Genomic DNA, 227,140 nt, shown 5'->3' with positions numbered 1-227,140 from the left:
CCCGAGGATGAGGCGTCCTGGGAAACGCTCGACGTGATGTTCGCCACCGCCAGCGGCAATGTCCGGCGCAACAAGCTGTCCGACTTCGTGCAGGTGAACCGCAACGGCAAGATCGCCATGAAGCTCGACGAGGGCGACCACATCGTCCACGTCGAGATCTGCACCGAAGCCGACGACGTGCTGCTGACCACCGGCGCGGGCCAGTGCATCCGCTTCCCCACCACCGACGTGCGGGTGTTCAAGGGCCGCGACTCGACCGGCGTGCGCGGCATCAACCTCGCCAAGGGCGACCAGGTCATCTCGATGACGATCCTGCGCCACTTCGAGGCCTCGCCCGAGGAACGCCAGGCCTACCTGAAGCGCGCCAACGCCGACCGGCGCGCCACCGGCGAGGCGATCGAGCTGCCGGCGGCCCCCGAGCCGGAGGCGGAGGAGAACGCCGCCGCGATCGACCTGGAGCAGGACCGCTACATCGCCATGGGGGCGGCGGAGCAGTTCGTCCTCACCCTGTCGGAGCGCGGCTTCGGCAAGCGCACCTCGTCCTTCGAGTACCGGATCTCCGGCCGCGGCGGCAAGGGCATCAAGGCGATGGAGGTCAATGCCCGCAACGGCACCCTCGTCGCCTCCTTCCCGGTCGAGACCAGCGACCAGATCATGCTGGTCACCGATGCCGGCAAGCTGATCCGCGTGCCGGTCGACGACATCCGGGTGGTCGGCCGCGCCTCGCAGGGCGTCACGGTGTTCAACACCGACAAGACCGAGAAGGTGGTGTCGGTCGAGCACATCGAGGGCGAGGGCGAGGCGGAGGCCGAGATCGAGGGGGATGGCGGGGAGGTCGAGGGGGGTTGATCTCCCCGGGACCGGCTTCGATCCCCTGCCCTCGACCAGTACCCTCGACGTCATCCCGGGGCCGCGAAAGCGGAACCCGGGATCCATAACCGCCGACGGTTCAGACAGAGGCGGAACGCCTATCGCCAAGTTCTTTGTCGTCAGCGGTTATGGATCCCGGGTTCCCGGCTGCGCCGGGCCCCGGGATGACGCGGAGATTTGCTCGGCTACGCAGGCGCCGCCCCGCCTACCATGCCGGAAGGAACCCACTCACTTCCCGAAATCCACCGTCGCCCCTTTCGCGACGTGCTTCGCGAGATCCCGCGCGTCCCAGTTCGTCAGCCGGACGCAGCCATGCGACTCGGTCTTGCCGACCTTCTCCGGCTCGGGCGTGCCGTGGATGCCGTAGCCGTCATTGCCTGACAAATCGATCCAGACCACGCCGACCGGGTTGTTCGGGCCGGGCTTGATGGTGAACTTGCGCTTCGCGTCGACGCCCTTGAACTCGTATTTCGGGTTGTAGGTGTAGGTCGGATCGAAGGCGACGCCCTCGACCTTCAGGACGCCGCTCGGCGCCGGCTTCTCCTCGCTGCCGATCGAGGCCGGGTAGAGGTGGACCAGCGCCCCGTCCTCGCCGTAGGCGCGAACCTGGAGCGCATCCTTGTCGACCTCGATGCGGGTGACCTTCGGAGCCTGCGGCAAGTCCTTGCCCGGGATGCGGCCGGTCTCGAGCGGCGGCACCGCCGCGACCGTGATCACAGTGCCGGCCTTGGTCAGGGCCGCGTCGGGGTTGAGGGCGTCCAGCAATCCCTTGCTCATGTGGAAGCGCTCGGCCAGCATCTCGGCCGGCGAGGTGTAGGAGAGCGCCTTCAGGTCGGCCTGCTCCTCCATCTTCGGCGGGATCTCCTCCACGTACGGGCCGGAGACGTCCTGCTCGGTCAGCGTGTATTGCGTCACCGCCGGATCCTGGCTGGTGCCGGACAGGGCCTGCCACACCGGCCCGTCGAGTTCCTTCGCGGCGGCAGGGTCCTTGGTGAGTCCTTTGGCCTTGGCGAAGCCCGCGAGCGCCCCGCGCAGGTTGTCGCCGTCGCGCCCATCGATGGCGCCGGGCGAGAAGCCGGCTCGGTCGAGGAGCACCTGGACCCGGATGGTCAGCGGGTCGGCGCGCGTCTCGGCGGCTTTCGACGACTTCGTCTCCTTCTTGCCGGTGCCCTTGCCCTTCTCCTGGCCGTCGGGCGTCCCGGCGCCGAACTGCGCCTGATTGATCGCCTCCGCGGTCAGGGGGTTTTCCGCGGCGCCGGCCGCGCCCGACAGCCCCACCACCAGCAGAGCCACCCCGAGCCTCGCCGTCCTGCGCATCCGACCCTCTCCCGCATATCAAACCAGCACGGCCTAAAAGCGCTGGATGCCCCGTCCCGTTCCCGGATTTTCCACCCTCACTGGCACAGGCGGTGGCCGGCCGGGCGCTCGCGCTCGTCGAGGTGGAGGTGGTTGGCGTGGGCGGCGTCCGAACCCGGCCCGAGCACGGTGCGGAAGAAGCCACAGGCGCGGACCCTGACCGCGGCCACGAACGCCGCCTCCGGGGTCCCCTCGCGCGCCGCCCCGACCGCCACCGGCGCCCGTCCCTCGACGGTGAAGCCCATCACGTCGACCCCGTTGGCGTAGGCGTGCTCGCTCAGCTTGGCGCTCGGATCGTGGTTCTGGCCGCGGCACTCGTAGGAGCCGCCGATCTGGAAGGAGTGCGGCGCCTTGCCGAGGGTCTGCTCGGCGATCACCCGCACCTCGGTGCTCCAGCGGCCGAGCGCCTCGGCGGCGACGCAGGTGAGCGTGGCGGCGGGCGCGAGGGCGACGCCGTCGGGCAGGGCGGTCACCCGCAGGGGCTTGGCCGCCCCGCACATCCCGTCGGAGAGGGGCGCCACCGGCTCGGCCTTGACGCCCAGGCGCTCGAGCCGGCGCAGGCAGGCGGTGTCGTCGGGCACCAACGTGGCGGGGGTCGGCGCCGGGCCGGCGGGCACGTCGGCGGGCCGCTCGGGCGGCAGCGGTGCCGGCGCGGGGATGGGGCCGGCCGGCGCGTCCTTAGCCACGTCCTTGGCGGAATCCCTGGCGGTCTCCTTGGGAGACCCATCCTTGGCCGCCGGCTCGGTGGTCGCCGGGACTTTCGCCTCATCGGGCCGCGGCGGCGGCAAGGGCACCTGCTCGACCGGAACCCGGCTCAGCGGCGGCGGGGCCGGCGCTGTCTGGCCCATCGCCGAACCGGCGACGACGGCCGCCCCCGCCAGCGCAGCGAGGATCCGCCCCACGATCGTCCCCGGCATCCCGCCCTCCCCAGAGTCCCGCCCCTCAACGGGCCGGCAAGCGTGACCGTTCCAGCGCACCATGCCGCGCTCACGCGATCCCGGCCCCGCTTGCGCCCCCCGCCCCAGGGTCTATCGTCGCCCGCCCAATCAGCGAGAGGACCAGCATGCGCGGCGTCACGGCGGAGCACGAGCCCAACCCCTTCTCCGAGCCGGCCTGGACCACGCCGCACGGGCTGCCGCCCTTCGAGCGCATCGTCCCTGCGCATTACGAGCCGGCCTTCGAGCGGGCGCTCGCCCAGCACATCGCCGAGATCGAGGCGATCGCCGGCAATCCCGAGCCGCCGACCTTCGCCAACACCATCGAGGCGCTGGAGCGCTCCGGCCAGGCCCTGCGGCGGGTCTCCTCGACCTTCTTCAACCTCACCGGCAGCCACACCAACCCGGAGCTTCAGGCGGTGGAGCGGGCGGTGGCGCCGCGGCTCGCCCGCCACGGCAGCGCGATCTACCTCAACCCCGACCTGTGGGCGCGGGTCTCAGGCATCGGTGAGGAGGGTCTCTCCGACGAGGCGAAGCGGGTGCGCGAGCGCTACCGCCTGCGCTTCCGCCGCGCCGGCGCCGAGCTCGCGCCCGAGGCCAAGGAGCGGATGGCGGCGATCGCCGCCCGGCTCGCCGAGCTCGGCACCCAGTTCAGCCAGAACCTGCTTGCCGACGAGGGCGCCTTCACGCTGGAACTGACCGGCGAGGACGACCTCGCCGGCCTGCCGCCCTTCCTGCGCGCCGCCGCCAGCCGGGCCGCCGAGGAGCGCGGCCTTCCCGGCCGCCACGTCGTCACGCTGTCGCGCTCGCTGATCGACCCGTTCCTGGTTTTCTCGACCAACCGCGCCTTGCGCGAGCGCGCCTACGCCGCCTGGATCCGCCGCGGCGAGAATGGCGGCGACACCGACAACCGGGCGATCATCACCGAGACCCTGCGCCTGCGCGCCGAGCGGGCCCGCCTGCTGGGCTACGAGAGCTACGCCGCCTACCGCCTCGACGACACGATGGCCGGCAGCGCCGAGGCTGCCGTGGGTCTCCTTGAGGAAGTCTGGGCGCCGGCCCGCCGCCGGGCGGAGGCCGAGCGCGACCGGCTGCAGGCGCTCGCCCGCGAGGACGGCCACACCTTCGACCTCGCGCCGTGGGACTGGCGCCATTACGCCGAGCGCCTGCGCCGGCGCGAGCACGCCCTCGACGAGGGCGAGATCAAGCCGTACCTCGCCCTCGAGGGCATGATCCAGGCGGCCTTCGACACGGCGCACCGCCTGTTCGGCCTCTCCTTCCGGGAACTGCCGGACGTGCCGCGCTACCACCCGGAGGTGCGGGCCTGGGAGGTCGCCGACCGGGACGGGCGGGTGATCGGCCTGTTCCTCGGCGACTACTTCGCGCGGCCGAGCAAGCGCTCGGGTGCCTGGATGAGCGGCTTCCGCTCGCAGGAGCGCCTGACCGGCGAGGTCACGCCGATCATCGTCAACGTGATGAACTTCGCCAAGGGGGGCGAGGGCGAGCCGGCGCTGCTCTCCTTCGACGATGCCCGCACGCTGTTCCATGAATTCGGCCACGCCCTGCACGGGCTGCTCTCGAACGTGACCTACCCGATGCTGGCCGGCACCGCGGTGGCGGGCGACTTCGTCGAATTGCCCTCGCAGCTCTACGAGCACTGGCTGGAGCAGCCGGAGGTCTTGCGGGCCCATGCCCGCCACTACCGCACCGGTGAGCCGATGCCCGAGGACCTGCTCGCCCGGCTGCTCGCCGCCCGGACCTTCAACCAGGGCTTCGCCACGGTGGAGTACACGGCGTCGGCGATCGTCGACCTCGACCTGCACCTCTCGCCGGAGGCCGAGGGCGGCATCGATCCCCTCGCCTTCGAGGCCGAGTCGCTGCGCCGCATCGGCATGCCGGCCGAGATCGCGATGCGCCACCGCACGCCGCACTTCCAGCACATCTTCGCCGGGGAAGGCTACGCGGCCGGCTATTACAGCTATCTCTGGTCCGAGGTACTGGACGCCGACGCCTTCGACGCCTTCCGGGAGGCCGGCAACATCTTCGATCCCGCCACGGCCGAGCGCCTGCGGACCTACGTCTACGGCGCCGGCAACCTGCGCGACGCCCGCAGCGCCTACACGGCCTTCCGCGGCCGGCTGCCGAGCACCGGGCCGCTGCTGCGCAAGCGCGGGCTGGCGGCGTAGCCGCTACCGCCTGAGCAGCCGGCCCACCCCCGCCGCGGCGGCGAGCCACGCCGCCTCGGTCAGGAAGGCGAGCGCCGCTGCCGCCGCCGCGCCCTGGATCAGCGCCAGGTTGTTCTGGGTCTGCAGCCCGACCACGATCGGGGTGCCGAGGGTCTGGGCGCCGGCGAGCGCCCCGACCGCGGCGGTCGCCACCGCGAGGACCAGCACCACGCGCAATGATTCGAGGATCGGCCCGGCGGCGAGCGGCAGCTCGACCCGCAGGAGCGTCTGCGACGGCGTGAGCCCCATCCCGATCGCCGCCCGGCGCACCTCCTCCGGCACGGTGGCGAGCGCCCCGACCGTGCCGCGCATCACCGGCATCAGCCCGTAGGCGGCGAGCGCGAGCAGGATCGGCGGCGCCCCGAAGCCGAGCACCGGGAGCGCCAGGGCCACCACCACCACAGGCGGTGCGGCCTGGGCGGCGGCGGCCAGGGTGTCGAGGGTGGCGCGCAGGGACGCCCCCGCGGCGCGGGTCGCCAGGATGCCGAGGCCGAGCCCGGCCCCGCCGGCGAGGCCAAAGCCCGCGAGCGCCAGGACGAGGTGCTGGCGCGCGAGCCAGGCGAGGCGCCCGGCCGGCACCGGCGTGCCCGCCTGCAGGCCGAGGGTCCGGACGACGAACCCGGCGACCTCCGGCAGGCTCAGAAAAGCGAGCCCTGCTCCGAGCAGAAGCGGCATGAGCGCTCGTTTGACTCGCCCCGACACAATGAAGACCCTCCGCGTCATTCCGGGGCCGCGCAGCGGAGCCCGGAATCCAGAACCTCAGGATTGTCAGGAAAAAACCGAGAGCGTTCCGCTTTATTCTGAAGAAACAGCGGATCTGGATTCCGGGCTCCGCTGCGCGGCCCCGGAATGACACTGAGCATGTTCATAAGGTGGGCGCCAATCAAGCATTCCGTGCGAGTGCGGGTCATGCCGGCTCCCTCCCGCCGGCGAGGAGCGCGAGACCGGCATCGACCGCGAGCGCCAGACCGATCACCGGCAACGCGCCGAGCAGGATCAGGTCCTGGGCGAACTGCGCCATGCCCTCGAAGACCAGCGCCCCGAGCCCGCCGGCCCCGACGAGGCCGCCGAGGGTGGAAAGCCCCACGCTCTGCACCGCCGCGACCCGCAAGGCCCCGATCAGCAACGGCGCGCCGAGGGGCAGGCGCACCCGCAGCAGCACCTCGCGCGGCGTGAGGCCGATCGCCCGGGCGGCGGCGAGCACGTCGGGATCGACCGCCGCGAGCCCGGCGGCGATCCCGCTCACCAGCGGCAGGGCGAGGTAGGCGGCGGTGCCGATCACCGCCGGCACCGGCCCGATGGCGGAGAGGCCGAGGCCGCGCAGGGCCGGCACTAGGGAGAGCAGGCCGGACAGCCCCGCCACCAGGGCAGCGAAGAGCGCGAGGGCCGGCACGACTTGGATCCCGCCGACGAGCCCGTCGACGAGGCGCGAGGCCGGCCCGTCGCGCAGGCGCAGGAGCGCCAGGGGGATGGACGCCGCGAGCGCCAGCAGGAGCGAGGCGGAGGCGAGCCCGAGATGCTGCACGAAGGCCGCCGCCACGGCGCCCGCCCGCGCCCGGTACTCGACCGCGAGCGAGAGCGAATCGAGGAGGCCCGCCCCGGCGATCATCAGGAGGAGGCCGGCGAGTAGCAGGGCGCCGACGAGCCCGCCCCGGCGCGGCAGGGCGGCCCTGGCCGCTTCCGCGGCGAGGCCCGCGAGCGCCAGGAGCGCGAGCCACGCCCCGGACCCGAGGGCGCCGCGGGCCGCCGGCGGCTTGCCCGCGAGGAGCCCGGCCGCCCCCTGCCCGGCTCCGAGCAGCAGCGCGCACCAGGCGGCGAGCGCCGCCCCGAGGGCGGCCCAGGCGCGCCACGGCCCCCGGGGACCGGCGAGCAGCACGGCCGCACCGATCGCGAGCGCACCGGCCGCCGCCCCGGCGAGGCCGCTTCCGACGGGGCTGCCCGGCACGAGGCGGTTCGGCGCCAGGGTGAGGAATGGCAGGCCGGCGAGGCTCGCGACCGCGAGGCCGGCCGCCGCCGCGGGCAGCCAGGCGACGGGCCGCGTCAACGTCCTGCCCGTGCGCGTGCTGGACGTCAGGGTACCGAGGGTCATGGCACGACAATCATGGCGCGAGGGATCCGAGGTAGCGGCGGGCGACCGCCTCCGGGGTGTCGCCCTCCACCGCCACCTGGGCGTTCAACCGCCGCAAAGTCGCGAGGTCGAGGCCGGCGAAGAGACGGTCGAGGGCGGGGGCGATCTGGGGATAGCGGTCGAGGACGGGCGTGCGGACGACCGGCGCCGGCTCGTAGACCATCTGCGCCCCGGCCGGATCGCTCATCACCGCGACGTCGAGGGCGGCGATCGCCCCGTCGGTGCCGTAGACCATGCCGGCATTGACCCCGCTGATGCCCTGCGCCGCCGCCCGCAGGGTGACGGCGGTGTCGCCGCCCGGCAGCATCACGATCCGCTCCCGCGGCATCACGAAATCGTAGGCGCGCTCGAAGGACGGCAGGGCCGCCGGGCTCTCGACGAACTCCGCCGAGGCGCAGAGCTCGATCAGGTCGCGGCGGACCGCGCCGGCGAAATCCGCCATCGTGGCGAGTCGCACGGCCCGGGCGAGGTCGCCCTTCACGGCGATCTGCCAGGTGTTGTTGGCGGGCGCGGGCTTCAGCCAGGTGAGGCCCCGCCCGGCATCGAAGGCCCTGGCCGCCGCGTAGGCGGTGTCGGCCCGGCGCCAGCGCGGATCGGCATCGGTGCCGGAGAAGAAGCCGGCGTTGCCGGTATATTCCGGGTAGGCATCGATCTCGCCGGCGGTGAGCGCCGTGCGCACGATGCGGGTCGGGCCGAGCTGGAGCCGGGCCGTCACCGGCACGCCGAGGCGGGTGAGGACCATCACCATCAGGTTGCCGAGGAGCGCGCCCTCCCCGTCGACCTTCGAGGCGACGACGACCGGCTGGTCGGCAAGCGCGGCCGTGGACAGTGCTGCCGTGGACAGCGCCAAGCCGGCGAGCCCCCCCGCGATCAGACCCCTCCGATTCAAGGGGTGGGGAGTATCTGACGGCCGCTGCATCGCGTCCCAGGTCCGTGCGCTTGACATGTCTGGCTTTCCGGGCGACGGCTCACCGGTGCCGGTCCTGGCGGCCGGCGCGGACCCGCCTGGGTTGCGGGCGGATGGAACCCCTGACGGTCGCGCGGGTGCCGCAGCGGCAGGGACAAATCGATCGGGCCTCGATACGGGGCGTTGAGGGAAAGAACTCCGGCGTGGGCACGGACACAAGCGAAGACCTCCTGAACGGTGCCCGCGTCCTCGTGGTGGAGGACGAAGCGGCGATCTCGATGCTGCTGGAGGACATGCTGCTCGATTTCGGCTGCGAGGTCGTGGGTCCGGCGGCCCGGCTGAGCAAGGCGCTCGAGATGGCCGAGAGCGAGAGCTTCGTCGTCGCGATCCTCGACGTCAACGTCGCCGGCGAGCCGATCTACCCCGTCGCCGAGGCGATCGTGCGCCGCGGCCTGCCGCTCGTGTTCTCCACCGGCTACGGCGGCGCCGGCATCCGCGAGCCCTTTCGCGATCGCCCGGTGGTGCAGAAGCCCTTCAGCCAGCAGGACCTCAAGCGCACCCTGATCGCCGCGATCGCGGCGGGGGGCTGAGGGGCGGGCTGGGGCGGCCGCCTCTTCCGAAGCCCGGCGCCACTCGAAGAACTCGACGGACGAAACACCCTCTCCGTCATTCCGGGGCCGCGCAGCGGAGCCCGGAATCCAGACACGCAGGTCGATCAGGACAAGGCGGTGAACGTTCCGCTTCGTTCTGCATCACCTGTGTCTCTGGATTCCGGGCTCCGCTGCGCGGCCCCGGAATGACGTGGAAAGGTGGAAGGCTCGGTCCCTTCCCGACTTCGCCCTGACTCACATCGTGCTCGGCCTCAGCGCCCGACCCGCTGCGCCGCACCCACCGCCCGCCGCTCCGCCGGCTCGCGCGCGTCGGCCGCCTCCTGTGCCTCGACGCGGCGCTTGAACGCGCCCCAGGCCATCAGCGTGCAGCCGCAGCCGTCGCACTGGATCATCGCGTCGTCGGTGAGGTCAGCCGGCAGCCGGACCCCCGGCGAGCCGCAGGACTCGCATCCGAAACCGCTGCGCATCTCGTGCCCCCCTGCTCCCGGCCGCCATCGCGACTGCGAGCTTAAGCATGCTGCGCTGCACGCGAGATGAACGGATTCCGAGAATCCGGGTTAACGGTCCATCTCCAGTTCGAAGGCCGAGACGACGTGGCGGGGCCAGCGGCCCGGCGCCACGAGCACCGCGTCGGCCCGCAGCGTGAGGCCGGCGCTCCAGGGCGCGCGGGCGATCCAGGCCCGGGCGGCGCGGGAGAACAGCCGGCGCTTGCGGGCGTCGATGGCGGCTTGCGCCGCGTCGAGGGTCGGCCGCGCCTTGACCTCCACGAAGGCGATCACGCTGCCGCGCCGCACGATCAGGTCGATCTCGCCGCCGCCGAGGGACACGCGCCAGGCGAGCGGCCGGTAACCCTTGAGAAGGAGGGCGAAAGCCGCCAGGAGCTCGGCCCGCCGGCCGCGGGCGAGATGAAGGCGGCGGCGCGCGGCGTCAGGCGTCGCCGGCATCGTCGGCGCGGCGGGCGAGGACCAGGGCGCGGGCATAGACCTCGCGCCGCTTGAGGCCGGTCTCGTCGGCGACGAGGCTGGCGGCATCCTTGATCGAGTGGCGGGCGAGCGCCGCCTCGATCCGGGCATCGAGGTCGGCGTCGTGTTCCGGGCCCGGCGCGTCCTCGGGCGCGGTGCCGATCACCACCACCACCTCGCCCTTCGGCGGGCCTGAACTCTCGTACTCGGCGGCGAGGCCCGCGAGGTCGCCGCGGCGCACGGTCTCGAACAGCTTGGTCAATTCCCGCGCCACCGCGGCGGGGCGCGTACCGCCCAAGACCTCCGCGGCGTCGGCGAGCATCTCGGGCAGGCGGTGGGGCGCCTCGAACAGCACCAGGGTGCCGGGCACGCCGGCGAGGACCGCGAGCCGGTTGCGCCGCGCCCCGCTCTTCTGCGGCAGGAACCCCTCGAAGAAGAACCGGTCGGTCGGCAGGCCGGCGGCGACGAGCGCGGTGATCGCCGCCGAGGGGCCGGGGATCGGCGTGACGGCGAGCCCGGCCTCGATCGCGGCCTGCACCAGCTTGAAGCCCGGATCCGAAACCAAAGGCGTGCCGGCATCCGAGACCAGCGCCAGGGCCTCCCCGTCCCTCATGCGGGCGATCATCCGCTCGCGCACCCCCTCCCCCGAATGCTCGTGATAGGCGAGGAGCGGCGTGGTGATGCCGTAATGGGCGAGCAGCGTCCGGGTGACCCGGGTATCCTCCGCCAGCACCGCGTCGGCGGCGGCGAGCGTCGAGAGCGCCCGGAAGGTCACGTCCTTCAGGTTGCCGATCGGGGTCGCCACCACGTGCAGGCCGGGGGACAGGGGCTCGGCCTCGGCGGCGAGGCCGAAGGCGGTGTAGACGGCCGGTCCCCGACTGGTCGCGCGGCCGTGGGAACGTGGGCGGGAATCGTCGCTGCGCTGGGTCATCGCCGCCACAATGCCACGGCTCGGTCGCGCCGCGCCACAACCGGGCGGACGGGAGCGGTCGTTTACTTTTCGGCGGCAGACTTTATGCACCGAGGCATGGATGTTGCTGCCGGGTTGCCGGCGCCGATTCGCGGCGCAGGGCGGCCGGACCGGGGGAGCGGGCGATGGGGGGCATCGGCCTCGACAAGGTGAGGCGTCTCGGACGGGGCGCCCTGGCACTCGCCGGCTTCCTCGGGCTCGCCGCCTGCGGCGGGGTCGACAGCCCGGTCGTCGCCACCCGCACGGCGCCGGCGGTCGAGGCGCCGGCCGTCCCGTCCGGCGACGGGGCGACGCTCGGCGCCGGCAGCGTCAAGGTCGCGCTCATCCTGCCGCTCTCGGGCCCCGGTGCGTCCGTGGGTGCGGCCCTGCGCAACGCCGCCGACCTCGCGCTGCAGGAATCGCAGAGCCCCGACCTGAAGATCCTGGTGAAGGACGACCGCGGCACGCCCGACGGCGCCCGGGAGGCGGCCGCGGCGGCGCTCGCCGAGGGGGCGGAGCTGGTGATCGGCCCGCTCTTCTCCGCCACGGTCCAATCCGCCGCCGCCACGGTGCGGCCCACGGGCAAGCCGGTGATCGCCTTCTCGACCGATACCAGCGTCGCGGCGCGCGGCGTCTACCTCTTGAGCTTCCTGCCGCAGACCGAGGTCGACCGGATCATCGACGAGACCACGGCGGCAGGGCGGCGCTCCTTCGCCGCCCTGATCCCGGAGTCGACCTACGGCCACGTCGTCGAGGCGCAGTTCCGCGAGGCGGTGGCCCGCCGCGGCGGCCGCGTGGTGGCGATCGAGCGCTACCCAGCCGGCAACCCCGCCGCCTCGGTCGGGCGCCTCGCCCCGCTGATCTCCGGCCCGGCGCCGCAGGCCGACGCGCTGTTCCTGCCCGATACGCCGGAGGGCCTCGGCGCCGCCGGCGCGGCGCTGACCCGCGCCGGCTTCAGCCCGGCCCGGGTCAAGCCGGTCGGCACCGCGGTGTGGAACGACCCGCGGGTCTTCGCGCTGCCGGCCTTCCAGGGCGGCTGGTTCGCCGCCGCGGATCCGGCGGGCTTCACCGGCTTCAGCCAGCGCTACCGGGCGAGGTTCGGGACGGACCCGGTGCGGGTCGCGACCCTCTCCTACGACGCGGTATCCCTCGCCGCGGCGCTGAACCGCCAGTACGGATCGCAGCGCTTCGCCGACACGACGCTCACCAACCCCTCGGGCTTCGCCGGGGTCGACGGCACCTTCCGGTTCCGCCCGGAGGGCACCAGCGACCGGACGCTCGCGGTGTTCGAGATCCGCGGAGGCGCCGCGACGATCGTCAGCCCGGCGCCGCGGGCGCTGGGACCGTCGGGGACGTAGTCACGCCGCCAGTTCCGCCACCACCGCGTTGAGCACAGGCGCCCCCTTCGGCGTCGCCGCCAGCCGCGCATCCGGCGTCCGGGCGACCAGCCCGGCCGCGACGAGCCCGGCGATACGGTCCGGATCGAGGGGCCGGCCCTTGAGCGCCGCGTAGCGGGCGGGGTCGATCCCCTCGCGCAGGCGCAGGCCCATCATCAGGAACTCGTCGGCCTGGTCGCTCGCGCTCAAGCGCTCCGTCTCGACGATGCCGTGCCCCTCGCCCTCGGCCCGGGCGAGCCAGGCCTCCGGGTCGCGCTCGGTCGAGGTGCCGGTGCGGCCCTCGGGCAGGACCAGGCGGCCATGGGCGCCGGGGCCGATGCCCGCATACTCGCCGTAGCGCCAGTAGAGCAGGTTGTGGCGCGATTCCGCGCCGGGCCGGGCGTGGTTCGAGATCTCGTAGGCCGGCAGGCCTGCGCCTGAGCAGACCTCCTGCGTCACGTCGTAGAGGATCCGCGCCGTGTCGTCGTCCGGCACGGTGAGCTTGCCGGCGGCGGCCAGCCCGTAGAACGGCGTCCCCTCCTCGATGGTGAGCTGGTAGAGCGACAGGTGCTCCGCCGCCCGGGCGATCGCCTCGCGCAGTTCCGCGGCCCAGGCCTCCGGCGTCTGGTCGGGACGGGCGTAGATCAGATCGAAGGAATAGCGCTCGAAATGCGCGGCGGCGGTCTCGACCGCCCGCATCGCCTCCGCGGTGCTGTGTAGCCGGCCGAGCTTCTTCAGCGAGGGGTCGTCGAGGGCCTGGACCCCGAGCGAGACGCGGTTGACCCCCGCTGCCCGGTAGCCGCGGAAGCGGCCGGCCTCGACGCTGGTGGGGTTGGCTTCCAGCGTCACCTCGACGTCCGGCGCCACGCTCCAGGCGCCCGCCACCGCGTCCAGGAGCGCCCCCACCGTCCCGGGCTCCATCAGCGAGGGCGTGCCGCCGCCGAGGAAGATGCTGGTGACCGTCCGCCCGGGCGCGAGCGAGGCCGCGTGGGCGATCTCCCGCGCGAAGGCGGCCCGCCACCGCGCCTGGTCGAGGCGCCCGTGGCGGACATGGCTGTTGAAGTCGCAATAGGGGCACTTCGCGGCGCAGAAGGGCCAGTGCAGGTAGACCCCGAAGCCGACGTCCCGGGTCGGATGATCGATCATCCGGCGGATGTGCCGCCCCTGCGCCTGCGATGCAAGGGGCTGCGGCCCTACACCGGCAGGCCGTGATGCCGCCGGGCGATCAGGCATTCCGGGTCGCCCGGCTCGCAGGTGCGGCAGACCTCGGGGCGGACCGCGTAGACCTTGCACGCCACGCGCTCGCCGACCCGGCCGTCGAGGGCGGAGCAGCGCTCGCCCTCGCAGCGCATCCGCCCGGCCGGATCGTCGACGTAGATCTCCGGGATCCGGGCGATGTCGGCATCGTCCTCGATGCTGAAGCGGGGCCACTCCGCCGAGTAGGCGCAGCAGGCCCCGCATTCCTGGCAAGAGAAACCTTGGCCCGCGAAGGGGGCTGGGTCGGCGTGAGCCGGGCTCACGGCGACAGGCCCGGCGCCGCGGGCGGGATCGGGCGGGGACGGCCGTCGTCGTCGATCGCCACGAAGGTGAACACCCCCTCCGTCACCTTCTCGCGGGTCTGGGTCCGGAATCGGCGGGCCCAGGCCTCGATCTGGAGCCGCATCGAGGTGCGTCCGGTCGACACCACGTGGGTGTAGACGCAGAGCACGTCGCCGACCCGGACCGGGCGCAGGAAGGTCATGCCCTCGACCGCGACCGTGACGACGCGGCCCTGCGCCCGCTCGACCCCGGCGATGCCGCCGGCCTGGTCCATCTGCGACATCACCCAGCCGCCGAAGATGTCGCCGTTGGCGTTGGTGTCGGCCGGCATGGCGATGGTCCGCACCGTCAGTTCGCCCTGCGGCCGTGCCGCGTCGCTCGCCGTGTCCGTTGTCATGATGATGACGCCCCCTGGTCTCCCGCGCGAGCATAGGGCATCGAGGCGCCGGAGCGCGAGCGCCCCGATTCGCGGCCCCTGCGGTTTCTTCCCTCCGCCGACGGCCCTAGTTTCGGCGCCACGCCATCAGCCGGAGGACGCATCATGATCCAGGGCCATCCCACCAGCGGCGCCGAAGCCGACCGCGACTGCCCGGTTCCCCTCGCGACCCTCGGGGAGATCTACCGGGCCGAGCCGGAGGACCTGCCGGACCTCCTCGACGCCCTGCCGGTGGAGACCCGTGCCAAGCTCGCGGGCTACCTCTACGCCAAGAGCCACACCCACAAGCTCGGCCTCGTCGTCGCCCGCACCTGCGGCAAGGACGACCTGGTGAAGGCGCTCGGCGAGATCGGCGCCGTGGTCCACGGTCAGGCCCACCTGCCGCCGCCCAAGCCCGTCCAGGCCGCCCCGGCGGCGCCCCAGGCCCGCAAGATCAGCCTCGGCGGGTCGGGCGCCAAGCGCAGCTTCGATTGAGCCGCTCCCGGGGAGCGGGCGGCCGACGCCGCTCCCCGGATCCCCCGGCGCGGGCCGGGAGCGCGGAAAACACATTCCCGAAAGACGGTGCTGCCCGCGGGGCAGTTTCGCGCGATGATGCGGCGGACCGGGGCCGTCCTGGGCCCCGGAGGCGTTCCGGAAGAGGGCCATGCACGTCGTCATCTTCATCCCCGGCATCCTCGGGTCGCGCCTCAGCCTCGGCACCGAGGAGGTATGGCCGCCGACCCTGGCGGAGATCACCCTCGGCTACGGCCGCGTCGGCAAGCTCGTCGATCCCGCGGTGGTCGCGACCGAGGTGATCGACCGGGTCTGCCTGCGTCCGGTCTACGGCCCCCTGCTCGCCGATCTGGCGACCCTGGCGGGGCCGGGGGGTACCGTCATTCCCTTCGCGTATGACTGGCGCCGCGACATCCGCGAAACCGCCGCCGCCCTGGCGCGGCGCATCGCCGAGGCGGTGGCGCAGGGGGCGACCCGGGTGAGCCTGGTCGCGCACTCGATGGGCGGCCTCGTGGCACGGCTCGCCGTCGAGGACCCGGCGCAGGCTGGCGCGCCCTGGCTCGCCAAGGTCGCGGACCTGCTGCTCCTCGCCGTGCCGCAGCTCGGCGCGCCGCTGGCGCTCGCCCGGGCTCTCGGCCTCGAGGGCACGCTCGGCCTCGCGCCCGACGACCTGCGCACGATCGCGGCCGATCCGCGCTACCCGGCGCTCTACCAGCTCCTCCCGGCCCCGGGGCAGCAGGCGCTGTGGAACACCCGCCGCGACGCCACCGACCCGCTCGACCTCTACGACGCGGCGGTCGCCGCCACGCTCGGGCTCGCCCCCGCGAACCTGGCTGTCGCCGAGGCGACGCACCGGCGCCTCGCCGCCGGGTCGCGGCCGGCCCACCTGCGCACGGTCCATCTCGGTGCCTCGGGGCACGCGACCTGCCTGCGCGTCGAGGCGGCGGGCCCCCGCCTGCGGATGATCGCGGCGGAGGAGGCCGGCGACGGGACGGTGCCGCTGTGGAGCGCGGTGCCCGGCAGCGCCCAGAACGACGTCACCCCGGGCGACCACGCCGGCTTCTTCACCGACGACCGGTTCCGGACCACGCTGTACCGCCTGTTCGACACGCACCTGCCGGCGGTGCCGTTCGCCAGCGACGATGAGGCGCCGCGGCTGCGCCTCTCCGTCGACGCCTTCACCTACGCGCCCAACGCCGAGATCGACGTGCTGGTCGTGCCGCTCAACCCGGCCCGGCGGATCGACGGCACGGTGGCGGTGCGCGGCTCGGCCGCCACCGGGCCGGAGGCGCCGGCGAGCCCGCCGCAGCCGGTCCGCTACGACGGTCCGCGGGTCACGGCGCTGCGGCTCAAGCTCCGGGCGCCGACGGTCCCGGGCCAGTACCGGCTGGTCTTCGCCGGCTCCCACGCCACCGGCCCGGACGACGCGCCGGCCTTCGCGGTGAGCCGGGCGGTCTGATGGCGGCCGATCGACGGATCCGTGCACTGCGCGAGCGGGCGCTCGCGGTGCGGGCCTGGGCCGAGGGCAACCGGCTGCTCCATGCCGGCCGGCTGCCGATCGCCGGCGGGCCGGAGATCGCGATGGCGACGACCGCCTTCGCCGAGGCCGCGGTCCCCGCCTTCACCCGCAAGCCGATCGTGGCGGTGGGCATGAACCCGGGCCGGGGCGAGGACGGCGCGGTGGTGATCTACACCGCCCGCCCGCTGACCGCCGCGGAGGGCGCGCAGGCGGCGGAGAGCTTCAAGGGCACGGGCGAACTCCTGTTCCGGGTCGCCAAGCCCCCGGTGCTCGACGCCGCGATGCCGGCCGCGCTGGCGGCGCCGCTGCCGCAGGCCGGCCTCGCCGGGCGCTACCCGTGCGGCAGCTCGATCAGCCTCGGCAACGTGCGCGAGGCCGGCACCCTCGGCTGCCTCGTGCGGGACGCCGGCGGCGTGCTCTACGGCCTCTCGGCCAACCACGTCACCGGCGGCTGCTCGAACGCCCGGCCCGGCGCGCCGGTCGTCGGCCCCGGCATCAAAGATGTCGGCGCCGGCCTGCCCGACCCGCGCACGCTCGGCCACCACGCCCGCGCCCTGGCGCTGGTGCCGGGCGACCCCGCGAGCGTGGCGCCGGGCCGCAACCGCGACGCGGCGGTGTTCCGCCTGAGCGATCCCGACGCCCTGTCGTCGAGCCAGGGCGGCCACCACGACACGCCGGCAGCGGCGGCCGAGCCGATGGAGGAGGCGGTGGTCGAGAAGGTCGGCCGCAGCACGGGCCTGACCCGCGGGGTGATCGAGTCGCAGATCGTCGGCCCGTTCCCGGTGAGCTACCGCACCACGATCTACCACTCGGCGGAGGAGGACGCGGAGTTCCGCGGCCAGGTCTTCTTCGAGCCGGTCTACGTGGTGCGCGGCGAGGGCGGGCCGTTCGCGCTCGCCGGCGATTCCGGCGCTCTCGTCACCGCCGGGACGGGAACCGCCCGGCGGGCGGTCGGCATTGTCTTCTCGGGGCGCGGCGCCGAGGAGAGCTACATGCTGCCGCTGAAACCGATCCTTGACGATCTCGGCATGACCCTGGTCTCCGGCCACGGGACGAGCGAGGCGTGACGATGGTCGAGATGGTGCGGGATCCGGCGGAGCGAGCCTCGGTCGCCCTGCGCCGCGCGCTCCTCGACCATCTCGGGCTGCCGCCGGGCCAAGCCACGGTGACGCGCCGGCGCGGCGAGGCCGGCGAGTCCCTGGTGGTGCGGCTCTCCCCCGGCGCCCGGCCGGCGAGCCGGCCGGAGACGTTCGGCGGCCTGCCGGTGACCTACGAGGGCGCCCGCCCGCCCCGGGCCGGGCGCTGGTAGGGTGCGTCAGGCGCTCTCCGTCCCGCACCACTCGGCGACGAACAGCGCCATCGCGGTGGTGATGCGCTTCAACGAGGCGAGGCTCACCCGCTCGTCGAAGCCGTGGATGTTCTCGCTCTTAGGGCCGTAGCAGAGCGCCGGCACCCGGTCGTAGAGGGCGTGGACGCGAGTATCGAGGTAGCCCGCGGTCATGAAGCTCTTCAGCGCGCGGCCGGTGGCCGCCTCGTGCGCCCGGCCGAGCACGGCCTCGGCCTCCGAGCCCTCGTCGAGCACGTAGCCTTCCGCGAAGAAGCCGTGGAAGGTGACGCTCGGCGGGCTGTTCGAGAGAAACGCGTCGTCGCGGGCGAAGGCGGCCACCGCCGCCTCGATCTCGCGGGCGGCCTCCGCCGCGCTGGTGCCCGGATAGATCGCGATGCGGCAATCGATCCGGCACCAGGCCGGCACCGAGGAGGCCCAGTCGCCGCCCTCGATCCGCCCGATATTGAGGTTGATCGGGTGCGCCTCGCCCTCGAAATGCGGGCGCCCGGCCTTGTCCTCGTTCCAGCGCGCCTCGATCCCGCGCAACGCCCCGATCACCCGGTAGGCGGCGTCGATGGCGTTGGCGCCCGTGCCCATCTCGCGCACGTGGACCGGCCGGCCCCGGACCTCGACCCGGAACCACAGGACGCCGGTATTGGCGCGCACCAGCATCTCCTCCTCGGGCTCGGGGATCAGCACCGCGTCGGCGCGGTAGCCGCGCAGGTGGGTCATCAGGGCGCCGTTGCCGGTCGATTCCTCTTCCACCACCGATTGCAGCGTCACGGTGGCGGCGGGCTGGAGCCCGATGCGGCGGAGCGCGTCGAGGGCGTACAGGTTGGCGGCGTGGCCCGCCTTCATGTCGGCGCCGCCGCGGCCGTAGAGCCAGTCGCCCTCCACCACCGGCTCGAAGGGCGGGTGGGTCCAGAGGTCGGCGGGGCCGGCGGGCACCACGTCGACATGGGCCTGGAGGATCAGCGAGCGCCCCGTCTCCTCCCGCGGCCGGTGGATGCCGACGACGATCGGTGCCTCGGAATGCTCGGGACTGAATTTTGCTCCGCCCGGATGCGCCTCGATCCGCTCCCGGTCCATCGCGAAGCGGTCCATGGCGTAGCCGCGTTCGCGATACTCACGGAACACGAAATCCTGGATCGCCTGCTCCTGCCCGCGGGTCGAGGGGAAGCGGATCAGCGCCTGGGTATGGGCGATCTGATCGGAGAAACCGTCGGCGACGGCCGTGATGATGCGGTCGCGCAGGGCGGGGTCCAGGGGCATCGGGGGCTCCGTAAAGGCGGCGTTCCCGTCATAGCCCGTGAGGGGGTGCAGCATCTATGCGCTGGAGGCGTAGGGGCTTGCGCGCTGCAATGACATCAGCCTCCCCACCCTTTCCCGGACGACTGAAGCGAAGCGGAAGGAGATCCGGGATCCAGCGGAGGAAGTGCCGCGAAGCGGCTCCATAGTTGCGCCGTTGCAGACACACGGACGCTTCACGGCTTTTTGCGCTGGATCCCGGATCTCCTTCCACTTCGTTCCAGTCGTCCGGGAATGGGGTTGAGAGTATCACGCCCCCAACCGCCCGATGATGTGGTCCGCCACGCGCAGCGAGTTGGCGATGATCGTCAGCGTCGGGTTCACGGCGCCGATCGACGGGAAGAAGCTCGCATCGGTCACGTAGAGGTTGTCGAGCTCGTGCGCCTTGCAGTCGAGGTCGAGGACCGCGGTCGCCGGGTCGGGACCGAAGCGCAAAGTCCCGGCCTGGTGGGCGGTGCCGCCGATCGGCACGTCCTTGCCGAGGTAGAGCGAGCGATCGAACAGGTGCGGATGGATGTCGAGCTTCGCGCACAGGTCGCGCAGCTTGGCCTTGAGCCGGTGCAGCGCCTCCTCGTTGGTCTGCTGCAAGTCGAGCCGCACCTTGTCGCCGTCGTAGAAGATCCGGTTCCCCGGGATCGGCAGGTCCTCGGTGGTGAGCCAGAAATCCAGCGAGTGCTTGGCGAGCCAGTCGAACGGCTTCTCCGGGAACCATTGCAGGAAGCCGGGCAGGCCCTCGCCGTGGATCTGCGTGCCGTCCGACTTGCCGACCATCTGGATGTGGCCCAGCGGGAACTCCCAGTCGTCGGCGCCGAAGTAGAAGTCGTTGAGGCCGAGCGTCTTCTGGAACTTGGTCGGGTTCGGGGTGCGGGAGATCGCCAGCACCGTCGAGTTGTTGTGCCGCATGTAGTTGCGGCCGACCTGCCCCGAGCGGTTCGCCAGCCCGTGCGGGTGGGCGTCGCTGGCGGAGCGTAGCAGCAGCAGCGCCGAGGACAGGGCGCCGCAGGCCGCCACGACGATGTCGCCGGTGAAGGTCTCGGTCGCGCCGCCGCGCCTGACCTCGACGCCGGTCACCGTCCGCCCGGACGGGTCGGTCAGCAGCCGGTCGACATAGGAATTCGTCATCAGGGTGAGGTTGTCATGCGCCGCCAGCGCCGGGTCGACGCAGACGATCTGCGCGTCGGCCTTGCCGTTGGTGATGCAGGGATAGCCGTCGAAGGCGTCGCAGCGGATGCAGGCCGAGTGCGGCAGCGGCTTGCCGTCCCGCTCCTCCAGCCGCACGCCCACCGGCAGGTGGAACGGGTGGTGGCCCTCGCGCTTCAGACCGTCGAACAGCTCCTGGATCCGGGGTTCGTGGGTGATCGGCGGGTAGGCGTAGGGTTTTGGGGCGGGCGGCTCGGTCGGGTCCTCGCCGCGCAGGCCGTGGACGGAGTAGAGTTCCTCCGCCGCCTGGTAGTAGGGCTCGAACACGTCGTACTTCACCGGCCATTCCGGCGAGATCCCGTCCGGGTGGCGGATCTCAAAAAAGTCCTTCTCGCGCAGGCGGAGCAGGACCGAGCCGTAGACCTTGCTGTTGCCGCCGACGAAGTAGTGCAGGCCGGGATGGAAGCTGGAGCCGTCGGCGCCGTACCACGTCTCCGGCGCCTGGTAGCGCGCCTCGACGAAGACCGCCTGGCTGTCCCAGTTCTCCCGCTCGCGGGGCAGGTAGTCGCCGCGCTCGAGCAGCAGGATGCGCTTGCCGGTCTGGGCCAGCCGCCACGCCATGGTGCCGCCGCCCGGCCCCGAGCCGATGATGACGACGTCGTAGTGCCGGTTCTCGCTCATCGGCGGTCGTCCCTCCTGCGGCCGGCGCGGGATGATCCGGGCCGCTCGATCGCGCGAGGCGGATATGGCGGGGCTGGCGCGAACGTCGACCCGCTCCAGTTAGCTTTTCGCAGTGCGAAACGAAGGCAGCGGGGTTCCGGATCGATGGCCAGCTTCAGCATCGCAGTCGCCTTCGGGGTCCGGCTCCTCCTGGTGATGCTGTTCCTGCCATTCAGCGCCCTCGACAAGATCCTCAACTTCCGCGGCGCGGTCGGCCAGGCGAAACAGGCGGTGCACGCCACCGCACCCGCCACGGCGCTGATCCTTGCCGGCCTGTTCGTCGAGATCGTGATGTCCCTCGGCATCCTCACCGGCATCGCCGACCGCTTCGCCGCCTTCGTGCTCGCCGGCTATTGCGGCGTCACCGCGCTCCTGTGGAAGCAGTTCTGGAAGCCGGGCGATTTCTGGTCCGGCGGCAAGGGGCGCGAGCTTTTCTGGGATTTCTGGAAGAACCTCGCGCTCGCCGGCGGGTTTCTGCTCGTCACCTTCGGCACCGGGGCGAGCACCGTCGAGACCTTTTTCTCCGACCCCTTCGCCTCGTCGAAGCCCTACAGCGTCAGCGAGACCGCCCGATGAGCGACGACAAGCCCAAGATCCCCTACTGGCACCTCTGGGCCGACGCGGACGGGATCAGCCACCAGACCCGGTGCGCCTTCACCGAGTTCGAGGAGAAGTCGATGTCGCCGCCGGCCCCGCCGCAATGGCAGGGGCAGAAGACCCATGACGGCGCCACGGTCTTCGTCACCGTGCAGCCGGTCGGCTGGACCGGAGACTGGCACCCGAACCCGAAGCCGCAATGGATCATCCCGCTCTCGGGCCGCTGGTTCGTCGAATCGATGGACGGCACGCGGGTCGAGATGGGTCCGGGCGAGATCTCGTTCGGCGAGGACCAGAATGTCCGCGAGGTCGACGGCAAGAAGGGCCACCGCTCCGGCACGATCGGGGACGAGCCGGCGGTGCTGATGATCGTCCAGTATGATTCGCCCCCGACGACGGGCGCGGCCTGCCGGTTCCGGTGACGCCATGGACGGGTTCGAGATTCATGACGAGCGCTTCAAGCACTACATCCTGGGCAACGCGCCGCTCGAGATGCTCGGCTCCGGCTTTCGCTGGATCGAGGGCCCGGTCTGGATGGGTGACGCCGATTGCCTGCTGTTCCAGGACCTACCGCGCAACCGCACGATGCGGTGGATCGAGGGGGCCGGCTTCTCGGTCTACCGCGCGCCCTCGAACTACGCCAACGGCCAGACCCGCGACCGGCAGGGCCGGCTGATCGCCTGCTCGCATCGCGGCCGCTGCCTGTATCGCACCGAGTACGACGGCACGGTCACGACGCTGGTCGAGCGCCATGCCGGGAAGCGGCTGAACTCCCCGAACGACGTGGTGGTGAAGTCCGACGGCACGATCTGGTTCAGCGATCCGGTCTACGGCATCGCGAACGACTACGAGGGCGGACGCCAGACCTCCGAGCAGCCGCCGGCGCTCTACCGCTTCGATCCGGCGACGAACGAGATCCAGGTGATGGCCGGCGATTTCGACGGTCCGAACGGCCTCGCCTTCTCGCCCGACGAGCGCCGGCTCTACGTGGCGGAGACCGGCGACCAGTCGAAGCCGAACCCGCGCCAGTACATCCGGGTCTTCGACGTCGCGCCCGACGGCGCGCTGTCGGGGGGCGACATCTTTCATAAGATAGAGCCGGGCTATTGCGACGGGATGCGGGTCGACGAGGACGGCAACGTCTGGTCGAGCGCCGGCGACGGCGTGCATTGCCTCAGCCCCGAGGGCAAGCTGATGGGCAAGATCCTGGTGCCCTACACGGTCTCGAACATCACCTTCGGCGGGCCGACCAAGAACCGCCTGTTCATCGGCGGCTCGCACACGCTCTATTCCATCTTCCTCGACAGGCGCGGGGTGCAGACGCCGTGACGGCGCCTGCCCCTCGGGCCCTGCGCCTCGCCCGCATCGTCCTCGTCTCAGGCGATCCGGACGCGCTGGCGGACTTCTACCGCATGGCTTTGGCCTTCACCGATGCCGAGGCGCCGCCGGATTCGGGCGTGGCCGGGGTACGGATCGTACCGCTTCGCCTCGGCGACCAGCGCCTCGACCTCGTCGCGGCGACGCCGCCGGGCCGGCCCTATCCGGGCGACGTGCCGGGTTTCAGTCCGCTGTTCCAGCACTGCGCCATCATCTTGTCCGACATGGCGGCGGCTCATGCCCGCCTGTCGGCCCATCCGGGCTGGCACCCGATCTCGACCGACGGGCCGGTGCGGCTGCCCGACTCGTCCGGCGGCGTGACCGCGTTCAAGTTCCGCGACCCCGAGGGCCATCCCCTCGAATTCCTGGCCTTTCCGCCCGCGGCGACGCCCGAGGCGTGGCGGCGGCCGGATGCGGCCGGTCCCTGCCTCGGCCTCGACCACTCGGCGATCTCGGTCGCCGACACCGCCCGCAGCGTCGCGTTCTACGAGTCGCTCGGGCTTCGCGTCGCGTCGCGCTCGCTCAATACCGGACCGGAACAGGCCCACCTCGACGCCGTCGCCGACCCGACGGTCGAGGTGACGGGTCTCGGCTTCCCGGACGGGCGGCCGCCGCATGTCGAGCTGCTGTGCTACCGCGGAGACCTCCCCCGTCCGACCTCCGACCTCGCGATGAACGACGTCGCGGCGACCCGGCTGGTGATCGCGATGGCGGATGAGGGGGCTCTGGCGGCGGCCTGCGCAGCCCATGCCGGGCGATTGATCTCGGGCGGAGTCGGCCCGCAGCCAGGCGGCGGTGCGGATGCGCTGCTGCGCGACCCGGACGGGCATCTGGTGTGGCTGACGGTGGAATAGAAAACTAGCCGATCACCTGTGGAGATCCAAGGCGCGTCAATCGCAGTCGCGATAGACCGAATATTCTCCGTGTCATCCCGGGGCTCGCTGCAAGCGAGAACCCGGGATCCATAACCGCTGGCGGGAGACAATGAGGTGGATCGCGTCCCTCTTCATCCTGGAGCGTCAGCGGTTATGGATCCCGGGTTCCGCTTCGCGGCCCCGGGATGACCAGGAGAGCAACATTACCGTCGATCGAGCTGACACACGTGTCAGAACAGGCACGCGTCTCCGCTCAACGGCTCACGCCGACCTCCCTCCTCGACCTGCCGATGCCGCACCACCGTGAACCCCTCCTCTTCCGCCGGCGGCACGAAGTAGCGCGTGAACAGGTCGAACTCCTCGTCGCTCACGGTGAATTCATGCGTCCCGGCCGCGTTGTGAGCGTCACGGGGATGCAGACAGCCGAAACCCGGCCCGACGGATCAGGCCGGGAGGTTAATTCGGCGCGGCAGCGCGACGGGACGCGGGAAGGTCATGGGGCGATCGTGACCGCGGCTTGTCCCCGGGGTCAAGCGGCCGGGACGATGTCGGGCCGCCAGGATCCGGCGGGCTGGGCCCGGCGAGCGAGCGGCGCGGGGGTGCCGTGCCCGCTGTGGCGCTGCAGCGCGAGCTCGGCGCCGCGGCGCGACTGCTTCAGGGCGACGAGGCCCGACCAGCGCATCGCCACCTCGTGGCGCGCCACGAGCCGGCCGGCGGCGTCGTAGCGGCGCCAGCCGCAGCGCTCCCGGCCGTCGTCGTCGTTCTCGTCGTAGGTCTCGTAGCGGGCGACGAGCGTGCCGGCGGCGTCGAACTCGTCGTGGTACCAGCACACGCCGTCGGTCGGGGCGCCGCGGCTGCGCGAGCCCCGGATCACCAGGCGATGCTCGACGGGGATGCGGAAGATCGTCTCGAAGACGGGCGGCTGGAACAGCATGACCGTCGATACCCCCCTGACGTCGTGTCGCCGAATGGTTAGCGAGCGACAGGGTGCGATGCAGCATAACCGCCGTCAAGAGCACGGCGTTGCGGCAGGCGATGCTATTCGGGAGTCGACGGGTGCTCCTTTGGTCCAAGATGCCCTAGCTTCCGCGGCGGTGAGGCAACGGCCAAGGAATTTCGACGATGCGGGGCGGGACACGGCGCGGCCGGGAGCGAATCGTTTCGAGGCTGATCGCGCTGGCCTGGTTCGCGGGCGCAGGAAGCGCGCTCGCCGCCGAGGGCGATTGCTACGATTACGGTTCGCTCGGGGCCGGCTCCGGTCCGAGCCTCGGCACGATCAAGCCCGGCGAGGCGCGGGTGCCGTTCGTACAGGGCGCATCCGGCCGCAAGGGCTGCCCCGGGGCCGATCCGGCCTGCCGCGAGAAGGCCTTCCTGGTGCCGGGCAACACCGTGATCCTCGGCGGCACCGTGCCGGGCTTCGTCTGCGCCACCTACGTCGGGCAGAAGGGCGCGGTCCGCGCCGGCTGGCTGCCGGAGAACGCGGTGGCGCGGGAGCCGACCCCGCCGGCGCCGGCGCCGAAAGACTGGACCGGCACCTGGACGGCGCCGGAGCAGACGATCAGGATCCGTCCGGGGAAGACCGCCGGCACCCTTGCGGTCGAGGGCGACGCGACCTACGGCACCCTCGATCCCGACCGGGTCCGCCGCGGCGCCGTCAACATGGGCAGCGTCGCGGGCGAGGCGGCGCCGAGCGGTCACACCCTCGCCTTCACGATGGGGGACAAGGGCACGCTTCCCTTCACGGCCGGCGCGCCGACCGATTGCCGCCTGCGCCTGCAGCTGCTGTCCCCGTTCCTGCTCGCCGAGGACAACAGCGCCTGCGGCGGCCTGAACGTCACCTTCGCCAATGTCTATCGCCGCACCAAGCCCTGACCCGGATCAGCAAGGAGCGACCCCCATGCGCCGCCACCGCCACGCCAAGATCGTCGCCACCGTCGGCCCGGCCAGCAACACGCCGGAGCGGCTGAAGGCCCTCTTTCTCGCCGGGGTCGACACCTTCCGGCTCAACTTCTCCCACGGCACTCACGACGACCACGCCAAGGTCCACGCCGCGATCCGGGCGCTCGAACAGGAAACCGGCCGGCCGATCGGCATCCTGCAGGACCTGCAGGGGCCGAAGATCCGCATCGGCACCCTGCGGGGCGGCAAGGCGGAGCTTGCCACCGGCGACAGGATCCGCTTCGTGCGCGAGGGCCGGGAGGGCGGCACCGACGCGATCCCCCTGCCCCATCCGGAGATCTTCGCCGCGGTGGCGCCCGGCCAGGAGCTGCTCATCGACGACGGCCGGGTCCGGGTGCGGGTCGTCGGCGTCGACGACGCGGCGATCGACGCCGACGTGGTGGTGGGCGGGCCGATCTCCGACCGCAAGGGCGTCAACCTGCCCGGCACGGTGCTGGCCCTCTCGCCGCTGACCGAGAAGGACCGGCGCGACCTCGATTTCGGGCTCTCGCTCGGGGTCGACTGGGTGGCGCTCTCCTTCGTCCAGACCCCCTCCGACGTGATGGAGGCGCGCGGCCTGATCGCCGGCCGGGCCGGTCTGATCGCCAAGATCGAGAAGCCGTCGGCGCTCGATCACATCGAGGACATCATCCGCATCGCCGACGGGATCATGGTGGCCCGCGGCGATCTCGGCGTGGAACTGCCGCCGGAGGACGTGCCGGGGCGCCAGAAGGAGCTGGTGCGGGCCTGCCGCCACGCGGTGAAGCCGGTGATCGTCGCGACGCAGATGCTCGAATCGATGGTCTCGGCGCCCTCGCCGACCCGGGCGGAGGCCTCGGACGTCGCGACCGCCGTCTATGACGGCGCCGACGCGGTGATGCTCTCGGCCGAGTCCGCGGCGGGGCGGTACCCGATCGAGGCGGTCTCGATCATGGACCGGATCATCCGCCGCACCGAGCAGCACCGGCTCTACCGCTCGCTGGTGCGCGCGAGCGAGCCGGAGGTCGAGGACAGCCCTCCCCACGCCGTGGCGGCCGCGGCCGCGACCCTCGCCGACGCGATCGAGGCGGCGGCGATCGTCGCCTTCACGTCGAGCGGCACCACCGCCGCCCGCATCGCCCGCAAGCGCCCCAACGTGCCGATCCTCGCCGCCACCTCCGACACGGCGGTGTCGCGCCGCCTCAGCCTGTACTGGGGGGCGCATTCCGTGCTCGGCCCGGAGATCGACTCCTACGAGGCGATGGTCGACCGCGCCGCGGAGGTCGCGGCCCAGGAAGGCTTCGCGCAGGCGCCCGACCTCGTGGTGGCGGTGGCCGGCATCCCGTTCGGCCGGGCCGGCACCACCAACAACCTGCGGGTGGTCGAGCTGGGGCGGAAGGCGAGCGGGGTGTAGGCGTCCGGCTTCATACGAGAGCATCGGCATCCTTTGCACGACGTTCTCTGCTTCCACCTGCAGCCTTACCCTGGGGTTGCAGGTGGGATCATGCCCCGTCACGGACATCGCTGCTCCGTACCCTTTCCCGGACGACTGTAGCGAAGCGGAGGGAGATCCGGGATCCAGGGGATATGTGCCGCGAAGCGGCTCTGTATGCTGCAACGTTGCAGACGAGCGGACGCTTCGCGACTTCTTATGCTGAATCCCGGATCTCCTTCCGCTTCGCTGCAGTCGTCCGGGAAAGGGGCGGGCGACGATGGAGGCATGCCGCTCCCGCGACCCTCCGTCACCCCCAAAAGGTTCGGACGACGTCAAGTTGTGCGCATCGGATCGGCCTGCTACGCTGCGGCATCCGGACGAGCCCGATCGTCCCGGGAGGGCTGAAGCCCATGCGCACCCTCGTCGCCCTGATGACCCTGCTGGCCGTCGGCCAGGGCGCGCTCGCCGCCGGCAGCGGCGACCAGGATGCGGTGCGTGCAGTCATCCTGCGCCAGCAGGACGCGTTCCGGCACGACGATGCGGCCGCCGCCTATGCCGAGGCGGCCCCCGCGATCCGGTCGATCTTCACGAGCCCCGAGACCTTCATCGGCATGGTGCGGCAGGGTTACGCCGCCATCTACCGCAACCGCCGCTTCGAGTTCGGCACCGACGAGGAGATGCCCGACGGCAGCCTCGCGCAAGGGGTGCGCATCCAGGACCAGGACGGCGCCGACTGGGAAGCGCTCTACACCCTGGAGCGCGACGCGGACGGGGCGTGGCGGATCACCGGCTGCCGCCTGCGCAAGGCGCCGGGCGCCAGCGCCTGATCGCCCTGCCCGCACGCACGCACGGCTGACGCGCGCGCCGGATTCGTGTAGGGCCTGCGGCAGCCTCAGGACTGATCACCGTGCTTCATGTTTCGACCCGCGGCGCCGCCGCGCCGCTGACCTTCACCGACGCGCTGCTCGCCGGCCTCGCCCGCGACGGCGGCCTGTACATCCCGCAGGCCTGGCCGCAGATCTCCCCCGGGACGATCGCGGGGCTCGCGGGCCGGCCCTATGCGGAGGCCGCCAAGACCGTGCTGTCGCCCCTCGTCGACGGCGAGATCGCGCAAGCCGATTTCGACCGGATGATCGACGAGGCCTACGCCACCTTTCGGCACCCGGCGGTCTGCCCGCTGACCCAGCTCGGCGACAACCTCTTCCTGCTCGAACTCCACCACGGCCCGACGCTCGCCTTCAAGGACGTGGCGATGCAGCTGCTCGGCCGGCTGATGGACCACGCGCTCAAGGCCAAGGGCAGCCGGGCGACGATCGTCGGCGCCACCTCGGGCGATACCGGCAGCGCCGCCGTCGAGGCGTTCCGCGGCCTCGACAACGTCGACGTCTTCATCTTGTATCCCCACGGCCGGGTGTCGGAGGTGCAGCGCCGGCAGATGACCACGGTCGACGCGCACAACATCCACGCCCTCGCCGTCGAGGGCACCTTCGACGATTGCCAGGCGATCGTGAAGGCGCTGTTCCAGCACCCGCTTTTCGCCGAGGACGTGCGCCTGTCGGGCGTCAACTCGATCAACTGGGCCCGGGTCGCCGCGCAGGCGGTCTACTACTTCACCAGTGCGGTGGCGCTCGGCAGCCCGCACCGCCCGGTCTCGTTCTCGGTGCCGACCGGCAATTTCGGCGACATCCTCGCCGGCTGGGCCGCCAAGCGCATGGGCCTGCCGGTCGGCCGGCTGATGATCGCCACCAACGCCAACGACATCCTGGCCCGCACGTTGGCGACGGGGGCGTACGAGGTCCGGGGCGTGGCGCCGACCACTTCGCCGTCGATGGACATCCAGGTCTCGTCGAACTTCGAGCGCCTGCTGTTCGAGACCCTCGACCGCGACGCCGCCGCGGTGAACCGGCTGATGGCCGGCCTCAAGCAGTCCGGCGCCTTCACCCTCGACCCTGCGACGCTCGCGCGAATCCGGGCCGAGTTCGACGCAGGCGCCGTGCCCGAGGACGAGGTCGTGGCCGAGATCCGCGACGTCTACAAGGGCACCGGCCAGATCATCGATCCCCACAGCGCCATCGGCGTGCGCGCCGCCCGCAAGCTCGTGGCCGAGGATCCGGCGACGCCCGTCGTGGCGCTCGCCACCGCGCATGCGGCGAAGTTCCCGGACGCGGTCGAGGCCGCGACCGGCATCCGCCCGGCCCTGCCGCCCCACCTCGCCGACCTCCTGGAGCGCCGCGAACGCTTCACCGTGCTGCCGAACGACGAAGGCGCCGTTGAGCGGGCGATCCGCGAGCGCGCCCGCATCCTGGGACACGCCGCATGAACCAGCATTTCGCGACGCTCGGCGCCTCGCCGGACCTCAAGATCACGCGGCTCGCCAACGGCCTCACCGTCGCCACCGAGGCGATGCCCGGGGTCGCCACCGCGACCCTCGGGGTCTGGATCGGCGCCGGCTCGCGCAACGAGCGGCCGGAGGAGCACGGGCTCAGCCACCTGATCGAGCACATGGCGTTCAAGGGCACGGCGACGCGCTCCGCCCGCCAGATCGCCGAGGACATCGAGAATGTCGGCGGCGAGATCAACGCCGCCACCAGCGTCGAGCAGACGAGCTACACCGCCCGGGTGCTGGGCGAGGATGCCGACGTCGCCCTCGACGTGCTCGGAGACATCCTGACCCGCTCGACCTTCGAGGCCGGCGAACTCGCCCGCGAGAAGGGCGTGATCCTGCAGGAATACGCCGCCGTCGAGGACACCCCCGACGACGTCGTCTACGATGCCTTCACCGAGGCCGCCTTCCCCGACCAGCCGATCGGCCGGCCGATCCTCGGGCGCCCGGAGACGATCAAGAGTTTCGACAAGGCCGCGATCGAGGCCTACCTCGCCCGCGAATACACCCCCGGCCGGATGGTGCTGGCGGCGGCCGGCGCTGTCGAGCACGAGGCGATCGTCGCCGCGGCCGAGAAGCACTTCGGGGCGATGCCGGCGGCATCCGCACCCGACTCGGTGCCCGGACAGTATCGCGGCGGCGAGCGCCGGATGCCGCGAAAGCTCGAACAGGCCAACCTGGTGCTCGGCCTGCCCGGCCTGTCGTTCCGGGACGAGTCCTATTACGCCACGCATCTGTTCGCGCAGGTGCTCGGCGGCGGCTTGACCTCGCGGCTGTGGCACGAGGTGCGCGAGACCCGCGGCCTCGCCTACGAGATCCACGCCTTCCACTGGCCGTTCAGCGATTGCGGCCTGTTCGGCATCGGTGCCGGCACCGCCGGCGCCGACCTGCCGGGCCTCGTCGAGGTGACGCTCGCCTGCCTGCGCGAGGCCGCCGACACGGTCGATGCCGCCGAGCTCGCCCGGGCGAAGGCCCAGCTCAAGGTGGCGCTGCTCTCGGCGCTGGAGACGCCGGGCGGGCGCATCGAGCGCACGGCGCGGCAATTGCTGGCATGGGGCCGGGTGATCCCGGCCGCCGAGGTGATCGCCAAGGTCGACGCGGTGACCCCCGACGACGTCCGGGCGGCCGGCCGCGCGCTGATCGCCGGAGCGCCGACGATCGCGGCGATCGGGCCGATCAAGAAGCTGCAGAGCCTGGACGCGGTGAGCAAGGTGCTGAAGGCGGGGTGATGCTGCCCTGACGCGCGCTACGGCATGAACCCTCCCCCCTCTGCGGGGGAGGGTGGTCCCTGCGTCAGCAGGGGCCGGGAGAGGGGCAGCGCGACGCTGATCCAGTGGGCGTCCGTCATGACGGACGCGACCCTTCCGGAAGCGGCGTCCCCTCTCCCGCCCGGCATCCGCCGGGCACCCTCCCCCGCAGAGGGAGGAGGGTTCAGGCGGGTGTCGTCGCGGCTTCTTCCGTAGTGATCCGCCCAAAATCGACAATCGAACCGACAGCGCCCTGCGCGCAGCAAGACGTCTCGTCTACCGCCCCCGTCGCCCGAACTAGGCCGAACGGTCGAGTGTCGGCCCCCCGCCAGTCTCCGTAGAACCAACCGGCAGTCGAGCGCGCGAGCGCCCGGAGGCAGGTCCTGCGCGGCCGAAGTCCCGGGGTCGAGGAGATCGGCGGCTCACGCCCTCCCGCCCACGGAACAACCGCGTCAGCGCCTTGGGGAAAGCACACGACGGCCGGGGGCGGCCGGCGGAACGGTCGGGTGCGAGACATGGGATTCGAGGGCCTCGCGTGGCGCGAGGCGACGCTGGGCCGGAGCGTGTCGGTGCGCGGGCCCGGGCTGCATACCGGCCGGGTCGCCCGCGTCACCCTGGCTCCGGCGCCCGCCGGCCACGGCATCCGCTTCGCGGTGCGCTGCTCCGGAACCTCGGCCGAGGTGCCGGCCGGCACGGCGGACTGGGTCGCGAGCCGGATGAGCACCGCCCTCGCCGTCGGCGGCGGACGCAAGCTGCGCACCATCGAGCACCTGATGGCAGGCCTCGCGGCCTCCCGCATCGACAATGCGGCGATCACCGTCGAGGGGACCGAGATCCCTATCCTCGACGGCTCGGCGGCGCGCTGGTGCAAGCTGATCGACTCTGCCGGCCGGGTGCCGCAGGACCGGCCGCGCCAAATCTTACGCATCCGCGCACCGTTCCAAGTCGACGGAATGCACGGCTTCCTGCGCGCTGAACCGGCCGACGCCTTCGAGGTCGATGTCAGCACCGACCGGCTGCCGGGCTTCGGCGTGCTGCGCTGGTCGGGCCCGATCGATCCGGGCACGTTCCGGGCCGAGATCGCCCCGAGCCGCAGCTTCGGCAACGCATCGCTGATCTGGCGCACCCTGCTCAAGACCCGCCTCGCCCGCACCCTCCTGCCGGCGCCGACCCGCGAGACACTCTGGGCCCGCTCGTTCGAGTCCCAGACCGTGCGGGCCGACGGGCTCGCGCCAACGATCGCGCGGCCGGAATGCCGGCGCCCGATCTGCCCCGGGACGCAGGAGCGGATGCACCCGCGCGACCGCGAGCCGCTGCTGCGCGGCGCCCGCCCCGGGCGGGTCGCGATCCTGCTCGGCGGCCGGGTGCTCGGCGGCGCGCGCTTCCCCGACGAGCCGGTGCGGCACAAGATCCTCGACCTCGTCGGGGACCTGGCGCTGGCCGGCCGGCCGATCCTCGGGCGCATCGTGGCGAATTGCCCGACCCACGCGCTGACCTTCGCGTTCCTCACCGAGCTGATGCGCCATCCGGAATGCTGGGAGGTGGTATCGCTCGCCGAACCCGGTCGCCCGGCGATCGGCACAACTTGATTTGGCCGCAAAGGGGAGCGATCGAAGCCCGACGACGGTCGCGCTCGTAGGCGACAGGGGAGATCCAGGACCTCCGCCTTGCTCGGAAGCTTGGGCGTCAGTACGGTCCGGCACCTCCCCGAGCCGCCCCGTGGCCGTCCCTGTCCGGTCGGAAGACGCCGAAGCTTGCGCACGTACTCACTCGTCCTCGCCTGCCTCGCGGCCCTTGCCGGGCTGCTCCTCGCCGCGCCGGAGGCCCGCGCGGTCGAGGCCGTGCGCGTCACCCTCGATTCGCAGGCCATCGATCTCACTCCGGCGATCGAGCGCTACCGCTCCGACGGCGACCTGATCCAGATCTCCACGGCCCCCGGCAAGGACGGCATCGTGCGCCGGATCGCCGTGAAGGCGCGCGAGACCGGGGCCAGGCCGGACTGGATGGTGTTCGCGCTCACCAACGACACCGACGAGCAGATCGACCGCGTCCTCGTCGCCCCGCATTTCCGCCTCGTCGGCTCCGGCGTGGTCTGGCCCGATCTCGGCGGCTCGCGCATCGCCGCGATCACGGCGAGCCAGGGCATCCGCCCTGAGCGCGACGAGAGCCCGGACGCCGACCAGTTCGTCATCACGCTGGATCCCGGCACCACCGTCACCTTCGTGGCGGAGCTCCGCACCCCCAACGTGCCGCAGGTCTACCTCTGGGACCAGGACGCCTACCGCAAGAAGGCGACCGGGCTGACCCTCTACAAGGGCATCATCATCGGGATCGCCGGATTGCTGGCGCTGTTCCTGACCATCGTGTTCGTGGTCAAGGGCGCGATCATCTTCCCGGCCGCGGCGGCCTTGGCCTGGGCGGTGCTGGCCTATGCGTGCATCGATTTCGGGTTCTTCCAGCGCATCTTCCCGGTGACCGAGGCGGCGGAGCGGATCTACCGGGCCTCGGCCGAGGCGGTGCTCGGCGCGACGCTGCTCGTATTCCTGTTCGCCTATCTCAACCTCGCCCGATGGCACGTGCGCTACAGCCACGTCGCGCTGATCTGGCTCCTGTTCCTCGCCGGACTCGTCGGACTCGCGGTCATCGACCCGCCGGTGGCGGCGGGCGTGGCGCGGATCTCGGTCGCCACGGTGGCGGGCGTCGGGCTGCTGCTGGTGGTCTACCTCGCCATCCACAACGGCTACGACCGGGCGATCCTGCTGATCCCGACCTGGCTGCTGCTGCTGGCCTGGGTGGTGGCGGCGGGCTTCGCCATCACCGGCCAGCTCCACAACGACCTCGTCCAGCCGGCGCTGATCGGCGGCCTGGTGCTGATCGTGATGCTGATCGGCTTCACGGTGCTCCAGCACGCCTTCGCGGGTGGCGGGATCGGCAACAGCCTCGTCTCCGACACCGAGCGGCGGGCGCTGGCGCTGACCGGCGCCGGCGACGTGGTGTTCGACTGGGACGTGCCCGGGGACCGGGTCTTCGCCGGACCCGAGATCGAGGGGCAGCTCGGCCTCAAGCGCGGGGCGCTCGAGGGGCCGCAGGCGAACTGGCTCTCCCTCCTCCACCCCTTCGACGTCGAGCGCTACTCGGCCGCCCTCGACACGGTGATCGAGGAGCGCCGCGGCCGCATCTCCCAGGATTTCCGCCTGCGCTCGGCGGCCGGGCCGTATTACTGGTTCCGCCTCAAGGCGCGCCCGGTGATCGGCACCGACGGCGAGGTGGTGCGCATCGTCGGCACCATCGCGGACGTGACCGAGGCGAAGATCGCCGAGGAGCGGCTGCTGCACGACGCCGTCCACGACAACCTCACCGGCCTGCCCAACCGCGAATTGTTCAACGACCGGCTCGATGCGGCGCTGGCCCTGGCGAGCCAGGACCCGCGCCTCAAGCCCACGCTGTTCGTGGTCGACATCGACCGGTTCAAGCAGGTCAACGACGCGATCGGGCTCTCGGCCGGCGATTCGATCCTGCTGACGCTCTCCCGCCGCCTCAACCGGCTGCTGCGGCCGCAGGACACGCTGGCGCGGGTCGCCGGCGACGAGTTCGCCATCATCCTGCTCTCCGAGCGCGATCCCGACCGGATCATCGCCTTCGCCGACAGCATCCGCCGGGCGATCACCACGCCGATCACCTACGCCGACCGCGAGATCTTCCTGACGCCCTCGATCGGCGTCGCCCTGCACGAGGCGGGCGCGGTGGTGAAGCGCGACGACGTGGTCAAGAACGCCGAGCTCGCCATGATCAACGGCAAGCGCCAGGGCGGCGACCGGATCGAGGTCTATCGCCCGACCATGCGCTCCGACCGCGGCGAGCGGATGATGCTGGAGAGCGACCTGCGCCGGGCGCTGGAGCGCAACGAGATCAAGGTGCTCTTCCAGCCGATCGTGCGGCTCGAAGACCGCACCGTGGCGGGGTTCGAGACCGTTCTGCGCTGGGACCACCCGCGGCTCGGCCGCGTCGCCCCCCAGGTCTTCCTGCCGATCGCCGAGGAATCCGGGCTCATCGTCAATCTCGGCGTCTTCGCGTTGGAGCGCACCGCCGCGGAGCTCGCCGCCTGGCAGCAGGCGCTGGTGGTCGAGCCGCCGATCTTCGCCTCCGTCAACCTGTCCTCGCGCCAGCTCCTGCGCCACGACCTGCTGCACGACGTGAAGACCGTGCTCGCCCGCACCGGCGTCGTCCCCGGCTCGCTCAAGCTGGAGCTGACCGAGGCCCTGGTGATGGAGAACCCGGAATACGCCGCCCAGATGCTGGCCCGCATCCACGAGCTCGGCGCCGGCCTCTGCCTCGACGATTTCGGCACCGGCTACTCGGCGCTGACCTACATGCAGCGCTTCCCCTTCGACACGATCAAGATCGACCATTCCTTCGTGCGCCAGATGGCGAACGGGCGCTCCGGCATCCTGCGCTCGATCGTCCGGATGGCGCAGGAGCTGGGGCTCGAGATCATCGCCGAGGGCGCCGAATCGGAAGCCGATGCCCTGGCGCTGGCCGAGATCGGCTGCGACTACGCGCAAGGCTTCGCCTTCGGCGAGCCGATGTCGGTCCTGCAGGCGCGGCAGCTGGTGGGGGCGGCGCCGGAGGCGGCGTGAGAGATCCCGGGTCTGGATCGCGTGTCATGGGGACGGGCTATCCGCCCGTCAGCCGCTTCTCCATGATGATCGTCCGCTCCTCGCCGTGCAGGTTCTCCCGCGCGGCCCGGTAGCCGAGCCGGTTGTAGAAGCCTGTCGCGGTCAACGACGATTGCAGGGTCAGGGTAGCGACGCCCGCCTCCTCGGCCGCCCGCTCCACCGCGGCCATCAGCGCTCGGCCAATGCCACCCGCTTGCGCGTCGGGGGCGACGAAGACGGCGCGCACGACATGGCCGTCGCGGCTCGCCGTGCCGACGAGGCGCCCCCCCTCCATCGCGACTAAGACCTGTCGCTCCGCGATCTGCGCGGTGATTCCATCCGGGGTGAAGTTCCGGGCGAACCGCGCGATGGTCTCCGGGCCGTAATCGCGCGCATTGCTCCCGTGCAGCGCCGAGAGGACGACGCGGCTGATCTCCGCCGCGTCGTCCCGCAAAGCCGGGCGTATCGTGAAGGCCATCGCCAACCCTCCCCCGGCGCCGCGCACCGGGGGCGCCGCGACCGGCCTAGAACACCGCCTGCCCCATCAGCACCGCAGCGATCACGATCACCACGGCGATCACCAGGAACAGCCCGAACAGCAGCCGCGCGATGCCGCGAGCGCCGGACGCCACGTTGGTGAAGCCGAGCGCGCCGGCCACCAGCGAGATCACGAAGAAGATGATCGCCCATTTCAACATGGCGGGAGCACTCCGGTCCGAGAAAAAGTCGCTGCGATAACCGCCACCGCCACGCTTCGTTCCGGGCCGTCCACCGCTCCCTGCCCGACCCGGCTGCGCCGTTCGTCCGCATTGCTGAAGGGCGCCTCCGCGCGCTACACCCAGGCCCGATGTCGATGGATGCCAAGGCGATGGGTCCCAAGGCGATGGGTCGTCTCACGCGGCTGGCGCAGCCCGGCCACTTCATGCGCTGGTCCGGGTCCCTCCTGCCCTGGGTGGCGGGCCTCGCGGTTCTGCTGCTGGCGGTCGGCCAGTACATGACCTGGTTCGTGGCCCCGCCCGACTACCAGCAGGGCGAGACGGTGCGGATCATGTACATCCACGTGCCGGCGGCCTGGATGGCGGTGTTCTTCTACGGCACCATGGCGGTCTCGGCGCTCGGCACCCTGATCTGGCGCCATCCGCTGGCCGACGTGGCGCAGCGCGCCGCCGCCCCGATCGGCGCTGCCTTCACGCTGATCTGCCTCGTCACCGGCTCGCTTTGGGGCAAGCCGATGTGGGGCACCTACTGGGTCTGGGACGCGCGCCTGACCTCGATGCTGGTGCTGTTCCTGATCTATTGCGGGCTGCTCGCCCTGTGGCGGACGATCGAGGACCCGAACCGGGCCGCCCGGGCGGTGGCGATCCTGACCCTCGTCGGCGCCGTCAACCTGCCGATCATCAAGTTCTCGGTGAACTGGTGGTCGACGCTGCACCAGCCCGCCTCGATCCTGCGGATGGGCGGGCCGACCATCCACCCGACCATGCTCTATCCCCTGCTGGTGATGATCGCCGCTGCCTCCGTGCTCGGCATCGCCCTGCACCTCCAGGCGATGCGCACCGAGATCCTGCGCCGGCGCGTCCGCACCCTCACGATCCTCGAGGCCGAGCGGCTCGACGCCGCGCTCCTCGCGCCGCAGGCGGCCTGACCCGCATGGATCTCGGACCTCACGCCGCCTTCATCCTCGGCGCCTACGGCTTCACCGCCCTGGTGATCCTCGGCCTCGTCGCCCACGCATTCCTCGACCGGCGGGCGCAGGAGCGGGCGCTCGCCCGGCTGGCACAGGAACCGGCACCGCGGGGCCGCCGGTGAGCGACGCCCCCGTGCAACCGGTCGAGGAGACCGAGGAGGCACCGCGCCGCGGCCGGCTGCTGTTCCTGTTGCCGCTCCTGGCTTTCGCGGCGCTGGCCGGGATCTTCCTCGGCAAGCTCCTCACCACCGGCTACGACCCCTCGGCCATCCCCTCGGTCCTGATCGGCCGCCCGGTCCCGGATTTCGCCCTGCCGCCGGTCCCCGGCCTGACCCGGCAGGACGGCGCCGCGGTGCCGGGCCTGTCCGCCGCCGACCTCAAGGGCAAGGTGACGGTGCTGAACGTCTGGGCCTCGTGGTGCGCGCCGTGCCAGGTCGAGCATCCGATGCTGGTGCGGCTGTCCCGCGACGGGGTGAACCTCGTCGGCATCGACTACAAGGACCAGCCCGAGAACGGCCGCCGCTTCCTCGGCCGCCACGGCAATCCGTTCCGGGCGGTGGGCGCCGACGAGGCCGGCCGCGTCGGCATCGATCTCGGGGTCTACGGCGTGCCGGAAACCTTCGTGATCGGGCCGGACGGGCGCATTCGCGAGAAGCTCGTCGGGATCCTGACGCCGGAGAACTACGATGCGTTCCTCGCCCGGGTGCGGGCGATGCAGTAGCGGAGGGCGGGCGCTGTGGCGGCCCTTCGATGTCTCGAGGGATCCTAATCCCTCGGTGTCAATCCCGGGGCCGCGCAGCGGAACCCGGGATTGACCCTGTGGGTGTGAATACTGTCGCAGCAAGACGCGGGCTGTCTCCTGAACGTCCATCATCTTGCAAACGCCCGTCATTTGGGCAGCGCGTAGATATTCACCTCCAGCGCATCGTCCGACGCACCCCCGAGCGGGGTCAGGTACTCCTCCACGAAGGCGTCCTGGACGAGGATGCCCTTGGCGTCGAGATAGGCCGTCACCGTCTCGTAGGTCTGGTCGATGCCCTCGTAGGAGCCCTTGTGGGTGAAGCGCAGGGCCTTGCCGCTCGGCGTCGCGCCGAAGCGCAGGTCGTCCGGCAGGCCGGCCGGGCGCGGAGTCGGGGCGGCCTCGACCGGCACCATGACCTCGAACTGGAAGCCGTCGTCGTCGGTGCGGGTGAAGACCGAGATCGGCTTGCCGTTGGCCTTGATGCCGGCTTGGGCGAGCGCCGCCTCGACCTTGGCGATGGCGTCCTTGAGGCTCGGCAGCGCCTGGTCCCACTTGGCGTTGCCGGAGAGGATCGCGGCGGGCTTGGCCGGCAGCGTCACCTCGTCGACGTCGGAGGGGTCGCCCGGATTGGCGACCAGCGGCGGGCGCCCGGCGGCCGGGGGCACTTGCGTGGAGGGGGGCACTTGCGCCGCGGGCGGCAGCGCCTTCTCGGGCGCTGGCGGGGTCGGGGCCTGGTTGGTCCCCGGGCCCGGGCCGGGTGCCGTCGTGGTCGGCAGCGGGGTCGATTGCGCCGGCGACGGGGTGCCGTCCGGTGGCGCGGCCGGCGACGGCGCGGGCGCCGGGGCGGGCTGCTGGGCCAGAACCGGCGCGCCGCAGGCCAAGCAGGCCGCGAGGCCGAGAGCGATCGTCGGGAAGCGGGTCTTCATCACGGGCGGAGCGCTCCGGGCGGCTTCAGCGTGGGCCGGCATCGCCGGCCGGATCGAACGCGTCAAGCGCAAAGCCGTTGCGGGCACATCGCGAGAGCGTGAGGACACCGTTTTCGAACCGAAGCCCGCCCGGCTCGCCCCCGCGCCGGTTCTGGTCCATACACCGCCCCGACCCCATCTCAGCCCCGCCTGCCGGAGAATCCCGCCCGTGTCCCCCCTCGCCCATCGCCGCTTCCTGAAGATGAACGGGCTCGGCAACGAGATCGTGGTGCTGGACCTGCGCGGCAGCGACATCCGGGTCCGGCCGGAGGAGGCCCGCGCCATCGCCGCCGACCCGGCGTCGCGCTTCGACCAGATGATGGTGCTGCACGATCCCGTCACCCCGGGCACGGACGCCTTCGTGCGGATCTACAACACCGACGGCTCGGAGGCCGGCGCCTGCGGCAACGGCACCCGCTGCGTCGCCTGGGCGATGCTGGACGATCCCGTCATCGCGCGTCCGACCCTCGGAGAGCACCTGGTGATCGAGACGCGGCCCGGGCTCCTCGAGGTCGTGCGGGTGTCGGCGGTGGATTTCACCGTCGACATGGGGGCGCCGCGGCTGGCCTGGCACGAGATCCCCCTCGCCGAGCCCTTTCCCGACACCCGCCGCATCGAATTGCAGGTCGGACCGATCGACGATCCGGTGCTGCACTCGCCGGGCGCGGTCAGCATGGGCAACCCGCACGCCGTGTTCTTCGTCGAGCGCGATCCCGACACCTACGATCTCGGCCGGGTTGGCCCGCTGCTCGAATCGCACCCGATCTTCCCGGACCGGGCCAATATCTCCATCGCCCAGGTGATCGATCGCGCCCACATCCGCCTGCGGGTCTGGGAGCGCGGCGCCGGGCTGACGCGGGCCTGCGGCACCGCCGCCTGCGCCACCCTGGTCGCGGCCGCGCGCCTGCGCCTCACCGGCCGCGACGCCACCGTGACGCTGCCCGGCGGCGACCTGCGCATCGTCTGGGGCGAGGACGACCACGTCCGCATGACCGGCCCGACCGAGCTGGAACACGAGGGTACCTTCGCGCCCACGCTGTTCGAGGCGGCCGCGTGAGCGTCGAGGTCCTGAGCTTCGGCTGCCGCCTCAACGCCGCCGAATCGGAGGCGATGCGCCGGCAGGCGGAAGACGCGGGACGCACCGACCTTCTCCTCGTCAATACCTGCGCGGTCACGAGCGAGGCCGGGCGGCAGGCCCGCAAGGCGATCCGGGCCGCCGTGCGGGCCAACCCCGCGTCGCGGGTGGTGGTGACCGGGTGCGGCGCGCAGGTCGAGACCGAGGCCTACGCCGCCATGCCGGAGGTGGCGGAGATCCTCGGCAACCGGCGCAAGCTCGATCCCGCAATCTGGGCCGATGCCTCGCCCGAGCGGGTGCGGATCGACGACGTGATGGCGCCGGGTGCCGACCCGCTGCCCGAGGCGACGCCGATGCGGGCGCGCACCCGCGCCTTCCTGCCGGTGCAGAACGGCTGCGACCATCGCTGCACCTTCTGCGTCATCCCGTTCGGCCGCGGCAACTCGCGCTCGGTGCCGGTGGCGGCGGCCGTGGCGCAGGTCCGCGCCCTGGTCGAGCAGGGCACCCGCGAGGTGGTGCTCACCGGCGTCGACCTGACGGCCTATGGCCGCGACCTCGGTGAATTCACCCTCGGCGGCCTGGTGCGGGCGATCCTGCGCGCGGTGCCGGCGCTCGACCGCCTGCGCCTGTCCTCGATCGATTCCGTCGAGGCCGATCCGGATCTGGTCGCGGCCTTCGCCGAGGAGCCGCGGCTGATGCCGCATCTCCACCTCTCGCTTCAGGCCGGCGACGACCTGATCCTCAAGCGCATGAAGCGCCGCCACGGCCGCGACGACGCGATCCGGTTCTGCGCCGAGATCCGTCGTCTACGCCCCGACGCGGTGTTCGGCGCCGACCTCATCGCCGGCTTCCCGACCGAGACCGAGGCCCAGTTCGCCCGCTCCCTCGCCCTCGTCGAGGAATGCGGCCTCGCGCAGCTCCACGTCTTCCCCTACTCCCCCCGCCCCGGCACCCCGGCCGCCCGGATGCCGCAGGTCGCCTCGGCCGAGATCCGCGACCGGGCCGCGCGCCTGCGCGAGGCCGGCGCCGCGGCCTTCGCCCGCCGCCTCGACCGCGAGGTGGGCGAGACCCGCCGGGTGCTCGCCGAGCGCGGCGGCACCGGGCGAACGGAAGGTTTCTTGCCGGTGCGGCTGCCGGAGGGGGTGGAAGCGGGCGTGCTGGTCGACCTGCGGATCGCCGGGCATGACGGGCGGGTGTTGCGGGCGGCGTGAGTCATGTCCTCTACGCCAGTCTTGCAGTTTTCCATCGTCATCCCGGAGCTCGACGCAGTCGAGAACCCGGGATCCATAACCGCTGACGCTTCAGGATGAAGCGGAGCGCGCCGAGCTGGGTTCTGCACTCTCGGCGGTTATGGATCCCGGGTTCCGCTACGCGGCCCCGGGATGACGAAGAGAGTAGTGGAGTGGCGCGGGTGGGACGAAACGGCGAGGGTCGAAAGCACCCCGAACCGTCACCCCTCCCCCATCCCGCACCCCCGCAACCCCTCCCGCATGTGCCCCGGCGCCGGCGCCTCGACCGTGATCGCCGGCTTCTTCGGATAGAGCGGCAGGGCGAGCGCCCGCGCGTGGAGCTGCAGCCCCGGCCCGCCCTGGCGCGGGGCGCTGCCGTAGATCGGATCACCGAGGATCGGCCAGCCCATCGCGGCGCAATGCACCCGCAGCTGGTGGGTGCGCCCGGTCACCGGGGTCAGCGCCAGCCAGGTCCGCCCGGCGGCCGGATCGCGCCCCATCACCCGCCAGCGGGTGAGCGACGGGTCGCCGGCGGGATCGGTCTTCATCCACCAGCTGCGCGGATCGTCGGAGCGGCGCATCAGCGGCAGGTCGATCTCGCCGGTCTCCTCCGACGGACCGCCCTCGACCAGCGCCCAGTAGGTCTTCTCCGCTTGGCCCCGCGCGAACAGGGCGTTCAGCCGGGCCAGCGCCTTGGCGTGGCGGCCGAGGGCCAGGCAGCCGGAGGTGTCGCGGTCGAGGCGGTGGGCGGCCTCCGGGCGGCGCGGCAGGCCGAAGCGCAGGGCGTCGAGGTGCTGGGTCAGGGTCTCGCCGCCCTTCGGCCCGGGATGGACCGGCAAACCCGCCGGCTTGTCGATGACGAGCACCAGGGCATCGCGGTAGAGGAGCCGCGAGAGTATGTCGTCGACGATCATGGGCCTTTCAATCATGGGCCTTGGGATCATGAGCCTGTCGCAGTAGCGGCGGATGGCGGGCGAAGTTCGGGGCAGGCCGCCCTAGATCGTCCGGTGGGTCGGGAGCAAGTGCGGATGAGTGACACCAAGAAGCCGGGCTGGTTGGGCCGACTGCTCGGACGCAAGGCCGAGACGCCGGCGGAGACTCCTGCCGAGACGCCCGCCGCCGCTCCCGAGACGAGTGCCGCGCCCGATGCCGCCGAAACGATGCCGACGGAGCCGACCGGCACCCTGTCGGAGGGCGTGCCCGATTTCGCCACCGGCGCCGACGAGGTGCTGCCGGCGCCGCCGACCGTGACGGAAGCCTCGCCCGACACCGAGCCGGAGCACGACCTGCCCGACGAGCTGGCCGGGGCCGACCTGGAGCCGGTCGAGGGCGTGCAGCCGGAGGGCCAGGTGCCGGCGGCTCCCGAGCCCGCGACGGACGACACGCCCGAGGCCGAGATCCAGGAATTCGAGGTCCAAGAGGCCGGGGTCCAAGAGTTCGGGGTCCAAGAGGCCGGGGTCCAGGAGCCCGGGATCCAAGAGTCCGAGGTTCTGGAACCTGAGCTTCAGGAATCCGCGATCCAGGATCCCGAGACCCTCGACTCCGAACCCGCCGCGCTCGTGATCTACCAGCCCCCGGCGGAGACCGAGGCGCCGGCGGAGAAGCGCAGCTGGTGGGGCCGGCTGACCGGTGGCCTCAAGCGCACCTCCTCGGCCCTGTCCGACCGGGTGACCGGGCTGTTCACCAAGCGCAAGCTCGACGCCGACACCCTGGAGGAGCTGGAGGACGCGCTGATCCAGGCCGATTTCGGCCTCGAGACCGCGACCCGCATCGCCGAGGCGGTCGGCAAGGGCCGCTACGAGAAAGGTATCGCCCCCGACGAGGTGCGGGCGATCCTGGCGACCGAGGTCGAGCGCGCCCTCGCCCCGGTGGCCCAGCCGCTCGTCATCGACACGACGAAGAAGCCGTTCGTGATCCTGATGATCGGCGTCAACGGCGCCGGCAAGACCACGACGATCGGCAAGCTCACGCAAAAGTTCCGGGCGCAGGGGCACAGCGTGATGCTGGCCGCCGGCGACACCTTCCGCGCCGCGGCGATCGAGCAGCTGCGGGTCTGGGGCGAGCGCACGGGCGCGCCGGTGGTGGCCCGCCCGCAGGGCTCGGACGCCGCCGGCCTCGCCTACGACGCCCTCCAGGCCGCCCGCGACGCCGGCACCGACATCCTGCTGATCGACACCGCCGGCCGGCTCCAGAACAAGGCCGGGCTGATGGCCGAGCTCGAGAAGGTGATCCGGGTGATCCGCAAGCTCGACGCCGAGACGCCCCACGCCGTGCTCCTCGTCCTCGACGCCACGGTGGGCCAGAACGCGCTCAGCCAGGTCGAGACGTTCCAGAAGATGGCGGGGGTCACCGGTCTCGTCATGACGAAGCTCGACGGCACGGCGCGCGGCGGCATCCTGGTGGCGCTCGCCGCCAAGTTCGGCCTGCCGGTGCACTATATCGGCGTCGGCGAGGGGGTCGACGACCTGGAGCCCTTCGCGGCGCGGGACTTCGCCCGGGCGATCGCCGGTCTCGACAAGGGGTGAGCCGAAAGGCGCCCTCGCTTACGCGCAATAGGCCGCCATCCCCTCCGCCAGCGCGTCGAAGGCCACCCGGCAGCGGCGCAAGGCGCGCAGGTCCTCGTGCATCGCCACGAAGGTCGGCAACGCCCAGACCAGCTCCGGCAGCACCCGAACCAGGTCCGGGTCGCGGGCGGCGAGCGCCGTGTGGCAGGCACCGAGGCCGAAGCCGGCCCGGAGCGCCGCGAGCTGCGCCAGCGTGCTGTCGCTGCGCCAGGCAAAGGGCGTCTCGCCGAGGGCGGGCGCCGCCCGCATCATCGCGCGCAGGAACGGCGTCTCGGCGTCGAAGCCGATCACGCTGTGGCGGGCGAGATCCGCCGGATTCTCCGGCACGCCGCGCCGGTCGAGGTAGCGGCGATGCCCGTAGAGGCCCAGATCCACCGTGCCGACCCGGCGCGCCACCAGTGCCCCTTGCGTCGGCGGCGCCATGCGGATCGCGATGTCGGCGTCGCGCCGCAGCAGGTCCTGCATCCGGTCGGAGAGCACCACGTCGAGGGCGAGGCCGGGATGGCGCGCGTGCAGCGCGGCGAGGATCGGCGGCAGCACCTCGGCGCCGACCACCTCCGAGGCGGTGATCCGCACCCGGCCCGACAGGCCCTCGGCTTCCCCCGTCACCGCCCGGCGCAAGGCGCCCGCGGTCGCCTTCAGGGAGGCGGCGTAGGGCGCCAGGGTCAGGGCCGCCTCGGTCGGTGACAGCCCGGTGGGCGAGCGGGTGAACAGGGCGACGCCGAGCGCCTGCTCCAGGGCCGCGATCTGCCGGCCGAGGGTCGGCTGGGTCAGGCCGAGCGCCCGCGCCGCGCCGGAGAGCGAGCCCTCCTCCAGCACGGCGAGCGCGGCGCGATAATGGTCCCAGCTCGGCTCGGTCATGCGAAACCGTATAGCCGATCGTCGGACTTCGGCAATTTTCGTATCCCCGCCGCCCTGGCACATCCCCCTCGTGGCGAACGAGGAGCGCGCGATGACGACGAGATTGGCCCTGGTGCTGGGCGCGACGGGCGGGGTGGGCAGCGCGGTGGCGCGGTGCCTCGCGACGGAAGGCTGGACCGTGCGGGCCCTGCACCGCGATCCCGCCCGGGTGCGGCGGGAAGCGGATGGCTTCGCCTGGATGCGGGGCGACGCGATGGTGCCCGCGGACGTGGTCGCGGCCGCCGCCGGCGCGGCGCTGATCGTCCACGCGGTCAACCCACCCGGCTACCGCGACTGGGACCGGCTGGTCCTGCCGATGCTCGACGCCTCGATCGCGGCGGCCGGGGCCGCCGACGCCCGCCTGCTCCTGCCCGGAAACGTCTACGTCTACGGCCGCGACGCAGGCTCGAACCCGGGCGACGGCGCCCCCCAGACGCCCCGTACGCCCAAGGGCCGCATCCGCATCGCCATGGAGCAGCGCCTGCGGGATTCAGGGATACGTAGCCTGGTCGTGCGGGCCGGCGACTTCTTCGGGCCGCGCACCACCGCCAATTCCTGGTTCTCCTCGGCCCTGGTGCGGCCGGGCCGGCCGGTGCGCCGGGTGCTCGATCCCGGCACGCCGGGCATCGGCCACCAATGGGCCTACCTGCCCGACGTCGCCGAGACAATGGTGCGGCTGGCCGCCCGCGAGGCCGAGCTTCCCCGCGTCGCGGCCTTCAACATGGAGGGCCACTGGGACCCGGATGGCCGGCAGATGATCGCCGCCATCGCCCGCGTCGTCGGCCGCCGGGTGCCGGTGCGGCGCTTCCCCTGGGGCCTCCTGCCGCTGGCCGCGCCAGTCTGGCCTCTGGCGCGGGAGATCCGCGAGATGCGCTACCTGTGGCGGGAGCCGTTGCGGATGAGCAATGCCGGGCTGGTGGCGTTCCTCGGGAGCGAGCCGCACACGCCGCTGGACGAGGCGGTGCGCGAGACGCTGGCGGGGCTCGGCTGCTTGCCGGAGCAGAGGTGAGTCGAGACCAGATCAGGCCCCGACGCCGCGCCACGGCTCCCCCCAGCCACGGGTCCTTTCGCGAGGCGGGAGCCATACCGATCGGCGCCTCGCCCTCGCTCGCGATCCCGTGCAGGATGATGAGCAGGGAGATGAGGACAGACCCGGAATGGGATCGCTCAGGTTACGTTTCGGCCTGCTCGTCGGCAGCGCCGCCGCCCTCGTGGTGCTGGCGGCCCTCGGCCTCTACGGGGCGATGCATGCCGCCGAGCGCACCCTCGACGCGACGCTCGACGCGCAGGTGAGGCTCGAGCTGATCGCGGAATTGTCCGGGCGCCTGACCGAGTTCGGCCTCGCCTCGGTCGAGGCGGTGAGCGACAATCCGGGTCGGCCCGAGCGGCTGGCCAATGCCCGCAACGAGGTCGACCGGGCGCTGAACGCCGTCGACGAGGGGTTGAGCCGGGCGGTCGCCGGGGCCGGCGGCGTCCTCGACCGGGCGCAGTACACCGCCCGGTCCCGGCCGCTCGCCCGCCTGCGCGCCGCCCGCGCCATGCTCGACCGGCAGGTGGCGCAGATCCAGCGCGAGCCGGATTCCGGCCGGCGCGCCGACGGGATCCGGGGGGCGCTGAACGCCTTCGGGGCGGTCACGGGCCAGCCCCTCACCTTCCTGGTCGAGGCCGAGCGCCGGGCGGTCGAGGCCTCTGCGGCGGAGGTCCGGACGCTGGCGGCGCGGATGCGCGGCGTCGCGGTGGCGGCGGCCCTGGTGATCGTGCTGCTCCTCGTCCTGCTGCACCAGAGCCTGACCCGTCCGATCCTGCGCCGGATCGAGGCGATCCGGGCCGGCGCCGCGGCGATCGGCCGGGGCGAGCTCGACACCCGCCTGACCGTCGCGAGCCGCGACGAGCTGGGCCTGCTCGTCGCGAGCTTCAACCGGATGGCGGCGCGGCTGAAGCGGCGCGAGACCCGGGTCGCCGCCGACCGGGCGGCCTTGGAGGAGATCGTCGCCCGCGCCACCGCCGACCTGCGCGGCGCCAATGCGCGGCTGGAGGAGATCGACCGCTCGCGCCGACGCTTCTTCGCCGATGTCAGCCACGAGCTGCGCACGCCGCTCACCGTGATCCTCGGCGAGTGCGACCTCGCCGCCCGCTCCCCCGACACGCCCGACCCGTTCCGGCCGGTCATCGCCACCATCCGCAAGCGGGCCCTGCGGCTGCACCGCCGGGTCGGCGACATGCTGCGGGTCGCCCGCTCGGAATCCGGCCAGATCGCGCTGGAGCGCCGCCCGGTCAGCCTCGCCGCCACCTTAACCGAGGCGGTGGAGAGCTGCGCGCCGGAGGCCGGGCGCCGCCGCGTCGCACTCGTCCTGGAACCGAGTGCCGCCGACGTCGAGGTCCTGGCCGATGCCGAGTGGCTGCGCCAGATCGTCGAGGGGCTGATCGACAACGCTCTCCGCCACGCCGCCGGCGCGACCCGGGTGAGCGTCGGCTTCACCGCAAACGGCCACGGCGCCGCCATCACGGTGACCGATGACGGCCCGGGCTTTCCGGCCGAGGCCGACGTCCTGTTCGAGCGCTTCCGTCGCGGGGACGGGCCCGGCTCGGGCTCGTCCGGCTTCGGCATCGGGCTCGCACTGGCGCGCTGGGTGGTTGAGCGCCATGATGGGGCGATCCGCCTGGAATCGGGGGATCCAAGAGGCCGGGACGGTGGCCGGGACGGTGGCCGGGCGTTCGGCGCCAGGGTCACCCTGGAGCTGCCCGGCGAGGAGACGAGGGAGGATGCGGCATGACCGGGCGACCGGGGCGGCGCGCATGACGAGCGTGCTCATCGTCGAGGATGACGGCGACATCCGCGCCATGCTGGCGCGGGGGCTCTCCGCCGAGGGTTTCGCCGTCGACCTTGCCGGCGGGGTCGACGAGGCGCTGGCGGCGGCCCGCGAGCGGGTGCCGGAGGCGGTGCTCCTCGACAACATGCTGCCGGACGGTTCGGGCCACGACGTCTGCCGGAGCCTGCGCGAGGGCGGCTATCCGGGGGCGATCCTGTTCTTGAGCGCCAAGGACGAGGTCGGCGACCGGGTCGACGGCCTCGCGGTCGGGGCCGACGACTACATCGTCAAGCCGTTCGTGTTCGACGAATTGCTCGCGCGCCTGCGCACCCACCTGCAGCGGCGGCGCGTCACGGGCGAAGCGCGCACGCTCGTCAGCGCCGGGCGCCTCTCCCTCGACCTCGCCACCCGGCAGGTCCGCTTCGGCGAGGTCACCGCCCGCCTGACCCAGCGCGAGGCTGAATTGCTGGCGATCCTGATGGAGCAGGCGAGCCGGCCGGTGACGCGGGGCGACATCTTCGACCGGCTCTGGGCGAGCCAGGGCGGCCTCTCCCTCAACGTGGTCGACGTCTATGTCGGCTACCTGCGCACCAAGCTCGCCGACATCGTCCGGGCCGGCGGCCCGAGCCTCGTCACCGTGCGCGGCCGCGGTTTCATGCTCGACCTGCACGAGGCCGGATTCCGTCAGTGACGAAATTATTTTGGGCGCGATCGATGCTGGCCAAGCCGCTGGCCGTCATGCACAATAAGACCGGTCTGAGAAGACCCGACCCCGTCCGTCCCGGGAATTCGGCAAAATAGCGCTTGCGCTCCGAGCACTGATTGCCGATATATCCCGGGGTGACGGAAAACACTGTCATCTCAAAGTCTTAGGAACCTCTTAGAGGGTTCCGCCGCTCAGGAGAAGCGCCATGAAGTGGTCGATGCCCGTCGTCGCCGAGGTCTGTGTCGGCATGGAAGTCACCTCGTACGAGTCCGCCGAGATCGATCCCTTCAACTAAGGGCTCGCCTGATTCGCGCCTCCGGCGGTCTCCCGCCGGATGGCGCTCGACACGGACATCTTCAGAAGCCCGGCGCCACAAGCCGGACCGTCCGCCGAAGTCGCAGGAGGAACGCCATGAAGTGGTCGCTGCCCGTCGTCGCCGAGATCTGCGTCGGCATGGAAGTCACCGCCTACGAATCCGCCGAGATCGATCCCTTCAACTGAGCGGGATCGACGGTCGATCATGCACGCCATCGTTCTGGGGTCCGGAGCGGGCGGGGGCGTGCCGCAGTGGAACTGCCGCTGCCCGATCTGCGCCCTGGCCCGGGCGGGGGACCGCCGGGTCCTGCCCCGCACCCAGTCGAGCCTCGCCGTCTCAGCCGACGGTGACCATTGGCTCCTGGTGAACGCCTCGCCGGACATCCGCCAGCAGCTGTTCGACACGCCGGCCCTGCACCCGCGCGAGGGCTTGCGGCACTCGCCGATCCGGGCGGTGCTGCTCACCAACGGCGACGTCGATCATGTCGCGGGCCTCCTCACCCTGCGCGAGGGCCAGCCCTTCCGCCTCCACGCCACGCGCGGCATCCTCGAGTCGATCGGCGCCAACCGCGTCTTCGACGTGATGGCCTCCGGCGTGGTGGAGCGCGTCGAGATCGCGCTGGACCGGCCGTTCGCGCCGGTGCCGTGCCTCACCGTCACGTTGTTCCCGGTCCCCGGCAAGGTGCCGCTCTGGCTCGAGGACGGCACGCCGGAGATCGGCGCCGAGACCGAGAGCACGGTGGGGGCGATGATCGAGGCTTCGGGCAAGCGCCTCGCCTACGTGCCGGGCTGCGCCCGCGTCACGGACGGGCTGAAGGCGCGGATCGCCGGGGTCGACGCGCTGCTGTTCGACGGCACGGTGCTCGCCGACGACGACATGATCCGCGCCGGCGTCGGCACCAAGACCGGCTGGCGCATGGGCCACGTCCCGATGACCGGCGAGGGTGGCTCGGTCGAGGCCCTGGCCGACGTGCCGATCGGGCGGAGGGTCTTCGTTCACATCAACAACACCAATCCGGTGCTGGTCGAGGGTTCGGAGGAGCGCCACGCTATCGAGGCGGCAGGGTGGATCGTGGCGCAGGACGGGCTGGCGTTGCGTCTGTGAGAGTTTTGGCTGGGCGCGGGCATTTTCCCCTCCCCCCTCTGCGGAGCAGGCCGGGAGAGGGGAACCACGCTTCCGGAGAGGTCGCGACCATTCTGAAGGGCGCCCCATTCTTTATCGCCGCGCTGCCCCTCTCCCGCCCCGCATCCGCGGGTCACCCTCCCCCGCAGAGGGGGGAGGGAAAACCGCCGCTATGTCTTTCCCCCGGACAGCTCTGGCCCTCACTCACTTTGGTCCCCCTTGACCCCTCCCCGCGGCGGATCAATCTCCCGCCCCACGGGACCGCCGACAACGAAGAAACCGGAAACGCCAGGACGCCATGACCGCCTCCCTCGCCCTGTCCGTGAGCCCGAGCGAGCCCACCGACCGCCTGCTCTCCCCGGATGAGCTCGAAGCGGCGCTCCGCGACATCGGGGCGCGGCGCTACCACAACCTGCATCCGTTCCACCGCCTGCTGCACGACGGGAAGCTCGACAAGGATCAGGTCCGGGCCTGGGCGCTCAACCGCTACTACTATCAGGCGATGATCCCGGTGAAGGACGCCACCCTGCTGGCGCGCCTGCCGGACGCGAGCCTGCGCCGGATCTGGCGCCAGCGCATTGTCGACCATGACGGCGACCACGAGGGCGACGGCGGCATCGAGCGCTGGCTGAAGCTCGCCGAGGGCGTCGGCTTCGACCGCGACTACGTGCTGTCCACGCGGGGCATCCTCTCGGCGACCCGCTTCTCGGTCGAGGCCTACGTGCACTTCGTCGGCGAACGCTCGCTGCTCGAGGCCATCGCCTCCTCGCTCACCGAGATGTTCTCGCCGACGATCATCTCGGAGCGGGTGTCCGGGATGCTGAAGAACTACGACTTCATCACCCGCGAGACCCTGTCCTACTTCGACAAGCGCCTGACCCAGGCGCCGCGAGACGCCGATTTCGCCCTCGACTACGTGAAGCGTCACGCCGTCACGCCGGAGCAGCAGGCCCAGGCCCTCGACGCGCTGCGCTTCAAGTGCAACGTGCTGTGGACCCAGCTCGACGCGCTCTACTTCGCCTACGTGGCGCCCGGAATGATCCCGCCGGATGCCTGGCGCCCGGGCGAGGGGTTGCGGACGGGAGCGGGCGCATGAGCCTGACCCCCGACAGCGTGCCGCGCCTGCCCCGCGGCGTGCGGCTGCGCCACGACACGGTGCGCGACGCCCACGTGCTGCTGGCCCCCGAGCGCACCTTCGACCTCGACCAGAACGCCGTGGCGGTCTTGAGCCTCGTCGATGGCGCACGCAGCATCCGGGCCATCGCCGAGGCGCTGGCGCAGCAATACGAGACAGACCGCGCCGTCATCGAGCCCGACGTCATCACCATGCTGGACGGCCTGCTGCTCAAGCGCGTGCTCGAGACCGTGCCGGCTGCGTGAGCCCGGGAGGGACAGTCATGAACGCCGTCACGCCCACCCTGCCGGCCCCGATCGGGCTCCTCGCGGAGCTGACCCATCGCTGCCCCCTGCGCTGTCCCTATTGCTCGAACCCGCTCGAGCTCGACCGGCGCTCGGCCGAGCTCGACACCGCGACCTGGCAGCGGGTGCTCAGCCAAGCGGCGGCGCTCGGTGTCCTCCACGTCCATCTCTCGGGCGGCGAGCCGACGGCGCGGCAGGACATCGTCGACATCACCCGCGCTTGCGCCGAACTCGGCCTCTACTCGAACCTCATCACCTCCGGGGTGGCCGGCGCCCTCGACAAGCTCGACGCCCTCTCCGAGGCCGGGCTCGACCACGTGCAGCTCTCGGTCCAGGCGGTCGAGGCGGGGAATGCCGAGCGCATCGGCGGCCTGAAGAACGCGCAACCGCAAAAGTTCGCCTTCGCCGAGCGGGTGACGGCGCTCGGCCTGCCGCTGACGCTGAACGCCGTGATCCACCGCGGCAACATCGCCGAGGTGCCGGCGCTGATCGATCTGGCGGTCCGCCTCGGCGCCAAGCGCCTGGAGGTGGCCCACACCCAGTATTATGGCTGGGCCTACGTCAACCGTGCCGCCCTGATGCCGGCGAAGGCCGATGTCGACCGCTCGATTCGCACCGTCGAGGAGGCGCGCGAGCGGCTGAAAGGCCAGCTCGTCATCGACCTCGTGGTGCCGGATTACTACGCCAAGTACCCGAAGGCCTGTGCCGGCGGCTGGGGCCGGCGGCTGATGAACGTCACGCCGACCGGCAAGGTGCTGCCCTGCCACGCCGCCGAGACGATTCCGGGCCTCGACTTCTGGTACGTCCGGGATCATTCGCTGGCTGAGATCTGGGCCGACTCGCCGGCCTTCCTGGCCTATCGCGGCACCGAGTGGATGCAGGAGCCCTGCCGCTCCTGCGACCGGCGCGAGAAGGATTGGGGCGGCTGCCGCTGCCAGGCCCTGGCTCTGGCCGGCGACGCCGCCGCCACCGACCCGGCCTGCTCGCTCTCGCCCCTTCACGGCAAGGTGCAGGCCCTGGCGATCGCCGAATCGGCGCTGGAGACCGCGCCGGACTACCAGTACCGCACCGTCGGCGGCGCGCCCCGCGCCGCCATCCCCGAGGGAGCGCCCGTGTGAGACGCCTCGTCCTGGCAGCCATCCTCTCCGCCCTCCTCGGCGGACCGGCCCTCGCGCAAGACACATCCCAGCAGGACGCCTCCCCGCAAGGATCGCCCCCGAACGCCACCGCGCTGCTGTTCGAGACCAACCAGCTCGCCAACGCCCCGCCGGGCCGGCCCCTGAGCTACCGCTACACCCGCTTCAGCGGCATCGACGGCGCGCCCTTCGGTCCGCCGGTCGAGGACCGCATCCGCGAGGAGGTGGCACCCGGCGCGAGCGCCGACACGCGCAACCTCAGGGTCGAGATGTTCTCCGGCGAGCGCCGGATGCCGACCGCGACCTACGAGGACGTGCCGGGCAATCCCGTGCTGGTGCGCTTCCTCGAGCACCACCTCGACGACCTCGCCAAGGTGCTCAAGGGCAACCCGCGCTACATCAAGAACGCCATCCGGCGCTCGTTGCGCGAGAGCGCGAGCGTGACCCCGGCCGAGGTCGAGGCCGAGGGAGGCAAGAAGCCGGGCTGGCGCGTGGTGGCGCGGCCCCTCGCCGACGATCCGGTGCGCGACCGCCTGCGCGGCTTCGACAGCCTGACCTACACCTTCGTGGTCTCAAGCGCGGTGCCCGGCCAGATCGTCTCGATCGACGCCCGGGCGACGAGCCCGGAGGGCGGGATTCTGCTCCAGGAAACGCTGACCTATGAACCGAATGCTGGTTAAGGCCCTGATCGCGGGCGGCGCGCTGGTTGCGGCCGGCGCCGCGCGGGCCGACGACAACGACTATCCGACCGAGGCGCGGGCCGATTACGTGTTCGGCTGCATGGCGGCCAATGGCCAGACCCGCGAGGCGCTGACGAAATGCGCCTGCTCGATCGACGCGATCGCGGCGATCCTGCCCTACGACAAGTACGTCCAGGCCTCGACCATCCTCGGCATGCGCCAGGGCATCGGCCAGCGCGCCAACGAGTTCCGCTCGACCAAGATGTTCGACGACAAGGTGGCGGAGCTGCGCCGGGCCCAGGCCGAGGCGGAGATCCGCTGCTACCGCCAGACGGCGAACTGACCGGGAGCTATCAGGCCGCCCGCGCCGGCGCGGCCTCCTCGCCGGCCACGACGACGCGGTCGCGCCCGCCATGCTTGGCCTCGTACAGGGCCCGGCCGGCCCGGCGCATGCGACGATGAGTGTTCGACATTTCGTGACGTCGACGGATCGCCGAAGGCCGAACGCGCGGCATCGCCAGGGTGGTTGCGGCCCCGCTCACGGACCGGCACTCTCGACACCTCTCGATCGGCGGGGATGCGCGATGAAGCGGCTCATCGGATTGGTGCTGGCGGCGGGATGCCTCATCCGCCCGGCTTTTGCCGACGACCTCTCGCTCTGGTCGGTCTACGACAGGACGTTGCGGTCGGCGAAGTACATCGACCTCACCCACGCCTTCGCGCCGGTGCAGCCGGTCTGGCCGGGCTTTGCCGGCGCCCAGTTCAAGCCGGCCCGCGCTGGGCGCACGCTGGAGGGATTCGCCAAGGAAGGCGACGTCTTCACCTACGAGACCCACGGCTTCGTCGCCACCGCCTACGACCTGCCGACCGACCAGTACGGCACCCAGCTCGATCCGCCGGCGCACTGGAATCCCCGCGGCGCGACGATCAGCGACCTGCCGGCGACCTACACCCTGCGCCCGCTCGCGGTGATCGACATCTCGCAGAAGGTCATCCGCGACGAGGGCTACCACCTCCAGGTCGCCGACGTGACGGCCTGGGAGGAGCGGCACGGCCGCATCCCGGCCGGGGCCGTGGTGATGGTGCGCTCCGACTGGTCGAAGCGCTGGGCCGAGGCCGAGCGGTTCCGCCAGAAGCCGTTTCCGGGGGTGAGCCTCGCGGCGCTGCAGTTCCTGCACCTGGAGCGCAAGATCCTGTTCCACGGCCACGAGCCTCTCGACACCGACACGACGCCTCATCTCGAGGGCGAGGCCTGGCTGATGCACAACAACTTCGCGCAAGCCGAGGGCGTGACCAACCTCGACCAAGTGCCCGAGGCCGGCGCCCTGGTGGCGATCGGCTTCGCCAAGCCGCTCGGCGGCACCGGGGGCTATGCCCGCTACGTCGCCATCGCGCCGGCGGGCTGGCCGCACGGCGTCAGCGTCGACGCGGTGCCGGGCGCACCGCTGCCGCTGCAACCCGCGCCGCTCAAGCGCAACGCCGACGGGGTGATGCGGCCGACGGGGCGGTGAGGAGAAGCCCATGACGATGCAGGGTCGCCTGTCGCCTGCGGCGTTCCGGTCGTTCCAGGACGGCCGGCCCGACGAGGAGCGCTGGGAGCTGATCGATGGAACGCCGGTCATGATGACGCCGCCCCTGATCGATCACAACCGGATCGCCAGCACTCTCGAGCGCCTGCTCAACGACGCCCTGGAGCGGCATGATCCCGACCGCGAGGCGGTGCAGCGCGTAGGGCTCGAACTCGGGCTCGGCCCCGCCGCGCTGGCGGGACTCGGTTTCGCAGGGGCTTACCGACCGGAGCCGGACGTCGCGGTGATCGACTACGATCCCGCCGCCGGCCGTCGCTTCGTCGACCGGGCCTATCTCCTGGCAGAGGTGGTGTCGGGCACCGACGACGAGCCGGTGCTGCCGGGCGGGCTGCCGTGGATCGACGCCAAAACGAGGCTCTACCGGGCGCACGAGGCCTGCCGCGCGGTGCTGGTCATCGAGCAGCGCCGGATCGAGGTCACACTCTGGCGGCGCGGGCCGGACGGGTGGGACGAGCGACGGCTCACCGATGCGGATGCTGCACTGGACCTGCCGGAGTTCGGCCTGCACTGCCCGGTCGGGGCTCTCTATGCCGGCACGCATCTGCGGCCGCGGAGGAGATCGTGAGCCCGTACCACGAATTCCGCTCAAGCTACTTCATACAAACAGAGCGCGGGATCCCCTCTCCAGGCGATGCCGGGCTTGCCCGGTATCGCTGCAAGGTGTGGGAGAGGGGTAGGGGCGATCGAAGATCGCGCAGGGTGGCTCGGCTTCAGGATAAATCGCTGAGCGTCGAGCTGCGCAGCTCGAAGGTCGGATCTTTGTTCTGAACCCGAGCCACCCTCACCCCCGACCCCTCTCCCACACGGGAGAGGGGAGAGCGCTCCATCCTTATTCATACAGATCAAACGGAGATACTGGGCACTTCTTCACTCCATCCCCGGCTTCCCGCCCCGCAGCTTCTTCACGTCCCCCCGCCTACCCTTCTCCTCCAGCCGGCGCTTCTTCGAGGCCAGGGTCGGACGGGTCGGGCGGCGCGGGGTCGGGGGCACCGCGGCCTCGCGGACGAGATCGGCCAGGCGCTCGCGCGCCTCGGCGCGGTTGCGCTCCTGGGTGCGGTGGGTCTGGGCGGTGATGACCAGGACGCCGTCCGCGGTGAGCCGCCGCCCGGCGAGCTTCATCAGCCGGATCGCCACGGCGTTCGGCAGCGCGGGCGAGCGCCGCACGTCGAAGCGCAGCTGCACCGCCGACGAAACCTTGTTGACGTTCTGGCCGCCCGGGCCGGAGGCGCGCACGAAGCTCTCCTCCAGCTCGGACTCGTCGAGGGTGATCCAGGGCGTGCATTCGAGACCCACGACGGCGCTCCCGAGAACCGATTGACGCCGCCGCCATCCCACGAAACCGCTGCGCGCGCTACATCGGGGGCGTGCCCAAGACATCAGCCCCCCCAACATCCAAGGCCGTGATCCGCACGGCGTCGCCGTCCGAGCCGTTGCCGTCGCAGAATGCTGACCTCCCCGCCGCCTTCGCGGGCTGGTTCGCGGCGCGCGGCTGGGCGCCGCGGCCGCACCAGCTCGCCCTGCTGGCGGCGGCGCAAGCCGGGCGCTCGGCCCTGCTGGTGGCGCCGACCGGGGCCGGCAAGACGCTGGCGGGCTTCCTCCCCACCCTGGTCGAGCTGGCGGAGGGGACGGCGAAGGGTGGCCTGCACACCCTCTACATCTCGCCGCTCAAGGCGCTCGCGGTCGACATCGCCCGCAACCTCGACGCGCCGGTCGCCGGCCTCGGGCTGGAGCAGAGAATCCGGATCGAGACCCGGACCGGCGACACCCCGTCGCACAAGCGCAGCCGCCAGGTTGCCCGGCCGCCCCACATCCTGCTCACCACGCCCGAGCAGCTGGCGCTGCTGATCGCCCACCGCGAGGCGGCGGAGCTCTTCCGCGGCCTTAAGCGCGTGGTCCTCGACGAATTGCACGCGCTGGTCACCTCAAAGCGCGGCGACCTCCTGAGCCTCGGCCTCGCCCGCCTGCACCGGCTGGCGCCCGGCCTCGCCATGACCGGCCTGTCGGCGACGGTGCGCGAGCCCGACGCGCTCCGGCGCTACCTGGTGCCGCAGACCCCTGAGCCGGCGATGGCCGACCTCATCACCGTCGAGGGCGGGGCGCGCGCCGACCTGCGCATGCTGGAGACCGGCCGCACCCTGCCGCTCGCCGGGCACACGGCGTGGCAATCGATGCCGGCGGTCTACGACCTGATCCGGCAGCACAAGCTGGTGCTCGTCTTCGTCAACACGCGGCTCCAGGCCGAGTACACCTTCCAGGAATTGTGGAATCTCAACGACGACGGGTTGCCGATCGCCCTCCACCACGGCTCGCTCGACGCCACCCAGCGCCGCAAGGTCGAGGCCGCGATGGCGGCGGGGGTGCTCCGGGCCGTGGTCTGCACCGCGACCCTCGATCTCGGCATCGACTGGGGCGATGTCGACCTCGTCATCAACATCGGCGCGCCGAAGGGGGCGAGCCGGATCATGCAGCGGATCGGCCGGGCCAACCACCGCATGGACGAGCCGTCCAAGGCCTATCTGGTGCCGGCCAACCGCTTCGAGATGCTGGAATGCCGCGCCGCCCTCGACGCCGTCGAGGAGGCGGCGCAGGACACGCCGGATCCGCGCCTCGGCGCCCTCGACGTGCTGGCCCAGCACGTGCTCGGCATGGCCTGCGCCGGGCCGTTCTCCGAGGACGAGCTCTACGACGAGGTGCGGGCCGCGTCCCCCTACGCCGACCTGACCCGGGACGACTTCCTCCTCGTCCTCGACTACGTCGCCACTGGCGGCTACGCGCTCCGGGCCTACGAGCGCTTCGCCAAGATCCTGCGCGGGCCGGACGGGCTGTGGCGGGTGCGCGACGCCCGCACTGCGCAACAATACCGGATGAATATCGGCACGATCATCGAATCGACCAAAATCAAGGTGCGGCTCGCCCGGCGCAACCGCACCAAGCCCGGCAGCGTGCTGCCGGCGGGCGGAAAGGTGCTCGGCGAGATCGAGGAGGACTTCGCCGAGACCCTGACGGTCGGCGACACCTTCCTGTTCGCCGGCGAGATCCTGCGCTTCGAGGGCCTGCACGAGGACGAGGCCCTGGTCACCCGCGGCCCCCCGGGCACCGACCCGGCGATCCCGAGCTATGCCGGCTCGAAATTCCCGCTCTCAACCTTCCTCGCCGCCCGGGTGCGGGCGCTGATCGCCGATCCGTTCGAGTGGGACCGGCTGCCGGCGCAGGTCGCCGACTACCTGGTGCAGCAGCGCCGGCGCTCGGTCCTGCCCGGTCCCCGCGATCTCCTGGTCGAGACCTTTCCGCGCGCCAACCGCTATTACCTCGCCTGCTTCCCGTTCGAGGGGCGCCTCGCGCACCAGACCCTCGGCATGCTGCTGACCCGGCGGCTGGAGCGGGCCGGGATGCGGCCGCTGGGCTTCGCCGCCAACGATTACGGCCTCGCGGTCTTCGGGACCCGCGACCTGTCGGAGCGCATCGGCCGCGAGCCCGGCTTCCTCGACGGGCTGTTCGCTGAAGATATGCTCGGCGACGACCTGGAGGAGTGGCTCGACGAATCGGCGATGATGAAGCGCACCTTCCGCCAATGCGCGGTGATCGCAGGGCTGATCGAGCGCCGCCATCCGGGCCTGCGCAAGACCGGGCGGCAGGTCACGATCTCGACCGACCTGATCTACGACGTGCTGCGCAAGCACCAGCCCGGCCACCTGCTGCTGCGGGCGGCGCGCCAGGATGCGGCAACCGGACTCCTCGACGTGGCCCGCCTCGGTATGATGCTTGCGCGCATCCAGGGGCGAATCATCCACAAGGCCCTCGACCGGGTGTCGCCGCTCGCCGTGAACGTGATGCTCGAGATCGGGCGCGAGCGGGTCTACGGCGAGGGCGCGGACGAGATCCTGGCCGAGGCCGAGGCGGCTCTGCTCGACGAGGCGCTGGCGTGACACCGGAGGGCGCCCCGCTCCGCTTGAAGGACTGTGACATCGTGGCGCTGCCGCTGAAGCTCGAGAAGACCCACAAGACCCCCGGCGTGACGCTCGCCGGCGAGACCCTCGCCCTCGACCTCAGCGGTGGGCTGTGGCTGCCGGAGCACCGCACCCTCGTGGTCTCCGACCTGCACCTGGAGAAGGGCTCGGCCTTCGCCGCCCGCTCCGGCCAGTTCCTGCCGCCCTACGACACCCGCGAGACCCTGGCGTCCTTGCACGAGGCGGTGGCGCGGCTCGACCCGGCCTGCGTGGTGTGTCTCGGGGATTCCTTCCACGACGCGCAGGGGCCGGCCCGTCTGGCGGTCGAGGACCGCGCGCTCATCGCCGCCCTGCAGGAGGGCCGCGACTGGGTCTGGATCACCGGCAACCACGACCGGGCGATCCAGGACGGCATCGGCGGCCGCTTCGCCGACATCCTGACGGTCGGCGGCCTGACCCTCCGGCACGAGCCCGCCGCGCGCCCGGAGGTCGGCGAGGTCGCCGGCCACTACCACCCGGTCGGCAAGGTCGCGATGCGCGGCCGCGCCGTGCGCCGGCGCTGCTTCGTCCTCGACGCGACGCGCTTGGTGATGCCGGCCTTCGGCTCGCTGACCGGCGGGCTCAACGTGCGGTCCGAGACGTTCGACGGGCTGTTTCCCGGCGGGTTCACCGCGCACCTGATCGGGGATGGCAGGGTGTTCGCGATCGCCCGGACGATGCTGACGCGGGAGTGAGCGGCGAGCGAGCCCTCGCTGTCATCTGCTGTTCCTCGTCATCCCACCCGCGACCTCATCCTGAGAGCCGATGGCGAGGGTGGGCGGACCGCATTGTAACCCTCTTCGTCATCCCGGGGATCGCCGCAGGCGAGAACCCGGGATGACGAAGAGGGATGCCGACCTGTATGGCAGATCAACAAGCGTAACCTGTTGTCGACCTTTGCGGGCGGTCTCACGCCACCCCAAAAAATCCCGCCGCCAGCAGCGCCAGCCCGGCCACCCCCGACAGCACCAGCCGCAACCGCCCGAGCCACGCCGGCACCAGCCCGCGCCGCGGCAGGTCCTGGTCGACGAGGCCCCAGGCGAGCACGAGGGCGCCGAGCGCCCGCAGGTCCCACGGCGCCGGCGCGAACAAGGCCGCCCAGGCGATGAGCGAGGGCACCACCGACACAGCGTAGTCGACGCCCCTGCCCTCCGGCGAGGCGGCGGCGGCGCCCCAGCGCAGGCCGCCGAGGAACGACGCGATCACGGCGCCGTAGGCCGCGAGCAGCGGGCGCGGCGCCAGCCCGAACGGCGACAGGCCGAGGATCACCAGGGCGGCGAGCCCGAGGAACGGGATCAGGCCCGCACCACCGAGGATCAGGGCGGCGGGGGACGCGGCGCGGTGCATTCAGTCTCTCCGGAAGATCACGCTGGCGAGCCAGCCGGAGATGAGCGCGAGGGCGCCGGCGGCAAGCCCGTAGGCCAGCGACCAATCGCGGGCCACCGTGGCGATCCCCTGCTCGAGGCCCGACTTGACGAGATCGAATCGCGCCTCCTGCCGCGCGAGTGGCACGCCGCCGGCGAGCAATACCACCTCGACGTCGTAGGATCCGACCGGCGCGGTCGCCGGCAGCGGCGCGGTGGCGCGAAAGACCGTGGGCGACAGGAACCGCATCCCGGCCTCGTTCTCGCTGAACAGGCGCTCGCGCCGGCGCAGGCGCAGCAGCGCCTCGCGAAAGGGATCGTCCGGCGCCGGCGCCGCGAGGGTCAGGTCGGGGGAGGCCACGATGGCCGTGAGGCCGAGCCGCAGGCGCCGGCGGGTCGCCTCGTCGGCGATCCCCGCCAGGGGACGGGACGACAAGACCGCCAGGAAGCTCGGCACCTCGGCGAATTTCTGCTGGCCGCGATTGACCCAGACCGGGCCGAGGGCCTCCTTCTCGCGCACGGTCAGGGCCTGGCGCGGGCCCCGGATCGTCGCCACCACGTCGTAGCCGCCCGACCGGGCCGCCGCCTGCCCGTCGCGCTCGATGGCGCCGAACACCGCGACCGAGGTGCCCGCATAGGTCGAGGTGACGGCGAGCCGGTTGAACGACAGGCTGACGACGAGGGATTCCGCCCGGGCCGGGCCCGCGGCGAGCAGGATCATGAGGACGGCAAGAACGGCGCGCATCAGCGCGCCTCCTGGACCACGATCGAGAACGGCTCCTCGGGCCGCAGACCCAGCTCGACCGCGAAGCGCAGGCCCACGGCCAGGACCAGGATGGCGAGGAGGAACCGGAAATACTCCGAGCGCAGGTTGCGCCCGGCCCGCGCGCCGAACTGCGCCCCGAACACCCCGCCGGCGATCAGGATCACCGCCAGCACGATGTCGACCGCCTGGTTCTGCACCGCGTGCAGCACCAGCGCGACGAAGCTGGTGCAGACGATCTGGAACTGCGAGGTGCCGACCACCACGCCGGTCGGCACCCGCATCAGGTAGAGCAGCGCCGGGACCAGGATGAAGCCGCCGCCGATGCCGAGCACCGCGCCGGCAAAGCCCACGAACAGCGCGAGGCCGAGGATCGGGATCACGCTGGCATAGAGGCGCGAGCGCGGAAACCGCATCCGCAGCGGCCAGGCCAGGTAGGCGGCGTGGTCGCCGCCGAGCCGCGCCGGGCGCGGCCGGCCGCGGTGGCGGGCCCAGGCGCTGCGCACGGACTCCGCCAGCATCAGCCCGCCCACCACGGTGAACAGCGTCACGTAGGCGACCGTGATGACGAGGTCGAGCTGGCCCGCCCGCCGCATGGCGGCGAAGAACCAGACGCCGAGGCTGGTGCCGACGAAGCCCCCCAGCACCAGGACGAGGCCGAGCCGCAGGTCGAGGGCGTTGCGCCGGCGCGCCGCCAGCACGCTGGTGGCCGAGGAGGCGACGATCGGGGCGGTCTGGGTCGCGACGGCGATGGCCGGCGGGATCCCCATCACGATCAGGATCGGGGTCATCAGGAAGCCGCCGCCGATGCCGAACAGCCCCGACACGAAGCCGACCGCCGCGCCGAGCCCGAGGAGGACGAGGACGCTGACCGGCATCTCGGCGATCGGAAGGTAGATCTGCAACGGCGGGGAGGATCCGGTGCGGCGGGGATCCCCGCTCTAGAGCATTTTCCGATGAAGTGGATACCGGTTCGTCGAAGAAAATGCGGCAAAATCAGAGATCTAGAGCGCTCCGCGATGGCGGAGCGGTCTAGACCATGTCGCGTCGCGGGGGAAACCGCCGGCGCCGAACGCGATCGGGCGCGAACCGGTCGGTCCGCGCCCGTCGATCATGGCTGTGGTTTCGAGATGGTTCGGTGCGCCTACACCTTGCCGGTCCCCGTTCCCATTCCCTTGCCGACGCTGAGGGGCGGCGGCGCGCCGATCAGCGACATCGCGCCCGGGGTCGCCGCGGTCTCGACGCGGGCGGCCGGGGGGTCGTTCACCGCCGGGTCCGGAACCCGCGCCTTCCAGGCCTCGGCCGCGCTGCGGGCCGCGGCCAGGTCCTTCGGCGCCAGCTTGCCGGCGACCTCGTCGCGCTTGCGGCCGGCATCGTCGTCGCCCTGCGCGGCGGCGGCCGCGAACCAGCCATAGGCCTGGGTCAGGTCCTGGGCGACGCCGAGGCCGCGGGCCTGCAGCACCGCGAGGTTGTACTGGCTGTCGCGCACCCCGTACTCGGCGGCCTTGCGGAACCAGGTCGCCGCGGAAGCGTAGTCGGGCTTGCCGCCGGCGGCGCCGGACTCGGCCATCATCACCGCGAGGTTGTGCATCGCCCGGACATGGCCCTGCATCGCCGCGCGGCCGTACCAGAGCCGGGCCTTCTCCTGGTCGCGGACCAGGCCGAGGCCCTTCTCGTACTGGCTGCCGAGGCGGTACTGCGCCGGGGCGTAGCCGGCGCCGGCCAGGCGGTCGAACAGCTTGGCGGCGAGAGCGGTGTCACGCGGCAGGCCGCGGCCGTCGACGGCCCGGCTGGCGAGTTCGTAGATCGCCGCGCCGTCGCCGTCGAGGGCCGCCTGGCGCAGGGACGAGGCGCCGGCCGGGAGCGCGGCGAGCTCGTTGTTCAGGGACGCCATGTCGGTCACCCGCGGCGTCGTCGGCCGGGCGGCGAGGCTCGGCTTGGCCGCCTCCGGGGCCACCGTCTCCGCGCCCTTCTGGGGGACGGCGTCGGGCTTGACGGCATCGGGCCTGGCGGGGGCCGGCCTGGCCTCAACGGCCCTGGTGTCCGCACCCTTGGCCTCCGCCGTGGCGGCGGGTGCCGCGACCGGGGGCGTGCCCTTGGGCAGGGCGGGCGCGCCGGTGGCCTGGGTCGTCGTCGGATCGGCCGGCGTCGCCTCGTGCGAGGAGATCGTCGGGGCGTCGGTGCGAGGGCCGGCGCCGTGCAGGGCCTGCAGCGTCCCGAGCGCCAGCACGATCGCCGCGATGCCGAGGAGCAGGGGCCGGCGGCGGCGCTCGATCGCGGCCCGCAGGCGCTCGACCAGGCTGCCCCGGGCCTCGACGCTCCGCTCGGGCACGGGCAGGGCCGGCCCGGTGCCGGCCGCCTCGGCCGCCGCGGCCTGGGCGGCGCGGCGGGCCGCCGCGATGAAGCTCGCCTTGATGTCGCCGGCCGGCAGCTCCGGCGCGGGGCCGGTCTCGGCGCCGTGCGGCTGGCGCGGGCGCACCGCGCCGGGCTCGATCATCTCGTCGGCCGGGCTCGTCGAGCCGAGATTCGCGGGGCCGAGATTCGCCGGGCCGGCGCCGGTCAGGCCGGATTTGGGCGCCTCCGGCCGGCGGGCCGGGCGCGGCTCCGGCGCCGGGGTCGTGGTCTCGCGCAACGTGTCGCGCAGGTTGCGAGCGTGGCGGGCCGGCGCCGCGACGGCGGCCGGGACCGCCTCGCCCCGGCGCTCGCCGTCGAGATGGGTCAGCCGGGAGACCAGCTGCTCGAGGGCGGAATGCACGCCCTCCATGGTGGCCTGGAGGCGCTTGTCGGAGGCCGCCTGCTGCGCCCGCATGTCGGCGAGCATCGCCTGCAATCCGCCGAGGCCCTCGGCCTCCGCCGCGCCCTTGCGCTCGGCGCCGATCGAATCGGCGACGCTGCGGGCGGCGCGCTCCGCCGCGGCCTGGATCGGCGCCTCGTCGCGCAGGAGCGCGACCTGGGCCAGCAGGTCGCCCATGGTGCGCTCCAGGCCCGCCAGGGCCGGATCGCTGCCGCGGGTGTCGATGCGGCTCGCCAGCGCCAGCACCTGGCGCTCGAGCCCGTCGAGGGTCTCGCCGCCCGCCCCCTGCCCGACCCGGTCGAGCTTGTCGGCGAGGCTGCGCAGCATGCCGTGGATCGACGCGAGGTCGCTGCTCGGCAGCGCCGGCTGGCGCAGGGCCTCGCCGATCTGCTCCAGCCGCCCCATCACGTCGCCGACGGTGTTGACCGAGGCGACCTGGTCGACCTTGGCCGACAGGGCGTCGATGCGGCCGAGGATGTCGCCCGAGGCGTTCGGCTGCTCGCGCCGCTCGGCGCGCAGGTCGTCGAGCTTGCGGTCGAGATCGGCGATGCCCTGGGCCAGGGCCGGCGCGTCGGCGCCGGGCGCCCGCACGCCCTCGCGGATCTCCTCCAGGAGCGGCCGCAGCTCGTTCATCAGGGCCGGGCTGTCGAGCATGCCGTTGCCGAGCCGGGTCACGGTCTCGGTGAGCTCGTCGACCGACCGGGCGAGGTTCTGCACCCGGGCCGGCTCGGCGAGCACGGCCAGCCGGCTGCGGATCTCCTCCAGCTCGGCGAACAGCTTGGCGGCCGCGTCGCGGTCGGCGAGCCCGGTCCGGTCGGTGCCGAGCGTCCCGTCCATCTGGCGCGCCAGGCGCTCGACGTCCTGGGCCACCCGGGCGTGGACGTTGGCCGCGACGTCGTCGGCGAGGCGGCCGACCTGGACCCGCATCAGGTCGATTGGCCCGGCGACGGCGACGAGGTCGGCCGGGTCGCGGGCCCGCTGCACCTCGTCGGCCAGGGTGCGGACGGCCTGTTCCAGGGTGACGAGATCGCCGCTGGTGGCGAGCGTGCCGATCGAGTCGCGCAGGCGCGAGGTCTCGGCCTGCAGTCCGGCGATCGCCGGCGAGAGCTTGTCGGCGGCGGCCTCGGTCGTCTCCATCACCCGCGCGAGGTCCCGCCGCAGGCCGTCGACCAGAATCTCCTGATCGTCCCCGGGGGCACCGTCGTCGAGCTGCTGCTGGCGCTGGCGGATCTCCGCCACGGCGGCGGCGAGGCTGTTGGGAGCCGGGCGGGCGCGGCGGCCGGCCGGACGCGTCGCGGCGTCGCGCGGGGCGGACGTGTCATCGGCGGAGCGGGCCTCGCCGGCCTGCGCCGCCTTCCTGTCCTGCACCGCCTTGATCACCGCCTCGTCGACGGCCTCGCGGTTCTCGCTGATGCGGCGATCGATCGCGTCGAGGCGGCGGCCGATCGCCGCCACGGCCTCGACCAGCTGTGCGTCGCTCGCGGCCGGCAGGGCGTCGGCGATGGCCGGGACGGTTACGGTTTCGGCGACGCGCCCGTGGCGCGGACGCTGCGCCCGCGGCGCGTCGTGCGGCCAGGACCGGTCCGCCCGCCGACCCTCGGCCTCGACCTCCGGAAAGCCCTGTGCCTGGAACGCGTCGTGCCGCGTGCGGCGGGATCCGGCGACGCGGCGCGACTGCTGACGGACGCCGGCGCGGGCGGAGCCCTCGCTGATCGCCTCGGCCAGCCACTCGTCCACAGACAACCCGGCGCGCCGGGCAGCCTCGCGGGCGGCGTCGCGCAGCTCCGGGTCGAATGCATCGAGTGTGGGAGCGGTCCGTCTCATAGCGGGCTCTGCGCAAGGGGCCTGGGGATCTCGCGGGTAGGCGCCGGCTCGTCGCCGGCAGGAACCCCGCGCCCTGCTCGATCCTTGAAGATCCGGTCAGTGGCAGCAGCCTGTGAAGGTTCCCTCCGGCACTTTCGGGCGACAGGGTAAACAAGCGGTTAAGCGACGACCCTGCGTCCGCTCTGGCACGCTTACTGCTCCCGATCGTTGCATGCGCAACTCACTGATGACCAATTTATGTTCACAACCTGTGAGCGATTCGACGCAAGCCGCGCGGGCATTTCGGGCTTCCTATCCCCAGCCAGAACCCCGTAACGGTAATCTGATTTCCGTCGTAAGAGCTTGAAACCGCGCGCATTTTACCGTAAGTAACACACGCTCAAGTTGACGTTACCTTTCCCTTAGGTAGGTCATTTGACCTTCTTTGTGTCACAGGGCGCCCCCACGGCGTCCCTGGTATGACAGCGTGCGTGTCTCAACGGGGGAATCGGCATGGCTTATGATCGGCAGACCGAGAGCAGCAGAGGGGCGTCCGCCCGCTCCGGCGGGGTCGCTCCGCGCACCGGCCGGCCGGCCGGCCGCTCGACGGCACCGGCGACGCTCACCATCGGCGACCTCGCCGAGGAGTTCGGCGTGACGCTGCGGGCTTTGCGCTTCTACGAGGCGAAGGGCCTCCTGCATCCGCAGCGCCGCGGCACGACCCGGCTCTACACCGAGGACGACCGCTCGCGGCTGGCCACCATCCTGCGCGGCAAGGAGCTCGGCTTCACCCTGCGCGAGATCGCCGCGATGGTCGATGGCGACGAGCTCGCCGAGGCCGGTGCGGGCGCGACCCTCGCCCTCTCCCCGGCCCAGGTCGCCGAGCAGATCACCCATCTGGAGAACCAGAAGGCGGAGATCGAGCGGGCGCTCGAGGCTCTGCGGGGCTACGGCCAGGCCGTCGCGAGCGCCTGAGGCCGAGCGTCTCAGGCGAAGAGTGACGCGAGTTCCGGCGGCGCCCTGCGGGGGCGGGCGCCGCCCGGATCGGAACCCCGGCCCGTGCCTGGGGCTCATCCTGCGTCAACCTTGTCGGCCACGAAGGCCGGCGGCGCGCCGGTGCACCCCTTGCCGTTCCTTGCCGAGATAGTTTACATATGAACTATCTCGCCGCGGAGGCTCCGCGGACGGATCTGGATCAGATCGTGGGAGCGGGGGAAACATGCCGAGCTACAAGGCGCCGGTGGAGGACGTGCTGTTCCTCCTCAACGACGTGTTCGGGATCGCGCGCTACAGCAACCTGCCCGGCTTCGCCGAGGCGACGCCCGACGTGGTCGAGGCGGTGATCGCGGAGGGCGCGAAGCTCTGCGAGGAGGTGCTGGCGCCGCTCAACCGGGTCGGCGACCTGGAGGGCTGCACCCGCCATCCGGACGGCAGCGTGACCACCCCGAAGGGCTTCAAGGCCGGCTACGACGCCTATGCGGGCGGCGGCTGGATGGGCCTGTCGATGCCCGAGGAATATGGCGGCCAGGGCCTGCCCCACACCCTCAACAGCGTGATGCAGGAATTCGTCTCCGGCGCCAACGTCGCGCTCGGGATGTATCCGGGCCTGACCCAAGGCGCGATGGCCGCCCTCCTGGTGCACGGCTCCGAGGAGCAGAAGCGCACCTACCTGCCCAAGATGGTCGAGGGCACCTGGACCGGGACGATGAACCTGACCGAGCCGCATTGCGGCACGGATCTCGGCCTGCTCAAGACCAAGGCCGTCCCGAACGGCGACGGCTCCTACGCGCTCACCGGCACCAAGATCTTCATCTCGGCCGGCGAGCACGACCTGTCGGAGAACATCATCCACCTGGTGATCGCCCGGATCGAGGGCGCGCCGGCCGGCACCAAGGGCATCTCGCTCTTCGTGGTGCCGAAATTCCTGGTCGGGCCCGACGGGGCGGTGGGCGCGCGCAACGGCGTGTCCTGCGGCGCCATCGAGCACAAGATGGGCATCCACGGCAACGCCACCTGCGTGATGAACTACGACGGCGCCACCGGCTGGCTCGTCGGCGAGGCCAATCGCGGCCTCAACGCGATGTTCGTGATGATGAACGAGGCCCGCCTCGCCGTCGGCATCCAGGGCCTCGGCCAGTCCGAGGTCGCCTACCAGAACGCCGTGGCCTATGCCCGCGACCGGCTCCAGGGCCGTTCGCTCACCGGCGCCAAGGCGCCCGAGAAGCCCGCCGACCCGATCATCGTCCACCCGGACGTGCGCCGGACGCTGCTCACCATCCGCGCCTTCAACGAGGCCGCCCGGGCGCTGGTGATCTGGACCGCGCTCCAGGCCGACATCGCCCACCGCTCCGAGGACCCGGCCGCGCGCCAGGCGGCGGAAGACCACATGGGCCTGCTCACCCCGGTGGTGAAGGGCGTGCTGACCGACCGGGGCTTTTCCAACGCGGTCGACGCCCAGCAGATGTTCGGCGGCCACGGCTACATCGAGGAATGGGGGATGTCGCAATTCGTGCGCGACGCCCGCATCGCCCAGATTTACGAGGGCGCCAACGGCATCCAGGCGATGGACCTCGTCGGCCGGAAATTGCCGCGCGACGGCGGCCGGGCGATGATGCGCTTCCTCGCCGAGGTCGAAGGCTTCTGCAAGGAGAACGCCGAGGACGAGAGCCTCAAGGTCTTCTGCGCGCCCCTGATGAAGAGCCTCGGCCACCTGCAGCAGGCGACGATGTGGCTGATGCAGAACGCCATGGCCAAGCCCGACAATGCCGGCGCGGCGGCGACCGACTACATGCACCTGATGGGCCTCGTCGCCATGGGCTACATGTGGGGCCGGATCGCCAAGGCCACGGCCGAGAAGAAGAAGTCCGGTGAGGGCATCGCCGAGCGCCTCGACGCGCGGCTCGCCACCGGCCGGTTCTACGTCGAGCGCGTGCTGCCGGAGACCGGCACCCGGCTCGCCCGGATCTCGGCCGGGTCGGACGCCGTCATGGCGATGCCGGCGGAGCTGTTCTAGGTTCGTCTCCGACGCACGGAGCCTGACCCGATGGCCGACCCTGAGGACCAAGTGCTCGAACACCTCCGCGCGATTCGTGCGGCGATCGAGCGGATCGATCGCAAGATCGACCGGATGGTAACCAGGGTCGAGTGTCGGAGCGACGGCGCCGAGGACCGCGCGGACGAGATCGCCCGTGCCATCCTGACCGCCTCGCACATCCTCCGCCCCACCGCTACGCATCCGATATGCGCGCGGGATCCCCTCTCCCGTGTGGGAGAGGGGTAGGGGTGAGGGTGACACGCTTCCGCGTGAAGCTAAGAGCTTCGTGCTGGCAACGGAACGGTTCGAGCTAGGCTCAGATCCGTAGCACCCTCACCCCCGACCCCTCTCCCACACGGGAGAGGGGAGACGCGCTTCAGCTTCGACGGGACGATCCTGCGGAAGCCGATCAAAAAATTATCGTCCGCCCTCCGGCGTCGCCCGTCCCCCGGGCCGCCGCACGACACATCCGGGAAGACGCCCCATGCCCGACGCCTACATCTACGACCACGTCCGCACCCCCCGCGGCCGCGGCAAGCCCGACGGCTCGCTGCACGAGGTGACGGCGCTCCGCCTCGCCGAGACCGCGCTCCGCGCCCTCAAGGACCGCAATGCCCTCGACACGACCCTCGTCGACGACGTGGTGCTCGGCTGCGTCGACCCGGTCGGCGAGGCCGGCGGCGACATCGCCCGCGCGGCGGCGCTCGTGGCCGATTACGGCAACCACGTGCCGGGCGTGCAGATCAACCGGTTCTGCGCCTCGGGCCTCGACGCGGTGAACTTCGCCGCCGCGCAGGTGATGAGCGGCCAGCACGACATGGCGGTCGGCGGCGGCGTCGAATCGATGAGCCGCATCGGCTTGGGCGCCTCCGGCGGCGCCTGGCCGGTCGATCCGGCCATCGCCATCAAGTCGTACTTCATGCCGCAGGGCGTCTCGGCCGACCTGATCGCCACCAAGTACGGCTTCTCCCGCGACGAATGCGATGCCTACGCGGTCGAATCACAGAAGCGCGCCGCCCGCTCCTGGGAGGACGGCCGGTTCAAGAACTCGGTCGTGCCGGTGCGCGACGTCAACGGCCTGACGCTCCTCGACCACGACGAGCACCGCCGCCCGAGCACCGACATGCAGTCGCTGGCCTCGCTCAAGCCGTCCTTCATCCAGATGGGCCAGATGGGCGGCTTCGACGCCGTCGCGGTCGACGCGCATCCGGACGTCGAGGCGGTCGAGCACGTCCACCATGCCGGCAATTCCTCCGGCATCGTCGACGGCGCCGCCGCGGTGCTGATCGGCTCGGAAGGTGCGGGAGCCAAGGCGGGCCTCAAGCCCCGCGCCCGGATCCGGGCCTTCGCCAATATCGGCTCCGACCCGGCCCTGATGCTGACCGGCCCGGTCGACGTCACCCGCAAGGTGCTCAAGCGCGCCGGGATGAGCATCGGTGACATCGACCTGTTCGAGGTCAACGAGGCTTTTGCGGCGGTGGTCCTGCGCTTCCTCCAGGCCTTCGACGTCGATCCCGCCAAGGTCAACGTCAACGGCGGCGCCATCGCCCTCGGCCACCCGCTCGGCGCCACCGGTGCGATGATCCTCGGCACCGTGCTCGACGAGCTGGAGCGCACCGGCAAGCAGACGGCGCTGGTCACGCTCTGCATCGGTGCCGGCATGGGCACCGCCACGATCATCGAGCGGGTGTGACGGCATGCGCCGCACCCTCTCCCTCCTGGTCCTCGGGCTGGCGCTCGCGGGCCCGGCCCGGGCCGACGACGACCGTGTCGCGCTCGCCCGCGACATCGTCTCGAAGACGGTCGCCCGCAACCTGACGCAGGCGTTCAAGCAGGCCGAGGAGAAGACCCTCGCCTCGATGAGCGCCGAGCAATCGGCCAAGCTGCGCCCCGAGCTGGAAAAGACTTTCGCGCAGGAGCGCGACACCCTCGTCGACGGCCTGTCGAAGGAATACGCCCAGAAATTCGACGCCGCCGAGCTGAAGCGGCTGGCGGCGATCTACGACGACCCGGTCTACCAGAAGTTCCAGGCGCTCAACGCCGACCCGACCTCGATGGTCACCACCATCACCAAGGACGCGGTGACCAAGATGATGAACCTGCTCTCGCTGGCGGCCCTGTCGCAGCAGGGCAACGGCCAGACGCCGCCGCAGGGCGTCCCCGCCCCGACGCCCGCGCCGGCCCCGGTGCCCGCACCGGCCAAGCCGTAATCGCTCTCACGAGGCCTTCGCCATGAACCTCACGAATTTCCGCTTCGAGACCGATGCCGACGGCGTGGCGCTCGCCACCTGGGACATGCCCGGCCGCTCGATGAACGTCGTCACCCCCGAGGTGATGGACGAGCTGAACCAGATCATCGACGCGGTGGTGACGGACGCCGCCATCAAGGGCTGCGTGATCACGTCGGGCAAGGACACCTTCTCGGGCGGCGCCGACCTGACGATGCTCCAGGGCCTCGGCGCAGAATACGCGCGGCTCGCCCGCGAGCGCGGGCAGGAGGAGGCGATGACCTTCTTCTTCGAGGAATCGCGCCGGCTGACGCTGCTCTACCGCAAGCTCGAGACGAGCGGGAAGCCGTTCGCGGCGGCCGTGCACGGCACCTGCCTCGGCGGCGCCTTCGAGCTGGCGCTCGCCTGCCATCACCGGGTGCTGTCGGACGACGACAAGACGCGGGTCGGGCTGCCGGAGATCAAGGTCGGGCTGTTCCCCGGCGCCGGCGGCACCCAGCGCGTCGCCCGCCTGATGCAGACCGGCGATGCCCTGCAGATGCTGTTCAAGGGCGAGCAGATCCGCCCGCTGATGGCCCGCAACATGGGCCTCGCCCACGCCGTCGCGCCCAAGGCCGAGATCGTCCAGAAGGCGAAGGAGTGGATCAAGGCCGGCGGCTCGGCCGTGGCACCCTGGGACCAGCCGAAGTTCAAGGCGCCGTCGGGCAAGGTCTACTCGCCGGCCGGCATGATGACCTGGCCGCCGGCCAACGCCATCTATCGCCGCGAGACCCACGACAACTACCCCGCCGCCAAGGCGATCCTGCACGCCGTCTACGAGGGCCTGCAGCTGCCGATGGATCTGGCCTTGAGGGTCGAGAGCCGGTACTTCGCCAAGATCCTGCGCTCGCCGGAAGCGGCGGCGATGATCCGCACCCTGTTCCTGTCGATGGGCGAGCTCAACAAGGGCGCCCGCCGGCCGAAGGGCGTGGGCGCCGTCCAGTTGAAGAAGGTCGGCGTCGTCGGCGCCGGCTTCATGGGGGCGGGCATCGCCTACGTCTCGGCCAATGCTGGGCTGGAGGTCGTGCTGGTCGACCAGTCGGCGGAAGCGGCCGAGAAGGGCAAGGCCTACGCGCACAAGCTCGTCTCCGACCAGATCATGAAGGGCCGCGCCAAGACCGCCGACCGCGACGCGCTGCTGTCGCGCATCACCGCGACCGGCGATTACGGTGCGCTCGCCGGCTGCGACCTCGTCGTCGAGGCGGTGTTCGAGGATCCGAAGGTCAAGGCCGAGGTGATCGCCAAGGTCGAGGCGGTGATCGGGCCGGACGCGGTCTTCGCCTCCAACACCTCGACCCTGCCGATCAGCGGCCTCGCCAAGGCGTCGGGCCGGCCGGAGCAGTTCATCGGCATCCACTTCTTCTCGCCGGTCGAGAAGATGATGCTGGTCGAGATCATCATGGGCAAGGCGACCGGCGAGCGGGCCTTGGCCGTCGCCCTCGACTACGTCCGGGCGATCAAGAAGACTCCGATCGTCGTCAACGATGCCCGCGGCTTCTTCGCCAACCGCTGCGTCGGCGCCTACATCCTCGAAGGCCACCTGATGCTCGGCGAGGGCGTGCCCGCCGCGATGATCGAGAATGCCGGGCGTCAGGCCGGCATGCCGGTCGGCCCCCTGTCGCTCAACGACGAGGTCGGCGTCGATCTCGCCCTCAAGATCGTCAAGGCGACGAAGGCCCAGGTCGGCGAGGCGGCGGTCAACCCGGTCCAGGAGCGCGTGCTCACGGCGCTGGTCGAGGCCGAGGGCCGGCTCGGGCGCAAGAACCGCAAGGGCTTCTACGATTATCCCGAGCAGGGCCCGAAGAAGCTGTGGCCAGGCCTGCGCGACCTCCAGGAGACCCGTCTCGATCCCGACGACGTCGACTTCACGGAGCTGAAGCAGCGCCTCCTCGTCACCCAGGCGCTGGAAGCCGCCCGCACCTTCGGCGAGGGCGTCGTCACCGATCCGCGCGAGGCCGATGTCGGCTCGATCCTCGGCTTCGGCTTCGCGCCGTTCACCGGCGGCGCTCTGTCCTACATCGACTTCATGGGGGCGGCCCGGTTCGTGGAACTCTGCCGCAAGCTGGAGGCCAAGCACGGCGCCCGCTTCTCCCCGCCGGAGACCCTGGTGGCGATGGCCGAGCGCGGCGGCACCTTCTACGGCGAGGCGGCGAAACAGGCGGCGTAAAAGATCCGCTGGCCGCGGGCCTCCATGGCCCGCGGCCGACGTATCGGGCTTGGTGCACCTTGCCCCGGCGAAGTTGAAACCCTCCGCGTCATTCCGGGGCCGCACAGCGGAGCCCGGAATCCAGACGCGCAGGTGGAAAAGAATAAAGCGGACCGATCTCCGCCCTATCCTGAACGATCCGCGGTTCTGGGCGTGCCTGCGGCACTCCGGGCTCCGCTTCGCGGCCCCGGAATGACCCGGAGGGCTTCAACGCCGTCCGGGCGAGGACACATGCTCCCGGACGGGATCGCGGGGGCGGCCCGTCGTGAGATGCCGGCCCTGCCATCGGCCTGAGACACGAACACGGCATCCTGCCCGGGCGGCGCCTCCGCCGCCCGGAACCATCGCGTGACCAATCAGAGTGGTGAAGCGCCCGCCCGCCGGGTCGTGCTGGTGGCGAACCTCGCGGTGGGCGCGCTCGTGGATGGAGGCCTGACGCCCGACGCCCTGCGCGAGCGCCTGGAGGCCGTGGGCCTCACGGTCGTGCCGGAGCCGCGTCCCGATGCCTCCCTGCCGGAAAGGCTGGCAGCCGCCGTAGAAGTCCCGGGCATCGACGCCGTGGCGGTCGCGGGCGGCGACGGGACGCTGGCCTGCGCCGCCCAAGCGCTCGCGGGCCAAAAAATTCCCCTCGCCATCCTGCCGCTCGGCACCATGAACCTGCTGGCGAAGGATCTTGGGCTGCCCCTCGACCTCGACGGGGCGGTGGACGTGCTGGCGACCGGGCTCGTGCGCCGGATCGATGCCGGCGAGGTCAACGGCCACGTCTTCCTGATCAACTCGGTGCTCGGCATGCCGGCCCGGATGGCGCGCCACCGCGAGGCGCGGCGCGGCCACATGGGGATGACGGACCTCCTGCGCATGGCCGCCGGGCTCCTGCGCCATCTCGGGCGCTACCCGCGCGAGCGCGCCGTGCTGAGCCTCGGCGGCACCGTGCGGCGGGTGCGCTTCCGGACGCTCGCCGTGGTCTGCGGCGACTACCGTGAGGGCTTAGGTGCGGTTCTGTCGCGGGCGGGCGTCGACGGGGGGCACCTCACGCTCTACCTCGTCGAGACCTTGTCGGCGGCGCGGCTCGTGCGCCTCGGGCTCGGCTTCGCGGTCGGCGAGTGGCGCCGCCTGCCCGGGCTGGAGCGGCACGAGACCGACGCCCTGACCCTCGACGCCCGCAAGGCCCTGCGGGTGATGAATGACGGAGAGGTCGTGCTGATCGCCCCACCCCTGCGCTACCGCCTCCTCCCGGGCGCCCTGCAAGTCCTCGTGCCGGCGGAGGATCCCCGATGAAGCGCATCGCCCATATCTCCGACCTGCATTTCGGCCGCACCGACCCGGCGGTGGTGGAGGGCCTGGTGGCGGAGCTGACCCGCGACCAGCCGGACCTGATCATCATCTCGGGCGACTTCACCATGCGCGCCCGCACCCGGGAATACCTGGAGGCGAAGGCCTTCCTCGACCGGCTGCCGCATCCGTGGATCGCCGTGCCGGGCAACCACGACATCTCGCCGTTCCGGCTCTGGCAGCGCTTCTTCCATCCGTTCCGGCGCTACCGCCGCTACGTCGCGCCCGAGACCGAGCCGGTCTTCCAGGACGACGAGATCGCGGTGGTCTGCCTCAACACCGTGCGGACCTGGGCGCCGGAGACCGACTGGTCGCAGGGCAAGATCACCCGCGGGCAGATCAAGCGGACGGAAGCGAAGCTCGACGCCCTGCCGCCGGGCCTGTTCCGGATCGTGGTCGGCCACCATCCCTTCATGCCGCCGCCCTGGGACGAGGAGGCGCGCCTGGTCGGCCGCGCCGACGAGGCCCTCGACGCCTTCCAGCGCCACGGCGTCGGCCTGACGCTCGCCGGCCACCTCCACCGCGGCTACGCCCGCTTCGTCGAGCCGACTCCGGACGGCCCGAAGGCCGAGATCGACCGGCCGGAGGCGAAGGCGACCGGCCGGCGGCTGCTGGCGGTCCAGGCCGGCTCCGCCACCTCGACGCGCCTGCGCGGCAACGAGCCCAACGCCTACAACCGCATCACCGTCGCGGACGGCGTCGCTACCGTGCAGGTGCGGCTGTGGACGGGGACGGATTGGTGCGACGCGGCTGAGTCTGGAGCGGCGCGGTGTGCGGCGGAGGAATGATGAGAGCTTGACCAGAGGTTATTTTTGATCAGCCTCTGCATATATCATTCCCTCTGCGTCATTCCGGGGCCGCGCAGCGGAGCCCGGAATCCAGACACTCAGGTCGCTCAGAAAGAGGCGGAGTGCGTTCCGCTTTATCTTGGACCACCCGCGGCTCTGGATTCCGGGCTCCGCTGCGCGGCCCCGGAATGACGCGGAGGGTGTCAAGACTGTTGGGTCAGTCTCAGATCTCGCGTTCCCGCCCCTCGACGCCCCGCGCCCCCTCCGCCGCAACGTCGAACCGGTCCGTCGGCACCCGCGCCAGGAAGCGCTCCGCCACCTCGACCAGCAGCAGGTGCGGGCGCACCCGCTCGACGTAGCTCCAGTCGAGGCTCGCCGACCAGACGAAGTGCAGCTCGCGAAAACTCTCTGCGAGGAGCCCGGTCAGGAAGATCGGGTGGAAGTGCGAGCAGGAATCGCCGAACAGCATCAGCGTGCGCGGATCGGCGGCCGGGCTGTCGTTGCGGAAGACCACGTGGGCGCCGACATGGAGGTCGGCGGCCGTCCCCCGCGCCTCGTGGGCCTCGACCAGCGGGTTGGCGTAGGTCCGCACCGCGTCGCGCTGCACCTCGTAGACCCGCATCGTCTCGCGCCGCGGCGGATCGAGCTTGGCGCCAAGATCCAAGACGCCGTCATGGTCGTGGAACGGCCGCGTCGCGAGGTCGGGCGGCGGCACGGCCCCGAGCGCCCGCATGATCTCCCCGTAGGCGAGGCGGCAGCCCTCCTGGCTCCAATGGGTGTCGGTGCGCAGGTAGAGCGGCGGCTCCGCATCCCGCGCCGCCCGCAACGGGCCGACGAGGTCGATCCAGGCCCGCGCCGCGGGCGAGCGGGCGAGGCGTGCGCCGAGGCGCCGAGCCGGCGACAGGGCGGGATCGAGGGGAAGCCCGTCGAGCCGGTCGTCGTAGATGCTCAGCTTCTCCGGCACCACGACATGGAAGGCGCGCACGCCGAGGGCCGCCGCCGTCGCGGTGCGCGCCTCGATCAGCCGGCGCCAGCGCCACAGCCGCCAAGCGACGGGCAAGCTCGCCCGATATTGCTGCCGCACCCGGTTGGTGCCGCCGGTCAGGAAGAGCCAGCCATCCCGGCCGAGATGGACCATGTCGGTGCTGTCGCGCATCCGCGCCGTGTAGCGGGCTTGAGAGAAGCTGAACAGCGCCGCCGCCCCTGGCCATTCCGCAAGGCCGCGCCATTTTCGGCGGGAGCATGCCGCAACCCCCTCTGATCCTCACCCTGGAACTCGACGAGGCCGCCTTCGCGGAGTTCGACGGCCAGCGCCGCCGCTACTTCCCCCCGGCCCTCAACAAGATTCCGGCCCACGTCACGCTGTTCCACCACCTCCCGGGCGAGGAGGAGCGCGGCATCGTCGAGACCCTGGCGGCGGAAGTGCGGGCGCAAGCGCCGCTGCCGGTCGCGGTCGCGTCCCTGCGCTTCATCGGCCGCGGCGTCGCCTACGGGCTCGACTCGCCCCGCCTGTCGGCCCTGCGCGGGCGCCTCGCCGCGACGTTCGAGCCCTGGCTCACGCCCCAGGACCGCCAGGGCTACCGGCCGCACGTGACGGTGCAGAACAAGGTCGCGCCGGAGGAGGCCCGCGCGCTCCACCGCGAGCTCGAGGCCGCCTTCGTGCCGCGCGAGATCACCGGCATCGGCCTGCTGCTCTGGCGCTATCTCGGCGGCCCGTGGGAGGCCCGCGGCCGGTTCCCGTTCGGAGGCGCATGATGGAGATCCCGTTCCGCCGCCACGCCACGGCGGTCTGGCTGCGGCTTCGCCTCAACGAGATCGGGCCGCTCGCCTCGCTGCTCGCGGTCAGCCTGTTCGGCTTCGGCTTCTTCAAGCTCGCCGACGAGATCCGCGAGGGCGGCTCGTTCGGCTTCGACGACCGCCTCCTGCTGGCCCTGCGGGTGCCCGGCGACCTCGCCCAGCCGATCGGCCCGTCCTGGCTGCCGGAGACGATGCGCGACATCACCGCCTTCGGCAGCGTGTTCGGCATCGTCTACGTCACCGCCTGCGTGGTGCTCTATCTGGCGGTCACGGCGCGGCGGCGCGCCGCCCTGTTCGTCCTCGTGGCGGTGGGCGGCGGCGAGCTCCTGTCGACGGGGCTCAAGCTGTTCTTCCGCCGTCCGCGGCCAGACCTAGTGCCGCACGGCATGGAGACCTTCACGGCGAGCTTCCCGAGCGGCCACGCGATGCTGTCGGCCATCGCCTACCTGACGCTGGCGATCCTGCTCGCCCGGGTCGAGCGCTCGGGCAAGGTCAAGGCCTTCGTGATGGGACTCGGCGTCGTCACGACGCTGCTCGTCGGGATGAGCCGGGTCTATCTCGGGGTGCACTGGCCGAGCGACGTGCTCGCCGGCTGGTGCATCGGGGCCGCCTGGGCCTCCCTGTGCTGGTTCGTCGCCCTCCAGCTCCAGCGCCAGGACGTGGTGGAGGCGCCGGACCCGCCGCCGCCGGCCTGACGTCAAACGCTTGCGCGCGGCCCCGCCCTCCCCTAGCCAAGCAGGGAAACCGAGCGGGAGGAACGCCGTGGCTTACGAGAACATCCGGGTCGAGACGCGCGGGCGGGTGGCGCTCGTCACCCTGCACCGTCCGGCGGCGCTGAACGCGCTCTGCAACGCGCTGATCGCCGAGCTGAACCACGCCCTCGACGGCTACGAGCGCGACGACGGCATCGGCTGCATCGTCATCACCGGCTCGGAGAAGGCGTTTGCCGCCGGCGCCGACATCCGCGAGATGCAGGACCGCACCCATCCCGAATTCTACATGGCCGACCCGTTCGGCGAGTGGGACAAGGTCGGCCGGCGCCGCAAGCCGATCATCGCCGCGGTGGCGGGCTACGCGCTGGGCGGCGGCTGCGAACTCGCGCTGATGTGCGACTTCATCCTCGCCGCCGACACCGCCAAGTTCGGCCAGCCCGAGATCAAGCTCGGGGTGATCCCCGGCGCCGGCGGCACCCAGCGCCTGACCCGCGCGGTCGGCAAGGCCAAGGCGATGGACCTCTGCCTCACCGGCCGGATGATGGACGCCGCGGAGGCCGAGCGGTCCGGCCTCGTCGCCCGGGTGATCCCGGCGGCCGACCTCCTCGACGAGGCGATGAAGGCGGCCGAGACCATCGCGTCGATGTCGCTGCCCTCCGTGATGGTGGCCAAGGAGAGCGTCGACCGGGCCTTCGAGACCACCCTGACCGAGGGCATCCGCTACGAGCGCCGGGTCTTCTACGGGCTCTTCGCCACCCACGACCAGAAGGAAGGCATGAAGGCCTTCGTCGAGAAGCGTAAGCCCAACTTCGAGAACCGCTGAGATGAGCGTCACTTTCGCCGACGTCGAGGCCGCCGCGGGACGGATCGCCGGCATCGCCCACCGCACCCCGGTGCTCACCTCCCGCACCGCCGATGCGCGGACCGGCGCCACCCTGTTCTTCAAGGCCGAGCCGCTGCAGCGAGCCGGCGCCTTCAAGTTCCGGGGCGCCTGCAACGCCATCGCGGCGCTCTCGCCCGAGCAGCGCCGCCGCGGGGTGCTCGCCTTCTCCTCGGGCAACCACGCCCAGGCGATCGCCTATGCCGGCGCACTTCAGAATGTGCCGACTGTGATCGTGATGCCGCACGACGCACCCGCCATCAAGGTCGCGGCGACCCGCGGCTACGGCGCCGAGATCGTGACGTACGACCGCTACAAGGAGGACCGCGAGGCGGTGAGCCGGAGCCTCGCCGAGGCGCGCGGCCTCTCGGTGATCCCTCCTTACGACCACCCGGACGTGATCGCCGGTCAGGGCACGGCGGTGAAGGAGCTGATCGAGGAGGTCGGCCCCCTCGATGTGCTGCTCGTCTGCCTCGGTGGCGGCGGGCTGCTCGCCGGCTCCTGCCTCTCGGCCAAGGCCCTGTCGCCGGGGGTCGAGATCTGGGGCGTCGAGCCCGAGGCCGGCAACGACGGCCAGCAATCGCTGGCGAAGGGCGAGGTGGTGCGCATCCCGGTCCCGGTCTCGATCGCCGACGGGGCGCTCACCACCCATCTCGGGCAGCACACCTTCCCGATCATCCAGCGCGACGCGGCCGGCATCGTCACCGCCACGGACGCGCAGCTCGTCGCGGCGATGCGGTTCTTCGTCGAGCGGATGAAGCTCGTGGTCGAGCCGACCGGCTGCCTCGCGGCGGCGGCGGCCTTCGAGGGCGCGGTGCCGGTCAAGGGCAAGCGCGTCGGCGTGATCCTGTCGGGCGGCAACGTCGATCCGGCGGCGCTCGCCCGGCATCTCGCCGCATGAGTGGTGTGGCGACGCCGGGCGACCTGTTCGCCTTCCTCGACAGCCTCGGCGTGGCGCACGCCACCGTGGAGCACGTCCCCGTGCACACGGTGGCGGAATCCCGCGACCTCAAGGCGGGGATGCCGGGCGGCCACTCGAAGAACCTGTTCCTCAAGGACAAGCGCGGGCGGCTTTTCCTGGTCGTGGCGGAGGCCGAGGCGCGGATCGATCTCAAGCGCCTGCACGGGCCGCTCGGCGCCACCGGCCGGCTCTCCTTCGGCTCGGCCGAGCTGCTCTACGAGCGCCTCGGCGTGCGCCCCGGTTCGGTGACGCCGTTCGGGCTGATCAACGACCGCGACGGCACGGTGGCGGTGATCCTGGATGCCGGGCTGATGGCGCACGACCCGGTCAACTTCCACCCGCTCCATAACGGCGCCACCACGGCGGTGACGCCGGGCGACCTGATCCGCTTCCTGGAAGCGACGGGGCATCCGCCGCGGGTGATGGCGCTGCCGGAGCCGGCCGAGGAGGCCGAGCAGCCCGCGTGACGGCCGCTCGATCCCGAGCCGGGATCGGCGCGACGCGTGGAGAGGGGGCGCAATCTCGGGCTGTCCTGCCCCACCGATCGACCACGCCCGGTCGCATCGGGGAAAGGTGGCGGATGGTCCGCGTCTCGACGCGATCCACCCGCCCTCACAAATCCCTCAGGGCCGGCGATACACCCAGACCCGGGCCGGCGGCAGGTTGAGCCACACCTTGTTCGAGCGGCTGGCGGTGTAGGTCGTGGACTTGGCCGGTATCGGCGGCACCACCGCGTAGGTGAACTGCACGAAGGGCGCGTCCGCGTGCATCAGGTCGTGCACGGCCGTCAGCAGGTCGAGGCGCTGCTCCAGCGGCTTGGTGAAGAGTGGCAGGCTCGAGATCGTGGCGCAGGCCGGCTCGGCGACCACGCCCTCCAGGGTGGCGCGGATGTCGTAGGCGTCGCCCTGGAGCACCGTGGCCTTCGGGAAGCGCCGGCGCAGCAGCTTGCAGAAATCCGGGTTGTACTCGACGAGCACCAGCCGCTCCGGCGCGATGCCGCGGCGCACCAGCGCGTCTGTCACCGGCCCGGTGCCGGGCCCGAGCTCGATCACCGGCCCGGACAGGCGCGGATCGACGTAGGAGGCCATGGTGCGGGCGAGCATCTTGCCGGAGGGCGTCACGGCGCCGGTGACCAGCGGCCGCTCGAACCAGGAGCGCAGGAACCGCGCCTCGTCCTCCAGGATGTCGCGCTTCTTCTTCTGGGGCTTCGGATGAGGCAGCGGGCTCGCGACCGCGACGGCTTTGGCCCTGGATCGGTGAGGCAAAGGCAAGACCGAAGACCCTTGAACACGCGAAGAAAGATTGCTCGGGGAACGGCTGTCGTTCAAAGGCGCGCCGCCGTCAAGCCTGACGCGCCCGGAACGAGACCCGCGCCCCCGCAATCCCGTCGCGCGTGAGAACGCGCGAGAATGGCTCCGGTTCGCGGACCCGTTCCGCGAACCTCGGAATCGGCGCGGCCGGAGCCGCGAACCCGGCTCTCAGGCGCGGCCGGAGCCGCTGAGGCCGTCGAAGAATTCCTTCACCCGGGAGAAGAAGCCGGCGCTCTCGGGGTGGTTGTCGGCCTGGGTGCCGTGGGTGTCGAATTCCTGCAGGAGCTCGCGCTGGCGCTTGGTGAGGTTCTGCGGCGTCTCGACGAAGACCTGGATGTAGAGGTCGCCGACGTCGCGCGAGCGCAGGACCGGCATGCCCTTGCCCTTGAGGCGGAACTGCTTGTTGGTCTGGGTGCCGGCCGGGACCCGGACCGAGGTGTGCGAGCCGTCGATCACCGGCACGGTGATCTCGCCCGAGAGCGCCGCCGTCACCATCGAGATCGGCACGCGGCAGAACAGGTCGGCCCCGTCGCGCTGGAAGAACGGGTGCGGCTTGATCGACAGGAAGATGTATAGGTCGCCCGCCGGTCCGCCGCGCAGGCCCGATTCGCCCTCGCCGGCGAGCCGGATGCGCAGGCCGTCGTCGACGCCCGCCGGCACGTTGATCGAGAGGGTGCGCTCGCGGGTGACGCGGCCGGCGCCCGAGCAGGCCGGGCATGGATCCTCGATGATCTCGCCGCGGCCCTGGCAGTTGGGGCAGGTGCGCTCGATGGCGAAGAAGCCTTGCGCCGCGCGCACGCGGCCGTAGCCGGCGCAGGTCGGGCAGGTCTTGGGCTTCGAGCCGGCCTTGGCGCCCGAGCCCGCGCAGACCTCGCAGGTGACCGAGGTCGGCAGCGTGATCGTCTCGGTCTTGCCGGTGAAGGCCTCCTCGAGGCTGATCTCGAGGTTGTAGCGCAGGTCGGCGCCGCGCTCGCGGCCCCCGCCCGGACGCCCGCCCGCTCCCGCACCGGGGCGCCCGCCGCCCGGACCGCCGCGGGCATCGCCGAAGAAGGTGTCGAAGATGTCCGACATGAAGTCGCCGAACTCGTTGCCGAATCCGGGGCCGCCCTGCCCGCCCTGCGAGAAGGCGGCGTGGCCGAAGCGGTCGTAGGCGGCGCGCTTCTGCCCGTCGGAGAGGCACTGGTAGGCCTCGTTGAGCTCCTTGAACTTGAGCTCGGCCTCCTTGTCGCCGGGGTTGCGATCGGGGTGGTAGACCATCGCCAGCTTGCGGAAGGCCGACTTCATCTCACCGTCGGTCGCGGTGCGGGCGACGCCCAGCACCTCGTAGTAGTCGCGCTTCGACATTCCTGTCCCCGGCCCCGCCGTATCCCCGTCGGGCATCGTCCATACACGTCCGGTCCCCGGCGCCGTTGGGGCGCCGGGGACCGGGTCGCATCGTAAATCACCAGAGCATTTTCCGACGAAGTGGATACCGGTTCGTCGCAGAAAATGCGGCAAAATCAAAAACCCGGAGCGTCGCTCGATCGGCCTGCGATCGTGCGACGCTCCGGGCCGCACGGATCTCAGATCCGTGCGGCAACCTCAAGGCGTGATTTACGCCCGCTTCTTCTGGTCCTTGTCGTCGACCTCCTGGAAGTCGGCGTCGATGACGTCGTCCTTCTTGGCCTCGGCGCCCGGGGCGCCGGCGGCGGCGTCCGGGGCGGCCTGGCTCGCGGCGTACATCGCCTCGCCGAGCTTCATCGAGGCCTGCATCAGGTCGGTGGTGCGGGCCTTGATCTGCTCGACGTCCTCACCGGCGAGCGACTGGCGCAGGGCGTCGATGGCGGTGGTGATCGCGGCCTTGTCGCCGGCCGGGACCTTGTCGCCGTGCTCGGCCACCGACTTCTCGGTGGCGTGGATCAGGCCCTCGCCCTGGTTCTTCACCTCGACCAGCTCGCGGCGCTTCTTGTCGTCGGCCGCGTTGGCCTCCGCCTCCTGCACCATGCGCTGGATGTCGGCGTCGGACAGGCCGCCCGAGGCCTGGATGCGGATCTGGTGCTCCTTGCCCGTCGCCTTGTCCTTGGCCGTCACGTTGACGATGCCGTTGGCGTCGATGTCGAAGGTCACCTCGATCTGCGGCAGGCCGCGCGGGGCCGGCGGGATGCCGACGAGGTCGAACTGGCCGAGCAGCTTGTTGTCGGCCGCCATCTCGCGCTCACCCTGGAAGACCCGGATGGTGACCGCGTTCTGGTTGTCCTCGGCCGTCGAGAACACCTGCGACTTCTTGGTCGGGATGGTGGTGTTGCGGTCGATGAGCCGGGTGAACACGCCGCCGAGCGTCTCGATGCCGAGCGACAGCGGGGTCACGTCGAGGAGCAGCACGTCCTTGACGTCGCCCTGGAGCACGCCCGCCTGCACCGCGGCGCCGATCGCCACGACCTCGTCCGGGTTGACGCCCTTGTGGGGCTCCTTGCCGAAGAAGGTCTTCACCTGCTCCTGGACCTTCGGCATGCGGGTCATGCCGCCGACCAGGACCACCTCGTCGATCTCGGAGGCCGAGACGCCCGCATCCTTGAGCGCCTTGCGGCAGGGCTCGATCGTGCGCTGCACCAGGTCGTCGACCAGCGACTCGTACTTGGCGCGGCTGAGCTTCAGCGCCAGGTGCTTCGGGCCGCTCGCGTCGGCGGTGATGTAGGGCAGGTTGATCTCGGTCTGGGTCGCCGAGGACAGCTCGATCTTCGCCTTCTCGGCGGCCTCCTTGAGGCGCTGGAGGGCGAGCTTGTCCTTGGTCAGGTCGATGCCCTGCTCACGCTTGAACTCGGCCGCCAGGTACTCGACGATGCGGTTGTCGAAATCCTCGCCGCCCAGGAAGGTGTCGCCGTTGGTCGACTTCACCTCGAACACGCCGTCGCCGATCTCCAGGATCGAGACGTCGAAGGTGCCGCCGCCGAGGTCGTAGACCGCGATCAGGCCGGTCTTCTTCTTGTCGAGGCCGTAGGCGAGCGCCGCCGCGGTCGGCTCGTTGATGATGCGCAGCACCTCGAGGCCGGCGATCTTGCCGGCATCCTTGGTCGCCTGGCGCTGGGCGTCGTTGAAGTAGGCCGGGACGGTGATGACCGCCTGGGTGACCGGCTGGCCGAGATGGGCCTCGGCCGTCTCCTTCATCTTCTGCAGCGTGAAGGCGGAGATCTGCGACGGCGAGTAGGGCTTGCCGTCCGCCTCGACCCAGGCGTCGCCGCCGCTCGAGCGGGTGATCTTGTAGGGGACGAGCCCCTTGTCCTTCTGCGTCATCGGGTCGTCGTAGGTACGGCCGATGAGGCGCTTGATCGCGAAGAAGGTGCGCTCGGGGTTCGTCACCGCCTGGCGCTTGGCCGGCTGGCCGACGAGCCGCTCGCCGTCGTCCGTGAAGGCGACGATCGACGGGGTGGTGCGCGCGCCTTCCGCGTTCTCGATGACCTTGGGCTGCGTGCCTTCCATCACGGCCACGCAGCTGTTCGTGGTGCCAAGGTCGATGCCGATTACTTTACCCATGGTGGGATCCCTCGTTGGTGTTTTTTAAGCAGACCGCCGAGCCCCGAAGCAGCTCGGCCCATGGCGGTACTTGTCGAATGGTTTGAGCCGGGGCGGGCCGGACCGGACCACGCATCGCCGGAGGACCGGCGAGCGGGGGCGTTGCCCGCGCCGAGCCGGATATAAGAAGGCCGTTTCGGGGCCGCAAGGCGAGCCGGGCCGGCTCGCGCATCGCGTTTCGCATCGCGTTCCGCATGGGCCCGCCGAGGCGGTTTCGCCCGGGCTGCCCCTCCCCGAACCTATGGTCAAGCCGCCACGACAATGTTGCGGACTTGCCACGCCCCTGCCACGGACCCCATGCTAGGACTCGGCGCGAGCTCTATTCCCTGCCGTTCGCCCCTTGTCTGTCGCCTGGAGCCTGATGCAGCCCGTTCGCCCCTCCCCCCGCCCGGTGGCCCTGCCCGCGCTGGCGGCCCTGCCCCTCGCGGCGATTCTGGCGGCGGTCCTGATTGCGGCGCCGGCCCCGGCCTCGGCCCAGTCCTTCCTCGAGGAATTGTTCGGCATCGGCCGCGCCGCGCGCCCGCCGGTGCCCCCGGCCCCGGTGCCGGGCGCCCGCCCCCCGGGCGAGGCGCCGCCGCCCGACGCCGCCCCCCGGCCCGCGCCGGCGCCGCCCGCGCCGCCCAAGCCCGTGGTGCTGAAGACCCCCAACGACGATGCGATCCTCGGCCAGGACCTGCAGCAGAACGGCAATGCCGGGAGCCTGCGCCTGGAGCGGGCGGGCGGCGGCTTCACCGCCCGCCTGACCCTCGCCGGGACCAAGGTCTCGCAGCCGACGGAGAGCTGCAAGGTCGCGATCGGTGACGGGCAGCCGCTCGCCCTCGCCGACCAGGGCAAGCCCAACGGCGTCACCCAGCTCGCCTCCGCCGGGGCGTCCTGCCCGCTGCGGTTCGAGATCCTGGAGGGCAGCGTGATGGTCACGCCTCTGGGCGAAGCCGATTCCTGCGTGTTCACGGCCTCCGACTGCGCCACCACTCCGAAGGGCATGTGGGGCCCGGGCGCCGCCGCCCTGATGCCGCGGGCCCAGGAATTCGATTCGGCCCGCGGCGTCGCCGACAAGGCGGTGCGCGAGAACTACAAGGTGATGACGAAGCGCGCCTCCCGCGAGGACGTGCGGCCGATCGTGACCGAGCAGGCCGCCTTCTCGGCCGACCGGGAGCAGTTCTGTCGCGCCTACGTCCGCGAGGGCTCGCACGGCTTCTGCCACCTGCGCTTCTCCGAGGCGCGGGCCCTGTCGCTCGCCACCCGCCTCGGCCTCTCGGGCGCCGCCCCGACCGCCAGCAACGCCCCGCGGCCCGCCGCCCGCAAGCGGCCCGCGCCGGCCGTCGAGGGGATGAACCCCGGCTTCGAGGCCGGGGCGCAGGACCAGTAGGCGGTCTTCCGGTCGCCGGTCAGGCGTGGCCGGCGGTGGCCGAGAGCATGGCGGGCTCGATGCCGATGCCGCGCAGAGCCCGGTCGTACTTGGTCTCGAGGGCGGTGTTGAAGATCAGGTCCGGATCGGCCGGGCAGTGCAGCCAGCCATTGGCCTGGATCTCGCTTTCGAGCTGCCCGGCCTGCCAGCCGGCATAGCCGAGCGCCAGCACCGCGCTCGCCGGCCCCTTGCCGACCGCGATCGCCCGCAGGATCTCGATCGTCGCGGTGAGGCAGATGCCGTCGTCGATCAGGAGCGTCGACTGGTCGATGTGGAAGTCGGGCGAGTGCAGCACGAAGCCCCGGCTCGCCTCCACCGGCCCGCCCATCAGCACCGGCATGTGGCCGATCCGGCTCGGCAGCCGGATGGCGTCGTCCTGGCCGATGATGTCGAGCTGGACCAGGAGGTCCGGCATGTTGAGGTCGGCGGCCGGCTTGTTGACGATGATCCCCATCGCCCCCTCCGCCGAATGCGCGCAGAGATAGATCACCGAGCGCGAGAACCGCTCGTCGGCCATGCCCGGCATCGCCACCAGCAATTGCCCGTCGAGGTAGCTCGGCCCGTCGCGGGCCGGATCCTCCCGGTCGCCCGCGCGCAGGTCCGACACCCCGCTTTGGCCGGGGTCCTGGGAGAGGAGGTCCTGTGGAAATCTGCTGCGCATGAAGCCCATGCTACGCTCCGCCCCGGCGTTGTCCATAGTCCGCTTGTGCGGGAACGCCCGGGGAGGCCGCGGGGTCCCGTCGCCCGCGTCGCGGGGCGGTGCGAGACGGTCGCGGGGCGATGGACGACGGTGGTGCGCCCCTCTCCCCGCAACCTCGACTCGCCGGGGCCGCCGCGCTAGACCCCGCCCGACTTTTTCGCGAGGAGAGCCACGATGACGATCCAGGTCGGCGATCACCTGCCCCAGGCGACCTTCCGGGTCATGGGCCCCGACGGCCCGACGCCCAAGACCACCGACGACGTGTTCAAGGGCCGCCGCGTGGTGCTGGTGGCGGTGCCGGGCGCCTTCACGCCGACCTGCCACCGCAACCACCTGCCCGGCTTCGTCACCCGCCGCGGCGACATCCTGGCCCGCGGCATCGACGCGATCGCGGTGACCTCGGTCAACGACGTGTTCGTGCTCGAGGCCTGGTCGAAGGCGGCCGGCGCCGAGGGCATCGAGTTCCTGGCCGACGGCAACGGCGACTTCGCCAAGGCGCTCGGCCTCGACATGGACGGCACCGGCTTCGGCCTCGGCGTGCGCTCGAAGCGCTACGCCATGGTGGTCGAGGACGGGGTGGTGCGGGTGCTCAACGTCGAGGATTCGCCGTCGAAGGCGGATCATTCGGGGGCGGAGACGCTGCTGAAGTCGCTCTGAGGGTGGCTTCCCGGGGTTCAGGCCGAGAGGCTGACGGACCGGCCCCGGACGACTTCAAAAACTCTACGTCATCCCGGGGCTCGACGAAGCCGAGAACCCGGGATCCATAGCCGCCGAGATTGCAAGACCAGGCTCAACGCGTTCCGCCTGATCCTCGACCGTCAGCGGTTATGGATCCCGGGTTCCGCTGCGCGGCCCCGGGATGACACTGAGGGTTTCAGGTTCGTCGGGCCGGTCGAACAGGCGCTGAAGCGATCGACCATCGCCGAGCCTCCGCGCCACGGCATTTCAGGTGAATCCCATTCACCTCCAGCTGCAATTTCCGCGTTTGTCCGCTCCCCTCCCGCCGGGCACAGTGCCCGCAACGAGACGAGGGAGGCACCGCCACGGGCGGGCGGCGATGCGGGGATGAGCCCTTCGCGCCGCTGAGACTCTCCCTCGTGCCCGAAGGCCGGCCCGACGCATGGGCACGCGCCGCAACGAGCCAGGGAGGACGACATGTTGCTGAACGACAAGGTGTGCCTGATCACCGGCGCCGCTTCGCTGCGGGGCATCGGCCGCGCCACCGCGAAGCTCTTCGCCCAGCACGGCGCCAAGGTGGTGATCCTCGATCTCGATGCCGGCCAGGCCGAAGAGGCCGCTCGCTCGCTCGGCGAGGGTCATGTCGGGCTCGCCTGCAACGTCACCGACAAGACCGCCTGCGAGGCCGCCGCCGCCGAGGTGGTGTCCCGCTTCGGCCGCATCGACGTGCTGATTAACAATGCCGGCATCACCCAGCCGCTGAAGTTCATGGAGATCGAGCCCGGCAACTACGACGCCGTCCTCGACGTGAACCTGCGCGGCACGCTCTACATGAGCCAGGCGGTGGTGCCGCAGATGCGCAAGCAGCGATCCGGCTCGATCGTCTGCATGTCGTCGGTCTCGGCGCAGCGCGGCGGCGGCATCTTCGGCGGGCCGCATTACAGCGCCGCCAAGGGCGGCGTGCTGGGCCTCGGCAAGGCGATGGCCCGCGAGCTCGGCCCCGATACGGTGCGGGTCAACAGCATCACCCCGGGCCTGATCCAGACCGACATCACCGGCGGCAAGCTCACCGACGAGCTGAAGGTCGAGATCGCCAAGGGCATCCCGCTCGGCCGCCTCGGCGTCGCCGACGACGTCGCCAATGCCTGCCTGTTCCTGGCCTCCGACCTGTCCTCCTACATCACCGGCGCCGTCATCGACGTGAACGGCGGCATGCTGATCCACTGAGGAGCCGATCATGCCGACCACCGAATCACCCCCCCGGCAGAACAGCCCCTCGCTCGCCGAGCGGGCCTACCGGATCCGCCGCAACGCCCTGCTGATGGGCGAGGTCCAGGGCCAGGGCTACATCGCCCAGGCCCTCGGCATCGCCGACGTGCTGGCGGTGTCGTACTTCCACGCCATGCGCTACCGGCCCGAGGAGCCGGAATGGGAGGGGCGCGACCGCTTCCTGCTCTCGATCGGCCACTACGCCATTGCGCTCTACGCCGCGCTCCTCGAGGCCGGCATCCTCCCGCAGGACGAGCTGACCAGCTACGGGGCCGACGACAGCCGGCTGCCGATGTCCGGCATGGCCGCCTACACCCCCGGCATGGAGATCACCGGCGGCTCGCTCGGCCAGGGCCTCGCGCTCGCGGTCGGCTTCTGCTTGGGGCTCAAGCGCAAGAAGTCGGACGCGTTCGTCTACTGCCTGATCTCCGACGGCGAGCTCGGCGAGGGCTCGATCTGGGAGGGCGCCTGGTCGGCGAGCCACTGGAAGCTCGACAACCTGATCGCGATCGTCGACGTCAACAACCAGCAGGCCGACGGCCCGGCCTCGCAGGTCACCGGCTTCGAGCCGGCGGCGTCGCGCTTCGAGGCCTTCGGCTGGCACGTCCAGCGGGTCGACGGCAACGACATCGACGCCCTGGTCCGGGCCTTCGACGCGGCCAAGGCGTGTCCGGAGCCGAAGCCCCGCATCATCATCTGCGACACCAAGATGGCGAAGGGCATCCCCTTCCTGGAGGCGCGCGAGCGCAACCACTTCCTGCGGGTGGAGCCGCAGGAATGGCAGGACGCGATAAAAATCCTGGATGCCGGGAGGCCCGCATGAAACGCTCGAAGTACACGCGCCCGGCCTGGCTCACGGAAGCCAATACGGGTGAGCGCCTGACCACCTCGGCGATGATCGCCTCGCTCGCCGGTCCCGACCAGCGCACCGCGCCGGCGCCCTTCGGCCACGCGCTGGCGAAGCTCGCCGAGGAGCGGCCCGAGATCGTCGGGCTGACCGCCGATCTCGGCAAGTACACCGACCTGCACATCTTCGCCCAGAAGCACCCCGAGCGCTTCTACCAGATGGGCATGGCCGAGCAGCTCCTGATCAGCGCCGCCGCCGGCATGGCCCGCGAGGGCTTCCAGCCCTTCGCCACCACCTACGCGGTCTTCGCGGCGCGCCGCGCCTACGACTTCATCTGCATGGCGATCGCGGAGGAGAACCTCGACGTCAAGATCGTCTGCGCGCTGCCCGGCCTCACCACCGGCTACGGCCCGAGCCACCAGGCGACGGAGGACATCGCGATCTTCCGCGGCCTGCCCAACATGACGATCCTCGACCCCTGCGACGCGCACGAGATCGCGCAGGCCGTGCCGGCCATCGCCGATCACAAGGGGCCGGTCTACATGCGGCTCCTGCGCGGCAACGTGCCCCTGGTACTCGACGAGTACGGATACAAATTTGAACTTGGGAAAGCGAAGACCATCCGGGACGGCAACGACGTCCTGATCATCTCGACCGGCCTGATGACCATGCGGGCCCTCGAGGCGGCGGACGCGCTCCGCGAGGACAAGGTCGACGTCTCGGTGCTGCATGTGCCGACGATCAAGCCGCTCGACACCGAGACGATCCTGCGCGAGGCCGGCAAGGGCGGGCGCCTGGTGGTGGTGGCGGAAAACCACACCGTGGTCGGGGGCCTCGGCGAGGCGGTGGCGGGGCTGCTCATGCGGTCCGGCACGATCCCGAAGGCCTTCCGTCAGGTCGGCCTGCCGGACGAGTTCCTCGATGCCGGCGCCCTGCCGACCCTGCACGACCGCTACGGGATCTCGACGGGCGCCATGGTGAGGAACATCCGCGAATGGCTGTGAGCGCCGATAACCCCGTCGCCTTCGTCGGCTTGGGCTCGATGGGCCTGCCGATGGCCCGCAACCTCGTGCGGCACGGCTTTCCCGTGCGCGGCTTCGACGTGCGGGAGGAGGGGCGCAGCGTCTTCGCGAAGGCCGGCGGCACCCCCGCCGACACGATCGCGGCGGTGTCGGAGGGCGCCGGAGCCCTGGTGCTGATGGTGGTCAACGCCGATCAGGCGGAGAGCATCCTGTTCGGCGCGGGCGCCCTGGAGCGTCTGGCCGCGGACGCCACGGTCGTCCTGATGGCGACCTGCCCGCCGGCTTCTGTTGCGGCGCTCGCCAAGCGGGTGACCGCCACCGGCCGGGCCTTCGTCGACGCTCCCGTCTCCGGCGGGGTCGTCGGCGCCGAGGCCGGGACCCTCACCATCATGGCGGCGGCCCCCGCCGCCGTGATCGCGGAGGTTCGCCCTCTGCTGGAGGCGATGGGCGACAAGGTGTTCCATGTCGGGCCCGAGCCCGGCCAGGGCGCCACCATGAAGGCGGTCAACCAGCTCCTCTGCGGGGTGAACTTGGCCGCGGCGGCGGAGGCCCTGTCGCTGGCGGCGAAGGTCGGGATCGACGGCGCGACGGCGCTGGAGATCGTCTCCGGCTCCTCGGCGTCGAGCTGGATGCTGCGCGACCGCGGTCCGCGGATGCTGGAGGAGACCCCGCGGGTCACCAGCGCCGTCGACATCTTCGTCAAGGATCTCGGCATCGTGCTCGAAGCCGGGCGTAGCGAGAAGGCGGCTTTGCCCCTCGCGGCGCTCGCCCACCAGCTCTTCCTCGCGGCCTCGGGCCGTGGGGCGGGCGCGGAGGACGACAGCCAGGTCATCGGCTCGTACCGCGCGCTGAACGGAAAGTAAGTCCAACACATCCCCCCTCTCCCGTGTGGGAGAGGGGCCGGGGGTGAGGGTGACGCGGTTCAGTGTAAAGCGCTGAGCGTCGTGCTGGCAGCGGGCCGGTCAGAGCCTGACTCAGGACCGTAGCACCCTCACCCCTACCCCTCTCCCACACGGGAGAGGGGATCCCGCGCCCTTCTCTGAACCTGCGGCGATGCCGCGGACAGCCTGAATATTTGCCCCAGAGGCCGGCTCACCGGCCCTCCCCCCTTCCGAGGAAACCCCCATGAGCCACGCCCTCTCCCGTCGCACACTGCTGGCCGGCGCCGCCGCCTTCCCCCTCGCCACGGTGTTCACCCGCCCCGTGCGCGCCGCCGAGTTCGAGTACAAGCTCGCCACCGGTCAGGACCCGACCCACCCGGTCAACATCCGGGCCCAGGAAGCGCTCACCCGCATCCGCGAGGCCTCGAACGGCCGGCTCGACATCAAGCTCTTCCCGGCCAACCAGCTCGGCTCCGACACCGACCTGCTGTCGCAGGTGCGCAACGGCAGCGTCGAGTTCTTCAACCTCTCGACCTCGATCCTCTCGACCTTCGTCGCCGCCGCGGCGCTGCCGAACACCGGCTTCGCGTTCAAGGAGTACGACGACGTCTGGAAGGCGATGGATGGGGGCTTGGGCAATTACGTCCGCGAGCAGATCGCCAAGACGCCGATCCAGACCGTCTCGAAGGTGTGGGACAACGGGTTCCGCCACATCACCTCGTCCACCCGCGAGATCAAGACGCCGGAGGACCTGAAGGGCTTCAAGATCCGCGTCCCGCCGTCGCCGATGCTGACGTCGCTGTTCAAGTCGCTCGATGCCGGCGCCGCGCCGCTCAACTTCAACGAGCTGTACTCCGCGCTGCAGACCAAGATCTTCGAGGGCCAGGAGAACCCGCTCGCCATCACGGCGACGACCCGGCTCTACGAGGTGCAGAAGAGCTGCAGCCTGACCGGCCACGTCTGGGACGGCTACTGGATCCTCGGCAACAAGAAGGCCTGGCAGCGCCTGCCCGAGGACCTGCGCGCCATCGTATCCCGCGAGCTCGACCGCTCGGCCGACGACCAGCGCGTCGACATCGTGAAGCTCAGCGCCTCGCTGCGCCAGGACCTCGGGTCCAAGGGAATCGCCTTTGTCGAGGTCGATCGCCAGAAATTTCGCGATGCGCTCGGCCGCACGACATTCTACAAGGACTGGAAGAACAAGTACGGCGACGCCGCCTGGGAGCACCTCGAGGCCGTCTCCGGCAAGCTGGCCTGAGGGAGGCACACGATGCATGTCGACATCGCGACGGAGACGCCTGCCTTGCCGGCGGCGTCGGCCAAGCGCGCCTGGGCGCGCACGCTCGACAACGCGCTCGGGCCCCTGATCGAGATCCCGGCCGCCCTGCTGGTGGTGGCCGAGGTGGTGGTGCTGCTCGCCGGCGTCGTCAGCCGCTACGTCTTCCACTCGCCCATCGTGTGGTCGGACGAGCTCGCCTCGATCCTGTTCCTCTGGCTCGCCATGCTCGGCTCGGTCGTCGCCTATCGCCGCGCCGAGCACATGCGGATGACCGCCCTCGTCAGCATGGCGTCCATCAAGACCCAGGCCTTTCTGGAGGCGGTGGCGCTCGCCGCCGGCCTCGCCTTCGTGCTGATGCTCCTGCATCCGGCCTACGAGTTCGCGGCGGAAGAGGTCTTCGTCCAGACGCCGGCGCTCGAGATCACCAATGCCTGGCGCGCGGCCGCGCTCCCGGTCGGCTTCGCCCTGATGCTGGTCGTCGCCGCCCTCCGGCTGATCGAGTGCGCCGACTGGCGCCACGCGGTCGGTGCGGTGGCGGTCACCGGCCTCGTCATCGTCGCCCTGATGCTGGCCGAGCCGCTGCTGCGCAGCTTAGGCAACTGGAACCTGCTGATCTTCTTCGTGCTGGGGGTCGGCGCCCTCGTCTTCACCGGCGTGCCGATCGCCTTCGCGTTCGGGCTCGCCACCTTCGGCTACCTGATGCTCACCACCCGGGCCCCCGCCATGGTGGTGGTCGGGCGCATGGACGAGGGGATGAGCCACCTCATCCTGCTCGCCGTGCCGCTCTTCGTCTTCCTCGGCCTGCTCATCGAGATGACCGGCATGGCCAAAGCCATGGTGGGCTTCCTCGCCAGCATGCTCGGCCACGTGCGCGGCGGCCTGCACTACGTGCTGGTCGGCGCGATGTACCTCGTCTCAGGGATCTCCGGCTCCAAGGCCGCCGACATGGCGGCGGTGGCCCCGGTACTGTTCCCCGAGATGAAGAAGCGCGGCGCCAAGGAGGGCGATCTCGTGGCGCTGCTCGCCGCCACCGGCGCGCAGACCGAGACCATCCCGCCCTCGCTGGTGCTGATCACGATCGGTTCGGTCACCGGCGTGTCGATCACCGCGCTCTTCACCGGCGGCCTGATGCCCGGCGTCGTGCTCGGCATCACTTTGTGCATGCTGGTCTGGTGGCGCTACCGCGGCGAGGACCTGAGCCACGTGAAGCGCGCCACCAAGGGCGAGGTCGGCAAGGCGCTGGTCATCGCCTTCCCGGCGATCGCGCTTCCCTTCGTCATCCGCGCCGCGGTGGTCGAGGGCGTGGCGACCGCCACGGAAGTCTCGACGATCGGCATCGTCTACGCGATCCTCGCCGGCCTGCTGATCTACCGGCAGTTCGACTGGCGCCGGGTCTACCCGATGCTGGTCTCGACGGCGTCGCTGTCTGGGGCGATCCTGCTGATCATCGGGGCGGCGACGGGTATGGCCTGGGCGCTGACGCAGTCGGGCTTCTCGCAGAGCCTCGCCGTGATGATGAAGAGCCTGCCCGGCGGCGCGCTCGGCTTCCTGGTCGTCTCGGCGGTGGCCTTCGTGATCCTCGGCTCGGTGCTTGAGGGCATCCCGGCGATCGTGCTGTTCGGACCGCTGTTGTTCCCGATCGCCCGGCAGGTCGGCGTGCACGAGGTGCACTACGCGATGGTGGTGATCCTGGCGATGGGCGTCGGCCTGTTCGCGCCGCCCTTCGGTGTGGGCTACTACGCGGCCTGCGCGATCAGCCGGATCCATCCTGATGCGGGCATCAAGCCGATCGTCGGCTACATGACGGCGCTGCTGGTCGGCCTCGTAGTGGTGATCCTGGTGCCATGGATCTCGATCGGGTTCCTGGGCTGAGCCGGGGCTAACACACTCCACGTCATCCCGGGGCCGCGAAGCGGAACCCGGGATCCATAAACGCCGGCGTTCCAGAATGAGCCGGATCGCATTCCGCCTCGTTCGTCACCGCCGGCGGATATGGATCCCGGGTTCTCGTCTTCGACGAGCCCCGGGATGACGCGGAGTTTCTCGATGCTCGTGTGGAGAAGGACTCGCCCCTACTCCGCCGCCTTCGCCAGCGCCTTGGCGTAGGCCCCGCTCTTCAGCGTCTTTGTCAGCCACTCGTCGACCGCCGCCTTGAGCGCCGGGTCGCGGGTCATCCAGTAGGCCTTGTCGGCCTTGTCGAAGGTGCCCGGCACGGCGGCCGGGCAGAGCACGCCGGGATTGCGCCGCGACTGGTAATCGACCTCGGCGCCGTCGGTCACCATCAGGTCGGCCCGGCCCTCGGCCACCTCCTTGAAGATCGCGCGGTTGTCCGGGAACACCCGCACCGAGGCGTGCGGGAAGTTCGCGTCAGCGAAGCGCTGGTTGGTGCCGCCGGGATTGACCACGACCCGGACCTCCGGCTTGTCGATGTCCTTGATCGTGACGAAGCGGTTCGCGTCGGCGCAGCGCACGATCGGGCGCTTGCCGTCGGTGAGCACCGGCACCGAGAAATCGGCGACCGCCGCCCGGTCGGGGGTCACGCTGACCCCCCCCATGGCGACGTCGTAGCGGTCGGCGAGCAGGTCGTCCTTCAGGGTCTTCCAGGTCGTCGGCACGATCTCGAGCTTGACGCCGAGCGCCCGGGCGAGTTCCCCCGCCATGACGACGTCGGCGCCCTTGATGCTGCCGTCGGGCTGGCGCAGGGAATAGGGCGCGTAGTCGCCGGTCAGTCCGACCCGCAAGCTGCCGTCCTGCTTGATCGCCGACAACGACCGCGCCTCCGCCGGAACAGCCGCCAAGACGGCCAGTAAGCCCACAACACCCACGATCTCGCGCATCGTCACCGCCCTGACCCCTGCTTTGCCGTTAACCCTGTCAGTCGTAGGGAGTGTGCAGGGGTGCGGTAAAGCCCGGATGACGGCACGATCCCACGTCAACCACATCCGTGAGAGTTGACTCGGGTCCCGGCAGCCGCTCTGACCCGGCCATGGACTAACTTCCCGACCGCCGCTCCGATCGCCTGCGCCGCTGGTTCGACCGCCAGCGGCCGCGCGTGACGCAAGGGCTGCGGATGACGGTGGCGAGCCTCGCGACCTTCGTGCTGGCCGAGGCCTGCGGGCTGCCGCAGGGCTACTGGGCGGTCATCACCGCGCTCATCGTGACGCAGAGCAGCGTCGGCGGCTCGCTCAAGGCGGCGCTCGACCGGTTTCTCGGCTCGGTGCTGGGCGCCTGCTACGGCGGGGCGGTCGCCTTCGCGATCCCGCATCACGGCGGCGCCTCGACCTTCGCGGCCCTGTTCGTGGCCGTCGCCCCCCTCACCTTCGCGGCGACGGTCTCGGCGGGATTCCGGATCGCGCCGATCACCGCGATCATCGTGCTGCTCTCCACCACCGGCTCGACGCTCGGCCCCCTCGCCTTCGCCCTCGACCGGATCCTGGAGATCGGGCTCGGCTGCGTCGTCGGGCTCGCCGTCTCGCTCCTCGTCGCGCCGGCCCGGGCCGCGCGCGCCGTCACGGGTCAGGCCGCCCGCCTCGCGCGCCTGCTCGCCGACCAGCTCGACGCGCTGGCACGCCTCGACGCGGAGGAGACGCCTGAGGCGAAGGCCCTGCCGCCGGCGGTACGCCGGAGCCTGGCGCGCCTCGAGACCCTGGCGGGCGAGGCCGCCCGCGAGCGCCGCAGCCGGCTCTCGGCCGCCCCCGACCCGGACCCGCTGCTGCGCACCCTGATGCGCCTGCGCCACGACCTCGTTCTCCTGCGCCGCGCCATCTCGGAGGCCGATGCGGAGGTGCTGCGGGTGCATCTCGCCGAGGCCTGGGGCGAGGCCGCCCGGGCGGCGGCCGCGCGCCTGTGCGCCCTCGCCGAGGCGCTGAGCGCCGGGCGCCGCCCCGCCGGCGATGACGCGGCGCTGGCGGCGGCGATCGCCGGCTACCGCGAGGCCATCGACGGGATGCGCCGGCGCCAGGTGACCCGGACCCTGTCCACCGACGGGGTCGGGCGCATCTTCTGGCTCGCCTTCAGCCTGGAACAGCTGCGGCGCAACCTCGACGACCTCACCGAGCGGGCGGCCGACTTCTCCGGGCCGGAGACGAACGGCGAGGCGTGAGCGCCCTCACGGCGTGCGCTTGCGCAGCACCATGTTGCCCTGGAACAGGAATTTCTGGGCCCGCTTGCCGGTGTCGACCTCGGTGGTGAACACGTTGCCGCGGGAATCGACGGCGAGGTTGTGCACCCAGTGGAAGTCGCCGGCCATCCGGCCGTTGCGCCCGAAGCGGCCGAGCACCGCGCCGTCCTCCCGCCGCAGGGTGCGGACCTCGTTGTTGGCGCCGTCGGCGTTCATCAGGTAGGTCTGCGCCTCGTCCGGCCACAGGGCGAGCTCCCAGACCGAGCCGTTGGCCCGGGTCTGCGGCTCGACTCGGAATTCCTTCACGAAGGTGCCGTCGCGGCGGAAGACCTGGACCCGGTCGTTGGTGCGGTCGCACACGTAGACGAGGCCGTCGCGGGCGACCTGGATGCAGTGGACCGGGTTGCGGAACTGCCGGGGCAACGGCGCCGCAGGGTCGTAGGCCCCTTGCGCCTCGTCGGTGGGCGGCTCGCCGTAGGCGCCCCACATCCGCTTGAACGCCCCGGTCTCGGCGTCGAACACGATCACCCGGTGATTGAAGTAGCCGTCGGCGACGTAGAGCTCGTTCGTCTCCGGATCGACCTGCATGTTGGCCGGCTTGCCCAGCCGCGTGGTGTCGCGGCTGTTCGTCTGCGGGCCGGACTTGCCGATCTGCATCACGAAAGTGCCGTCCCGGGTGAATTTCAGGATCTGCCCGTCCTGCTCGCCGTTGCCGGCGAGCCGGACGAAGCCCTTGTGGTCGATGTGGATGCCGTGCTCGTTCTGCGGCCAGTCGTAGCCCTGGCCGGGGCCACCCCAGGACCTGACGAGATTGCCCTCCTGATCGAAGACCAGGACCGGCGGAGCCGGAACGCAGCAGCGGGTGCGCGGCGGGTTCAGGCTCGCAGCCTTCTCGTCATCGGTCAGGGTGCGCGGGCGCTGGATCACCCAGACGTGGTCCTCGGCATCCACCGCGACGCCCGCGGCTTGGCCCATGATCCAGTTGTTCGGCAGCGGCTTCGGCCAGGCCGGATCGACCCGGAACTGCAGTGGCTCCTCGGCCCGGACGGGCGCCGCGCAGGGCACCGCGCAGGCGAGGGCGACGAGGACGGCGATCCAGCGCATGGTTTCCTCCCGGTATCGTTCTTGCCGACACTGTACGGGAGGACCGCCCCGACGCGCTAGCGCTCACCCCTGGAGCGCGCGCCGGACCGCCAGCGCCGCGCAGACGACGAGGAGCGCCGCCAGGACGAGGCGGGCGAGGCGCCCGGCGCGGGTGAGGCGCGCCCGGCAGGACGGCCGCCCGAGCAGGATGCCGAGGAGGCCGAACCACGTCGCCGCCATGCAGAACACCGCGGCCCCCGCCAGCGGCACCGCCGCCCGGTCGGGATGGGCCAGGAAGAAGCCGGCGAAGAAGGCGAGGCTGACCGGGTTGGTCATCGCCGCCCCGAGCCCGAGGGCGAAGGTACCGACGTCGCGCCCCGGCGCGAGGCGGGTCGGATCGTCCGGCAGGCCGGCCCGCCCGCTCGCCAGCCGGTAGGCGGCGCGCAGCATCAGGAGCACGAACAACGCCGTCCCGATCCCGGCGACGAGGCGCCCCGCCGGCAGCAGCGAGGCGCCGAGCCCGGCGAAGGCCGCCGCCAGGCCGGCCCCGCAGGCGACGCCCAGGGCGGCGACGACCGGTCCGCGCCCGGGCGCCGCGACGCTCGCCCGCAGCACCACCAGCAGGTTGGGTCCGGGCGAGGCGAGGACGGGAGCATAGGCGGTGAAGAGCGGCCCCAGCAGGGCGGGCCACGCATCGGCGTCGAACATCCGGCATCCCCCCGGCGCACGCGGCGCCGCTCGGGTGCCATAAAGATGCCAAAACCCGGCGCCGCGCGTCCTCCGATTGAAGGAGGCGGCGTGCGCTGGCGCACGGTTCGATGAAGTCGACCTCAAGATTTCCATCAGTCGAGAGGCGCGCGACTCGCCGGCCGGACAGGCGAGGGACAATCCCATTCCCGAGATGGTGGCCTCGGGCCGTCCGACGCACAAAAGGAAGCGGCGGCAGGGTCTCCCCTGCCGCCGCCTGTTCACACCGACTCGATGCGCTGAGCGCCGCCGTATTAGCGCCGCTCGGTACCCATCGGCTGACGGACCGGGGGCAGCTCGTCCTCGATCCCGACATGGCGCTCGCGGGTGGTGCCGGGCAGGCCGGCATCGACCGACTGGGTGGTCGGCGCAGCGCCGGCCGCGAAGGGCATGCCGCCGGTGTTGAGGCCGGTGGTGGTGCTGCCGGCAGCACCCACCGCCGACGAGCCGCCGGCGACCGCCGCCGGGTTGGTCAGCGAGGGAGCGGTCTCGTCGTGACGGCCGCTCCAGCCCTCCTGACGCCAGCCGCGGGTGCGGTCGTCCATGTCGACCGAGCCGTGCTCCTTGAGGATGCCGGCGACCCGGTCCGCGTGGGCATCGTCCGCCCGGACGGTGACGAGGGTGCCGCCGCGGCGCACGCCTTCGGCGTAAGTGTGGGCGTGCTCCTCGCTGAGACCCGCGCCGGTCAGCGAGCCGATCAGGCCGCCCGCCGCGGCGCCGACGCCGGCACCGGTGACCGTCGCGACGAGCCAGCCGGCGGCGACCACCGGGCCGACGCCCGGGATGGCGAGCAGGCCGAGGCCGGTGAGCAGGCCGGCGCCGCCGCCGAGCACGGTGCCGAGCGAGGCGCCGGCTCCGGCGCCGTTCGAGGCGTCGTGCGCGGTCTCGCCGGTCGTCGTCGTGCCGGTCGTGGTGGTGGCGTCACGCGTTCCGATGTGGCTCGAATAGCGGTCGCCCTGGTTGTTGGCCACGATGCTGATGTCGGAATGCGGCACGCCGGCCGCCTCCACCTTGCGCACCGCCGCCGAGGCGTCGTCGTAGCTGTCGAACAGGGCCGAGATGGTACGGGTCGCCATGGGCGTCCTCCTCAAATCTGGAGCGTGGGGATACGGGGCCTGTATCGAGTTACCGGGCGGTCGAGACGTTGCCCTTGAAGTCGAGGCCGACCATCACGGTGTTGCCGGACTGCATGGCCTGGCCGCGCCAGATGCCCTGGTCGTCCTTCTTGAGATCTTTCACGTCCTTGAAGCCGGCCTGCTCCATGCGGCTGCGGGCCTGGGCCTCGGTGAAGCTGTTGGCGCCGGGCTCGAGCTTGGCGTTCGTGGCGACCGTGCCGGTCGTGCCCGGGTTGCTCTTGTCCATCATGTCGGTGTTGGGCCGGGTCACCGCTTCCTGGCCCTGCGAGTGGGTGCTGGGCTTGGCGTCGCGGGCCGGATCGCCCGTGACCGTGGTCTGGGCCTGCGCCGCGCCGGCGCCGAGCATGCCAAGGGCCGCGAGGGTGATGAGGGTCTTGCGCATGGTCTCCTCGAACCTTGTCTGATTGATCGATGCCCTCTCAATCGTTGCAGGGCGGCTTGGTTCCGCAAAAGTAATGGTGAACCAAATACGATTTCCTGCATTGAGCGGACGCTCGCGACGAGCTTGAGCGTTGACGAAGGGAGCTTTGTTTTCCATCCGTGCCGCGCCGCACAAAAAACTGCACGCGACGATTGTTTTCGTTCGAAAATGAACATTTGCTTATTGTGCGGCGCTTCAAAGCGCTCTCGCGGCCGAGGCTCGCGCCGGCAGCGGCGTTAACGGTTCCCTAACCATGCACCCGGCAGAAATTGCCCGGTCGACGGGAAGGTGGATCTTCGATGAGCGAGACCGGGGCAATCGGCGCGGGCCGCATCTTCGCCCTGCCGACGCGGGCGGACCTGGTGGCGCTGACGCGCCGCAGCGACCTCGTGCTCGCGGTCTCGGTGCTCGCCATCCTGGTGGTGCTGATCTTCCCGCTGCCGGCCCTGCTGCTCGACCTCCTGCTCGCGGTCTCGATCATCCTGTCGGTCCTGATCCTGATGACCGGGCTGTTCATCGAGAACCCGCTCGAATTCACGGTCTTCCCGACGGTGCTGCTCATCACCACGATGCTGCGGCTGGCGCTCAACCTCGCCTCGACGCGGCTGATCCTCGGTCACGGCCACGAGGGCACGGCGGCGGCCGGCCACGTCATCGAGGCCTTCGGGCACTTCGTGATGGGCGGCAACTTCCTGATCGGGATCATCGTCTTCGCGATCCTGATCATCGTGAACTTCGTCGTCATCACCAAGGGCTCGGGGCGCATCGCGGAAGTCGCGGCGCGCTTCTCCCTCGACGCGATGCCGGGCAAGCAGATGGCGATCGACGCCGACCTCTCGGCCGGTCTGATCGACGAGAAGACCGCCCGGACCCGGCGCCAGTCGCTGGAGGACGAATCCTCGTTCTTCGGCGCCATGGACGGCGCCTCGAAATTCGTGCGCGGCGACGCGATCGCGGCGCTCCTCATCACCTTCATCAACGTGGTCGGCGGCATCATCATCGGGGTCGCCCAGCAGGGCATGACCTTCTCGGACGCCGGCAAGACCTACACCCTGCTCACCGTCGGCGACGGCCTCGTCAGCCAGGTCCCGGCGCTGATCGTCTCGACGGCCGCGGGCCTCCTCGTCTCCAAGGCCGGCGTGCGCGGCGCCGCCGGCCGGGCGCTCGGGCGCCAGATCGCCAATTACCCGAAGGCGCTCGGCATGTCGGCCGGCGTGATGCTGCTGATCGGCTTCCTGCCCGGCATCCCGATGCTGCCCTTCCTGACGCTGGGCCTCGGCGCCGCCTACCTCGCCCGCCGCATCGCGCTCCTGCCGAAGCCCGCCGAGGACGAGGGGCCAGGCGGCGCACCCGGCGCCGACGGCGCCGTTTCCGGGCCCGGGGCGCCGGCCAAGGAGGAGACCGCGGCCGACCTCCTCAAGCTCGACGACCTGAAGCTCGAGATGGGCTACGCGCTGCTCGCCCTCGTCAACGGGCCGGAGGGCCAGGACCGGCTCACCGACCAGATCCGGGCCCTGCGCCGGCAGCTCGCCGCCGAGCTCGGCTTCGTGATGCCGTCGGTGCGCATCCTCGACAACGTCCAGCTCGACGCCAACACCTACGTGGTGCGGGTCAAGGAGATCGAGGCCGGCCAGGGCCAGGTCTTCCCGGGCCAGTTCATGGCGATGGACCCGATGGGCGGACAGGTCCAGCTGCCGGGCCAGCACCTGATGGAGCCGACCTTCGGCCTGCCGGCGACCTGGATCGACAGCGCCTTACGCGACGAGGCCCAGCTCAAGGGCTACACCGTGGTCGACGCCGCGACCGTGGTCTCGACCCACCTGACGGAAGTGATCAAGGCCCACGTCGCCGACCTCCTCAACCACGTCGAGGTGCACAAGCTCCTGAAGGAACTGCCGAAGGAGCACGGCGAGCTCCTCAAGGAGGTGGTGCCGGGCCAGATCGCCACCACGGGCATCCAGCGGGTGCTGCAATACCTGCTCGCCGAGCGGGTCTCGATCCGCGACCTCGGCACCATCGTCGAGGGCATCGCCGAGGTCGCCGGCCACATCAAGAACCCGCGCGACATCGTCGAGCATGTCCGCGCCCGCCTCGGCCGCCAGATCTGCGCCCAGTACCAGGGCCCGGGCGGCGTCCTGCCGATCATCACCCTGTCGCCGGCCTGGGAGAGCGCGTTCATGGAGGCGATCGTCGGCCACGGCGACGAGCGCCACCTGGCGATGCAGCCCTCGAAGCTGTCCGACTTCGTCACCACGGTGCGCGACCGCTTCGAGGAGGCGGCGCGGTTGGGCGAGATGCCGGTCCTCGTCACCTCGGTCCAGGCCCGGCCCTTCGTCCGCTCGATCATCGAGCGCTTCCGGCGCGAGACCCCGGTGATGAGCCAGGCCGAGATCCACCCGCGGGCCCGGCTGAAGACCGTCGGGTCGGTGTAGGGCATCGTCCCCGACGCCCCGTTGCATCCGGCGGATCTTCGAGGCACAGCTGTCGCATCGTCATCACATCTTGAACGATTTCAAACTACATCGCGCAGACCCGAGCCGGGACGACACCGCCTCCACTTGCCGCGCGAGGCCCGGACCCCGTCACTCGTCAGATTAGATACTCCCTGGCTGTTCGATGCCATCCGGGTGGCCCGTTGCCGTTGCTCCGAAAGCGGTAGGAGGCGACTTAATCCTCCCCTGGAGTGCGGGCCGGTCCTCGGCCCTTTGCGCTCGTTCGATTTGCCGCACCCTGGTCTAGCCTTCGCGGCGCAACATGGGATCGGGGAGCATATCAGGTGGCGAGCATCGGCATCGTCGGCACGGGATTCGTGGCCGATTACTACATGCGCTCCCTGGCGACGCTGCCGGAGGTGACGGTGGCCGGGGCCTGGGACATCGACCTCGACCGGCTGCACGCCTTCCGCAAGTACTGGCGCGTCCCGGCCGCCACGAGCCTCGACGACCTGATCGGCCGGCGGCCGGACCTGATCCTCAACCTGACCAATCCGGGCTCGCACTACGCCGTCAGCCTGGCCTGCCTGGAGGCCGGGCTGCCGGTCTACTCGGAGAAGCCCCTCGCCACCCGGCTCGACGACGCCCGCCACCTGCACCGGGTCGCGACCGAGCGGGGCGTGATGCTCGCCTCGGCACCGTGCAGCGCGCTGGGCGAGAGCGCCCAGATCCTCTGGAAGGCCCTGCGCGAGCGCGTCATCGGCACGCCCCGGCTGGTCTATGCCGAGATCGACGACGGCTTCCTGATCCGCGCGCCGCACGAGACCTGGCGCAGCGAATCCGGCGCGCCCTGGCCGGTGCAGGACGAACTGGCGGTGGGCTGCGCGCTCCAGCATGCCGGCTACTACCTGACCTGGCTGATCGCGATGTTCGGCTCGGTGACCCGGGTCGCGGCGGCCTCCGCCGAGGTGCTCGGCCTGACCCTCGCAGAGGGGGGTACGGCGGCGCCCACCTATGCCTGCGCCTCGCTGTTCTTCGAGAGCGGGGTGGTCGCCCGCCTGACCTGCTCGGTGGTGGCGCCGCACGACCACAGCTTACGGATCTTCGGCGACGAGGGCATCCTGGAGGTGGGCGAGTGCTGGTCGAACGACGCCGCCGTGCGGGTGCGGCGCCGGCACGTGGTGCGCCGCCGCCTGATCGATTCCCCCCTCTCCCGCCGCCTGCGCGCCGGACAGCCCACCCACGCCAAGGTCGGGCGGAAGGGCGCGACGGCGATGAACTTCGCCCTCGGGCCGCAGGAGATGCTGGCGGCGAAGGCCGAGGGCCGCGCGAGCCGCCTCGACGCCGACCTCGCCCTGCACCTCACCGAGGTGGCGCTGGCGATCCAGAGCGCCGGCGACGGCACCGGCCACCAGGTGATCGCCTCCCGGGCCGGCGCGGCGGCGCCGATGCCGTGGGCGATGGGAGGATCGGGCGATGGGAGGATGAGGGGATGATCGGGCTGACGGCGCCCGCCCGGCATGCGAAAGGAAGCCTCGACCACCGGAGGATCCCGCGATGCCGCTCTACGCCCTCGACACCGTCAGCCCGGTCGTGCCGGATGACGGCAGCGCCTGGATCGCCCCCGACGCCCACGTCATCGGTCGCGTGCGGCTCGGCCGCGAGGTCGGGGTGTGGTTCGGCGCGGTGATCCGCGGCGACAACGAGCCGATCACGGTCGGCGACCGCACCAACATCCAGGAGGGCGCGGTCCTCCACACCGATGCGGGCTTCCCGCTCACCCTCGGCTCGGGGATCACGGTCGGCCACGGCGCCATCGTGCATGGCTGCACGATCGGCGACGACACGCTGGTCGGGATGGGCGCGACGATCCTCAACGGGGCGAAGATCGGCCGCAACTGCCTCGTCGGCGCCAACGCGCTCGTCACTGAGGGCAAGGAATTCCCCGACAACAGCCTGATCGTCGGCGCCCCCGCCAAGGCGGTGCGGGTGCTCGACGAGACGGCGGTGGCGGGCTTGCGCGCCTCCGCCGACCGCTACGTCGCCAACGCCAAGCGCTTCGCGCAAGGGCTGCGGCGGGTCGATTGAGCGGCATGGACGCGCGGTGCAGTCCGGCACGCGACAGCGGCGTGGGCACTCGGTTCTGTGCCAGCGGACCGAACCGACACCCTCCTCGTCACCCCGGGGCTCGCCGAAAGGCGAGAACCCGGGATCCATAACCGCTGGCGGTGCAGGCTCAGGCTGAACCCTGTCCGCCTCCTCCTGAAGCGTCGGCGGTTATGGATCCTGGGTTCCGCTTTCGCGGCCCCGGGACGACGCGGAGGGTCAAAACTCGATCGGCCCACGCAACCGGCTTTCGGGATGAGGTCGCCCCGACCATCCACCGGGCGGCAGAGCCGTCTACGCCGCCGCGGTCTCGCCGCCGGGCGCCGCGCCGGTTGTCTCGGTGCGGTCATGCTTGGCCAAGCTGTGCTCCTCGAAGGTGTGCTCGATGAACTGCTCGATCGGGCCGGGGCGGCCGAGGAGGTAGCCCTGCGCCTCGTGACAGTTCTCGGCGCCGAGGAAGGCCAGTTCGGCCGAGGTCTCGACCCCTTCGGCGAGGACCGGCAGCCCCAGGCCTCTCCCCAAGCCCAGCACCGCCCGCATGATCGCGGCGGTCTCCCGGTTGACGTCGACGGCGCGGATGAACGACCGGTCGATCTTGATCTTGTCGAACGGGAAGGCACGCAGGTTCGACAGCGACGAGTAGCCGGTGCCGAAATCGTCCATCGCGATCCGCACCCCCATCGCCTTGACCCGCCGGAGCGCGGTGAGCGCCCGGACCGGGTCGCGCACGAGCGCGGTCTCGGTGATCTCGAGCTCGAGGCGGGCGGGCGCGAGCCCGGTGGTGAACAGGACCTCGTGCACCAGCTCCGAGAAGCCCGGGGCGTGGAGCTGCACCGCCGAGACGTTGACGGCGATGCGCAGGGGCTTCGTCCACGAGGCGGCCTCGCGGCAGGTCTCGCGCAGGACCCACTCGCCGATGCCGAGGATGCTGCCGGTCTCCTCCGAGATCGGGATGAACAGGTCGGGCGGGACGGTGCCGCGCTCCGGATGGTGCCAGCGCAGGAGCGCCTCGAATCCGACCACGACGCCGCTGTCGATCGCCATCTGCGGCTGGTAGACGACCCGCAACTCGCCGCGCTCGACGGCATGGCGCAGGTCGTGCTCCATCGAGCGCCGGTCGCGGATCTGCGCCGCGAGGACCGGCTCGAAGTAGCGGTGCACGCCCCGCCCGTGGTTCTTGGCGCAGTAGAGTGCGGCGTCGGCGTAGTTGAGCAGGGTCTGCCCGTCCTCCGCGTCGGTCGGACAGAGGGCGATGCCGATGCTGGTCGCCAGGATCGGGCCGCTCCCCGCCCGCAGGTTGCCCTCGCGGATCACCCGCAGCACCTCCTCGGCGATCCGGCCGGCCTCGTCCCGCTCGACGCCGGGCAGGAGGATCGCGAACTCGTCGCCGCCGAGGCGCGCCATCAGCTGCCGCGGCCCGAGCACCGGCGCGACCCACCGCGCCAGGGCCTGGAGCAGCCCGTCGCCCATGGCGTGACCGTAGAGGTCGTTGACGTCCTTGAACCGGTCGAGGTCGAGGCAGAGCACCGCCACCAGCCCGCCGCCGTCCCGCGCCAGGGCGATCTCCTCGTCGAGGCGGGCGCGGAAGGTCGCGCGGTTCGGCAGGCCGGTCAGGGTGTCGTGGTGGGCCAGGAACTGGATGTCGCGCTCGGCCTGGCGCCGCGCCCGCAGGTCGCGCACGGCGATCGCCTGGCAGAGCCGGTGGCCGAGCGGCCGGCGGATCACGTCGACCGGCAGCGGCTCGCCCTTCGCGCCGACGAGCTCGGCCTCGATCACCTGGCCGTCCGGGCCGGCATCGAGGCGCGCGATCACCGCAGCGGGCAGGATCTCGCCGATCGGCCGGCCGATCAGAGCCGCCGGCGCCCGGCCGATCAGCGCGGCGAGGCTGGAATTGACGGTGATGATGCGCCCGGCCTCGCAGATCGCGATGCCCTCGACCGCGGCGTCGGCGAGGCTGTTCATCAGGTCCTGCGATTCGCGCCGGCGCCGCACCCGGCCGTCGAGGGTCTGGCCGAGGAAGACGAGGACGAGCAGCGTCAGGCTGGCGAAGCCGAGCGAGGCGGCGTACCCGCCGTCGAGGACGGCCGGGCGCAGCCCGCCGCCGGCCGCGAGGAGGCCGACGACGTGCGGCAGCAGCGCGGCGCAGGACAGGACCAGGGCCCCGGCGGCGCGGCTCGCGGGATTCTCCTCCAGGCTGCATGACAGCGCGAGGCCGGACAGCGCCATCCCGGCGGCGGCGGACAGGGCGAGGCCCGCGACCCAGGCCGGTCCGCCCGCCCCCGGCAGGCTCGCCGAGACCGCGGCGGCGACCGCCGCCAGCCCCAGGCCGATCAGGACCCCGCCGAGCGCCCGGGCGATGCGCCGGGGCGCCGAGACCGCGGCCCGCAGGCCGCCCCCGGCCAGCAGCACCATGAGGACGAGGCCGAGCAGCAGGGTCTCGCTCCCGCGCAGAAGCTCGGCGGCGGGGCGGATCGACGCCTGCGCGATGAACTGGCTCGCCCACAGCCCGAACCCGCCGGCGATGCCGGCGGCCGAGATCCAGATCCCCCGGCTGCTGCCGCTGGTGGCGCGGGCGTGCTGGAACAGGTCGATCATGGTGATCGCCGACAGGACGCCGATCAGCAGCGACAGGCCGATGAGCCGCCCGTCATGCAGGGCGAGCAGGGTTTCGGCGGTCTGCAGCATGAGAGGTTCGGGTCCAGCCTCGGCTTCCGGCACCGTGGCGGGAAGCCGGTTGCGAAGCGGTAAAACACATCGGGGGATTCGGCCGCTCCGGCGCGAACCGCACAGAATTGCACCGGTTAGGCCGGGTTAGCGGAGACCGATCTTCGATCGTCGGGACGCATGGACGCTCGGGCAGGACCGAAGTCTTGTCCTGCCGCAGCCGGCGCATGACCCAGAGGAAGACGGCGCTCCCTCGGCGTCGGGAATGCGCGAGGCCGCTCAGTCCTGCGCGAGCCGCAGCCGCGTGATCGCGCAGCCCCGCGCCACGAGGTCTGCCGGGGCGAGGTCGGGAAACAGGCCGGCGTAGCGGCGCACCAGGGCCGCCGCCAGGGCGTCGGCGTCGCGGATCCCCGGCAGCGAGGCGCGAAACAGCGCCGGCGGCACCGCCGCCACCGGCACGCCCTGGCGCACCGCCACGCACAGGCCGGTGCGGAAGCGGGTCGGGTCGAGGACCGGCAGCTCCTCGGCCCCGCCCGGCCGGCGCCGGCCGGCCCTTCGGATCGGCAGGAGGGCGTAGCGCAGGCCGGCGCGGTTGATCGTGCGCTCCAGGTTGAAGTGGACGAGGTCGCGGCCGATCCCGGCCAGACCCGAAAAATCCTCCTCGTGCAGGCGGATCAGCGCGTCGACCCCGAGCGACGCGGCGAGGTCGGCGACCGCGACGACGCGCGATCCGGGGCCGTCCGCCACGGCGACGTGACGGCTGTTCGAGATCGGCAGCGGCATCGCCTTACCGGAACGGCGGCTCGTCGAAGCTGCGCAGCTTGCGCGAGTGCAGGCCGTGGCGGTTGCGTCGCAGGGAATCCAGCGTCGCGAGGCCGATCAGCAGGTGCTCGCCCACCGCCCGCTCGTAGAAGGCGTTGGCGGCGCCCGGCAGCTTGATCTCGCCGTGCAGCGGCTTGTCCGAGACGCAGAGCAGCGTGCCGTAGGGCACCCGCAGGCGGTAGCCCTGGGCCGCGATGGTGCCGCTCTCCATGTCGACGCCGATCGCCCGCGACAGGTTGATCCGCCGCCGCTCCTGCGACCAGCGCAGCTCCCAGTTGCGGTCGTCGTAGGTGACGACCGTACCGGTGCGCAGGCGCTGCTTCAGCGCCTCGGCCCGCTCGCCGGTGACGCTGGCGGCGGCCTCCTGCAACGCCACCTGCACCTCGGCGAGCGCCGGAATCGGCACGTCGGGCGGCACCAGCTCGTCGAGGATCCGGTCGCGGCGCAGGTAGCCGTGGGCGAGCACGTAGTCGCCGATGGTCTGCGACTGGCGCAAGCCGCCGCAATGGCCGACCATCAGCCAGCAATGCGGCCGCAGCACTGCGAGGTGATCGGTGATCGTCTTGGCGTTGGAGGGACCGACGCCGATATTGACGAGGCTTGTGCCTTGCCCCGGTTGTCCTTGCCCGTCCCGGGCGACGAGGTGGTAGGCCGGCATCTGGAACCGGTGCCAGGGCGAGGCGGCGATCAGCGCGTCGGCCTGCGCCCCCGCCGCGTCCCCGGCCTCGACCGCGATGCCGCCGGGCAGGACCAGGCGGGCGTAGCGCTCGGGCTCGGCGGCGAGCGCCTTCAGGCCGACCCGCACGAACTGGTCGACGTAGCGGTGATAGTTGGTGAGCAGGATCCAGGGCTGGATCTGGCGCCAGTCGGCCCCGGTATAGTGCACGAGGCGGCGCAGCGAGTAATCGACCCGCGGCCCATCGAACAGGGCGAGCGGCCGGGGCTCGTCGCCGGCCTCCAGCCACAGACCGTCGGCGATCTCGTCGCCGACGCTCGACAGCATCGGGGTCGGGAAGTAGCGCGCGAGGTCGCTCGAGGTGACGCCGCGGGCGAGTTCGGCGCCCGGCTCGACCACGTAAGGGTACGGGATCTCCTGGGCGCTCAGACCCACCTCGATCGTGGCGCCGTAATCCTGCACCAGGGGGCGCAGCTGCTCCAGCAGGTAGGCGCGGAAATGCGCCGGCTGGGTCAGGGTGGTGGCGTAGGCGCCGGGCCCCTGGAACTTCGCGGTGGCGCGGCTGATCCGCGGCATCGGCCCGGTCGGGCGGTAGGTCAGGCGCAGCTCGGGGTAGCGGAAGGTCAGCCGCTCGGCGGCGTCGGGGGGCACGCCGTCCGCGAGGAAGCGGGTCAGCGCGTCCCGCAGGCTCCCGGTGGCGGCGGCGTGGAGCGCCGCCAGCCGGTCGACCGCCGTCTCGGGATCGGCCACCGTCTCCATCGGTCTCAGCTCGTCGGCGAACACGGTCGATCGGTCTCCCTCATGCGCTCGCGACCAGCCTATACCGGGCGGAGCGGCGGGGCGACCCGGATCCCGCCCCGATCGCAGGACGACAGATGACGCAAGCGGATTTCGGCCCGCGGCCGGGCGAGGAGACGGTCGACCTGCCGGTGGGTTTCGATGCCGGGCTCTACTTCGTCGGCCGGGTGCGCACGCCCTGGACCGTGCGGGCGGAGTGCCCGCGCAATTCGGCGCAGTCGGACGCGGTCTGCACCCTGGAGGTCGATCCCCAGTTCGTCCCGGCCTTGCGGAGCCTCCAGGGCACCACCCACCTGATCGTGCTCTACTGGATGGACCGGGCGCCGCGGAACCTGGTGGCGCAGCAGCCCCGGCACGCGCCCGAACCCCGCGGCACCTTCGCGCTGCGCTCGCCGGCCCGGCCCAACCCGATCGCCGTCTCGGTGGTGGAGTTGCTCGGCCTCGAGGGCGGCACTTTGCGGGTGCGCGGGCTCGACTGCCTCGACGGCACGCCGCTCCTCGACATCAAGCCGTACTTCGCCACGACCGACGCGCGGCCGGAGGCCCGGGTCGGCTGGCGGGAGGTGGAGAGCGGGGCCGAGGACGCTCAGGACAGCGAGCGCATTCATGTATCGAGATCGAAAGATTTGTAGATCTCGGAATCAAGTCGACTCTCTTCCTCCTCGTGGACAGGGCGATTTCGCGCGAAAAGATCATGGATTGCGATGATGCGCTCAAAAAATCTTTATCGGGCCCTCCGATCGCGAGGGTCTGATCGTTGTCGAGCCGATCGGGACGATCTTTCCCGAGGTTCGCGTCCCATGCGACTTTTGCGACGCGCCACGATTTGGCGAGATGCTGTTCCTGGTGCTCGGCGGCGTGCTGCGTGGCGGCAAAGCCTGTGTCGGTATCGCCGACTTCGCGGCGGAGCGTGGATCCCGCGATCGATCGGTATATTATAACTGCTTCTCGAAGAAGAAATCCGGATACGGATCGTCGTTGAACCGGTCGATCTCGACCCAGCCGGTGCGCCGGTAGAGCTGGAGCGCCTCGGTCAGCGCGCTGTTCGAATCGAGGCGAAGGATCGTGATGCCGAGGTCCCGCGCCGCCGCCTCGGCGGCCTCCATCAGGCGGCGGGCGAGGCCGAGGCCGCGGGCGGAGGGGCAGACCCAGAGCCGCTTGATCTCGGCGATCTCCCCACCCTTGCCCTTCAGGCCGACGCAGCCGATCGGCAGCCCGTCCGACAGGGCGACCAGGAAGGCGCCGCGCGGGCGCATCATGTCGGCCGCCTCCGGGTCGCGAGAGAGGGAGACGTCGAAGCCGGTGGCGAGCCGCCGCCCCAGCTCGGCGTAATACTCGGTCAGGCAGTGCAGAGCCGCCTCGGAGCGCGGGTCGGTCTCCTCGACCGCGATCCGCTCGCGGCCGAGCGCCGTGGCGACGAGATCCATGGCGCGCAACAGCTCGTCGCCCTTCGGGAAGCGGGCGAGCAGCGCCTTCGCCCGGTCGTTCGACAGGGCCTCGTAGGCCGCGAATTCCTGCCTGCCGGCCTCGGTCAGGGCGGCGACCCGGCGGCGGGCATCGTCCGGATGGGGCAGCGTGACGACCAGACCCTCCTCCTCCAGGCTGCGCAGGAGCCGGCTCATCAGGCCGGAATCGAGACCGAGATAGTCGCGGATGGCGCCGACCTCGCCGCGCCCGTGGCCGATGGCGTTGAGCACCCGGGCCGTGCCGAGCGGCCGGCCGCGGCCGAGGAACGAGGTATCGAGGGCGCCGACCTCGGCGGTCACGGCCCGGTTGAAACGGCGGATGCGGCTAATGGGGTCGGTCGGCATCTCTCTGACTTAAGTCAGAGAGATCGGGCCGTCAACGGGGCCCTCAACGCGAGAAGCCCCGGCCGCAGGGCCGGGGCTTCCCGTTCGAAGGTCCGGGGCGGCGCGCCACCCCGGGGGTTATCAGTTGTTCCGGTTGCCCATCAGCGAGAGCAGGAACTGGAACATGTTGATGAAGTCCAGGTAGAGCGTCAGGGCGCCGACCACCGACACCTTGGCGGCGGTCTCGCCGTCGAAGTTGCCGTAGAGGTACATCTCCTTGAGCTTCTGCGTGTCATACGCGGTCAGGCCGGCGAAGATCAGCACGCCGATGACCGAGATCGCGAATTGCAGGGCGCTCGAGGCCAGGAAGATGTTCACCAGGCTGGCGATGACGAGGCCGATCAGGCCCATCACCAGGAACGAACCGATGCCCGACAGGCTCCGGGTCGTCGTGTAGCCGTAGAGGCTCAGGCCGCCGAAGGCCGCCGCCGTGATGAAGAACACCTGGACCACGCTCGCGCCGGTGTAGCGGAGCAGCAGCGTCGAGAGCGACGCACCCATCACCGCCGCGAAGGCGAAGAAGGTGGTGCGGGCCGACGCGGCCGACATCCGGTCCATCCGGAACGAGAAGAGGAAGATGAAGGCGAGCGGCGCGAGCGCGATCACCCACATCAGCGGCGTGGCGTAGAGCGTGCGGCCGAAGCTGGTCAGCGGGATCGAGCCGATCCGCGCCACGGCCTCCGCCTGCGACGACGCCACCGCGAGCTTGTTGATGCCGATGGCCACCAGCCCGGAGATGCCGAGGCCGATGATCATGTTGTTGTAGACGCCGAGCATGAACGCGCGCAGGCCCTGGTCGACCTCGACCTGGCTCTGGGCGTAGCCGGTGGGGCCGCCGAAGCCGTTCGCATTGCCCTGCCGGAACGGGCTGTTCTCGAATGCCATGGGAGATTCCTTCGGAAGCTCTCTAGCGTGGATGTTCCTGGTGCGAGGCTCTCACGCGACCCTCGGACGCTTGACGCGTCGGATCGGCGTCCGGCCCCTCGCGGGTCCGCTCGCCTTGACCGGAATATGTGAGCCTCGACCGACCTGCACAAGGGCGGTGCCGGAGCGGTAACCGGCCCGGACGAGACAAAATCAGGGGTCCCTACGCCGCAGGGATATTTTCGGATTAAGACCCCGCGAGATTTCGTAGGTACTGCGCCGGCTTCTGCCCGAGGATCCGCCAGGTGCCGGCGAGCCCGAGCCCGACCGCCACGACGACCGCCAGCAGGGCCGCGATCAACGCCCCCGAGAGGTCGAGGGCGAAGTCGAGATGCATGACCCTGGTGAGGATCACCCAGCCCGCCAGCGTCCCGGCGACGAGGCCGAAGAGTGCGGTGGCGAGGCCGAGCGCGCCGTACTCCATCGTGTAGGCCGCGAGCAGCCGCGCCCGCGTGGCGCCGAGCGTCTTGAGCACCACCGCGTCGTAGAGCCGGGCGCGGTGGCCGGCGGCCAGCGCCCCGGCCAGCACGAACAGGCTGGTGGCCACGGCCACCGCGCTGGCGCCGCGGATCGCGAAGACGAGCTTGCCGACGAGGTCGTTCACCGCGTCGAGGGCGTCCTTCACCCGCACGCTGCTGACGGCCGGGAACTCCTTCGCCGCGTCGCGCAGGATCCGGGCCTCGAGGGCGGCATCCGGCCCCTCCGGCAGGGTCAGGGTCGCGAGGTCGCTGTGCGGCGCCCCCCGGAAGGTGCCGGGCGAGAAGACCATCACGAAGTTGATGCCGAGGTTGCGCCACTCGACGTGGCGCAGGTTGGCGATGGTGACGGTCAGGCTGCGCCCGAGCACGTTGACGGTGACCTGGTCGCCGACCTTGAGGTTGAGGCTGCGGGCGAGCTGGTCGTCGAAGGAGACGAGCGGCTTCTTCGCGTCGTCGCCCTTCCACCATTGCCCGGCGGTGATCCGCGAGCCGTCGGGCAGGTCCTCGGCGTAGGTGATGCCGCGGTCGCCGTCGAGCACCCAGGCGGCCTCCTCACCGGCCTTGATCTGCGCCGCCGGCACGCCGTTGAGCGCCGTGATCCGCCCGCGCATCATCGGCACCCGCTCGATCTTGCCCCGCGGCGCGGCGCGCCCAAGGAACTGGTCGAAGGCCGCCGAGTCGCGGCTCGGGATGTCGAGGAAGAACAGGCTGGGCGCCTTCGCCGGCAGCGAGCGGGTCAGGGTCCGGGTGATGTTGGCGTCGATCAGGCTCAAGGTGACGAGGAGCGTGATGCCGAGGCCGAGCGACAGCACGATCGAGGGCGTCAGCGCGCCGGGCCGGTGCAGGTTGGCGAGCGCGAGCCGCGGCGCGGCCCGGGCCGGACGCGGCAGGCGCCGCGCGAGTGCCATCAGCCCGAACGCGACGAGGCGCAGGAGCCCGAAGGCGAGGCCGGCCGCGACGATGAAGATCAGCGCCACCCCGCGGTCGTAGGCGGTCGTCAGCGCGAGCGTGAGGAGGCCGGCCAGGGCGAGGCCGAGGATGCCGAGGTAGCGCGGCCGCGGCCAGCGCCGGTCGGGATCGACGGTGTCGCGAAACAGCCCCGAGACCGCGACGTCGTGGGCGCGCCCGAGCGGCCCGATCGCGAAGGCGAGCGCCGTCAGTACGCCGTAGAGGGCGGCGACCACGAGCTCGCCCGGCGCCAGGGTGGGGTTCAGCGGCAGGGGCAGCAGCGACCCGAACGCCGCATCGAGGGCGAAGGGCAGCACGGCGCCGACGACGAGGCCGCCGAGAATGCCGATCCCGGCGATCAGCATCACCTGCGTCAGGTAGATGCCGACCACCTGCCCCCCCGGGGCGCCGAGGCTCTTGAGGGTCGCGATCGAGGCGCGCTTGCGCTCGACGAAGGCCCGCACCGCGTTGGCGACGCCGACGCCGCCGACGAGGAGCGCCGTGAGCCCGACGAGGGTCAGGAACTGGGTGAAGCGCTCGATGCTGCGGGCGAAGCGCGGATCGGCGTTGAGCCGCGAGCGGATCTCCCAGCCGGCCTCCGGCAGGGCGCTCCGGGCCTCGGTCATCGCCCGCTCCACCGCCGCGTCGTCGCCGGTCGGCAGCGTCACCCGGTAGACGAAGCGGTTGAGGCTGCCGGGCTGGACGAGTCCGGTGGCCCGGAGGGCGTCGAGCGACACCATCAGGCGCGGCCCGAAGCCGATGCCGCCGGCGATCTTGTCCGGCTCGGCGACCAGCACCGTGCGCAGCACGATCTCGGCGCCGCCGACGGTGAGGCGGTCGCCGATCTTGAGGTCGAGCCGGGCGAGCAGGGCCGCATCGGCGGCCGCCCCGTAGACGCCGTCGCGGGCCGAGAAGATCTCGGCGGGCGGCATCGGCGGTTCGGTCGTCAGCGCGCCGACCGCCGGGTAATCGGGCCCGACCGCCTTCAGCTCGACGAGCGCCGCGCCCTTCTCGCCCGAAGAGGCCATGGCACGGGTGAAGCCCACCGCCGAGACGCGCCCCCGGGCCTCCAGGAAGGCCTGTTCCTGCCCGCTCGCCTCGCGGTGGACCAGCCCGAAGGTGACGTCGCCGCCGAGAATTTTTCGTCCCTCGCGGGCGAGCCCGTCGGAGAGCGAGCGCGACAGCGACGCGACGCCCGCGATGGTCGCGACCCCGATGGCGATGCAGGCCAGCAGCACCGTGAAGCCGCGCAGGCCCCCGCGCAGCTCGCGCAGCGCCAGGCGCAGGGTCAGCGGCAGGCGCGAGGGCCGGCCGGGCGTTCCGCCGGGGATCTCGTCACGCGGGATCTTGGGAAGGCTGCCGTGCATGGGTTTCAAGCGCTCACCGCTTCGTCGATCAGCCCCGAGCGCAGCCGCACCGTGCGGTCGCACAGGCGGGCGAGGCCGGGATCGTGGGTGACCAGCACCAGGGTGGCGCCGCGGTCGCGCTTGAGCGAGAAGAGCAGGTCGACGATCTGCGCGCCGGTCGCCTCGTCGAGGTTGCCGGTCGGCTCGTCGGCCACCAGGATCGCCGGCTCCGGCGCGACCGCCCGGGCGATGGCGACGCGCTGCTGCTCGCCGCCCGACAGCTGGGCCGGGTAATGGTGCAGGCGGTGCCCGAGGCCGACCGCCTCCAGCTCCCGCGCCGCCCGCTGGTGGGCGTCGGGCGCGTCCGCCAGTTCGAGCGGCAAAGCCACGTTCTCGAGCGCTGTCATGGTCGGGACGAGGTGGAAGGACTGGAACACGATGCCGATGCGCCGGCCGCGGAATCGCGCCAGCGCGTCCTCGTCGAGCCCGGCGAGGTCGGTGCCCTCGACCACGACCCGGCCGGAATCCGGCCGCTCGAGCCCCGCCATGGTCATCAGCAGGGTCGACTTGCCCGAGCCCGAGGGTCCGACGAGGCCGACCGCCTCGCCCGGGGCGACGGCGATCGAGATGCCCTTGAGGATGTGGACCCGGGCTGCGCCGCGGCCGAGGCTGAGATCGACGCCCTCGAGCGCGATCGCCGGTCCGGTGGCCTTGTCGGTCATGGGGGAAGAACCGATCTTGAAGCGCGGCGACCGCTCGGGCCGCCGCCGGAGGTTGAGTGTTGGGACGGACCTACGCAGGACAGGCGGCCCGCCGGCCCGATATGGGCCGCGCATCGATGCTTCGCCATGATGGCCGCCGCGCGGCGCTCGCATTTCTCATCGTTTCGCTGGTGATGACGCTCGTGACGCCGCTCCGCGCCGAACCGCGCCCCCTGAACCTCGTCGCCCTCGGCGACAGCCTCACGGCGGGCTACGGCCTGCCGGCGGATGCCGCCTTCCCGGTCCAGCTCGAGGCCGCGCTCAAGGCGAAGGGCCACGCCGTGACGGTCGCCAATGCGGGCGTCTCCGGCGACACCGCGACGGGCGGGCTCGACCGGGTCGAGTGGTCGGTGCCGGACGGGACCGACGGGGTGATCCTGGAACTCGGCGCCAACGACATGCTGCGCGGCACCGATCCGGCGGTGACCGAGAAGGCCCTCGACGCGATCGTCGCGAAGCTGAAGGCCCGCGGCATCCCGGTCCTGCTCGCTGGCATGCGGGCGGCACCCAATCTCGGGCCGGATTATGTCAGGCGCTTCGACGCGATCTTCCCGCGGCTGGCCGAGCGCTACGGCCTGATCCTCTACCCCTTCTTCCTCGACGGGATCGCGGGCGACCGCGCCCTCAACCTCGCCGACGGCCTGCATCCGACCCGGGCCGGCGTCGCGCGGGTCGTCGCCGGCATCCTGCCGAGCGTCGAAGAATTTTTGCAGCGCCTGCGCAAGGGCGCCTGACACAAGGGCCTGATCCGCCATGCCGCGCCTGTTCACCGGGATCGAGGTCCCCTCCGAGACCGGCCTCGCGCTCAGCGCCTTCCGGGGCGGTCTGCCGGGCGCACGCTGGGTCGAGCCCCCCGATTACCACGTGACCCTGCGCTTCATCGGCGACGTCGATGGCGGGCTCGCCGAGGAAATCACCGAGGCGCTTTCCGAGACCAGGCCCCGCCCGCCCCTGACCCTCGTCCTCGACGAACTGGCGGTGTTCGGCGGCGAGAAGCCGCACGCGCTCTTCGCCCGCGTCGTCCCGGATGACGACCTTGCCGACCTGCAGGCCGAGCACGAGCGCATCCTGCGCCAGCTCGGCGTCGCCCCCGACACCCGGCGCTTCACGCCGCACGTCACCCTGGCCCGGCTCAAGCGCGGCGCCGGCCCGGACGGGGTGGCGCAGTACCTGGCGATGCAGCCCGTCTTTCCGCGATTGTCGTTCACGGCACGTCGGGCCGCCCTGTACTCGGCGCGCGACTCGGTCGGCGGCGGACCCTACGTGGTCGAGGCGGCCTATCCGCTGGCCGAGGACGAGGCGTGAGGACGGCACTCCCCTCCGGACGGAGGCGGATCCGCGAAAGGCAAGCCGGCCAAAGGGGTGATGGCGGGCTAATCGAACTGGTATAAGATCGGGGTACTGCCCCTCGACGGGCACGCGCCCACGCCGTTCACCTCCACCTTCGAACTTGGCGTGGGCGTGTTCTTATTCAGCGGACAATGCAGCGCCATCCCGCCTTGCCAGCGTATAGGCCGTCATAGGCCGGAACGCCCGGCCGCCGGTGATCGTCGCGCTCGGTTCAAGAGACGGCACCGCCCATTTCCCGGATCTCCTTGCGCTTCGCTGCAATCGTCCGGGAAATGGTGGAGTTGTACGGGCGCGCGCGCACCATCCTCACAGCCTCCGCAACGCCACGCTCTCGATGCGGTGGCTCGCGCCCTTGGCGAGGATCAGGCTGGCGCGCTGGCGCGTCGGCACGATGTTGTCGCGCAGGTTCAGGAGATTGATGCGGTTCCACAGGCCGTCGGCGATATTGAGCGCCTCGTCCTCGGAGATTTCTGCATACTTGCGGAAATACGACAGCGGGTCGCGGAAGGCAGTGTTGCGCAGGCGCAGGAAGCGGTTCACGTACCAGCGGTGCAGGTCGTCCTCGTGCGCGTCGAGGTAGACCGAGAAATCGAAGAAGTCCGACACGAACGGGATCGCGGTACCGTCCCGCGGCAGGCGGGCAGGCTGGAGCACGTTCAGCCCCTCGACGATCAGGATGTCGGGCCGGTCGACCACCGTATTCTCCCCCGGCACCACGTCGTAGACGAGGTGGGAGTAGAGCGGCGCCGCGACGTGGCGCTTGCCGGCCTTGATGTCGGCGAGGAAGCGCAGCAGCGTCGGGCTGTCGTAGCTCTCCGGAAAACCCTTGCGCTCCATCAGGCCGAGCCGGTTCAGCTCGGCATTGGGGAGCAGGAACCCGTCGGTCGTGACGAGGTCGACCTTCGGGGTGTTGGGCCAGCGGGCGAGCAGCGCCTTGAGCACCCGCGCGGTGGTCGACTTGCCGACCGCGACCGAGCCGGCGACCCCGATGATGTAGGGCACCTTCACCTCGCGCTCGGCGAGGAGGAAGCGCTGAGTCGCCTTGAACAGCCCCTGCGTCGCCGCGACGTAGAGCGAGAGCAGCCGCGACAGCGGCAGGTAGATCGCGATGACCTCCTCGAGCGAGATCGGGTCGTTCAGCGATTGCAGCCGCATCACGTCCTCGGCCGTGAGGGTGAGCGGCGTGTCGGCGCGCAGGTGCGCCCATTCCTCGCGGGCGAAGACCCGGTAGGGCGAGAGGTGGTCGGTCGCCTCGTCGAGGCTCGCCGCCAGCTGCGCCGCGCCGAGGGTCGGTGCCGCGCCGGCGGCGTTCAGGCCCGCCTCGGTCATGCTGGCGTCGGTCATGCGGGCCTCCTCGACGCCTTCTCGGCGATGCCGCTCTGGGCCGTGCGCCGCTCCAGCTCCGCCATCACCGCCTCCAGCGGCACGTCGGTGGCCCTGAGTACCACCAGCAGGTGGTAGAGCACGTCGGCGGCCTCCGCCGTCAGCCCGTCGCGGTCACCCTGCACGGCGGCGATCGCGGCCTCGACCGCCTCCTCGCCGAGCTTCTTAGCCGGGCGCGCCGGCCCGCCGGCGACGAGCTTGGCGGTGTAGGAATCCTCCGGCGCGGCCGCAGCGCGCTCGCGGACGATGCGGTCGAGGTCGGCGAGGGTGAAGGCGGTCATGCGGCTGCCAAAAGGTATTTTTCCGGGTGGACCCTGGGGCCGGCCGAGCCGGGCGGTCAAGCGGTGTTCGGCACCATTTCCCGCGGCGATTGCCGATAGGTCAGGGCGTCGGGTCGAGCCGCATGGCGAGGCCCGCCGCGGCCATGTGGGCCTTGGCCTCCCCGACGGTGTGCTGGCCGAAATGGAAGATCGAGGCGGCCAGCACAGCGCTGGCGCCGCCGTCGCGCACGCCGGCGACGAGGTCGTCGAGCCCCCCGACGCCGCCGGACGCGATCACCGGCACGTTCACCGCGTCGCTGATCGCCCGGGTGAGACCGATATCGTAGCCCGAGCGCATGCCGTCGCGGTCCATCGAGGTGACCAGCAGCTCGCCGGCCCCTTTCGCCGCCACGAGGCGGGCGAAGTCGATCGCGTCGATCCCGGTGGGCTTCCGGCCGCCATGGGTGAAGATCTCCCAGCGGGGCGCCTCGCCCTCGCCCGAGACCCGCTTGGCGTCGATCGCCACGACGATGCACTGCGCGCCGAACTTCTCCGCCGCCCGCGCCACCAGGTCCGGGTCGTTCACCGCCGCCGTGTTGATCGAGACCTTGTCGGCCCCGGCGAGCAGCAGGGTGCGGATGTCCTCGACCTTGCGCACCCCGCCGCCGACGGTGAGGGGCATGAAGCAGGCCTCCGCCGTGCGGCTCACCGCGTCGAGCAGGATGCCCCGGTCCTCGTGGCTCGCCGTGATGTCGAGGAAGCAGAGCTCGTCGGCCCCGGCGCGGTCATAGGCCTTGGCGGCCTCGACCGGGTCGCCGGCGTCGCGCAGTTCGAGGAACTGCACGCCCTTGACGACGCGGCCGTCCTTGACGTCGAGGCAGGGGATGATGCGGGTCTTGAGCACGGGCGCCGTTTCAGGTTGTCGGATCGATCGGGAAATCGCGGGTGAGCAGGTCGTCGCGGGTGTAGGGGCAGGTCTCCGGAAACGTCTGCACCGACAAGCCCGTATCCCCGGCTGCGTCGAGCCGGGCGCCGCAATAGGCGCGGGTGAGTGCCTCGTCGAGGCGGAGCGTCAAGCTCGGGCTGTCGGCCAGCAGGTAGGCTGCCCGGATGCGCTGGCCCTCGATCGTCGAGGCCCAGTCCCGCAACGGCCCGTCCGGCTGGAGGTCGCATTTCAGCATGTGCAGAAGGATGCACCGCCACGCCTCGACCAAGGCGTAGAACTCGGAGCGACCCGGGCTCTCGATCTCCTCGGCCAGATTCTCGCGGTCGAGAACCGAGAAATGCCCGGCGCGAAGGGTCGCTGCCTGCTCCATCGCCCAGCGGTAGAGATCGTCCGCGTAGGCCGTGCAGGCCTGGACGCCGTCTGGGTAGGGCTCTGTGGTCGCGGCCGTCATGCCGTCACATGCCTTTTTCGGAAAGCCGCCGCGATCCTATCACGCGGCGGGCCCGTCCGCCTCAGCCGGCGGCTAGTTCCTGCCCTGTGCGCTCTTCGCCCGCGCGATGGCCGCCAGCGCCTCCTTCGGGTCGATCCGGCCGTCGTAGAGGGCCCGTCCCGTGATGGCGCCGGCAAGCCCCGCGCAATCCGGCTCCAGGATGCGGTGCACGTCCTCGATCGAGGCGAGGCCGCCCGAGGCGATCACCGGGATCTTGACCGCCTGGGCGAGGCCCAGCGTCATCGGGATGTTGAGCCCCTTGAGGATGCCGTCGCGGGCGATGTCGGTATAGATGATCGCGGCGACGCCGGCATCCTCGAACCGGCGGCCGAGCTCCTCCGCCGTGACCGTCGAGGTCTTGGCCCAGCCCTCGACCGCGACGCGCCCGTCCTTCGCGTCGATGCCGACGGCGATCTTGCCGGGGAAGCGGCGCGCCGCCTCGCGCACGAAGGTCGGGTCCTTCACGGCGGCGGTGCCGATGATGACCCGGCTGACGCCCTTGGCGAGCCAGCCTTCGACGGTGCGCATCTCGCGGATGCCGCCGCCGAGCTGCACCGGGATCGTCACGGCGGCGAGGATCGCGTCGACCGCCGCGGCGTTCATCGGCGCGCCCGCGAAGGCGCCGTCGAGATCGACCACGTGGAGCCAGGAGAAACCCTGCTCCTGGAACGTCCCGGCTTGCGCCGCCGGGTCGTCGCTGAACACGATGGCCTGCGCCATGTCGCCCTGCACGAGGCGGACGCAGCGCCCTTCCTTGAGATCGATGGCCGGAAACAGGATCACGCGTCGTCACCGCAAGGCTGGAGTTCGGGGAGGTGGCGGCGGGCCGTCAGGGCCGCCAGCGCAGGAAGTTGCCGATCAGCCGAAGCCCGAGGGTCTGGCTCTTCTCGGGGTGGAACTGGGTGCCCGCGATGGTGCCGCGGGCGACCATGGCGGTGACCGCGCCGCCGTAATCGGCGGTGGCCACCACGTCGCCGGGCTCGGCCGCCGCGAGGGCGTAGCTGTGCACGAAATAGGCGTGCAGCCCGTCCGGCCCGGTCGGGATGCCGTCGAGCAGGGGGTGGGCCGAGCGCTCCCGGAGCGTGTTCCAGCCCATATGCGGCACCTTCAGGCCCGGATCCGAAGGCCGGATCGGGGCGACGTCGCCCGGGATCCAGCCGAGGCCGGGGGTGATCTCGTATTCGAGGCCGCGGCTCGCCAGCAGCTGCATGCCGACGCAGATGCCGAGGAACGGCCGGCCGCGGGCATGCGCCGCCTCGGTCATCGCCTCGACCATGCCGGAGACGGCATCGAGGCCGCGCCGGCAATCGGCATAGGCGCCGACGCCCGGCAGCACGACCCGGTCGGCCCCGGCGACGGTCTCGGGATCGGAGGTGACGACGATGCGGGCATCGGTCCCGATCTCGCGGGCGGCGCGCTCGAAGGCCTTGGCGGCCGAGTGCAGGTTGCCCGAGCCGTAATCGATGATGGCGACGGTGTCCGCGCTCAACGGAGATCCTCCCGGGTCGCGGGTCTTCGGGTCGACGGGGCGGTCGTCGGGGTGGTTGCGGCGCTCACCGGGACCCTTGCGCCTCCGGGAAGAGGCCCAAGGCCGGGCTCTCGGCGCGGGTATTCGCTGGAGTCGCCGGGCGGGGAGCGCTGGTGCCCAGGCGGGCGCCCTCCTCCCGCAGCCAGCGGGCGACGACCTTCACCTCGGCCTCCTTGGTGTCCGAGGCCGTCACCGCGTCGCGGATCGGGCGGCCGGTGCGGGCATAGGTCCAGCGCCGCAGCGACGAGGCCTCGAGCCCGATGAGCCAGGACAGGAGCAGCGCGATCGCGAAGCCCGCCACCGGATGCAACCCCAGGACGAGGCCGGCGACCCAGACCACGATCTCGGCCGCCAGCACGGCGAAGCCCGCGAGCCAGAGCCGGTGCCAGAAGAACCACAAAGCCGAGAACCAGAAGGCCGGCCAGACGAAGGCGTCCGGCACCAGCTTGGCGCGGTCCAAGGCCTCCGGCTCGCCGGGATCGACCTCGTCGGGAACGTGCAGGGTATAGGTGGTCATCCGGTTCCCCCCGGGATCCGTCGTTGCGGCGATGCAGCTCTAGAGCGAGCCTTTGGTCGATGGCACCCGGCCGCCCTCGCGGGGATCGACCTCGACCGCGTGCCGCAAGGCACGTGCCAGCCCCTTGTAGCAGCTCTCGGCGATGTGGTGCTGATTGTCGCCGTACAGCGTCTCGACGTGCAGCGTGATCCCGGCATTCATCGCGAAGGCCTGGAACCACTCGCGCACCAGCTCGGTGTCGAAGACGCCGATCTTCTCGCGGGCGAATTGCGTGCGGAACACCAGGAACGGCCGGCCGGAGATGTCGACGGCGACCCGGGTCAGTGCCTCGTCCATGGGCAGGTGCAGGTCGGCGTAGCGGCGGATGCCGCGCTTGTCGCCCAGCGCCTGGGCGAAGGCCTCGCCGAGCGCGATGCCGCAATCCTCGGTGGTATGGTGCTGGTCGACGTGGAGGTCGCCCGTCACCTTGATCTCGAGGTCGAACAGGGCGTGGCGGGCGAGCAGCTCCAGCATGTGGTCGAGGAAGCCGACCCCCGTCGCGATGCTCGCTTTGCCGGTGCCGTCGAGGGTGAGCGCGACGCTGACGTCGGTCTCGGCGGTGCGCCGGTCGACGCGGCCGGTGCGGAGGGGGGAATCGGTCATCGCCAGAACTGGTTGCCAACGGAAACGGGCTGCCTTGTTAAAAGGCAGCCCGCGGAAACGCCAGGGGGGTTCTCAGTGTCTTGCACCGCAGCGCTGCTATGCAGAACGATGCGGGAATGACTCTGAGGTCAACCGATCGGGAGGAGATTGGCCATGGAGGATGATCCGGCAGAGACAGAAACCGGCGGTCGTACGGATTGGGCCGCTCTCCGCGCACTGTCAGACGATGAGATCGAGCGGATCGCTGCGGAGGATGAGGAGAATCCGGCCACCGATGAGGATTACTGAGCTGAGGCGTTTGTCTATCTGCCGCCAAGCGTAAGTCTGACAACTGACGCTTGTCTAAGATATAAAGGCGAGAACAGTTAGATCAAAGCGTTCATTTCTCTCGCCGGGAACGTATCTACAGGGTCATTCCGGGGCCGCGCAGCGGAGCCCGGAATCCAGAAACGCAAGTGTTAGAGGATAACGCGGCAGGCCGTCCGCTTCGTCCTGGACCATCGGCGGTTCTGGATTCCGGGCTCCGCTGCGCGGCCCCGGAATGACGATGGAGGGTCAGACTTCGACTCACGAAGAAACGTCAATTCTGGGTGAGTGTACCTCGGGCACTCCCCCGTCGGAAGCGTTGCCCCCGGTCGGATCACACGTCCGCCAGCACCCGCGCGCAGACCGCATCGAGCTTGGCCATCAGCGCCGGGTCGCGGTGGGTCGGCGCGGTCATGATCGCGCCGTCGAGGGCCCGGTCGGAGCCCGCCGGGCAGGGCTCGCGCTCGGCCGGGAAATCGCGGGCGAGGCGGCTCACCAGGCGCGCGGCCTTCGAGGCGTTGGCGCGGGCCACCGCCACGACGGAGGCCACGTCGACGGCGCCGTGCTCCGGGTGCCAGCAATCGAAGTCCGTCACCATCGCGATCGTCGCGTAGGTGATCTCGGCCTCGCGGGCGAGCTTGGCCTCCGGCATGTTGGTCATGCCGATCACGTCGTAGCCCTGCGCCTTGTAGGTGAGCGACTCGGCGTAGGACGAGAATTGCGGCCCTTCCATGCAGACATAGGTGCCGCCCTTCCGGACCGCGATCTCCTCGGCCTCGGCCGCCGCCAGGATGCGGGCCTGGAGCCCCGGGCCGACCGGATGGGCCATCGAGACGTGGGCGACGCAGCCATTGCCGAAGAACGACGAGGTGCGGCCGACAGTGCGGTCGACGAACTGGTCGACGAGCACGAACAGGCCCGGATAGAGCTCCTGCCGGAACGAGCCGCATGCCGAGAGCGCCACGATGTCGGTGACGCCGGCGCGCTTGAGCACGTCGATGTTGGCCCGGTAGTCGATGCCGGACGGCGAGAGCCGGTGGCCGCGGCCATGGCGCGCCAGGAACACCACCTCGGTCTCGCCGATCCGGCCGATGCGGAGCGAATCCGACGGCTCGCCCCAGGGCGAGGTGATCCGCTCCTCGCGCACGTCCTCCAGCCCAGGCAGGTCGTAGACGCCCGACCCGCCGATCACTCCGAGCACGGCCTTGACCATGGAGTTCTCCTCTAACGAAAGAGGCCCCTTGCGGGGCCCCGGGTAGGTTTCGGATGCTGGCGTCAGCTGGTCTTGTGCAGCTCGGGCTGCAGCCCGTGCGTCTCGCCGCCGACGTCCGACCAGATCTTCTTCTTCACGTAGTAGAGCAGGCCGGCCAGGACGAGCAGGAACAGGATCGCCCGCAGGCCCAGCGACTTGCGCGCCAGGAGGTGGGGCTCGGCCGTCCACATCAGGAAGGCCGTGACGTCGCGCGAGTACTGGTCGATCGTCTCCGGCACGACCGGCTGCCCGTTCGCACCCTTGGCGTAGGTCACCTGACCGTCGCTGAGGGGCTTGGGCATCGCGATGACGTTGCCCGGATAGAACTCGTTGTAGTGGCCGCCTTCCGGCACGGTCACGCCCTTCGGCGGCTCTTCCTTGTAGCCGTTGAGGAGGGCGTGGATGTAGTCCGGACCCTGCTCGGTGTAGCCGATGAAGGGCAGCCAATCGATGATGAACCACAGGCCGCCACGGGCGAAGGTGCGGGCCTTGGCCATCAGCGACAGGTCCGGCGGCGCCTTGCCGCCGTTGGCGGCGGCCGCGGCCTGATCGTTCGGGAACGGCGACGGGAACTTGTCCGCCGGGCGTCCGGGCCGCTCGAACATGTCGCCGGAATCGTTCGGGCCGTCCTTGACCTTGTACTCGGCCGCCAGCGCCTTGACCTGGGCGGCGGAGAAGTCGGGCCCGCCTTCCTCTTCCAGGTTGCGGAAGCGGATGTAGTGCAGGCTGTGGCAGTTCGAGCAGACCTCGCGGTAGACCTGGAAGCCGCGCTGCAGCTGCGCCTGGTCGAAGGTGCCGAACATCCCCGAGAAGGTCCACTTCTCGCGGTGGGGCAGCGGCCCGTGGTCCTCGGCCGAGGCGGCGCCGGCCGACAGGAAGGCGGCGACAGCGGCGGCCAAGAGAGCGCGTGTCCCGAGAGCGCGTGTTCTGATCATTCCCCTCGATGCCCCTTGCGGCGTCGTTAGTGCTTTATCGCGATGTGGTGCGGGCGGATGCGTGGAGCACCCGCCCGCCCGAGGCATGAATCAGCCCTTGGTCGGGGGCGCGGCGGCGGCGCCGGCCGGCATGCCGGAGGAGCCGACCTGCTTGCCCGGACCGGTGACGCTCTCGAGGATCGAGCCCGGCAGGGGCTTCGGCGTCTCGAACAGGCCGACCAGCGGCATCACGATCAGGAAGTGGGCGAAGTAGTAGAAGGTGGCGATGCGCGAGGCGAGCACGTAGCCGCCCTCCGGGGGCTTCGAGCCGAGCCAGCCGAGCAGGAAGCAGCAGAAGATGAAGACCCAGAAGAACTGGCGGTAGATCGGCCGGTAGTTGGCCGAGCGGACCCGCGAGGTGTCGAGCCACGGCGCCAGCGCCAGGATGATCACCGCGCCGAACATCAGGATCACGCCGCCGAGCTTGTCCGGCACCGCGCGCAGGATGGCGTAGAAGGGCAGGAAGTACCACTCGGGCACGATGTGCGCCGGCGTCACGGCGGGGTTCGCCGGGATGTAGTTGTCGGCGTGGCCGAGGTAGTTCGGCTGCAGGAAGATCCAGTAGGCGAAGAAGGCGAAGAACACCACCACCGCGAACACGTCCTTGATGGTCGCGTAGGGGGTGAAGGGCACCGCGTCCTTGCCCGACTTGATCGGGATGCCGGTCGGGTTGTTCTGGCCGGTGACGTGCAGCGCCCAGACGTGCAGGACGACGACGCCGGCGATCATGAACGGCAGCAGGTAGTGCAGCGAGAAGAAGCGGTTGATGGTCGGGTTGCCGACCGAGTAGCCGCCCCAGAGCAGGCTCTGGATCGTGTCGCCGACGATCGGGATCGCCGCCAGGATGTTGGTGATGACGGTGGCGCCCCAGAACGACATCTGGCCCCACGGCAGGGTGTAGCCGAGGAACGCGGTCGCCATCATCAGGAGGTAGATGATCACGCCGAGGATGTAGAGCACCTCGCGCGGGGCCTTGTACGACCCGTAATAGAGGTTGCGGAACATGTGAACGTAGACCGCGATGAAGAACATCGAGGCGCCGTTGGCGTGCATGTAGCGCAGGAGCCAGCCGTAGTTCACGTCGCGCATGATGTGCTCGACGGAGTTGAACGCCTCGGTGGCCGAGGGCTGGTAGTGCATCGCCAGCCAGACGCCGGTGATGATCTGCGAGCCCAGCATCGCCATCAGGATGGCGCCGAACGTCCAGAAGTAGTTCAGGTTGCGCGGCACCGGGAAGGCGATGAACGAGGAATGGACCAGGCCTGCGATCGGCAGCCGGGCCTCGAACCACTTCGCGAAGCGGCTCTTGGGGATGTAGGTTGTGGCGTGTGCGCTCATGGGGCAGCCCGCGTCTGGCGTTGCTTCACGATCGGCGTAAATCAGGCGGTGGCGCCTTCGCCGATGCGGACCTTGGTGTCGCCCTGGAAGGCGTAGGGCGGGATCGGCAGGTTGATCGGGGCCGGGCCGCGGGTCACGCGGCCGACCGCGTCGAATTGCGAGCCGTGGCAGGGGCAGCCCCAGCCCTCGTGGCCGCCGGCATTGGCGATCGGCACGCAGCCGAGATGGGTGCAGTTGCCGTAGGCCACGAGCCAGCGCTCGTGGCCGTCCTTGACGCGGCCGAGGAACGGCGCCGGGTCGATCAGGCTCGCCGGGGCGACCGCCTTCATGTCGGCGACCTCCTTCTCGGTGAGGTGGCGCACGAAGATCAGCTTGCCGCGCCAGAACACGTTGACGATCTGGCCGTCGGCGATCGGCGAGAGATCGACGTCGATGGGGGCGCCGGCGGCGATCGTCTCGGCATCGGGGGCCATCGAGGCGACGAAGGGCCAGGCCAGGGCCGCGGCCCCGACCACGGCGCCCGCGCCGGTGGCGAGGAACAGGAAGTCCCGGCGGGTCGTCCCGTGGGGATGCGCGGCGTCGGATGGGGCGACGGTGGTGGCCAAGTTCCGGCTCTCCCGAAAATCGTTGACGGCGGGCCGCCGCTCGCGCGGCACCCAGATCTTCTTCTTCACAGGGCGTCGAGGCCCGCGGGAAGGGTCGGCGGGGTTTGTCGTCCCCGATCCTGCCGGACCGAAGCACCTCCCCACGCGTGGCGGCAATGCGACCGGGCGTCGCCGCGCGGCTAGCTCTGTTGCACGGTCAAGCCTCGGAATAAAGGGCGAAAAGGCGCCCCGATCCGGAGGAATTCCAGATTTCCCGGGAGTGTGTTGCGATGCACCCGGACGGTCCCGAAGGGCCGCCCGGATGCGTGGCGGAGGACCTACTCGGCGGGGGCGCCGACGCGGCCCGGGCCCGCGGCTGCGCTGCTATGGCTCAGGCGCAGCACGGTGATCATGCCGACGATGCCCGCGCAGGCGATCAGCAGGAGGCCGCCGGTGAAGCTGCCGGTCCAGTCCTTGATCGCGCCGACGGCGTAGGGGGCGACGAAGCCCGACAGGTTGCCGATCGAGTTCACCACCGCGATCGCCCCGGCGGCGGCCGCGCCCGAGAGCGTCTCGGTCGGCAGCGTCCAGGTGATCGGGAGCGCCCCGAAGATGCCGAGGGCCGCGCCGGAGAACAGGATCACCTTGATGATCGGATCGCCGACGAGGGCCGCCCCGATGGTGCAGACCGACGCGCAGGCGAGCGCCGCGGCGAGGTGGTAGCGGCGCTCGCCTCTGGCGTCCGAGCGCCGGCCCCACCACAGCATGCCCACCGTGCCGACGGCGTAGGGGATGATCATCACGAAGCCGGTCTGGGCGTTGGTGAGCCCGAAGGCCTTGAAGATCTGCGGCAGGAAGAAGCCGAAGGCGTAGAGCAGCGCGACCGCGCCGAAATACACGACCGCGATGGCGAGCACCCGCGGGTTGAGGATCTCCTGGGTCAGCGGCACGTGGCCCTGGCGCGGGTTGCAGGCGGCCTCCGCGGCGAGCGTCCGCTCCAGCCACTCGCGCTCGTCCGCGGCGAGCCACTTGGCGTCGGCCGGCCGGTCGGTGAGGTAGAAGTAGGTCATCACCGACAGGATCACGGCGGGCAGCGCCTCGATCACGTAGAGCCACTGCCAGCCCTTGAAGCCGAGCACGCCGTCGAGCTCGAGCAGCAGGCCGGAGATCGGCGAGCCGATGACGCTCGACAGCGGGATCGCCACCATGAACAGCGAGACGATGCGGGCGCGGTAGGCCGCCGGGAACCATAGCGTCAGGTAGAAGATGATGCCCGGGAAGAAGCCGGCCTCGGCCGCGCCGAGGAGCAGGCGCATGATGTAGAAGCTGGTCTCGCCGCCGATGAAGGCCATGCCGCCGGAGATCACGCCCCAGCTCAGCATGATGCGGGCGATCCAGCGCCGCGCGCCGAATTTCTCGAGCGCGAGGTTCGAGGGCACCTCGAAGATGAAGTAGGTGATGAAGAACAGACCGGCCCCGAGGCCGTAGGCGGTGGCCGAGATCCCGAGGTCCCGGTTCATCGTCAGCGAGGCGAACCCGACATTGACCCGGTCGAGATAGGCGATGAAGTAGCAAACGATCAGGAACGGGATCAGGCGCCAGCTGATGCGCTTGATCGTACGGGCTTCGATGTCGGTCGTCACGGATTTGTCCTCCCGGCCGGTCGTTGATCAAGGATCCGGTGCGGCCGGGTTGCGATGGCCCGGCTCTGGCGCCCGGGATGACCGGATTGTTCCCGGTTGGCAAGAAGCGACGATCCGCGGAGGCTCCCGGACTTGTGGGACCGGCCTCTTCTGGTCTAGTGCTCCCCTCCCCCACCGGTGATGCACCGCAGCGAGGCCGCGTCGCGGCCGCGCGGGAGCCGGTGCCCGTTCGAGATGCAGAAGTTCGCCATGGTCACGCCACGCCGCGACAGCGGAGCCGACCGCCCCCAGCTCGCCGGAGCCCGGGTGCTCGTCGTCGAGGCCCGCTACTACGAGGACATCGCCGACGAGCTCCTCGCCGGCGCGACGGCCGCGATCGCGGCGTCCGGCGCCGAGGCCGTCATCGTCACCGTGCCGGGCGCGCTGGAGATCCCGCAGACCGTGGCGATCCTGCTCGAGGCCGCCGCCCGCGCCCACAAGCCCTACGACGCCGTGGTGGCGCTCGGCTGCGTCATCCGCGGCGAGACCGGCCACTACGACATCGTCGCCGGCGAGAGCGCCCGGGCCCTGATGGACCTCTCCGTCATGCTCCGCCTGCCGCTCGGCAATGGCATCCTGACGGTCGAGACCGAGGCCCAGGCCCAGGCCCGCGCCCGGGTCGCCGAGATGAACAAGGGCGGCGGCGCGGCGGAAGCGGCGCTCGCGGTGCTGGCCCTGCGCCGGGCTCAAGACGCAAGCCGGCAGGACCGCACCATCGGCTTCACCCCCCGCCGCACGGAGACCGAGTGAGATGAAGCCCGCCGAGCGCAGCGGCGCCCGCCTCGCGGTGGTCCAGGCCCTCTACGAGATGGAGATCTCCGGCAAGGGCGTGATCGACGCCCTGGCCGAGTTCGAGGCCTTCTGGATCGGCCAGGTGATCGACGAGGTCGAGCACCCGCCGGCCGAGACCGCCTTCTTCCGCGACCTCCTGCGCGGCACCGTCGAGGAGCAGCGGGCGATCGACCAGCGCCTCGACGCGGCGCTCGCCGCCGGCTGGCCCCTGCGCCGGCTCGAGGCGGTGGTCCGCGCGATCCTGCGCGCCGGCGCCTACGAGGTGATGTTCCGGCGCGATGTGCCGGTGAAGGTCGCGATCTCGGAATACGTCGACGTCGCCCACAGCTTCTACGAGGGCGAGGAGCCGGGCCTCGTCAACGCGGTGCTCGACAAGGTCGGCCGGGCGGTGCGTCCTGACGATTTCAACAAGGGGTCGCGCGCCGGGTGAGGCGGAACCGTGCCGGATCCTCTTCCTGATCCTTCGGATTAGGCAGGATGGTGCGAGCGCGCGGAAAATCCTCGTCTGTCGTCATTCGATCATTGCGACGCCCCGGCCACGGGTCTAGCTGTCGGCGGAGGTTCGGGCCGGGAACGGCGTCGCCCGCCACCCCGTCCCCCGCCGCGAGACCGCCCCCCGCGATGGCACGCCCCGATCTGCCCCGCCCCACGGAAGACGAGCTGATCGCCCGCTACTTCGCGCCGCTCGCCGGCGCCGGCGGGCTGGGCTTGCGCGACGACGCCGCCCTGCTGACGCCGAGCCCGGGCCACGACCTGGTGCTCACCACCGACGCGGTGGTGGCCGGCGTGCACTACTTCCCCGACGACCCGCCGGCCTCGATCGCCTGCAAGGCGCTCGGCGTGAACCTCTCCGATCTCGCCGCCAAGGGGGCGGAGCCGCGGGGCTTCCTCCTGACGCTCGCCCTGTCGGACGAGTGGGACGAATCCTGGCTCGCCGAGTTCTGCACGGGCCTGAGCGAGGCGGCAGCGCTCGCGAGCTGCCCGCTGCTCGGCGGCGACACCGTGCGGGCGGCCGGCCCCACGCTGCTCGGTATCACCGCCCTCGGCGAGGTGCCCTCCGGCACCATGGTGCGGCGGAGCACGGCGCAGGTCGGCGACCGGCTCCTTGTCTCGGGCAGCATCGGCGACGCGGCGCTCGGCCTGCGGCTCCGGCAGAAGCCGGCGGCCTCCTGGGGCGAGGCCCTGTCCTTTCCGGCTCGCACCGCCCTCGTCGACCGCTACCTGCATCCGCAGCCCCGCCTCGCCCTCGCGCCGGCCCTGCGGGCCCACGCCCGCGCGGCGATGGACGTGTCGGACGGGCTCGTCGGCGACCTCGCCAAGATGATGCGGTCGGCGGACCTGAGCGCCGAGATCAATGTCGAGGCGGTGCCGCTCTCCGACGCGGCCCGGGCGGCTCTCGCGGTGAAGCCTGACCTCCTCGACACCGCGCTCACCGGGGGCGACGATTACGAGATCCTCTGCGCCGCCGACCCGGAGCAGGTCCCGGCGCTGCAGGAGGCGGCCGTGCGGGCCGGCGTGCCGCTCACCGTGATCGGCACGGTGACGGAGGGCAGCGTCCCGCCGGTCTTCCGCGCGGCCGACGGCGCGATGCGCGGCTTCCGCGCCGGCTCGTTCAGCCATTTCTAGCAAAGCGCTCGAAGAGCGGACCGGACCCGCCGACGCGGGTCGCCTCAGAGCCTGTTTGAGTTGACCGACCACCGTGAAACCCTCGATGTCATCCCGGGGCCGCGGAGCGGAACCCGGGATCCATAACCGCTGACGGCGCAGGATGAAGCGGAACGCTGGCCGCCTTGCCCGGCGGCGTCGGCGGTTATGGATCCCGGGTTCTCGGCTTCGCCGAGCCCCGGGATGACGTTGAGAGATGTCGGCCTGTGTGCAGATCGATCGGCGCAACCGCTCAAACAGGCTCTCAGAGGAAGCTCTGCGGATCGACGTCGATTCCGACCCGGAGATTGCCCCGGACCTTCGGCCCCCGGGCGAGCCAGTCGCGCAGGTAGCCCTGGAGGTCGATCTCGCGCTCGGTCTTGACCAGGAGGCGGAAGCGGTAGCGGCCGCGCACCAGGGCCAGCGGCGCCTCGGCGGGGCCGAGCACCATCACGCCGGGCGGCGGCTCGGCGACGCGGGCCAGCGCCCGGCCATGGGCCTCGGCCACCTCGCGGTCGGTGCACGAGATGACGAGCGCCGCGAGGCGCCCGAAGGGCGGCAGGCCCGCGACCTCGCGCGCCGCCGTCTCCTCGGAATAGAAGCGCTCGGCATCGCCCGAGAGGAGGGCCGCGATCACCGGATGCTCGGGCTGGTAGGTCTGGACCAGGGCCCGCCCCGGCTTCTCGCCGCGTCCGGCCCGGCCCGTGACCTGCTGGAGCAGCTGGAAGGTGCGCTCGGCGGCGCGGGGATCGCCGGAGGTCAGCCCGATATCGGCGTCGAGCACGCCGACGAGCGTCAGGTGCGGGAAGTTGTGGCCCTTGGCGACGAGCTGGGTGCCGACGACGATGTCGCAACCGCCCTCGGCCACGGTCTGGAGCTCGGCCCGCAGCCGCTCGGCCCCGCCGGGAAAGTCGCTCGACAGCACGATCACCCGCTTGTCCGGGAAGGTGGCCGAGACCTCCTCGGCGATGCGCTCGACGCCCGGCCCGCAGGCGGTGAGGTTGTCGAAGGTGCCGCACTCGGTGCAGGCCTCGGGCCGCCGCTCGGCATGGCCGCAATGGTGGCAGACCAGCGCCCGGCGGAACCGGTGCTCGACGAGCCAGGTCGAGCAGTTCGGGCATTGGTAGCGGTGGCCACAGGCCCGGCATAGGGTGAGCGGCGCGTAGCCGCGGCGGTTGAGGAAGAGCAGCGCCTGCTCGTCCCGGGCATTGGTCTCGGCGATGGCCGAGACCAGGCTCGGCGACAGGTAGCGCCCGCGCGGCACCTTCTCGCCGCGCATGTCGATGGCGCGGATCTCCGGCAGGCGCCGGCCGCCGAAGCGCTCGGGCATCACCACCCGGCGATAGCGTCCGCGCTCGGCATTGACCCGCGTCTCGATCGCGGGCGTGGCCGAGGCCAGCACCACGGCAGCGTTCTCGAGCTTGCCGCGCACCACCGCCATGTCGCGGGCGTGGTAGCAGACGCCGTCATCCTGCTTGTAGGCGCCCTCGTGCTCCTCGTCGACGACGATCAGGCCGAGTTGGCGGAACGGCAGGAACAGGGCCGAGCGGGCGCCCACCACCACCTGGACCTCGCCCGAGGCGACGCCGGCCCGGATCCGCTCGCGCCGCCGCCCCCCGATCCCGGAATGCCAGGCGGCGGGCCGCACGCCGAAGCGCTTGGCGAAGCGGTCGAGGAACTGGGCGGTGAGCGCGATCTCCGGCATCAGCACCAGGGATTGCACGTCCCGGCGCAGGGCCTCGGCCACGACTTCGAAATAGACCTCCGTCTTGCCCGAGCCGGTCACGCCTTCGAGGAGCGTCACGCCTCCCTCCCCTGCCTCCCCGGCCTCGCCTCCCCCGGCCGGCGGCGCCGTCAGCGTCGCGATCAGCGCGCGGGCCGCCTCGGCCTGGGGCTCGGAGAGGGGGTCGTGGGGGTGGTCGGGATCGGGCGGCTCGGCGACGCGCTCGGGCGCCAGCGCCACGGTCTCCAGCACGCCGTCGTCGATGAGGCCGTCGACCACGCCGGCGCTGACCCCGGCCTCCAGGCTGAGCGCGCGCTTGCCCCGCACCACGCCGTCGGCCGCCACCGCAACCACCTTGGCCCGCGCCGGCGTCATCCGGCTCGGCGGCATTCCGGTCGCCCGCACGCCGACCTTGGCGGTCTCGGTGCGGCTCTCCTCCGGCAGGCGGAGCGCCATGGCGAGGGCCGAGCCCTTCGGCGCCAGGGTGTAGCGGGCGATCCACTCGACGAGGCGGCGGAGCGCCGGGCTCAAAGCCTCGACGCCGATCCGGCCGGTGACGCGCCGCAGGTTGGAACCGGCGCCGTCGCGCAAGGACCACACCACCCCGACGGTCTCCCGCGGCCCGAGCGGCACCTGCACCACGTCGCCCTCCGCGAGGGTGAGCTCGGGCGGGACGGCGTAGCTGTAGGCCTGGTCGAGGGCGAGCGGGATCAGGACGTCGGCGATCGGGGCGGTCATCGGGCTTTGCAGTCGGGCAGCATGTGATCGTTCATATAGGAACGGTCACGCCGGCTCGCCCCCGGAGGACTCCTCATCCTCGCCGATGCGCCGCCGCACGCCCCACTCGGCGAGCACCGCGTTGAGGTCGTCGAGGATGAAGTGGCGGGCGCTGTCCTGGTCGTAGCCCTCCTCCAGGAGGGAATCGTACTCAGTGAAGACGTGGCGGGCGTAAGCGACCATGCCGAGCCAGGCCGCGTTCTCGGGCGCGGCGCCGCGCAGGCCCGGGCTCGCCAGCGCCCGGTCGACGATCGCCTCCGCCTCGAATTCCGGCACACGCGGCGCCAGGCGGGAGAGCGCCGCCTCCACCGCCTCGCGGCGGGTGGGGAGCGTGCGGCGGGGCGCGGGATCGGGGCGGCGGTTCATCGGCGTCCTTCGCGGGCGGGAGGGCGCCCGCCGCGCGGCCCACCGCGCGCGAGCGGAGCCGGCGACAGGCCGGCTCCGCGGAACAGCCCCGTACAGAAGGGGGAGGTTCCGGCGGCGGGTGCTGCGCTTGCTTCGAAAAGGTCACTCCTCCGCGGCGAACCGGCCGTGGCAGTGCTTGTACTTCTTGCCCGAGCCGCAGGGGCAGGGCTCGTTGCGGCCGACGCGGCCCCAGGTTCCGGCATCGTCGGGGTTGCGCTCCAGCACCGGCGCGTCGGCGTTGAGCGCCTGGCCGGCGAACTCGTAGGCCCCGCCGCCGCCGCCGGCCGCGCCCTCGGCATAGGCGAACTCGTTCTCGCCGGTCACCGGATCGAGGTGCTGGGCGAACATCGGCGGCAGGCCCTGCGGCTCCGGCTCCTGGTACATGATCTCGACCCGCATCAGCTGGCCGGTGACCTGCTCGCGCAGGGAGCCGACGAGGCTGTTGAACAGGTCGAACGCCTCCGACTTGTACTCGTTGAGCGGATCGCGCTGGGCGATGCCGCGCCAGCCGATCACCTGGCGCAGGTGATCGAGGGTGACGAGGTGCTCGCGCCAGAGATGGTCGAGGCTCTGGAGCAGCACCTGCTTCTCCACGTAGGCCATCACTTCGGGCGTGTTGCGGGCGGTGCGCTCGGCGTAGGCCTCGTCGGCAGCCTTGCGCAGGCGCTCGCGGATCTCCTCGTCGGCGATGCCCTCTTCCTTCGCCCAATCCTCGACCGGCACGTCGAGGTTGAGGTCGCGGGTGACGCTCTCGCGCAGGCCGGCGATGTCCCACTGCTCCGGATAGGCGTCCTCCGGCACGTGGCGCGCCACCACGTCCTCGATCACGCCCTGGCGCATCTCGTCGACGGTGTCGCGGACGCTCTCCTGCGCCATGAACTCGCGGCGCTGCTCGAACACGACCTTGCGCTGGTCGTTCATGACGTTGTCGTACTTGAGCACGTTCTTGCGCATGTCGAAGTTGCGCGCTTCGACCTTCTGCTGCGCCTTGGCGATCGCCTTGTTGATCCACGGATGGATGATCGCCTCGCCCTCCTCGAGCCCGAGGCGCTGGAGCATGCCGTCCATGCGGTCGGAGCCGAAGATCCGCATCAGGTCGTCCTGAAGCGAGAGGTAGAACTTCGAGCGGCCGGGATCGCCCTGGCGGCCGGAGCGGCCGCGCAGCTGGTTGTCGATGCGCCGGCTCTCGTTGCGCTCGGTGCCGACGATGTAGAGGCCGCCCGGCAGCGCGACCTTGCGGCCGGCGGCCGGGTCGGCAGGCTCGCCCGAGGCCAGCACGCGCGCCCGGTTCTGCTCGATCTCGGCCTTGAGCGCGGCGATGCGGGCGTCGCGCTCCGGCCCCTCGGGGACGTTGGCGAGCTCCTGCTCGATGCGCATGTCGAGGTTGCCGCCGAGCTTGATGTCGGTGCCGCGGCCGGCCATGTTGGTGGCGATGGTGATCGCGCCGGGCACGCCGGCCTCGGCGACGATGTAGGCCTCCTGCTCGTGGAAGCGGGCGTTCAGCACCGCGAAGCGCTTGGTCACCCGTCCCTCGCGGGCCGCCGCGTAGACGTCCTCGAGTGCCGACGGGTCGCTGTAGTCGAGCGGGGTGTAGCCGTGCTTGACCAGCAGGCTGGCGAGGTGCTCCGAGCGCTCGATCGAGCCGGTGCCGACCAGGACCGGCTGCAGGCGCGCATGCGCCTTGTCGACCTCCTTGATGATCGCGGCGTATTTCTCGTCGACGGTGCGGTAGACCTCGTCGTCCTCGTCGACGCGCTCGACCTCCTTATTGGTCGGGATCTCGACCACTTCGAGGTTGTAGATCTCCTGGAACTCGTCGGCCTCGGTCGAGGCGGTGCCGGTCATGCCGGCGAGCTTCTTGTAGAGGCGGAAGTAGTTCTGGAAGGTGATCGAGGCGAGCGTCTGGTTCTCGGGCTGGATCGTCACCCGCTCCTTGGCCTCGAGCGCCTGGTGCAGCCCCTCCGAGTAGCGCCGGCCGGGCATCATGCGGCCGGTGAACTCGTCGATGATCACCACCTCGTCGTTGCGGACGATGTAGTCCTTGTCGCGGGTGAACAGGGTATGGGCGCGCAGAGCCTGGTTGACGTGGTGGACCAGCGTCACGTTGTGGGCGTCGTAGAGGTCGCCCTCCTTGAGGATGCCGGCCTCGCGCAGCAAGTCCTCGATGTGCTCGTTGCCGTTCTCGGTCAGCGAGACCGTGCGCTGCTTCTCGTCGAGGTCGTAATCCTCGCGCACGAGGCGCGGCAGGATCGCGTCGATCGTGGTGTAGAGGTCGGAGCGGTCGTCGATCGGCCCCGAGATGATCAGCGGCGTGCGCGCCTCGTCGATCAGGATCGAGTCGACCTCGTCGACGATCGCGTAGTTATGGCCGCGCTGGACCATCTGGCCCAGCTCGTACTTCATGTTGTCGCGCAGGTAGTCGAAGCCGTACTCGTTGTTGGTGCCGTAGGTGATGTCGCAGGCATAGGCCGCCTTGCGCTCAACGTCGTCGAGGCCGTGCACGATGATGCCGGTCGTGAGCCCGAGGAAGCGGTAGACCCGCCCCATCCACTCCGCGTCGCGGCGGGCGAGGTAGTCGTTGACGGTGACGACGTGCACGCCCTTGCCCGACAGGGCGTTGAGGTAGGTGGCGAGCGTCGCCACCAGGGTCTTGCCCTCGCCGGTCTTCATCTCGGCGATGCCGCTCTCGTGCAGCACCATGCCGCCGATCATCTGCACGTCGAAGTGGCGCTGGCCGAGCACGCGCTTGGCCGCCTCGCGCACGGTCGCGAAGGCCGGGACCAGGATGTCGTCGAGGGTCTTGCCGGCGGCGAGCTCGGCCTTCAGGGCGTCGGTGCGGGCGCGCAGGGCCTCGTCGGACAGGGCCGCCAACTCGGGCTCGAGGGCGTTGATGGCCTGGACGCGGGGTCGGTATCCCTTCACCCGGCGGTCGTTGGACGACCCGAAGATCTTCTTGGCAAGGGAACCCAGCATCGTGAACCTGCGATCGATCGTAACGGTAGTGGCGCGCGCCGCGGGCGCCTTATAGGCCCATATAGGGAGCCGTGCACCCAAAAGGCAGCGGGCGCGGGAGCACAACCGTGGCCGTGCTGCGAAAGACGGGGGGCGGAGGATGGATCCGCCGCTTGATTCCCGTCCCGGCACCGCTCTAGCTGCCGTTCCGACGACAGCATAACGGCCGCTCGGGCAATGAAGCGGCCGGGGAGGATGACATGACACGTTTGAGCCGGGCGCTCGCCCGCACCACCGCCCTCGTCGCGGGTCTCGCTCTCGCGGGCGCCGCGCAGGCGCAGACCGCGCAGAAGGGCGCCTCCGACGGCGTGGTGAAGATCGGCATCCTCAACGACCAGTCCGGCGTCTACGCCGATTTCGGCGGCCGCGGCTCGGTCGAGGCGGCGAAGATGGCGGTCGAGGATTTCGGGGGCAAGGTCCTCGACGTGCCGGTGCAGATCGTCGACGCCGACCATCAGAACAAGCCGGACATCGCCTCGAACATCGCCCGGCAATGGTACGACACCGACAAGGTCGATGCCATCATGGAGCTGACCACCTCCTCGGTGGCGCTCGCGGTGCAGGGCCTCTCCAAGGAGAAGCGCAAGATCACCATCGTCGATGGGGCCGCCACGTCGGATCTCACCGGCAAGCAGTGCACGCCGTACGGCTTCCACTGGGCCTACGACACCCACGCGCTCGCGGTCGGCACCGGCGGCTCTCTGGTCGAGACCGGCGGCGACACCTGGTTCTTCCTCACCGCCGACTACGCCTTCGGCTCGGCGCTCCAGGCCGACGTCACCCAATACGTGACCCAGAAGGGCGGCAAGGTGGTGGGTGCGGTGCGTCATCCGCTCAGTGCCCAGGACTTCTCGTCGTTCCTGCTCCAGGCGCAAGGCTCGGGGGCCAAGATCGTCGGACTCGCCAATGCCGGCCTCGACACCTCGAACGCGATCAAGCAGGCGGCGGAATTCGGCATCGTCCAGGGCGGCCAGCGCCTCGCGGCCCTGCTGTTCACGCTGTCGGAGGTGCACGGCCTCGGCCTCAAGGCGGCGCAGGGCATCGTGCTGACGGAAGGCTATTACTGGGATCTCGACGACCAGGCCCGGGGCTTCGCCAAGCGCTTCATGGCCAAGACCGGCAAGATGCCGAACATGATCCAGGCCGGCACCTATTCCTCGGTGCTGCACTACCTGAAGGCGGTGAAGGCCGCTGGCACCGACGACACCGATGCGGTGGCGGCCAAGATGCGCGAATTGAAGGTCGACGACTTCTTCGGCCGCGGCGGCACGGTGCAGGCCAACGGCCGCATGGTCCACGACATGTACCTGTTCCAGGTCAAGTCGCCGGCCGAGTCGAAGGCGCCGTGGGACTATTACAAGCTGCTGGCGACGATCCCGGGCGACAAGGCGTTCCTGTCGGCCAAGGCGAGCGGCTGCCCGCTGACGCAGTGAGGCCTTGGACCAGGGGAGTCGTCCGGCTCCCTCCACGACGATGACACCCTCGATGTCATCCCGGGGCCGCGCAGCGGAACCCGGGATCCATAAACGCCGACGGTTCAGGATGAAGCGGAGCGCGGTCAGCTCCCTCTCGCACACTCCGCGGTTATGGATCCCGGGTTCCGCTGCGCGGCTCCGGGATGACGCGGAGCATCGGAAGCGGGGCGCCCCGTCCGGGACGCCCCTCCTCGACATCACACGAAGAACTGGCCGCCGTTGATGGACAGCGTCGAGCCGGTGATGAAGCCCGCCTGCTCGCCGGCCAGGAACTCGACCGCGCGGGCGATTTCTTCCGCCTCGCCGAGGCGGCCGACCGGGATGTGCGGCAGGATCTTGGCCTTCAGCACTTCCTCGGGGATCGCCTTCACCATCTCGGTGCCGATGTAGCCCGGGGCGATCACGTTGACGGTGATGCCCTTGTTGGCGTTCTCCTGCGCCAGCGCCTTGGCGAAGCCGATCACGCCGGCCTTGGCGGCGGAGTAGTTGGTCTGGCCCATCTGGCCCTTCTGGCCGTTGATGGACGAGATCAGGATGATGCGGCCGTACCCGCGCGAGCGCATGCCGTCGATCAGCGGACGGGTGCAGGTGAACATCGAGTCGAGGTTGGTGCGGATGACCGCCTGCCACTGCTCGAAGGTCATCTTGTGGAACATGCCGTCGCGGGTGATGCCGGCATTGTTGACCAGGATGTCGATCGGGCCGAGCTCGGCCTCCGCCGCGCGGATGCCGGCCTCGCAGGCCGCGGCGTCGCCGACGTCGAACTTGAAGACCGGGATCCCGGTCTCGCTCTTGAAGGCCTGCGCGGCCTCGTCGTTGCCGCCGTAATTGGCCGCGACCTTGTAGCCGGCGTCCTTCAGACCTTTCGAGATCGCAGCGCCGATGCCGCGCGTGCCCCCGGTGACCAGTGCGACGCGTTCTGCCATGTGCCCTCTCCTTGTGAGCGTTCGAGCGATCCGTCCCTCGGCGCGCTTCCGTGGTACTTTACGGAAGGCCGCCGTTCCACAACGAAGGCGGGTGCTGTCCCGCTTCTTTAAGTGCTAACTGTAGTGGAGCGGCCGGGCTCCCGGCCGCTCCTGATCTCAGCGTAATATTTCAGAGCGCTCTTACCGCTCGAGACACATCGCGACGCCCATGCCGCCGCCGATGCAGAGCGTCGCGAGGCCCTTCTTGGCGTCGCGCCGCTGCATCTCGTGCAGCAGGGTGACGAGGACGCGGGCGCCGGACGCGCCGATCGGGTGGCCGATGGCGATGGCGCCGCCGTTCACGTTCACCTTCGAATCGTCGAAGCCGAGGTCCTTGTTGACCGCGAGCGCCTGCGCCGCGAAGGCCTCGTTGGCCTCGATCAGGTCGAGATCGGAGGCCTTCCAGCCGGCCTTCTCGAGGGCCTTGCGCGAGGCCGGGATCGGGCCGGTGCCCATGATCTTCGGGTCGACGCCGGCGGTAGCCCAGGAGGCGATGCGGGCGAGCGGCTTCAGGCCGCGCTTCTCGGCTTCCGCCGCCGACATCAGCACCAGGGCGGCGGCGCCGTCGTTGATGCCCGAGGCGTTGCCGGCGGTGACCGTGCCGTCCTTCGAGAAGGCCGGCTTCAGCTTGGCCATGCCCTCGGGGGTCGCGCCCTCGCGGATGTACTCGTCGGCATCGACCACCACGTCGCCCTTGCGGCCGGGCACGGTGACGGGGGCGATCTCGTCCTTGAAGCGGCCTTCCTTCTTGGCGGCCTCGGCCTTGTTCTGCGAGCGGGCGGCGAAGGCGTCCTGCTCCTCGCGGGTCAGCTGCCACTGCTGGGCGATGTTCTCGGCGGTGTTGCCCATGTGGTAGCCGTTGAAGGCGTCCATCAGGCCGTCCTTCAGCATCGTGTCGACGAGCTTCAGGTCGCCCATCTTCTGGCCGCCGCGCAGGTACTGGGCGTGGGGCGCCATCGACATAGATTCCTGGCCGCCGGCCACGATGATGTCGGCGTCGCCGTTGGCGATCTGCTGCATGCCGACCGCGACGGTGCGCAAGCCCGAGCCGCAGAGCTGGTTGAGGCCCCAGGCGGTCTTCTCCTGCGGGATGCCGGCGGCCATGGCGGCCTGGCGGGCCGGGTTCTGGCCCTCGCCGGCGGCGAGCACCTGGCCGAAGATCACCTCGTCGACCTCCTCGGGGGAGACCTTGGCCCGCTCCAGCGCCGCCTTGATGGCGATGGCGCCGAGCTTGTGGGCCGGCACGGTGGCGAAGGCCCCGTTGAACGAGCCGACCGGCGTGCGGGCGGCACCCACGATGACGATATCTGACTTCTCGGCCATGCGCCTCTCCTCGACCCTCTCCCAGCGTCACGGGATGCCGGCGGCCCGCTTCCGGCGGCTCTCGTCCCGCGTGCTTTGGGGTGGATGAAAGCGTTGCCCTGCGCGAAGTCAAGGCGTGCACGGCCGGTTCTCGCTCTGGCAGCGCGGCCAGTTTGCGTGGACGGCGCGCAGATTGCTATTTTCGCCAGCACACGAAGGCCTTAAGGTCCAATCATGAGAACCGGTGAAAATTCGACTCGCCCGGCGCCGACCAGTTCCGGTCGGGTTCGGCAGCAGGCTCGGCAAGAGGGAGGCCACGCACCGATGGCGGAGAGCGGCAAGTCGACACCCACCGTCATCAAGAAGTACGCCAACCGGCGTCTCTACCATACGGGCACCTCGACCTACGTGACCTTGGAAGACCTCGCCGCGATGGTGCAGGCCGGCGAGGATTTCGTGGTCTTCGACGCCAAGTCCGGCGAGGACATCACCCGCTCGGTGCTGACCCAGATCATCTTCGAGCAGGAGAACAAGGCCGGCGCCGAGAACCTGCTGCCGGTGGCCTTCCTGCGCCAGCTGATCCGCTTCTACGGCGACAGCATGCGGGCGATGGTGCCGAGCTTCCTCGAATACTCGATGGATCATCTCGCCCGCGAGCAGGACGGCCTGCGCGAGAAGATGTCCCAGACCTTCGGCCCCACCGCCTTCCAGCACGCCATGGAGGAGCAGGTGCGCGCCAACATGAGCTTCTTCAGCGAGGCCATGCGGATGTTCACGCCGTTCGGTGCGGGCGGGCAGCCCGGCGCCGGGGACAAGCCGGCGGAGACGCCGGTCCCCGCCCCCGCCGCCCCCAAGGGCGAGCTCGACGACCTCAAGCGCCAGATGGCCGAGATGCAGACCCGGCTCGAAGCCCTGGCGAAGAAGTAGCGGGGCGACGAAGGCGCGGGAGGGAACACGGCAGGCGGCTTGCGGCGTTGTCTGTCGTCACCTCGTCAGGGCCGCCACCATGTCCCAGCCCGATACGCCCGTCCCGGACCCGGACGCCCCCGGCCGGGCCCTCGTCCCGATCGGGGTCTCCGAGACATCCCGGGCCGTGCCGGCCCGGCCGCTCGCGACCTTCCTGGTCCAGCTGATCGACGGCCCGGGCGGTAGCTTGCGGCCGTCGCGGCGCGACCGTTCGCGGATGGCCTCGGCGCGGTACGCGGCCGTCGGGAGCGTCGACTGACGCCGGCCGGGTCAGGGACCGCTCCGGTCGCCCCTACGCCACCGCCGCCTCCCGCTCCCCCACCCGCGGCACCAGCGCCATCAGCGAGCGCAGGGCCGGGCTCGCCTCGCCCGACCAGACCAGGTGCGTGCGGTTGATCCGCAACGAGGCCGGCAGCGCGTGGCGCGCAACCGCATGGCCCAGCACCGCGTGGTCCAGCACCTCCGCCGGCACGATCGCCGCACCCGTTCCGGCAGCCACGCAGGCGACGATGGCGTGATAGGAGCTCATCTCCAAGATCCGCTCCGGCGACCGGCCCTCTGCGGCGAGCCACTCGAACAGGCGCTGGCGGTAGGAACAGCCATGCGGGAAGGCGACCACGGTCCGGAACGCCGCACGCTCGTCCGCGCTCGTTGCAGCCGTCTTCGTTGCAGTCGTCTTGGCCGTGATCAGCACCAGCTCCTCGTCGAAGGCCGGCATCGCCGACAGGGTGCCGCGCTCGAACGGCTCGGAGACGAAGGCCGCCTCGACCTCGTGGCGCTCCAGCTGGCGCAGCATCGCCCGGGTCGTGCCGGTCTGCAGCTCGATCGTCACGTCGGGATGGCGGGCGTGGAACGTCGACAGGATCGGCGGCAGCCGGGCGCCGGCGGCGCTCTCGAGCGAGCCGAGCCGCAGGACCCCGCGCACGCCGCCGCCGCGTAATTCCCGCTCGGCCAGGTCGGCCAGCTGCAGGAGCTTCTCGGCATGGCCGAGAAGGGTGCGCCCGGCCTCGGTGAGGGCCAGCGTGCGGCCCTCGCGGCGGAACAGCGCGACGCCGAGCCGTTCCTCGAACTGCTTGATCCGGGTGGTGACGTTGGACGGCACCCGGTTCAGCAGGCTCGCCGCCCGCGTCACCCCGCCCTCCCGCACCACGGCGCGGAAGATGTGCAGGTCGTCGAGGTCCATCATTCTCATAGAGAGAATGATGCGTCACGAAAATTCATTTTTCAAGACGGAGCGGCGGGTGTCAGATCGCCCGCATGAGCATCACGGACCTTCCCCTCGCCCGCCCCCGGACAACCGGCCCGCTCGCGCCCCCGGCCAACGGCCCGGTCGTCGCCGGCGGCATCCTCGCCCTCGCGGTCGCCATGGGCATCGGCCGCTTCGCCTTCACGCCACTCCTGCCGCTGATGCTGCGCGACGGCGCCGTGACCGGCACGGTCGGCGCCGAATGGGCGGCGGCCAACTATGCCGGCTACCTCGTCGGGGCGCTGACGGCGGCGTGGTTCTCGGGCGATCCGGGCCGGGGCCTGCGCCTGAGCCTCGCCGGCGTGGCGCTGACGACGCTCGCCATGGCGGGGGCCGGCAGCCCCGCGCCGGCCGTCCTTGGCGCCGCCCTGCGGGCGGCGGCCGGATTGTTCAGCGCCTGGGCGCTGGTCTGCGCCAGCGGCTGGTGCCTCGCCGAACTCGCCCGCCGGCAGGCGCCGCGTCTCGGGGCCTGGATCTATACCGGCGTCGGCCTCGGCATCGCGCTGGCCGGCCTCCTCGCCTGGCTCGGCGGGCGCCAGCCGGCCGTTCATCTGTGGCTCGAACTCGGGGTGGTGGCGACGGCCGGTGCCCTCGCCGTGGGGCTCCTGTCGCGCCGGCAGGGCGCCGAGCCATCCGGCCCGGTGGAGCGCGAGGCCGCGGCCACCGTCCGGGGCGCCGGCCAGGGCGGCCTGATCCTGTGCTACGGCACCTTCGGTTTCGGCTACATCGTGCCGGCGACGTTCCTGCCCGCGATGGCGCGGGAGCTGAGCCCCGACCCGCTGGTCTTCGGCCTGGCCTGGCCCCTCTTCGGCCTCGCCGCAATCGTGTCGGTCGCGGTCGCGGCCCGCGCGCTGGCGGGGGTGCCGCGCCGGCGGCTCTGGGCGGCGGCGCAAGCGGTCATGGCCCTCGGCACCGTGCTGCCGCTCGCGGTCCACGCCCTCTGGGCGGTCGCGGCCTCGGCGCTGCTCGTCGGCGGCACCTTCATGATCGCCACCATGGCGGGGCTGCAACTCGCCCGCGAAGCGCGCCCCGACGCGCCGACGCCGCTGCTCGCCCGGATGACCGCCGCCTTCGCGGCCGGGCAGATCCTCGGCCCGCTCCTGGTCCGCGCCCTCGGGCCCGGGCGCTGGGGGCTCAATGCCCTCGACCTCACCGGCGCGCTCGCGACGCTGCTCCTGGTGCTCACCGCCCTCTGGCTGTGGCGGGCCGGCCGCGCCCCGGCCTGACATCGCCGGCCTGACGAGGCCCACAAACGAGAACGGCGCCCGCGAGGGGCGCCGTCATCCCGTGCCGGTCATCGGCGGCGCATTCCGCGCCGCCACGCCGGATCACGCGTCGGACTTGACCTTCAGCACCTGGCGACCGCGGTACATGCCGGTCTTCAGGTCGATGTGGTGCGGGCGACGCAGCTCGCCGGAATCCTTGTCCTCGACGTAGGTCGGGGCCTTGAGGGCGTCGGCGGAACGGCGCATGCCGCGCCGCGACGGAGAGGTCTTTCGCTTCGGAACGGCCATTGAAACTACTTCCCGTGCAACAAAACAGGCGCGAGGCCGCCCCGGGCGGAGCCGCCGCGCGCGTCGCGAACCTGTTCGGAGCGGGGTCTATAGAGGAGACGCGCCGCCCTGGCTAGGGGACAAGCGCCAGAAAAACCGACGCTTGCGGCCAGAGATCCATACAGATCCATTAAGCCGCCGTTCAACGGCGAAGGCGGCATGATGCCCTTGCCGCTCGGGAACCGAGACCCGACCCAGACAGCGGCACGATCGGAGCGTCCCGATGATTCGTCTCCCCCGCCTGACTCGTGCGCTGACCGTCGCCGCCCTGCTCGGCGCCGGCCCCGCCCTGGCCCAGACGCCCGCACCCTCGACCACCCCCACGGCCCGCCCGGCCCCGACCGCCCCGGCTCCCACGGCGCCGGCGGCCCCCAAGGCCCCCGAGGCCCCGAAGGTCGCGCCGGCCGGCAAGCCCGCCCTCATCGACCTCAACAGCGCCTCCAAGGAGGAGCTCGAGACCCTGTCCGGCATCGGGGCGGCGCGCTCCGAGGCGATCATCAAGGGACGGCCTTATCGCGGCAAGGACGAGCTCCTGTCGAAGAAGATCGTCCCGTCGAACGTCTACGAGGGCATCAAGGACAAGGTCATCGCCCGCCAGAAGAGCTGAGCGGGCATCCTTGCCGGCCTAACGGAGGGGTGATAGGCGCCGGGGAGCCTTTTTCGACGCTTCCCGGACGCCTCATTCATGCCCCACCGCCTGCACCGCGGCGACCTGCCCGACGATTACGTGCCGGGCCCGGCCATCGCGGTCGACACCGAGACCCTCGGCCTCCAGCCCCACCGCGACCGGCTCTGCGTGGTGCAGATCTCCCGCGGCGACGGCGAGGCCGACCTGGTGCAGATCCCGCGGGTCGGTCCCGAGCCGGTGGTGCTCAAGCGGGTGATGGCCGATCCGGCGGTGACCAAGATCTTCCACTACGCCCGCTTCGACCTCGCGGTGCTGTATCACCGCCTCGGCGTGATGCCGGGACCGGTCTACTGCACCAAGATCGCCTCGCGCCTCGCCCGCACCTACACCGACCGGCACGGCCTGAAGGACCTGGTGCGCGAGCTGGTCGGCATCGATCTGTCGAAGCAGCAGCAATCCTCGGATTGGGGCGCCGACACCCTGACCCAGGCGCAGATCGACTACGCGGCCTCCGACGTGCTCCACCTCCACGCCCTGCGCGAGCGGCTCGACATGATGCTCGCCCGCGAGGAGCGCACCGCCATCGCCCAGGCCTGCTTCGACTTCCTGCCGACCCGCGCCCGCCTCGACCTGCTCGAATGGGACGAGACCGACATCTTCGCGCATAGCTGAGGGGTCAGGGGCTCTTGCGAGAACGGCGGGACGAAGCGTCGCCGTTCTGTTAACCTGCCGGCCATAACTTCGACACCGGGCCGGAGCATGACGGGGCGCTGACGTCCCGCCGGACCCCGGCACGATGCAGGTGGCCACGACCTTGCTGCAAGCTTCCCCGCTCGACGCGCTCCCCTCCGCGGGCCTCGATCCCCGGCGCCTGCGCGCCCATGCCCGGGCGCGCCGCCACAGCGCCCAAGTGCGCTGGCTGCGGCGCGCGATCCCCCTCGGGGCCGGCGCGGCGGGCTTAGCCATCGTGGTCGGCACATGGCTCAATCCCTTCGCCGATCTCGGCGTCTCGGTCAGCCTCGGCTCGATCGGCGTCTCGGGCTCGAAGGTGACGATGGAGAGCCCGCGCCTCTCGGGGTACCGCTCGAAGGACAACCGCCCCTACGTGGTCACCGCCAAGGCGGCGCTCCAGGACGTGCGCAAGCCCTTCGTGATCGAGCTGCAGAACATGCTCGGCCGCCTCACCACCGACGAATCGGGGGGGCTGGCTCATATCGAGGCGACGGCCGGGATCTTCGACACCCAGAAGGAGGCGCTGGACTTGAGCCAACACATCCGCCTCTGGACCGACAAGGGCCAGGAGGCCCGGCTGACCTCGGCCCATGTCGACTTCAAGGCCGGCGCGATGTCGTCGCGCGAGGCCGTCACCGTCACGATGCCGACCGGCTCGATCAAGGCCGACGGGCTGGAGGTGACCGAGAGCGGCAAGACCATCTCGTTCGTCGGCAACGTCAAGGCGGTCTTCACCAGCCACGCCCCTTCAGAATCCTCGGACGAGACTCCGCCGCTGCGGACCACCGAGGCCCAGATCAAGGACGATTGAGCCCGTGCGTCCCCGTCTCCCGGCCCTCATCCCGGCCCTCTCGGCGCTCGGCTGCTTCACCCTTGGCGCCCTCGCCCTCCCCTCCGTCCCGCGGGCCGAGACCCAAGCCGCGGCGCCCGCCAAGAAGAAGGAGGCCGGCTCCGGCTTCGGCGCCTTCGGCAGCGGCGGCGGCAAGGAGCCGATCAAGATCGATGCCGACCGGCTCGACGTGTTCGACCGCGAGAACAAGGCGGTCTTCGCCGGCAACGTCGTGGCGGTGCAGGGCGAGAGCACCATCCGCTGCTCCAGCATGACCGTGCACTACCAGCGCAAGGAGAAGGACCCGAAGGGCAAGGGAGCCGAGGCCAAGGCGCCCGAGGTGAAGCCCGACGCGAAGGCGTCCATCGCCCAGCCGGAGGCCAAACCCGTCGAGAAGGCGGCGAAGGTCGAGGTGAAGGCCGAGCCCAAGGCGGAGGCCAAGGCCGAGAAGGCGTCCGACCCGACCGACGGCAGCGCGATCCGCCAGGTGGTCTGCGCAGGACCCGTCACGGTCGTGTCGAAGGACCAGGTGGCGAGCGGCGACAACGCGGTGTTCGACCGGGTGGCGAACCGGGTCGTGCTGACCGGCAACGTGGTGCTGAGCCAGTGCCAGAACGTCACCCGCGGCTCGCGCCTCGTCTACGACATGAATACCGGCCGGGCGAACATGGACCCGGTCGCAGGCGGGCGTGTGTCGGCGATGTTCGTGCCCGGCGGCAAGGACGACAATGCCAAGGGCAAGCAGGCGGGGTGCGCGCAGCCGGCCGGGCAGGCGGGGAAGGCGGCGCCGAAGCCAAGGGGATAGGTGGGGAAGCGGCTGATCCCTGACAGATGCTCAGAGGTCTAAACGTGATTGGCTTGACGGTGCGAATGGCTGATGAAGGAAGGCAGTCGATCTACCTGAAAGAGTTGCGTAGGGCGGTCGCGAGCCCCGAGGGATTATCCCAGGCCATCGAATGTCCGGCTTCGGCAACGACCTCGATAGAGCAACCATAGTGTTGAAGGCGTTCGAAATCTTTATTCGGTAACGAGCGGGCGCCAAAAATCACCGTCTTTGGTATCATCATCTCGTAGAGCGTTTTGCGCCAACTGGGTGCAGACCCCGCTACCAACGAGCTTGCTCCACGATGGATCGCGTATGCGGCGCTCCGAGCCAGCGAACTCGCCCAGATTACATTGCCATTTGCCCGAGCGTTGTTGGCTGTTTCTTGGTGGCCGCGCGTCACATAGTCATGTTCCGGCATTGACGCGATTTGCTTGCTGAACACGCCACCTCCTGCATCAAGGTTCGGCTCCCCAAGCGCGATGCGACGCACTTTTCCGCCAAGCTGGGCCGCCGTAGCGATTGCGATTGCTCCACCCATACTGTGACCAAAGAGTGAAATTGGCTCTGAGCAGACTTCGGAGATGAAGCTCGCAAGGACTTTGGCGTGCTCTTCGATTGTGTAAGCAAAGTCGGTCGGACGTTCGCTGAAGCCAGATCCAAGGAGATCGACCAATATGATGCGCTTTCCGACAAGGCAAGGATCTGATGCAACGGCCGGATAATCGCATGAGGACGCACAGCCTAGCCCATGTATTAAAACAATCGGCGTTCCACCGCCTGGCATATCATGATACATCAGGTTGGCTGCCAGCCACGGAACCTTGAATGCCTTCATGGTGAATTCCCGTCAGAGGTGTTGGCGAGAAAAATCCAATTGTGTCCCTCAGGCATGGCCGCGCTGGGTAGAGAGGGAACCGATAAACGGTCAAGCTGATCCGTTTTTGGCTCGAACTCGGTCGCCGAGTAATTCTCTCCCGCACGGGGGAAAGGCACCACGCGTCATTTTAAAATCATCTTGCAGAATGCGGCAGCCCGGCGATCATCTCGCCGGGCCGTCTCATCCCGCTTACGCCGACACCAACGGCGTCCCCGCCTCAGCCGCGCTGTCAGCCTCGACCGCCAGCACCTCCTGCCCCTGCGCCTCCACCACGGCCGCCGCCGTGATGTTGACGATGCCGCGCGCCGTCACCGACGGGGTCAGGATGTGGGCGGGCTTCGCCGGCCCGAGCAGCAGCGGACCCACCGGCAGTGCGTCGGCGAGCATCTTCGAGAACTGGAACGCGATGTTGGCGGCATCCAGGTTCGGCATGATCAGCACGTTGGCCTCGCCCTTGAGGCGCGAGCCCGGCAGCACCTTGTCGCGGATCGCCTGCGACAGGGCGGTGTCGGCCGCCATCTCGCCGTCGACCTCGAGGTCGGGGGCGCGCTCGCGCAGCAGGTTCAGCGCCTGGCGCATCTTGCGGGAGGAGGCGGTGTCGAACGAGCCGAAATCGGCGTGGCTGACCAGCGCGATCTTCGGCGACAGGCCGAAGCGGCGGGCGGTGTCGCCGCAGGCGATGGCGACGTCGGCGATCTCCTCGGCGCTGGGGTCGGGCCGCACATGGGTGTCGGCGATGAAGTAGGCGCCCTTCGAGGTGACGATCAGGCTGAGCGCCGCGAAGTCGCGGGCGCCGGGAGCCAGCCCGATGATGTCGCGGATCACCCGGAGCTTGCTCTCGAACCGGCCTTCGAGGCCGCAGATCAGCGCGTCGGCCTCGCCGCGGCGCACGGCCAGCGCGCCGATCACCGCGTTGTTGGTGCGCACCAGCGTGCGGGCGCCGTCCGGCGTGATGCCGCGCCGCCCGGCGAGGTCGATGTAGGTCTGGACGTAGGTGCGATAGCGCGGATCGTCGTCCGGGTTGATCAGCTCGAAGTCGCGGCCCGGCTGGATCGCGAGGCCGAAGCGCTTCAGGCGGGTCTCGATCACGTTCGGGCGGCCGATCAGGATCGGCTTCGCCAGCCCCTCCTCGACGATCGCCTGGACGGCGCGCAGCACCCGCTCGTCCTCGCCCTCGGCGTAGACGACCCGGCGCGGATCCTCCTTGGCCGCGGTGAAGACCGGCTTCATGATGAAGCCGGAGCGGTGCACGAACCGGTCGAGGGATTCGGCATAGGCCTGCACGTCCGGCAGCGGCCGTTTGGCGACGCCGGTATCCATCGCGGCCTGGGCGACGGCCGGGGCGATGCGCAGGATCAGCCGCGGGTCGAACGGGCTCGGGATCAGGGAGTGCGGACCGAAGGGCCGCGCCTCGCCGCCATAGGCGCGGGCGACGACGTCGGACGGGGTCTCGCGGGCAAGTCCCGCGATCGCCTTCACGGCCGCCGCCTTCATCTCCTCGTTGATCGTGGTGGCCCCGACGTCGAGCGCCCCCCGGAAGATGTAGGGGAAGCACAGGACGTTGTTGACCTGATTCGGGAAGTCCGACCGGCCAGTGCAGATCATCGCGTCCGGCCGCTTCTCCTCGGCCAGCGGCGGCATGATCTCCGGATAGGGGTTGGCGAGCGCCAGGATCAGCGGCTTCTCGGCCATCCGCTCGAGCATCTCGGGCTTCAGCACGCCGCCGGCCGAGAGGCCGAGGAACACGTCCGCGCCCGGAATCACCTCGGCCAGCGTCCGGGCCTCGGTCTCCTGGGCGTAGACCGACTTCCAGCGGTCCATGAGTTTCTCACGGCCCTTGTAGACGACGCCCTCGAGATCGGTGACGACGATGTTCTCGCGGCGCGCGCCCAGCGACACGAGCTGGTTGAGGCAGGCCAGAGCCGCGGCGCCGGCGCCCGAGGTCACGATCTTGACGTCGGCGATCTGCTTGCCGGCGAATTCGAGGCCGTTGAGCACGGCCGCCGCCACGATGATCGCGGTGCCGTGCTGGTCGTCGTGGAAGACCGGGATGTTCATCCGGGCCCGGCAGCGCTCCTCGACCTCGAAGCATTCCGGCGCCTTGATGTCCTCCAGGTTGATGCCGCCGAAGGTCGGCTCGAGCGCCGCCACCACGTCGACGAGCTTGTCGACGTTCTTCTCGTTCAGCTCGATGTCGAAGACGTCGATGCCGGCGAACTTCTTGAACAGGACCGCCTTGCCCTCCATCACGGGCTTGGAGGCGAGCGGGCCGATATCGCCGAGGCCGAGCACCGCGGTGCCGTTCGAGACCACCGCGACGAGGTTCTGCCGCGCCGTCAGGGTCGCGGCCTCCTCGGGATCGGCGGCGATCGCCTCGCAGGCGGCGGCGACGCCCGGCGAGTAGGCGAGCGCGAGGTCGCGCTGGTTGCCGAGCGGCTTGGTCGGCTGGATCTCCAGCTTCCCGGGTCTCGGATGACGGTGATAGAACAGCGCGCCGCTCTTCAGATCGTCCGAAATGTTGCTGCTCACCGCGTTCTCTCCCCGGATCGCCCGAACGCTCGGGCCCGCCGCCCCGCCCGCGACTCACGACGGTGACCGCGGGTGAAGGATTTCCTGCACCGCCTGCGGCAGGGGCGCAACCCTCACAACGAGACCCGCCTGCATCTCGCCAGGCTCGCCGCCCGCCACGGCTTCCGGATCGGCCCGTACTCCTACGGCAGGCCGAAGATCCGCTTCCCGGAATCGGGGGCGCGACTGTCGATCGGCCCCTATTGCTCGATCGCCGACAAGGTCGAGATCCTGCTCGGGGGCAATCACCGCACCGACTGGGTCTCGACCTATCCGTTCGCGGCGATGCGCGGCCTGTGGCCGGATCTCGACGCGCCGGAGGCGTACCACGCCTCACGGGGCGACGTGGTCATCGGCGCCGACGTCTGGCTCGGATCCGGGTGCCTGATCCTGTCGGGCGTCACGGTCGGCCCCGGTGCCGTGGTGGCGGCCCGCGCGGTGGTCACCCGCGACGTGCCGCCCTACGCGATCGTCGCCGGCAACCCGGCCCGGGTGATCCGCCACCGCTTCCCGCCGGAGACCGTGGCGGCCCTGGTCGAGACCGCCTGGTGGGACCTGCCGCCGGAGCGGGTGCGGGCCCTGGTGCCGCTCCTCCAGAGCGGCGAGGCCGAGGCGCTGGTGCGGGCCCTGAGGGCAGAGCCGGTCAGCCGATGATCCAGCTAGCGGCGAGGCCGGCGGTGGCCGCGAAGGTCACCGCCACCGTCGCCCAGCCCAGCACCGTGACGAGCCGGCCGTTGACCCGCTCGCCCATCATCATCGGGTCGCTCGTCATCAGCATCATCAGGCAGAGGAGCGGCGGCACCGAGACGCCCTGCACGATGCCGGACCAGACCAGCGCCCGCATCGGGTTGAAGCCGAGGAAGTTCAGGCCGACCGCCACCGCCGTCACCGCCGCGATGGTGCCGTAGAACAGCTTCGCCTCCGAGGGCCTGGCATGCAGGCTGCCCTCGCGGCCGAGTCCCTGGACGAGGTCGTAGGCCGCGCCCGTCGTCATCACCGGCACCGCCAGGAAGCCGACGCCGACGATTCCGAGGGCGAAGAGAATCTTGGCGCCGGAGCCGGCCAGGGGTTCGAGGGCCGAGGCCGCCTGTGCGGCGCTGTCGATCGCGGTCTGGCCGGCCGGGTGCAGGGTCGCGCCGGTCGACAGGATGATGAAGTAGAGGATCAGGTTCGAGAACAGCATCCCGGTGATCACCTCGCGCCTGGTGCGCCGCAATTCGGCGTCGGTGGCTCCCTTGCGCTGGCGTAAGCTGTGGCGGCCCTGGCCGATCTCCTCCTCGACCTCCTGGTTCGACTGCCAGGTGTAGATGTAGGCCGAGAGCGAGGTGCCGATGCAGGCGACGATCATCGCCAGCGCGTCGCCGTCGAGGGCGAGGTGCGGCACGAAGGTGCGGGACAGGATTTCTGCCGGATCGGGCCGGGCCATGATCGCCGCGGCGACGTAGGCGAACAGCGCCAGGGCCAGCCAGCGGAAGAGGCGGCGCAGGAGCGCGTAGGAGCCGAGGATCTGGAAGGCCAGGATCACGGCTGCCGCGATCACGACGATGAGCGGCACCGGCAGCGGCACCAGCAGGTTGAGGGCGGCCCCGATGCCGCCGAGATTGGCCGCCGCCTCGATCACGTTGCCGGTGAAGGCGCCGAGCATCGCCGGGTAGAGGATCCAGCGCGGGTAGCGGTCGCGCACGGCCGCGAACAGGCCCTTGCCGTAGACCTGGCCGAGCTTCGCCGAGACGTAGACCACCACGACCATCATCGGCAGCAGGACGGGGGCGATCCACAGGAATCCGAGGCCGAACTTGGCGCCGGCGCTGGCATAGGTGCCGATCGCGGACGGATCGTCGTCCGCCGCCCCGGTGATCACCCCGCCGCCGACGAGGCGCAGGAGGCCGGGCTTCTTCCGGAGTTCGGGGGTCGGATGGTCGGGCGCCGTCATGCTCCCTCGGAGTATATGAAGTCCGAAGGCCTAACTGTTCGAAACGGTCCGGGTTCGCGGCGGCACCGGGAGAGGGCCTTGGGATCGTAAATCCCATCACCGTTCAGGTGACGCGGGAGCGGAGCCCGGCCCTCCCCTCCTCGACCCGTGACGTCCGCCGAGAGCCCCGCCGCGAAGAGCGAGGGTCCAGATGCTCACCGCTTCAGCGCCAGCAATCCCCGCAGATACGGGTCCGGCAGCCCGTTCTCGCGCCCCGCCGCGATCACGCCCTCCAGGTAGCCCGGCCGGGGCACTCCGCCGCTGCCGCGCCCGAGATAGATCAGCGCCCGCCGCACCCCGCCCTCGGTCGAGACCGGCTGCTGCGCCTTGACGTAGAGCCCGCTCGCCACGCCCTCGTAGCGGTCGAGGGCCGGCACGTCGGCGAGGCTCAGCTCCCACAGCACCCCCCAGACCGTGCCGGAGGGGCTGCGCTCCACCGAGGCGTAGCCCTCCCGCATGATCACGAGGCGGTGGCGGTTGAGCCGCCCGAGGCCGAGCACATGCGAGGCGGGGCAGCGCCGGGCCATGGCGGCCCGGTCCATGTTGGAGCCGTAGGCGAAGTACAGCGGCACGAAAGGCCGGCCCTCAGGCGAATTCGAGGATCACCGCGTCGACCGCCAGGCTGTCGCCCTCCTTGGCCTGGACGGTCTGGACCGTGCCGTCGCGCTCGGCGCGCAGCACGTTCTCCATCTTCATCGCCTCGACGATCGCCAGCGGCTCGCCCGCCTTCACCTCCTGGCCGGGGGTGACCATGATGCTCTTCACGAGGCCCGGCATCGGGCAGAGCAGCTGCTTGCCCGAGCCGCCGACCTCCTTGACCGGCATGAGCGCCGCGAGCTCGGCCTCGCGCTGCGTGTAGACCCGGGCCTCCGAGGCGGCGCCCGCATGCTGCAGGAAGACGCCGTTGAGGAGGGAGCGAACCTGGATCGCCGCCAGTTCACCGCCGATCGTGCCGGTCCAGACCGGCTCGCCCGGGAGCCAGTCGCTCTCGACCATCCACTCGGTCCCGTCCTCGAAGGCGACGACGACCCCGTCATTGGTGGTCTCGACGGTCGCCTCGAAAAGCTGGTCGCCGAGCAGCACCACCCGCTCCTGCTCGAAGCGCAGCAGGTACGGCTCGCGCATCTGGCCTGAGATGCCGCGCTTGCGCTCGTTGAGCTGGTGGTCGATCGCGGCCGCCGCGGCGGCCATCCGGCGCGCCACCTCGCCCTCGGGCTTCGGGGCCTCGAACCCGTTCGGGAATTCTTCGGCGATGAAGCCGGTGGAGAGCCGGCCCTCCTGCCAGCGCGGATGGTGCATCAGCGCCGAGAGGAACGGGATGTTGTGGCGGATGCCGTCGATCGCGAAGGCGTCGAGGGCCTGGGCCTGGGAGGAGATCGCCTCCGCGCGGGTCGGGGCCCAGGTGACGAGCTTGGCGATCATCGGGTCGTAGTGGATCGCGATCTCGCTCCCCTCCTCGACGCCGGTGTCGTTGCGCACGATCGCCTCGCCGAGCGGTCCCTCCTCCGGCGGCCGGTAGGTGGTGAGCCGGCCGATCGAGGGCAGGAAGTTGCGGGTCGGGTCCTCGGCGTAGACGCGGCTCTCCACCGCCCAGCCGTTCAAGCGCACGTCGTTCTGCGCGATCGGCAGCGTCTCGCCGGCCGCGACCCGGATCATCAGCTCGACGAGGTCGAGGCCGGTGATCATCTCGGTCACCGGGTGCTCGACCTGGAGCCGGGTGTTCATCTCGAGGAAGTAGAACGACTTGTCCTGGCCGGCGACGAACTCGACCGTGCCGGCGGAATCGTAGTTCACGGCCTTCGCCAGCGCCACCGCCTGCTCGCCCATCTTGCGCCGGGTCGCCTCGTCGAGGAGCGGGGACGGCGCCTCCTCGATGACCTTCTGGTTGCGCCGCTGGATCGAGCATTCGCGCTCGCCGAGGTAGACGACGTTGCCGTGCTTGTCGCCGATGACCTGGATCTCGATGTGGCGCGGGTCGGTGATGAACTTCTCCACGAAGACCCGGTCGTCGCCGAAGGACGAGGCGGCCTCCGAGCGGGCGCGGGCAAAACCCTCCGCCACCTCGTCGGCGGAATGCGCGATGCGCATGCCCTTGCCGCCGCCGCCGGCCGAGGCCTTGATCATCACCGGATAGCCGATCTCGTCGGCGATGGTGACGGCGTGGTCCGGGCTCTCGATCACCCCGAGGAAGCCCGGCACGGTCGAGACCTGGGCCGCCGAGGCGGCCTTTTTCGATTCGATCTTGTCACCCATCGCCGCGATGGCGCCGGGATTGGGGCCGATGAACACGATGCCGGCGGCTGCAAGCGCCTTCGGAAAGGCCTCGCGCTCGGAGAGGAAGCCGTAGCCGGGATGGACCGCCTGCGCGCCGGTCTGCCGGCAGGCCTCAACGATCTTGTCGATGACGAGGTAGGACTGCGCCGCGGCGGCCGGACCGATATGCACCGCCTCGTCGGCCATGGCGACGTGGAGCGCGTCGCGGTCGGCGTCGGAATAGACCGCCACCGTCTTGATCCCCATGCGGCGCGCCGTCTTGATGATGCGGCAGGCGATCTCGCCACGGTTGGCGATCAGGATCTTGTCGAACATCGGAGCGCGCACTCGAGCCTTAGGGGGAAGCCGGGCCGGGGTGGGTCACACCCAAGCTCACTCCCGTTAAAGCATGGCGCGCGCCCCGCAAAGCCGGGTCTTCTCGGCCAGATGGGCGAAGCCCCCGCTCACGCGGCCACCGCGTAGGACAGGATCTCCTCGACGGCGTCCTCGGCGCCGGCCCGGGCGCGGTTGGCCTGAAGCGCGAAGCGGATCAGCGCCGGATCGTTGGTCTCGGCCTCGCGCACCACCTCGACGGCGATGCGGGCGCCCGTTGCGGTCGGGCCGCGGCCGCAGCCCAGCGAGGCGGCGAGCCAGTGGGCGGTGTCGGCGTCGATGTGGCCGGTCGGGCGCTCGCCCCACACGGCGAAATCGACGATTGCCGCCACCAGCCAGTCGCCGAAGGCCTCGTCGGCCTGCGGGATCGCCCGGTCGAGGCCGAACAGCATGTCGGCCTCGTCGCGGCAGGTCAGCCCGTCGGGCAGCACCATGCGGTTCAGCTCGCGCACGTCCTCCAGGCTGACGGCGCCGGCGGCGATGATACGGTTGCAGAAGTGTTGCAGCGAAGCGTTGATCATCTGTCTGTCCTCCCCGGCCTTTGTTGTGCCGGTGCTTGTCCCTGTGTGAGAAGGACTATGCGGGACGGGAGGCCTTCGACAGGTTAACGGCGAGATCTGAATCCCTGTTCAGGTTAAAGCCTGGCAACGGGACGGCGTTGCTAAAGGGTTGCGAGGGCCGGTGTCGAAAATGTAAAGCCAGCTCGTGCCGGAGGGCGCGATGACCGATCCCGATCCGACCGCCCGCGCCGCCCGTCCCGCGGGACGAAGGCGCCGCGGGCAGGAAGGATCTGTTGGCGCTCCTGGCGGCGCTGGAGCCAATCGACGAGGATGTTTCCGACTTCGACGCGGGTTCGGGAAAGCTGCGCGATCGACGTCCCGGACGATCAGGATCGTGGGAGCGAACCCGGCCGCAGGTAGCCGAACATGTGCGGGACGTAGTCGGCCTTGCCGAGCGGCACGCCATGATGGCGCAGGATCGCGTAGGCGGTCACGAGGTGGAAGTAGAATTGCGGCAGCGCCCAGTCCCGCGCGTAGTCGTCACCCGTCGCCATGTCGAAGACCAGACCGCCCCCGGGCTCGAGCGTGACCGGCCGGGCGCTCCCGGCATCGAGCGCGCCCGGTGCGACGGCGTCGAGCCGGGCCAGGGCCTCGGCGATGCGGGCTTGCGCATCCGCCAGCGTACCGGGCCGCTCGCCGGCCTCCCGTCCCTCGCGGGCGAGGTCGTCGAGCGCCGGCGGCACGGGCTCGCCGCCGAGCCGGTAGGTGGCCTCCTGCGCCTGCAGGCAGGCGAAGCGGACCTGCGAGGCGAGCGGGAACATGTCCGGGGTCAGGCGGCGGGCCATCACCCCCTCCGCGCCGTCATGGTCGCGGGCCTTGTCGAGCCAGCCCGAGAGGGCGCGCAGCATCTGCGCGTAGGCGGGCACGAGGAGTTGCGTCGGGGACATCGGGCCTCCTCGGGACAGTAAAGGCGGTCTACCGCACGATCACCTTCGCGTCCGCGCCGACCCGGTTGTACAGGTCGACCACGTCGATGTTGCGCATCCGGATGCAGCCGGAGGACGCCGCCTGGCCGATCCGCTCGGGCTCGTTGGTGCCGTGGATGCGGTAGAGCGTGTCCTTGCCGGTGCCGTCCGCCAGATAGAGGGCGCGGGCACCGAGGGGGTTGGCGGGGCCGCCCTGCATCGCGTGGACGTGGGGCCAGCGCTTGATCATCTCGGCCGGCGGGTGCCAGTCCGGCCAGGCGGCCTTGCGGAACATCCGCGCCGTGCCGGTCCAGCCATAGGCCTCGTCGCCGACGGTGACGCCGTAGCGGATCGCCTTGCGGTCGGGCAGGACGTAGTAGAGCTGCCGCTCCTTAGTCTCGACCACGATGGTGCCTGGCGCCTCGCCGGTCGGGTCCTCGATCATGTAGCGGGCGAAGCGCCGGTCGATCTCGGGCTCCGGGACCATCGCCATCCACTCCTTGTCCCGGGCCGACAATTCGGGATCGGGCGTGGCGCGGTACATGCAGCCCGGCAGCGCCAGGACGGCCCCCATTGAGACGGCCCCCGTCAGGACGAGGGCGAGGACGGGGCGGGGGCGGCGCATCGGGGCGGAACCTTGCAAGGCGGCGGGCCCAGGCCCGCGAATCAGTCGTCTCGTGGAGGGTAAAGCGTGGCCGTTAGCGCGCGAAGCGGGGGATGACGCTCCCGCGCGAGTTGCCGCGCCTGTGTTGCGTCCGGGCCATGGCCCTGCCACGGTGCGGGTGGGGACGGCCGGTCATGACACCGGCCGACGGGAACGCTTGAAGCGGGCACGATGACGACGCTGTACCTCTGCCATCCGGCCTCCCTCGACCACGACACGCCGCCGGGCCATCCCGAGCGGGCCGACCGCATCCGGGTGATCGAGCGGGCGCTGGAGGACGAGCGCTTCGCCGCCCTGGTGCGCGAGCAGGCGCCGCTGGCCGACCTCGCGGTGGCGGGCCTGGCGCATCCGGAGAACTACGTCGCGGCGATCGCCGCCGCCGCGCCGGACGAGGGGCTGGTCGGCATCGATTCCGACACGGTGATGTCGCCGGGCTCGCTCGAGGCCGCGCGGCGGGCGCTGGGGGCGGCGGTCCGGGCCGTCGACGAGGTGATGGGCGGCCACGTCGCCAACGCCTTCGCGGCGATGCGCCCGCCCGGCCACCACGCCGAGCGCGAGCGCGCCATGGGCTTCTGCCTGTTCAACACCGCCGCGGTGGCGGCGCGCCACGCGCGGCAGCATCACGGCGCCGCCCGGGTGGCGCTCGTCGACTGGGACGTCCATCACGGCAACGGCTCGCAGGACATCTTCTGGGACGATGCCAGCGTGATGTACCTCTCGACCCACCAGATGCCGCTGTTTCCCGGCACGGGGGCTGCCTCCGAGCGCGGCGAGCACGACACCATCGTCAACGTGCCGCTGCATGCCGGCGACGACGGCGACACCTTTCGCGAGGCCTTCGCCCACGGCGTGCTGCCGCGCCTCGACGCGTTCCAGCCCGACCTGATCGTGATCTCGGCCGGGTTCGACGCGCATTGGCGCGATCCGCTCGCCAACCTGAAGCTCACCGAGGCCGATTTCGCCTGGGCGACCCGGGAGGTGATGGGCATCGCCGACCGCCGCTGCGGCGGCCGGGTGGTGTCGCTGCTCGAGGGCGGCTACGACCTGATCGGGCTGTCGAAGTCGGTCGCCGCCCATGTCGAGACGCTGATGGGGCGGTAGGGGCGCGTTCGGCCGGCACGGATTCGGACCGGCTGGTCGGTATAACTCTGCGTCATCCCGGGGCACGGCGCAGCCGAGAATCCCGGATCCATCACCGCCGACGATGCGGAACCACGCGGTACGCGGCCCGCTGCATCCCGAACCGTCAGCGGTTATGGATCCCGGGTTCCGCTTTCGCGGCCCCGGGATGACCAGGAGGGTTTCACCAACGTCGGGGATGTCAGCAGGCACCGACGAGGCGCCCTACCCCTCCGGCGGCTCGTCGGCGACGATCTCGATGCCGAAGCCCGACAGGCCGACATAGGAGCGCGCCGCGCTCGAGATGTTGCGGATCGAGACCACGCCGAGGTCGCGCAGGATCTGGGCGCCCAGGCCCACCTCGCGCCACTGGCGCACGCGCGCCGCCTCGGCCCCGTCCTCGCCGGCGCCATCGGGCAGCTGCGACAGCGGTACGCCGGCGGTGCCGTCGCGCAGGTAGACCAGCACGCCGCGGCCCTCCTGGGCGAAGCGGCGCATCACCGCCTCGATGGTGCGGCCGCCCTCGATCACGTCCGCCACCACGTTCGAGCGGTGCAGCCGCACCAGCACGTCGCGGCCCTCGCCGATGCGGCCGTGCACGAAGGCGAATTGCTGCATCGGCTCGAACGGCGTGGTGTAGGCGTAGCCGGTCAGCTCGCCCCACTCGGTCTTGACCGGGAAGGTGCCGACCCGCTCGACCAGCTTCTCGCGGGCCTGGCGGTAGGAGATCAGATCGGCGACCGAGATCTGCTTGAGATTGTGCTTCTCGGCGAAGGCGGTGATCTGCGGCCCCTTCATCACCGTGCCGTCGTCGTTGGCGAGCTCGCAGATCACGCCGACGGGCGGGAGCTTCGCCAGCCGGCAGAGGTCGACGGCCGCCTCGGTATGGCCGGAGCGCATCAGCACGCCGCCGTCCTTGGCGATCAGCGGGAAGACGTGACCCGGGCGCACGAAGTCGGTGGCGCCCATGTTGCCGTTGGCGAGCGCCCGCACGGTGTTGCAGCGCTGCTCGGCCGAGATGCCGGTGGTCAGCCCGTGCTTGACGTCGACCGTGACCGTGAAGGCGGTGCCGAGCGGCGCGTCGTTCGAGGCGACCATCGGCTCGAGGCGCAGGCGCTTGGCCTCCGCGGCGGTGATCGGCGCGCAGACGATGCCGCAGGTGTTGCGGATGATGAACGCCATCTTCTCCGGCGTGCAGAGCGAAGCGGCGATGATGAGATCGCCCTCGTTCTCGCGATCGTCGTCGTCGGTGACGATCACGATCTCGCCGCGGGCATAGGCGTCGATGGCCTCGATGATGGACGCGTGGGTCACGGGCATCTCCTGTCCCGGGGGCGCGAGCCCCAGAAGCTCTTTCCCCAGGAAGTCGTTGGGGGTGACGGCGCCGCCGGTCTCCCGCGCGACGGCAGCCGCCGTCTCCCGCGAGAGCCAGGGCTCGGGATTGTTGCACAACCCCGTCACCGCCGCCGGCGAGAGCCCGCAGCGCCGCGCGAAGTCGAGGCGGGTCACGCCCTGCTGTCGGAGCCAGTCGCCGAGTTTCACGCCCCCGTCATAGCCTGACGACCGTTTCAGTCAAACTGAAACGACAGCGGCGTTCATCCAGGCTGAAAACCAGCCCCCTCCCCGACCTGCCCGCGGTGGCGCAGCCAGTGATCGGCCAGCACGCAGGCCATCATCGCCTCGCCGACCGGCACCGCCCGGATGCCGACGCAGGGGTCGTGGCGGCCCTTGGTCAGGACGTCGACCGGGCGGTTGTCGCGGCTGACGCTCGCCCGCGGGGTCAGGATCGACGAGGTCGGCTTGACGGCGAAGCGGCAGACCAGCGGCTGGCCGGTGGAGATGCCGCCGAGCACGCCCCCGGCATGGTTGGCGAGGAAGATCGGGCGGCCGTCGTTGCCGGGCCGCATCTCGTCGGCATTCTCCTCGCCGCGCAAGGCGGCCGCCGCGAAGCCGTCGCCGATCTCGACGCCCTTGACGGCGTTGATCGACATCATGGCGGCGGCGAGGTCCGCGTCGAGCTTGCCGTAGACCGGAGCGCCGAGGCCGACCGGCACGCCCTCGGCCACCACCTCGATCACCGCGCCGACCGAGGAGCCGGCCTTGCGGATGCCGTCGAGATACTCCGCCCACTGCATTGCTGCGGTGGCATCGGGGCAGAAGAACGGGTTGTTGTTCACCTCGTCCCAGTCGAAGCGGGCGCGGTCGATCGCGTGCGGGCCGATCTGCACCAGGGCGCCGCGGATCGTCACCCCGGGCAGCACCTTGCGGGCGACGGCCCCCGCCGCCACCCGGGCGGCGGTCTCGCGGGCCGAGGAGCGGCCGCCGCCGCGATAGTCGCGGATGCCGTACTTGGCGTCGTAGGCGTAATCGGCGTGGCCGGGCCGGTAGCTGTCGCGGATCTCCGAATAATCCTTGGAGCGCTGATCGACGTTCTCGATCATGAGCGCGATCGGCGTGCCGGTGGTGAGCTGGCGCCCGTCCGTGCGCTCGTCCGCGAACACCCCGGAGAGGATGCGGACCTGGTCCGGCTCCTGGCGCTGGGTGGTGAAGCGCGACTGGCCCGGCCGGCGGCGGTCGAGCTCCGCCTGAATCTCCGCCGCCTCGAGCGGGATCAGCGGGGGGCAGCCGTCGACGACGCAGCCGAGGGCCGGGCCGTGGCTCTCGCCGAAGGTGGTGACGCGGAAGAGATGGCCGAAGCTATTGTGCGACATGGTGGCTACGTGAGATGGCGGCGTCGCTCTAGAGCATTTTGCGCCGGACGGGAAATGATCTCGCGAAGCCACCGAGTGCCGAGGGGGCCATCCGGACCGGGTGCGCCCGGTCCGACCGTCGGGCGGCGGGTCAAGCTGGCCAGGCCCGCGAACCGGGACAGCTTGACATTGTCGTCGCCCGGCTCATACATCCTCTCGATTTTTGCAATGCGAGAGAAATATTACGCCCCTTGAAGCAAGCGCGATCCGAGATTAGCACTGTCATAATTTCAGACCGCGCTCCCATGACGAAATATCATATACAAGTATTTGGCAAGACGACTGGCAACCGCGAGGGGCGAGATGAGTTTCTTCAAGCTGGCGCGACGCATCGCACGCAAGAAGGATGCGGCGCTCGACGTCGATTTTTATCGCGCCTACTACGCGGACGTCGCCGATGCGACGGATGATGCGGTCGTCAAGCACTGGGAAGAGTTCGGGCGGAGCGAAGGGCGCTTCCCGAACGAAGCGAGCGCCCGCGCGGCGGCGACGGCCAGCGACAAGCTGCCGAACGATTTCGACGTCGCGACGTATCTCCGGCTGAATCCGGACGTCGCGGCCGCGATCACGTGGGATTTTCAAGGCGCCCTCCACTACATCGAGCATGGCCGGGCGGAGAAGCGGCCCTATGGCGGCGCGTCGCACCCGACGGCCGGCCCCGCCGGAACCGGTCTCCCGCCAAGCTTCAACCTCGCGAGCTACGTCGTCTGCAATCCCGACATCGCGCGCGTGATCGCGTCGAATGCCGGGCGCCTGAGGCACTATGCCGAGCACGGACGGGCCGAGAATCGCAGCTACCTTCCCCTCTTCTACGATCCGACCTTCATCGCGCAATTGTACGGCGTGACCGTTCCGCGGGGCATGAGCGTCGAGGAGGCGGTCGCCGCCGTCAAGCAGCGGCTGCAGCCGCCGGACGACCAGCCGATCTATTTCAACGAAGACGAGATCGCGAAATTCCACGACATCAACATCCCGTATTTTTCTGAGTATTTCGATCACGATCTCTACCGCTACCAGCAGCTGAGACAAAGCGATCAGTTCTTCAACCGCGCCGAATGCATCCGGCATTTCTGCGAGGTCGGCCAGCACGAGCAGTTCGACATCTCGCGCCGGGGCGCGTTCGATGACGACTTCTTCCGTGCCGAGTACGAGAGCGACGGCCCGACCTCCTCGTCGCGGCAGGAGCGCTACGCACGCTGGCTGAGGAGCGGCGCGGACGACCCGCTCTACCCGAACCTGCGGGTGCTCGTGCACCAGACCCACGGGGCGAAGCTGCCGCGCGCGGTCGATGCGGCGATCGCACCGCAGATCGGACGGGGGACCAAGCCGAGCCGGATCATCGACGACCTGCTCGCCTGGACGCTGGACGTGAGCGAGCCCGCGGTCGCCGCCTTCTTCGTCGACGTCGCGGATGCCCGCGCCAGGCAGGGCAGGAGCGTCGAGGCGGCCGAGCTCTATGCCCGCGCCCTGGCCCGCCTCCCCGATCATCCCCGCGGCCTCAATCACCGGGCGGACCTCATCCATCGCGGCGGCAACCTGGCCCTGGCCACCAGCCTGCGCCGGCAGATCGTCGCCCTCGACCGCAGCAACGAGTGGACCTTCATCCACCTGTCCCAGGGCCTCCTGGATCTCGGCGAGCCGGAGGCCGCCGAGCGCGCCATCGCGGCGGGCGTGACCAAGTATCCGGGAGATGTCGGCCTGCGCCGCCGCTTGCGCGAGACCCGGGAAAAGTACTTCTACGACGTCTGGGAGAAGAGCGCGGACGTCGCCCTCGATGCCGGCTACGACGAGGCGCGCGCGCGGGTGACCGAGGCGGCGCAGCGCCTGGCCCGGGATGGGGAACGGCCGGTGGTCAGCGCGGACCGGGTCCGCCGCGTCGCCGTCTACGCCAATTGCGATCTGGCGCAGTGCCGCTTCTACCGGGTCGACCAGCGCGCCGAGCAGCTCGCGGCGGCCGGCTACGAGGTCAAGGTCTACAACTATACCAAAGACCATGACGCCTACATGGCCGACCTCGCGGAGACCGACTACACGATCTTCTACCGGGTTCCGGCATTCCCTAACGTCATTGACGCGATCGACAAGACCGCCGATCTCGGCATCGTAACGATCTACGACATCGACGACCTGGTGTTCGACTCGACGTATTTTCCGCCTGCGCTCGAAAGCTATGCCGGGCTGATCGATGCCCGTCAGCACGCGTCGATGGCCTGCGGCGTCAGCCTGTTCGCCGAGGCCGCGTCGTTGTGCGATTACGGCATGGTCTCGACGCCGAGCCTCGCCCGGCACCTCGAAGGCCGGGTCAGGACCGGGACGGTCTTCCACCAGCCGAACGCGCTCCACAGCGCGCATCTCGTCAGCATGCGGGGGGAGGCGACGAAGACCGGCGACGTCGTCACGATCTTCTACGGCTCCGGGACCAAGGCCCACAAACTCGACTTCGAGCAGCTGATCGAGCCGGCCCTGGCGCGGCTGTTCGAGACCCATCGCGACCGGATCCGCGTCGTGGTGATCGGCGACATCACGCTCTCGGCGCTGCTGCGCCCCTGGGCGGAGTACATCATCGCCTCGCGGCCGATCGCCAACGTCGCGTCGTACTGGGACCTGCTGCGCGAGGCCGACATCAACATCTCGGTGCTGGTGCCGGACGTATTCAACGACTGCAAGAGCGAGATCAAATGGATGGAGGCCGCGATGTTCGGCATCCCGTCCGTGGTCAGCGGCACGCAGACGCATCGCGAGGTGATCGTCGAGGGCGAGACCGGCTTCCTGTGCGACTCGAGCGCGGCGTTCCACGCTGCCCTCGACCGCCTGGTCCGCTCGTCCGACGAGCGTCGGCGGATCGGCGAGGCGGCGCGGCAGGTCGTGCTCGACCGCTACGGGCTGGAGCGGCAGGCCGGGGAGCTCCGCCGGATCATCGACCGGTCGACCTCCCGCCAGCTCGCCCCGCGCAGGAAGCTCGTCATCGTCAACGTGTTCTACCCGCCGCAGGCCATCGGCGGCGCGACCCGGGTCGTCCACGACAACGTCCGCTCGCTGCGCACGATCCTGGGACCCGAGTGGCAGATCGACGTGATCTGCACCCTGGAAGGCGGGCCGGTCCCCTACGGCCTCGACTGGTACGTGCGCGACGGCGTGCGGGTGTTCTGCATCACCGCCGGCGACCACCCCGACATCGACGCCCTGGTCGAGGATCCCGAGATGGGTCGCGTCTTCGATCGCGTCCTCGACCGGATCGATCCGGACCTGATCCACTTCCACTGCATCCAGCGGCTGACCACGAGTTGCGTCACCGCCGCGATCCGGCGCCGCATCCCCTACCTGATCACGATGCATGACGGCTGGTGGATCTCGCCGCACCAGTTCCTGACCAACGGCAACCGGGTGGTGGAGACCTACGACTTCAGCGGCAAGGCCTCCCTCGACACCTACGTGAGCGACGGCTACGCCCGGGCGCGGACGCTGCTGCGCTGCATCAAGGGCGCCGCGCGCGTGCTGACCGTGTCGCAACCCTTCGGCGAATTGTGCCGCGGCGTCGGCCTCGACCGGATCGAGGTGGTCGAGAACGGCGTGTCGCGCCTGCCGGAGGTCCACCGGACCGCGAGCCCGACCGGCCGGGTCCGTCTCGGCTTCATCGGCGGCCTGGCCGACCACAAGGGCTACGGCCTGATCCGCAACGTGATCATCAACGAGAGGTTCGAGAATCTCAGCCTGCTGCTGATCGACCATGCCATGCACCCGAGCGAGCGGGTGGAGGAATTGTGGGGCAACGTGCCGGTCGAGATCCGGGGCAAGTTCTCGCAGTCGAATGTCGGCGGCCTCTACGCCCATATCGACGTGCTGCTGGCTCCGTCGGTCTGGCCGGAGAGCTACGGCCTCGTCACCCGGGAGGCGATCGCCTCCGGCTGCTGGGTCGTCGCCTCCAACCGCGGCGCGGTGGCCGATTGCGTCGTCGAGGGCCGCAACGGCTACGTGGTCGACGTCGCGGACGAGTCCGGCCTGCTCGCCGCGCTCCGGTTCATTGATGCGAACCCGGAGACCCACCTGCGCTCGCCCGACTACGCCGCCCCGATCCGGAATGCGGACCAGCAGGCGCAGGAACTGGCCGTGATCTACGGCGAGGTCGTCGGCGCCGCGGAAGCAAAGCGGGCCTGATCCCGCGATCCGCGCCCCCCGGCGCGGATCCTCCTCCGGGAGCGGCCGGCCCTCGACGGTAAAACGCTCCGGCAGCGATGCCGGGGCGCGGGATGTGACGCGGGAGTGTCGGACGGGCGCGGCCGCTTCGTTTCAGCGTCGCGGCTGGAACAGCGGCTGGGCCAGGGCCTCGGCCCGGGCCATCCACAGGTCGCGCTCGGCGCGCAGCTCCTCGGCCTTGTCGACCTCGTGCTGGACATGGGCGCGCAGGGAGCGCAGCTCGTCAGCCAGCAGGGACTGCAGCTCGTCGTAGCGCCCGTGCTCCTGTCGCAGCCGGGCCTTGAGCATCATGTTCTCGGCCATCAAAGCCGCGAGGTCGTCCTGCTCCGCGGCCGTTGGCGAGGCCGGCGGCGCCTCGGGCTCGGCCGTCAGCACCGGTTCGGCTGGGGCGACGATGCGGGGCTCCCAGCTCGGCTGGGGCTCGGCCGGCCGGCGCGGCGCGGCGCGGGCCTGGTCGGCGGCGTCGATCCGCGACAGGGTCGCGAGCCAGTCCTGCAACGGGCCCGAGGGCTGCCGCGCGGCGGCGGTGGTCTGCGTCTTCAAGGCCGGTTCGGACACGCCGCATCTCCTCGCGAATCTTGACCGACAGTTAACCTCCCGCATGGTTAAGAAGCGGTAAATGCGGCCCCGACGTCGATCGGCCGCATCCCGGACATTGACATCGCTGGCGCAGGGGGCTAGGCCGCGCCCTTCAGAAGACGAGGTCTCGTCTCGACGCCGACCGGCCCCGTGAGGCCGGAGGTCAACGCCCGACAGCGCGACGCGCCCTCGGGCGCGACTGGCGTTGCGTACGACCTCGCCACCCGCTGCCCGAAGCCGGGCGGCTCCGCAGGAGACCGGATGACCAGGACCGACCCCACGCCGTTGCGCATCGAGGACGCGGTGAACGCGCTCTGCCCCTGGTCGGGCAAGCCGATCGCGGCGGATTCGCTGACGCTCTACAACGGCGCGGTCGTGGGCTTCTGCAATCCCGATTGCCGCGACAAGTTCGAGCGGGCGGTCACCCATTTCGAGGGCGCCCTGCAGGCCCGGCGCGCCGCCTCCGCGGGCGTGAACGAGTAGATCCCCGGAGACGACGCGCATGTTCGAAGGCCTCTCCGACCGCCTCTCCGGCATCCTGTCCGGGCTGACCCGCCGCGGCGCCCTGACCGAGGCCGACGTCACCGCCGCCCTGCGCGAGGTGCGCCGCGCCCTGCTGGAGGCGGACGTCGCCCTCGAGGTGGTGCGCTCCTTCACCGAGAAGGTGCGCGAGCAGGCCGTCGGCGCCGTGGTGCTGAAGTCGGTGACGCCCGGCCAGATGGTCGTGAAGATCGTCAACGACCAGCTCGTGGCGATGCTCGGCGGCGAGGCCGGGGTCATCGACCTCAACGCGCCCGCCCCCGTCGGCATCCTGATGGTCGGCCTCCAGGGCTCGGGCAAGACCACCACCACCGCCAAGATCGCCCGCCGCCTGACCCAGCGCGACAAGCGCCGGGTGCTGCTCGCCTCCCTCGACACCCGCCGCCCGGCCGCGATGGAGCAGCTGGCGGTGCTGGCGAGCCAAGTCGGCGTCGAGTCGCTGCCGATCGTCGCCGGCCAGTCGGCGGTGCAGATCGCCAAGCGTGCCATGGAGGCCGCCCGCCTCGGCGGCTTCGACGTGGTGATGCTCGACACCGCCGGCCGCGTCACCCTCGACGAGGCGCTGATGCAGGAGGCTGCCGACGTCAAGGCGGCCACGAACCCGCACGAGGTGCTGCTCGTCGCCGACGCGCTCACCGGCCAGGACGCGGTCAACACGGCGCGCGCCTTCGACGGACGCCTCGGCGTCACCGGCATCGTGCTCACCCGCATGGACGGCGATTCCCGCGGCGGCGCGGCGCTCTCGATGCGCGCGGTCACCGGCAAGCCGATCAAGCTCGTCGGCACCGGCGAGAAGGTGGATGCCCTCGAGGAGTTCCACCCGGCCCGCGTCGCCAACCGCATCCTCGGCATGGGCGACATCGTCTCGCTCGTCGAGAAGGCGGCCGAGACCATCGACCAGGAACAGGCCCTTCGCGTCGCCGAGAAGATGCGCAAGGGCAAGTTCGACCTCGACGACCTGTCGATGCAGCTCGCCCAGATGGAGAAGATGGGCGGCATCGGCGGCCTGATGGGCATGCTGCCCGGCATGGGCCAGATCAAGAAGCAGGTCGAGGGCGCCAACCTCGACGAGAAGATGTTCAAGCGCCAGCGCGCCATCATCTCGTCGATGACCCCCGAGGAGCGCCGCAACCCCGACGTGCTCAAGGCCTCGCGCAAGAAGCGCGTGGCGAAGGGCGCCGGCGTCGACGTCTCGGAGATCAACAAGCTCCTCAAGATGCACCGCACCATGGCCGACATGATGAAGGCCATGGGCTCGGGTAAGCGCGGCATCGGCCAGGCGCTCGGCAGCATGTTCGGGCTCGGCGGCGGCGGCATGGGGGCGATGGGCAAGATGATGGGCGGCATGCCCCAGCCCACCCCCGAGATGCTCGCCGAGCTGCAGAAATCCCTGCCCCCCGGCACCACCCTTCCGCCGATGCCCCCGGGCCTCGGCGGTGCCAAGGCGCCCGGCCCGGCCGGCAAGGCGCCTCCCGCCGCCCCCGGCCTGCCGGGCCTCGGGGCCAAGCTCCCGGGCCTGCCCGGCCTCGGCGGCCTCCCCTTCGGCAAGAAGAAGTAGGCGGTCAGGGGCAAGGCCCCTCCCCGCCCGCGACGTCGAAACGTTCCTCCCAACCTCACGACAGGAAGAGACCCATGTCCCTCAAGATTCGCCTCACCCGCGGCGGCGCCAAGAAGCGCCCGTACTACCGCATCGTCGTCGCCGACGCCCGCGCCCCCCGGGACGGCCGCTTCATCGAGAAGGTCGGCGCCTACGACCCGATGAAGCCGAAGGATGATCCGGCCCGCGTCATCCTGGAGACCGAGAAGGTCCAGGCCTGGCTCGCCAAGGGCGCCCAGCCGACCGACCGCGTCCTGCGCTTCCTCGACGCCGCCGGCCTCGCCAAGCGCCCGGCCCGCAGCAACCCGCAGAAGGCCGAGCCGGGCACCAAGGCCAAGGAGCGCGCCGCCGCCCGCGCCGAGAAGGCCGGCGCCGCCGCCGACTCGGCCGAGTAAGCCTGAAGACCGTGGCGCGCCGCCCCGACGCCCGCCCCCCGCGCGGCCAGGCCCCCAAAGGGCCCGGCCGGGGGGAGTCCGATCCGCGTCGGGGCGCAGGCGCGCCGGCGCCGCAGCGCGCCAACCCTGCGCCTGTCAGGCCTGAATCCGGGATCGCCGCCGATCCCGGATTCGTGCTGCTCGGCGAATTCGGTCGCGCCCACGGCCTCAATGGCGAGGTGCGGCTGAAATCCTACACCGCCGACCCGACCGCGATCGGGTCCTACGGCCCGCTCACCGGGGCTGACGGCCGCCTCGTCGAGATCGCGTCCCTGCGCCCCGCCGCCGGCGCTCCCGACATGCTGATCGCCCGCGTCGCCGGCGTCTCCGGCCGCAACGGGGCCGAGAGCCTGAACCGGCTCGCCCTCTACGTCGCCCGCGACCGCCTCGGGGCTCCGGAGGACGAGGACGAGTTCTTCGCCGCCGACCTCGTCGGGCTGGCGGTGGTGGATCGCGACGGCAAGTCCGTGGGCACTGTGCGGGCGGTGCCGAATTACGGCGGCGGCGATCTCCTGGAAATCGCACCGGCCACGGGCGGCAGCCCGGCCCTCCTGCCCTTCACCAAGGCCTTCGTGCCCGAGATCGACGTCGCGGGCCGCCGGGTCGTCGTCGACCCGCCCGAGGACCTGTTCGCCCCGGCGGCACCCCGGGATCCGGACGCGGCCTGAGGGCCTGCGCGAGCGGGCGGGCGGAGCGACTTGCCATCCGCCTCGTCATTCCGGGGCTCGCTGCAGGCGAGAGCCCGGAATCCATAACTGCTGACGTCGGAGAACGAGGCGGATCGCGGTCTGCCTCGTCCTGCATCGTCAGCGATTATGGATCCCGGGTTCCGCTTTCGCGGCCCCGGGATGACAGCGTGGGTGTCGGCTCGGGCCCCGATCGACGGGCACCCGGGCGCGGGACGCCCCTTACCGCCCGCGATTCTTGCGCTGCTGGCCGAGGCCGGAGCTCTTGGCGAGTTCGGAGCGCTGGGCGGCGTAGGTCGCGGCGACCATCGGGTAGTCGTGCGGCAGGCCCCACTTCTGGCGGTACTGCTCGGGCGAGAGACCGCGGGTGGTGAGGTGCCGCTTGAGCGACTTGTAGGGCTTACCGTCCTCCAGGCTGATGATGTAGTCCGGCGTCACGGTCTTGCGGATCGGCACCGGCGGCGTGGGCTTCTCGGGCTCGGGCGCCGGAGGGGCGGCGACGCGCTCGAGGGACGAGTGCACGGCGGCGATCAGGCTGCCGAGCTCCCCGACCGGGACCGAGTTCTTCGACACGTAGGCCGAGACGATATCGGCCGTGAGCATGACGAGTTCGCCCGGCTCCTGATCCTGAGTATCCACGTCTGACATTCTGGGGGTTCCGCTTCGAGAGTGTGGTGGACGGAGGCGTTGCAGCGGGGCCGGCCCGGCGCCGTGCCGCCACCCGGTCTTCTTGAGGACCGTCCGCTACCCAAGTCCGCAGGCGCGATCACCCGGTCCCTCAGACTTGGTGGCAACTCTCATGCTCGTTCGCAAGCTGGTAGCAGCAACGCAGGGGTCAAATCAGGTAGTTCCTGTGGATTTCAGCACGATACAACCAAGCTGAATATACTCAAGGTTGTAACTTTTGAATTCACGTTGCCGATAATTGCATAAAAATCTATCCGGGGGCGGTATTGGGAACGAGAGGCCACGGTCGAGAGCTCTGGCGCAGTTCCGACCGCCAGCGGCGGCCGGATGAGGGGCTGAGCGATCCGGCGTGGCGGGGCCGGTGCGGGGGTCAGGCGACCTTGTCCGGCTGCCGGGCGGCGGCATCGTGCCGGGCCTGGATCTCGATGAAGACGCGTCGCACCTTGGGGCTCAACGCCTTCATCCGCGTCTCCAGGCGACCGACCAGCCGCTCGATCTCGCCGGCGGAGAGGCGATCGTCCATGTCGAGGCTGACATTGACCAGGATGTCGGCCGGGCCGAGATGCTGCGTCAGCACCTCGTTGACGTGCTGCACCCCCGGCTCGGACCGGACGATCTCGTGCAGGCCGGCGACGAGTTCGGGCTCCGCCGCCTCGCCGACGAGCAGGCCGTGGGTCTCGATCATCAGGAAGATCGCCATGCCGATCAGGATCAGCCCGATGACGATCGAGGCGATGCCGTCGTAGGCGGGCTGCTCCAGGGTCTCCGCCAGGATCACGCCGGCCAGCGCCACGACGAGGCCGGTGAGCGCCGCCACGTCCTCGACCAGCACGGTGAACAGGGCCGGATCCTTGCTGCGGCGGATCGCGGTGATCGGCGGCCGCTCGCCCTTCTCGCCCCAGAACGCCTTGAGGGCGACGAAGCAGGAATAGCCCTCGGCCGCGACCGCGAAGCCGAGGATCGCGAGGTTGACAGTGAAGCCCGGGATGCTGCGCCCGAAGATCACCGCGTCGGCGGCGGGCTCCGGGTGCTGGAGCTTGTGGATGCCCTCGTAGACCGCGAAGGCGCCGCCGCCGAGGAAGATCAGGAGCGCCACCAGGAAGGCGTAGAAATAAACCTCGCGGCCGTAGCCGAACGGGAAGCGGGCATCCGCCGGCCGTTGCGCCCGCTTCAGGCCGACGAGCAGGAGGATCTGGTTGGCGGTGTCGACCACCGAGTGGACGCCCTCGGCCAGCATCGCGCTGCTTCCGGTGAAGAAGGCGCCGACGAACTTCGCCGCAGCGATCGCCAGGTTGGCGCCGGCGGCGGTGTAGATCGCGCCGCTGCTCTCGTGGGCCATGTGCTCTGAGCCTCCGTCGCGCCCGGCGAGCGTGGCCGTGGCTGACGGGAGTAACGCTGCGGGATGCCGGATGGGTCCTGTCGCCTGCGGTGATTCCCGTCACCCGCAAACATCGTCCCGCAGGATTTGTACGGTGCCCAGTATACACTCTCTGGCTGCGGTTCACTTTGGCGGCGCAGGTGCGAGCGAAGGCCGCCCATGCCTTCAACTCGTGGTCAGCACGGAAGCGCGGCTGACCTTGCGGACATGACCGTTCTGATCCAGACCGACGCCCGGGTCGGTGGTGCCGTTGCGGAAGTACATGATATCGTGAGAGAGCGCCTGGTGCATGGAGGGCGCAACCTCCTCCAGAGGGAGCATCTGGCCGTATCTCAAACGCTAACGAGATCGATCGCCCCCGGATCGGGCGATGCCCGGCGACTGTGATGGAGATCTGGCGATGCGCCTACAAGGCGAGACGGTGGTGATTATCGGAGGGGGCTCGGGAATAGGCCTCGCCGTCGCCAACATGGCACACGGCGAAGGGGCTCGGCTCGTGGTGGGCGGGCGATCCCGGAACAGGCTTGACGCCGCGATAGCCGGACTGGGCGCCGAGGCTCGCGCGATCGAGGTCGATACGGCCGATCCGGCCTCGATCCAGACCTTCTTCGCGCAGGTCGGCCGCTTCGATCACCTGCTGGTCACCGCAGCGACCTATCGCGTCGTAGCCATCGACGACCCGGACGACGATGCCGCCGAGAGCCCGTTCCGCTCGAAGTTCTGGGGCCAATACCGCGCCGTCCGGGCTGCGCTGCCGTATCTCTCGTCGTCGGGCTCCATCACTCTGATGGCGGGAGCGGCCGGTGCGAGACCCTTGAAAGGCGGGTCGGCCTATGCCGCGTGCAATAGTGCCATCGAGGGATTGGGGCGCGCGTTGGCCATCGAACTGGCACCGATGCGCGTGAACACGGTGTCCCCGGGCACGATCGACGGCTCATTGTGGCGGAGCCGTCCTGATGCCGTGCGCGAGACGGCTTTCGAGGGCTGGCGGGACATGGCGCTCTTGCGACGGACAGGGACCGAAGACGAAGTCGCGCAGGCCATTCTGTTTCTGATGACCAATCGCTTCATGACCGGATCGACTCTCTATCCCGATGGTGGATACGCGCTGAAGCCATAGATTTCGGCGCGCCGTCGGATCAGCCATCACCCCGGTCGGGACCGAGACGTCATCGGCCAGCTTGGCGCATCGGCGCCGCGTGGCGTAAGGGCTCGCCATGCGGATACGCCTTGCGTCGAGGTCACTGGCGCTGCATTCGTTCCCGTGCCGCCGGACTCAGGCAGCGTCGCGCAACGGCGGCGCGGGGGTCTCCAGCCCGAAATACCCGTAGAGCGCCGCGATGCTGTCGGCGAGCAGGCGATCGAGCGGCGCCAGCGCCGCCTCGTCCGGCACGCGCCCCTCGACCCGGGCCGCGTGCTCGATCTCCCGCAGATGCGCGGCGAGGGCCGCTGCGCCGACATTGAGGCTCATCGACTTGAGCCCGTGCGCCGCCCGGCCCGCGGCCTCCGCGTCGTCCGCCGCCCGCAGGGCCGCGAGGCCGTCGGGCCCGTGGGCGGCGAACAGCCCGAGCACCCGCTCGACGAAGGCCGAGCCGGAGCCCTCGGCCATCTCGGCGAGCCCGGCCAGGGTGTCGGAATCGAGGAGCGAGGTCGAGGACTCCGCCTCCGCGACATCGCCCGGCTCCGGCGCCGCGCCCGTTTCCCCGCTCGTGCCGAGGGCCGCCGCCAGCGTGCGGGCGAGGTCGGTCAGGGTGAAGGGCTTCGCCAGCACGCCGTCCATCCCGGCCTCGCGCCAGGCCCCGGCCGCCGTGCCGACGACGTGGGCGGTCGCCGCCACGATGTGGACGGGGCTCGAGCCGGTCGCGGCCTCCCATTGCCGGATCGCCCGGGCGGCGTCGAAGCCGTCGAGACCGGGCATCGAACCGTCCATCAGGATCAGGTCGAACCCGCCCTCGCGGACCGCCTCGAGCGCCCCGAACCCGTCCTCCACGGTCACCACCCGCGTCACGCCGAGGCGGCCCAGCGCCTCGGCCGCGACCTCGCGGTTGACCGGGTTGTCGTCGGCCACCAGCACCCGCGCGGCGGGGAAGCGCGGCAGAACGGCGACCGGGCCGGCCTCGGCGCCGATGCCCGCGAAGCTGCCCCCCGTGGCGAGCGCCGCGAGGGCCGGGTGCCACTCGCCCTGCGCGAGCGGCCAGCGCAGCAGGGCGTCGGCGAGCCTCGAGGACAGCACCGCGGCCCCGCTCGGATCGCCCATCGCCGCGATGGCGAGGACCCGGCCGGCCCCCGCCGGGCGGCGCCCGGCCCGGGCGAGATCGCCGGCCTCGACGAGGTGATGCGCGCCTTGGCCCCCCTCGCCCGGCGCGAAGCCGGCCTCGCGCAGGCCTTCCGTGAGGACGAGGCGCGTCGCATCGCCCGTCACCGCGACGACGACCGCCGGCACGATCCCGCCCGCCCGCAGCACCGGCTCGACCGGGTCGGCGCCGTCGAGGGGAATCTCGGCCCAGAAGGTCGAGCCCTGGCCGACGGTGCTCTCGACCCCGATCCGCCCGCCCATCGCGGACACGAGGCGCTCGGCGATCGACAGGCCGAGGCCGGTGCCGCCGAAGCGCCGGGTCGTCGAGCCGTCCGCCTGCGAGAAGGCGGAGAAGATGGTCGGCAGGGTCTCGGCCGGGATGCCGATGCCGGTGTCGGACACGCTCAGGCGCAGGGTCGCGCCCCGGTCCACCGTCTCGATCCGCACCAGCACGTGGCCGGATTCGGTGAACTTGAGGGCGTTGTTGACGAAGTTGCCCAGCACCTGGCCGAGCCGGACGGGATCGCCCTGGATCGTCCGCGGCACGTCCGGCGCGACGTAAGCCGCGAGGTCGAGCCCCTTCCCCCGGGCGCGCTCGCCGAACAGGGTCGCGACGGTGTCGGCCACCTCGGCCGGATCGAGGGCGATGCGCTCCAGGGTGAGCTTGCCGGCCTCGACCTTGGCGAAGTCCAGGATGTCGTTGATGATCGCGAGCAGGCTCTGCCCCGAGCGCGCGATTACCTCGGCGTAGCGGCGCTGGCGTGCCGGCAGCTCGGCGGCGGCGAGGAGTTCGGCCATCACCAGCATGCCGTTCATCGGCGTGCGGATCTCGTGGCTCATCGTCGCCAGGAACGACGACTTGGCGCTGTTGGCCGCCTCCGCCGCCTCCTTGGCCTCGCTGAGGTCGTGGGTGCGGTCGCTCACCTCCTGCTCCAGCCGGCCCTGGTGCTCGACGAGGCGGTGGTCGCGCTCGCGCACCGCGTCGATGAGGCCGTTGAAGCTCGTCGCCAGCCGGCCGACCTCGTCGCCGGATTCGGCGCCGGACGGCAGCACGGCGTGGCGGCCGTAATCGTGGTTCTCGCGCACCGCGTCCATGGTGCGGGCGAGCGCCGTGAGCGGCCGGGTCAGGGCGCGGCCGAGGCGCCAGGCCACCGCGAAGCCGACCGCCATGGCGAGGGCAGCAGCCATCAGGGCGTTGCGCACCACGTCGAACAGGCGCCCGACGAGGTCGGCGGTGTCGGCGATCAGGGTCACCCGCCCGACGATCCGGGCGTTCTCCACCACCGGCACGCTGACCTTGACCGTGCGGGCCAGAACGAGGGCGAGCGGCGTCAGGCCCGCCTCGTCGAGGTCGAGGTCGTCGGCGAGGCGCAGGCCCGTTCCCTGCTCGGCGAGCGCCGTGCCGTCCGGGCGGGTCAGCCCGGCATAGACGATGCCGTCCTGGCGACCGATCGCCCGGAGCGCCGCGTGGGCGCCGGCGGCGTCGTCCGCCGCGGCGGCGCCCGCGGCGGCGGCGGCGAAGACCGAGGCGAGGCCGGTGAGCGCCCGGCGCGTGTCGGCGGCGTAGCGGTCGACCTCCGACCAGGCGCCGAGCGCCGTGCCGGTCGCCAGCGCGACCATCACCGCGCCGAGCACCGTCCGGCCAAGGCGGGCCGCGAGGCTGCGGGCCGGACGGGAGGGCGCGGGAGACGGAGCCGAAGACGGGGCCGGCGGAGGGGCTTCGGCCGGAACGGGCACGGCCTCGATCCGCGCGGCGCCGACCCGGACGCCTTCGGCGGGAGCCTCGGCAGGGGTGATGTCGGCACCGGACGCCTGGGCGCGCCCCGCCCGGAACGCGGCACGCAGCCGCAAAGGCCGCCCGCGGGGGCCGGGCAGGCTCTGCGTCGGTCCGCCGGTTTCCGCGCCGGGATCCCCGGCGCGGATCACCCGGGCGCGCAGGCTCCGGTTCTGTCCCGGCCCGTCCGCGGGAAAAGAGTCTTCCGGTGCATCCGTCATCCCGGTCGTCACGGCCTCGAATCCTCTCAGGCGGCGCGGCTCGCGGCCTGGCCGACCAGGTCCGCGACGGCGTCCCAGCGGGACAGGAAGGCGTCGACCACCGCCGGATCGAAATGCGCCCCGGCCTCCCGCAGCAGGAAGGCGTGGGTGGCCTCCAGGGTCCAGGCGCGCTTGTAGGGCCGGTCGCTGGTCAGGGCGTCGAACACGTCGGCCACCGCGACGATGCGGCCCGGGAGCGGGATGGCGGTGCCGGACAGCCCGTTGGGATAGCCGGCGCCGTCCCAGCGCTCGTGGTGGCTCACCGCGATCTCGGCGGCGAGGCGCACCACGTCGGAGGAGCTGTTGGCCAGGATGCGGGCGCCACGCTCGGCGTGGCGCTCCATCTCCCGGCGCTCCTCGGGAGTCAGGGGACCGGGCTTGAGCAGGATCGCGTCGGGGATCGCGATCTTGCCGACGTCGTGCATCGTCGAGGCGAGGCTGATCAGCCGGCACTGCTCGGGCGGCAGGCCGAGGGCCTCGGCGATCAGCAGGGCGTAGGTCGCCACCCGGGCGACGTGGTCGCCGGTATCGGTGTCGCGGTGCTCGGCCGCGCGCATCAGCACCGTGACGATCTCGCGCTCGCGCGCCTCGACCTCGGCCACCGCGGCGGCGACCTCCCGGGCGAGCCGGGCGGCCTGGGCCTGCTCGGCCTGATGGGCCCGGCGCAGGGCGAGCAGGTTGGTGACGCGGGCGCGGATCTCGACCGGGTCGCAGGGCTTGTTGACGAAGTCGGTCGCGCCGGCCTCCAGGGCGGACCGCCGCAGGGCGCGCTGGTCGAAGCTCGTCACCATCACGATCGGCACGTGCGCGAAGCCAGGCAGCGCCCGCAGGGCCCGGATCACCGCGAGCCCGTCCATCCCGGGCATCTCGTAATCGGTCAGGACGATGCCGATCTCGTCGGCATGGGAGGCCGCGAAGGCGAGCGCGTCGGCCGGCCGGGTGAAGCTCTGCGGCCGGCAATCGGCGATCGGCCGCAACGCCTCGAGCATCAGGAGGTTGTTGAGTTCGGCATCGTCGAGGACGATCGCACGCATGAGGTCTCCTCCGGCAGGGGATCGCCACCGCCCGGCGAACCTGCCGGGGAAACCTTGACAATCCCCTGACCCAAGGTCGCGGTTTTACCCCGATCGGCCGAGGTTGCGCCCCTCACTTGGGTGACCGCGGCGTCTTTGGCTTTGAAACCGGACGCCGTCGGCGCTAGAGCACGTGCGACGGCCCTCGCGCATGGCGCGGGAGCCGGACAGACCATGACGGATCCCGGCGCGATTCCCACGGACGGACGCGCCTTCGCACGCAGGACGACGAGACGAACACGATGGCCGGCTTCAAGGACCAGAACTTCAACGATCGGCGGAGCACGTCCGCGGACGCGAAGAAGGCCCTGCTGGAGAAGTTCCGGGCCAAGCCCGCCGCCGACGATCCGGAGGTCCAGGCCCGCCTGGCGGAGCGCCAGAAGATCGCCGAGGCCCGGGCCGCCCGCACCGCGGAGCGCGAGGCCGCCAAGCAGGCCGAGGCCGAGCGCCGGGCGGCCGAGGAGGCGGAGGCCAAGGCCCGCGCCGAGCGCGAGGCGGCCGAGGCGGCCGAGCGCGAGGCGGCCGCGGAGATCGAGCGCAAGGCCGCCCGCGACGCCCGCTACGCCGCCCGCAAGGCGCGCCGCAAGTAGGCGGGACATCGGAGCGGCCTGCCGGGTGCAGGCCGCCAGGTTCCAGCTGCCGAAGTTCAGCCCCCGCCGATTCGGCGGGGGTTTTTCTTTGTCCGACGGCCTCACGGCGCGCACCTTGGACGGGTGCGGAGCGGCCCGCGGCTCGATCTGCCTCCACCTTCACCGGGGACACCAAGCCTCGGCACCGCCCGCGTGAAGGTCTCCCGCGCCGGCGTCACTCGCCCTTGCGCGGACGGCCCCGGCGGGCCGGCGCCGGCTCGTCCTCGCCGCCCTGCCCGGCCGCGAGCCGGGCCGCGGCCGCGCGGTCGCGCCGGATCTGGCCGAGGCCGAGGCTCTTGGCGAGTTCGGAGCGCTGGGCGGCGTAGGTCGCGGCGACCATCGGGTAGTCGTGCGGCAGGCCCCATTTCTGGCGGTAGGCTTCGGGGGTCAGCCCGCGGGTCGTCAGGTGCCGCTTGAGCGACTTGTAGGGCTTGCCGTCCTCGAGGCTGATGATGTGGTCCGGCGTCACCGTCTTGCGGACCGGCACCGGCGGCGTGGGCTTCTCGGGCTCGGGCGCCGGGGGCGCGGCGACGCGCTCGAGGGACGAGTGCACCGCAGCGATCAGGTTCGCCAGCTCCCCCACCGGAACCGAATTCTTCGACACGTAGGCCGACACGATATCGGCTGAGAGATTGATCAATTGCGAGGTCGGTGCCGGCTCGTTCGCGTTCATGGACGCCCCTTGCTTTGAAATACTTCTTTGCACATGGCGCCAAAACTCCCGACAGTCAATGGAAAAATTGATTTATGAGTAGATCGGAGGCACCAATGGCCCCGATCAGGGGCTTGCCCCACAGCCGCTGCTTTACCGGCAAGTTCTGATTCACGTATAGCGGGTTGCAAAAGGAATTTTTGCTCGCATCTTGATCTCACGGTTATCCCGAGCGGGAGGCCCGAGCCTCACGGGGCCGCCGGCAACGCAGAGGGAGCGCGACACGTCGCGAACTGACGCAATCATTACTTGAGGTTGCGAAACGTGCCGGTGGCATCCGCAGCGGTCGCGGATTCCACACTGGCGCAACCACAAAAAAATGCAATCCTGGATTGTGTTTTCGGCCCTGGCGCGCGCACGAAAAAGGGCACCTGCCGCGACCGGCAGGTGCCCGATGAAAGCTCGCCAGAAGCACCGTCCGCTACGCGGGTCGGTCGGTCGGGACGCGTCTCATCCGAAATCCGACTGCTCGCTTCGAGCGATCCCGTCGGATCGCTTCCACGATGCGGATTTCGGCCTCGCCCAGGCACCACGCGGACCTGCCGGGGCGATTGCCGAACGGATCGTTCGGACGCCGCCTCACTGTTTCGGCGCGGCGACCGGCGCGGCCGCGGGCTTGGCCGGCGCCGCGGGGGCGGCGGCCTTGGGTGCCGCGGCCCATTCGGCGTCCGGCCGCGGACCGTTCGGGGCGCCGGTGGCGGCGGTGAGCTGGCCGGGGGCGACGTCGTTCACGCGGGTCCAGGTCTGGGAGCCGCACAGGAAGCCCATCAGGCAACCCCGCACGTTGAGCTCGGCCGGCTCCTCGGTCCAGATCGAGACGTCGTAGAGCTTGCCGTCGTCGGCGTTGTAGATCTGCCCCTCGTAACGGTTATCCGCGTTCGGCTTCAGCCCCATGATCAGCTGGTGGCCGAGCGAGGGGCGGCTGCGCTTCTTGGCGTCGGTGTTCTTGAAGTCGACCCGGGGCTGGCCCTTGTCGTCGTTGGGAGTCTTCAGCCAGACGGCGTAGCCGCAGACCCGGTCGGCGCGGCCCGGGCACTTCTCGATCCGGATGCGGGCCCGGCCGTCCTCGGTCAACCAAGTTCCGCTCGGGTCTTTCGGTGCCGCGAGCGCTGCGCCCGACGACAGGCCGAGGGCCACGAGCGCCCCGGTCAGGACCTTCTTCATACTAATACCCTCGTCTGGTGCGGCCCGCGCACGTCATTGTCCGTCGCTGATGCCGCATCGCGCGGCCGGATGCCAGAGGCCGGCCCATTGCGTCGGAATCGTGGGCGGTCGATGCGGACATGCTGCCTCACGGCGGGATGTCACATGGCCGGCCGCTCCTGCGGCGAGCTAGAGCAGCACCGCCGGGCGGCAATCGTCCATCCGGCGAGCGATGCCGAATTTTCGTTCGATCTTGTCGACTGCCGCACAGCGGCGTCCCGTCACCGCCAGGGCTGCCGCATGTTCACGACCGAGCTCCTCGTGATGACCTCCGCCACCCTCGGGGCGATCGTCATCGTGCTCGCCGCCCGGCCGGGAGCCAGCCTGCCGCGGCTTCCCCGCGCGGCCGGTGCCGCCCGGCGGCCCATCGGGCGCTGAAGCCCGCACGCTCCCACGGCCGCTCGCCGGATGCGGGGATTTCGGGGAGCGTCGGTGCGTTTTGGTGCGGTGCAGCACCGCGGGAACCCGGAAAGTCTGCTAATCTTCGGAGAATAGGCTGCCCCTGCGGCGGCGCAATCCGAAAAGGAGCTGACCCGACCGTGCCGCACGCCTCCGAGCTGATCGCCATCATCGCCCTCGGGCTCGTCTTCGCGTTCATCGGCGGCATGCTCGCGCAGCGGCTGAAGCTGCCGCCGCTGGTCGGCTATCTCCTGGCGGGCGTCGCGGTCGGGCCGCACACGCCGGGCTTCGTCGGCAACGCGGAACTGGCCGGGCAGCTCGCCGAGATCGGCGTGATCCTGCTGATGTTCGGGGTCGGCCTGCACTTCTCGATCGGCGACCTGATGTCGGTGCGCGCCATCGCGCTGCCCGGCGCGGTGGTGCAGATCGCGGTCGCGACCCTGATGGGGCTGGCACTCAGCTTCGCCTGGGGCTGGGGGCTGGGGGCCGGCCTCGTCTTCGGCCTCGCCCTCTCGGTCGCCTCGACGGTGGTGCTCCTGCGGGCGCTGGAGGAGCGCAGCCTCCTCGATTCCGACAAGGGCCGCATCGCCGTCGGCTGGCTCATCGTCGAGGACCTGGCGATGGTGCTGGCCCTCGTCCTGCTGCCGGCGCTCGCCGGGCCGCTCGGCGGCGAGAGCGCGGGCGCGGCGCACGGCATCGCGGGCGACGGCAACATCTGGCTCACCCTCGGGCTCACGCTGGCCAAGGTCGCGGCCTTCGCCGGGCTGATGCTGGCCGGCGGCCGCCGGGTGGTGCCCTGGCTCCTCGACCAGGCCGCCCGCACCGGCTCGCGCGAGCTGTTCACCCTGGCGGTGCTGGCGCTGGCTCTGGGCATCGCCTACGGCTCGGCCGAATTGTTCGGCGTCTCCTTCGCGCTGGGCGCCTTCTTCGCCGGCATGGTGCTGGCCGAATCGGACCTCAGCCACCAGGCCGCGGCGGATTCCCTGCCGCTGCAGGACGCCTTCGCGGTGCTGTTCTTCGTCTCGGTCGGCATGCTGTTCGACCCGACAATCCTCCTGCGCGAGCCGCTCGCCGTGCTCGCCACCCTGGCGGTGATCCTGGTCGGCAAGTCGCTCGCGGCGGTCGCGATCGTGCTGGCCTTCCGCCACCCGCTCTCGACGGCGCTCACCATCGCGGCGAGCCTGGCGCAGATCGGCGAGTTCTCGTTCATCCTGGCGAGCCTCGGCATCGGCCTGAAGCTGCTGCCGCCGGAGGGGCGCGACCTGATCCTGGCCGGCTCTCTCCTCTCGATCACCCTCAATCCGCTGATCTTCGCGGCCCTGGCCCGCCTGAGCGGCTTCATCGAGTCGCGGCCGGGCCTCGCCGCCCGGTTCGAGCGCGGCGGCGAAGAGATCGCGGTCTCGAGCCACGCCAAGGGCCGCGCGGGTCACGCGGTCGTGGTCGGCTACGGCCGGGTCGGCGGTGCGATCGGCAAGGCGCTGGCGGCCTGGGAGCTGCCCTTCGTAGTGGTGGAGCGCGACCGGCGTCGGGTCGAGGAACTGCGAGCTGCGGGCATCGCGGCGGTGTTCGGCGATGCCGGCGCGCCGGGCATCCTCGAGGCGGCGGATATCGGGCGGGCGCGCCTGCTCGTGGTGGCGAGCCCCGACGCGCACCAGGCCCGCCGCCTGATCGAGATCGCCCGCGAGGCCAATCCGGGGATCGACACGGTGGTGCGCACCCACAGCGACACCGAGCGGCGCAACCTCGAGGAGGACAAGGTCGGGCTGGTGCTGATGGCCGAGCGCGAGGTCGGCTTCGGCATGGCGCTCTATTCCCTGCGCAGCCTGGGGCTGAGCGAGGGCGAGGCGCGCCTGTTCATCGATACCAGCCGGGCCGAGAGCCGGGCCGAGCCCGCGGCGGAGGCCGAGCCCGAACTCGGCGCCCCCGAGCTGCGGCCGCACCGCGAGGCCTCGGCGGAGTCGTGACTCGGGTTCGTTACCGAATCGCAATCATCCGGTAAGCGTCGCCACAGCTCGGATCCGCCATCGTTCTTCCGGCTCGTCGAGGATTCGGCGCGCCCGAGAGGAGTCCGACGATGTCGCAGCCGCAGATGGAGCGCCCGGCCGAGCTGATGGTCTGGCACGGCGCCCGCGCCGCGCCGGGGCCGCGGGAGACGCGCCGCTATCCCACCCTGCGCGCCGCCCTGGCGGCGGCCGTCGCGGCGGAGGATCCCGAGGCGCTGCCGTGGATCGTGACCGAGGACGGCGCCGTGCTCAGCCCGCACTGGATCGACGAACACGCCCCCCGATCCGTCGCCCGCCCCGTCCGGCTCTCGTCCTGACGGCATGAGACAGCACGGCTTGCGTCGTTCGGCCGGCTCACGTTCCGCTCGCGCGCGTGCTATCGTCGTCCGACGAGCACGAATCGCCATGACGAGCCTGCGCAAGACCGCCCCTGCCCGCCCGGCCACGATCGCGGCGTCCACCCACGGCTACGCCGCCGCCGCCGTGAGGCTGCGCCGCGCGGCCAACGACAACCGCCCCCGATCCGGGCGCCGCCGCGTGCTGACGCTGGTCGCCGGCACCTGGGTCGCCGTGCTGGTCGCGGCGGCTTTGGCGCTGTGGCGGACCGGGGGGTTCTGAAGACCTCGTCACGGCTTGAGATCATCGGGACGCCGGTCCAGACCCTCACCCGCGCCCTGAATACGAGCATCACGGCGTCGTCGGACCTGTCGAGGCCCACGAGCACAGTGCTTTCAGCCTGGCTGCCTGTCGCAAGGCACGGCCCTTTCCCGGACGACTGCAGCGTCAGCGGAAGGAGATCCGGGATCCAGCGCAAGGACTCGCCGCGAAGCGGCTCTGTCTCTTGCAACGGTGCAGACAGGCGGACGCTTCGCGACATCTGTGCTGGATCCCGGATCTCCTTCCACTTCGTTCCAGTCGTCCGGGAAAGGGCGGGGATGAAACTGGACGGGAATGGGCCCATACCTCGCGACGCACGGCTACGTCGTTCAAGACGGACGCTCGTTCCTACCCCCCCTGCATCGCCCGCACGATCTCGACGCGGTCGCCCTCGGCGAGCGCCGTCGCCGCCCAGTCGCGCTGGCGCACCACCGCGCCGTTGAGCGCGATGGCGAAGCCCTGCGGGCCGGGCAGGTCCAGGTCGGCGGTCTCCTGGCGCCACAGGGCGTCGAGGGTGGCGGCCTCGCTGTCGCGGGATTCGCCGTTGACGAGGAGCTTCATGCGGTCTCGCTTCGAAGGGAGGGCGGCGGGGCGAACCGGGACAGGCCGAAGGGCGCGGCCACCGGCAGCGTCTCGCCGCACAGGATCAGGGTGGCGACGGCCTCGGCGGTGACCGGGGCCAGGAGGTAGCCGTTGCGGTGGTGGCCGGCGGCCAGCACCAGGCCGGGCCGGGCCTCGCCGAGGATCGGGGCGTCGTCGTCGGAGGTCGGGCGAAAGCCGCTCCAGATGCCCTCCACCCGCATCTCCTCGACCCCCGGCAGCGCCCGGCGGGCGCCCTCCAGCAGGGCGTAGAGGCCGCCGCCGGTGAGGTGCGGATCGAAGCCGGCCTCCTCGACGGTGGCGCCGACGATGAGCGAGCCGTCGCCCTTCGGCGCCATGTGGACCTGCTCGGTCCAGACCACGTGAGAGAGAAGCCCGCTGCGCGGCGTCATCTGCAGCGCCATGGACTGGCCCTTGAGCGGGCGGACCGGCAGGGCGAGGTCGGGCACCAGCCCCCCCTCCCCGGCCCAGGCGCCGGAGGCGAGGACGACGGTGCCGGCCCTGAACGTACCGGCGGAGGTCTCGACGCCGGTGACCCGGCCGCCCTCGCGGGTGAGCGCGGTGACCATGGTCCCCTCGACGAGGCGCCCGCCCGCGGCCCGGAAGGCCTGGCGCAGGGCGGCCATCACGCGGGCGGGATCGACCTGGTGGTCGTCGGGGCAGAAGAGGCCGGCGGTGACGGTGGGGCGCAGGCCCGGTTCGCGGGCGCGGATGGCGGGTCCGGACAGCCACTCGACGGACAGACCGTCGCGGCGCTGCAACTCGTGGCGGAAGCGCAGCCGCTCGACCTCGTCGCGACCGAGCGCGATCACCAGTGTGCCCTCGCGGCGGTAATCGATGGAGAGGCCCGATTCGGCCTCCAGCTCGTCGCGGAACGGGTGCCAGAGGCGCTGGCTTTCAAGGCAGAGCGGTGACAGAACCTCGCCCCCGGGCTCGTGCTCGGCGGCCGCGGCCAGCATGCCGGTGGCAGCGAGGCTGGCGCCGTCGCCGACGCGGCCGCGCTCGATCACCGCGACGGAGAGGCCCGCGCGCGCCAGGCGCCACGCGACCGACAGGCCGATCAGCCCGGCGCCGATCACCGCGGCGTCGGCTCGTTCAGGCAACCGGTCGCTCTCCGGGCTCGGGCTCGGTCCGCCCCGCCGTCCGATCGTCTGCGCGTGCACCCTCGTCTCCACGGTGGCCCGAAGAGAGTGGACTGCGCCCGGTGGCCGGATGATGCGCGCGGATCCACGAGGATCCTGTCCAATCCCTACGCCGGTATGAGCCGGATCAGGTTCGAAGGATTTCCGCGCTGACCGGGCCTGAAAGGCCGGTCCAGCGGTGTCTCAGCCCCTTGTCGGGGATCTCCCTGGAACACCCGCTATCTGGCGAGGGACGGGCCCGCCGTCAACCGGTCTTCATCCGCGTCTCAACCACCCTTGCCCGGACGGTAGATCGCCATCTCCTCGGCGAAGCCGTCGAGGGGGTGGGTGCCGAGCAATTCGGGGTCGCCCCACAGGAAGTCGACGAAGGGCTTCGACATCAGGAGCGGCTCGGACAGGACCTTGTTGAGCTTGGCCAGCCGGCTGGCCAGGTTCACGTCACGGCCGATCACCGTGAAATCGAGCCGCGCGCCCGATCCGACATTGCCGTAGGCCGCCTCGCCGTGATGGAGCGCGATGCCGACCTCGATGCGGGTGGGGAAGCGCCCGGCGCGGTTGGCCTCCTCGACGCGGCGGAGCGCGGCCTGCGCCGCCGAGAGGGCGCCCTGCGCTGCGCCGCCGAGATCGTCGCCGCTCTCGCGGAAGATCGCCAAAAGGCCGTCGCCCATGTATTTCAGCACCTCGCCGCCCTCGCTCTCGATCGGCGGCACCAGGCAGTCGAAATAGGTGTTCAGGAGTTCGACCGAGGCCTCGGGCGGCAGCGCATCGGTGAGGCGGGTATAGCCGCGCATGTCGGCGAACAGGATCGCTGAGCGGATCCGTTCGACCTGGCCGCGGCGGATGAAGCCGGCGAGGATCGCCTGATGCGGCCCGTCGCCGACATAGACCCGCAAGACGTGGTCGAGCCGGGCGTTGAGGCCGCGCATCTCCATCACCGCCGACAGGGTCGGCACGATGAAGCGCAGGATCGCCAGGTCGTCGTCGCCGAAGCCGCGCGGATCTCGGGTCGCGAAGGTGACGCCGTTCTTGGTGCCGTTGGTGAAGAACAGCGGCACGGTGATGTAATGGGTGAAGCCCGCGCTTTTAAGCTCCGGGACGATGCTGAAGCGGTCGTCCGGCGTCTCGCGCAGGTCGAGGATCAGCCACTCGCCGGTGGCGTAGACATGGGCGAAGGGGCTGCGGGCGAGCGCCTTCTCGCTGGCCTCGCCATGCGGGAAGAGGCGGAAGCTGACGCCGTCCTCCCGGGTCCAGAACCGGCCGACGCCGGAATAGTCCGAGTGCAGCGCGTCGATGGCGGTGGTGGCGCGGTCGACCGGCACGCCGAGGTCGTTCAGCCGCTCGGCCATGCCGGCGAGGAGGTCGCCGGATTCCGGCAATCTGGCCCCCTCGCTGAGCAGCCAGTCGCGGAGCGCCACGCAGTCGCGAAACAGGCCGATCGGGATGTCGCTCGCCTCCGACCCGTCCGCCGCGGCCGTGGGCGTCGGAACCGGGTTGGTGCGAGGCTGGTCGTACATGGGTCTGACATGGGCGTTGCGCCGCGGGACGGCAAGGCTTGATCGCGGAGAAGGCTTGGCTACGGACAACCGGCCCGCCGGCCCGGGATCGGACCTCCTTGGCATCGGCCCTCGGTCCTGCTAAGCCTGAGTTCGTCGCCGGGCCATGCTCCGGCCGGCCGTAAGCGTCTCACGTCAAGCAACGCGCTCCCTCAGGTGATTGGCACCGGGCGGGTGCGTGCCGCATCGTCCGGGCCGAGAGCCTGTTCCGAAAGACGTGTCATGTCTTCTCCTTCCTCTCCGCGACGCCTGCCGGCCTCCTCCGCGCCGCTGGTGACCGCGTTCCTCCTCTCCGTCCTGATGACCTGCGTCGTTTCCGGCATCTCGACCCTGCTCGCCCACGGGGTCACTCCGGACCTCGTGTGGCACTGGCCGCGCGCCTGGGGCTTCTCCTGGCTCGTCGCCTTCCCGACGCTGCTGCTCGTGCTGCCGCTGGTGCGGCGCGCGGTGGCGCGGATCGTGGCGCCGCCGCGCTGACGAAGAAGGGCCCGGCAGGCGATTTGCCTGCCGGGCCCTTCTTCGAATCGGGTCCAGAGTCTCAGTTGTCGAGGAAGCTCCGCAGCTTCCTGGACCGGCTCGGATGCTTGAGCTTGCGCAGGGCCTTGGCCTCGATCTGGCGGATGCGCTCGCGGGTCACCGAGAATTGCTGGCCGACCTCCTCGAGGGTGTGGTCGGTGTTCATGCCGATGCCGAAGCGCATGCGCAGCACGCGCTCCTCGCGGGGGGTGAGCGAAGCGAGCACCCGGGTGGTGGTCTCGCGCAGGTTCGACTGGATCGCCGCGTCGATCGGCAGGACGACGTTCTTGTCCTCGATGAAGTCGCCGAGGTGGGAATCCTCCTCGTCGCCGATCGGGGTTTCCAGCGAGATCGGCTCCTTGGCGATCTTGAGGACCTTGCGCACCTTCTCCAGCGGCATCGCCAGCTTCTCGGCCAGCTCCTCCGGGGTCGGCTCGCGGCCGATCTCGTGCAGCATCTGGCGCGAGGTCCGGACGATCTTGTTGATCGTCTCGATCATGTGCACCGGGATGCGGATCGTGCGGGCCTGGTCGGCGATCGAGCGGGTGATCGCCTGCCGGATCCACCACGTGGCGTAGGTCGAGAACTTGTAGCCGCGGCGGTACTCGAACTTGTCGACCGCCTTCATCAGGCCGATGTTGCCCTCCTGGATCAGGTCCAGGAATTGCAGGCCGCGGTTGGTGTACTTCTTGGCGATCGAGATCACCAGCCGCAGGTTCGCCTCGATCATCTCCTTCTTGGCCTGGCGGGCTTCGCGCTCGCCCTTCTGGACCATGTGGACGATCTTCCGGTACTCCTGGATCTCCAGGCCGGTCTCGGAGGCGAGCGAGATGATCTGCTCGCGCAGGGTCAGGATGTTTACCGCGCCGCGCTCGGTGAAGTTCTTCCAGCCCTTGCCGCCGAGCTTGGCCACCCGCTCGACCCAGTGCGGATCGAGCTCGTAGCCCTGGTAGTGGCGCAGGAACTCGTCGCGGGCGACGCCGTGGTTCTCGGCGAGCCGCATCAGGCGGCCCTCGTGCGAGATCAGCCGCTTGTTGATGTCGTAGAGCTGCTCGACCAGCGCCTCGATGCGATTGGAATTCAGCGACAGCGACTTCACGTCGGCGACGACGGTGTTCTTCAGCTCGGAATAGCGCTGCCCCTGCGATTCAGAAGCCGCGGCGCCCTTGAGCCGGGTCTCGGCCTGCTCGGCCTGGACCTTGCGCAGCTTGCGGTAGTTCTCGGCGATCGCGTCGAAGGTCTCGAGCACGCGCGGCTTCAGCTCGGCTTCCATCGCCGAGAGCGACACGTTGTTCTCGAGGTCGTCCTCGTCGCCCTCGCCCTCCGGCGGGGTCTCGCCCTCGGCCTCCTCGTCGCCCTCCCCCTCGACCTCACCCTCGGCGGGGCCGGCGCGGCCGTCGGGGCCGGCATAGGTCGCCTCGAGGTCGATGATGTCGCGCAGGAGCACCCGGCCGTCGACGAGCTCGTCGCGCCAGATGATGATGGCCTGGAAGGTCAGCGGACTCTCGCACAGGCCGGCGATCATCGCCTCGCGCCCGGCCTCGATCCGCTTGGCGATCGCGATCTCGCCCTCACGCGACAGGAGCTCGACCGAGCCCATCTCGCGCAGGTACATCCGGACCGGATCGTCGGTGCGGTCCGTCGGCTCCTTCGTGGTCTCGGCCCGGAGCGCGACGGGGCGCGCGGCGGCGACCTCGGCCACCTCGCCGCCCTCGCTCGCCTCTTCCTCCTCGGCGGCTTCCTGAGGCGCGTTCTCGCCCTGCTGCTCGTCGGCCTCCTCGGCCTCGACCACGTTGACGCCGAGCTCGGACAGCTGTCCGAGCACGTCCTCGATCTGCTCGGAGGTGAATTCCTCCTGCGGCAGCACCTCGTTCAACTCGTCGTAGGTGACGTAGCCGCGCTTCTTGGCGAGCTTGATCATCCGCTTGACGGAGGCATCCGTCAGGTCGAGGAGCGGGCCGTCGGTCTGCTGCTCGGGGGCCGCCTCGGTCTCGTCTCGTTCCGTTGCCTTCGTCGCCATGCTCAGCCTATGCTTCCCGGTGTCGGCAGTGCCCAGGCGGGGGAGGCTCCCGCCGTGCCGGCACCGTGATGTCTCGTCGGACGGCGCACGAGCCGCCCCAGGAACTCACGCAAATGTGCAAGCCATTCGATCGACTTGCCGTTAACTAGTCCGGACGGAAGCCGCAAGCCGCACCTCGCCCGAGTCGGGTTCGGCGTCAGTGCGATTCCGTCTCTTCGGTCACCTCCGCCTCGGCTTCGGCGCCCGCCACCACGGAGAGGCGGGTCTTCACGTCGCGCAGCCAGGCGAAGTTGGCCTCCGTCTCCTCATCCGCCAGGGCGCGTTCGGCGGCCCGGAGTTCGCTATGTAGCGTTCCAGCCTTGCGGTGCAAGATCACGGCCTGCCGGAGCGCGTCCTCCAGCCGCACGGGATCGGCGTGCGGATCGAGCACCCAGCGGTCGCCGGGGCGCACCAGGCCGGCAACCCGGCCCGCCGCCGCCGCGAGCCCGGCCCGCTCCAGCCGCGCGTCGAGGAAGGCGGCGTCGCCCGCCCCGCCCTCCGCCGCGAGATCGAGCAGCGCGCCGCGCAAGGACCGCGCATCCGCCCCCTCGAACTCGACCTCGGCCAATTCTTCGGCCTCGCGGGCGAGCAGCTCCGGATGGACCAGGAGAGCCGCGACGATCAGGGCCTCGCGCGAGGACGAGCCGCCGGAGAACAGCGACGAGCGGGCCAGCAGCGGGCTCGCCCGGGCGGTGAGCCGCGGCGAGACCGGCGCCGGGGGCTGCCCGCGCCCACGCGGCACGAAGGGCGTCCGCTCCCGGTACGCCCGGTCGCCCCCGCCCTCCCGGCGGGCGCCCCCATTGGGGCTCAGGGAGCGCAGGCGCGCCTCGATCTCGTCGCGGTAGTAGCGCTTCAGGGTCTCGTCGCGGATGCCGTTGACGATCTCGCGCAGGCGCTGGGCGAGGCCGGCCCGCCGCTCCGGCGTGTCGACCGGGCTCATCTCGGTCTCGCGCGACCACAGGACGTCGACGAGCGGCCTCGCGCCGTCGAGCACGCGGTCGATGGCGCCCGCGCCCCCGGTGCGCAAGAGGTCGTCCGGGTCCTGGCCCTCCGGCATCAGGGCGAAACGCAGCGACTTTCCGGGCTGGAGCGCCGGCAGCGCGACGTCGAGGGCGCGGTAGGCGGCGCGCCGGCCGGCGCCGTCGCCGTCGAAGCACAGGATCGGCTCGTCGGCCATGCGCCAGAGCAGGGCGAGCTGGTCCTCCGTCAGCGCCGTGCCGAGGGAGGCCACCACCTCCGGGTGCCCGGCGAGCGTCATCGCGATGGCGTCGACGTAGCCCTCGACCGCGATCACCCGGCCGGTGTCGTGCGCGCTCTTCCGGGCGGCGTGGTGGTTGTAGAGCATCCGCCCCTTGTGGAAGAGCGGCGTCTCGGAGGAATTGAGGTATTTGGGCTTGGCGTCCGGGCTCATGCCGCGGCCGCCGAAGGCCACCACCCGGCCGCGCACGTCGCGGATCGGGAAGATCACGCGGTCGCGGAACCGGTCGAACGGCACCTTGATGTCGTCGCCGGTGGTGAGGAGGTTCAGCTCCACCATCAGCTCGGCCGGCACGTCGCGGGCCGCGAGGTAGTCGCGGAGCGCGTAGCGCTCGGGCGGGGCGTAGCCGAGGCGGAAGGTGCGGCCCACCTCGCCGTCGAGCCCGCGGCCGGCGAGGTAGTCGCGGGCGCGCGCCCCGGCGCGGCCGGCCAGCTGCTCCTCGAAGAAGATGCAGGCCAGCTCCATCACCTCGAGCGCGCCGCGGCGGCGCGTCTCGCTCTCGCGCGAGGCCTCGCTCGGCGCCGGCAGCGCCACCCCGGCCTCGTTGGCCAGGCGCTCCACGGCCTCCGGGAACGAGACTCCTTCGGTCTCCATCACGAAGGTGAAGATGTCGCCGTGCTTGCCCGACGAGAAGCAGTGGTAGAACTGCTTCTGGTCGTTGACGTAGAACGACGGCGATTTTTCCGCGTTGAACGGCGACAGGCCGCGCCATTCCCGCCCCGCCTTCTTGAGGCGCACGCGCCGGCCGACGACCTCGGAGGCCGGCAGGCGGGAGCGGATCTCTTCGAGCAGGTGGGGCGGATAGCGCAAGGGTGACGGTCCGATCGAGGGATCTGCCGAGGGATCTGCCTTGTAGCGCGTCTTGGTCAGCGGAGTCCTAACGGATCGGGGATCGGCGGACGGGCGCGGATTTCCCCTCTCCCCGCGGGCGGGGAGAGGGCCGTGTGCCCGTTCAGGGGACACGGCAAGCGCAGGCGAAGCCGGAGCGAGGGGGTGTTTCCGGAGGAGTCTCACTCGTCGAAACCCCCTCACCCTCGCCCTGCGGGCTCCCTGAGCCCCTCCGGAGCTCAGGCCTCTCCCCGCCCGCGGGGAGAGGAGGGTTCCCGCGCCATTCTTTTCCCCGGACAGTCCTGCCGTGGGCGGGGAGAGGGGAGACCCGCATTTGCTTGATGAGGTCGTCACGCCGCCCGCACGGTGGCGAGGAAGCGCGCGACCTCGGCCGAGAGCTGCTCGGAGTACCGCGACAGTTCGGACGAAGCCGCGAGAACCTGCGTCGCGGCGGCCCCCGTCTCCTCGGCCGCGCCCGCCACGGCGGTGATCGTGTGCGTCACCGCATGGGTGCCCGAGGCCGCCTCGGCGACGTTGCGGACGATCTCCTGGGTCGCTGCGCCCTGCTCCTCGACCGCCGCGGCGATCCCCACCGACGTGCGGCTGATCTCGGCGATGCGCCCGGTGATCGCCTCGATCGCCGCGACCGCATCGCCGGTCTTGCCCTGGATGCGGCTGATCTGTCCGGTGATCTCCTCGGTGGCTCGTGCCGTCTGCCCCGCCAGCTCCTTCACCTCCGCCGCCACCACCGCGAAGCCGCGGCCGGCCGCCCCGGCGCGGGCCGCCTCGATCGTCGCGTTGAGGGCGAGCAGGTTGGTCTGGCTGGCGATCGACGAGATCAGCCCGACGACGTCGCCGATGCGCGACACCGCCTCGCTCAGTTCGCGCATGTGGCCGGCGGTGCCCGCGGCCTCGTCGACGGCGTTGCGCGCGAGCGCGGCCGAGCCCGAGACCTGGCGGCCGATCTCGTGGACCGAGGCGCCGAGTTCTTCCGCCGCGGCCGCGACGGTGCCGACATTCTCGGCTGTCTGGCCGGCGGCGGCGGCGACCGCGCCGGAGCGGCCGGCGGTCCGCGTCGCGCCGTCGGTCATGACCGCAGCGGTGGCCTGGAGCTCGGTCGCGGAGGCCGCGACCTGGCCGACGATGCCGCCGACCGCGTGCTCGAAGGCGTCCGCCATCTGGCGCATGCCGGCCCGGCGCTGCTCCTCGGCCGAGGCGCGGGCGAGCGCCGTCTCCTCTTCGAGGGCGCGGGTGCGGATCAGGTTGTCGCGAAACACCTGGACGGTGGCGGCCATCGCGCCGACCTCGTCGCGGCGGCCTTGCGCCGGCACCGTGACAGTGGCGTCGCCCTCGGCCAGGGCCTGCATCGCGTCCGTCATGCGGCGGATCGGCAGGGCGATGCGGACATGCGCCACCGCGCAGCTCAAGGCCACGAGCACGAGCGCCGCCCCGAACAGGGCCGCGTTGGCGATCAGCCGCCCCTGCGCCGCCTCGGCCGCCGCGTCCGCCGCCTGCACGCCGGCGGCGAGGGCTTCGTTCGCCACCGCCACGATGGTGTTGAGCTTCGGGGTGACGAATTTCTGCCACTCGGGCAGGGACATGGCGGGCTCGGCGCCGGACCCGAAGGCACGCAGGTTGCGCTGGATCGTCGTCGTCACCTCGGGCGTGAAGTAGGCTCCTTGCGCCGCCGTCACCGCCTCGGCGATGCGGGGCGGCAGGTCGGCCGTCGCGGCCTCGACGAGCTTCCACGTCGCCTCGTAGCGGCCGCGCAGGACCTGCACCGCCTCGGCCTGCTCAGGGGTGAGCGGCGTCCGGCTCGACAGGACGGTGTTGACCACCACGGCGAGCGAGCCGGCGGTGGCCCGGGTCGCCCAGGCATTGTTCTTGGCGCCGGTCAGCACCCGGCTCTCGGGATCGAGGCGGCCCATCTGCCGCTCCAGCGCGGCCGAGACCCGCTCGAGCCGCGTCAGCACCGCGTCGCCGGTCTGCAGCACCCGGGGCGCCAGGGCCTTGTCGCGGGCGCCGGCCTCGAGGCCGTAGGCCTCGTCGGCGGCTTTCCGCAGGGCGAGCTGGTCGCGGTAGCCGGAATCCAGGTCCTTCAGGGTTCCGGCGAGGCCCGGCACGTCGAGGTCGGCAGGCGCGGCGAGGAGCGCCCGGATCGCCGCATCGACCCGGCCGCGATGGCCGTCGATGACCTTGCGCATCGCCCCGACCTGCTCGCCCGACAGGCTCAAGGTCGCGGCGGTGTCGCCGCGCTCGGAGCGGAAGGCCTGCATCGCCTCGAGGATGCGCTGGTCGAGCTTCGCCGCCGCCGCGACGGTTCCGGCGCTGCGATGCCCGTTCCAGGCCGTGACCACCCCGTCGAGCGTCATGGCGCCGACGATCGCGCCCAGCGCGAGCGCGATCCCGAGCACCAGGGCCCGGATGGACAACAACGACCTCACCGCGGCCTCCGAATGCTGGAAGCCGCCCAGGCTTCACGTCGATCCGGGTGCAGATGACGACAACTTCCCTAATGAAGGCCTAACTGTCGCAGTGTTCGTACTTGTATCAGAACCTTGATCCGCGAATACCTAACGAGCAGCGAGAGTAATGCGCCGTCTACAAAACCAGTACGGCCGATACCGTGAAACCGCGACGCGGGAGGGCCCGGACCGTCGCGGCGGGTGGCGAAGTCCCGCCGTGGAGGGCCTTCCCGGCGGGGCTCGGAGCCGGGCCCCGCCATGGGAGGCCTTTCCCGGCGGAGCCCGGACGCGCGCGTCAGGCCAGCATCCCCTTCACCAGGCCGCTCGCCTTGGCGAAGTCCATCCGGCCGGCATATTGGCCCTTCAGGGCGGCGATGACCTTGCCCATGTCCTTCGGCGAGGCGGCGCCGGTCTCGGCGATGGCGGCCTGGATCGCCGCGCGGGTCTCGTCCTCGTCCATCTGCTGGGGCAGATACTGGGCGATGATCGCGGCCTCCGCGCGCTCGCCTTCCGCGAGCTCGGGCCGGCCGCCCTGGTCGTAGACCGTGGCGGATTCGTTGCGCTGCTTGATCATCTTCTGGAGCAGCGAGAGGATCTCCTCCTCGGCCAGCGGCTCCTTGCCGAGGCCGCGGGCCTCGATGTCCTTGTCCTTGAGGGCGGCCTGGATCAGCCGGACGGTGGCGAGCTTCGCCTTGTCGCCGGCCTTCATGGCCTCCTTCATCTCGGCGGTGAGGCGCTGGCGCAGCATGCCGGTCTCCTGGTGTTGTCGTGTGTTACAAGACACTTGAAAGGCGGGGCACTTGAGGGGATACCGGGGCATCCCCAGATTGACCGGGCCGCCGCCGGCCTCGTAAACAGCCGGCCGCGCCCGTCGGCCGTGCCCGGCCGCGACATAAGCGAGTTCACGATCATGCTGCAAGACGACGCGGCCGCCCCCGCGCAACCCGAAGGCTGGGCCGAGCCCGTCGCGACCGCCCTCCTGGTGCTCGCCGACGGCACGGTCCTGGAGGGTTTCGGCATCGGTGCCACCGGCGAGGCCGCCGGCGAGGTCTGCTTCAACACCGCGATGACCGGCTACCAGGAGATCCTGACCGATCCGTCCTATGCCGGGCAGATCGTCACCTTCACCTTCCCCCACATCGGCAATGTCGGCACCAACGACGAGGACCTCGAGAGCCTCGACGACGCCCCCGCCTCCGGCGTGCGCGGCGCGGTGATCGCCTCGGCCGTGACCAACCCGTCCAACTGGCGCTCCGCGCGCCACCTCGATGGCTGGCTGAAGGCCCGCGGCATCGTCGGCATCACCGGCGTCGACACCCGCGCGCTGACCGCGCTCATCCGCGACCGCGGCATGCCGAACGCCATCCTGGCGAACGACCCGGCCGGCCGCTTCGATCGCGAGGCGCTGAAGGCCAAGGCCGCGTCGCTGCCGCCGATGGAGGGCCTCGATCTCGTGCCGCCGGTGACGAGCAAGGCCTCCACCACCTGGGGCCAGACCGTGTGGCAGCACCCCGCCGGCTACGGCAGCCGGCCTGCGGGCGAGGGCCTGAAGGTCGTGGCGATCGATTACGGCGTGAAGCGCAACATCCTGCGCCTGCTCGCCAAGGCGGGCTGCGACGTCACCGTCGTGCCGGCCACCGCGAGCGCCGAAGAGGTGCTGGCGCTCAAGCCCGACGGCGTCTTCCTGTCGAACGGCCCGGGCGACCCGGCGGCGACCGGCGAATACGCCGTGCCGGTGATCCGCGCCCTCCTCGACCAGAAGGTCCCGACCTTCGGCATCTGCCTCGGGCACCAGCTGATGGGCCTCGCGCTCGGCGGCCGCACGGTGAAGATGAGCCAGGGCCATCACGGCGCCAACCACCCGGTGAAGGACCACACCACCGGCAAGGTCGAGATCGTCTCGATGAACCACGGCTTCGCGGTGGACCCCAAGAGCCTGCCCGGGAACGCGGTCGAGACCCACGTCTCGCTGTTCGACGGCTCGAATTGCGGCCTGTCGCTCACCGACTGTCCGGCCTTCTCGGTCCAGCACCATCCGGAGGCCTCGCCGGGCCCGCAGGACAGCCACTACCTGTTCGACCGTTTCGTCAGCCTCATGCGCGAGACGAAAGGCAGCAACGCGTAACTCCGAAAAAGGTTGCGGCCGGTTCCGGCCGCAGCCACAAAAAACCCGAACTCGCGGTCGATTCTCTCGGCCGTCCACCGCCCTGGAGCGACGACGATGAACGATCGTCGCGGGGCCGCGAATTCGGGGCTTGCCCAGTGACCGACCACGCCGCGACCGACAGCTTCTCGCGCCTGCACCGCACCTTCACCACCCATCTCGGCATCGCCGTGGGGCTGGCCTGGGTGACCACGCTGGCCGCCGCGACCCAGGCGCCGTGGGTGCGCAACATCCGCGCGCTGATGGACCCGATGGCGAGCCGGGTCGAGAGCACCTGGTCGTTCCTGTTCGCGATGCCGGTGGTGCTGACCCTGGCCTGGCTCGGCGCCCTCTACGGCCGCGAGACCCTGCGCGAGCTGCGCGCCCTGCCGAACGACGCCGCCGAGTTCGCGCTGGCCTCCCTCGTCGCCTTCGCGGTGTTCTACCTCTCGATCGACCGGGCCGTCTCGGTCCTGCTGATCGGCGGCTGAGCGCGGTCCGGGTGGTCACCTCCTGGCGCGAGTTCTGGGACCGCGACACCCCGATCTACGTCAATGCGCGCCACAAGGCCCGGCACTATGCCGGGCTGGCGAAAGACATCGCCGCCCTGGTGCCGCATCCGGACGCAGTCGTCCTCGACCACGGTTGCGGCGAGGCCCTGTCCGCCGACCACGTCGCCGGGCTGTGCGGCCGGCTCCTCCTCTGCGACGCCTCCCCGCGCCAGCGCGAGGCGCTGACCCGGCGCTTCTCCGGGAACCCGGCGATCGCCGTCCTGTCGCCCGACGAGGTCGCGGCGCTGCCGCCGGCGAGCCTCGACCTCGTGGTGGCGAATTCCCTGGCACAGTACCTCACGGCGGCCGAACTCGACGCCTGCCTCAGCGACTGGCGCCGCCTGCTGCGGCCCGGCGGCCGCCTGATCCTCGCCGACGTGATCCCGCCGCATCTCGGCGCCTTCGCGGATGCGGCCGCCCTTCTCGCCTTCGCCCGGCGCGACGGCTTTCTGCCGGCGGCGCTCCTCGGCCTCGCCCGGACCCTGGTGTCGGATTACCGCAGCTTGCGCCGGCGGCTCGGGCTCGCGCGCTACAGCGAGACCGGGATGCTGGACCGGCTCGCGGCCGCCGGCTTCGCGGCGGAGCGGATGCCGCGCAACCTCGGGCACAACCAGGGGCGGATGGCGTTCTCGGCCAGGGTCTGAGCCAGGACTCGAGACGGGCCTCGCCGTCCGGTCCGCTCCGGGCTACGCGGCCGTCGTCAGCCTCGCGACGGCACCGACGATCTGCCGGAGCGGAAACGGCTTCTCCAACCGCTCGATACCGGCGAATTCGGCCGGAATCGCCTCGGCATCGTACCCGGTCGTGAACACGAACGGGATGCCGCTGTCCTTCAGCGTCTCGGCCAGCTTGAACGATGGACCTCCGCCGAGATTGATGTCGACCACCACGGCATCGGGACGCCGCTCGTCCAGTTCCGCGCGCGCATCCTCCTCGCTCGCGCACGGGCCGACGACCTCCGCGCCGGCGCCCTGCAGGGCCCGCGCGGCATCCGTCGCGAGATAGAAGTCGTCTTCCACCACCAGGACACGGCGACCCTTGAGATCCGGTCCGTCCGTCATGTCGAGCGCTCCTCCGAAGACCGTCATACGTTGCGGCGCACCCGTCTCCAGGATGCTGGCGCCCCCCTTGAGGGGGAACTCCAAATGACAGTGTGCGCCCCCGGGCTCGATCGTCACCCGGCCGCGCCCGCGCAGCTCGTAGGGGACGCGCGCCTCGATCAGCTCGCTGCCGAAGCCGCGGCGGCGGGGCGTATCCCGGGTCGGCGGCGGACGCTCGGGGGCTCCTTCCTCGATCCAGTCGAAGACGAGCCAGGGGCTGCCGCGCGTCTCGACGACGGACCACCGGACCGTGACCTTGCCGTCCGCGACGGACAGGGCGCCATACTTCAAGGCGTTGGTCGCCAGTTCGTGCACGGCCAGCGTCAGCACCTCCGCGGCCTTGGGAGAGAGCGCGACATCCGGCCCGTCGAGGTCGTACTGCCCCTCGTGCTGCGCCTGGACGCTCACCTCGTCGTGCACGATGCCGGCGAATCCGACGCTGACATTCGCCGCGCGGGTGAGCAGCGCCTGCACCCGGGCGAGGGCGAGCAGGCGGCCCATCAGCAACTCGGTGTAGTCCGGCACGCTGGCAGCCCGCTCGCCGGTGCGCCGCGTCACCGAGCGGATCATCGCCATGATGTTGCGCACCCGGTGCTGGAGTTCGGCCATCAGCACGGAGGCGTGCTCGGCGGCGAGCCTGGCCTCGGTCACGTCCTCGGCGATGCCGCCGATGCGCGGGATGCGGCCGTCATCGTCGAAGGGGAAGTCGGTGTTCCTGATCCAGCGGAAGGCGCCGTCCGAGGGCCGCCGGATGCGGAACTCGTGAATGGACACCTCGCCGGTGCGGGCCGCCTCCAGATGGCTCAAGGCGACCTCGCGGTCTTCGGGCACGATCATCGCGGCCCAACGTGTCGCGTCGCCGAGCAAGGCATCCTCGTCCGCGCCGTAGATCGTCGCGAGGGCGGGGCTCGCGAACTCCATCGCGAGCGTGTCCGCGTTTCTGATCCAGAGGCCGGCGGCGGACGCCTTGGCGAACTGCCGGAAGCGTTTCTCGCTCTCGCGCAACGCCGCCTCGGCCTGCTTGCGCTCGTCGATGTCGATGTTCGCCCCGATCCATTTCTCGATGGCGCCGCCTGCATCGAGGACCGGAGCCGCGCGGACGTTGGTCCAGCGCCAGCCGCCGTCGGGCGCGCGCACGCGGAACTCGGCGTTCACCTGCCCGCGAGCGGCGATCGCCTCCCGCCACTGCCGCTCGGCATAGGCCCGGTCGTCGGGATGGATCGCGTCCAGCCACCCGTAGCCGAGCCACTCCTCCACGGTCTGGCCGGTATAGGCCCGCCAGCTCGAGCTGTCGGCGACGACGCGGCCGTCGGCATCCGTCTCCCACACCGCCTGCGTCCAGCTCTCGATCAGGAGGCGGTGCCGCGCAGCGCTCGCCCGAAGGGCCTGCTCCGCCAGGTGCTGTGCCGTCGTCTCCTTGAGCGTCCAGAGAACACCGGCCACCCGCCCGGTCTCGTCGTGGACAGGCACGTAGTCGACATCGAACCAGGCATCCTCCAGGCAGCCGTTCCGCAGGACGGGATAGCGTTGGCCGACGAGCCGCGCCGAGTCTCCGGCCATGCCGGCTGCGAGGTCGGCGGCGAACACACCACGTGAGCGGGCGAACGTCTCGTGGGCCGGGCGCCCCAGGGCGCGGACGCGATGCTCCTTGAGCAGATCCGTGAAGCGGTCGTTGTAGAGGTGGATCGCCTCATCTCCCCAGACGAGGCTCATCATGCTGGGCGACCGGAGCATCAGATCGACGATGGTCCTCAGACTCTGCGGCCACCGCGCGATCGGCCCCAGAGAGGTCGAGGCCCAGTCGAAAGAGCGGATGAGCGCGGCGATTTCGCCATTGCCGTGCGGCCATCGATCTTGTGTTTGCAGCATGTCGTCAAGACACAAGACCGATTGCCCAAGTCAATTGATAAATGTTAGTCTACTCGTGAGCCGGGAGCGGAATAGCGGACCGCCCCATGGCGACCGGCAGCCGCTGTCCTCCCGTCGCGGCCATCGGGATGCCCGGTCGCCACCCTGCCGCGCCGGATCCCGCAAGGAGGGGCCGACGCGGCCGGCCGAGCGATATTTCGCCGCGCGAGCCTTGCCGATGCCCCTCCTCCGCCGAGGTGAGACGACACGGACGAACCCATACGGAGACCCGGAATGACGCTGTCGCGTCGCTCCCTCCTGGCCGGCGCTGCAATGCTTGCCGCCTCCACCCGCGCGCGTGCCGCGACGGATGCCGACGTCGCGGTGATCGGCGCGGGCGCGGCCGGCCTCGCGGCGGCCGCGGCGATCCGGCGGAGCGGCCACAGCGTCGTGGTGCTGGAGGCGCGCCCCCGCATCGGCGGACGGGCCTTCACCGAGACGGCGCTCGGGCCGGGGCGCAGCTTCGATGCCGGCGGGCAATACGTGCACTGGGCGGAGCGCAACCCGTGGCGCGAGATCGCGCTGGCGGCGCGCGTGCGCACCTCCGACGACGCCACCAGCCCGTGGCCGGTGCTGGTGAAGGACGGCGTCCGGGCGAGCGAGACGGAGCGGCGCCAGCGCCGGTCGGGCTTCGGCCGGGTGAGCGCGCTGCTCGACCATCCGGCCGGGCCGGACCGCTCGGTGGCGCAGGCCGTGGCGGGCGAGGACGAGGCGGCGCGGGCCGCCGCCACCGGGCTCACCCGCCTCACCCTCGGCGAGGAGCCGGACCGGGTCTCGACCGCCGATTACGACCAGCTCTGGTCCGGCGACGACATCTGGGTCGACGGCTACGGCGCCCTGGTGGCGGGCCACTACGCCGACCTGCCGGTGCGGCTGGACACGCCCGCGACGGGGATCGACTGGCGCGGCCCGGGCGTCGCCGTCGAGACGCCGCGCGGCACCCTGCGGGCGGCCTGCGCCGTAGTGACGGTGCCGGTCGGCGTGCTGGCGTCAGGGTCGCTTCGCTTCACCCCCGACCTGCCGGCGGCGACCGCTGAGGCCGTGGCGGGGCTGACGATGGGCGCCTACACCAAGATCGGGCTCGCCCTCGACGTGACCCGGCTGAGCGCTCAAGACCTCCGCGACGCGGTGATCCTGCAGAGCGGCACGCCCGGCCTCACCGCCTACCTGGAGATGCAGCCGTTCGGGAAACCCCTGGCGGTGCTCCATTGCGGCGGCGACGGCGCCCGCGCCCTGTGCGAGGCCGGCGAGGCGGCGGCCTTGAGCGTGGCGACCGACCATCTGGTGAGCGTCTTCGGCGCCGGTATCCGTGCCGCGATCACCGGAGGCCGCCTCGCCGCCTGGTGGACAGATCCGTATTCCCACGGCAGCTACTCGATCGCGCGGCCCGGTCACCTTGCCGCCCGCGAGGCCCTGCGGGTGCCGGTGGGGGAGCGGATCTTCCTCTCCGGCGAGGCCTTGGCCGGGGGCGGCGCGATGACGGTGGGCGGGGCGAGCGGGCGGCGCGGGACGTGCTCAAGCGGCTCGGGTCGTGAGGATCCGGATCGGATCAATGCAACGTCAGCCGCGGTCCGTCCGCCGGCCGGCGCTCCCAGGCCTGGACTAGGCTGCCGGCGACCCCGCCATCGCACAGGCGGCTGCTGAGATCGCAGAAGACCTGCTCGCTCACCGCGAAGTCGGTCGCCGTCTGGGCGTCGTCCGGCTCGTCCTCGGTCGAGGCGGTGAAGCGGTCGAAGGCGGCGGACATCTCGGCGAAGGCGAAGGCGACCGGCATGGTGCGGAAGATCGTGGCGCCGTCCTCCTCGATGTCGCCGGTGTCGAGGTCGCGCATCCGCACGACGTAGCCGTCGGCATGCTCGACGATCTCGTACTGCCAGTGCCGGCCCTCGCAGGCTGCCAGGATCATCGCGCCCTCCCTCTCGGCTCGGGGAGCGAATGCGGGGAAGGCCGGGAGGGTTCCGGCAGGGCAGGTCACGGACGGGCGATTCGGCCCGGATCGCGACCGAGGGGGAAGCGAGGTTTCCCCGGGGCTCAGCGTCCCGTGTAGCCGACCTCGTAGGCGGCCCGGCCGCTGACCCGCAGCGAGGTGCCGTTGCCGAGATCGATGAAGCCCGGGGCCGCGGCGCGGACCGGAGCCGGGGGCGCCTCGCGGCATTCGGGCCGGTCGGGCAGGCGGACGCCGGGCGGAGCGTCCTGCGGGCACAGGCGGGGCCGGGCGGCGCGCTCGCCGGCCGCGGCCGGCAGGGCGGCGGCCGCGAGGACGAGGGCGGCGAGGAGGCGTGCGGTCACGGGGTCGGGCTCCGAGCGGTCGGGGTCAGGATAGCGGCTCGATACCTCCGGCGCGACAGACGCTTTCAGCGCCGGCGCTGGCCCATATCCGCCGGGGTGACCGCGAGGGTGATCGCCCGCCCGTCGCGCTCGACCTGGAGCGTCACGCGGCTGCCGACGCCGGAGGCCTCGAGCGCGGCGGTGAGGTCGGCCAGCCGCCGCACCGGGCGGCCGTTCACCCCCATGATGATGTCGCCGAGTTCGCCCGTCCCCGGATCGACGCCCTGGAGCCCGGCCTGGGCGGCGGGCGAGCCCGGCAGCACCCGCACCACCACGAGGCCGTTGATGCCGAGCCTTGCTGCCGCCTCCTCGCTCGCCGCCACGATGCCGATGCCCGGGTTGGGGGTGCGGCCGGTGCGGATCAGGTTCGGCACCACCCGGTTGACCACGTCGACCGGAATGGCGAAGCCGATGCCGGCGCTGGCGCCCGACGGCGAGAAGATCGCCGTGTTGACGCCGATCAGCCGCCCGGCGGAATCGAGCAGCGGCCCGCCGGAATTGCCCGGGTTGATCGCCGCGTCGGTCTGGATCACGCCCGACAATTCCCGCCCCTCGGCGGTCGGCAGCCGGCGCTGGAGCGCGCTCACCACCCCGGTCGTCAGGGTATGGTCGAGGCCGAAGGGATTGCCGATGGCGTAGGTGAACTGCCCGACCTTGAGGTCGCCGGAGGTGCCGATGGCGATCGGCGGCGGGGCGGCGCTGACGCGGCCGAGCTTCAGCACCGCCAGGTCGTAGTTCGGGTCGGTGCCGGCCACGGTCGCGGGCACCACCTCGCCGGTGGAGAGCCGGACCTGGATGTCGCCGCCGCCCTGGATGACGTGGTTGTTGGTGACGATGTGGCCGGCCGCGTCCCAGACGAAGCCCGAGCCGGTCTGCTCTCCCCCGCCCTGCCGGCGCTCGCCGGTCTCGGGGTCGAACGACACCGCGCCCTGCTGCGCCCGGGCGAAGACGTAGACCACCGACGGCGCCGCGCGCTCGAACAGCGCCACGGTCGAGGCCTCGGCCTGCGAGAGGTCGCCCCGCGCCGTCACCGCCCGGGGCGCGTCGGCGGAGAACAGCAGGCTCGTGACGTAGGGCTGCGCCACGAACAGCGCGAGCAGCACCAGGGCGGCGGTCAGGGCGACCCGCAGGAAGCGATCGGGCACCGTCGTCGTTACTCCGGAAGGGAACCAGCTGGCGCTGGCGGGGAAGTGGGCCGGGCGGGCCTCGCGTCAATGGCCGCGCTCGGGGCGGCGCCGGCGGTGGCGGACGGCTTGCCGAACACTTTGGGCCGGCTCACCAGGGCGACCAGCGTGTAGGAGATGATCATCAGAAGGAACCACGAGCCGAATTTCTGCGGCGACACCGCCGCCCAGCCGGCGGCCTGGTGCGGGTAGATCCAGCCGCGCGTCGCCGTGCCGATGTTCTCGGCGATCCAGATGAACAGGGTGACGAGAACGAGGCCCAGCAGCAGCGGCATGCGCCGATGCACCCGCCAGACCCGGAAATGGACGGTCGCCGGGCCGAACAGGGCGATCGCCGCCGCGAACAGCCCGAGGCGCAGGTCGGTCACGACGTGCTGGGTGAAGAAGTTGAGGTAGATCGCCAGCGACAGGACGACGAGGGTCCAGAGCGGCGGGTGCCGGGTGAAGCGGAAGTCGAACAGGCGCCACACCCGGGCGAGGTAGGAGCCGACGCTGGCATAGAGGAAGCCGCTGAACAGCGGCACGCCGCCGAGGCGAAGCCAGCTCGGCTCGGGGTAGAGCCAGGAGCCCATCCGGGTCTTGTACAGCTCCATCGCGGTGCCGACGAGGTGGAAGACCAGGATGACCCGGGCCTCCTCCCAGGTCTCGAGGCGCAAGGCCAGCATCGCGACCTGGATCGCCACCGCCGCGAGGGTCAGGACATCGTAGCGAGCGAGCGGCACACCGGCCGGATAGGCCAGGTAGGTGACGATCATCAGCCCGCACAGCGCCCCGCCGAACAGGCAGGCCCAGCCCTGCTTCACGCCGAAGCGCAGGAACTCGTAGAGGCCGGCGGCGACCGGGCCGCGGGCCTGCGCCGCGTCGCCGAGGCGCGCGTCCAGGGCGGAGAACCGCGCGAGCGGCGCCCAGAGCCGCGCGGCGCTGTCCGGCCGGGGACCCGGTAAGGTTGCAGGCATGGGCGCGGGTCTCTACGCTTGGAGCCCTCCCCATACGAAAGGTCCGGAATGCTCCGCAAGCCGTCGCTGTCCCCTCGCGCCCTCCTCCTCGGCTCGCTCGCGCTCTTGGCGCTTGCGGGCAGCGCCGCCGCCTCGCCCCGCGACAGCCGGGTGGAGGCCTGCACCCGCGCCCGGGGCGACGGCGAGCGCCAGGCGCTCGGCTGCTGGCGGCTGCGAGACGAGGCCGGCCGCGGCCAGCGCATCCATGGCGGCGCCGCGGTCGCGGATTTCTACGCCACCGTGCCGGCGGAGCGGGAGGCGGCCGAATCGAAGGCCGCCCAGCGGCGGCGCGACTGGGTCCGGGCGCGGGCCCGCGGCCGGGTGGCGGGGGACGACGGAGGACGCTGAGGCGTTGTCGACCTCAGACCCCCCCGCGGCCTTCTGCGGGACCGCCATCCTGGACGGGCCCACGCGCTCACAGCCGCACCGCGAGGTCGTGGGAGAAGCGCAGGCCCAAGGCCGAGGTGGCGATCTCCGCCATGCGGTAGCCGTTGGCTGGGTCGCGGATCGTCGCGAGGTAATCGGCCGCCCGTCCGCCGTCGTCGCCGTCGAGATCCGCCCGGTCGCTGACGACCAAGCTTCCGCTACGAAACCGCTTCTCGACGAGGCGGAGGACGTCGCCGTAGGCATCCTTGGCGGCATCGAGCAGCAGGAGATCCACCGGGTCCGGCAGGTCGCGCGCCAGGGTCTCCCGCGCGTCGCCAACGCGCAGCTCGATCAGGTCGTCCAGGCCGGCCTCGACGAAATGCGCCCGCGCCCGGCTCGCCTTCTCGGGTAGGAATTCCGTCGTCACGATCCGGCCGCCGCCATTCTCGCGCAGGGCCGCGGCGATGCAGAGCGTGGACAGGCCGAACGACGTGCCGAACTCGACCACGTGGCGCGCGCCCGTAATCCGGATCAGAATGGAGAGGAGCGCCCCGAAATCCGGGGTCACCGGCATCGCCGCCTTCGCCATCGCAGCGTAGAAGTCCGGCTGGCCGTCATGCGACAGCCCGCGGTCCCGGGCGGCCTGCCGCAGGCCGGGATCGGTCCGGACAGCCTCGGTATACAGCCGGTCGAGCAGGGCCTGGAGCGGTGCGGGGAAGATCGGACGCAAGAGGGCGGGACTTTCGGGGGCAGGTGTCATGACGGGACCCGAGGCAGCGGCAGGGTGGTCCGAGCCTAGCGGCACGCTGCCCGGCGGCGTCACTCGCATTTTCCGCCGAGACCGGACGCTGCGTCTGCCGCAGCGGAAATGGCCGGTTCAGGCCCGCGCCGGCGCCACGATCGACGCCATTCTGGAGGCGTCCGCTCAGCTTCTGGAGACCGGCCGGCCGACCAGCACCAACGCCATCGCCGAGCGGGCGGGGGTCAGCATCGGGACGCTCTACCAGTATTTCGACGGCCGGGACGCGGTGGTGGCCGCCCTCAGCCGGAGGTTGCGCGAGGCACTGGTCGTCGCGGTCGGCGAGGCGGCGATCCGGGCGCGGCGCGAGCCGCGTCACGTCGGGCTGCGCCGGATCGTCGAGGCCGCCCTCGCCGGCGACATCCGCCGCCCGCGCCTGGCCGCGACCCTCGACCGGCTCGAGGACGAGCTTGCGCTCGACGCGGATCACGCCGTGGTCCAGGCCGCACTGACAGCGAGCCTGGCCGGCTACCTCGCACATCACGGTTGCGACGCCGCGGACCGGGCGGACGCCCTCGCCGACGACCTCTGCGCCGTCGCGCGCGCCCTGACCGACACCGCGCGGAGCCGCGGCGAAGCGGCCGGCGACCCGCTCGTCACGCGCATCACCCGGACCCTGCTCGCGCTCTCCGAGTGACCGCCGCGCGTGTCGGTCCCAGCTGTCTGCGAACAGGGGTTGATCGGGGACCGGTCGCGTCCCCGCGGCCGTTTCGTGAAGGACCCACCTTCCTCCCATTGGCCGCAGCGGCACCCGCCCCTATAAGTCCTGATCAAGGAACGCCAGCAACGAGAGCCGCAGGCCGATGACCCGCATCCCGGATTTCTCGGAAATCGCCTTCGCGCCGGCCGCAGGCGCCAGCCCCGCGGCGGCCGCCGCCGAGCCGTGGATGACCCCCGAGGGGATCCCGGTGAAGGCGGCCTACGGCCCGCAGGACCGCGAGGGGCTCGACCTCGCCGGCTCGTATCCGGGCATCGCGCCGTTCCTGCGCGGCCCCTACCCGACCATGTACGCGACCCAGCCCTGGACGATCCGGCAATATGCCGGCTTCTCCACGGCGGAGGATTCGAACGCCTTCTACCGCCGCAACCTCGCCGCCGGGCAGAAGGGGCTCTCGGTCGCCTTCGACCTCGCGACGCACCGCGGCTACGATTCCGACCACCCGCGGGTCTCGGGCGATGTCGGCATGGCGGGCGTCGCGATCGATTCGATCTACGACATGCGGACGCTGTTCTCGGGCATCCCCCTCGACCAGATGACCGTGTCGATGACGATGAACGGCGCGGTCCTGCCGGTGCTCGCCCTCTACATCGTCGCGGCCGAGGAGCAGGGCGTGCCGCCCGAAAAGCTCGCCGGCACGATCCAGAACGACATCCTCAAGGAGTTCATGGTCCGCAACACCTACATCTACCCGCCGGCCGGGTCGATGCGGATCATCTCGGACATCTTCGGCTATACCTCGGCCCACATGCCGAAGTTCAACTCGATCTCGATCTCCGGCTACCACATGCAGGAGGCCGGAGCGACGCAGGACCTCGAGCTCGCCTACACGCTGGCCGACGGCGTCGAGTACATCCGCGCCGGGATGGCGGCGGGGCTCGACATCGACAAGTTCGCCCCGCGCCTGTCGTTCTTCTGGGCGATCGGGATGAACTTCTTCATGGAGGTGGCCAAGATGCGGGCGGCGCGCCTGCTCTGGGCCTCCCTGGTCAAGGACTTCTCGCCGAAATCCGACAAGTCCCTGGCCCTGCGCACCCACTCGCAGACGAGCGGCTGGTCGCTGACCGCCCAGGACGTGTTCAACAACGTCACCCGTACCTGCCTCGAGGCGATGGCGGCGACGCAAGGCGGCACCCAGTCGCTGCACACCAACGCGCTGGACGAGGCGCTGGCGCTCCCCACCGACTTCTCGGCCCGCATCGCCCGCAACACCCAGCTCTTCCTGCAGCAGGAGAGCGGCACGACCCGGATCATCGATCCGTGGGGCGGCTCCTACTACGTCGAGCGGCTGACCCAGGACCTCGTCGCCCGGGCCTCGGCCCATATCCGCGAGGTCGAGGCCTTAGGCGGCATGGCGAAGGCCATCGAGGCCGGCATCCCGAAGCTGCGCATCGAGGAGGCGGCGGCCCGCACCCAGGCGCGGATCGATTCGGGCCAGCAGGTCATCGTCGGCGTCAACCGCTACAAGCCGGACGGCGACCGGGCGATCGACCTGCTGCGCGTCGACAACGGCAACGTCCGCACACTCCAGATCGACAAGCTCAAGCGCCTGCGCGCCGAGCGCGACGGACAGGCGGTGGAAGCCCGGCTCGCGGCCCTCACTGAGGCGGCCAAGGGCAGCGGCAACCTCCTAGCGCTCGCCGTCGAGGCGGCGCGGGCCAAGGCCACGGTCGGCGAGATCTCGGAGGCTTTGGAGCGGGCCTGGGGCCGGCACCGGGCCGAGATCCGGGCGATCTCGGGCGTCTACAAGCGGGAGATGGGCGGCATGTCGGCGGCGGTCGAGCGGGTGCGCGGGCTGGTCGAGACCTTCGAGGAGGCGGATGGGCGCCGCCCCCGCATCCTCGTCGCCAAGATGGGCCAGGACGGGCACGACCGCGGCCAGAAGGTGATCGCCTCGGCCTTCGCCGATCTCGGCTTCGACGTCGATATCGGCCCGCTCTTCGCCACCCCCGAGGAGGCGGCGCGCCAGGCGGTGGAGAACGACGTCCACATCGTCGGCGTCTCGTCGCTCGCCGCCGGGCATCTCACCCTGGTTCCGGAGTTGAAGCGCGCCCTCGACGAGGCCGGCCGGCCCGACGTGATGATCGTCGTCGGCGGCGTGATCCCGCCGGGCGACTTCGCGGCGCTCCGCCAGGCCGGCGCCTCGGCGATCTTCCCGCCCGGCACCGTCATCGCCGAGGCCGCGGCCGAGCTGATCGCCGAGCTGAACGGGCGGCTCGGCTACGCGCCGCGCGCGGCGGCGGAGTAGCGGGGGGCTTCTCGTCTCAAAACGGTCACGGTTTCGGCGCCTAGGCGGACCATCCTCACCCGCCTTAGTCCAGGGCCGATTCGTTGTCCGCTTTCGTCGACGCGCCTTCCCTCTCCGGCACCGCCGCCGCGTCGCGGCCGCCGCGGCAGGCCCTCAACCTGCGCTGGCTCGCCGGCAGCCTGCTCACCGGCATCACCGGCGCCGGGCTGATCGGCGTCGCGCTCTACCTCGCCGCCGCCGACGGCGTGGTGGCGACGGCGCCGGAGCGGGCGCTGCCGCCCCACGGCGAGGGCGCGGCCGGCGACGTCGCCCGCAAGGGCGACCGGCTGGTGCGCGACGAGATGATCGTGGCGGCCAAGACTGCCTTCAAGGCGCCGATGACCGAGCGCGCCGGCGAGCGCGAGGTGATCCGCGTCCACGCCTACGTGCAGATCGCCACCGAACTGCCCCTGCGCGCACCCGACGTCCCGGTGCCGCCCTTCGATCCCCTGCGCAGCGCCCGGATCGAGGCGCCGGCCGCCCCCGAGGGCGATTCGGACCCGGCCGAGACCGCCGTGACCCTGGTGCGCAGCCCGCTGAGCCAGGCAACGGTCGAGGACGACGCGCCGGCCCTCAGCGACGCCGAGGTCGATTCCCTGGTGGCCGAGACCCAGACGCTCGCCGGCGGGACGCTGCCGCCGGCCTTCCCGGCCGAGCGCCTGCTCTCCCGGGCCTTGAGGCCGGCAGCGCTCCCCGACGATCCCGGGCTGGAGGCGCGCTTCCGCAACATCGAGGTCCGGATCCTCCCCGAGAACCTGACCGAGATCGCCGAGACCGGCACCGGCGGGGACGGCGCGCGGCTGGTCGAGGAGCGCGACCTCGTGCTCGCCAAGGACCAGAGCCTCGCGGATCTCCTCAAGCGCAACGGCGCCGAGCCGGCGCGGCTCGCCGCCCTGTTGGGGGCGCTCAGCCCGCATGCGCGCGACGACCTGGCGGAGGGCCAGCACGTGCGGCTCCTGATCGCGCCGGAGGGCGACGGCCGCACCCCCGAGCGCCGCGGCATCGCCCGGGTCACCCTCTACGGCGAGGACGGCATCCAGGAGATCGTCGCGGCCAACGACCGCGGCGGCTTCGTCTCGGTGGCGCCGCCCCGGCCGGGCGCTGCGCGGGACGACGACGAGGAAGCCGGGGTCACCCTCTACGAGAGCCTGTACGGCACCGCGCTCAAGAACGGCGTGCCGCGCCCGATCATCGAGGAGATGGTCATGGCGCTGGCGACCTCCACCGACCTGCAGCAGCGCACCACCCCGGGCGACCGGGCCGAATTGTTCTTCACCGAGGACGAGGATGCAAAGCCGGAATTGCTCTACGTGGCCTTGCGCGTCCACGACGAGACCTACGGCCTCTACCGCTACCGGGTGCCGGGCTCGTCCGAGGTCGACTACCTCGACCCGACCGGCCGCTCGAGCCAGAAGTTCCTGATGCGCCGGCCGGTGGCCGAGGGGCGGATCTCGTCGCCCTTCGGTCTCCGCCTGCACCCGATCCTCGGCTATTCCCGGCCGCATAACGGCGTCGACTGGGCGGCGACCCGCGGCACGCCGATCATGGCGACCGGCGACGGCACCATCGTGTCGGCGGGCGCGCGCTCCGGCTACGGCAACCGGGTCGAGATCCAGCACGCCAACGGCTACACCACCGCCTACAACCACATGGCGCGGATCGCCCGCGGCATCGCGCCGGGCGCTCGCGTCCGCCTCGGCCAGGTGATCGGCGCGGTCGGCACCACCGGCCTCTCGACCGGCCCGCACGTCCACTACGAGGTCGCGATCAACGGCCGCTTCGTCGACCCGATGAAGATCCGCCTGCCGAGCGCCCGCGAGCTGACCGGCCCGACCCTCGCCGCCTTCCGCCAGGCGGAGGAGCAGATCGACGCCCTGCGTCAGAAGCACGGGGGCAAGACGGTGGCGGAGCGGACGTGAGGGGGCTAACCGCAAGCGCCGTCGATGAGTCCGCGCCACGGTTGGCACGCCTCCATTCCCCGTAAGCAAAAGGCTGTCCGGGGAAAGAAATGGCGCATGCTTTTCCCTCCCCCCTCTGCGGAGGAGGGTGGCGAGCGTAAGCGAGCCGGGAGAGGGGAAGCCGCTTCCGGAGATGTCGCGACCATGATGACGGCGCCACGTCCTTCAACGTCGCGCTGCCCCTCTCCCGCCCGGCTCCGCCGGGCACCCTCCCCCGCAGAGGGGGGAGGGAGAAACCCGCGGTTATCTTGAAAATTCTTCACCCGAGGTCGGCGAGCGGCACCGTGATCGCCACCAGCTCTTCTGCCTCCGGCCGCAAGGTCGCGGCCCGGGACAGCTCCGCAACATCGCGATAGACGCCTTCCGCCGGCCTCCGGCGCATCCAGGCACCACGCTCCTGCGCGTCGATCACCCAGTATTCCCGCACGCCATGCCGCGCATAGAGCGCCGCCTTGCGGCCCCGGTCGTAACGTGAAGGGCCATCGCGGCTCGCGGCGTCGGACAGCGACGAGCCTATCAGACGATGTGCGCGAGAGCACGCCATCGGTGGTTGCCCACACCCCGCTCGCGCATCCGTCAATTGACAGACACAGCCGGCCGCTTCGACATTGGTATCGCTACAAGGTGCGAACCAACGGCCCGACGGCGCCACCCCACGCGGCCGCCCCCAAATCAGCCCAACGAACGGAAGCGCCCATGATACGCCTGAACGTGAACGGCTCCGTGCGCGAGGTCGAGGCGGAGCCCGATACGCCGCTGCTGTGGGTGATCCGCGAGCAGGTCGGCCTCACCGGCACCAAGTACGGCTGCGGCATCGCCCAGTGCGGCGCCTGCACGGTCCATATCGACGGGCAGGCGGTGCGCTCCTGCTCGCTCCCCGTCTCGGCGGTCGAGCCGAACCAGCAGATCGTCACCATCGAGGGCCTGAGCGCCGACCGCTCGCACCCGGTGCAGAAGGCCTGGGCCGCGCTCGACGTGCCGCAATGCGGCTTCTGCCAGTCCGGCATGATCATGGCCGCCGCCGCCCTGCTGGCACAGAAGCCCAAGCCCAGCGAGGCCGACATCCGCCAGGAGATCACCAACATCTGCCGCTGCGGCACCTACAACCGGGTGCTTGCCGGCATCAACCTCGCCGCCCAGGGCGGCGAGACCGGCCGCGGCTGACGGGAGGCTCCGATGACGCATACCGCCTCCCCCGCCCTGTCGCGCCGCTTCTTCCTCGCCGGCTCCGCCGCCGCGGCCGGGGGCCTGGCGCTGGGCTTCGACCTGCCCTTCGCCGAGGCCGCCTCCCCGGCGGCCACGCCAGAGATCAACGCCTGGGTGGTGGTGCGCCCGGACGAGACCGTGGTGGTCCGCATCGCCCGCTCGGAGATGGGCCAGGGCACGCTGACCGGCCTCGCCCAGCTCGTGGCCGAAGAGCTCGGCTGCGACTGGAACCGGGTCACGACCGAGTACCCGACCCCGGGCCAGAACCTCGCCCGCGGCCGCGCCTGGGGCGACTTCTCCACCGGCGGCAGCCGCGGCATCCGCGAATCCTACGTCGCGGTGCGCCAGGGCGGGGCCGCCGCCCGCACCATGCTGGTCGCAGCCGCCGCGCAAGAGTGGAACGTGCCGCCCGGCGAGTGCCGGGTCGAGCGCGGCACGATCAGCCATCCGGGATCGGGCCGTTCCACCACCTTCGGCAAGGTCGCGGCCGCCGCCGGCAAGATGGAGCCCCCGAAGGACGTCCCCCTCAAGGATCCGAAGGATTGGATCATCGCCGGCAAGCCGGTGAAGCGCCTCGACACGGTCGAGAAGACCGACGGCTCGCAGGTCTACGGCATCGACCTCAAGCTTCCGGGGATGCTCAACGCCGCGATCCGCGATTGCCCGGTAGTCGGCGGCACGGTGAAGAGCGTCGATGCCTCCGCCGTGGAGAAGATGCCCGGCGTGCGCAAGGTGGTGCGGGTCGGCGACAGCGCCGTGGCCGTCGTCGCCGACACGTTCTGGCGGGCCAAGACCGCCGTCGAGGCGCTGCCGATCGTCTGGGACGAGGGGCCGAACGCCAAGGTGTCGAGCGAGACGATCGCCGCGATGCTGAAGGAGGGGCTGGACGCGCCGGAGGCCTTCGTCGGCAACAAGGCGGGCGATGCGGCGGGCGCGCTGAAGGGCGCCGCCAAGGTGGTCGAGGCGACCTACGCCTACCCGTTCCAGAACCACGCCACGATGGAGCCGATGAACGCCACGGCGCGCTGGACGCCGGAACGCTGCGAGGTCTGGACCCCGACCCAGAACGGCGAGGCGGCGCTCGCCGCGGCGGCGGAGGCGTCCGGCCTCTCGGCGCGGCAATGCGACGTCTACAAGATCCATCTCGGCGGCGGCTTCGGCCGGCGCGGGGCCACCCACGACTGGGTGCGCCAGGCGGTGCTGATCGCGAAGGAACTCCCCGGGACCCCGGTCAAGCTGATCTGGACCCGCGAGGAGGACATGACCCACGGCCGCTACCATCCGGTCACCCAGTGCCGGATGCGCGCGGCGCTGGACGAGAGCGGCAACCTCACCGGCCTGCACATGCGGATCTCCGGACAGTCGATCCTGGCCGGCATCATCCCCGGACGGCTGGCGCCCGACGGCAAGGACCCGGTGGTGTTCCAGGGTCTCAATCCCGGCGGGGCGGAGGCGGCGATCGGCTACACGATCCCGAACCTCCTCATCGACCACGCGATGCGCAACCCGCCGATCATCCCGGGCTTCTGGCGCGGGGTGAACACCAACCCGAACGCGATCTACCTCGAATGCTTCCTCGACGAGGTGGCGCACGCCGCGGGCCAGGATCCGCTCGCCTTCCGGCGCAAGCTGATGGAGAAGCACCCCAAGCACCTGGCGGTGCTGAACGCGGTCGCCGAGCGGATCGGCTGGGACACCAAGCCCCCGGCCGGCGTGCACCGGGGCCTCGCCCAGATCATGGGCTTCGGCAGCTACGTCGCGGCGGCGGCGGAAGTGTCGGTCGGTGACGACGGCAAGATCAAGGTGCACCGCATCGTCGCCGCCACCGATCCGGGCATCGCGGTCAACCCGCAGCAGATCGAGGCGCAGGTCGCCGGCTCCTTCGTCTACGGGTTGTCGGCGGCGCTCTACGGCGAGTGCACGGTGAAGGACGGGCGCATCGAGCAGACCAACTTCGATTCCTACCCGGTGCTGCGCCTCGACGAGATGCCGGCGGTGGAGGCGATCCTGATGCCGTCCGGCGGGTTCATCGGCGGCGTCGGCGAGCCGACGATCGCGGTCGCGGCCCCCGCCGTGCTCAACGCGGTCTTCGCCGCCACCGGCAAGCGGGTGCGCCAGATCCCGGCGAGCCACACGGACCTGAAGCGCGCGTGAGGGCGGGGATCCTTCTCCTCCTGCTCGCCGCGACCCCGGCGGCGGCGGCCTCGCCGCCGGGGGCCTCGTCCTGCTCGGGGTGCCACGGCGCCCCGGGTGGGGCGGTGCCGAGCCTCAGCGGTCGCTCGGCCGAGGACATTGCGGCCTCGCTCGCCGCCTTCCGGTCGGGCGCCCGGCCGGCGACGGTGATGAACCGCATCGCCAAGGGTTTCTCGGAGTCCGAGAGCCGGGCGATTGCCGATTACCTTGCGGGGGGTGGCCAATGAGCGGGATCGGTCGCCGTGCGGTGCTGGCAGGGCTCGCCGCCACCGCCCTCCCCCGCCCCGCTCTCGCGCAGGGCGCGCGGGGGAATGTCGTGGTCATCGGCGGTGGGTTCGGCGGCGCCACGGCGGCGCGGGTACTGCACCGGGCGGGCCTCGACGTCACCCTGGTCGAGCCGGCGGAAACCTACTGGGCCTGCCCGTTCAGCAACGAGGTGATCGCCGGTCTGCGGCCCCTGTCGGCGCAAGCCTTCGGTTACGAGGGGTTGCGGGCGAACGGCATCACGATCGCGCGGACCAGCGCCGAGGCGGTCGATGGCGCGGCCCGGCAGGTTCGCCTCGCCGACGGCCGGACGCTCGATTACGACCGGCTGATCCTCTCGCCCGGCATCGCGCTCCGCTTCGACGCCCTGCCGGGCTACGACGCGGCCGCCGCCGAGGTGATGCCCCATGCCTGGAAGGCCGGCGCTCAGACCGAGCGGCTCGCCCAAAAGCTCGCCGCTCTGCCGGAGGGCGGCACGGTGGTGCTGTCGGTGCCGGGCAATCCCTATCGCTGCCCGCCCGGGCCCTACGAGCGGGCGAGCCTGATCGCGTACTACCTCAAGACGCACAAGCCCCGCGCCAAGCTGATCGTGCTCGACGCCAAGGACACGTTCTCGAAGCAGAAGCTGTTCGAGCAGGCCTGGAAGGCGCTCTATCCCGGCCTCCTCGAATACGTGCCGCTCGCGGCCGGCGGCCAGGTCACCGCGGTCGATCCGGCCGCGATGACCGTCGCCACAGATTTCGAGACCTACAAGGCCGATCTCGCCTGCATCATCCCGCCCCAGCGGGCGGCCCCGATCGCGACGCAGGCCGGCGTCGCCGACCGCTCGGGCTGGTGCCCGATCGACCCCGTCACCTTCGAATCGCGCCTCGTGCCGCGGATCCACGTGATCGGCGACGCGGCCATCGCCGGGGCGATGCCGAAATCCGCCTTCGCGGCCAACGCGCAAGCCAAGGTCTGCGCCGAGGCCCTGACCGACCTCCTCGCCGGGCGGACGCCGGCTGACCCGAAGCTGATCAACACCTGCTACAGCCTCGTCGCGCCGGGCTACGGCATCTCGGTCGCCGGGGTGTACCACCCGGACAAGGGGGTGCTGGCCGATGTCGAGGGCGCCGGCGGCACCAGCCCGGTCGACGCGCCCGACACGGTGCGGCAGCAGGAAGCGGCCTACGCCGAGGATTGGTACCGGACGATCACCGCCGCGGTGTTCGGGTGAGGCGGGGCCTCGCCGTGCTCCTCGCCCTCACCCAGACCGCGCTCGCACCGGTGACGATCGTCGGCGACGCGATCCCCCTGCCGCTCGACGGCCGGACCGGGGACGCGGGCCGCGGCCGGGCGATCGCCACCGACACCCGCAAGGGCCTGTGCCCGCTCTGCCATACCGGCCTCGGCGGCAGCGCCCCGGCGGGCGATCTCGGACCGGACCTGTCCGAGATCGGGGCACGGCTCTCGGAGGGCCGATTGCGCCTGCGGCTCGTCGACGGGCGGGTCTTGAACCCCGCGACCCTGATGCCCTCCTACTACCGGACCGACGGCACGCGGGTGGCGAGCGCCTGGCGCGGCCGGCCGGTGCTGGAGGCGGGCGAGATCGAGGACGTGATCGCCTATCTCGTCACCCTGAAGGGAGGGCAAGCGACGCCATGACGGACGCCATGACTGCTCTCCACATGACGGCTCTCCATCGCCGCACGCTCCTTGCTGGGGGCGCCGGGCTGCTGACCATCGCGCTGGTGCGGCCGGGCGCCGCCGCGATCATCCGGCCGAGCCGCGAGGCCACCGTCGAGGCGATCCGCCGCTTCACCGGCGGCGCACCCGTCCAGGCTGGCCGGATCCACCTCGACATGCCGCCGCTGGTCGAGAACGGCAATACCGTGCCGCTCGCCATCACCGTCGAGAGCCCGATGAGCGAGGCGGATCACGTCCGCCGCATCGCGGTGTTCAACGACAAGAACCCGCAGCCGCACGTGGTGACGCTGCATCTCGGGCCGCGCGCCGGCCGCGCCGCGGTCAACACCCGGATTCGCCTGGCCGATTCCCAGACCATCACCGCCCTCGCCGAGATGCGCGACGGCACCTTCTGGTCCGCCACCGCCGACGCGATCGTGACGCTGGCGGCCTGCGTGGAGGGATCGTGACGATGGCCCGCGCCCTCATCAACCTGCCGAAGACCGCGAAGGCCGGCGCGGTGATCGAGATCAAGACCCTGATCTCGCATCCGATGGAGACCGGCTACCGACCGGGCCAGGACGGCCGCCTGATCCCGCGCAACATCATCACGGAGTTCGTCTGTGCTTACGACGGCGAGGAGGTGTTTCGCGCGGAGTTGTCGCCGGCGAGCGCAGCGAACCCGTACCTGACCTTCACCACCGTCGCAACGAAGACCGGGACCCTGACCTTCACCTGGACCGGAGATAACGGGTTCTCGCAGACGGAGGAGGTGGGGATCACGGTGACGTAGGACACCCGACGACCGGCTCGGGAGGAGGCACGCCGCTTCTGCTGAACCCTCCCCCCTCTGCGGGGAAGGGTGCCCGGCGGAGCCGGGCGGGAGAGGGGACGCCGCCTCCGGATATGGCTGAACCGTTATGAAGGGCGCGAGCTGGATCATCGTCGCGCTGCCCCTCTCCCGGCCTGCTCCGCAGGCCACCCTCCCCCGCAGAGGGGGGAGGGTTCAGAAGCGACGCGCTATCCGACAGTCTCCCCCTCCCGCAACGCCCGCCGCAGCACCTTGCCGACATTCGTCTTCGGCAGGCTGTCGCGAAAAACGTAGCGGCGGGGCACCTTGTACGCCGTCAGCCCCTCCCGGGCATGCGCCCGCAGGGCCTCCGCGGTGAGGTCGGGATCGCGCCGAACCACGTGGGCGACGACGCTCTCGCCGGTCTCCCCCGACGGCTCGCCCACCACCGCCACCTCCAGCACGCCCGGATGGGCGGCGAGCACGTCCTCGACCTCGTTGGGATAGACGTTGAAGCCCGAGACCAGGATCATGTCCTTCATCCGGTCGACGATGCGGACCTGCCCGTCGGGCTCGATCAGCGCGATGTCGCCGGTGCGGAAGAAGCCGTCCGGGGTCATCGCCCGGGCGGTCTCGTCGGCCCGGCCCCAGTAGCCGGCCATCACCTGCGGCCCGCGCACGCAGAGCTCGCCGGGCTGGCCCGCCGGCAGGGTGGTGCCCTCGGCGTCGCGGACGCACACCTCCGTCGAGGGCGCCGGGTAGCCGATCGTGCCCGACCAGTCGTGCAGGTCCGGCGGGTTGATCGAGACCACCGGCGAGGTCTCGGACAGGCCGTAGCCCTCGATCACCGGCTTGCCAGTCACGGCTTTCCAGCGCCGGGCCACCGGCGCCTGCATCGCCATGCCGCCGGCGATGGCGTATTCGAGCCGCGACCAGTCGACCTTGGCGATGTCCGGGTGGTTGAGGAGCGCGTTGAACAGGGTGTTGACGCCCGACAGGTTGGTGAAGCGGCTCTTGCGCAGGAGGCTCACGAAGCCGCCGATGTCGCGCGGGTTCGGCACCAGCAGGCAGCAGGCGCCGAGCCGCATCATGAAGAAGAAGCAGCAGGTCAGCGCGAAGATGTGGTAGAGCGGCAGGGCCGTCACCATCACCCGGCCCGGGCCCTCGTCGTCGCGCATGCGGAACCAGACGCGGCTCTGCTCGACATTGGCGGCGACGTTGCGATGGGTGAGCATCGCCCCCTTCGAGACGCCGGTGGTGCCGCCGGTATATTGCAGGAAGGCGAGATCGTCCGGACCGACCGCGACCGGCCGGAAGGCGGCGCGGCGCCCGGCCGCGAGGGCCGCCTTGAAGCTGGTCCGGCGCTCCGCCGGCAGCGTGAAGGGAGGCACCGCCTTCTTGAGGTGGCGCGCCGCCAGCGTGATGAGCGAGCCCTTCAGCCCGAGCCCGTCGCCGGCGCCGGCCACCACCACCCGTTCGAGGCCGGGCAGTTCGGGCAGCGACTCGGCGACCGTGTGGCAAAAATTCTCCAGCACCACCAGAACCTTCGCGCCGGCATCGCGCAGCTGGTGGGTCAGCTCGCGCGGGGTGTAGAGCGGGTTGACGTTGACGACCGTGGCGCCGGCGAGGAGCGCGCCGACGAGGGCGATGGGGAAGGCCGGCACGTTTGGCATCATCAGGGCGACCCGGTCGCCCTTCGCCACCCCCTGCGCTTGCAGGAAGGCCGCCATCGCCTCGCCCTCGCGCCGCAAAGCCGCGAAGGTCAGGGAGGCGTTAAAACAGGTGATCGCCGGGCGGTCGGCGAAGCGCTGCGTCGCGGTCTCGATCAGCTCGATCAGGGTGCCGAGGCGCTCGGTCTCGATCTCCGCCGGGACGCCGGCCGGGTAGGCGGCGAGCCAGGGCCGCGGCGGGGTGTTGGGTTCCATCGCGCTCGACCCCTTGCCCATGAACTCCGTCCTCCCCGGTGCCGGGTGCCCCGCGAGATGTCTTTCGGGGCCCCGGCTTGCCTCCGGGTTAGCGTCTCCCCGGGGTGGATTCAACCGATGCGCGGGGTCGGACGAGGTCGAGGATCACGTGCGGCAGGAACGCCGCGAGCACGAGGCCGAGCGCGAGCGCGGCCTGACCGCCGGAGAGCGCCAGCCGCGGGAAGCCCGACAGGCCGAGATCGCGCGCCGCCGCCAGCACGCCGAGCGCCCAGGCCAGGGCCGCGAAGCGCAGGAGCGCCCGGACGAGCGCGCGGCCCCAGCCGCCCCGGCGCGGCAGGCCCCGCGCGAGGAGGGCGGCGAAGCCCAGGGCACCGCCGAGCACGGAGGCCGCCGCCACGGCGCCAAGCCCCTGCGCCACCGCCATCGGCTGGCCGGACAGGAAGGCGACGCCGCCGACTGAGAAGCCGGCCCGCAGCACCAGCCCGCCATAGGTCGGGTGCAGCGACAGGCCGGTCACGAGGGCGAGGCCGAGAGACGCGCCGAGCCAGCCGCGCCAATGCGGCGCGGCGAGCGGCAGCGCCGCCGCCCGCGCGACGCCGTAGGCGATCGCCGGGAAGAACAGCGGGTAGCGGTCGGCGAAGAAGCCGTAGGCCCACTGACTGAGGCCCGCCGCGTCGAGGCTGCGTTGCGTCGTGCCGGTGACGGCGACGAGCCCCACGGCGGCGAAAGCCGCCGCGAGCGGGATCAGGGCGGCGAGGCGCCCCGGCCGGGCTCGGGCCACGGGGGCGGCGCCCGGCAGGGCGCCCGCGAGCGCGCTCACGCCTCGTAGTGGTCGCGCACGAGCCGGTCGAGGAGGCGCACGCCCCAGCCCGAGCCCCAGGAGCGGTTGGTCTCGGTCGCCGGCGAGCCCATGCCGACGCCGGCGATGTCGAGGTGGATCCACGGCACGTCGTTGACGTAGCGCTTGAGGAACTGCGCCGCCGTGGCCGAGCCGCCGTGGCGCCCGCCGGTGTTCTTCATGTCGGCGAATTTCGACTCGATCAGCTTGTCGAAGCCGGGGGTCAGCGGCATGCGCCAGACCTTCTCGCCGGTGGCCTCGCCGGCGGCCGAGAGGCGTTGCGCCAGCTCGTCGTTGTTCGAGAACATGCCGGCGAATTCCTGGCCGAGCGCCACCAGGATCGCGCCGGTCAGGGTCGCGAGGTCGATCATGAAGCGGGGCTTGTAGGTCTGCTGGACGTGCCAGAGCACGTCGGCGAGCACCAGGCGGCCTTCCGCGTCGGTGTTGATGATCTCGATCGTCTGGCCCGACAGCGACGTCACGATGTCGCCGGGGCGCTGGGCCTTGCCGTCGGGCATGTTCTCGACGAGGCCGATGGCGCCGATGGCGTTGACCTTGGCCTTGCGGCTGGCCAGCGCGTGCATCAGGCCGACGACGCAGGCGGCGCCCGCCATGTCGCCCTTCATGTCCTCCATGCCGCCGCTCCCCTTGATGGAGATGCCGCCGGAATCGAAGGTCACGCCCTTGCCGATGAAGGCCACCGGCGCGTCGGAGGCGTCCTCAGCTCCGTTCCAGCGCATGATGACGACCCGGGCCTCCTTGGCCGAGCCCTGCGCGACGGCGAGCAGGGCCCGCATGCCGAGCTTCTTCATGTCCTTCTCGTCGAGGATCTCGATCTCGACGCCGAGCTTCTCCAGGCCTTCCGCGCGGCGGGCGAATTCTTCCGGGTCGAGGACGTTCGGCGGCTCGTTGACGAGCTCGCGGGCGAGGATCACACCCTCGGCGAGCCCTTCCGCCCCGCGCATCGCCTTCTTCAGCCCGGCATTCTCCGGCACCAGCAGGGTCAGGCGCCCTCCCCCGCTCGCCTCCTCGCCCTCCGGCGACTTCTTGCTCTTGTAGCGGTCGAACTTGTAGGCGCGAAGCCGCGCGCCCAGCGAGAAGGCCGCGACCTCGTCGGAGCTAGGGGCCGTGCCGGGCCATTCGAGGACGACCGTCGCCGAGCGGCTGCCGAGCTTGCCGGCGGTGGTGCCGCCGAGCGTCGCCCAGTCGCGGGCGGACGCCTCGTCCGCTCCGGTGCCGACCACCACCAGCCGCTCGACCGCGAGGCCGGCGGGTGCGGTCAGGACCAGGGCGCTTTGCGCCTTGCCCTTGAACCGCTCGACGCCCGCGGCGCGGGCCACCAGCTCGGCCGCGCCGAGCCCGGCGATCTCGGCCGCCCGCGGCGACAGGGCGAGGTCCTCGCCGACGAACAGCACGAGGTCGCCGCCGGGCTTGGCCGACGCTCCGGACGCGGCGAGGGATTCGATCTCGATGCTGATGCCGTCCGCCATGGCGTTGCTTTCGTCCCGTTCCTTAGGAAGTCGCGCGTCTCGCGAGGGGCGCCGCGTCGGTCCTGTGTAGCGGTGGGACGCCGGACAACGCAACGCGACCGGGTGTGCGACCGCACGCCTCCGGCGTGCCCTGTGGCAGCCTGAGCGCGCCCGCCCGCAAAAGGCCGCACTTGCCGTGCTTGAGGGCGCCCGGTGCTTGTGCGGCCGGCGGGGCAAGCCTAACCAGCATCGACGCGGGAGGGGGCCCGACCGCAGCCGGCCGATGAGACAGATCGAGCGCTACATCTTCCGCATCGCCCTCGGGGCTTTCCTGTCGTGCCTGATCGGCCTCACTGGCGTGATCTGGGTGACGCAGGCCCTGCGCGAGCTCGACCTGATCACCGCCAAGGGCCAGACCCTGCTGATCTTCTTCCTGATCACCGGGCTGTCGCTGCCGACCCTGATCACCGTGATCGCGCCGGTCGCCCTGTTCATCGCGGTGGTCTACGCGCTGAACAAGCTCAACGGCGATTCCGAGCTGATCGTGATGAGCGCGGCGGGCATGTCGCCGCGCCACCTGATGCGGCCGTTCCTGACGCTGGCCCTCCTCGTCAGCGCGGCGATCGGCTTCCTGACGATCCAGGTGATGCCGTCGAGCTTCCAGGAATTGCGCGACGTGCTCACCCGCGTGCGCGGCGACTTCATCGCCAACGTGGTGAAGGAAGGCCAGTTCACGACGCTGGACAGCGGCATCACCTTCCACTTCCGCGAGCGGGCGCCGAACGGGGCGCTGCTCGGCATCTTCATGCAGGACCGGCGCGAGGCCGGGAAGACGGTGGTCTACCTCGCCGAGCGCGGCCAGGCGGTCGACCTCGACGGGCAGACCTACCTCGTGCTCGAGAAGGGCAGCATCCACCGCCAGCAGCCGAACAGCCGCGATTCCTCGATCATCACCTTCCAGCGCTACGCCGTCGACCTCGCGGCGTTCACGCCGCCCGATGCCGACACGATCTACAAGCCGCGCGAGCGCTCGACCGTGCAGCTGATGTTCCCGAACCCGGACGAGACCTACTACAAGCTGACGAAGGGCCGCTTCCGGGCCGAATTGCACGACCGGCTGTCCTCCTGGCTCTACCCGCTGGCGCTCGGGCTGATCGCCTTCGCGGCGCTCGGCGATCCCCGCACCACCCGGCAAGGGCGGGGGCTGGCGGTCGCCGGCGCCATCGCCGCCGTGGTGGCCCTGCGCATCGCAGGCTTCGCCGCCGCGAGCGCGGCGGTGCGCAGCCAGGGCGCCGTGATCGCGGTCTACGCCGTGCCGCTCGTCGCGATCGTCCTCTCCCTCGTCGTCGCCACCCAGGGCAACCGGGTGCGGGCCTTCAATGCCGGCGTGGCCGCTCGGCTGCGCCGGCTCTCGGGCGCGGTCCCGGTCCTGCGCGCACGGGCGGGGTGAGCGGATGCTGATCGGCGTCACCCTCGGCCGCTACCTGGCGGCGCGCTTCCTGCGCATGATCCTGGGGGTCTTCCTCACGGTCTTCGCCCTCGTCTACACCCTCGACTTCGTCGAGCTGATGCGGCGCGCCGGCGACGCCGAGGGCACCTCGGCCGCCGTGATGGCGCGGCTCGCGCTCTACCGCACCCCGGCGGTGGCCGAGCAGGTGCTGCCCTTCGCGATCCTGTTCGGCGCCATGGCGGCCCTGCTCCAGCTCAGCCGCAAGCTCGAACTGGTGGTGGCGCGGGCCGCCGGCATCTCGGCCTGGCAGTTCCTCCAGCCCGGGGCGCTCGTGGCGCTCAGCATCGGCGCCTTCACGGTCGGGGTCTACAACCCGGTCTCGGCCGAGCTGAAGCAGCGCTCGACGCAGATCGAGGCGAAGATCTTCGCCCGCTCGGGCAAGGCCGCCTCCGGCAAGGACCTGTGGATCCGTCAGCGCAGCATCGACGGGCAGGCGATCATCCGGGCCGAGACCGCGATCGAGGGCACCACGACCCTCGCCGGCGTCGCGGTCTTCACCTTCGACGAGGCCGGCGCCTTCACCCAGCAGATGCAGGCGGCCCGGGCCACCCTGCACGACGGCTACTGGGAGCTCCAGGACGTGCGCGTCCAGGGTATGGACCAGGAGCCGCAGAGCTACGACACCTACCTGATCGCCTCGACGCTCGACCAATCGCAGGTGCGCCAGCGCTTCACCCCGCCGGAATCCGTGCCTTTCTGGCAACTCCGCCAGACGATCGCCCGGACCGAGCGGGCGGGCCTCGACGCCACGCGCTACCGCCTGCAGTACGACGTGCTGATGGCCCGGCCGGTGCTGTTCCTGGCGATGGTGCTGGTGGCGGCATCGGTTTCATTAAGGTTTTTCCGTTTCGGTGGCATCGGCAAGATGGTGCTGGGCGGCGTCGCGGCGGGCTTCGTGCTCTACGTGGCACGCCAGGTGATGGAGGGCCTAGGAGCCTCTGGATTGGTCGCGGCGCCGGTGGCGGCGTGGTTCCCGGCCGTGGTAGGGAGTCTTCTCGGAACGCTCGCGCTTCTGCACCTGGAGGACGGCTGATGCCCATCCTCCGGAGACGCGGCGCGGGCATAGCGGGTGCAGGGATGGGTCGAGTCGTGCGTAAGGCCGCGGGTGCCGCGGTCACGGGATCCCTGACGGTTCTGCTGGCAGCCGCCGTGACGGCGGGCGCGAGCGACCTTGCGCGCGCGCAGGGCACGCTCAACGACCAGTTGGCGGCGCGATCCGCCAAGAACCAGGGCAAGAACCAGGGCAAGCCCGGCAGCGGCGACGAACGCCTGCTCGTCGAGGCCAAGGAGCTCGTCTACGACAACGACAAGAACACGGTCTCGGCGGTCGGCAATGCCGAGCTGCATTACGGACCGCGGACCCTGCTGGCCGACCGCGTGCGCTACGACCGCAACACCGGCCGGGTCTTCGCGGAGGGCAATGTCCGCCTCACCGACGAGACCGGCTCGGTCGTGACCGGCGACCGGATGGAGCTGACCGACGACTTCAAGTCCGGCTTCATCGACTCGCTGCGCATCCAGCAGACCATCGAGCAGCGCGGCCGCCCGGCCCGGGTGCGGTTCTCCGCCCCGCGGGCGGAGCGCATCGCCGGCGAGACGACCACCTTCGAGTACGGCACCTACACGGCCTGCGAGCCGTGCAAGGACCATCCCGAGAAGCCGCCCTTGTGGCAGGTCAAGGCGGCGCGGATCATCCACAACAACGAGGAGCGCCGGATCTACTACGAGGATTCGTACCTCGAAGTGGCCGGCATCCCGATCGCCTACCTGCCCTATTTCTACTCGCCCGACCCGACGGTGCGGCGCGACACCGGCTTCCTGGCGCCGCACTTCGTCTCGTCGAACGTGCTCGGCTACGGCATCGGCACGCCGTTCTTCTGGAACATCGCGCCCGATTACGACCTCACCGTCGAGCCGACCTTCCTGTCGAAGCAGGGCGTGCTCGGCCAGGCCGAGTGGCGCCAGCGGCTCGCCAACGGCTTCTACAACGTCCGGGTCAGCGGCATCTTCCAGTCGACGCCGAGCGCGTTCCTGCCCGGGCCGCTCGGCTCCGGCGACCGCGACTTCCGCGGCTCGATCGAATCGGCCGGCCAGTTCTACCTCGGCCAGAACTGGCGCGCCGGCTGGGACGTCGTCGGCGTCACCGACAAGTGGTTCCTCGACAATTACCGCATCCGCAACCAGACGATCAGCACGGACTACTTCCGCGAGGCGGTCTCGACCGCCTTCCTGATCGGCCAGGGCGACCGCTCGTGGTTCGAGGCGCGGGGCTACTACTTCAAGGGCCTGTCGACCTACGACTGGCAGAAGCAGCAGCCGATCGTCGCCCCGGTGATCGACTACGACAAGCGCCGCGACGGGCCCGACCCGATCGGCGGCGAGGTGCGGTTCCAGGCCAACTTCACCCACCTGACCCGCGAGGCGACGCAGTACACCCAGATCCCGCGCACCGGGACCTACCTGCTCAGCCCGAGTGTCAACGGGATCTCGTTCCCGCTCTACAGCACCTGCTCGGTGTTCGAGCGCGGGCAGTGCCTGGTGAGCGGGCTCGCCGGCGACACCACGCGGGGCACCGCCCAGGTGTCGTGGCGGCGCACCTTCACCGACGAGTTCGGCCAGCGCTGGCAGCCCTTCGCCTACCTGCGCGGCGACGCGTTCTTCGTGAACCCGAACACGACCGGCTACCAGAACCCCGAGGTCACGAACCTCTTCTCGCCGGAATCGAACTTTTCCGGCCGGGTGATGCCGGCGGTCGGCCTCGAATACCGCTACCCCTTCGTCGCCGATATGGGTCCGCTCGGGGTCCACACCGTGTCGCCGATCATCCAGGTGATCGCGCGGCCGAGCGAGACCCATATCGGCCGCCTGCCGAACGAGGACGCCCAGAGCCTCGTCTTCGACGACACCTCGCTGTTCGAGTGGGACAAGTTCTCCGGCTACGACCGGGTCGAGGGCGGCGTGCGCGCCAATATCGGCGCCGAGTATTCGATCACCGGCCGCAACGGCTTCTACATGAACGCGATGTTCGGCGAGTCGCTCGCGCTCGCCGGCGTCAACTCGTTCCGCCGCGGCGACATCGCCAATATCGGCCTCAATTCCGGCCTCGAGACCGCGCAGTCGGACTTCGTCTCGCGCCTGCAGGTCTCGCCGAACCAGAACATCAGCTTCATCACCCGGGCCCGGTTCGACAACTCGACCTTCGCGCTCAAGCGCTTCGAGGCCGGCGTGACGGCGAAGTTCGCGCCGTTCCTGCCGCTCGAGACCTCGCTCCTCTATGCCCGCTACGAGGCGCAGCCCGAACTCGGCTACGACCGCCGCCGCGAGGGCCTGCAGGCCTCGGCGCTCTACAACATCACGCCGAACTGGTTCGTGACCGGCTCGGTGCTGTTCGACCTCTCGCACTACCTCCAGGTGCGCGAGTTCTACGCCACGGCGGCCCAGGCCTACTTCCTCAACCCGGTCGGCACGGCGCCGACCTACGACCGGGCGGACAAGTTCTACGTCTCGTCGTCGGGCCTGGGCTTCGGCTACCGCGACGAGTGCACCACCATCTCGCTCAACTACCTGTCCTCGCCGATCGAGACGGCGTCGGGCCTGCGCGAGCGCAACCGCACCTTCCTGCTGCGGATCGAGCTGCGCACCCTCGGCGAGGCGAACTTCCGCCAGAACCTCAGCACCACCACGACGGCGGACGGCATCGCCACGGCCCGGTGACGGGCCGGGCGACCCGGCCCTGAGGCGGCTTGCTCGGCGGAGGCCGGGATGTCATGGCGCGGGGATGTGCCACCACGGACGAGGATCCCCGCGATGACCACAGCCCTCGCGCTGACACAGGGCGATCCGGCCGGGATCGGCCCGGAGATCACCCTGCGGGCCTGGCTCGCCCGGGAGGAGCACGGTCTGGCGCCGTTCTTCGTCATCGGCGACCCGGATTTCCTCGAGAGAACCGCCGCCCGGCTGGGCCTCGACATCCCCCTCGCCGACGCCACCCCCGAGAACGCGGCCGAGGCCTTCGCCCGCGCCCTGCCGGTGATGCGCCTGCCGGACGGGATCACCGTCACGGCCGAGCCCGGCACGCCCGATCCGGCGAGCGCCGCCGGCACCCTCGCGTCGATCGAGGAGGCGGTGCGGCTGGTGCGGGCCGGCCGCGCGCCGGCGCTGGTCACCAACCCGATCGCCAAGCACGTGCTCTACGAGGCGGGCTTCCGCCATCCCGGCCATACCGAGTACCTGGCGGCCCTCGCCGCCGCGCCGGGCGAAGCCCCGCCGACGCCCGTGATGCTGCTGTGGTCGGAAGAGCTGGCGGTGGTGCCGGTGACGATCCACGTGGCGCTTCGCCGAGTGCCGGAGCTGCTGACGGCCGACCTCGTGGTCGAGACCGCCCGCATCGTCGACCGCGACATGCGGGCCCGCTTCGGCCTTCCCGCCCCGCGCCTCGTGCTCGCCGGGCTCAACCCGCATGCGGGCGAGGCCGGCACGATGGGCACGGAGGACCGCGACGTGCTGGCGCCGGCGATCGAGTCCTTACGGGCGGAGGGCATCGCCATCACCGGCCCGCATCCCGCCGACACCCTGTTTCACGCTCGCGCCCGGGCCACCTACGACGTCGCGCTCGCCCCGACCCACGACCAGGCGCTGATCCCGATCAAGACGCTCGCCTTCGACGAGGGCGTGAACGTGACCCTCGGGCTGCCCTTCCTGCGCACCTCGCCCGACCACGGCACCGCCTTCGACATCGCCGGCAAGGGGCTGGCGAAACCCGACAGCCTGATCGCGGCCCTGAAGCTCGCCGGGCGCCTGACCCGGCCCTGGGACACAGAGACAACGAGGGACGGAGCAGCGGCATGAGTTCCCCGGACGGTCTGCCGCCGCTGCGCGAGGTGGTGCAGGCGCACGACCTCCTGCCCCGCCGCTCGCTCGGCCAGAACTTCCTGTTTGACCTCAACCTCACCGGCCGGATCGCCCGCTCCTCGGGTCCGCTCGAGGGCGTGACGGTGGTCGAGGTCGGCCCCGGCCCCGGCGGCCTGACCCGGGCGCTCCTGATGCACGGCGCCGCCAAGGTCATCGCGGTCGAGCGCGATCCCCGCGCCCTGCCGGCGCTCGCCGAGATCGCCGCGCATTATCCCGGCCGCCTGGAGGTGGTGGAGGCCGACGCGCTCGCATTCGATCCCCGGCCGCTGATCGGCGACGGCCCGGCCCGGATCGTCGCGAACCTCCCGTACAATGTCGGCACGCCGCTCCTCACCGGCTGGCTCACGTCGGAGGCCTGGCCGCCGTGGTGGGAGTCGCTGACCCTGATGTTCCAGCGCGAGGTGGCCGAGCGCGTCGTCGCCGACGAGGGCGACCGGGCGAATTACGGCCGGCTCGGCGTGCTGTGCGGCTGGCGCAGCCAGGCCACCATCCTGTTCGACGTGCCGCCCTCGGCCTTCGTGCCGCCGCCGAAGGTGACGTCGAGCGTGGTGCGGCTGGTGCCGCGGGCGGAGCCCCTGCCCTGCCGGGTCCGGGCCCTCGAAGCCGTGACCGGCGCCGCCTTCGGCCAGCGCCGCAAGATGCTGCGCCAGAGCCTCAAGGCCGCGACCCCGGACCCCGCCCGCCTGCTCGCGGCCGCCGGCATAGCCGAGACGGCGCGGGCCGAGGAGGTGCCGGTCGAGGGATTCGTGGCGATGGCGCGGGTGTTGTGAGGGATCAGCCGGAAGCGCTTCGCGAAACCTCTCCGGCCCGCGACCTGATCCTGAGTGCCAGTTTCGAGAGTGGGTGCACCGAATTGCAACCCTCTCCGTCATCCCGGGGCCGCGCAGCGGAACCCGGGATCCATAACCGCTGACAGTTCAGGATAAGACGGAACGCAATCCGCCTCGTTCTCCGACGCCAGCGGTTATGGATCCCGGGTTCTCGCCTTCGGCGAGCCCCGGGATGTTGGGGTGGACGGCCCCCGCCGGCATCATAAGTGCCAGGTTGAGGTCGTCTGACACCCAACCGAGGAGACCGTCCGTGACGCAGATTAGCATCATCGGCCTGGACATCGCCAAGTCCGTCTTCCAGTTCGAGGCCCAGGACGCGCAG

General features: G+C 71.2%; 209 protein-coding genes, 1 pseudogene and 1 riboswitch (1 of these 211 cut by a window edge). Of the genes and pseudogenes, 113 read left to right on the top strand and 97 right to left on the bottom strand.

The genetic code is table 11. From position 1 onward, the window contains the following. A protein-coding gene (gene gyrA / locus BM430_RS01065; protein WP_093564440.1) for a DNA gyrase subunit A crosses the window boundary here: on the top strand, positions 1-849 show its end. Its footprint begins 1,911 nt before the window's first position; 849 of the gene's 2,760 nt are visible here — the last part of the coding sequence; its start codon lies off the left edge, out of view; its stop codon occupies positions 847-849. 249 nt (positions 850-1,098) lie between these two features. Here gyrA and BM430_RS01060 read toward each other — a convergent pair whose 3' ends face one another. Together BM430_RS01060 and BM430_RS01055 are read right to left on the bottom strand one after the other, a co-directional pair. Further along, positions 1,099-2,187, bottom strand: a complete 1,089-nt coding sequence (locus BM430_RS01060) for a L,D-transpeptidase family protein (protein WP_093564439.1) — start codon at positions 2,185-2,187, stop codon at positions 1,099-1,101. 77 nt (positions 2,188-2,264) lie between these two features. Continuing rightward, positions 2,265-3,143, bottom strand: coding sequence for an extensin-like domain-containing protein (locus BM430_RS01055; protein WP_093564437.1), 879 nt, complete (start codon positions 3,141-3,143; stop codon positions 2,265-2,267). Between the two features lie 146 nt (positions 3,144-3,289). Between BM430_RS01055 and BM430_RS01050 the strand changes: the two genes are divergently transcribed. After that, a complete protein-coding gene (locus BM430_RS01050; RefSeq protein WP_093564435.1) occupies positions 3,290-5,347 on the top strand; it encodes a M3 family metallopeptidase in 2,058 nt (685 codons plus the stop codon). Between the two features lie 3 nt (positions 5,348-5,350). Here the strand turns inward: BM430_RS01050 and BM430_RS01045 are convergent, their stop codons facing one another. From BM430_RS01045 to BM430_RS01035, 3 genes are all read right to left on the bottom strand, one after another. Then, the gene (locus BM430_RS01045; protein ID WP_093564433.1) at positions 5,351-6,061 is read right to left on the bottom strand and encodes an ABC transporter permease subunit; all 711 of its coding nucleotides are present in this window, start codon (positions 6,059-6,061) and stop codon (positions 5,351-5,353) included. 232 nt (positions 6,062-6,293) lie between these two features. Next, positions 6,294-7,430 (bottom strand): ABC transporter permease subunit, encoded by a 1,137-nt coding sequence (locus tag BM430_RS01040; RefSeq protein ID WP_244539244.1) that lies wholly within the window; start codon positions 7,428-7,430, stop codon positions 6,294-6,296. A 55-nt stretch (positions 7,431-7,485) separates the two neighbouring features. Further along, positions 7,486-8,364 (bottom strand): glycine betaine ABC transporter substrate-binding protein, encoded by an 879-nt coding sequence (locus tag BM430_RS01035; RefSeq protein WP_348273067.1) that lies wholly within the window; start codon positions 8,362-8,364, stop codon positions 7,486-7,488. Between the two features lie 260 nt (positions 8,365-8,624). Here BM430_RS01035 and BM430_RS01030 point away from each other — a divergent pair, with 260 nt between their 5' ends. Then, positions 8,625-9,011 (top strand): response regulator, encoded by a 387-nt coding sequence (locus BM430_RS01030; RefSeq protein WP_093564427.1) that lies wholly within the window; start codon positions 8,625-8,627, stop codon positions 9,009-9,011. 272 nt (positions 9,012-9,283) lie between these two features. On the opposite strand, the gene BM430_RS01025 is transcribed toward BM430_RS01030, so the two are convergent. From BM430_RS01025 to rsmI, 3 genes are all read right to left on the bottom strand, one after another. Beyond that, a complete protein-coding gene (locus tag BM430_RS01025; RefSeq protein WP_093564425.1) occupies positions 9,284-9,499 on the bottom strand; it encodes a hypothetical protein in 216 nt (71 codons plus the stop codon). A 90-nt stretch (positions 9,500-9,589) separates the two neighbouring features. Beyond that, the gene (locus BM430_RS01020) at positions 9,590-9,976 is read right to left on the bottom strand and encodes a YraN family protein (protein ID WP_093564740.1); all 387 of its coding nucleotides are present in this window, start codon (positions 9,974-9,976) and stop codon (positions 9,590-9,592) included. Then, positions 9,960-10,925, bottom strand: coding sequence for a 16S rRNA (cytidine(1402)-2'-O)-methyltransferase (gene rsmI, locus BM430_RS01015; RefSeq protein ID WP_093564739.1), 966 nt, complete (start codon positions 10,923-10,925; stop codon positions 9,960-9,962). The genes BM430_RS01020 and rsmI overlap by 17 nt, the downstream gene beginning before the upstream one ends. Positions 10,926-11,089: 164 nt before the next feature. On the opposite strand from rsmI, the gene BM430_RS01010 reads away from it, so the two are divergent. After that, a complete protein-coding gene (locus BM430_RS01010) occupies positions 11,090-12,301 on the top strand; it encodes a penicillin-binding protein activator (RefSeq protein WP_093564423.1) in 1,212 nt (403 codons plus the stop codon). On the opposite strand, the gene hemW is transcribed toward BM430_RS01010, so the two are convergent. Genes hemW through yciA form a run of 3 tightly spaced genes read right to left on the bottom strand, consistent with a single transcriptional unit; the run spans position 12,302 to position 14,255 of the window. After that, positions 12,302-13,465, bottom strand: coding sequence for a radical SAM family heme chaperone HemW (gene hemW, locus BM430_RS01005; RefSeq protein WP_093564421.1), 1,164 nt, complete (start codon positions 13,463-13,465; stop codon positions 12,302-12,304). A gap of 47 nt (positions 13,466-13,512) precedes the next feature. Further along, on the bottom strand, positions 13,513-13,839 hold the full coding sequence (locus BM430_RS01000) for a YkgJ family cysteine cluster protein (RefSeq protein ID WP_093564419.1): 327 nt from the start codon (positions 13,837-13,839) through the stop codon (positions 13,513-13,515). After that, complete coding sequence (gene yciA / locus BM430_RS00995; protein ID WP_093564417.1) at positions 13,836-14,255, bottom strand: acyl-CoA thioester hydrolase YciA; 420 nt, start codon at positions 14,253-14,255, stop codon at positions 13,836-13,838. The genes BM430_RS01000 and yciA overlap by 4 nt, the downstream gene beginning before the upstream one ends. A gap of 144 nt (positions 14,256-14,399) precedes the next feature. On the opposite strand from yciA, the gene BM430_RS00990 reads away from it, so the two are divergent. From BM430_RS00990 to BM430_RS00975, 4 genes are all read left to right on the top strand, one after another. After that, positions 14,400-14,768, top strand: a complete 369-nt coding sequence (locus BM430_RS00990) for a hypothetical protein (RefSeq protein WP_093564415.1) — start codon at positions 14,400-14,402, stop codon at positions 14,766-14,768. 169 nt (positions 14,769-14,937) lie between these two features. Beyond that, positions 14,938-16,245 carry an esterase/lipase family protein gene (locus BM430_RS00985; RefSeq protein WP_093564413.1) on the top strand — a complete coding sequence of 436 codons (1,308 nt, stop codon included), beginning with the start codon at positions 14,938-14,940 and terminating at the stop codon, positions 16,243-16,245. After that, the gene (locus BM430_RS00980; RefSeq protein ID WP_093564411.1) at positions 16,245-17,372 is read left to right on the top strand and encodes a hypothetical protein; all 1,128 of its coding nucleotides are present in this window, start codon (positions 16,245-16,247) and stop codon (positions 17,370-17,372) included. The genes BM430_RS00985 and BM430_RS00980 overlap by 1 nt, the downstream gene beginning before the upstream one ends. Then, entirely contained in the window at positions 17,369-17,614 is a 246-nt protein-coding gene (locus tag BM430_RS00975; protein WP_143131910.1) for a hypothetical protein, read from the top strand. The genes BM430_RS00980 and BM430_RS00975 overlap by 4 nt, the downstream gene beginning before the upstream one ends. Positions 17,615-17,620: 6 nt before the next feature. On the opposite strand, the gene BM430_RS00970 is transcribed toward BM430_RS00975, so the two are convergent. Continuing rightward, on the bottom strand, positions 17,621-18,904 hold the full coding sequence (locus tag BM430_RS00970) for an ArgE/DapE family deacylase (protein ID WP_093564407.1): 1,284 nt from the start codon (positions 18,902-18,904) through the stop codon (positions 17,621-17,623). A 285-nt stretch (positions 18,905-19,189) separates the two neighbouring features. Next, positions 19,190-20,761 (bottom strand): GMC oxidoreductase, encoded by a 1,572-nt coding sequence (locus BM430_RS00965; protein WP_093564405.1) that lies wholly within the window; start codon positions 20,759-20,761, stop codon positions 19,190-19,192. A 144-nt stretch (positions 20,762-20,905) separates the two neighbouring features. On the opposite strand from BM430_RS00965, the gene BM430_RS00960 reads away from it, so the two are divergent. From BM430_RS00960 to BM430_RS00945, 4 genes are read left to right on the top strand one after another with little or no spacing between them, the layout of a single operon-like run. Further along, a complete protein-coding gene (locus tag BM430_RS00960; protein ID WP_093564403.1) occupies positions 20,906-21,376 on the top strand; it encodes a DoxX family protein in 471 nt (156 codons plus the stop codon). Continuing rightward, positions 21,373-21,819 (top strand): cupin domain-containing protein, encoded by a 447-nt coding sequence (locus tag BM430_RS00955; protein WP_093564401.1) that lies wholly within the window; start codon positions 21,373-21,375, stop codon positions 21,817-21,819. Before BM430_RS00960 ends, BM430_RS00955 begins: the two co-directional genes overlap by 4 nt. 4 nt (positions 21,820-21,823) lie before the next feature. Continuing rightward, positions 21,824-22,726, top strand: coding sequence for an SMP-30/gluconolactonase/LRE family protein (locus BM430_RS00950; protein WP_093564399.1), 903 nt, complete (start codon positions 21,824-21,826; stop codon positions 22,724-22,726). Then, positions 22,723-23,628 (top strand): VOC family protein, encoded by a 906-nt coding sequence (locus tag BM430_RS00945; RefSeq protein WP_143131909.1) that lies wholly within the window; start codon positions 22,723-22,725, stop codon positions 23,626-23,628. Before BM430_RS00950 ends, BM430_RS00945 begins: the two co-directional genes overlap by 4 nt. Before the next feature lie 251 nt (positions 23,629-23,879). Here the strand turns inward: BM430_RS00945 and BM430_RS34455 are convergent, their stop codons facing one another. Then, positions 23,880-24,020, bottom strand: a complete 141-nt coding sequence (locus BM430_RS34455; RefSeq protein WP_177302878.1) for a hypothetical protein — start codon at positions 24,018-24,020, stop codon at positions 23,880-23,882. A gap of 158 nt (positions 24,021-24,178) precedes the next feature. Beyond that, positions 24,179-24,583, bottom strand: coding sequence for a hypothetical protein (locus BM430_RS00940; RefSeq protein ID WP_244539243.1), 405 nt, complete (start codon positions 24,581-24,583; stop codon positions 24,179-24,181). 188 nt (positions 24,584-24,771) lie between these two features. Here BM430_RS00940 and BM430_RS34450 point away from each other — a divergent pair, with 188 nt between their 5' ends. The 7 genes from BM430_RS34450 to BM430_RS00900 all read left to right on the top strand — a co-directional run bounded on the left by BM430_RS34450 (position 24,772) and on the right by BM430_RS00900 (position 35,268). Beyond that, positions 24,772-25,521, top strand: coding sequence for a hypothetical protein (locus BM430_RS34450; protein WP_093564397.1), 750 nt, complete (start codon positions 24,772-24,774; stop codon positions 25,519-25,521). A 25-nt stretch (positions 25,522-25,546) separates the two neighbouring features. After that, positions 25,547-26,980: a pyruvate kinase gene (gene pyk / locus BM430_RS00930; RefSeq protein WP_093564395.1), complete on the top strand. Its 1,434-nt coding sequence runs from the start codon at positions 25,547-25,549 to the stop codon at positions 26,978-26,980. Positions 26,981-27,411: 431 nt separating this feature from the next. Next, on the top strand, positions 27,412-27,828 hold the full coding sequence (locus tag BM430_RS00925; RefSeq protein ID WP_093564393.1) for a DUF4864 domain-containing protein: 417 nt from the start codon (positions 27,412-27,414) through the stop codon (positions 27,826-27,828). Positions 27,829-27,908: 80 nt separating this feature from the next. Further along, positions 27,909-29,321, top strand: coding sequence for a threonine synthase (thrC, locus tag BM430_RS00920; RefSeq protein ID WP_093564391.1), 1,413 nt, complete (start codon positions 27,909-27,911; stop codon positions 29,319-29,321). After that, positions 29,318-30,613 carry a M16 family metallopeptidase gene (locus tag BM430_RS00915; RefSeq protein WP_093564389.1) on the top strand — a complete coding sequence of 432 codons (1,296 nt, stop codon included), beginning with the start codon at positions 29,318-29,320 and terminating at the stop codon, positions 30,611-30,613. The genes thrC and BM430_RS00915 overlap by 4 nt, the downstream gene beginning before the upstream one ends. 533 nt (positions 30,614-31,146) lie before the next feature. Continuing rightward, positions 31,147-32,220, top strand: coding sequence for a UDP-3-O-acyl-N-acetylglucosamine deacetylase (locus BM430_RS00905; protein WP_093564386.1), 1,074 nt, complete (start codon positions 31,147-31,149; stop codon positions 32,218-32,220). Positions 32,221-32,385: 165 nt separating this feature from the next. Continuing rightward, positions 32,386-35,268: a putative bifunctional diguanylate cyclase/phosphodiesterase gene (locus tag BM430_RS00900; protein ID WP_093564384.1), complete on the top strand. Its 2,883-nt coding sequence runs from the start codon at positions 32,386-32,388 to the stop codon at positions 35,266-35,268. Positions 35,269-35,305: 37 nt separating this feature from the next. Here BM430_RS00900 and BM430_RS00895 read toward each other — a convergent pair whose 3' ends face one another. Both BM430_RS00895 and BM430_RS00890 read right to left on the bottom strand, forming a co-directional pair. Further along, positions 35,306-35,764 (bottom strand): GNAT family N-acetyltransferase, encoded by a 459-nt coding sequence (locus tag BM430_RS00895; RefSeq protein WP_093564382.1) that lies wholly within the window; start codon positions 35,762-35,764, stop codon positions 35,306-35,308. 46 nt (positions 35,765-35,810) lie between these two features. Further along, positions 35,811-35,984, bottom strand: a complete 174-nt coding sequence (locus BM430_RS00890) for a DUF1328 domain-containing protein (RefSeq protein ID WP_093564380.1) — start codon at positions 35,982-35,984, stop codon at positions 35,811-35,813. 185 nt (positions 35,985-36,169) lie between these two features. On the opposite strand from BM430_RS00890, the gene BM430_RS00885 reads away from it, so the two are divergent. The 3 genes from BM430_RS00885 to BM430_RS00875 are packed head-to-tail and all read left to right on the top strand — an operon-like array spanning position 36,170 to position 37,694. Then, entirely contained in the window at positions 36,170-36,931 is a 762-nt protein-coding gene (locus tag BM430_RS00885; protein WP_177302891.1) for a heme ABC transporter permease CcmC, read from the top strand. A gap of 5 nt (positions 36,932-36,936) precedes the next feature. Continuing rightward, a complete protein-coding gene (ccmD, locus tag BM430_RS00880) occupies positions 36,937-37,095 on the top strand; it encodes a heme exporter protein CcmD (RefSeq protein ID WP_093564378.1) in 159 nt (52 codons plus the stop codon). An 11-nt stretch (positions 37,096-37,106) separates the two neighbouring features. Further along, positions 37,107-37,694 carry a DsbE family thiol:disulfide interchange protein gene (locus BM430_RS00875; protein WP_093564736.1) on the top strand — a complete coding sequence of 196 codons (588 nt, stop codon included), beginning with the start codon at positions 37,107-37,109 and terminating at the stop codon, positions 37,692-37,694. A 167-nt stretch (positions 37,695-37,861) separates the two neighbouring features. On the opposite strand, the gene BM430_RS00870 is transcribed toward BM430_RS00875, so the two are convergent. Then, positions 37,862-38,641, bottom strand: coding sequence for a GyrI-like domain-containing protein (locus tag BM430_RS00870; protein WP_244539258.1), 780 nt, complete (start codon positions 38,639-38,641; stop codon positions 37,862-37,864). Positions 38,642-38,849: 208 nt separating this feature from the next. On the opposite strand from BM430_RS00870, the gene dapF reads away from it, so the two are divergent. Then, positions 38,850-39,737, top strand: coding sequence for a diaminopimelate epimerase (dapF, locus tag BM430_RS00865; RefSeq protein ID WP_093564374.1), 888 nt, complete (start codon positions 38,850-38,852; stop codon positions 39,735-39,737). Beyond that, on the top strand, positions 39,734-40,966 hold the full coding sequence (gene mtaB, locus BM430_RS00860; protein ID WP_093564372.1) for a tRNA (N(6)-L-threonylcarbamoyladenosine(37)-C(2))-methylthiotransferase MtaB: 1,233 nt from the start codon (positions 39,734-39,736) through the stop codon (positions 40,964-40,966). The genes dapF and mtaB overlap by 4 nt, the downstream gene beginning before the upstream one ends. 239 nt (positions 40,967-41,205) lie before the next feature. Here the strand turns inward: mtaB and BM430_RS00855 are convergent, their stop codons facing one another. Next, positions 41,206-41,898: an RluA family pseudouridine synthase gene (locus BM430_RS00855; protein ID WP_093564370.1), complete on the bottom strand. Its 693-nt coding sequence runs from the start codon at positions 41,896-41,898 to the stop codon at positions 41,206-41,208. 114 nt (positions 41,899-42,012) lie between these two features. On the opposite strand from BM430_RS00855, the gene ftsY reads away from it, so the two are divergent. After that, entirely contained in the window at positions 42,013-43,509 is a 1,497-nt protein-coding gene (gene ftsY, locus BM430_RS00850) for a signal recognition particle-docking protein FtsY (RefSeq protein WP_093564368.1), read from the top strand. An 18-nt stretch (positions 43,510-43,527) separates the two neighbouring features. On the opposite strand, the gene BM430_RS00845 is transcribed toward ftsY, so the two are convergent. Next, the gene (locus BM430_RS00845; protein ID WP_093564366.1) at positions 43,528-44,409 is read right to left on the bottom strand and encodes a LysR family transcriptional regulator; all 882 of its coding nucleotides are present in this window, start codon (positions 44,407-44,409) and stop codon (positions 43,528-43,530) included. 91 nt (positions 44,410-44,500) lie between these two features. Between BM430_RS00845 and BM430_RS00840 the strand changes: the two genes are divergently transcribed. The 12 genes and pseudogenes from BM430_RS00840 to BM430_RS00780 all read left to right on the top strand — a co-directional run bounded on the left by BM430_RS00840 (position 44,501) and on the right by BM430_RS00780 (position 54,791). Then, positions 44,501-45,457 carry an NAD(P)H-binding protein gene (locus BM430_RS00840; RefSeq protein ID WP_093564364.1) on the top strand — a complete coding sequence of 319 codons (957 nt, stop codon included), beginning with the start codon at positions 44,501-44,503 and terminating at the stop codon, positions 45,455-45,457. 148 nt (positions 45,458-45,605) lie between these two features. After that, positions 45,606-47,222, top strand: coding sequence for a sensor histidine kinase (locus BM430_RS00835; protein WP_093564362.1), 1,617 nt, complete (start codon positions 45,606-45,608; stop codon positions 47,220-47,222). Between the two features lie 22 nt (positions 47,223-47,244). Beyond that, positions 47,245-47,949: a response regulator transcription factor gene (locus tag BM430_RS00830; RefSeq protein WP_093564735.1), complete on the top strand. Its 705-nt coding sequence runs from the start codon at positions 47,245-47,247 to the stop codon at positions 47,947-47,949. Between the two features lie 220 nt (positions 47,950-48,169). Next, positions 48,170-48,259, top strand: a complete 90-nt coding sequence (pqqA, locus tag BM430_RS00825; RefSeq protein WP_048426854.1) for a pyrroloquinoline quinone precursor peptide PqqA — start codon at positions 48,170-48,172, stop codon at positions 48,257-48,259. Between the two features lie 116 nt (positions 48,260-48,375). Next, on the top strand, positions 48,376-48,465 hold the full coding sequence (gene pqqA, locus BM430_RS00820) for a pyrroloquinoline quinone precursor peptide PqqA (RefSeq protein ID WP_093564360.1): 90 nt from the start codon (positions 48,376-48,378) through the stop codon (positions 48,463-48,465). Positions 48,466-48,484: 19 nt separating this feature from the next. Continuing rightward, complete coding sequence (gene pqqB, locus BM430_RS00815) at positions 48,485-49,384, top strand: pyrroloquinoline quinone biosynthesis protein PqqB (RefSeq protein ID WP_093564358.1); 900 nt, start codon at positions 48,485-48,487, stop codon at positions 49,382-49,384. 316 nt (positions 49,385-49,700) lie between these two features. Beyond that, positions 49,701-50,782, top strand: a pseudogene (gene pqqC, locus BM430_RS00810) (pyrroloquinoline-quinone synthase PqqC). 17 nt (positions 50,783-50,799) lie between these two features. Continuing rightward, positions 50,800-51,939, top strand: coding sequence for a pyrroloquinoline quinone biosynthesis protein PqqE (pqqE, locus tag BM430_RS00800; protein WP_093564353.1), 1,140 nt, complete (start codon positions 50,800-50,802; stop codon positions 51,937-51,939). Next, on the top strand, positions 51,936-52,637 hold the full coding sequence (locus BM430_RS00795; protein ID WP_093564351.1) for a hypothetical protein: 702 nt from the start codon (positions 51,936-51,938) through the stop codon (positions 52,635-52,637). The genes pqqE and BM430_RS00795 overlap by 4 nt, the downstream gene beginning before the upstream one ends. Further along, positions 52,618-52,980 carry a hypothetical protein gene (locus tag BM430_RS00790; protein WP_093564349.1) on the top strand — a complete coding sequence of 121 codons (363 nt, stop codon included), beginning with the start codon at positions 52,618-52,620 and terminating at the stop codon, positions 52,978-52,980. The genes BM430_RS00795 and BM430_RS00790 overlap by 20 nt, the downstream gene beginning before the upstream one ends. A 241-nt stretch (positions 52,981-53,221) precedes the next feature. Then, entirely contained in the window at positions 53,222-54,148 is a 927-nt protein-coding gene (locus BM430_RS00785) for a cyclase family protein (protein ID WP_093564347.1), read from the top strand. A 10-nt stretch (positions 54,149-54,158) separates the two neighbouring features. Further along, positions 54,159-54,791 carry a Uma2 family endonuclease gene (locus BM430_RS00780; protein ID WP_093564345.1) on the top strand — a complete coding sequence of 211 codons (633 nt, stop codon included), beginning with the start codon at positions 54,159-54,161 and terminating at the stop codon, positions 54,789-54,791. A gap of 302 nt (positions 54,792-55,093) precedes the next feature. On the opposite strand, the gene arfB is transcribed toward BM430_RS00780, so the two are convergent. After that, positions 55,094-55,519, bottom strand: a complete 426-nt coding sequence (gene arfB / locus BM430_RS00775; RefSeq protein ID WP_177302877.1) for an alternative ribosome rescue aminoacyl-tRNA hydrolase ArfB — start codon at positions 55,517-55,519, stop codon at positions 55,094-55,096. A 137-nt stretch (positions 55,520-55,656) separates the two neighbouring features. Here arfB and BM430_RS00770 point away from each other — a divergent pair, with 137 nt between their 5' ends. Both BM430_RS00770 and pdeM read left to right on the top strand, forming a co-directional pair. Continuing rightward, entirely contained in the window at positions 55,657-58,152 is a 2,496-nt protein-coding gene (locus BM430_RS00770) for a ligase-associated DNA damage response DEXH box helicase (protein WP_093564734.1), read from the top strand. 41 nt (positions 58,153-58,193) lie between these two features. Continuing rightward, positions 58,194-58,907, top strand: a complete 714-nt coding sequence (gene pdeM / locus BM430_RS00765; protein WP_093564733.1) for a ligase-associated DNA damage response endonuclease PdeM — start codon at positions 58,194-58,196, stop codon at positions 58,905-58,907. A 214-nt stretch (positions 58,908-59,121) separates the two neighbouring features. Here the strand turns inward: pdeM and BM430_RS00760 are convergent, their stop codons facing one another. The 4 genes from BM430_RS00760 to BM430_RS00745 all read right to left on the bottom strand — a co-directional run bounded on the left by BM430_RS00760 (position 59,122) and on the right by BM430_RS00745 (position 64,957). Further along, positions 59,122-59,559 (bottom strand): DUF3429 domain-containing protein, encoded by a 438-nt coding sequence (locus BM430_RS00760; protein ID WP_093564341.1) that lies wholly within the window; start codon positions 59,557-59,559, stop codon positions 59,122-59,124. Beyond that, positions 59,560-60,321: a TIGR02186 family protein gene (locus BM430_RS00755; RefSeq protein WP_093564339.1), complete on the bottom strand. Its 762-nt coding sequence runs from the start codon at positions 60,319-60,321 to the stop codon at positions 59,560-59,562. Continuing rightward, a complete protein-coding gene (locus BM430_RS00750) occupies positions 60,321-61,244 on the bottom strand; it encodes a sulfite exporter TauE/SafE family protein (RefSeq protein ID WP_093564337.1) in 924 nt (307 codons plus the stop codon). Before BM430_RS00750 ends, BM430_RS00755 begins: the two co-directional genes overlap by 1 nt. Before the next feature lie 239 nt (positions 61,245-61,483). Next, a complete protein-coding gene (locus BM430_RS00745; protein ID WP_093564335.1) occupies positions 61,484-64,957 on the bottom strand; it encodes an SEL1-like repeat protein in 3,474 nt (1,157 codons plus the stop codon). Between the two features lie 492 nt (positions 64,958-65,449). Between BM430_RS00745 and BM430_RS00740 the strand changes: the two genes are divergently transcribed. From BM430_RS00740 to BM430_RS00705, 8 genes are all read left to right on the top strand, one after another. Then, positions 65,450-65,911: a MerR family transcriptional regulator gene (locus BM430_RS00740; protein WP_093564333.1), complete on the top strand. Its 462-nt coding sequence runs from the start codon at positions 65,450-65,452 to the stop codon at positions 65,909-65,911. 244 nt (positions 65,912-66,155) lie between these two features. Continuing rightward, positions 66,156-67,949 (top strand): acyl-CoA dehydrogenase C-terminal domain-containing protein, encoded by a 1,794-nt coding sequence (locus tag BM430_RS00735; protein WP_093564331.1) that lies wholly within the window; start codon positions 66,156-66,158, stop codon positions 67,947-67,949. Between the two features lie 30 nt (positions 67,950-67,979). Beyond that, complete coding sequence (locus tag BM430_RS00730; protein ID WP_093564329.1) at positions 67,980-68,216, top strand: hypothetical protein; 237 nt, start codon at positions 67,980-67,982, stop codon at positions 68,214-68,216. Positions 68,217-68,454: 238 nt separating this feature from the next. Next, entirely contained in the window at positions 68,455-69,663 is a 1,209-nt protein-coding gene (locus BM430_RS00725) for an acetyl-CoA C-acetyltransferase (RefSeq protein WP_093564327.1), read from the top strand. 4 nt (positions 69,664-69,667) lie between these two features. Further along, positions 69,668-70,180, top strand: a complete 513-nt coding sequence (locus tag BM430_RS00720) for a DUF2059 domain-containing protein (RefSeq protein ID WP_244539242.1) — start codon at positions 69,668-69,670, stop codon at positions 70,178-70,180. Positions 70,181-70,202: 22 nt separating this feature from the next. Further along, the gene (locus BM430_RS00715; protein WP_093564325.1) at positions 70,203-72,404 is read left to right on the top strand and encodes a 3-hydroxyacyl-CoA dehydrogenase NAD-binding domain-containing protein; all 2,202 of its coding nucleotides are present in this window, start codon (positions 70,203-70,205) and stop codon (positions 72,402-72,404) included. 387 nt (positions 72,405-72,791) lie between these two features. After that, positions 72,792-73,721 carry a diacylglycerol/lipid kinase family protein gene (locus tag BM430_RS00710; protein ID WP_093564323.1) on the top strand — a complete coding sequence of 310 codons (930 nt, stop codon included), beginning with the start codon at positions 72,792-72,794 and terminating at the stop codon, positions 73,719-73,721. After that, complete coding sequence (locus BM430_RS00705; RefSeq protein ID WP_093564321.1) at positions 73,718-74,563, top strand: metallophosphoesterase family protein; 846 nt, start codon at positions 73,718-73,720, stop codon at positions 74,561-74,563. Before BM430_RS00710 ends, BM430_RS00705 begins: the two co-directional genes overlap by 4 nt. Positions 74,564-74,786: 223 nt before the next feature. Here BM430_RS00705 and BM430_RS00700 read toward each other — a convergent pair whose 3' ends face one another. Continuing rightward, positions 74,787-75,719: an alginate O-acetyltransferase AlgX-related protein gene (locus BM430_RS00700; RefSeq protein WP_093564320.1), complete on the bottom strand. Its 933-nt coding sequence runs from the start codon at positions 75,717-75,719 to the stop codon at positions 74,787-74,789. Positions 75,720-75,805: 86 nt separating this feature from the next. On the opposite strand from BM430_RS00700, the gene BM430_RS00695 reads away from it, so the two are divergent. The 5 genes from BM430_RS00695 to BM430_RS00675 all read left to right on the top strand — a co-directional run bounded on the left by BM430_RS00695 (position 75,806) and on the right by BM430_RS00675 (position 79,381). Next, complete coding sequence (locus BM430_RS00695; RefSeq protein ID WP_093564318.1) at positions 75,806-76,318, top strand: 2'-5' RNA ligase family protein; 513 nt, start codon at positions 75,806-75,808, stop codon at positions 76,316-76,318. Then, positions 76,315-77,055, top strand: a complete 741-nt coding sequence (locus tag BM430_RS00690) for a phosphatase PAP2 family protein (protein ID WP_093564316.1) — start codon at positions 76,315-76,317, stop codon at positions 77,053-77,055. The genes BM430_RS00695 and BM430_RS00690 overlap by 4 nt, the downstream gene beginning before the upstream one ends. Before the next feature lie 67 nt (positions 77,056-77,122). Next, on the top strand, positions 77,123-77,896 hold the full coding sequence (locus BM430_RS00685; protein WP_093564314.1) for an enoyl-CoA hydratase: 774 nt from the start codon (positions 77,123-77,125) through the stop codon (positions 77,894-77,896). A 1-nt stretch (position 77,897) separates the two neighbouring features. Beyond that, positions 77,898-78,854 carry a threo-3-hydroxy-L-aspartate ammonia-lyase gene (locus BM430_RS00680; protein WP_093564312.1) on the top strand — a complete coding sequence of 319 codons (957 nt, stop codon included), beginning with the start codon at positions 77,898-77,900 and terminating at the stop codon, positions 78,852-78,854. Beyond that, a complete protein-coding gene (locus BM430_RS00675) occupies positions 78,851-79,381 on the top strand; it encodes a prolyl-tRNA synthetase associated domain-containing protein (RefSeq protein WP_093564310.1) in 531 nt (176 codons plus the stop codon). Before BM430_RS00680 ends, BM430_RS00675 begins: the two co-directional genes overlap by 4 nt. Positions 79,382-79,537: 156 nt before the next feature. Here BM430_RS00675 and BM430_RS00670 read toward each other — a convergent pair whose 3' ends face one another. The 3 genes from BM430_RS00670 to dnaK all read right to left on the bottom strand — a co-directional run bounded on the left by BM430_RS00670 (position 79,538) and on the right by dnaK (position 83,734). Next, positions 79,538-80,134: a class I SAM-dependent methyltransferase gene (locus BM430_RS00670; RefSeq protein WP_244539257.1), complete on the bottom strand. Its 597-nt coding sequence runs from the start codon at positions 80,132-80,134 to the stop codon at positions 79,538-79,540. Positions 80,135-80,392: 258 nt separating this feature from the next. Beyond that, a complete protein-coding gene (dnaJ, locus tag BM430_RS00665; protein WP_093564308.1) occupies positions 80,393-81,568 on the bottom strand; it encodes a molecular chaperone DnaJ in 1,176 nt (391 codons plus the stop codon). Between the two features lie 249 nt (positions 81,569-81,817). Then, a complete protein-coding gene (gene dnaK / locus BM430_RS00660) occupies positions 81,818-83,734 on the bottom strand; it encodes a molecular chaperone DnaK (protein WP_093564306.1) in 1,917 nt (638 codons plus the stop codon). A 400-nt stretch (positions 83,735-84,134) separates the two neighbouring features. Between dnaK and BM430_RS00655 the strand changes: the two genes are divergently transcribed. Next, positions 84,135-85,142, top strand: a complete 1,008-nt coding sequence (locus BM430_RS00655; RefSeq protein WP_244539241.1) for a hypothetical protein — start codon at positions 84,135-84,137, stop codon at positions 85,140-85,142. 19 nt (positions 85,143-85,161) lie between these two features. Here BM430_RS00655 and BM430_RS00650 read toward each other — a convergent pair whose 3' ends face one another. Beyond that, the gene (locus BM430_RS00650) at positions 85,162-85,788 is read right to left on the bottom strand and encodes a YqgE/AlgH family protein (RefSeq protein WP_093564730.1); all 627 of its coding nucleotides are present in this window, start codon (positions 85,786-85,788) and stop codon (positions 85,162-85,164) included. 267 nt (positions 85,789-86,055) lie between these two features. On the opposite strand from BM430_RS00650, the gene BM430_RS00645 reads away from it, so the two are divergent. From BM430_RS00645 to BM430_RS00615, 7 genes are all read left to right on the top strand, one after another. Beyond that, positions 86,056-86,538, top strand: coding sequence for a peroxiredoxin (locus BM430_RS00645; RefSeq protein ID WP_093564304.1), 483 nt, complete (start codon positions 86,056-86,058; stop codon positions 86,536-86,538). Between the two features lie 498 nt (positions 86,539-87,036). Beyond that, positions 87,037-87,786, top strand: coding sequence for an SDR family NAD(P)-dependent oxidoreductase (locus tag BM430_RS00640; RefSeq protein ID WP_093564302.1), 750 nt, complete (start codon positions 87,037-87,039; stop codon positions 87,784-87,786). Between the two features lie 10 nt (positions 87,787-87,796). After that, on the top strand, positions 87,797-88,651 hold the full coding sequence (locus BM430_RS00635) for a transketolase (RefSeq protein ID WP_093564300.1): 855 nt from the start codon (positions 87,797-87,799) through the stop codon (positions 88,649-88,651). Then, on the top strand, positions 88,648-89,679 hold the full coding sequence (locus BM430_RS00630; RefSeq protein ID WP_093564298.1) for a transketolase family protein: 1,032 nt from the start codon (positions 88,648-88,650) through the stop codon (positions 89,677-89,679). The genes BM430_RS00635 and BM430_RS00630 overlap by 4 nt, the downstream gene beginning before the upstream one ends. After that, on the top strand, positions 89,670-90,560 hold the full coding sequence (locus BM430_RS00625) for an NAD(P)-dependent oxidoreductase (protein WP_093564296.1): 891 nt from the start codon (positions 89,670-89,672) through the stop codon (positions 90,558-90,560). Before BM430_RS00630 ends, BM430_RS00625 begins: the two co-directional genes overlap by 10 nt. 262 nt (positions 90,561-90,822) lie before the next feature. After that, positions 90,823-91,836, top strand: coding sequence for a TRAP transporter substrate-binding protein (locus BM430_RS00620; RefSeq protein ID WP_093564294.1), 1,014 nt, complete (start codon positions 90,823-90,825; stop codon positions 91,834-91,836). A 12-nt stretch (positions 91,837-91,848) separates the two neighbouring features. Beyond that, complete coding sequence (locus BM430_RS00615) at positions 91,849-93,729, top strand: TRAP transporter large permease (protein ID WP_093564292.1); 1,881 nt, start codon at positions 91,849-91,851, stop codon at positions 93,727-93,729. A gap of 200 nt (positions 93,730-93,929) precedes the next feature. Here the strand turns inward: BM430_RS00615 and BM430_RS00610 are convergent, their stop codons facing one another. Continuing rightward, positions 93,930-94,625: a transporter substrate-binding domain-containing protein gene (locus BM430_RS00610; RefSeq protein WP_244539240.1), complete on the bottom strand. Its 696-nt coding sequence runs from the start codon at positions 94,623-94,625 to the stop codon at positions 93,930-93,932. A gap of 284 nt (positions 94,626-94,909) precedes the next feature. Here BM430_RS00610 and BM430_RS00605 point away from each other — a divergent pair, with 284 nt between their 5' ends. Then, positions 94,910-95,959 (top strand): FUSC family protein, encoded by a 1,050-nt coding sequence (locus tag BM430_RS00605; protein WP_244539239.1) that lies wholly within the window; start codon positions 94,910-94,912, stop codon positions 95,957-95,959. A gap of 6 nt (positions 95,960-95,965) precedes the next feature. On the opposite strand, the gene BM430_RS00600 is transcribed toward BM430_RS00605, so the two are convergent. The 4 genes from BM430_RS00600 to BM430_RS00585 all read right to left on the bottom strand — a co-directional run bounded on the left by BM430_RS00600 (position 95,966) and on the right by BM430_RS00585 (position 99,325). Beyond that, a complete protein-coding gene (locus BM430_RS00600) occupies positions 95,966-97,081 on the bottom strand; it encodes an NHL repeat-containing protein (RefSeq protein WP_093564288.1) in 1,116 nt (371 codons plus the stop codon). Positions 97,082-97,144: 63 nt separating this feature from the next. Continuing rightward, entirely contained in the window at positions 97,145-97,768 is a 624-nt protein-coding gene (locus BM430_RS00595; protein ID WP_177302876.1) for a LysE family transporter, read from the bottom strand. Positions 97,769-98,061: 293 nt separating this feature from the next. Further along, a complete protein-coding gene (locus BM430_RS00590) occupies positions 98,062-98,883 on the bottom strand; it encodes a hypothetical protein (protein ID WP_093564284.1) in 822 nt (273 codons plus the stop codon). 49 nt (positions 98,884-98,932) lie between these two features. Beyond that, the gene (locus BM430_RS00585) at positions 98,933-99,325 is read right to left on the bottom strand and encodes a hypothetical protein (RefSeq protein WP_093564282.1); all 393 of its coding nucleotides are present in this window, start codon (positions 99,323-99,325) and stop codon (positions 98,933-98,935) included. A 338-nt stretch (positions 99,326-99,663) separates the two neighbouring features. On the opposite strand from BM430_RS00585, the gene flhA reads away from it, so the two are divergent. The 3 genes from flhA to BM430_RS00570 all read left to right on the top strand — a co-directional run bounded on the left by flhA (position 99,664) and on the right by BM430_RS00570 (position 103,884). Beyond that, positions 99,664-101,796 carry a flagellar biosynthesis protein FlhA gene (flhA, locus tag BM430_RS00580; RefSeq protein WP_093564280.1) on the top strand — a complete coding sequence of 711 codons (2,133 nt, stop codon included), beginning with the start codon at positions 99,664-99,666 and terminating at the stop codon, positions 101,794-101,796. 344 nt (positions 101,797-102,140) lie between these two features. Next, positions 102,141-103,292: a Gfo/Idh/MocA family protein gene (locus BM430_RS00575; protein WP_177302875.1), complete on the top strand. Its 1,152-nt coding sequence runs from the start codon at positions 102,141-102,143 to the stop codon at positions 103,290-103,292. A gap of 61 nt (positions 103,293-103,353) precedes the next feature. Then, positions 103,354-103,884, top strand: coding sequence for a gamma carbonic anhydrase family protein (locus BM430_RS00570; protein ID WP_093564278.1), 531 nt, complete (start codon positions 103,354-103,356; stop codon positions 103,882-103,884). 312 nt (positions 103,885-104,196) lie between these two features. Here BM430_RS00570 and BM430_RS00565 read toward each other — a convergent pair whose 3' ends face one another. The 3 genes from BM430_RS00565 to BM430_RS00555 form a co-directional block, all read right to left on the bottom strand. Beyond that, positions 104,197-106,587, bottom strand: a complete 2,391-nt coding sequence (locus BM430_RS00565) for a putative bifunctional diguanylate cyclase/phosphodiesterase (protein ID WP_093564276.1) — start codon at positions 106,585-106,587, stop codon at positions 104,197-104,199. A 258-nt stretch (positions 106,588-106,845) separates the two neighbouring features. Then, entirely contained in the window at positions 106,846-107,349 is a 504-nt protein-coding gene (locus BM430_RS00560) for a hypothetical protein (protein WP_093564274.1), read from the bottom strand. A 4-nt stretch (positions 107,350-107,353) separates the two neighbouring features. Then, complete coding sequence (locus BM430_RS00555) at positions 107,354-108,823, bottom strand: AMP nucleosidase (RefSeq protein WP_210188396.1); 1,470 nt, start codon at positions 108,821-108,823, stop codon at positions 107,354-107,356. Positions 108,824-108,939: 116 nt separating this feature from the next. On the opposite strand from BM430_RS00555, the gene tsaA reads away from it, so the two are divergent. Continuing rightward, complete coding sequence (gene tsaA / locus BM430_RS00550) at positions 108,940-109,494, top strand: tRNA (N6-threonylcarbamoyladenosine(37)-N6)-methyltransferase TrmO (RefSeq protein WP_093564270.1); 555 nt, start codon at positions 108,940-108,942, stop codon at positions 109,492-109,494. A gap of 303 nt (positions 109,495-109,797) precedes the next feature. Here tsaA and BM430_RS00545 read toward each other — a convergent pair whose 3' ends face one another. The 4 genes from BM430_RS00545 to BM430_RS00530 form a co-directional block, all read right to left on the bottom strand. Then, the gene (locus BM430_RS00545; RefSeq protein WP_093564268.1) at positions 109,798-110,673 is read right to left on the bottom strand and encodes a bifunctional helix-turn-helix transcriptional regulator/GNAT family N-acetyltransferase; all 876 of its coding nucleotides are present in this window, start codon (positions 110,671-110,673) and stop codon (positions 109,798-109,800) included. Positions 110,674-110,793: 120 nt separating this feature from the next. Next, on the bottom strand, positions 110,794-111,597 hold the full coding sequence (locus BM430_RS00540) for a Bax inhibitor-1/YccA family protein (RefSeq protein WP_093564266.1): 804 nt from the start codon (positions 111,595-111,597) through the stop codon (positions 110,794-110,796). A 226-nt stretch (positions 111,598-111,823) separates the two neighbouring features. Next, positions 111,824-114,430 carry an ABC transporter permease gene (locus tag BM430_RS00535; protein ID WP_093564264.1) on the bottom strand — a complete coding sequence of 869 codons (2,607 nt, stop codon included), beginning with the start codon at positions 114,428-114,430 and terminating at the stop codon, positions 111,824-111,826. Positions 114,431-114,435: 5 nt separating this feature from the next. Then, complete coding sequence (locus tag BM430_RS00530; RefSeq protein WP_093564262.1) at positions 114,436-115,131, bottom strand: ABC transporter ATP-binding protein; 696 nt, start codon at positions 115,129-115,131, stop codon at positions 114,436-114,438. 173 nt (positions 115,132-115,304) lie between these two features. On the opposite strand from BM430_RS00530, the gene BM430_RS00525 reads away from it, so the two are divergent. After that, complete coding sequence (locus BM430_RS00525; RefSeq protein WP_244539255.1) at positions 115,305-115,904, top strand: arylesterase; 600 nt, start codon at positions 115,305-115,307, stop codon at positions 115,902-115,904. 19 nt (positions 115,905-115,923) lie between these two features. Further along, on the top strand, positions 115,924-116,475 hold the full coding sequence (gene thpR, locus BM430_RS00520; RefSeq protein ID WP_093564258.1) for an RNA 2',3'-cyclic phosphodiesterase: 552 nt from the start codon (positions 115,924-115,926) through the stop codon (positions 116,473-116,475). A gap of 351 nt (positions 116,476-116,826) precedes the next feature. On the opposite strand, the gene coaA is transcribed toward thpR, so the two are convergent. The 8 genes from coaA to hisB form a co-directional block, all read right to left on the bottom strand. Continuing rightward, positions 116,827-117,849 carry a type I pantothenate kinase gene (coaA, locus tag BM430_RS00515; RefSeq protein ID WP_177302890.1) on the bottom strand — a complete coding sequence of 341 codons (1,023 nt, stop codon included), beginning with the start codon at positions 117,847-117,849 and terminating at the stop codon, positions 116,827-116,829. Between the two features lie 11 nt (positions 117,850-117,860). Next, entirely contained in the window at positions 117,861-118,184 is a 324-nt protein-coding gene (locus tag BM430_RS00510) for a phosphoribosyl-ATP diphosphatase (protein ID WP_093564256.1), read from the bottom strand. A 100-nt stretch (positions 118,185-118,284) separates the two neighbouring features. Further along, positions 118,285-119,067 (bottom strand): imidazole glycerol phosphate synthase subunit HisF, encoded by a 783-nt coding sequence (gene hisF, locus BM430_RS00505; protein WP_093564254.1) that lies wholly within the window; start codon positions 119,065-119,067, stop codon positions 118,285-118,287. A gap of 10 nt (positions 119,068-119,077) precedes the next feature. Further along, positions 119,078-119,560, bottom strand: coding sequence for a DUF29 domain-containing protein (locus BM430_RS00500; protein ID WP_093564252.1), 483 nt, complete (start codon positions 119,558-119,560; stop codon positions 119,078-119,080). 72 nt (positions 119,561-119,632) lie between these two features. After that, on the bottom strand, positions 119,633-120,382 hold the full coding sequence (hisA, locus tag BM430_RS00495) for a 1-(5-phosphoribosyl)-5-[(5-phosphoribosylamino)methylideneamino]imidazole-4-carboxamide isomerase (protein WP_093564250.1): 750 nt from the start codon (positions 120,380-120,382) through the stop codon (positions 119,633-119,635). Between the two features lie 46 nt (positions 120,383-120,428). Then, positions 120,429-121,088 carry an imidazole glycerol phosphate synthase subunit HisH gene (gene hisH, locus BM430_RS00490; protein ID WP_093564248.1) on the bottom strand — a complete coding sequence of 220 codons (660 nt, stop codon included), beginning with the start codon at positions 121,086-121,088 and terminating at the stop codon, positions 120,429-120,431. A gap of 64 nt (positions 121,089-121,152) precedes the next feature. Then, positions 121,153-121,644 carry a DUF2628 domain-containing protein gene (locus tag BM430_RS00485; RefSeq protein WP_093564246.1) on the bottom strand — a complete coding sequence of 164 codons (492 nt, stop codon included), beginning with the start codon at positions 121,642-121,644 and terminating at the stop codon, positions 121,153-121,155. Positions 121,645-121,683: 39 nt separating this feature from the next. Continuing rightward, the gene (gene hisB, locus BM430_RS00480; RefSeq protein ID WP_093564244.1) at positions 121,684-122,286 is read right to left on the bottom strand and encodes an imidazoleglycerol-phosphate dehydratase HisB; all 603 of its coding nucleotides are present in this window, start codon (positions 122,284-122,286) and stop codon (positions 121,684-121,686) included. A gap of 153 nt (positions 122,287-122,439) precedes the next feature. Here hisB and BM430_RS35505 point away from each other — a divergent pair, with 153 nt between their 5' ends. Next, a complete protein-coding gene (locus BM430_RS35505) occupies positions 122,440-122,574 on the top strand; it encodes a hypothetical protein (protein WP_280142253.1) in 135 nt (44 codons plus the stop codon). A gap of 352 nt (positions 122,575-122,926) precedes the next feature. On the opposite strand, the gene BM430_RS00475 is transcribed toward BM430_RS35505, so the two are convergent. The 5 genes from BM430_RS00475 to BM430_RS00455 all read right to left on the bottom strand — a co-directional run bounded on the left by BM430_RS00475 (position 122,927) and on the right by BM430_RS00455 (position 128,383). Continuing rightward, positions 122,927-123,805 (bottom strand): S-methyl-5'-thioadenosine phosphorylase, encoded by an 879-nt coding sequence (locus BM430_RS00475; protein WP_093564242.1) that lies wholly within the window; start codon positions 123,803-123,805, stop codon positions 122,927-122,929. Between the two features lie 62 nt (positions 123,806-123,867). Beyond that, the gene (locus BM430_RS00470; RefSeq protein ID WP_093564240.1) at positions 123,868-124,779 is read right to left on the bottom strand and encodes a cytochrome c1; all 912 of its coding nucleotides are present in this window, start codon (positions 124,777-124,779) and stop codon (positions 123,868-123,870) included. A 90-nt stretch (positions 124,780-124,869) separates the two neighbouring features. Continuing rightward, on the bottom strand, positions 124,870-126,156 hold the full coding sequence (locus BM430_RS00465; protein ID WP_093564238.1) for a cytochrome b: 1,287 nt from the start codon (positions 126,154-126,156) through the stop codon (positions 124,870-124,872). Between the two features lie 41 nt (positions 126,157-126,197). Then, positions 126,198-126,761, bottom strand: a complete 564-nt coding sequence (gene petA / locus BM430_RS00460) for a ubiquinol-cytochrome c reductase iron-sulfur subunit (protein ID WP_093564723.1) — start codon at positions 126,759-126,761, stop codon at positions 126,198-126,200. A gap of 317 nt (positions 126,762-127,078) precedes the next feature. Next, positions 127,079-128,383, bottom strand: a complete 1,305-nt coding sequence (locus BM430_RS00455; protein WP_093564236.1) for an MFS transporter — start codon at positions 128,381-128,383, stop codon at positions 127,079-127,081. A gap of 249 nt (positions 128,384-128,632) precedes the next feature. Between BM430_RS00455 and ribH the strand changes: the two genes are divergently transcribed. From ribH to thiL, 3 genes are all read left to right on the top strand, one after another. Then, complete coding sequence (gene ribH, locus BM430_RS00450) at positions 128,633-129,172, top strand: 6,7-dimethyl-8-ribityllumazine synthase (protein WP_093564721.1); 540 nt, start codon at positions 128,633-128,635, stop codon at positions 129,170-129,172. A gap of 1 nt (position 129,173) precedes the next feature. Beyond that, entirely contained in the window at positions 129,174-129,644 is a 471-nt protein-coding gene (gene nusB, locus BM430_RS00445; RefSeq protein WP_093564234.1) for a transcription antitermination factor NusB, read from the top strand. Positions 129,645-129,835: 191 nt separating this feature from the next. Further along, the gene (gene thiL / locus BM430_RS00440; RefSeq protein WP_244539238.1) at positions 129,836-130,840 is read left to right on the top strand and encodes a thiamine-phosphate kinase; all 1,005 of its coding nucleotides are present in this window, start codon (positions 129,836-129,838) and stop codon (positions 130,838-130,840) included. A gap of 283 nt (positions 130,841-131,123) precedes the next feature. Here the strand turns inward: thiL and BM430_RS00435 are convergent, their stop codons facing one another. The 3 genes from BM430_RS00435 to secA form a co-directional block, all read right to left on the bottom strand. Then, on the bottom strand, positions 131,124-133,319 hold the full coding sequence (locus BM430_RS00435; protein ID WP_093564232.1) for a primosomal protein N': 2,196 nt from the start codon (positions 133,317-133,319) through the stop codon (positions 131,124-131,126). A gap of 45 nt (positions 133,320-133,364) precedes the next feature. Continuing rightward, positions 133,365-133,724 carry a DUF2293 domain-containing protein gene (locus BM430_RS00430; protein WP_093564230.1) on the bottom strand — a complete coding sequence of 120 codons (360 nt, stop codon included), beginning with the start codon at positions 133,722-133,724 and terminating at the stop codon, positions 133,365-133,367. A gap of 141 nt (positions 133,725-133,865) precedes the next feature. Then, positions 133,866-136,736 carry a preprotein translocase subunit SecA gene (secA, locus tag BM430_RS00425; protein ID WP_093564228.1) on the bottom strand — a complete coding sequence of 957 codons (2,871 nt, stop codon included), beginning with the start codon at positions 136,734-136,736 and terminating at the stop codon, positions 133,866-133,868. A 239-nt stretch (positions 136,737-136,975) separates the two neighbouring features. Here secA and BM430_RS00420 point away from each other — a divergent pair, with 239 nt between their 5' ends. Continuing rightward, entirely contained in the window at positions 136,976-138,208 is a 1,233-nt protein-coding gene (locus BM430_RS00420) for an ABC transporter substrate-binding protein (protein WP_093564226.1), read from the top strand. Between the two features lie 239 nt (positions 138,209-138,447). On the opposite strand, the gene phbB is transcribed toward BM430_RS00420, so the two are convergent. Both phbB and BM430_RS00410 read right to left on the bottom strand, forming a co-directional pair. After that, positions 138,448-139,176: an acetoacetyl-CoA reductase gene (gene phbB, locus BM430_RS00415; protein WP_093564224.1), complete on the bottom strand. Its 729-nt coding sequence runs from the start codon at positions 139,174-139,176 to the stop codon at positions 138,448-138,450. Between the two features lie 180 nt (positions 139,177-139,356). Next, complete coding sequence (locus BM430_RS00410) at positions 139,357-140,538, bottom strand: acetyl-CoA C-acetyltransferase (protein WP_093564222.1); 1,182 nt, start codon at positions 140,536-140,538, stop codon at positions 139,357-139,359. A gap of 303 nt (positions 140,539-140,841) precedes the next feature. Here BM430_RS00410 and phaR point away from each other — a divergent pair, with 303 nt between their 5' ends. Both phaR and BM430_RS00400 read left to right on the top strand, forming a co-directional pair. Beyond that, a complete protein-coding gene (phaR, locus tag BM430_RS00405) occupies positions 140,842-141,444 on the top strand; it encodes a polyhydroxyalkanoate synthesis repressor PhaR (protein WP_093564220.1) in 603 nt (200 codons plus the stop codon). 79 nt (positions 141,445-141,523) lie between these two features. Then, positions 141,524-141,742 carry a hypothetical protein gene (locus BM430_RS00400; RefSeq protein ID WP_093564218.1) on the top strand — a complete coding sequence of 73 codons (219 nt, stop codon included), beginning with the start codon at positions 141,524-141,526 and terminating at the stop codon, positions 141,740-141,742. A gap of 33 nt (positions 141,743-141,775) precedes the next feature. On the opposite strand, the gene BM430_RS00395 is transcribed toward BM430_RS00400, so the two are convergent. Further along, the gene (locus BM430_RS00395; protein WP_177302874.1) at positions 141,776-142,666 is read right to left on the bottom strand and encodes a LysR family transcriptional regulator; all 891 of its coding nucleotides are present in this window, start codon (positions 142,664-142,666) and stop codon (positions 141,776-141,778) included. A gap of 74 nt (positions 142,667-142,740) precedes the next feature. On the opposite strand from BM430_RS00395, the gene BM430_RS00390 reads away from it, so the two are divergent. Next, positions 142,741-143,955 carry a YbfB/YjiJ family MFS transporter gene (locus BM430_RS00390; RefSeq protein ID WP_093564214.1) on the top strand — a complete coding sequence of 405 codons (1,215 nt, stop codon included), beginning with the start codon at positions 142,741-142,743 and terminating at the stop codon, positions 143,953-143,955. Positions 143,956-144,057: 102 nt separating this feature from the next. Here BM430_RS00390 and rpmF read toward each other — a convergent pair whose 3' ends face one another. Next, complete coding sequence (gene rpmF / locus BM430_RS00385; RefSeq protein ID WP_048425702.1) at positions 144,058-144,243, bottom strand: 50S ribosomal protein L32; 186 nt, start codon at positions 144,241-144,243, stop codon at positions 144,058-144,060. Positions 144,244-144,505: 262 nt separating this feature from the next. On the opposite strand from rpmF, the gene BM430_RS00380 reads away from it, so the two are divergent. The 4 genes from BM430_RS00380 (at position 144,506) to BM430_RS00365 (ending at position 147,276) form a co-directional block, all read left to right on the top strand. After that, positions 144,506-144,889, top strand: coding sequence for a ComEA family DNA-binding protein (locus BM430_RS00380; RefSeq protein ID WP_093564212.1), 384 nt, complete (start codon positions 144,506-144,508; stop codon positions 144,887-144,889). A 78-nt stretch (positions 144,890-144,967) separates the two neighbouring features. Beyond that, positions 144,968-145,582 (top strand): ribonuclease D, encoded by a 615-nt coding sequence (locus tag BM430_RS00375; RefSeq protein WP_093564210.1) that lies wholly within the window; start codon positions 144,968-144,970, stop codon positions 145,580-145,582. Positions 145,583-145,724: 142 nt separating this feature from the next. Continuing rightward, positions 145,725-146,453 (top strand): LPS export ABC transporter periplasmic protein LptC, encoded by a 729-nt coding sequence (lptC, locus tag BM430_RS00370; RefSeq protein ID WP_244539237.1) that lies wholly within the window; start codon positions 145,725-145,727, stop codon positions 146,451-146,453. Positions 146,454-146,457: 4 nt separating this feature from the next. Further along, positions 146,458-147,276: an LptA/OstA family protein gene (locus BM430_RS00365; RefSeq protein WP_244539236.1), complete on the top strand. Its 819-nt coding sequence runs from the start codon at positions 146,458-146,460 to the stop codon at positions 147,274-147,276. Positions 147,277-147,367: 91 nt separating this feature from the next. Here BM430_RS00365 and BM430_RS00360 read toward each other — a convergent pair whose 3' ends face one another. After that, positions 147,368-148,132: an alpha/beta fold hydrolase gene (locus tag BM430_RS00360; protein ID WP_093564206.1), complete on the bottom strand. Its 765-nt coding sequence runs from the start codon at positions 148,130-148,132 to the stop codon at positions 147,368-147,370. A 231-nt stretch (positions 148,133-148,363) separates the two neighbouring features. Continuing rightward, the gene (locus tag BM430_RS00355; RefSeq protein ID WP_093564204.1) at positions 148,364-150,703 is read right to left on the bottom strand and encodes an NADP-dependent malic enzyme; all 2,340 of its coding nucleotides are present in this window, start codon (positions 150,701-150,703) and stop codon (positions 148,364-148,366) included. Between the two features lie 84 nt (positions 150,704-150,787). Here BM430_RS00355 and BM430_RS35130 point away from each other — a divergent pair, with 84 nt between their 5' ends. Beyond that, positions 150,788-151,396 (top strand): CatB-related O-acetyltransferase, encoded by a 609-nt coding sequence (locus BM430_RS35130; RefSeq protein WP_093564711.1) that lies wholly within the window; start codon positions 150,788-150,790, stop codon positions 151,394-151,396. Here BM430_RS35130 and BM430_RS00345 read toward each other — a convergent pair. From BM430_RS00345 to BM430_RS00320, 6 genes are all read right to left on the bottom strand, one after another. After that, complete coding sequence (locus BM430_RS00345) at positions 151,386-152,675, bottom strand: NRAMP family divalent metal transporter (protein WP_093564202.1); 1,290 nt, start codon at positions 152,673-152,675, stop codon at positions 151,386-151,388. The genes BM430_RS35130 and BM430_RS00345 overlap by 11 nt on opposite strands. Before the next feature lie 194 nt (positions 152,676-152,869). Next, complete coding sequence (locus BM430_RS00340) at positions 152,870-153,286, bottom strand: gamma-glutamylcyclotransferase family protein (RefSeq protein WP_093564200.1); 417 nt, start codon at positions 153,284-153,286, stop codon at positions 152,870-152,872. Positions 153,287-153,299: 13 nt separating this feature from the next. Further along, entirely contained in the window at positions 153,300-155,303 is a 2,004-nt protein-coding gene (locus BM430_RS00335; protein WP_093564198.1) for an acetyl-CoA carboxylase biotin carboxylase subunit, read from the bottom strand. A gap of 128 nt (positions 155,304-155,431) precedes the next feature. Then, the gene (locus BM430_RS00330; protein ID WP_093564196.1) at positions 155,432-155,881 is read right to left on the bottom strand and encodes a hypothetical protein; all 450 of its coding nucleotides are present in this window, start codon (positions 155,879-155,881) and stop codon (positions 155,432-155,434) included. A gap of 365 nt (positions 155,882-156,246) precedes the next feature. After that, positions 156,247-156,807 carry a DUF1993 domain-containing protein gene (locus BM430_RS00325; protein WP_093564194.1) on the bottom strand — a complete coding sequence of 187 codons (561 nt, stop codon included), beginning with the start codon at positions 156,805-156,807 and terminating at the stop codon, positions 156,247-156,249. A gap of 28 nt (positions 156,808-156,835) precedes the next feature. Further along, on the bottom strand, positions 156,836-157,450 hold the full coding sequence (locus BM430_RS00320) for a L,D-transpeptidase (RefSeq protein WP_177302873.1): 615 nt from the start codon (positions 157,448-157,450) through the stop codon (positions 156,836-156,838). 210 nt (positions 157,451-157,660) lie between these two features. On the opposite strand from BM430_RS00320, the gene BM430_RS00315 reads away from it, so the two are divergent. Further along, positions 157,661-158,590: a histone deacetylase family protein gene (locus BM430_RS00315; RefSeq protein WP_093564190.1), complete on the top strand. Its 930-nt coding sequence runs from the start codon at positions 157,661-157,663 to the stop codon at positions 158,588-158,590. Between the two features lie 243 nt (positions 158,591-158,833). On the opposite strand, the gene ribB is transcribed toward BM430_RS00315, so the two are convergent. Together ribB and aroC are read right to left on the bottom strand one after the other, a co-directional pair. Next, entirely contained in the window at positions 158,834-159,928 is a 1,095-nt protein-coding gene (ribB, locus tag BM430_RS00310) for a 3,4-dihydroxy-2-butanone-4-phosphate synthase (RefSeq protein WP_093564710.1), read from the bottom strand. A gap of 275 nt (positions 159,929-160,203) precedes the next feature. Further along, complete coding sequence (aroC, locus tag BM430_RS00305) at positions 160,204-161,319, bottom strand: chorismate synthase (RefSeq protein WP_093564188.1); 1,116 nt, start codon at positions 161,317-161,319, stop codon at positions 160,204-160,206. A 342-nt stretch (positions 161,320-161,661) separates the two neighbouring features. Here aroC and BM430_RS00300 point away from each other — a divergent pair, with 342 nt between their 5' ends. Then, positions 161,662-165,513, top strand: coding sequence for a glycosyltransferase (locus BM430_RS00300; protein WP_093564186.1), 3,852 nt, complete (start codon positions 161,662-161,664; stop codon positions 165,511-165,513). A 132-nt stretch (positions 165,514-165,645) separates the two neighbouring features. Here the strand turns inward: BM430_RS00300 and BM430_RS00295 are convergent, their stop codons facing one another. Continuing rightward, on the bottom strand, positions 165,646-166,110 hold the full coding sequence (locus tag BM430_RS00295) for a hypothetical protein (RefSeq protein ID WP_093564184.1): 465 nt from the start codon (positions 166,108-166,110) through the stop codon (positions 165,646-165,648). Between the two features lie 282 nt (positions 166,111-166,392). Here BM430_RS00295 and BM430_RS00290 point away from each other — a divergent pair, with 282 nt between their 5' ends. From BM430_RS00290 to rimM, 4 genes are all read left to right on the top strand, one after another. After that, complete coding sequence (locus BM430_RS00290) at positions 166,393-166,614, top strand: eL24 family ribosomal protein (protein WP_093564182.1); 222 nt, start codon at positions 166,393-166,395, stop codon at positions 166,612-166,614. 19 nt (positions 166,615-166,633) lie between these two features. After that, positions 166,634-168,229 carry a signal recognition particle protein gene (ffh, locus tag BM430_RS00285; RefSeq protein ID WP_093564180.1) on the top strand — a complete coding sequence of 532 codons (1,596 nt, stop codon included), beginning with the start codon at positions 166,634-166,636 and terminating at the stop codon, positions 168,227-168,229. Between the two features lie 74 nt (positions 168,230-168,303). Next, complete coding sequence (rpsP, locus tag BM430_RS00280) at positions 168,304-168,663, top strand: 30S ribosomal protein S16 (RefSeq protein ID WP_093564178.1); 360 nt, start codon at positions 168,304-168,306, stop codon at positions 168,661-168,663. A 152-nt stretch (positions 168,664-168,815) separates the two neighbouring features. Continuing rightward, entirely contained in the window at positions 168,816-169,370 is a 555-nt protein-coding gene (gene rimM / locus BM430_RS00275) for a ribosome maturation factor RimM (protein WP_244539254.1), read from the top strand. 240 nt (positions 169,371-169,610) lie between these two features. On the opposite strand, the gene BM430_RS00270 is transcribed toward rimM, so the two are convergent. The 3 genes from BM430_RS00270 to BM430_RS35500 all read right to left on the bottom strand — a co-directional run bounded on the left by BM430_RS00270 (position 169,611) and on the right by BM430_RS35500 (position 171,744). Next, positions 169,611-170,036, bottom strand: a complete 426-nt coding sequence (locus BM430_RS00270; RefSeq protein WP_093564174.1) for a Ros/MucR family transcriptional regulator — start codon at positions 170,034-170,036, stop codon at positions 169,611-169,613. A gap of 409 nt (positions 170,037-170,445) precedes the next feature. After that, complete coding sequence (locus BM430_RS00265) at positions 170,446-171,414, bottom strand: cation diffusion facilitator family transporter (RefSeq protein WP_093564172.1); 969 nt, start codon at positions 171,412-171,414, stop codon at positions 170,446-170,448. Positions 171,415-171,618: 204 nt separating this feature from the next. Then, a complete protein-coding gene (locus tag BM430_RS35500; protein WP_280142252.1) occupies positions 171,619-171,744 on the bottom strand; it encodes a hypothetical protein in 126 nt (41 codons plus the stop codon). Between the two features lie 79 nt (positions 171,745-171,823). Here BM430_RS35500 and BM430_RS00260 point away from each other — a divergent pair, with 79 nt between their 5' ends. Continuing rightward, entirely contained in the window at positions 171,824-172,573 is a 750-nt protein-coding gene (locus BM430_RS00260) for an SDR family oxidoreductase (RefSeq protein WP_093564170.1), read from the top strand. A gap of 156 nt (positions 172,574-172,729) precedes the next feature. Here the strand turns inward: BM430_RS00260 and BM430_RS00255 are convergent, their stop codons facing one another. Both BM430_RS00255 and BM430_RS00250 read right to left on the bottom strand, forming a co-directional pair. Continuing rightward, on the bottom strand, positions 172,730-175,756 hold the full coding sequence (locus tag BM430_RS00255) for a hybrid sensor histidine kinase/response regulator (RefSeq protein ID WP_244539234.1): 3,027 nt from the start codon (positions 175,754-175,756) through the stop codon (positions 172,730-172,732). Between the two features lie 14 nt (positions 175,757-175,770). Further along, positions 175,771-176,817 carry a response regulator gene (locus tag BM430_RS00250; RefSeq protein ID WP_093564168.1) on the bottom strand — a complete coding sequence of 349 codons (1,047 nt, stop codon included), beginning with the start codon at positions 176,815-176,817 and terminating at the stop codon, positions 175,771-175,773. 281 nt (positions 176,818-177,098) lie between these two features. Here BM430_RS00250 and BM430_RS00245 point away from each other — a divergent pair, with 281 nt between their 5' ends. Then, complete coding sequence (locus BM430_RS00245; protein WP_093564166.1) at positions 177,099-177,446, top strand: DUF6481 family protein; 348 nt, start codon at positions 177,099-177,101, stop codon at positions 177,444-177,446. 214 nt (positions 177,447-177,660) lie between these two features. Here the strand turns inward: BM430_RS00245 and BM430_RS00240 are convergent, their stop codons facing one another. Together BM430_RS00240 and BM430_RS00235 are read right to left on the bottom strand one after the other, a co-directional pair. Further along, positions 177,661-178,158, bottom strand: a complete 498-nt coding sequence (locus BM430_RS00240) for a Ros/MucR family transcriptional regulator (RefSeq protein ID WP_093564164.1) — start codon at positions 178,156-178,158, stop codon at positions 177,661-177,663. A 618-nt stretch (positions 178,159-178,776) separates the two neighbouring features. Then, positions 178,777-179,361: a DUF2147 domain-containing protein gene (locus tag BM430_RS00235; RefSeq protein WP_093564162.1), complete on the bottom strand. Its 585-nt coding sequence runs from the start codon at positions 179,359-179,361 to the stop codon at positions 178,777-178,779. Positions 179,362-179,505: 144 nt separating this feature from the next. Between BM430_RS00235 and BM430_RS00230 the strand changes: the two genes are divergently transcribed. The 4 genes from BM430_RS00230 to BM430_RS00215 all read left to right on the top strand — a co-directional run bounded on the left by BM430_RS00230 (position 179,506) and on the right by BM430_RS00215 (position 182,420). Then, positions 179,506-179,778, top strand: coding sequence for a hypothetical protein (locus BM430_RS00230; protein WP_093564160.1), 273 nt, complete (start codon positions 179,506-179,508; stop codon positions 179,776-179,778). A gap of 161 nt (positions 179,779-179,939) precedes the next feature. Then, entirely contained in the window at positions 179,940-181,763 is a 1,824-nt protein-coding gene (gene ybaL, locus BM430_RS00225) for a cation:proton antiporter domain-containing protein (protein ID WP_093564158.1), read from the top strand. A gap of 110 nt (positions 181,764-181,873) precedes the next feature. Continuing rightward, positions 181,874-182,119: a hypothetical protein gene (locus BM430_RS00220; RefSeq protein WP_093564156.1), complete on the top strand. Its 246-nt coding sequence runs from the start codon at positions 181,874-181,876 to the stop codon at positions 182,117-182,119. A gap of 88 nt (positions 182,120-182,207) precedes the next feature. Beyond that, positions 182,208-182,420, top strand: a complete 213-nt coding sequence (locus BM430_RS00215; protein ID WP_093564154.1) for a hypothetical protein — start codon at positions 182,208-182,210, stop codon at positions 182,418-182,420. A gap of 387 nt (positions 182,421-182,807) precedes the next feature. Here BM430_RS00215 and thiS read toward each other — a convergent pair whose 3' ends face one another. From thiS to BM430_RS00200, 3 genes are all read right to left on the bottom strand, one after another. Continuing rightward, positions 182,808-183,020: a sulfur carrier protein ThiS gene (thiS, locus tag BM430_RS00210; protein ID WP_093564152.1), complete on the bottom strand. Its 213-nt coding sequence runs from the start codon at positions 183,018-183,020 to the stop codon at positions 182,808-182,810. Then, entirely contained in the window at positions 183,017-184,222 is a 1,206-nt protein-coding gene (gene thiO, locus BM430_RS00205; protein ID WP_177302871.1) for a glycine oxidase ThiO, read from the bottom strand. The genes thiS and thiO overlap by 4 nt, the downstream gene beginning before the upstream one ends. 65 nt (positions 184,223-184,287) lie before the next feature. Beyond that, positions 184,288-184,418: riboswitch (TPP riboswitch) on the bottom strand. A gap of 49 nt (positions 184,419-184,467) precedes the next feature. After that, the gene (locus BM430_RS00200; protein ID WP_093564148.1) at positions 184,468-185,715 is read right to left on the bottom strand and encodes an adenylate/guanylate cyclase domain-containing protein; all 1,248 of its coding nucleotides are present in this window, start codon (positions 185,713-185,715) and stop codon (positions 184,468-184,470) included. 261 nt (positions 185,716-185,976) lie between these two features. Here BM430_RS00200 and BM430_RS00195 point away from each other — a divergent pair, with 261 nt between their 5' ends. Then, the gene (locus BM430_RS00195; protein WP_093564146.1) at positions 185,977-186,231 is read left to right on the top strand and encodes a DUF2798 domain-containing protein; all 255 of its coding nucleotides are present in this window, start codon (positions 185,977-185,979) and stop codon (positions 186,229-186,231) included. A gap of 61 nt (positions 186,232-186,292) precedes the next feature. Here BM430_RS00195 and rpoD read toward each other — a convergent pair whose 3' ends face one another. From rpoD to BM430_RS00175, 4 genes are all read right to left on the bottom strand, one after another. Beyond that, positions 186,293-188,290, bottom strand: coding sequence for an RNA polymerase sigma factor RpoD (gene rpoD / locus BM430_RS00190; RefSeq protein WP_093564144.1), 1,998 nt, complete (start codon positions 188,288-188,290; stop codon positions 186,293-186,295). Between the two features lie 196 nt (positions 188,291-188,486). Then, positions 188,487-190,397, bottom strand: a complete 1,911-nt coding sequence (gene dnaG / locus BM430_RS00185) for a DNA primase (RefSeq protein WP_093564142.1) — start codon at positions 190,395-190,397, stop codon at positions 188,487-188,489. Positions 190,398-190,765: 368 nt separating this feature from the next. Next, positions 190,766-192,859, bottom strand: coding sequence for a methyl-accepting chemotaxis protein (locus BM430_RS35495; RefSeq protein WP_093564140.1), 2,094 nt, complete (start codon positions 192,857-192,859; stop codon positions 190,766-190,768). A 316-nt stretch (positions 192,860-193,175) separates the two neighbouring features. Next, on the bottom strand, positions 193,176-193,628 hold the full coding sequence (locus tag BM430_RS00175; protein WP_093564138.1) for a GatB/YqeY domain-containing protein: 453 nt from the start codon (positions 193,626-193,628) through the stop codon (positions 193,176-193,178). A 162-nt stretch (positions 193,629-193,790) separates the two neighbouring features. Between BM430_RS00175 and carA the strand changes: the two genes are divergently transcribed. From carA to BM430_RS00160, 3 genes are all read left to right on the top strand, one after another. Further along, entirely contained in the window at positions 193,791-195,005 is a 1,215-nt protein-coding gene (gene carA / locus BM430_RS00170) for a glutamine-hydrolyzing carbamoyl-phosphate synthase small subunit (protein WP_093564136.1), read from the top strand. A 137-nt stretch (positions 195,006-195,142) separates the two neighbouring features. Continuing rightward, the gene (locus BM430_RS00165; RefSeq protein ID WP_093564134.1) at positions 195,143-195,514 is read left to right on the top strand and encodes a hypothetical protein; all 372 of its coding nucleotides are present in this window, start codon (positions 195,143-195,145) and stop codon (positions 195,512-195,514) included. A gap of 11 nt (positions 195,515-195,525) precedes the next feature. After that, positions 195,526-196,218, top strand: coding sequence for a class I SAM-dependent methyltransferase (locus BM430_RS00160; protein ID WP_093564132.1), 693 nt, complete (start codon positions 195,526-195,528; stop codon positions 196,216-196,218). Between the two features lie 42 nt (positions 196,219-196,260). Here the strand turns inward: BM430_RS00160 and BM430_RS00155 are convergent, their stop codons facing one another. Continuing rightward, complete coding sequence (locus BM430_RS00155) at positions 196,261-198,543, bottom strand: PAS domain-containing protein (protein WP_093564130.1); 2,283 nt, start codon at positions 198,541-198,543, stop codon at positions 196,261-196,263. A 273-nt stretch (positions 198,544-198,816) separates the two neighbouring features. On the opposite strand from BM430_RS00155, the gene BM430_RS00150 reads away from it, so the two are divergent. Beyond that, a complete protein-coding gene (locus BM430_RS00150; RefSeq protein WP_093564128.1) occupies positions 198,817-200,226 on the top strand; it encodes a flavin monoamine oxidase family protein in 1,410 nt (469 codons plus the stop codon). Here BM430_RS00150 and BM430_RS00145 read toward each other — a convergent pair. The 4 genes from BM430_RS00145 to BM430_RS00130 all read right to left on the bottom strand — a co-directional run bounded on the left by BM430_RS00145 (position 200,132) and on the right by BM430_RS00130 (position 203,050). Further along, entirely contained in the window at positions 200,132-200,488 is a 357-nt protein-coding gene (locus tag BM430_RS00145; protein WP_093564126.1) for a hypothetical protein, read from the bottom strand. The genes BM430_RS00150 and BM430_RS00145 overlap by 95 nt on opposite strands. 125 nt (positions 200,489-200,613) lie before the next feature. After that, entirely contained in the window at positions 200,614-200,871 is a 258-nt protein-coding gene (locus BM430_RS00140; RefSeq protein WP_093564124.1) for a hypothetical protein, read from the bottom strand. Positions 200,872-200,936: 65 nt separating this feature from the next. Then, complete coding sequence (locus BM430_RS00135; RefSeq protein ID WP_093564122.1) at positions 200,937-202,055, bottom strand: S1C family serine protease; 1,119 nt, start codon at positions 202,053-202,055, stop codon at positions 200,937-200,939. A gap of 8 nt (positions 202,056-202,063) precedes the next feature. Beyond that, entirely contained in the window at positions 202,064-203,050 is a 987-nt protein-coding gene (locus tag BM430_RS00130) for a DUF817 domain-containing protein (protein WP_093564120.1), read from the bottom strand. Between the two features lie 48 nt (positions 203,051-203,098). Here BM430_RS00130 and BM430_RS00125 point away from each other — a divergent pair, with 48 nt between their 5' ends. After that, positions 203,099-203,437, top strand: a complete 339-nt coding sequence (locus BM430_RS00125) for a hypothetical protein (RefSeq protein ID WP_093564118.1) — start codon at positions 203,099-203,101, stop codon at positions 203,435-203,437. 67 nt (positions 203,438-203,504) lie between these two features. Here BM430_RS00125 and BM430_RS00120 read toward each other — a convergent pair whose 3' ends face one another. Next, positions 203,505-204,185, bottom strand: coding sequence for an O-methyltransferase (locus tag BM430_RS00120; RefSeq protein WP_244539233.1), 681 nt, complete (start codon positions 204,183-204,185; stop codon positions 203,505-203,507). A gap of 28 nt (positions 204,186-204,213) precedes the next feature. Here BM430_RS00120 and BM430_RS00115 point away from each other — a divergent pair, with 28 nt between their 5' ends. The 3 genes from BM430_RS00115 to BM430_RS00105 all read left to right on the top strand — a co-directional run bounded on the left by BM430_RS00115 (position 204,214) and on the right by BM430_RS00105 (position 209,178). Next, positions 204,214-204,891, top strand: coding sequence for a TetR/AcrR family transcriptional regulator (locus tag BM430_RS00115; RefSeq protein WP_093564114.1), 678 nt, complete (start codon positions 204,214-204,216; stop codon positions 204,889-204,891). Between the two features lie 166 nt (positions 204,892-205,057). Further along, a complete protein-coding gene (gene scpA / locus BM430_RS00110; protein ID WP_093564112.1) occupies positions 205,058-207,220 on the top strand; it encodes a methylmalonyl-CoA mutase in 2,163 nt (720 codons plus the stop codon). 83 nt (positions 207,221-207,303) lie between these two features. After that, positions 207,304-209,178 (top strand): M23 family metallopeptidase, encoded by a 1,875-nt coding sequence (locus BM430_RS00105; protein WP_093564110.1) that lies wholly within the window; start codon positions 207,304-207,306, stop codon positions 209,176-209,178. Between the two features lie 298 nt (positions 209,179-209,476). Here the strand turns inward: BM430_RS00105 and BM430_RS00100 are convergent, their stop codons facing one another. After that, the gene (locus BM430_RS00100; RefSeq protein ID WP_093564108.1) at positions 209,477-209,761 is read right to left on the bottom strand and encodes a Uma2 family endonuclease; all 285 of its coding nucleotides are present in this window, start codon (positions 209,759-209,761) and stop codon (positions 209,477-209,479) included. 152 nt (positions 209,762-209,913) lie between these two features. On the opposite strand from BM430_RS00100, the gene BM430_RS00095 reads away from it, so the two are divergent. The 7 genes from BM430_RS00095 to soxZ are packed head-to-tail and all read left to right on the top strand — an operon-like array spanning position 209,914 to position 215,338. Further along, positions 209,914-210,381 (top strand): (2Fe-2S)-binding protein, encoded by a 468-nt coding sequence (locus BM430_RS00095; protein WP_093564106.1) that lies wholly within the window; start codon positions 209,914-209,916, stop codon positions 210,379-210,381. 12 nt (positions 210,382-210,393) lie between these two features. Next, on the top strand, positions 210,394-212,577 hold the full coding sequence (locus tag BM430_RS00090; RefSeq protein ID WP_093564104.1) for a xanthine dehydrogenase family protein molybdopterin-binding subunit: 2,184 nt from the start codon (positions 210,394-210,396) through the stop codon (positions 212,575-212,577). Continuing rightward, the gene (locus BM430_RS00085) at positions 212,574-212,843 is read left to right on the top strand and encodes a c-type cytochrome (protein ID WP_093564102.1); all 270 of its coding nucleotides are present in this window, start codon (positions 212,574-212,576) and stop codon (positions 212,841-212,843) included. Before BM430_RS00090 ends, BM430_RS00085 begins: the two co-directional genes overlap by 4 nt. Continuing rightward, on the top strand, positions 212,840-214,096 hold the full coding sequence (locus BM430_RS00080) for an NAD(P)/FAD-dependent oxidoreductase (protein WP_093564100.1): 1,257 nt from the start codon (positions 212,840-212,842) through the stop codon (positions 214,094-214,096). Before BM430_RS00085 ends, BM430_RS00080 begins: the two co-directional genes overlap by 4 nt. Next, the gene (gene soxX / locus BM430_RS00075; RefSeq protein ID WP_093564098.1) at positions 214,093-214,524 is read left to right on the top strand and encodes a sulfur oxidation c-type cytochrome SoxX; all 432 of its coding nucleotides are present in this window, start codon (positions 214,093-214,095) and stop codon (positions 214,522-214,524) included. The genes BM430_RS00080 and soxX overlap by 4 nt, the downstream gene beginning before the upstream one ends. Before the next feature lie 23 nt (positions 214,525-214,547). Next, positions 214,548-215,015, top strand: coding sequence for a SoxY-related AACIE arm protein (locus BM430_RS00070; RefSeq protein WP_093564096.1), 468 nt, complete (start codon positions 214,548-214,550; stop codon positions 215,013-215,015). A 2-nt stretch (positions 215,016-215,017) separates the two neighbouring features. Further along, on the top strand, positions 215,018-215,338 hold the full coding sequence (gene soxZ, locus BM430_RS00065; RefSeq protein ID WP_093564094.1) for a thiosulfate oxidation carrier complex protein SoxZ: 321 nt from the start codon (positions 215,018-215,020) through the stop codon (positions 215,336-215,338). A gap of 227 nt (positions 215,339-215,565) precedes the next feature. Here the strand turns inward: soxZ and BM430_RS00055 are convergent, their stop codons facing one another. The 3 genes from BM430_RS00055 to BM430_RS00045 form a co-directional block, all read right to left on the bottom strand. Continuing rightward, the gene (locus BM430_RS00055; RefSeq protein ID WP_280142251.1) at positions 215,566-217,281 is read right to left on the bottom strand and encodes an AMP-binding protein; all 1,716 of its coding nucleotides are present in this window, start codon (positions 217,279-217,281) and stop codon (positions 215,566-215,568) included. A gap of 67 nt (positions 217,282-217,348) precedes the next feature. Next, on the bottom strand, positions 217,349-218,080 hold the full coding sequence (locus BM430_RS00050; RefSeq protein WP_244539232.1) for a hypothetical protein: 732 nt from the start codon (positions 218,078-218,080) through the stop codon (positions 217,349-217,351). Continuing rightward, a complete protein-coding gene (locus BM430_RS00045; RefSeq protein WP_093564090.1) occupies positions 218,077-219,588 on the bottom strand; it encodes a leucyl aminopeptidase in 1,512 nt (503 codons plus the stop codon). Before BM430_RS00045 ends, BM430_RS00050 begins: the two co-directional genes overlap by 4 nt. 262 nt (positions 219,589-219,850) lie before the next feature. On the opposite strand from BM430_RS00045, the gene lptF reads away from it, so the two are divergent. From lptF to rsmA, 5 genes are all read left to right on the top strand, one after another. After that, entirely contained in the window at positions 219,851-221,017 is a 1,167-nt protein-coding gene (gene lptF / locus BM430_RS00040) for an LPS export ABC transporter permease LptF (protein WP_093564088.1), read from the top strand. Between the two features lie 4 nt (positions 221,018-221,021). Continuing rightward, a complete protein-coding gene (gene lptG / locus BM430_RS00035) occupies positions 221,022-222,110 on the top strand; it encodes an LPS export ABC transporter permease LptG (RefSeq protein ID WP_093564086.1) in 1,089 nt (362 codons plus the stop codon). Between the two features lie 44 nt (positions 222,111-222,154). Beyond that, positions 222,155-224,791, top strand: a complete 2,637-nt coding sequence (locus BM430_RS00030; RefSeq protein ID WP_093564084.1) for an LPS-assembly protein LptD — start codon at positions 222,155-222,157, stop codon at positions 224,789-224,791. 93 nt (positions 224,792-224,884) lie between these two features. Then, complete coding sequence (gene pdxA / locus BM430_RS00025; protein ID WP_093564082.1) at positions 224,885-225,925, top strand: 4-hydroxythreonine-4-phosphate dehydrogenase PdxA; 1,041 nt, start codon at positions 224,885-224,887, stop codon at positions 225,923-225,925. Next, positions 225,922-226,758 carry a 16S rRNA (adenine(1518)-N(6)/adenine(1519)-N(6))-dimethyltransferase RsmA gene (gene rsmA, locus BM430_RS00020; protein ID WP_093564080.1) on the top strand — a complete coding sequence of 279 codons (837 nt, stop codon included), beginning with the start codon at positions 225,922-225,924 and terminating at the stop codon, positions 226,756-226,758. Before pdxA ends, rsmA begins: the two co-directional genes overlap by 4 nt. The last annotated feature ends 382 nt before the right edge of the window (positions 226,759-227,140 follow it).

The sequence above is a fragment of the Methylobacterium sp. 174MFSha1.1 genome (assembly GCF_900116815.1).
Lineage (GTDB): Bacteria > Pseudomonadota > Alphaproteobacteria > Rhizobiales > Beijerinckiaceae > Methylobacterium.
This window is presented reverse-complemented; position numbering and strand designations above follow the sequence as displayed.

Bases quoted from the DNA above. Each gene is read 5' to 3' on its own strand.
- thpR (WP_093564258.1), top strand. From the start codon at position 115,924: ATGCCGCGCCTGTTCACCGGGATCGAGGTCCCCTCCGAGACCGGCCTC.
- BM430_RS00570 (WP_093564278.1), top strand. From the start codon at position 103,354: ATGCCGCTCTACGCCCTCGACACCGTCAGCCCGGTCGTGCCGGATGAC.
- rsmI (WP_093564739.1), bottom strand. From the start codon at position 10,925: ATGACCCAGCGCAGCGACGATTCCCGCCCACGTTCCCACGGCCGCGCG.
- lptG (WP_093564086.1), top strand. From the start codon at position 221,022: ATGCTGATCGGCGTCACCCTCGGCCGCTACCTGGCGGCGCGCTTCCTG.
- rpsP (WP_093564178.1), top strand. From the start codon at position 168,304: ATGTCCCTCAAGATTCGCCTCACCCGCGGCGGCGCCAAGAAGCGCCCG.
- BM430_RS00640 (WP_093564302.1), top strand. From the start codon at position 87,037: ATGTTGCTGAACGACAAGGTGTGCCTGATCACCGGCGCCGCTTCGCTG.
- rpmF (WP_048425702.1), bottom strand. From the start codon at position 144,243: ATGGCCGTTCCGAAGCGAAAGACCTCTCCGTCGCGGCGCGGCATGCGC.
- dnaJ (WP_093564308.1), bottom strand. From the start codon at position 81,568: ATGTCGAAGCGCGACTACTACGAGGTGCTGGGCGTCGCCCGCACCGCG.
- pdxA (WP_093564082.1), top strand. From the start codon at position 224,885: ATGACCACAGCCCTCGCGCTGACACAGGGCGATCCGGCCGGGATCGGC.
- BM430_RS34450 (WP_093564397.1), top strand. From the start codon at position 24,772: ATGCGGGGCGGGACACGGCGCGGCCGGGAGCGAATCGTTTCGAGGCTG.
- BM430_RS35505 (WP_280142253.1), top strand. From the start codon at position 122,440: ATGGAGGATGATCCGGCAGAGACAGAAACCGGCGGTCGTACGGATTGG.
- BM430_RS00590 (WP_093564284.1), bottom strand. From the start codon at position 98,883: ATGGCGACCCGTACCATCTCGGCCCTGTTCGACAGCTACGACGACGCC.
- phaR (WP_093564220.1), top strand. From the start codon at position 140,842: ATGGCGGAGAGCGGCAAGTCGACACCCACCGTCATCAAGAAGTACGCC.
- tsaA (WP_093564270.1), top strand. From the start codon at position 108,940: ATGACGCAAGCGGATTTCGGCCCGCGGCCGGGCGAGGAGACGGTCGAC.
- BM430_RS00375 (WP_093564210.1), top strand. From the start codon at position 144,968: ATGCCCCACCGCCTGCACCGCGGCGACCTGCCCGACGATTACGTGCCG.
- BM430_RS00780 (WP_093564345.1), top strand. From the start codon at position 54,159: ATGACGATGCAGGGTCGCCTGTCGCCTGCGGCGTTCCGGTCGTTCCAG.
- BM430_RS00840 (WP_093564364.1), top strand. From the start codon at position 44,501: ATGACGACGAGATTGGCCCTGGTGCTGGGCGCGACGGGCGGGGTGGGC.
- BM430_RS00130 (WP_093564120.1), bottom strand. From the start codon at position 203,050: ATGCCTGCAACCTTACCGGGTCCCCGGCCGGACAGCGCCGCGCGGCTC.
- BM430_RS00235 (WP_093564162.1), bottom strand. From the start codon at position 179,361: ATGAAGAAGGTCCTGACCGGGGCGCTCGTGGCCCTCGGCCTGTCGTCG.
- secA (WP_093564228.1), bottom strand. From the start codon at position 136,736: ATGCTGGGTTCCCTTGCCAAGAAGATCTTCGGGTCGTCCAACGACCGC.
- ftsY (WP_093564368.1), top strand. From the start codon at position 42,013: ATGAGTGACACCAAGAAGCCGGGCTGGTTGGGCCGACTGCTCGGACGC.
- BM430_RS00115 (WP_093564114.1), top strand. From the start codon at position 204,214: ATGACGGGACCCGAGGCAGCGGCAGGGTGGTCCGAGCCTAGCGGCACG.
- BM430_RS00535 (WP_093564264.1), bottom strand. From the start codon at position 114,430: ATGCACGGCAGCCTTCCCAAGATCCCGCGTGACGAGATCCCCGGCGGA.
- nusB (WP_093564234.1), top strand. From the start codon at position 129,174: ATGAAGCCCGCCGAGCGCAGCGGCGCCCGCCTCGCGGTGGTCCAGGCC.
- BM430_RS00315 (WP_093564190.1), top strand. From the start codon at position 157,661: ATGACGACGCTGTACCTCTGCCATCCGGCCTCCCTCGACCACGACACG.
- BM430_RS00345 (WP_093564202.1), bottom strand. From the start codon at position 152,675: ATGACGGCGCCCGACCATCCGACCCCCGAACTCCGGAAGAAGCCCGGC.
- lptF (WP_093564088.1), top strand. From the start codon at position 219,851: ATGAGACAGATCGAGCGCTACATCTTCCGCATCGCCCTCGGGGCTTTC.
- BM430_RS00335 (WP_093564198.1), bottom strand. From the start codon at position 155,303: ATGTTCGACAAGATCCTGATCGCCAACCGTGGCGAGATCGCCTGCCGC.
- BM430_RS00045 (WP_093564090.1), bottom strand. From the start codon at position 219,588: ATGGCGGACGGCATCAGCATCGAGATCGAATCCCTCGCCGCGTCCGGA.
- BM430_RS35500 (WP_280142252.1), bottom strand. From the start codon at position 171,744: ATGCACCAGGCGCTCTCTCACGATATCATGTACTTCCGCAACGGCACC.
- scpA (WP_093564112.1), top strand. From the start codon at position 205,058: ATGACCCGCATCCCGGATTTCTCGGAAATCGCCTTCGCGCCGGCCGCA.
- carA (WP_093564136.1), top strand. From the start codon at position 193,791: ATGCTGCAAGACGACGCGGCCGCCCCCGCGCAACCCGAAGGCTGGGCC.
- BM430_RS00615 (WP_093564292.1), top strand. From the start codon at position 91,849: ATGCATGTCGACATCGCGACGGAGACGCCTGCCTTGCCGGCGGCGTCG.
- BM430_RS00125 (WP_093564118.1), top strand. From the start codon at position 203,099: ATGCTCCGCAAGCCGTCGCTGTCCCCTCGCGCCCTCCTCCTCGGCTCG.
- BM430_RS00380 (WP_093564212.1), top strand. From the start codon at position 144,506: ATGATTCGTCTCCCCCGCCTGACTCGTGCGCTGACCGTCGCCGCCCTG.
- BM430_RS01025 (WP_093564425.1), bottom strand. From the start codon at position 9,499: ATGCGCAGCGGTTTCGGATGCGAGTCCTGCGGCTCGCCGGGGGTCCGG.
- BM430_RS00835 (WP_093564362.1), top strand. From the start codon at position 45,606: ATGGGATCGCTCAGGTTACGTTTCGGCCTGCTCGTCGGCAGCGCCGCC.
- BM430_RS00890 (WP_093564380.1), bottom strand. From the start codon at position 35,984: ATGTTGAAATGGGCGATCATCTTCTTCGTGATCTCGCTGGTGGCCGGC.
- BM430_RS00470 (WP_093564240.1), bottom strand. From the start codon at position 124,779: ATGATCAGAACACGCGCTCTCGGGACACGCGCTCTCTTGGCCGCCGCT.
- BM430_RS00940 (WP_244539243.1), bottom strand. From the start codon at position 24,583: ATGCTGTTCCAGCCGCCCGTCTTCGAGACGATCTTCCGCATCCCCGTC.
- BM430_RS00250 (WP_093564168.1), bottom strand. From the start codon at position 176,817: ATGCGTGCGATCGTCCTCGACGATGCCGAACTCAACAACCTCCTGATG.
- BM430_RS00625 (WP_093564296.1), top strand. From the start codon at position 89,670: ATGGCTGTGAGCGCCGATAACCCCGTCGCCTTCGTCGGCTTGGGCTCG.
- BM430_RS00725 (WP_093564327.1), top strand. From the start codon at position 68,455: ATGCCCGACGCCTACATCTACGACCACGTCCGCACCCCCCGCGGCCGC.
- BM430_RS01010 (WP_093564423.1), top strand. From the start codon at position 11,090: ATGGGGGGCATCGGCCTCGACAAGGTGAGGCGTCTCGGACGGGGCGCC.
- BM430_RS00325 (WP_093564194.1), bottom strand. From the start codon at position 156,807: ATGTCCCCGACGCAACTCCTCGTGCCCGCCTACGCGCAGATGCTGCGC.
- BM430_RS00395 (WP_177302874.1), bottom strand. From the start codon at position 142,666: ATGGACCTCGACGACCTGCACATCTTCCGCGCCGTGGTGCGGGAGGGC.
- BM430_RS00675 (WP_093564310.1), top strand. From the start codon at position 78,851: ATGAGTGGTGTGGCGACGCCGGGCGACCTGTTCGCCTTCCTCGACAGC.
- ffh (WP_093564180.1), top strand. From the start codon at position 166,634: ATGTTCGAAGGCCTCTCCGACCGCCTCTCCGGCATCCTGTCCGGGCTG.
- phbB (WP_093564224.1), bottom strand. From the start codon at position 139,176: ATGGCAGAACGCGTCGCACTGGTCACCGGGGGCACGCGCGGCATCGGC.
- BM430_RS00360 (WP_093564206.1), bottom strand. From the start codon at position 148,132: ATGAAGGCATTCAAGGTTCCGTGGCTGGCAGCCAACCTGATGTATCAT.
- BM430_RS00885 (WP_177302891.1), top strand. From the start codon at position 36,170: ATGGGTCGTCTCACGCGGCTGGCGCAGCCCGGCCACTTCATGCGCTGG.
- BM430_RS00330 (WP_093564196.1), bottom strand. From the start codon at position 155,881: ATGATCAACGCTTCGCTGCAACACTTCTGCAACCGTATCATCGCCGCC.
- BM430_RS00090 (WP_093564104.1), top strand. From the start codon at position 210,394: ATGACGCATACCGCCTCCCCCGCCCTGTCGCGCCGCTTCTTCCTCGCC.
- BM430_RS00390 (WP_093564214.1), top strand. From the start codon at position 142,741: ATGAGCATCACGGACCTTCCCCTCGCCCGCCCCCGGACAACCGGCCCG.
- rpoD (WP_093564144.1), bottom strand. From the start codon at position 188,290: ATGGCGACGAAGGCAACGGAACGAGACGAGACCGAGGCGGCCCCCGAG.
- BM430_RS00745 (WP_093564335.1), bottom strand. From the start codon at position 64,957: ATGAGACGGACCGCTCCCACACTCGATGCATTCGACCCGGAGCTGCGC.
- BM430_RS00845 (WP_093564366.1), bottom strand. From the start codon at position 44,409: ATGACCGAGCCGAGCTGGGACCATTATCGCGCCGCGCTCGCCGTGCTG.
- BM430_RS00245 (WP_093564166.1), top strand. From the start codon at position 177,099: ATGGCCGGCTTCAAGGACCAGAACTTCAACGATCGGCGGAGCACGTCC.
- pqqB (WP_093564358.1), top strand. From the start codon at position 48,485: ATGCACGCCATCGTTCTGGGGTCCGGAGCGGGCGGGGGCGTGCCGCAG.
- BM430_RS01060 (WP_093564439.1), bottom strand. From the start codon at position 2,187: ATGCGCAGGACGGCGAGGCTCGGGGTGGCTCTGCTGGTGGTGGGGCTG.
- BM430_RS00635 (WP_093564300.1), top strand. From the start codon at position 87,797: ATGCCGACCACCGAATCACCCCCCCGGCAGAACAGCCCCTCGCTCGCC.
- BM430_RS00715 (WP_093564325.1), top strand. From the start codon at position 70,203: ATGAACCTCACGAATTTCCGCTTCGAGACCGATGCCGACGGCGTGGCG.
- BM430_RS00215 (WP_093564154.1), top strand. From the start codon at position 182,208: ATGACGAGCCTGCGCAAGACCGCCCCTGCCCGCCCGGCCACGATCGCG.
- BM430_RS00100 (WP_093564108.1), bottom strand. From the start codon at position 209,761: ATGGCGTGCTCTCGCGCACATCGTCTGATAGGCTCGTCGCTGTCCGAC.
- thiS (WP_093564152.1), bottom strand. From the start codon at position 183,020: ATGAAGCTCCTCGTCAACGGCGAATCCCGCGACAGCGAGGCCGCCACC.
- BM430_RS00720 (WP_244539242.1), top strand. From the start codon at position 69,668: ATGCGCCGCACCCTCTCCCTCCTGGTCCTCGGGCTGGCGCTCGCGGGC.
- BM430_RS00960 (WP_093564403.1), top strand. From the start codon at position 20,906: ATGGCCAGCTTCAGCATCGCAGTCGCCTTCGGGGTCCGGCTCCTCCTG.
- BM430_RS00600 (WP_093564288.1), bottom strand. From the start codon at position 97,081: ATGCGCTGGATCGCCGTCCTCGTCGCCCTCGCCTGCGCGGTGCCCTGC.
- BM430_RS00785 (WP_093564347.1), top strand. From the start codon at position 53,222: ATGAAGCGGCTCATCGGATTGGTGCTGGCGGCGGGATGCCTCATCCGC.
- pyk (WP_093564395.1), top strand. From the start codon at position 25,547: ATGCGCCGCCACCGCCACGCCAAGATCGTCGCCACCGTCGGCCCGGCC.
- BM430_RS00645 (WP_093564304.1), top strand. From the start codon at position 86,056: ATGACGATCCAGGTCGGCGATCACCTGCCCCAGGCGACCTTCCGGGTC.
- BM430_RS00595 (WP_177302876.1), bottom strand. From the start codon at position 97,768: ATGTTCGACGCCGATGCGTGGCCCGCCCTGCTGGGGCCGCTCTTCACC.
- BM430_RS00790 (WP_093564349.1), top strand. From the start codon at position 52,618: ATGAACCGAATGCTGGTTAAGGCCCTGATCGCGGGCGGCGCGCTGGTT.
- BM430_RS00240 (WP_093564164.1), bottom strand. From the start codon at position 178,158: ATGAACGCGAACGAGCCGGCACCGACCTCGCAATTGATCAATCTCTCA.
- BM430_RS00925 (WP_093564393.1), top strand. From the start codon at position 27,412: ATGCGCACCCTCGTCGCCCTGATGACCCTGCTGGCCGTCGGCCAGGGC.
- BM430_RS00760 (WP_093564341.1), bottom strand. From the start codon at position 59,559: ATGCACCGCGCCGCGTCCCCCGCCGCCCTGATCCTCGGTGGTGCGGGC.
- BM430_RS01055 (WP_093564437.1), bottom strand. From the start codon at position 3,143: ATGCCGGGGACGATCGTGGGGCGGATCCTCGCTGCGCTGGCGGGGGCG.
- soxZ (WP_093564094.1), top strand. From the start codon at position 215,018: ATGGCCCGCGCCCTCATCAACCTGCCGAAGACCGCGAAGGCCGGCGCG.
- BM430_RS00200 (WP_093564148.1), bottom strand. From the start codon at position 185,715: ATGTACGACCAGCCTCGCACCAACCCGGTTCCGACGCCCACGGCCGCG.
- BM430_RS00500 (WP_093564252.1), bottom strand. From the start codon at position 119,560: ATGACGGCCGCGACCACAGAGCCCTACCCAGACGGCGTCCAGGCCTGC.
- coaA (WP_177302890.1), bottom strand. From the start codon at position 117,849: ATGACCGAGGCGGGCCTGAACGCCGCCGGCGCGGCACCGACCCTCGGC.
- BM430_RS00265 (WP_093564172.1), bottom strand. From the start codon at position 171,414: ATGGCCCACGAGAGCAGCGGCGCGATCTACACCGCCGCCGGCGCCAAC.
- BM430_RS01020 (WP_093564740.1), bottom strand. From the start codon at position 9,976: ATGCCGGCGACGCCTGACGCCGCGCGCCGCCGCCTTCATCTCGCCCGC.
- hisB (WP_093564244.1), bottom strand. From the start codon at position 122,286: ATGACCGATTCCCCCCTCCGCACCGGCCGCGTCGACCGGCGCACCGCC.
- BM430_RS00175 (WP_093564138.1), bottom strand. From the start codon at position 193,628: ATGCTGCGCCAGCGCCTCACCGCCGAGATGAAGGAGGCCATGAAGGCC.
- pqqA (WP_093564360.1), top strand. From the start codon at position 48,376: ATGAAGTGGTCGCTGCCCGTCGTCGCCGAGATCTGCGTCGGCATGGAA.
- BM430_RS00095 (WP_093564106.1), top strand. From the start codon at position 209,914: ATGATACGCCTGAACGTGAACGGCTCCGTGCGCGAGGTCGAGGCGGAG.
- BM430_RS00620 (WP_093564294.1), top strand. From the start codon at position 90,823: ATGAGCCACGCCCTCTCCCGTCGCACACTGCTGGCCGGCGCCGCCGCC.
- BM430_RS01050 (WP_093564435.1), top strand. From the start codon at position 3,290: ATGCGCGGCGTCACGGCGGAGCACGAGCCCAACCCCTTCTCCGAGCCG.
- BM430_RS00965 (WP_093564405.1), bottom strand. From the start codon at position 20,761: ATGAGCGAGAACCGGCACTACGACGTCGTCATCATCGGCTCGGGGCCG.
- BM430_RS00055 (WP_280142251.1), bottom strand. From the start codon at position 217,281: ATGGGCAAGGGGTCGAGCGCGATGGAACCCAACACCCCGCCGCGGCCC.
- BM430_RS00555 (WP_210188396.1), bottom strand. From the start codon at position 108,823: ATGGAGACGGTGGCCGATCCCGAGACGGCGGTCGACCGGCTGGCGGCG.
- BM430_RS00565 (WP_093564276.1), bottom strand. From the start codon at position 106,587: ATGCTGCAGACCGCCGAAACCCTGCTCGCCCTGCATGACGGGCGGCTC.
- ccmD (WP_093564378.1), top strand. From the start codon at position 36,937: ATGGATCTCGGACCTCACGCCGCCTTCATCCTCGGCGCCTACGGCTTC.
- BM430_RS00300 (WP_093564186.1), top strand. From the start codon at position 161,662: ATGAGTTTCTTCAAGCTGGCGCGACGCATCGCACGCAAGAAGGATGCG.
- BM430_RS00070 (WP_093564096.1), top strand. From the start codon at position 214,548: ATGACGGCTCTCCATCGCCGCACGCTCCTTGCTGGGGGCGCCGGGCTG.
- BM430_RS00990 (WP_093564415.1), top strand. From the start codon at position 14,400: ATGATCCAGGGCCATCCCACCAGCGGCGCCGAAGCCGACCGCGACTGC.
- BM430_RS00030 (WP_093564084.1), top strand. From the start codon at position 222,155: ATGGGTCGAGTCGTGCGTAAGGCCGCGGGTGCCGCGGTCACGGGATCC.
- BM430_RS00430 (WP_093564230.1), bottom strand. From the start codon at position 133,724: ATGAACCGCCGCCCCGATCCCGCGCCCCGCCGCACGCTCCCCACCCGC.
- BM430_RS00260 (WP_093564170.1), top strand. From the start codon at position 171,824: ATGCCCGGCGACTGTGATGGAGATCTGGCGATGCGCCTACAAGGCGAG.
- BM430_RS00230 (WP_093564160.1), top strand. From the start codon at position 179,506: ATGGCCGGCCGCTCCTGCGGCGAGCTAGAGCAGCACCGCCGGGCGGCA.
- yciA (WP_093564417.1), bottom strand. From the start codon at position 14,255: ATGACAACGGACACGGCGAGCGACGCGGCACGGCCGCAGGGCGAACTG.
- BM430_RS00915 (WP_093564389.1), top strand. From the start codon at position 29,318: ATGAACCAGCATTTCGCGACGCTCGGCGCCTCGCCGGACCTCAAGATC.
- BM430_RS00525 (WP_244539255.1), top strand. From the start codon at position 115,305: ATGACGCTCGTGACGCCGCTCCGCGCCGAACCGCGCCCCCTGAACCTC.
- thiL (WP_244539238.1), top strand. From the start codon at position 129,836: ATGGCACGCCCCGATCTGCCCCGCCCCACGGAAGACGAGCTGATCGCC.
- BM430_RS00705 (WP_093564321.1), top strand. From the start codon at position 73,718: ATGAAGCGCATCGCCCATATCTCCGACCTGCATTTCGGCCGCACCGAC.
- dnaK (WP_093564306.1), bottom strand. From the start codon at position 83,734: ATGGGTAAAGTAATCGGCATCGACCTTGGCACCACGAACAGCTGCGTG.
- rsmA (WP_093564080.1), top strand. From the start codon at position 225,922: ATGAGTTCCCCGGACGGTCTGCCGCCGCTGCGCGAGGTGGTGCAGGCG.
- BM430_RS00985 (WP_093564413.1), top strand. From the start codon at position 14,938: ATGCACGTCGTCATCTTCATCCCCGGCATCCTCGGGTCGCGCCTCAGC.
- BM430_RS00830 (WP_093564735.1), top strand. From the start codon at position 47,245: ATGACGAGCGTGCTCATCGTCGAGGATGACGGCGACATCCGCGCCATG.
- BM430_RS00320 (WP_177302873.1), bottom strand. From the start codon at position 157,450: ATGCGCCGCCCCCGCCCCGTCCTCGCCCTCGTCCTGACGGGGGCCGTC.
- flhA (WP_093564280.1), top strand. From the start codon at position 99,664: ATGAGCGAGACCGGGGCAATCGGCGCGGGCCGCATCTTCGCCCTGCCG.
- BM430_RS00485 (WP_093564246.1), bottom strand. From the start codon at position 121,644: ATGACCACCTATACCCTGCACGTTCCCGACGAGGTCGATCCCGGCGAG.
- BM430_RS00465 (WP_093564238.1), bottom strand. From the start codon at position 126,156: ATGAGCGCACACGCCACAACCTACATCCCCAAGAGCCGCTTCGCGAAG.
- BM430_RS00695 (WP_093564318.1), top strand. From the start codon at position 75,806: ATGCCGCAACCCCCTCTGATCCTCACCCTGGAACTCGACGAGGCCGCC.
- BM430_RS00510 (WP_093564256.1), bottom strand. From the start codon at position 118,184: ATGACCGCCTTCACCCTCGCCGACCTCGACCGCATCGTCCGCGAGCGC.
- aroC (WP_093564188.1), bottom strand. From the start codon at position 161,319: ATGTCGCACAATAGCTTCGGCCATCTCTTCCGCGTCACCACCTTCGGC.
- BM430_RS00435 (WP_093564232.1), bottom strand. From the start codon at position 133,319: ATGACCGCCCCGATCGCCGACGTCCTGATCCCGCTCGCCCTCGACCAG.
- BM430_RS00150 (WP_093564128.1), top strand. From the start codon at position 198,817: ATGACGCTGTCGCGTCGCTCCCTCCTGGCCGGCGCTGCAATGCTTGCC.
- BM430_RS00905 (WP_093564386.1), top strand. From the start codon at position 31,147: ATGGGATTCGAGGGCCTCGCGTGGCGCGAGGCGACGCTGGGCCGGAGC.
- BM430_RS00220 (WP_093564156.1), top strand. From the start codon at position 181,874: ATGTCGCAGCCGCAGATGGAGCGCCCGGCCGAGCTGATGGTCTGGCAC.
- BM430_RS00410 (WP_093564222.1), bottom strand. From the start codon at position 140,538: ATGGCCGAGAAGTCAGATATCGTCATCGTGGGTGCCGCCCGCACGCCG.
- BM430_RS00540 (WP_093564266.1), bottom strand. From the start codon at position 111,597: ATGGCATTCGAGAACAGCCCGTTCCGGCAGGGCAATGCGAACGGCTTC.
- BM430_RS00730 (WP_093564329.1), top strand. From the start codon at position 67,980: ATGGCCGACCCTGAGGACCAAGTGCTCGAACACCTCCGCGCGATTCGT.
- BM430_RS00895 (WP_093564382.1), bottom strand. From the start codon at position 35,764: ATGGCCTTCACGATACGCCCGGCTTTGCGGGACGACGCGGCGGAGATC.
- BM430_RS00475 (WP_093564242.1), bottom strand. From the start codon at position 123,805: ATGGTCAAGGCCGTGCTCGGAGTGATCGGCGGGTCGGGCGTCTACGAC.
- BM430_RS00855 (WP_093564370.1), bottom strand. From the start codon at position 41,898: ATGATCGTCGACGACATACTCTCGCGGCTCCTCTACCGCGATGCCCTG.
- BM430_RS00290 (WP_093564182.1), top strand. From the start codon at position 166,393: ATGACCAGGACCGACCCCACGCCGTTGCGCATCGAGGACGCGGTGAAC.
- BM430_RS00690 (WP_093564316.1), top strand. From the start codon at position 76,315: ATGATGGAGATCCCGTTCCGCCGCCACGCCACGGCGGTCTGGCTGCGG.
- BM430_RS00420 (WP_093564226.1), top strand. From the start codon at position 136,976: ATGACACGTTTGAGCCGGGCGCTCGCCCGCACCACCGCCCTCGTCGCG.
- BM430_RS01045 (WP_093564433.1), bottom strand. From the start codon at position 6,061: ATGCCGCTTCTGCTCGGAGCAGGGCTCGCTTTTCTGAGCCTGCCGGAG.
- pqqE (WP_093564353.1), top strand. From the start codon at position 50,800: ATGAACGCCGTCACGCCCACCCTGCCGGCCCCGATCGGGCTCCTCGCG.
- BM430_RS00970 (WP_093564407.1), bottom strand. From the start codon at position 18,904: ATGCCCCTGGACCCCGCCCTGCGCGACCGCATCATCACGGCCGTCGCC.
- BM430_RS00700 (WP_093564320.1), bottom strand. From the start codon at position 75,719: ATGCGCGACAGCACCGACATGGTCCATCTCGGCCGGGATGGCTGGCTC.
- BM430_RS00955 (WP_093564401.1), top strand. From the start codon at position 21,373: ATGAGCGACGACAAGCCCAAGATCCCCTACTGGCACCTCTGGGCCGAC.
- BM430_RS00545 (WP_093564268.1), bottom strand. From the start codon at position 110,673: ATGCCGACCGACCCCATTAGCCGCATCCGCCGTTTCAACCGGGCCGTG.
- BM430_RS00155 (WP_093564130.1), bottom strand. From the start codon at position 198,543: ATGCTGCAAACACAAGATCGATGGCCGCACGGCAATGGCGAAATCGCC.
- ribB (WP_093564710.1), bottom strand. From the start codon at position 159,928: ATGCCCGTGACCCACGCGTCCATCATCGAGGCCATCGACGCCTATGCC.
- BM430_RS00870 (WP_244539258.1), bottom strand. From the start codon at position 38,641: ATGAAGACCCGCTTCCCGACGATCGCTCTCGGCCTCGCGGCCTGCTTG.
- BM430_RS00680 (WP_093564312.1), top strand. From the start codon at position 77,898: ATGAGCGTCACTTTCGCCGACGTCGAGGCCGCCGCGGGACGGATCGCC.
- BM430_RS00980 (WP_093564411.1), top strand. From the start codon at position 16,245: ATGGCGGCCGATCGACGGATCCGTGCACTGCGCGAGCGGGCGCTCGCG.
- hemW (WP_093564421.1), bottom strand. From the start codon at position 13,465: ATGATCGATCATCCGACCCGGGACGTCGGCTTCGGGGTCTACCTGCAC.
- pqqA (WP_048426854.1), top strand. From the start codon at position 48,170: ATGAAGTGGTCGATGCCCGTCGTCGCCGAGGTCTGTGTCGGCATGGAA.
- BM430_RS00585 (WP_093564282.1), bottom strand. From the start codon at position 99,325: ATGCGCAAGACCCTCATCACCCTCGCGGCCCTTGGCATGCTCGGCGCC.
- BM430_RS00655 (WP_244539241.1), top strand. From the start codon at position 84,135: ATGCAGCCCGTTCGCCCCTCCCCCCGCCCGGTGGCCCTGCCCGCGCTG.
- BM430_RS00400 (WP_093564218.1), top strand. From the start codon at position 141,524: ATGTCCCAGCCCGATACGCCCGTCCCGGACCCGGACGCCCCCGGCCGG.
- BM430_RS00755 (WP_093564339.1), bottom strand. From the start codon at position 60,321: ATGCGCGCCGTTCTTGCCGTCCTCATGATCCTGCTCGCCGCGGGCCCG.
- BM430_RS00195 (WP_093564146.1), top strand. From the start codon at position 185,977: ATGTCTTCTCCTTCCTCTCCGCGACGCCTGCCGGCCTCCTCCGCGCCG.
- BM430_RS00270 (WP_093564174.1), bottom strand. From the start codon at position 170,036: ATGTCAGACGTGGATACTCAGGATCAGGAGCCGGGCGAACTCGTCATG.
- BM430_RS00080 (WP_093564100.1), top strand. From the start codon at position 212,840: ATGAGCGGGATCGGTCGCCGTGCGGTGCTGGCAGGGCTCGCCGCCACC.
- BM430_RS00740 (WP_093564333.1), top strand. From the start codon at position 65,450: ATGGCTTATGATCGGCAGACCGAGAGCAGCAGAGGGGCGTCCGCCCGC.
- BM430_RS00950 (WP_093564399.1), top strand. From the start codon at position 21,824: ATGGACGGGTTCGAGATTCATGACGAGCGCTTCAAGCACTACATCCTG.
- BM430_RS00145 (WP_093564126.1), bottom strand. From the start codon at position 200,488: ATGATCCTGGCAGCCTGCGAGGGCCGGCACTGGCAGTACGAGATCGTC.
- BM430_RS00735 (WP_093564331.1), top strand. From the start codon at position 66,156: ATGCCGAGCTACAAGGCGCCGGTGGAGGACGTGCTGTTCCTCCTCAAC.
- BM430_RS00560 (WP_093564274.1), bottom strand. From the start codon at position 107,349: ATGCCGCTGCCGATCTCGAACAGCCGTCACGTCGCCGTGGCGGACGGC.
- ribH (WP_093564721.1), top strand. From the start codon at position 128,633: ATGGTCACGCCACGCCGCGACAGCGGAGCCGACCGCCCCCAGCTCGCC.
- BM430_RS00630 (WP_093564298.1), top strand. From the start codon at position 88,648: ATGAAACGCTCGAAGTACACGCGCCCGGCCTGGCTCACGGAAGCCAAT.
- BM430_RS00530 (WP_093564262.1), bottom strand. From the start codon at position 115,131: ATGACCGACAAGGCCACCGGACCGGCGATCGCGCTCGAGGGCGTCGAT.